Genomic DNA, 230,686 nt, shown 5'->3' on the forward strand with positions numbered 1-230,686 from the left:
TAGGCTTCACGAATACCTTCCCGAATGGAGCCAATCTGGGGGTGGTCGGGTGCTACGGTTTCGATCCGCTCCCAGTACTCGATGGCTTCCCGATAGTTCTGCTGGCTGAAGGCGTTGATCCCCAGCAAACCGAGGGCATTCACTTCATCCGGGTTCAGCTCACGGGCCTGCTCAATGGCCGCCGTAACCTCTTTCGTCATGGCGCCCTGGCTACCGAAGAACAGCGCCTGGGCAGACAGACCATAAGCAACGGCTCGCGCCCGACTATCGTCATTAACACTGTCGGCCAGTTGCCGGAACGCCCAGGCGGCATCGTCGAAGCGTTCCAGACGCATGTAGGTGCGTCCCAGCATTGCCCAGCCGTCCGGATTATCCGGGCTGGCTTCCAGCCGTTCCCGGAGCTGCCCTGAAAGCTCGGTCATCTGGGCCTGCCTCGATCCTTCGGTGGTTCCCATTTCCTGCATGGTAATGAACTGTTCAACCCGGTCCATCGCGCCCCAGCGCTCATACAGATAAACCGTGGCAGCCGGGATCAATAGAATCGAGACCAGGGCCACTGCCATGGCACTCCTGCGGCCACTGATCACGGGCCTCACCTGGTCCTGCTCTGGAACGTCATCGAGCATGCTCCCTGCAAGCTCCTCCTTGAGTTGCCGGTAATTTTCGTCGTCCAGAATACCGGCCTCGTATTCGTTGTCGAGCTCCTTCATCCTGGAGCGATAGGCCATCAGATTCTGGTTTTTCAGGTCCGTCTGTTTCCTCGTGCCGAGCCGATGGAAAAGACGGGGTACAAGACAAACAACAGGGCAAGAACAATCAGTACCGTTGCGGCAATCCAGAAAGTGTCAGTCATGGAGTTTCAGTCACAGGTTCAGAATTAAGAATGAGGTTGCGGCCAGGACATGCCGGAAAGTGCCGGCTTCAGGAGGATCTTTCCTGCTCTGCCAGCATTTTGTCGACACGGGCTTTCTCTTCAGTGCTCAACGCCGGGCCTGACGGCCCCGCTCGCCGGGAACGAATCACCACACCGGCAACCACCAGAAACCCGCCGAACACCGCAATTGCAGGTGTCGCCCAGAGCAGGAATGTCCGGCTGTCCAGCTCGGGTTTGTAGCGAACAAACTCACCAAACCTGCCAACGAGAGACTCAACGATTTCCTCGTTGCTGGCCCCGTCTTTCATCATCCGGTAAACAACATCCCGCATATCCTTCGAGATAGGCGCGTTGGAATCGGCAATGTTCTGGTTCTGGCATTTCGGGCAGCGCAGTTCCGAAATCAGGTTCTGGTAACGCTGCTCCTCGGCCCGATCCTCAAAATCGTATACGTCAGCGACATCGGCTGCAGCGATTCCGGCAAACAGAAGCGCAAAACCCAGGCAGAGGATCCGGAGCATCAGCCATTCCCCCGAACGTCATTGATGACCGGGAGCAACTTCTCCTCCCAGACCGTTTCATTGACCACACCCACGTGGCGATAGCGGACGACGCCGCCGGCGTCAATCACGAAGGTCTCCGGTGCTCCGTATACCCCCAGATCGAAACCGAGCGTGCCGCGGGGATCATAGATGGTCTGGCGGTAGGGATTGCCCAGGCGGTCAAGCCAGACCAGCGCATCCTCGCGGTTATCCTTGTAATTGAGACCGATGATATTGATGCCTTTCTCCTCGGCCAGCCAAACCAGGTCGGCGTGCTCGTCCTTACACGCGGGACACCAGGTTCCCCAGACATTCAACAGGCTGACCTGGCCGCGGAAAAGGCTCTGGTCCAGCATGGTTTCCGGGTTGTGCAGGTCCTTCAGGCTGAATGCCGGCACTGGCTTGCCGACCAGCACCGACTCCAGTTTGGTGGGATCCTTGCCAATACCCGCGAACAGCACCACACCAACTACGAGGGCGATCAGCAGCGGCAGAAAGAGCAGGACCCGCTTCATGAGGTTGCTCCGGCAGACGTGGCAGCGCCAGGCTCGGGCACCTTAGGTCCGGCCTGCACCTTCTGGTCGGCGCCTTCCCGGATCCGATACCGGCGATCCGAGATGGCCAGGAAGCCTCCAGCCGCCATAAACAGAGAGCCCAGCCAGAGCCAGCGTACAAGTGGCTTGTATTGCAGGCGAATGGCCCAGGCCTCGTCGGTGATGCGTTCACCAATGGCCACGAAGATGTCCCGGAACAGGCCGGCGTCGATATCGGCCTCGGTCATAACGCTCATACCGACTGAATACTGCCGCTTTTCAGGATGGAGCACGGAAACCCGCTCGCCATCCAGCATGACATCAAATGTGCCGTATTGAGCCGTAAAGTTAGGACCCTGACGCGCACCGATGTCCTTGAACACGAACTGATAATCACCGACTGTCGCGACATCACCGGGCACCATGCGGACATCCCGCTCGATACCGTAGTTCGAAACCACCGTTGCGCCGGCCATAGTAATAGCCAGGCCAAGATGCCCGAGCACCATGCCGAAATAGCTGCGGGACTGGCGCTTGAGCCCATGAATGCGGCCTTTCCGGGAAGAGGACTTCTCCCAGAGATCCCAGAAAGTGGCAACCGTTACCCACATGGCGGAGAAAATGCCCAGGAACGCCCAGGGCTTGAAGCCGCCGTAACCGATCAGGACGGCCGTGGTGGCGACAATGCTGACGGCCAGTGGCCAGAGCAGCTTTCGCGCCAGCCAGCCACCGTCGGTTTTCTTCCAGCGCGAGAAGATGCCGGCGCCCAACAACAGGCCCGTCGCAACCGCCAGAGGACTGAACGTCAGGTTGAAGAACGGTTCACCGATCGACAGTTTGCCCAGATCCAGGTAATCAAGGACCAACGGATACAAGGTACCGACGGCCACCAGAAGCGTCGCTGAAACCAGGAGCACGTTATTGAGCAGAAGAAACACTTCACGCGATAGCGAGCCATAGCGGGAGCGGACATGCACAACAGGCGCCCGGAATGCGTAGAGCGCGAGACTTGCGATCACTGTTACCGCGAGCAGGCCCAGCAGGAAAGTGCCCCGCTCCGGATCAGAGGCGAAGGCATGAACCGAGGTCAGCACCCCGGATCGAACAAGGAAGGTGCCAAGCAGGCTGAGAGCAAATGTGACAATCGCCAGCAGCACTGTCCAGCTCTTGAACACACCGCGTTTCTCTGTCACCGCCAGCGAATGCATCAACGCAGTACCGGACAACCACGGCAACAGCGAGGCATTCTCCACCGGATCCCAGAACCACCAGCCACCCCAGCCAAGCTCGTAGTAGGCCCACCAGCTTCCGAGCGCGATGCCTAGGGAGAGAAACGCCCAGGCAACCGTGGTCCACGGGCGTGACCAACGGGCCCAGGCAGCGTCAAGCCGGCCATTGATCAGGGCGGCGATGGCAAAAGCGAACGCCACCGCAAAACCGACATACCCCATGTAGAGCATCGGCGGATGAACAATCAGCCCGAAATCCTGCAGCAGCGGGTTAAGATCCGCGCCATCGGCAGGCACATTGGGCAGCAGCCGGTCGAATGGGTTCGAGGTGAGAACAATAAACAGCAGGAAGCCCACACAGACCATGCCCAGTACCGAGAGCACCTGGGAGATCATCACCGCAGGCAGGCGGCGGCTGAACACAGCGACCGCCAAGGTCCAGCCTGCCAGCATCAGTATCCAGAGCAGCAGTGAGCCCTCGTGACCGCCCCAGACGGCACTGAACTTGTAATACCAGGGCAGCAGGCTGTTGCTGTTATTGGCAACATAGGCCACGGAAAAGTCGTCGGTCACGAACGCATGGGTCAGAACTGCAAAGGCAAGACCGATGAAAACAAACATGCCGGACGCCAAAGGCCTGGCAAATGCCTGAAGATTATCCCTGCCGGTCAGGGAACCGGCGAGGGGGACTACGGAAAGGAGCACTGCCAACAACAGCGCGAGAATCAGTGCAAGCTGTCCGAGTTCGGGATACATCAAAGGCCTCCAGAAACCAGGCTGTTAGATAAAACGGTTAGTAGGATACGGTTTCCGCGCTGCCACTGGCTTTTTGCTGGCCCTTCGCGGCCTTCTCCAGCGCATCCGCAACTTCCGGCGGCATATAGTTTTCGTCGTGCTTGGCCAGTACCTGATCCGCAACAAAACGACCGTTGCTGTCCAGTCTGCCCATGGCAACCACACCCTGCCCTTCGGCAAACAGGTCCGGAAGGATACCGGTGTACTGGATCGGCACGGACGCGTTGAAATCGGTCACCTTGAACTCAACCATCAGGCTGTCCGGATCACGGAGGACCGATCCCTCCTCGACCATGCCACCGGCGCGGATTCTGACATCCACCGGCGCCTCGCCTGCGGAAATCTGAGTGGGGTCGTAGAACAGATTGATGTTCTGGCGCAACGCGTAGGTGGTCAGACCCACAGCAATGCCCAGTCCCACCAGGAGGAACAGGACGATTGTCAGTCGCTTTTTTCGGATTGGATGCATCAGCTATCTGCCTTTCAGTCTTGGGAAACCTTGACGCGGGTGAAGGATGCTGCCGAAGCCGGGGCAGCCTGCTGGTCCTTCCGCCCGGCCTGGAACTCGTACCCTCGGCGGCAGGCCTCAATGGCCGCTTTGCGACGGCGCAGGGACCAGACCATCAGGCCAATCATCAGCAGGAAAAACGCAGCGTAACAGGACCACACATAGGGCCCGTGGCCTTCCATCACCATAAATGCCGAAAAGGAATCAAACGCCATACTTCAGACCCTCCCGGCCAACACGTAATCTTTAACCCAGCGCGTTCTCTGTTCGCGTAACAGAATCTCTGTTTGCATACGCAGACAGGCGAGCCAGCCAAACAGCAGATAAAGCCCCAACACGGACAGGAGCAACGGCACCCACATTTCTGCCGGCATGGACGGCTTCTCCGTCAGTTTGAACGTCGACGGCTGATGTAGCGTATTCCACCATTCAACGGAGTACTGGATAATCGGTATATTCACCACCCCGACCAGCACAAGCACGGCTACCGCCCGTGCCGCAGATTTTTCATCATTGATCGCCCTGTCCAGGGCAATTACGCCACCATACAGGAACAGCAGGATCAGCATTGATGTCAGGCGAGCATCCCACACCCACCAGGTTCCCCAGGTAGGCTTACCCCATACAGCGCCGGTAAACAGGGAAAGAAAGGTAAGCACCAGGCCCACCGGCGCAACCGACTTTACAAACACGTCGGCCAGTTTCATGCGCCAGACGAGAGTGACAACACCTGCCACAGCCATCATTACGTACACCGATTGGGCGAGAAAGGCCGTGGGTACGTGAATAAAAATAATGCGGTAGCTATTACCCTGGAGGTAATCCTTGGGCGCAAAGGCCAGCCCCCATACAATGCCTGCCATCAACAGCAGGACACCGCCCACCAGGAGCCAGGGCATCAGCCGGGCCGCAATCCCGAAGAACCATTTGGGAGAACCCAGCTTGTGAAAAAGTTGCCACATCAGATGGTCACCGTTCTACCGTTACCTTGTTTTACCCGTTAGACAGGCTGATACGCAGCGCCGCTGCCGATGCGAAGGGCGCCAGAGTCAGTGCTAGTACCAGGAATGCCCCCATCAAGGCGACATACGCACCTACAGGCGCGCCCTCCGCGGCCGAAGCCACCGTGCCCGTTCCAAAGATCAGGACGGGAATGTACAGCGGAATGATCAGCAGGGACAAGAGCACGCCCGCTGACCGTAATCCAAGCGTCAGTGCCGCGCCAATTGACCCGATCAGGCTCAACACCGGTGTACCGATCAGCAGCGTTAGACACAAAACTCCGATGGAGTTCCCGTCAAGATGAACCATTACGCCCAAAACCGGCGTTAGTACCACCAGCGGCAGGCCTGTTAATACCCAGTGCGCCGCCGTTTTCGCCAATACCAGCAAAAACAGGGGCTGGGGCTGAAGCACCAGTTGCTCGAGCGTGCCGTCGTCAAAATCGTGGCGAAACAGATGGTCCAGTGACAACAACACCGACAGCAAAGCCGCCACCCAGAGGATACCGGCTCCGGCCTCCCGCAGGAATGACACTTCCGGGCTAACCCCGAGAGGAAAAAGGGTTACGACCATGACAAAGAACAGGAGCGGATTGAGCAGATCCTGCCGCTGCCGGAAGGCCACCTTCATATCCCGGGCGAACACAGCCTGCATCGCCGCCAGCGCTCCGACGGCATCCCGCTGCAAACTCAGCGTCGGCCGGCAATCAGCATTCATTGATCGCACCTCCACCCAGAACAATACGCTTCATACCGGGTAAGTTGAGGTCATGGTGGGTTGTTACGACCACGGCACCTCCCTCCCGGGCTCGCTGTTGAAGCAGTTCTTCAATCGCACTGACGCCGCCCGAATCAATGGCCGTGAAGACTTCATCCAGCAGCCAGAGCGGCTCATCGGCGATCAACAGGCGCGCCAGGGCCACCCGTCTTTGCTGACCTGCCGAGAGATTCCGGCAGGGAACATCCTGGAATCCGGCCAACCCGGTACCGTCAAGCGCCTCGCGCAGGACCGGATCCGGCAGTGGCCGACGACCTGCCGTCAGTGCCCGGAGATTTTCCAGAGGCGTCAGCAACGGTTTGATGCCCGGCCGGTGGCCAAGATACAGGGTATTACGGAGGAATTCTTCACGCTGCCCCGACCTGGGCTTGCCGCACCAGAGCAGGTTGCCGGACCACGCATCATTAAGACCGGCCAGCATCCGCAGAAGAGTGGTCTTGCCGGAGCCGTTCGGACCCTCGACACGGGTGACCGTACCGGGCAGTATGGAGAACGACAGGTCACGGAACAGGATACGTTCATCCCGTTCGCACTGCAGATCGACAGCCTGTAATAACGGCTCAGACATCAGGGCCCCGTAACCAGGACGATGCGCGTGAAGACGGCATCGGGTGCATTCGTGACAGCGGCGGCCATGAATATTGTTCGCTCGTGACCTGCCGGCGCGGCGTATTATAACGAAAGCGCCGGCGGATTACTCTTGTCCAACATCAAATCAGTGACGATGAAACTACCCAGCGGACAGCAGCCACCGACACCCCCTGCCCAGCCTGCAACGCAGACTTCCCGGCCCGCGGTCACAACCGAAGCGGCCCGCGAGCCTGTGGCCGCATCAGCCCGGCAGCTGCTCGACCAGATGCAGCTGGCCAACAGGGAAACCACCCTGGCCCGGGTCGCGGAGATCATCAACCGCCAGGGTGGCAACAACGCGGATCTGTTGCTGGACATCCGGGGCAAATCGCTTCTTGTGCAGTCAGCCGTCGGCAAGACCGAGCTGGCGACCGGTGACTGGGTAAAAGTAATGCGTGCCGGCAACGAACTGCAGCTGATGGGTAAACTGGCGCCTGCCCCCGAGGCCGGGATTGCCCGGGCCCTGGCCCAACGTCTTCCCTGGCAGCAAACTCTGGACGCTGGCCTGGCCAGACTACTGGGCACACTGACACAGGGCCTTCGACAGGAACCGCTTCCTGGGCAACTGCCATCATCACGAAGTCCTCAACCGCTTCCAGAAGCCGCCAGGCAGGCCATCGAACAATTGGTGTCGAGACTGCCCACGGGAAACAGTCTGCCCCCCGGCTCGGGCGGCCAGGACGCAACACCCCAGCAGGTCCGCCAATGGCTGTCGGAAAGCGGGTTGTTCGCCGAGTCACGCCTTGCCCAGACACCGTCGCCACAGCTACCCGATCTCAAGCTGGCGCTGGGCAGGGTGATCACCGCATTGCTTGCCCAACAGGGTAGCACTCCGGATCAGTTCAACCGGCTGACGCCGATTTCAACGCCGGAGCTGATGCAGGCGCCACTGCAATTTCCCCAACCCCTGGCAACGCCCCAGCCCTCGGGCAGTGGCGACGCGCCCACCGTTGGGCAAATGCTTCGCCTGCTGGCCGGGATGCTCAACCGGATCACCGTCAATCAGTTACACAGTCAGGTACTCTCGGCCAGGGGGGGCGGCGAAGCTCCGGGCCCGGCGCCCGCGTCGACTCTGGTACTTGATCTGCCATGGCTGACACCACAAAACGAACCGAGACTGGCACAGGTCCGGATCGAACAGTACCCCGAGAACAGCGAGTCAGAAACCAGGTCCGCGAAAGCCACCACGGCTGAATGGCGGCTGTCACTGACCATGGATCTGGATGAGGCAGGCCCCCTGCACTTTGATGTTTCCCTCCGCCAGCAGGCGGTCAGTGCAAGGGTCTGGGCCGAAAAGCAGTCAACCCTTCGCCAGGTGAATCAGGAGCTTCCCGCCTTGCGGCAGAGCCTGAGCGATCTGGGCCTGGAAGTCACTGATCTGGACTGCCGCCGCGGCACGCCCCAGAGCAGCGTAACCCGACTCGAACACAGACTGGTGGATACCCGGGCATGACCTCAGAGACAGAGCACCACAGCAGAGCCGCCGTTGCGCTCAAGTACGATGGCGAGAAAGCGCCAACCATCAGCGCCACCGGAACCCATGAGCTGGCGGAAGAGATCATCCGCATCGCCCGGGAGCACAATGTTCCCCTTTATGAAAATGCGGAGCTGGCCAGCATTCTGGCGCGCCTGTCACTGAACGAAGAAATTCCCGAGTCGCTGTACCGGGTGATTGCGGAAATCCTGGCGTTTGCCTTCCATATTCGCGGGCTAACCCCAGACGATCGCAGACCCGGCGAGTCGGATGATTCAGTGAATCAGTGATCGGAGCGCCCAGGCCTGCTGCCAGTTGTCGCCACGCCTTGGCGCCACGGTGGTTTCAAAGTAATGACGCAGCCGGCGCCGGTCCTCGGGCTGGTCCTTGAGGGCTGAACCGATGATGTGGTGCATTAGCTGCTCCACCGTGATACTGCCCCCGCCGTAATACCAGGCGTTCAGGCTGGCCGCGTGAGCCACCGAAACCGCTTCCGCCGTCGACAGCGCCGAACCGGCGAGTCGGTCGGTACTGCGTCCATCAAGTGTCTGACCATTGCGCAGCTCGTGGAACATGGTCACCAGTACCTCGATGACCGATTCTTCAAGTGCCACCTCTATCCCGGCCCGACTGTTGGCCCTGCCAACCTCCCGAAGAACCACATCCATCTCGTCGGCCAGATTGCGGATCGGGCGTATTTCCTCGAAGTCCATGCGCCGCTTCAGGGCGGCGCTCATCCGGTGCACACCCTCATCGATACTGTTGGACGTGGCGATGACGTTGAAGCCTTCCCGCGCAAGCACCACCCCGTCGTCGCCCGCCAGTTCCGGAATCACCACAACCCTGTCGGACAAGACCGAGAGCAGCGCATCCTGCAGCGCCTGCGGACAGCGGGCGATCTCTTCAAACCGCACCATTCGCCCCTCCATCATGCCCCGCAGCAACGGGCTCGGAACCAGCGCTTTCAGACACGGCCCCTCGGTGTGCAGGACCGCCTCGTTCCAGCTGTACAACAGTTGCCCTACGTCGCTCACCGCCCCGCCCTGCAAGGTCAGGGTAGAGCCACCCGAAATGGCGGCAGCCAGCAATTCCGACAACCAGGATTTGGCCGTTCCCGGCTCGCCAACCAGCAGGCACCCGCGACTGGTGCACAGGGAAATGATGATCCGGACCACCATGGCACGCTCCGCCACGAACTTCCGTTCAATGCCGAGCTTCTCATCCCCCATCACGAACTTTTCCACCGCTCGCGGGGACATCTGCCAGCCGGGTGGCACCGGGCCATGATCCATCCCTCTCAGCTTGTCCAGCTCAGCGGCATAGACCACTTCTGCCGGTTCCCGCTGGGCTGCCTTTGTAACCGATTGCTTGTTGCTCATTCCTGACTCCTGCGGCCGCCGCGAACTTCCGGTGCCATGCGCTCTCTCGGGAGAATACGGGGCAGTTCGGACAGCGGAATTATGCCTTCAATAACATGGTCCAGAGCACTGTCCCGCATGGTCACCAGTCCGGCATCGAGAGCGCGCCAGCGAAGCTCACCGATGGGCGGTTGGCTGGAAATGGCATTCCGGATGTCCGAATCAACTTCCATATACTCGACGATCGCCACTCGCCCCTGGGTGCCGCGGCCGTTGCATTTGTCACAACCGGCGCCCTGAAAACACCGGAAATCCGCGGGCGGGCCGTCGGGAAACACCTCGGACAGAATCACCGGGTCCGGCTCTGCAGGCTGGCAACAATGCTTGCAGATGCGCTTGGCCAGCCGCTGGGCGATCACAGCCAGCAGCTCACCGGCAATGGAATTCGGGTGGATACCCAGATCATACAAGCGCTGCAGTGAATCCACCGCGTCGTTGCAGTGCAGCGTGGACAGAACCACGTGGCCGGTCTGGGAGGCCCGTATCGCCTCCAGAGCGGTTTCCTGGTCACGGATCTCGCCCACCAGAATGACATCCGGATCTTCCCGGACAAACGCCCTCATGGCATCAGCGAAACCAAAGCCAATTTCTGATCTGACCCGGGTTTGTTGAATGTTGTCGATGGAGTACTCGATGGGGTCTTCCACCGTGATAACTTTCCGGCGGCCGTCATCGGCAAGGGTCTGCAGCCCCGCATACAGCGTGGTGGACTTGCCTGACCCGGTCGGACCGACCACCAGCACCAGTCCCGCCGGGTTATCCAGCAAGCGCTGATAACGGGCACCGATCATGGATGACATGCCAAGTTCGGCAATGGTCATGGCGCGGCCGGTCTGCGGCAGCAGACGTATAACGGCATGTTCGCCATGGAGCGAAGGCTGGGTCTGTATCCGCAGATCGTAGGCCATATCGCCGAGCTGCAGCCGGGACCGCCCACCCTGGGGCAGCCGGTGCTCGGCGATGTTCAGTTCTGCCCGCAGCTTGATGACGTTAATCACCCCTTTCATCTCCCGGGCCGACAGCTGGTACTGGGGCAGGTCATGGAGATCGCCATCCACCCGAAGGCGAATGCGAATCCGGTCACCGTACTGCTCTATATGGATGTCGCTGGCTTTTTCACTTACAGCGTCCATCAGAATGGCTTCGTAGACAGACACCAGATAGGGGCTGACGTGCTTGTTTTTCGGATCCTTGCCCAGAAGCTGATCCTTGCTGCCAGTCGGGTCCGCCGTCTGGTTCGGGGTTGGTTCCTGATCCGCTGCAAAGCGGCGCCCTTTGGCAGTCAGATCAAGAGCTGACCAGAGCCGACGAAAGTCCGTCGGTGTAACCAGCAGGCAGTCAACCACCTGGTTAGGACTCAACCGCTCGAGCTGATCAGTGCGCGCATCGGGATCGTCGGTCACAACCGTGATCCGACCATCTTCCTCGGCGATGGGTATCAGTCGTGAGAGATCCAGAAACGTTCGGGAAAATCGCCGGAACAGCGCCGGATGGAGATCCGGCAGAAGCTCGTCCGCGTCGGTGAAGGTCATGCCCCGCTGGCGGGCAAGAGAACGGTAGAGATCAATCTCTTCAAGATTCAGTTTCCGCCGGAGCACGTCCAGCAGCCGGCAATTCTGCTTCGCTGCCTCCGCCTTTGCCTCGGCCAGGACCGCTTCGTTCACGACACCCTGATCAATGAGGATCTGCTCGACGTTACGGTTGAAGTCGACCCAGCCCAGGGTGCGCACACGCTTGAGCTTGGCACCTTGTTTTTCGAACATGGCCAGGCTCGGGACGGGTCCCGCTCGCCCTTCAAGACACACCAGGCGCCCCCCCTCACGAACCAGGTGCGCCAGGGCAGTCTGGTCCCTGACAAACGAGGTACACAACACGAGATCACAGAGTGGATCAGGCTCGGGCGCCTCTTCCGCACGGGCAACAACGACATCCACATTGTGCATACCCAGGCGGACAAACCGCTCTCTGGCAGCCTCTGCGACAACGGCATTCCGCTCCACGTACAGGACCCGATGGGCGAGCCCGGACAGCACAGCGGCAAAATAGCCTGAGCCACCGCCCACGTGCATCACCATCTGATCCGGTTCTATTTCCGGGAGCAGGGAGAGAATGTGGCTGACAGTTTCTTCGCGGGGAATAGAGTGGCCGGTTATCGAGGCAACCAGGTCAGAACCGGAAACAAAATCATGGCGGGATACAGATCGAAGGGCCTCAAGGGCCCTCGGATAGACTCTCTTCATTCAACAACGTCCGTAACGGCTTGGTATCAGGCCGCCTGACGTTTTCTGAGTGCTGACACCAGCTCGGCCTCGGGACGGGAAATTCCGCACGTGTTCATAAGATCGTCGATATCGGCGCCGAGATCAACCAGTCGAGAGGCTTCATCGTAAGAGATTCGCAGCGGATCGTTCTGGCGCATTTCGTCGAGCGTGGTCCTCAGCTCGTGCAACTGACGCTCACAGCTAACCAACCGCTGCCCTACCCCCATGCTGCCACTGGTGGTGGCATGCAGTTCCCGGCCAAGGGTATCACAGCGCTCTTTCAGCGTTGCTCTGAGGCTACGTACCTGGCGCCCAAGAAACAGGCCCTGAACGAAAACCAGAGACAGGGCCGCAACAGTCAGCGCCCAGGGAAGGTATGAAGGAATTTCTGCAAACATGACGGATGTCTCCCGTTAATTGCCACGGAAGGCATCCATCGTGAGGCCTGTAGCGGGTTGCCCCGGATCACAGTGCCGCGATTTCAGCCCACTCGTGGTCTGACAGCATCTTGTCGAACTCAACCAGAATGATCAGTTCGCCATCCTTGTTGCACACGCCCTGGATAAATTTGGCACTTTCCTCGTTACCCACGTTCGGTGCAGTTTCAATTTCGCTGGCTTTCAGGTACACCACCTCGGCGACGGAATCCACCAGAATGCCCATAACCTGGTTGGCAGATTCCATAACCACAATCCGGGTGGCATCGGTTACTTCGGCATCGGCCAGGCCAAAGCGCCGGCGGGTGTCGATAACGGTAACCACGTTACCCCGAAGGTTGATGATGCCGAGCACATAATCCGGGGCCCCCGGAACCGGAGCAATCTCCGTGTATCTCAGCACTTCCTGAATCTGCATGACGTTCAGACCGTAGGTCTCATCATCCAGCCGGAAGGTAACGTACTGCAGTACCTGATCGTCCTGGGCCTGATTGGTTTGTCCGCTCGGGGATGCCATAGCGATGTTTCTCCTCTTGGGCTGCCCGGCGGGCAACCTGATCGTCAAAAAATATCATCAGTGCCCAATACTATAGTTAAGGGCACAAACCGTGCCAGCACGGCTCGGTTTCATTCAGTAACCATTGTTTGCGTCAGCTCAGATCCAGATGGTGCTCTCTTTCCGCCCTCACCAGCAAGTCTGCCATGGTGCGCACATCAATCAGCGCACACATGTGGTCAATCACCGTGCCAGCCAGCCACGGACGCTTGCTGCGGGCTGTGCGCCAACGCACTTCGTCCGGCCGGAGGGTAAAGGACTGGGCGACGTCATCACAGGCCAGCCCCCAGTCGCTGTTATCCAGCCGGATCACGAACCGGTAGTTGTCCCGGGCATCGGGAGGCACCCGCCCTGCCATGATCCATTCGGCGGTATCCACCACCCTCAGGTTCTGATCCCGGTCCGGGCGGATTCCCATGTACCAGCGTGGACTTCCCGGGATGGGCCGGATCTCTTCTTCAATGCGGTGAATGGCACCGAGCAGAATCAGAGGCACCGCCAGCTGCAGACCGGCCACCGTGAAAATGAGACACTCAAAGGGCTGTTCTGACCACTCCGGGCGGGACGGCGGCGCGGCCGGCTCGGGCGCAGGCTGAGTTTCAATCCTTGCCTTCGGCACCGGCGCTTCCGGCGCCTGTCGCACTACTGGCCTCTCAGGTTCCGCAGGCGTTTCCCGGACCCGTTTGGGTGGTTCAGGTCTTGCCGCCGGTTTTTCGACGGTTGGCACAGATGCCGGTTTCGTGCGGGTTGCCACCCGCGGTTCCGGAGGTGCAGGTTTCACCGGTTCCGGCGCTTCGATTTCCTCCCGAAGCGCCGTATCAGTGGCCGTGTGCAGCAGTTCGTCAAGATAACTGGCAATGGCGGTTTCCGGATCCGCCAGCCGTGTCAATTTATCGTCAGCCATGCTGACGCTCCTTCACCCTGCCCACCCGGGCCATGAGATCATCCAGCAGATGGCTGTAGGCGCGAACACCATGGGTTTCGGCATCCAGCGCGGACGGTGTTATGCCGCCCTGGCTGGCATCCCGGAACTTGGTGTCCACCGGAATCGCAAACTGCCAGAGGGACTCGCGGTAGGTCTTCCGCAACAGGTTCAGGCTTTTCACCGACGCCTGTGTCCGCCGGTCATACAAGGTGGGCACAATGGTGTAAGAAAGTTCGTTTTTCTGGGAACGCATGATCATCTTCAGGGTGTGGAGCATGCGCTCCAGGCCCTTGATGGCCAGAAATTCGGTTTGCACGGGAATGATCAGATGTTGGGCTGCCGCAAGGGCGTTAACCATCAGAACCCCCAGAGAGGGAGTATTGTCGAGTAGGACATAATCAAAGTCGTCCCAAAGCTGAGTCAGGGCCCGGGAAATGATCAGCCCCATGCCTTCCACGCCGATCATTCGTCGCTCAAGGGTAGCCAGGGCTGCACTCGCCGGCAAAAGGGACAGGCCCTTGCAGCTGGCCTCCGTAATCAGTTGGGCGGGTAGCCCTTCCGGAACCTTGCCCTGGTGCTGGAACAGGTCGAAAACACTGTGCGCGATTGTATCCGGATCGTACCCGAACCAGCTGGTGAGCGAGCCATGCGGGTCCAGATCCACAACGAGAACACGCTTGCCGCGTTCGGCAAGCAAGCCGCCCAGGGCGACCACACTCGTGGTTTTACCGACACCACCTTTTTGATTGGCTACTGCCCAGATTCGCACGCTTTGATTCTCCAGAGAATACATCGGTGTGGCCGGCAATTAACCGTTGCCACAGTCCCGTTTATCGGCCATTCCCCGGGCAACTTGAACCAGTCCTCGGAAAATCCGGCAAGCTGTTGCCGGCGCCTTATTGTTAACGGGGAGTAATACAGGAACCATGCCAATGGCTCTATACGCATCTGCCGACGATCGGCTCAGCGCATGGCACCGCGAATACTGGCGTCACGGGAGATCAGCAATACCACTCGGCGGTTTCTGCGGCGCCCTTCCTCAGTGTCATTCCGGGAAACCGGCTGATACTGGCCATAGCCGACAGCCGCCAGACGTTCCGGCTCGATGCCCTCCATCACCAGCATCCGGACCATGGCAGCCGCCCGGGCGGCTGACAATTCCCAGTTTGAAGGAAAACGGGAGGTACTGATCGGCTGATTATCGGTGAAGCCTTCCACTTTGACAGCGTTGTCCCGGTTGTTCAGAACCGTGGCGATTTTCTCGACCACCTCGAACGCATCGTAATGGGGCTCGGCATCGCCGCTGCCAAACAAAAGACTGTTGGGCAGATTCAGCTCCAGCCACTGGTCGCTGGTCTCAAGCGACACCACGCCCTGGTTGATCAGCTCATCAAACTCCATGGAAAGCTGGTCAGCCATGGCTCGCAGCGCTTCGGTCCGCGCCTGCGCGTCCATCTCCGGATTTCGGGGCGCTTCGGTCACCGCCGGCGGGATTACGTTCTCGGCAGGCGCATTCAGCGATCTCTGGGGCTGGTCGCCAATCTCGATTGGCTGGAAGGAGCGCTGGGGTGCATTGAACACGCCGGTCAGGGTTTCAGAAAGGACTTTGTATTTGCCTTCGTTAACGGACGATACCGAGTACATCACGACGAAAAAGGCGAACAGCAGGGTGATGAAATCCGCGTAGGAAATCAGCCACCGCTCCTTGTTGTGCAGATCATCCTGGGGTTGCCTACGGCGCCGCATAAGTTGGCCTGCGCATGCTTACTGCAGGAAGCCCCGCAGCCGCAATTCGATGGATTTCGGGTTTTCACCCTCGGCGATGGCAATCAGGCCATCGATCATCATGTCCTCATAGCGGGTGCGCTCCCGCACGATACCGCGCATCTTGTTGGCGACCGGGAAGAACAGGAGGTTGGCCAGCGCCACACCGTAGATGGTGGCTACAAAGGCGGTTGCGATCCCGCTACCCAGGGATTGGGGATCCTCAAGGTTGGTCATCACCTGGATCAGGCCCATGACAGCCCCGATAATGCCGATGGTTGGCGAGTAACCACCCATGGCCTCGAACACCTTGGCCGACTCCAGATCCCTCTGCTCACGGGATTCCAGATCAACTTCCATGATGCCCCTGATGGTCTCGGTTTCGGCACCGTCCACCAGCAACTGCAACCCCTTGCGGGCAAAGGGCTCCGGCTCACGCTCTGCAAGACCTTCAAGGCCCAGCAAGCCCTGCTTGCGAGCTTTTACACTCCAGTCAATGACTTTTCCGATGCCGTCTTCAAGGTTGATAAACGGCGGGAAAAAGACCCAGCGCACCTGAGTGAAAGCCCGCTTCAGCATGGGCCACGAGGTCTGGAGGATAGTCGCGGCCAGAGTGCCACCGATGACGATAATGGCCGCCGGCCCATTAAACAGTGAGCCAACCGCTCCGCCTTCCAGCAGGTTACCGCCAAGAATTGCGGCAAAGGCCAGAATGACCCCAAGCAGGCTCAGGATATCCATCAGCACACACCTTCAGCGAGGCGTGGCCCGATCTCGTCCAGGGACAATACGTCATCCGTCAGCCCTGCCTTGGCAACGGCCATCGGCATGCCGTAGATCACAGACGATTTTTCATCCTGGGACCATATATCCGACCCGCTCTGCTTCATCATCCGACAGCCTTCTTTGCCGTCCGAGCCCATCCCGGTGAGAATGACTCCCAGCGTCTTGCCCGGAAAGCTGCGGGCAAGAGAACCGAAGGTAACGTCCACGCAGGGTTTGTAATTGAGCCGCTCGTCCCCGGGCAAAATACGGATCCTGGCCTGTCCGCCCCGATTCTCGACCATCATCTGTTTGCCGCCGGGCGCCAGCAAAGCCAGGCCGGGCCGCAACACATCACCATCCTCAGCCTGCCGGACTTCAATCCGGCAGAGCTTGTTAAGGCGTTCGGCGAAGGCCGGAGTAAAACTCGCCGGCATATGCTGCACCAGAACAATCGGTGCCGGGAAGGTCGCGGGCAACACCGTCAGTACCCGCTGCAGGGCAACCGGGCCGCCGGTTGAAGTACCAATGCCAACAACGGCGTAATGCTTGGCCGGCCCACGGCGGCCATGGCGCCTGGGGGCCTCGGTTTCGCCCGGAGAACCTGCCGGCGCTGCCGGAGCCCGGGTATCAGGACGCTGACGCGGTGCTGGTTCCGGACGCGGGCGCCCTGCAGGCTCCGGCGCCCGAGAGGCGGGAGTTGAAGGTTCCGCGCGGGACGGCGCGGGAGACCGGTTGCCGGGACGACTGCGGGCCACATCCAGAATCCGCTCAATCAGGATTTTCTGAAGCTGACTGTTGTCCCGGGCAATTTCTTCGAAATTCTTGGGCAGAAAATCAACGGCGCCGGCCTCGAGCGCATCCAGTGTGACCCGGGCGCCCTCATAGGTGAGCGATGAGAACATGAGCACCGGTATCGGATGTTTGCGCATGATTTCGCGCACGGCAGAGATGCCATCCATCACCGGCATCTCATAATCCATGGTAATCACGTCGGGACGCAGTTTCTCGGCCAGCTCAACGCCTTCCCGACCATTGGTCGCAGCACCTACCACTTTGATCTGGCCGGAGCTGGTCAGGATTTCCGTCAGCCGTTTGCGAAAAACCCTGAATCGTCAACGACCAGGACAGAAACTGTCATCCACTTCTCCTACCCAATCCATCGTTCTTCGGCCTTCTCTGGCAAAAAGCGCCGGAAGGCCCGGCTCAACCGTAATGCTGCAACAGGCTTGGCACATCAATAATCAGTGCAATCCGGCCATCGCCGGTAATGGTGGCACCGGCCATGCCTGGCGTACCCTGGAGCGCTCGCCCAAGGGGCTTGATAACCACTTCTTCCTGACCAACCAGCTGGTCGACCACGAACCCGACCTGCTTGGTACCCATGGCCACAATGACAACATGGGCGTTATCGGGCACCTCCTGGCCAGCACCGCCACGAACCAGCCAGCGCTTGATATGGAATAGCGGGAAGACTTTATCCCGAACCACAATGCACTCGCGCCCATCGACGATGTTGGTCTTGGTCAGGTCCAGATGGAAAATCTCGACCACGTTGACCAGCGGCAACGCAAAGGATTGATCGCCCAGCATGATCATCAGGGTGGGCATGATGGCGAGCGTCAGCGGAACCTTGATGACAATGCGAGAGCCCTTGCCCAGCTCGGATTCGATGCTCAACTGGCCATTGAGCTGGCCAATCTTGGTTTTCACCACATCCATGCCGACGCCACGTCCGGACACATCCGAAATCTGCTCCTTGGTGGAGAATCCGGCGGCAAAAATAAGGTTGTAACACTCCGAATTGGTCAGCCGGTCCGCTGCATCCTGGTCGTAGATACCCTTTTCGACTGCTTTGCGGCGCAGGACCTCCGGATCCATGCCCGCGCCGTCATCCTCGATAAACAGCAGAATATGGTCTCCCTCCTGCTCGGCAGAGAGGGTAACCGTTCCCTGGCGTGGCTTCCCGGCCTTCTCGCGGACTTCCGGAGCCTCGATCCCGTGGTCCACCGAATTCCGCACCAGGTGAACCAGCGGATCAGACAGCGCTTCAACCAGGTTCTTGTCGAGATCGGTTTCCTCGCCATGCATCACCAGGTTCACCTCTTTCTTGAGGTTTCTGGCGAGATCGCGCACAACGCGGGGGAACCTGCCGAACACCTTTTTGATCGGCTGCATGCGGGTCTGCATGACGGCGGACTGGAGATCAGTCGTAACCACATCCAGGTTGGATACCGCCTTGTGCATGTGTTCGTCTTCACTTTCAGCACCCAGCCGCTGCAAGCGGTTACGCACCAGCACCAGCTCACCCACCATATTCATGATGTCATCGAGCCGCTTGGTGTCGACACGAACCGTCGTTTCCGCGGCCGGGGCATTCTCGCGAGCAGGCATCGCCGGTGCGGCAGCGCCTTTGGCCTCCGGCCTCTCGGCTGGCTTCGATTTTTCGGGCTTTGACGTGTTTGCTTTCGGTGAAGCCGGCTCTTTTGAAGATGCAGGCTGTTTCGGCGCTGAGGGCTGTTTTGGAGCTGCAGGCTCTTTCGAGGCTGAAGGCTCTCCGCCCGCGGTCGGGCTTCCGCCCTTGCCGTGAAGATCGTCCAGCAGTTTCTCGAATTCGTCGTCGGTGATCAGGTCGTCGCCGCCAGCAGATCCGGCCTTGGCAGCCGGCTTTTCTTCTTTACTAGAAGCCTCTTCCTCGCCAGCTGGCGCACCGGCAAACTGACCTTTTCCGTGCAGTTGGTCCAGTAGCGCTTCGAATTCGTCGTCGGTTATTTCGTCGTCTCCAGAACTTTCCTGGTCACCGCCGGCCGATCCGGCGCTCGAAGCCGAGGAAACCTCCGCTGATTTCTCGTCCTGCAATGCATCCAGAAGCTGTTCGAACTCGTCGTCGGTGATGTCGCCACCGTCTTCTGCCGGTTCGCTCTCTTCCTGCTCAGGTTGAGCGGCAGTGGCCGGTGCCCCCTCGCCTTCAGGCTGGGCCAAGGCATCCAGACGGGCAATAAGTTCGTCCGGAGCCGGTGTCAGCTCCTCATGATTGCGGACCTGCTCAAACATGGCATTGACGTAGTCGAGTGCTTCTAGAACCACGTCCATCAGTTCGGAATCCACCTTGCGCTTGTGATTACGCAAGATGTCGAAAACGTTTTCCGCGGAATGGCAGCAGTTCACCAGCGCTTCAAGCTGAAGGAAGCCGGCTCCGCCTTTCACGGTATGGAAACCACGGAAGATGGCGTTGAGCAGATCACTGTCGTCAGGATGTCGCTCAAGATCTACCAACTGCTCTGACAGCTTTTCGAGGATCTCGCCGGCTTCTACCAGGAAGTCCTGCAAAATCTCTTCATCAGCATCAAACGCCATGCGTTACCCTCATTATTCAGAAACCGAGACTGGACAACAGGTCGTCTACGTCGTCCTGCCCCGAAACTACATCTTCACGCTCATCGGCCTTGATCTGGGGCCCGACGCCCTTCTCTGCAGACTCTTCTTTTCTTCAATCTGGTGCACCGTGCCCGTGAGCTGGTCCACATGACTGGCCATCACCACCAGGCTGAGCATCTGCTCCTCAACCTCTTTCACCAGGGCGGTGACCTTCTGGATGACCTGACCTGTCAGATCCTGATAGTCCTGAGCCAGCAGGATTTCCGACAGGTTGCTGTACATGGTGTCGGCATCGGTTGCCATGCTGACAAAAAACGATCAATCCGGCCGTACAGCTCGCGAAACTCAGCCGGCTGCATTTCCCGGCGACGCAGGCGCTGCCACTCATCACGCAACGCGGCGGCCTCGTCTCTGAGGGCATTGGCCACCGGCATGGTTTCCTCAACCAGGTCCATGGTCCGGTTGGCTGCTTCACCGGTCATCTGCACAACGTATTCGAGACGATCAGAGGCATCAGTCATCTTTGACAGTGCTTCCTGCTGCTCGGCGTTACGGGGATCAATCTGGAAGTTCCGGATTGCTTCGTGCAGGCTCCGCGTCAGCCGCCCTACCTCACGGTACAGACTCTGATCCCTGACCTCGCTGAGTTCATTGATCAGGGTCATGGCTTTGGCATAATCACCCGCATCAACACTCTCGGCCAGTTCCGCTGCCTGCCGCTGGAGCTTTTCCGTCACCTCCGGTTCAAGGCCCCGATGGTTCTTTTTGCTATCGCTCATGAGAGCCATCCGACCTCTGGTTACTGGATTCTTTCAAAGATTTTCTCAATCTTTTCCTTGAGCACGGCAGCGGTGAACGGCTTGACCACATAACCGTTTACGCCTGCCTGGGCAGCGGCAACGATCTGGTCGCGCTTGGCCTCAGCAGTTACCATCAATACCGGCAGGGTTTTCAGATTCTCGTCCGCCCGAACGGCCTTGAGCAGGTCGAAGCCTGACATACCCGGCATGTTCCAGTCGGTCACCAGAAAATCGTATTTGCCGCTTTTGAGCATTGGCAGTGCCGTGTTGCCGTCGTCAGCTTCATCGGTGTTGGTGAAGCCAAGATCACGCAGCAGGTTCTTGATGATCCGTCGCATTGTGGAGAAGTCGTCCACAATGAGGATTTTCATGTTTTTGTCCAATGGGACCTCCAGTTAGTAACACCCGGAATTCGTTTGACCTTTGCGTTCAAAGTCTAGCAGGCCGCTGTTTTAACCGCTTATTGTCGGACCTTTGCTTCGGTTGTAAAGCATCGGTTACCAAAAACTACAGACTACCTCGTTGGCGACACAGACTGAACGCGGTCAGTTGTCCGATTCCTGACGCCAATCCGAGAGCCGTCCCCGAAGGCGCAGGGCTGCCTGGCTGTGAATCTGGCTTACCCTGCTCTCACTGACGCCGAGCACCGCGCCAATCTCCTTGAGGTTCAGTTCTTCCTGGTAGTAAAGGCTCAACACCAGCTTTTCCCGCTCCGGCAGGTCTTCAATCGCCTCAGCGAGGCTCCGCCGGAAGGCATCGGAGGACAACCCCTCAAGGGGATTATCCTGCGTCTCTGTCTGTTCTATCGGCAGCTCTCCGGATTCATTGAGCTCGTCGAGGCTAAAAAGTCGACCGCTGTTGGAATCGGAAAGGTAGGAGTGGTATTCGGGCAGCCCCATACCCAGCTCTTCGGCCACTTCCTGGTCGTGGGCTTCGCGGCCAAGTCGATCTTCAACGGCCTTGATGGCCTGGGAAATGCGACGGGCGTTGCGATGAACAGAACGTGGCACCCAGTCACCCTTGCGGATTTCGTCCACCATGGCGCCGCGAATACGGATACCGGCGTAAGTCTCGAAGGTAGCACCTTTGGTAGAACTGTAACGCTGGGCGGCCTCGAGCAGACCGATCATGCCGGCCTGCATCAGGTCCTCAAGCTGGACGGACGCCGGCAGGCGAGCCATCAGGTGAAGGGCAATTTTCTTGACCAGCGGCGCGTGCTGCTCAATGAGCTGAGCCGGCTTCTGCGCACTTGACTGGTTATAGATTCCGAGGTTTTTCGCCAATGTCATGTATCCGGTTTTTTGTTTGACTGGATCCGATTCAGACTTCGACGAGCCGCTCCACAAAAAATTCCAGATGCCCGCGGGGAGAGGACGGCAACGGCCAGCTATCTACCTTGTCCGCCAGCGCCTTGATGGCCAGTGAAGCTTTCGCCCTGGGATAGGCGTCCAGCACCGCACGCTGCCGCTGAACCGCTTTCTTCACGGCCTCATCGTAGGGGACTATTCCTACGTATTGTAGTGCCACATCGAGGAAGCGCTCGGTGACCCGGGTCAGTTTTTCAAACAGATGCCGGCCTTCCTGCTCATTCCGGACCTGATTGGCAAGAATACGGAAGCGGTTGGTTCCATAATCACGGTTCATCAGCTTGATCAGGGCATAGGCATCGGTGATCGAGGTCGGCTCGTCGCAGACAACCAGCAGCAGCTCCTGCGACGCTCTCAGAAAACTGACCACTGACTCGGAAATACCGGCGGCGGTATCAACGATCAGGACATCGATCTGATCACCCAGTTCGCTGAACGCATTAATCAGCCCGGCATGTTCCATGGGGCTGAGCTGGGTCATTCGTTGGGTACCGGAAGAGGCGGGGACAATCTTGATGCCACCGGGACCATTCACCAGAACGTCCTTCAGATCACAGTCGCCCGCCAGAACATCCTGGAGGTTGCGATTGGCAGTGATGCCCAGCAAGACGTCGATATTGGCGAGCCCCAGATCGGCGTCGAGCAGCACCACTCTCCGGCCTTTCTGCGCCAGGGCAATTCCGAGGTTCACCGACACGTTACTCTTGCCGACACCACCCTTTCCGCCGGAAACTGCAATCACCTGTACCGGATGTGCTCTGCTCATACTGTTTTTGGTCTCTCGCCACGTTTCGCCGGCTTTGTCTCCGACGCCTGCTGTCAATCTGTCCGGTCTCAGGCGTGCTCTTTCAGGCCCTCTGCGACCGCTTGCTGTTGCTGGAGTGTTTTCAGCCGATCCACGGCCAACCGCACCAGCGGAACGGCTTCTGCGTGGTGCAGGTCTTCAGGAATCTTCTGGCCGTCTGTGTAATAGGCTACCGGCAGACCGGTTTCCATCACAAACCCGAGAGACTCGCCCAGCGTCAGGGCCTCGTCGATTTTGGTCATCAAACAGCCCGCAAGATTTGCCATCTTATAGCAATGCCACACGGATTTCATGATGCGAGGCTGACTGGTTGCCGAGACCACCAGATGGGTTTTGATATTGTGATGGCTGCGAGCCAGTTCGGCCAGCTGTTCCTGATAGCCTTTGTCCGCACTGGTCAGTCCGGCGGTATCAATCAGCACCAGATGACGGTCTGAAAGCTCGTCCAGAATATCGTCCAGACTGTGGCTCTCATCCACGACCCGAACCGGCACATTCAGGATCCGACCGAACACGAATAACTGCTCGTGCGCCGCCACCCGATAGCGATCCGTGGTAACCAGGGCCACGGAATCGGAACCATGCTTGAGCACGTAGCGAGCGGCGAGTTTTCCGATGGTGGTGGTTTTCCCGGACCCTGTCGGCCCCACCAACGCGTAGGCGCCGCCCTCATCCAGCCACTCCATGCGGGAGGTCCGGACCCCGGTACACAGCATTTTCAGGGACTGCTTCCAACCGTCTTCCAGACGCCCCGCCTTGTGACGACGGGAAATTGACCCCGCCAGATCACTGCCGAGGCCGAACTCCTGCAAGCGCTCGGCAAGCCTCTGCTGCACGGCGGTGGTCGCAGAAACCTCCGGCTCCGGTTGCGGCCGACGGCCCTGCATCATGTCTTTGAGCGAGCTGATCTCGGCCCGCATCTGCGCCAGCTCATCGGAATAGGCTTCCCTCGGCGCCTGTGGCAGAGGTTCAATATCACCAAAACCACCGCTCACCTCTTCCTGAATGGCAGCGAACGAACCGGCGTAGCTCGCGCCCTGCGATGCCCGCTTTTCCCGTACTTCACGGATGCGGTCCCGGGACCGGCTCAGCTCGTCCTCAAGACGCCTGTGCTGGTCGGCCTGCATCTCGGCCAAGCGGGACCCGTTGGTGGCTTCTTCTGCCTGGTTGCCCAGTCGCTGGCGCGCCATATTCTCGTCATAGTCCAGCGCCGTCACAATTTCGACACCGCCGTCGACCCGACGATTGGAAAGGATCACGGCGTCCGGCCCCATCTGTTCACTGACCTGCTTGAGCGCCTCGGCCATGGTCTGAGCAAAAAACCGTTTTACTTTCATGATGCCTCTTCCTCCACCGGCAACGCCGTGCCGGCGCTGTCCGCTCTGTCATCCGCGCCGCTACTGGCCAACGGACGCCACGATCGTAATCTGTTTGTTATCCGGAATTTCCTGGTACGAGAGCACATGGAGCCGCTCTACCCCGTAGCTGGCGAACTTCGCCAGCACCGGCCTCAGGGGCCCGGACACCAGCAGAATGGCTGGCTTGCCGAGCATCTCCTGACGCTGGACGCTCTCCTGAAGCGAGCGCTGGAGTTTTTCAACCATATTCGGCTCCAGGACCAGGCCAATATCTTCCTGTCCGCCGGATTGTTGACTCTGTTGAACAGACTTTAGCAATAACTGTTCCAGATCCGGATCCAAGGTGATCACCGGTATCTCCGATTCGTTGCCGCAGATACTCTGGACAATCATCCGGCGCAGGGACTGCCGCGCAACGGTGGTCAACAGCTTCGGATCCTGACTCTTCGGATGCACGTTCACGATAGCCTCGGCAATGGACCGCATGTCCCGGATCGGCACTTCTTCCTTCAGGAGATTCTGCAGCACTTTCAGCAGCAGGCTGATGGATACGGTGGTGGGTACCAGTTCCTCGGCCAGCTTCGGAGAAATCTTTTCAAGCTGATCCAGCCATTTCTGGACTTCCTCGTGGCCCAGCAGCTCGTGGGCGTGTTTCTGCAGTACCTGGTTAAGGTGGGTCGCGACCACCGTACTGGCATCGACCACGGTATAGCCGAGGGTCTGGGCCTGGTCTTTCTTGTCTGGCTCAATCCAGCTGGCATCCAGACCGAACGCCGGATCCTTGCCTTCAATGCCCTCTATTTTTCCGAATACCTGACCGGGGTCGATGGCCAGTTCGCGGTCCGGATGGATTTCCGCCTCGGCAATGGTCACGCCCATCAGCGTGATGCGGTAGACGTTGGGCATCAGATCCAGGTTGTCTCGGATGTGGACCGAGGGCATCAGGAAGCCCAGATCCTGGGACAGCTTTTTACGAACGCCCTTGATACGACTGAGCAACTGGCCACCCTGTGACTTGTCCACCAGCGGGATCAACCGGTAACCCACTTCCAGACCGACAATATCGACAGTGGACACATCGTCCCAACCCAGCTCCTTGGTCTCTCCGGGGGCCGGTAGCTGACGCCCCTGATCGCCGCCAGCATCACCGCCTGGGGGCAGATCACGACCCGCCGGCCGTGGAGCCGCCCCGCCCGCGCCCCTAACCGGGAATGCGCCATCTTCTTCGACGGTCTGTCTCTGGTGCTTCCAGATATACCAGGCAGCGCCGGCGGCCAGTGCACCCAGACCCAGGAAGGCCACGTGGGGCATTCCGGGAATCAGACCGAGAATGATCAGGATAGCGGCGGCAATGGACAGCGCCTTGGGCGCACTGAACATTTGCTGGAGGATCTGGCCGCCCATGTCCTGGCTGGAGGTAACCCGCGTTACCATGATTGCAGCAGACGTGGACAGCAGCAGTGAGGGAATCTGTGCCACCAGGCCGTCACCAATGGTCAGCAGCGCATATCGCTCCATGGCCAGCCCGAAATCCAGACCGTGCTGCAGCATACCAATGGCAATACCGCCAATGATGTTGATCGCAAGAATCAGCAGGCCGGCAATGGCGTCGCCCTTCACAAACTTGGACGCACCGTCCATGGAGCCGTAGAAATCCGCTTCCTGGGCGATTTCGGCACGACGATGCTTGGCCTCATCCTGATTGATCAGGCCGGCGTTCAGGTCCGCATCAATCGCCATCTGCTTGCCGGGCATAGCATCCAGCGTGAAACGGGCGCTCACCTCGGAGACCCGGCCGGCACCCTTGGTCACGACCAGGAAGTTGATGATCATCAGGATCGCAAACACCACCAGACCCACGGCGTAATTGCCGCCGATCAGAACGGCGCCGAAGGATTCGATCACTTTACCGGCGGCATCGCCGCCTTCGTGGCCGTTCAGCAGAACAATCCGGGTAGACGCCACATTCAGGGCGAGACGCAGAAGTGTGGCTACCAGCAGGACTGTCGGGAAGGACGCAAACTCCATCGGCCGCAGGGCGTAGACACACACCAGCAGAATGACAATGGACAGGGTGATGTTGAAAGTAAAGAACACGTCCAGGAGGAACGCCGGCATGGGCAGAATCATCATGCCCAGCAAGCCCATCAGCATGATGGGTATGCCCAGGTTGCCCCGCGTCAGGGTTTTGACGTTATTGAGGACTAAAGCTCTGTCCATGCCGGATACTTCTCCGATTGGCCGTGCCTGCAGGCGTTTTGAAGGTCGAAAATCTGACACCGGAGCGTCGTTTGGAAGGGTTATCGCAAGATCCGTACCACCCCTTAGGGGATTTCCGTTAAGCAGCCATTTGCGGCCTGACTCGCCTTGCCAGATGCGGTATCCTTGCGCCATTTGATCGCGACGCCAAAATTCCAACCAGACACACAGGTGACCCCATGCCAATCCACGAGGTAAAACACCCTCTGATCCGCCACAAGCTCGGCATCATGCGCCGTGCGGATATCAGCACCAAGAATTTCCGGGAGCTGGCACAGGAAGTCGGTGCACTCCTGACCTACGAGGCCACCAAAGACTTCAATCTGCAGGAAAAGACCATCGAAGGCTGGGCAGGGCCGGTTAACGTGGAACAGATTCACGGCAAGAAAGTCACCATCGTGCCGATCCTGCGGGCCGGCCTTGGCATGCTTGACGGTGTCCTCAGCCTGATTCCGGTGGCCCGGGTCAGTGTTGTCGGCCAGATCCGCAATGAGGAAACCCTCGAGGCCAGCACCTACCTTGAAAAGCTGGTGGGCGAACTGGACCAGCGCATGGCCATGATTGTCGATCCAATGCTCGCCACCGGCGGCTCAATGATCTCCACCATTGACCTGCTCAAGAAGGCTGGCAGCACCGAGATCCGGGCCCTGGTTCTGGTCGCCGCGCCCGAAGGCGTTGAAAAGGTTCTGGAAAAACATCCGGACGTATCTATCTACACCGCCTCCGTTGATGAGCGCCTCAACGACAAAGGCTACATCCTTCCGGGTCTCGGCGATGCCGGCGACAAAATCTTCGGCACCAAGCAAAAGGACGTTTAAGAATGCAGGACCATAACAACGACCCGGTCTGGAAACAGGCCATTGCTGGCTCCCAGATGCTGCTGGTGGCGTTCGGCGCGCTGGTTCTGATGCCACTGATTACCGGGCTGGATCCCAACGTGGCCCTGTTCACCGCCGGCCTGGGCACCCTGATCTTTCACGTGGTGACCGGCGGTCAGATCCCGATTTTCCTCGCGTCGTCCTTCGCCTTTATTGCCCCCGTGATTGCCTCCAAAGGCAAGTTCGGCATGGAAGAGACACTCGGCGGCCTGATGGCAGCGGGTATTCTCTATATTTTCCTCAGTGGACTGGTGCGGCTGCGGGGCACCGGCTTTGTCCGCCGCCTGCTGCCGCCAGTGGTTATCGGTCCGGTGATCATGACTATCGGTCTCGGCCTGGCGCCGGTTGCCGTTCACATGGCCTCCGGCCGCACCGGTGATGGCGCCAACCAGCTGATTCCCTACGACACGGCGATCTGGATCGCCATGATCTCGCTGGCCGTAACCATCATCATGTCGGTCTGGTCGAAAGGCATTTTCCGGCTGATTCCGATCATGTTCGGCGTTATCACCGGCTACATCCTCTCCGCGTTTGCCGGTATCGTGGATACCACGCCAATCCGGGACGCCGCCTGGTTCGCCGTTCCCAACTTTGTTGCGCCGGAATTCAGCTGGGGCGCCGTGCTGTTCATGATCCCCGTCGCCATTGCCCCGGCCATTGAACACATCGGTGACGTGCTGGCCATCGGCAACGTGACCCGAAAGAACTACCTGGAAAAGCCGGGCCTGCACCGCACCCTGCTGGGTGACGGCCTGGCCACCAGCGCCGCCTCCATGCTTGGAGGACCGCCCAACACCACCTACTCGGAAGTCACCGGCGCCGTTATGCTCACCAAGAACTTCAACCCCAAGGTCATGTGGTGGGCTGCCTGCATCGCCATTGTTCTGGCTTTCGTTGGCAAGTTCGGCGCAGCACTGCAAACCATCCCGGTGCCCGTCATGGGCGGCATCCTCTGCCTGCTGTTCGGTTCCATTGCCGTCGTTGGCCTGAACACACTGATCCGCCACCAGGTAGATCTGTCGCAGTCTCGCAACCTGGTTATCGTAGGCGTTACCCTGGTGTTCGGTATTGGCGGCATGGTGCTCGGGCATCTCGAAGGCATCGCGCTCTGTGCGGTGGCTGCCATCATCCTGAACCTGATACTGCCCGGCAGCCGCGAGGCATGGGGTAAAGCCGTCTATGAGCAGAAAGCCGACTAACAGCTCCGGCATCAGCTTCACTGCCCTGTATACCGGTGCCGTCTGGCACCGGTACGGGCTTTCTGACGACACCCTCGTTACAGAAAAGGGCCGCTGGCTCTATCGCCTGATGACCCCCTTCGAAGCCGCCAGTCAGGCGGCCATCGGCGGAAACATCCGCACCTTCCTGCTGCAACGACATCTGATTATCGACCACCTAATTGACCAGGCCATCCGCAACAAGGGCATCACCCAGGTTCTCGAGATCGCCTGCGGCATGTCGCCTCGGGGGATTCGGTTACGCGAGAAACATCCCCTGCTCCATATGGTCGAAGCCGACCTGCCCGACATGGCCGCCCGCAAGGCCCTCCGCCTGATGGCCACGGGCCGCCTCGGCGACCACCACCAGGTCACGCCCATCGATATCCTCGCGGACTACGGTGAGTATCAGCTGGAAAAAGTGATCGACCGCGTATTCGAGAACGACCAGCCAGTGATCATCGTTACGGAAGGCCTGACCAGCTACTTCTCTCTGGAAACCATTTCCGAGTTCTGGCGCCGACTCGCCGCCGCCATGGCCAAACGCCCGGGCTCGGTTTACCTCTCCGAAAGCTACTACCAACCCCGCCAGCCGGTTCTGAACACCACCCTCAAGGTGCTCGGTGGCGTCCTCGGCGCCGTCACCCTCAGCGAGGTATCTTTCCACTTCCAGACCGACGAAGAGGCACGGGAGCATTTCCTGTCCTGTGGGTTTGCCTCCGCCACAGTGCACGATCCGCGATCCTGGTATGGGATTCTGCCAATCCCCGAAAGCCGCGGGGAACCGATGGTTCGGGTTATCGAGGCTGGTTGCTGACTTTCTGGAATTGCAGCCTGCTAGTTTGAGGGATGCGTGGTGGTGAAAGGCCTTTCCAGGACACGCTACGAGCACATCCATGTGCGCTTGGCTGTGGCCATCCATGGCCACAGACAGTCCTGGAAAGGCCTTCCACCACCACTTGTCATAACCTCCAGATATCGCTCTGGATTTATTTTGCTTGGTTGAAAGTCTCGCCATTAACCAAGATCAAAACGCAGGTTGGATTAGGCGCAGCCGTAATCGAGCCTACGATTCTGGCTTTCAATGCGATATCGAATGGCTCAGAAGCGGGTTGTCGGGTGGGCCTCCCAAAAATGTCGGCGGCCATGGATGGCCGACGCCAAGCGCACATGGATGTGCTCGTAGCGGTTTTTGGGAGGCCCACCCGACAACCCGCCAGCACCCAGACCCGCAGGCTACTTTCAGGAACCCAGCTCCAAACTAGACGTCCCGCCGCAAATCCGACGGAATCGGGAACTCTGGCATACCGGGCTTGGGCCCGCGCCCCTTGCGGAACTGTCGGAGCTGGAACACATAGGCGAGCACTTGGGCAATGGCCATGTACAGGCCATCGGGAATCTCCTCGCCGATGTCGGTGTTGTGGTACACCGCCCGAGTCAGCGGCGGCGTTCTCAGAATCTCGACTTTGTTCTCACGGGCAATTTCCATGATCTTGAAGGCTACCTCATCGGCGCCCTTGGCCACCACAATCGGCGCGGCCATCGCCTTCTGATCGTATTTCAGCGCCACTGCGTAATGGGTCGGGTTGGTGATCACCACATCTGCCGTAGGCACGTCCTGCATCATGCGGCGCTGAGCCATTTCACGCTGGAGTTGGCGGATCTTGCCTTTGACCTCGGGTTTGCCCTCGGTGTCCTTGTATTCGTCTTTCACCTCCTGCTTGGTCATGCGCAGTTTTTTCTGGTGATCGTAGATCTGGAAGGGTACGTCGATCGCCGCGATGATGATGGTGGCGCAGGAAAGCAGGAAAAAGCTCCAGGCGATGGTCCAGAGTACATGTTCCATGGCCGGCACCACCGGCTCCTCGGCAATGGCCAACAAGTCTTCCGTGCGCAGATCGAGGATCAGAATGGCCAAGGCCATTACCAGACCGACCTTGGCAATGGCCTTTACCAGCTCGATAAGGGAGCGCATTGAGAACATGCGCCCGAGGCCCTTGATGGGGTCCATGCGATTGAGTTTCGGGGCCACGGCTTTGCCGCTGATCAGCAGGCCGCCGATGCCGATAGAGCCGAAGATAGCGGCGATCAGCAGTAATACCAGAATGGGAGAGAGAGCCCAGGCCGCTTCCTTGGAGGATTCAATGAGCTGCACGCTCATGTGGCGCATGTCGAAGATGGCGGAGCGTTCGATAACGAAGCTATCGCGCATGATCGCCTCCAACGAGGCTCCCAGGCTGGCGCCAAACATCAGCATGCCGCCGGCGCCTGCCAGGAGGACGGCCATGGTGGCCAGCTCTTTTGAGCGCGCAGTCTGGCCCTCCTCCTTGGCTTTTTCGAGCCTTCGGGGGGTGGCCTCTTCCGTTTTTCCTGACTGTTGTCGTCTTCTTCGGCCATAACTCTCTACGGCTGCCCCTGCAATCCCCGCATGAAATCAAACGTTTCCCGGGCGTACTGATCGAAGTGCGGCAGAAAATTGGCGTGCAGCACCCATATCGCAAACAATCCAAAAATCAGGCCAATCGGGAAACCCAACGCGAAGATGTTCATCTGGGGAGCGGCGCGCGTCATGACACCAAAGGAGATGTTGACGATCAGCACGGCAGTAACCGCCGGCAACGCCAGGAGCATGGCGGAGGCGAACATCCAGCTGATCCGGTGGGCCAATTCCCAGATTCCGGTCTGGCCGAGGCCTTCCATCCCGATGGGCAGGGTCCGGAAGCTCTCGATAAAGACTTCAAAGGCAACCAGGTGGCCGTTCATGGCCAGGAACAACAGGGTAATGGTGATGGTATAAATCTGGGAAAGTACGGGCACGTTCACACCGTTGGCCGGATCGACCATCGAGGCAAAGCCCAGCCCCATCTGCATGGCGATCATCTGGCCGGCAATCACGAACAACTGCCAGAGTGCGGTCAGCGCAAAGCCCATGCCGACGCCGATGAGTATCTGCTGCAGGGTAATGACCACGGCATCGGCGCTCAGGGCTTCCACCTGAGGAACGGGCGGTATCATGGGCGCGATGAGTATGGTCATCAGCAAGGCCAGCCCGAGACGGATCCGGGCCGGCACCAGCTGGGTACCGAAAATGGGGATCACCATCAGGAAGCTGGCCAGGCGGAACAGCGGCCAGAGGTGCTGGCCGACCCATTGGCCGATCACATCCGCGCTGATCTCCGCCGGTATCATCCGTCAGCCGATCAGGTAGGGTATGTTGCCGAACAACCGGTTGGCATGATCCAGCAGCTGCGTGAGCATCCAGGGGCCCCAGACGATGATGACGATCAACGTAACCAGCAGGCGCGGCAGGAAGCTCAGGGTCTGTTCGTTAATTTGGGTGGCAGCCTGGAAGGTACTGACCACAAGACCAATCACCAGCCCCGGGCCGATGATGATCGAGGCAAGAAGCACGATCATCCACAGGGCTTCGCGCAGGATGTCGATAACGGTTTCCGGAGTCATGATGCCTCCTATATTCCGTAACTGGCGGCGAGTGTGCCCATGATCAGGGCCCAGCCATCCACCAGAACAAAGAGCATGATCTTGAACGGCAGGGAGATGATGATCGGCGACAGCATCATCATACCCATGGCCATGAGAACACTGGCCACCACCATGTCGATAATCAGAAACGGTATAAACAGGATAAACCCGATCTGGAATGCGGTCTTGAGTTCACTGGTCACGAATGCCGGCATCAGGATCCAGAAAGACACGTCCTGCGGCGTCTCGTACTGCGTGTCAGAGATCCTCATGAACAGGGCCAGATCGCTCTCACGGGTCTGTTCCAGCATGAATTTCCGGAACGGTTGGCTTGCCAGCTCGACCGCCTCCAGGGAGGTTACTTCCTCCTGCATGTAGGGTTGCAGCGCCACCCGGTTGGCCTCCTCAAGCACCGGTTTCATGATGAAGATGCTGAGAAACAGGGCCAGGCCGAGAAGAATCTGGTTCGACGGTGTGGATTGCAGGCCAATTGCCTGGCGCAGGATCGCAAACACAACGATGATGCGGGTAAAAGACGTCATCATCATAAGCATGGCCGGCAGGAACGTCAGCGCTGTCATCAGCGCCAGTATCTGCAGGGTTACCGAGTATTCCTGGGCGCCCTCGCCTTCTCCGGGCGTCACTGTGAAAGCCGGTATACCGGGGATGCCGGAAGGCTCCTGAGCCAGCGCCAGTGGCGCCCAGACAAAGCCCGCCAAGACAATCAGGGATGGAAGCAGTCGCTTGATGGTTGCCGCAAGCATGGGGCTAGTCGTTCCTTGTCGGGGAAGTCCAGGATTTGCCGATCATGCCCTGCAGACGCCGGGCAAAATCACTGGAGCCGGCGCTGCCAGCCTCGACAACCGGCTCGTCAAACACATGCAGGGTCCGGATCGCCGATGGGGTAATACCCAACAGGATCTGCTGGCCGCCCACCTCAATCAGCGCGATACGCTCGCGAGCACCAATGGCCATCACCGACACCACCTTGATGGCGTTGTTGTTCATGCCGGTCATGCCATTCATACGGCGGATAATCCAGGCGCAGCCATAGATCACGGCAATCACTGCCACCAGCCCCAACCCCAGGCTGACAATGGTGCCAACGGTATCCGGGGCACGCACGGGTGAATCAGGGGCAACCGTCTTGGCAGTTTCCTGGGCAAAGGCCGGGTTGATCAGCAGCAGCGCCAGTACCGCAATGGATTTGGACCACATTTTACTTCTGCAACCGCTTGATACGTTCGCCCGGGCTGATCACATCGGTGAGACGGATGCCGAACTTTTCATTCACCATGACCACCTCGCCATGGGCGATCAGGGTACCGTTTACCAGCACGTCCAGCGGTTCGCCCGCAAGCCTGTCCAGTTCGATAACCGAGCCCTGGTTCAGTTGCAGCAGGTTCCGTATCGGGATCTGGGTGTTGCCCACTTCCATGGAAATGGTGACCGGTATATCGAGAATGACGTCGATATCCGGAGCAGGACCACCACCCATGGAGGGTTCGCTTCCGGTCTCGAATTCCTCCATGGGCGCAGCCTGAACATCGTCTTCGGCCTCTCCGGTCTCGCCGGCCTCTGCCATCGCAGCGGCCCACTCGTCCTCGCGTTCGCCCTCATCACCGGACTCTTCCATGGCGGCTTCCCACTCGGCAGCCAGCTTTTCGTCTTCGCTGAGCTCCTGCTCGTCTTTCTTGTCGTCGTCAGCCATTGCGTCCCACCTTCAATTGTTTCTTTACCTTGGGCACGGATGCCCGTTCATGAATTCTCAGTGCCAGTTTTCCGTCCCGAGTCCCCAGCGTTGCCTTGTAGATCGGGATGCCATTGGCCGTAACTGTCAGGTGTTCGGGAATCTCCACCGGGATAATGTCGCCGGCTTTCATCTTCGCGATGTCCCGCAACGATATCCGACGGCGACAGACCGTTGTGTTGATCGGTACGCTGACCTCTTTGATGTCTTCCTGAAGCGCGTTGACCCAGCGCTCGTCGACATCGTCGATGTCGCTCTGTACCCCGGCGTCGAGCACATCGCGGATGGGTTCGATCATGGAATACGGCAAGGCAAAGTGCAGTTCACCGCCGCCACCGTCGAGTTCAATGTGGAAGGTGCTGACCACAACCACTTCACTGGGACTGACGATGTTGGCCATGGCCGGGTTCACTTCCGAGCTCAGATACTCGAAATCCACCTTGAGTACCGCATGCCAGGCTTCCTTCATATCGTGGAACACCTGATCCAGCACCATCTGGACGATGCGGGTCTCGGTGGGGGTAAATTCGCGGCCCTCGATCTTGGCATGACGGCCCTCACCGCCAAAGAAATTGTCCACCAGCTTGAACACCAGCTTGGCATCCAGCACGAACAGGGAGGTGCCTCGAAGCGGACGAACCTTACACAGGTTGAGACTGGTGGGCACGTAAAGGGTGTGAATATACTCGCCGAACTTCATGATCTGGACGCCGCCGGTGGAGACATCGGCGTTGCGACGCATCAGGTTGAACAGGCTGATCCGGGTATAACGGGCAAAGCGCTCGTTGATCATCTCCAGGGTCGGCATCCGGCCCCGGACAATACGGTCCTGACTGGCGAGGTCATAGGACTTTATACCGGTGTCATCGGTCTCTTCGTAGGTATCAATGTCACCGTCGTCCACCCCGTGGAGGAGCGCATCGATTTCGTCCTGTGACAACAAGTCCTGCATACTTAGTCCTGCCCCTGAAGTACCGTGGCCCGTGCGCTATTGCACGACAAAATTTCTGAATAACACCCGCTTGATGGCGGGCTCGCCTTCCTGCTCCAGCACCTGATTCACCGTGGTCAGCATCCGCTCGGCCAGGCCACTCCGGCCCTCGGGCGTTTGCAGCTCGTTGAAGTTACTGCTACCGAGGACAGTCACCAGCTGGCTTCGAATCAGAGGCATGTGCAGCTTGGCAGCTTCAAGCGCCTGTGGATCGGTGGACTCCAGCGCCAGATAAGCCTGGGCGTAGCGTTGGCGGCCCTCAGCCTGAACCGTGGTAACAATGGCTTTTTCGATCAGGTAGTAGCTGCTGGGAATAAAGGTTTCCTCTGGAACCTCGGTTGCGTCACCCTCTTCCTCACCCATGCCCGGAAGACCGCCGCCCAGGAACCACAGGGTACCCACCACAGACAGCACAATGGCCAGGATCACCACCACAACCAGCATGATGATCAGCTTCAGTTTTCCCTTCTTGGCAGGAGCCGCTTCAGATTCGTTATTTTCAGCCATAATGTTCGCTTTGCCAGAAATCCGTCACGGGGAGCAATTTTCCGCGACTTTTCAGGATTGGATGCAAAGGGCGGGCCAGAACACCCAACCTTCCCGTTCAGAACAGCAGTTTAGCGTTGCCGGGAAGGATGGGCAAAGGAGATTGGAAGAGAATATCGAAGGGTATCAGGCGAAGATGTCTACTTCGCCTTTCCAGCTGAGATCAAGGCTGCCGGTGCTGATGCCTTCATCGTCCTGATCGCCAGCGACCAGCGATGCCGAACCGCTACCGGAGCCATCATCGTTTCCGGTGCCCTGCTCGCCGGTCTGCTGGCGAGGCGAATCGGAAACATCGAAGCCTGCCAACGACAGTCCCTGCTCACCCAGCATATCCCTGAGCCGGTGGGAATGCAGTTCAAGCTGGTCACGGACCACGGGATTGGCCGAATGGACCGTAATACTCGCCTGTTCGTTCTGCACCCGGACCTTGACCTCCATGGGGCCCATGTCCGGTGGTGTCAGGTGGATTTCGGCAACCGACATGTTGCGGGCCGTCAGCCAGCTGAGCTTACCCACCAGTTTGTCGCCCCACTCTGCATGGCCTACCGGCACATCAATGGACGTAGCATAACCTCGCAATGGCGCAGCATTCTCGGCCGTCAGTTTTGCTGCCCCATTGGCATTATTCGCCGCTTGCTGGGACACCAGATCCATGGCGGACTGGAAGCGGCCAGAATTGATCAACGAGCCGGAATCCGCATTGCGGCCGGAGTCGGTGAGCACTGAGGCCTTCATGACATCTGTCAGTGTCGCATCGCCGGAAACACCGCCGGATCCGGACTGAGCTTTCTGACCCGAGGCCCCTGTGAGAAGGCCACTGAACAATCCGGCAACGGAATTCGTCTGGCCCGAACCACCGGTGGCAGCGTTGACGCCGACTCCCGGCATTGTGGCTGACATGGCGGACTCACCGGCACCCCCGGCTTTTGGATTCAGCCAGGACTGCAACTCAACAAAGGTAAGAGGAAGCGCCGTCGGCTCTGATTTGCCATCACCGGCAACAGCGGCCTCGCCCGCGTCCCGTGATTCAGCATCCGTGGCAGCGTCGGCTTTTTCGCCACCCTTTGGATCAGCGTTCGCGTTTGCTTCCGTTTTCGTCTCTGAAGAAGTGTCCTGGGTCGCCCGGGATTCATCGGCAGATCTGGCCTCAGCGTTCCGATCCGCCCTCTGGCGATCGAGCCGCTTTTGCTCAGCCTGGGAGACAGAGTCAAAATCGCTTTTCCTGTCAGCCGGATCCCGGCTGGTTCCGGATTTTGACGGGCCGGGATCTTGTTGCGTCCCGGGCGCGGGGGTTTGGGGAAGAACCATCTGGGCCATGGCAACCTCTTGCCGCTTTTATCGCATTGTCGCCCTCACCTTGCCGGACCTGGCCGGTGCATGGGCGGTTAATCCACTCAATGCGAAGGACAAAGCAATTGTGATGCCAGCGCACACCTGCTTCACCTGACAAAGGGCCTGAATCGACCTGATTTACCCCACCATCAAGCCATCCAGGCCTGCGATTACCTGTTCGAATTCTTGGGCGATGTCATCCACTAATCCCGAGGCATCGTCCAGCCGGGACTCCTTTCCTGCGATTTCCGCCTTCAGGCAGAGTTCGCCAAGCCGCGGGGCGCCAATATTGATACAACTGCCCTTGAAGCTATGGGCCGTCTTGGCAAAGGCGTCACTATCGTCAGCCCTCAGGGCTTCTTGCAATCCCCGAATCCTGTCGCGGGAATCTGCAACATAGGTCTGTATCAGCACTTCGAATTCGTCCTCCATGACATCTCGAAGCTCAGCCAGTGCCTCCTCGTCCAGGTGTGGTTTATCAGTCATCTCGATTCTCCGCTGTACGGGCGAACTGCCAATCGTAGACAATTTCAACATGATTGCCCTGTTCATGAAACCTGATGGTCTCCGCCAGACGTTTCAACAGCAGCAGGCCCCGCCCTGCATAGCGCCCGCTCATGGTTGGGGAATTACCGGGGGCCACGCTGGGATGATTGTGAAAATCAAACCCCTGGCCGCTGTCCTCACAGATAACACGAAGCCGACCTCCATCCGGTTTCAGGGAATGGTGCAGTGTGAACCGGATGTAGTGACCCTCCACGTTGGCCAGGCGCCGATCGCGCTCCGCGTAGTAGCGGCCAAAGCCCTCCGGTGAGTGTTTCCATTCTGACGGGAGTTCCAGAACACCGTGCTCCAGCGCGTTGTTGTAGAGTTCCGCCAGCAGGGTATAGATTTCGCCGCTCTTCCGTCGAAGACCCGGCACCTCCATGCAGATATGAAGCAACAGAGGCAGAGGACTGAACTCGCCGAGAGTCCTTTCCCGGATTTCATAGCTGCAGCGCCATTCCGCCGGCCCGGCAAGAGCAGACGGTGCGGCACGATCTGGCAGGGTAGCCAGCCCAGCCTCGTCCATCATTTCCAGACAGCAGAGCGTCAGGTCATCGCCATCCTCAAAGTTTCCGGTGAACCGGTGAACCGCGGACATCATGGCATCAAACGGATGGTCGCCACCGTCCAGCCGGTCAAGCGTGCCGGTAACGCCCTGCTCACCGAATACGTTGCCGGCGCTGTCGGCAGATTCCAGAAAGCCATCGGTCATCATCAGCACCCTGTCACCAGGGGCGGCACCAACCCTATCGAAATCGGCATTGAACTGATCCGGCGCAAGGATACCCAGGGGAAGATGCCGCGATGGCAATGCCTGGAGTTCTCCGGAGGTCCGGATCAGCCAGCCATCGGGCTGACCGCCGTTCCAGACTTGCAGCTGATTAAGTTTGAAATCCGCCTCGATCATGGCGCCACAGCAGAACATGCCCGTGGGCAGAATCCGTTTGAGTTTCTGGTTGATCTCGCGCAATACGTCCTGGCCGTTAAAACCCTTATTGGCCATGCCGTAGAAGATCTCGGCTACAGGCATGGCGCCGATGGCAGCCGGCAGACCATGGCCGGTGAAATCCCCCATGAAGATCAGCATCCCGCCCGCCGGCCGCGGCGAGGCAAACAACACATCACCATTGAAAATGGACTGGGGCGAGGCGTGATAACGAATATTGGAGGCATCCAGGCAGCCGGAATGAGCCACGTTATCGAAGACCCGCTTGGCGATTTCCTGCTCTTCGGTAAGTTGTCGGTTGCGCTCACGAATGAGATCCCGCTGATCCGAGAGGGTCCGGTGCATCAATCGCATTCGGTTGAAGGCCTTGATCTTGGCTTCAATGATGATCCGGTTATAGGGCTTTCCCAGGAAGTCATCGCCACCGGCCTCCAGGCATCGGGCCAGGGCACCGGCTTCAGAGAGGGAGGTCAGGAAAATCAGGGGGACCAGCCGTTCACCTGCCAGGAGCTTGATCTGACGGGCCGCTTCCATGCCATCCATGACCGGCATCAGGGCATCCAGCAGCACCAGATCCGGCGCCTCCCGCTGGAAAACAGAGACCGCGTCCAGCCCGTTTGCCACATCAAGGACTTCGTGTCCCAGTCGCTTCAGCAGTGTTTTGAGGATCAGGCGATCGCTGTCCGAATCGTCAGCGATCAGTATTCTCAGGGGACGGCTATGTTCTGCAACGGAATCATCCATGAGTACTCCGGCAGTCCGCGAGCATCAGCGGATATTGAAAAGTTGCTCGAAATTGGAGATTGAAAGGATACGACGGACATCGTTATTGCAGTTTTCGATGACGATTCCTGCGCTGTCACCTCCGGCATAATCACGGAGTAACAACAGCATTCCCAGCGCCGAGCTATCCAGGTAGGTGGTGTCAGACAGATCCACAATGTAATTCCGGATGTTCGGATCACCGTGCTCGTAGGCATCACGGAACGCCTGATGGGTGCTGAAGTCGAAACGCCCCTCTATCCTGATAACAAGAGTCTGACCGTCATCATCGCGGCGCGTCTGGATCGGCATTCCAAAACCTCCCGGGCTATCAAGAGCAGCATTTGACCGGCGTGTTCTACCAGCCCTACATCCGGTAAGGATAGCTGAGTGGTCTGATTTTGCATCTGTATTTGCTTGATGCGGAGCAAGATTCAGCGTCGACGTTGGTTAAAAGCCCGCCCCGCGGCCTCATCCGAAAGCTTCTGTTCCCGGAGATCCTGCTCCCTCTGCTCCTGCTGGCGGCAGGTTTCTATGTATTTTTCCATGCCACGCCGGCGCTCCCAGGCGTGCTGCCATTCCTTTTTGCGCGCCTCGAAGACCTTTTCCGCCTGCTCCAGCTGCGTCTGTTGCTGCCGGATTACCTGATCCAGTTGCGCAATAAAGGCCTGCCACGCCTGGAGCCTGGACACCTGCACAACCCCCTGCTGGCTGTTGCGAATCTGATCCCGGTACTCCTGCTGGTAGCGATTCAGGTTCTGGACCTGTTCGCGCTGCTGCTCCGCTAGCTTCCTGGCCTCTCCCATTCGCTCCAGGGCTTCCTGCTCCTTGCGCTCCTCCAGGGAAAGAACCACTTCCAGACGCCGGGAACGCAGCATCAGGCATCACCTCCGCCGCCAGCTGCCGGATTCGGCACGGCCGACTTACGCCGATCGGGGGAACGACGCTCTGGCACCACCGCCAGCAACTGGTCAACACTTTCCTTCAGTGGTGCACTCTCATTCAGGCCCTGCTGCAGGAACTGGCGCATATTGCCGATGTGAGTGATGGCAAAATCGGTCTCGGGATCGGAACCCTTCACGTAAGCGCCGACAGAGATCAGATCCCGGGCCTGCTGGTACCGTGAGTACACCTGCTTGAATCGCTGGGCCCTGGAAAAATGTTCGGTCTCGGTTACCTGCGGCATCACCCGGCTGATCGACGCTTCCACATCAATGGCGGGATAGTGTCCCTCTTCGGCAAGCCGGCGGGAGAGTACGATGTGGCCATCCAGAATCGCCCGGGCAGCGTCTGCAATCGGATCCTGCTGGTCGTCGCCTTCGGTAAGTACGGTGTAGAACGCCGTGATAGAACCACCTCCGGGGCGACCATTGCCGGTTCGCTCCACCAACTGGGGCAGTTTGGCAAATACCGAGGGCGGGTAGCCTTTGGTCGCCGGCGGCTCACCCACGGCCAGCGCAATTTCCCGCTGGGCCTGGGCGTAACGGGTCAGGGAATCCATCAACAGGAGCACGCGTTTGCCCTGATCCCGGTAATACTCGGCAATCCGGGTGGTCAGCATGGCGGCGCGCAACCGCATCAGTGGCGAATCGTCCGCGGGCGCGGCCACCACCACCGAGCGGGAAAGGCCCTCTTCGCCCAGGATGTCTTCGATAAACTCCTTTACCTCGCGGCCCCGCTCACCAATCAGGCCCACCACGGTGATGTCGGCATCGGTAAAGCGGGTCATCATGCCCAGCAACATACTCTTGCCCACGCCGCTGCCGGCAAACAGACCCAAGCGCTGCCCCTGGCCGACGGTCATCAACGCATTGATCGCCCGTATACCCACATCCATCGACTGCCGCACCGGGGCGCGGTTCAGCGGGTTGATAATATCGCCGGTGAGCGCCACGCGGGCCTCTGCCTGCAAGGGGCCTTTTCCGTCCAGGGGCTCACCACTGCCATCGACCACCCGGCCAAGCAGCTGGGGGCCAACCGGCACCCGGCTTGCGGCAGACAGAGGCACAACCCTGGCACCGGGCTTGAGCCCCTCGATTGCTGTCAGGGGCATCAGATACACTCGGTCGTCCTCAAAGCCCACCACTTCCGCCTCAACATTACCGGTGTTCTGGCCAAAGATGACACAGCGGTCACCGACCACCATGGGGCAGCCGACACATTCGAGGGTAAGGCCCACCATGCGAGTCAGTCGGCCGGAAAGTTCAGGCTCGGGCTCGTTTCCCAGAAAACCCTGAAAGCGGTTGAGGCGATCAGCGAGGCTCGAGGTCATCACCGTCACCTGTATTTTGCGCCGGCTTCGGATCGTCTGAGGAATCCCCGGTCTCCGGGGAATCCAGCACGTCCCGATGGAAACCGGTCAAGTCTTCCATCATGGAGTCCAGTTCCTCGGTTTCCCCGCCCTCACTGTCGCTCATCTGCTGGTCCAGCATGCTCTGCACGGCCCGCTGGAAACGTTTCTCAACCGTGAAATCCACCAGGCTGTGACGGGTTTCCACCTTACAGCCACCGGGCAGGATACTGGCGTCTTCAATGACGGAAGCGGACGCTTCGAGGCGGGCGGTCACCTCGCGAACCATTTCACAGTCTTCCGGGTTTATATGGATGCGGATGTTTTCCGCGGTGGAGGGTAGCGCCTCCATGGCGCGGCGAACCACGTGACGGATCTGGGAGGAGTCGATGGTCAGTTCACGATAGACCACCGCCCGGGCCAGAACCGTGGTCAGGTTGACCAGAGAGGTTTCAAGTTCGTCCTCGTGGCGCTTGATCGGCAGCAGCAACTCACCGAGTAGATGTTCGAGACGGTCAAGCTTGGTGTCGATTTCCTTGCGGGTATCGTCGTAGCCCTGACTTTTGCCTTGCTCCCTGCCCTCTGCCAGGCCGGTTTCCAGCCCATCCTGGTGGCCTTCCTCTTTGCCGGCTTTCAGGCCATCCTGGTAACCCTGTTCCCGGCCCTCGTTATAGCCGTCTTCCCGCGCCGCCTCGCGAATCTCGTCAATGTCGGCGGCGGTGAGGGGTTTGACCTCGCGCTCCTCTTCTCGCGCTACTTCATTGCCACGGGCATCCAGCAGGGGCAGCTCCCACCGTTCATAGGCGGTCAGCTGTTCCTTGGGAATGCGATTGACGTCACGGGTGGAATCTTTCATCACATCATTTCTTCGCCGGCACCGCCGAGGGAGATTTCACCGGCCTCAGCCATACGGCGTGCGATGGTGATAATGTCTTTCTGGGCGGATTCAACTTCGCTGACCTTGACCGGCCCCTTGGCCTCAAGATCATCCTGCAGCAATTCCGCAGCGCGTTTGGACATGTTCTTGAAGATCTTGTTCTGAACCTCCTCGTCGGCGCCCTTGAGGGCCACCACCAGCACTTCCGAGGACACTTCCCGCAACAGCGCCTGGATTCCGCGGTCGTCCACTTCCTTGAGGTTATCGAACACGAACATCAGGTCTTCGATGGTGCTGGCAAGGTCCGGATCCATATCCTTTATGGAATCCATCAGATTGCCTTCGATGCTCCGATCCATGAAGTTCATGATGTCCGCTGCCCGCTTGACCCCGCCAATGCGGCTGGTCTGGGAGGCGGCGCCACCCGAGAACTGCTTCTCCAGGATATCGTTGAGTTCCTGCAAGGCCTGGGGCTGGATACTCTCCAGTGACGCAACACGCATCATCACATCAAGGCGGACCTTCTCATCCAGGGTGCCAAGAATTTCAGCGGCCTGATCCGGATCCAGGTAGGAAATAACAATGGCCTGGATTTGCGGGTGTTCATAGCGAATGATGTCGCCAACGGCCCGGGGCTCCATCCACTTGAGGGTATCGAGGCCGGTGGTATTGCCGCCAATCAGGATGCGATCGATCAGGCTGGATGCCTTGTCGTCGCCGAGCGCCTGGGTGAGCATCGTCCGGATGTACTCGTCATTGCCTACGCCAAGCCCGGTCTGCCCGCCGACGGCATCAACAAACTGGTTCATCACGTAGGTCACTTCGTCCTTGCTGACATCCTTCATCTGGGCCATGGCCACGCCCACACGCTGGACCTCTTTGGGGCCCATGTGCTTGAGGATTTCTGCGGCATCCGCTTCGCCCAGTGACATGAGCAGAATCGCAGCCTGTTCCACACGCGGAATTTTCCGCTGCGGCTTTGACGGCTCACCGCCACCCTGTTGATTGGCTTGCTCAGTCATCGACGTTCACCCACTGGCGCATTACCTGTGCGACCCGCGCCGGGTCTTCGGCAATCAGCCCTTTCAATGCGTTCAGCTGCCTATCATAACCGTCTGTGGCACCCGGCAAAAGCAGATCATCCTGGGCGGACATGGCCTTGCGGAGCTCATCTCCACCCTCGATGTCATCAAGGCCCCCGTAACCACCGCCACTGCCGGAGCCGGAATCCAGGCCGCGTTCCCGCTGGCCACCGCCGGACAGGCTTTTAAGCGTTGGGCGCAGCAGCCCCAGCACGAGCACCAGAATCACCAGGCCTGCGAGCACTTGCTTCATCAGATCCCAGAACCAGGGCTGTTCCCAGAAGGCCGGAGCCTCGAATTCAACGGATTCTTCCTGCGCAAATGCGGTATTCATCACCGTAACACTGTCACCCCGGGCAGCTGAATAGCCCACGGCGTCCCTAACCAGCATGCTGAGCCGCTGCAGCTCCTGCTCCGGCCAGGGCTCGTAGCTGACTTCGCCCGTTTGTGGATCCACTACTTTCATGTCGTCCACCGCCAGAGCCACGGTCACCCGCTTGACTCTGCCCAGCTCCTGACGTCGGTAGCTGACAGTACGATCCATTTCATAATTCCGCGTGGATTCACTTCGCACGTTGACCGGTGCTGGCGCCGCCTGCTCACCATCACCACCGGCAGCCTGCTCTGGCACCGTAGCATTAGCCGGCGGCTGGTTTGCCAGCGCACCGGGAATGCCGCCCTGTGCGCCGGCAGTGCGCCGTTCGGTCAGCTCACGCTCACTGCGCACCGCCTGCTGTTCGGGGTTGAACAATTCCTCTGCCTGCTCCACCGAGGAGAAATCGAGATCCGCCGACACTTCGGCACGATAGCGGCCATCACCCACGATGGGTCCGATGAGAGAGGCAACCCGACGTGTCAGACGCTCCTCGACTTTGGCGGTGTATTCGTATTGGTCCGCCATCTGATCCGCACCGCTCTGACTTTGCTTGCCCGTCAACAGATTGCCGTTTTGATCGACAACGGTTACGTGTTCCTTGCTCATCATGGGAACACTGCCGGCAACCAGATTCACAATAGCGTTGATCTGTTCCTGTTCCGGCCGGCGACCAGCGAAAACTTCAAGAAACACCGAGGCAGAGGGATCACGGGCATCGCGAACAAAGACAGAGCGCTCCGGGATAGCCAGGTGCACACGGGCATTCCGAACGCCACGCATGCTGGCAACGGTGCGGGCAAGCTCACCCTCAAGCCCGCGCCGGTATGAGATGGTTTCCATAAACTGCGACGTGCCGAGACCACGTTCCTGGTCCAGCAGTTCGTAGCCCATGGTTTGACGATCGGTGACACCTTCGGCCGCCAGCTTCAAGCGGGCGTTGTAGACCTGATCCGAGGGAACCAGCAATGCGCCGGTACGCGGATCCATCTTGTAGTCGATACCGTTGCTTTCGAGGATGGTGGTCACATCCTGAGGATTGTAGGATGAAAGATCACCCACCACCGGCTGATAGTTCGGCTCCTGAGCCCAGAGCACGACCGCCAGCCCCAGCGCCACGCTGGCGGCAAGCCCCACCATAAGCCCGATCTGGCGCAACAGGTTGAGCCGGTTGAACCCCATGAACAGGTCGCTACGGCTCTCTGGCGCGTCTCCCTCCCGGGCTGCGGGCATGTTGGAGGCATTGGTTTCTGCAGGTACGCTGGCCATGACTCTGCTCCGTTATCAGATCGGCATGTTCATAATGTCTTCGTAGGCCCGAACCACCCGGTTACGTACCTGGGTCAGCGCTTCGAAGGAGACAGAGGATTTCTGGGCGGCAATCATCACACGGGTGATGTCTACGTTCGGATCGCCCATGTCGTAGGCGGTTCGGAGATCCCCAGCCGTTTTCTGGAGGTCGTTGACGTTGTTCACCGCGTTGCTAAGCATGTCATTGAAGCTGGGCGTCTCCTGGGTTTCCTGAACCTGGCGAGGGCCGTCTATGCGACCACGAACCGATTGATCCTGCTCGACCCGCTGGTTCTGCATCATCTGTGAACGCAGGGACCTTATATCGGACAAAACACTGTTGATGTCGGCACGCTGAACCATAACTCTCTCCTGGCTCCGCCCTCCCAGGGACGGAATTGCTCTTGGGATAATCTCAGCTCCGGTGAAGCAATTGGCAGGCCAAGTAGTTTTTAGATATAAATATCAGAAGGTTACGAATACAAGGACGGAGTCGTGAAAGTTCCATGACGGACTTTTGACGACGGGCAGGGTGCCCCCACCGGCATGGGGAATCGAAGATAAAAAAACGGCACCCCGAGGGGTGCCAATGAAGGAGTTCGTCTTGCAGGGGGTCAGACCAAGGCCATTTCGGCGTCCAGATCGATTCCGGCGTCGCGCATCTGGGCCAGCTTGTACCTGAGCGTGCGGGGGCTGATCCCCAATTGCTCTGCGGCCCTGTTGCGACGCCCACGCTCTTTCCGGAGTGTCTGAATAATAATACGGAATTCCTGCTGCCTCAGATCATCTCCCAGCGAAACCGCGCCCTCCGGCTCGTCACTGCGCAAATGAGAAGGTTCGTCTAGGGGGGAAAAGCCAGAGTCTGAAATATCCGGCTCGCCCGCTGCTGTGTTGGCAACGGTTTCGGTCATCGAAACCGGCGCCGCGCTGCGAAGGTCCGGCCGGCCGGTGATGCCCAGCTCCAGACACAGATCGCCAGAGTGAATGACATTTCCCTGGTGCAGCACCAGCGCTCGCTGGATGGCATTGTCCAGCTCCCGCACATTCCCCGGCCATTGATGATTCATAAGCGCACTTTTTGCGTCCTGGGCAAAGGTAATCCCGGTCAGCTTCATTTTGCGGCAATGCTTTTTAAGCAGCGAAGTAGCCAGTGGCATGATATCCAGCGGCCGCTCCCGGAGCGGCTGCCAGTGCATCGGGAACACTGTCAGACGGTAATAAAGGTCTTCCCGGAACTTGCCTTCGCGAACGTAATCCGCCAGATCCCGGTTGGTGGTCGCTACAACACGGACATCCAGGCTGATGGTTTTGCGACCACCAACCCGCTCCACTTCCCGCTCCTGCAATACCCGCAAGAGCTTGGACTGAAGCCCCAGATCCATCTCCGAAATCTCGTCCAGCAGAATGGTGCCGCCGTTGGCCTGCTCGAATTTGCCGGGCGAGGAGGCGACGGCACCGGTAAAGGCACCTTTCTCGTGACCGAACAGGATAGCCTCCAGCATGTTTTCCGGTATTGCAGCACAGTTGATCGCTACGAACGGCTGCTCTGACCGTGGGGACTGCTGGTGAATGAACCGGGCAAGGACTTCCTTGCCAGTTCCGCTTTCCCCCGAGATCATGACGGTGGAATCGCTGCCGGCCACTTTGGTCGCCAGCTGGAACATCCGCTTGCTGATCGGGTCTTCTGCCACCGGTTCATCACTGGCTTTCTCACGCCCGCCGCCAACAACCTTGCTGACGGCATCCACCAGGAAACGCGGTTCGAATGGCTTTACCAGATAATCGATAGCACCGGCCTGCATGGCGGATACCGCATCGCTGATCTGGCCATAGGCCGTGATCAGCATCATCGGCAGGCCCGGGTACAACCGCTGCACCTCTGCCAGAAGCTGGTGCCCTGACAGACCCGGCATGTTGACATCACTGACCACCATATCCACCGGAGCCTCGGCCAGTCGCTCAAGGGCTTCGCTGGCATTGCATGCTTCCCGAACCCGGAATTTTGCCAGTTCGAGGGTGGTTACCAGCGCTTCACGCAGGTCATGGTCGTCCTCAACAATCAGAATCTGGGCCTTGGCCATGGTTGCCTCCGATCAGTGTCTGTTACGTAATTGCGGCAAACGCAGGGTGGCTACAGCACCGCCCTGCTCCGGCGATTCAATGGAAAACCGTCCCTGATGCGCCTTGATAACGGCCTGCACCACTGCAAGGCCGAGACCCGTGCCATGGGACTTGGTTGTATAAAAAGCTTCGGTCAGCCGGGCAGCGTCCGAGGGCTCAAAACCTGGGCCGTTGTCCACAACCCGGATGACCAGTTCCCCGGTTTCCTCGGTTACCCGAACCGCCACATGGCGAGCGCCGGCCTCCAGGCTGTTATTCACCAGATTGGTACAGGCGCCAACTAGGGCATCCCGATTACACATCAGCCGGCAGTCGCTGGAGATTTTGTTCTCGAGATTCACTGTCGCGCCCGGAGCCGGCTTCAGCCCCTCGACTGCCGATGCCAGTGCAGAGACCAGTTTGTCGGCAGATAACTCCTCGGCCAGCCGGGTTTCGCCCCGGGCGAAAATGAGCATATCCCGCACCTGCTGTTCCAGGTGGGTCAGGCGCGACATCAGGCGAGAAGCACAGCGCTGACGCATTTCTTCGTCCAGATCCTCCTGGCTCAGATGGCCACCGTAAAGAATGGCCGCGGACAGCGGGGTACGGATCTGGTGAGCGAGAGACGCAACCATCTTGCCCATGGCAGACAGACGCTGGGCGTGAGCCAGCTGCGCCTGAAGGTGCCGGGTTTCGGTTAGGTCTGTCAGCAGGATTAACTGGCCGGGCTGGTTTTCCATGGTCCGGATCTCGATGCTGACCCTGCGACCATCCTTCAGAGATACTTCGTGGCCATCGTCCCGCCGGGGCGCAAAGCAGCGATGGATGACATCAACCCAGCGGGCACCGTCGAGGGGCTCCCCCAGAAGCGCAATAGCTGCCGGGTTGGTCTGCGTTACCACGCCCTGGCTATCCAGAACGACAACGCCGGCAGGCAGTGCGTTCAGCAAGGTGGACAGACGATCTGCCAGCTGCTCTTTTTCTTCAAGCTCCTGCTGACGCTGGAGCGATTCCTGGTTCAGCTCGCCGGAAAGCTGGTTGACCCGGGATTCGAGGGTCCGGTAGGAGTCAGTGATCTGCCGCGACATCCGGTTGAACAATTCCAGGGCGGTATCCACCGCCTCATCGTCCTGTTCCGGAAACAGGGCGGTAACCTTGTCATTGACGTCCGCCGCAGCGTTGGTCTTTGTGCCGCCCGCGCCGGACTGAAGAACAAATTGTGCCTGACTCATAACCTGACTCCCCGATCGGCCCGTCGGTTCGGACCTCATAGTTCGGATACTTCGTTTGCAGGTTTGTAAGCCAGCAACGTGCCAACTTGATTTTTTCTATATATTTCAAAGGCAAGGAGATTCTTGAAAGAGTAGAATGACAATTTTACGTCGGTCAGAAACGGAAACGGCGCCTCAGGTTACGAACCTTTGACGCCGTTCAGGGAGCTCTAAATTCCGGGCGATCCTGCTCAGGACTCCTCAGATTCCTCTTCCCGCAGCCCGTACTTTCGAACCTTCTCTACCAGAGTAGTGCGTCGGATCCGCAGCTTCTCGGCAGCCCTGGCCACAACGCCGCCGGCCTCGTCGAGCGCCTGCTGGATCAGCTGTTTCTCGAGGTTGGAGAGGTAATCCTTCAGGTCGATACCGTTCACCGGCAGCAATGCCGGGGCATCCAGGCCCACCAGGCCAGGAATACCGGAAGGCATACCCGTGTCCTCCACCGGGCGATTCTCATCATAGTCGTCAACGTAGCGGAACTTCTTGGGCAGCTCCTGCACGCCGATTACGCCGTAGGGATGCATGATCGACAGGCGTTCGACAAGATTCGCCAGTTCACGCACATTGCCGGGCCAGTCGTGCCGGCAAAGGCTCATGATGGCCGCTGAATTCATCCGCAGCGATCCACGCTTCTCTTTTTCCATCCGGGAAATGAGTTCGTTAATCAGGAGGGGAATGTCTTCCACCCGGTCACGCAGGGCCGGCATCTCGATGGGGAACACATTCAGGCGATAATAGAGGTCTTCCCTGAAATCCCCGGATTCAATCATATCTTCCAGGTGCTTATGGGTGGCGGCGATTACCCGCACATCTGCAGACTGGGTGCGATTGCTTCCCACCCGCTCGAAAGTGCGCTCCTGCAGAACCCGGAGAATCTTGACCTGCATGTTGAGCGGCATGTCCCCGATCTCATCGAGAAACAGAGTGCCCCCCTCGGCCATCTCGAAGCGCCCTACCCGGGCCGTGATGGCTCCGGTAAAGGCCCCTTTTTCATGGCCGAACAGCTCGCTTTCCAGCAGCTCCGCCGGAATGGCACCACAGTTCACCGGAACAAATGGTTTATCACGACGGGAAGAATGGTAATGCAGGTTGCGGGCGACCACCTCCTTGCCGGTACCGGACTCACCGGTAATGAGAACGCTGACGTCCTTATCCGCCACCTGCTCCATCAGCTGGCGTACCTGCTGGACTTTTCGGCTGGTTCCCACAAGGCTCCGGAAGAGCTGCAAACCGCGCTGCTGGCCACGCTCCCGGGAGCGGGTGAACTGATCCCGATAGATCTGGGCTCGGTAGAGCGAATCCACGAACTTGGTGTAATTGAGCGGCCATTCCATGCGAGCAATGATGCGACCGCTGATCTCATCGGACAGTCCCTTGAGTTCAGGGTGACCAACAACCAGAAACGGTACGCCCTGAACGGCATCACACACAGCGGTGATCGCCTCGGTGGCTCCTGCATCCTCGCCATTCACCACCGCGACTGCGATATCTGAAAGGCTTTCCTCATCACCACTGCTCAAAAGTGCCCTGGCTTCATCGCCGGCAAGGACCTGCTCCTCGCCAATGAACTCAAGAATGGTGACTATGTCCCGCAATCTTGAATCATCCTCGCTCAGCACCAGCACTTTGTTATTTTTAGACATTCAACCGAATCTCTTGGGGGGATTTGTGCGGTATTTAAGACTGTAAGAACCCCAGAGTCAATTTTATGACGCTATTTTGGTCGGTTCGAAGAAACGTTCTGGTAGGCCTTCGCCGCACTCCGGTTCCTGTTTACACCCTTCAGGCCATCCTCCGCCTCCTTGCGGGCCATTCGGGCCGATTCATCGGCGGCGTCAATAAACTGCTGTAGTTCCTGCAAGCGGAGCCTCACCGGCTCCGAATCAACCTCTCCCGCTTCCAGGGCAGCCATCAGCGGCTCGACTGCCGGCTTCACCTGCTCGTTCAGCCCCGCCATCGCGTCCCAGTCCTTTTCGGCCAGGGCGCGACCGAGATCTGCCATCAGTCGATCCAGGTGGTCCAGGTGGGCTTGCGGGTCTGCCATGTCAGTCTCCTTGGAAATCAGCGGCGAGCGGCACGACGGGCGGCGGAGGCAGTAAATTCGTTGCCACGGAACCCCGGGGCGAAATCGTACGCCGGGAATCCATTATCCAGCCCATCAACGTAATAACGCTCCGCCTTCAGGTCGTAAGTCATTTCCATGGTAGTCCAGAATACCGGCTCACTGTAATAGCTGATGTTGTGAGCTTCCGACACACGCCACAGATTCCCCTCTGCATCGTATTCCTCGGACGCGAGGATCTGCCAGCTGTCTTCATCCACGTAAAACACGCGGCGATCATAAATGTGGCTGATACCGGTACGGCGTTTCGCTTCGACTACCCAAACCCGATGAAGTTCGTAGCGGGTAAGCTGCTGATTGATATGGCCCGGACGAATCACGTCGTCGGCTTCGATTTCTGGCCCGTGAAGCTTGTAGGCATTGTAGGGCACGAACAACTCGCGCTTGCCTTTCAGCTCCCAGTCGTATTGGTTAGGCGCACCGTTGTACATGTCTTTCTGGTCGACGGACCGCAGCGAGGATGAATTCGGCAGGTCGGTTTCGTAGGCCAGGTTGGGCGACCGGCGAAGACGACGGGAACCGGAATCGTACCGCCACGCAAGACGCGGCGACCGCACCTGGTCAAGCGTTTCATGCACCAGCGTGATGGTGCCGGCCAGTGACGACGGTGAGACGGTGTCCGTCTTCAGGTAAAAAATCTTGTTATCGATTTCCGCCAGCTCCGCGCCCCTCTGGCTGTATGCGAAGAAGTAGTCGTAATCATTGACCACCGGGTTGTAGGAGCCATCCCTCTGGGGCGTTGCAGAGGCACTACGCAGGGAAATTTCTTCGCCCCGATAGCGAAGGATATGGTTCCAGATAACCTCCAGACCATTTTTTGGAATCGGGAAGGAACTGGTCATGATGGTGTCGCGAACGCCGTTACCGTTGTCCAGCAACTGCGCTGTCAGCGCGTTCTCACGAAATTTGTCGTAGACGTGCTCGGGAAACGCAGCAGTCCGTCGGGTCTGGTAAACCGGCATGAAGAAGTCGGGCCCATACTTCTCCAGCATGGCAATGTGGCCGTCTGAAAGCTTGTCCCTGTATAGCTCCAGATTGTTGGAGGTAATAACGAAAAGAGCGTCATCTTCGGGAAACGGGTTAATTTCCACCTGCCCCTCACGCCAGCCGTCCGGCGGCGTGGCCAAACCTCCGGTCCATTCGGGTATGCTGCCTGAGCGGTTGCCCGCCTTTTCGGCTCCGACCGGGGTCAGTTCACCACCCAGCCGCTCGGCCTCGGCGGCCGTGACCTTGGACAGGGCCTGTCCGGAAAACCCGAGAAAAACCAGTGCGACACCTGCAACGAGTTGGCTTCGCATCCCTTACACCTCCAGAAATTCATGCTGTTGGGTAGCCGCCACGAGCAGAACTCGCACAGCCGGGCGCCTTTTTGCCAAATTCAAACGGTCGTTTCAAGTGAATGTTTGTGTTTTATTGTGAAACCTCACCGCACAGAGAATGGAAGAAATTTGATAGCGAAAATGATATAGTGACGAATTAATTTTTCGGGGTTACACCCGCGTTGGGGGATTGAAGGTATTCCATGGCCTCGCAATGGCACTCACTGGTTTCTCAAAAGCTCTTTCTCGCCCGCACGCTGCTTCAGCCACTCGACCGGCCCACAGACGAGGCTCAGGAACAACGTCCCAACGAGGCGGAACAGGCGCTGCGCCGGGAAGCCGCTATTCAGGGGGCGATCGAGCTGCTTCTGCGGTCTCGAAAACTGTTGCTGGTCTTGGTTGCGAGGCTATACCAGAGAAAGTCAGAGGAACCTTCAACCCTTGATGAGCTGGTCGATCTTATCGGGCCAGAACCGAGTGAAGTTGGCCGCCTGAAGGAGCTGGAACAGCGATCCGGGAGTTGGTGGAACCATATGGAGCAACTCGAACGCGCCCAAAGCAGACCCCCGGCGACCAAAAAAACCGTGAGCGAGGAAAACATTATTGCGGTATCGGCCGATTCCGGCCCGGATCGATCGTCGGCTGCTTTGATGAAAACGCTGACCGCCGTCAAACATTTTGCCGACGATCTGGAAGAGCAGCACAGCGAGTGGTAAGCCACTCCCAGCTCCGGTTATTCAAATCGTATTAACTTGAAGGTTTATTGAATGTCACCATCGTTTTTTGAAATCGTGCAATTGACCAATGGCGATTACGCCCTGCGCCGCATTGATGATGACAGTGCGCCACTGGTAAAAATCTCTTTTTCGGAAGAAGCCCGGGAAATGATGGAAGATCGGGATATGTCGGTTGCCAAAGCAATGATTGCAGCTGGCATTGAGGCTGTAGGCAATGTTGCCCACGATATCGACTGGGAAGATGACGAACTGGACGCCTCAGACGCCCAGCCCTCCTACACCCTGCATTGATCGGTTAACGCTGCCTGAGAACGACGCCGTGGCTATTGCCCTCGGCCGAGGCTCTTTGCAGGGATTCGAAGGCAGTTCGCCCCAGTTTACGGGTCCACATGACCACCGCGTGACAGGTGCCGGCACTGAGGGCTCGCTCTGCCAGGTCCTGGGCAGGATAGTCCGGTGTTGAACGCAGCACCAGCAATTCGCCGGCGACGATCCCGTGCATTTTTTGCCACTTGCTAACAAGCGCCTGGGGCGGGTCGATCCAGGCCAGCCAGCGCTTCTCCTGATTCAGCTGGGTCAGCATTGGCAACAGCAGCTGGAAATTTTCTACCTGGCCTTCCGGCAGAATGATCTCCGTCACATTGCCACAGACTTTGGGTTCGGTGGTTTCCGGAGCGCGTCGGGCGCGAATGACGGAACGTCGCTCGCGGGCGGCGGTTGCCGACACTGAACAGGACAGAGCATTGGGGTTGTAGGCCAGATTCTGATTAAAGCTCATTTGTTCCATAATTCACCCGTTATTCAAACTATCTGAGGCTATCCGAACCGCTCAGTGCAGGTCAGAGCGGCGGATAACACCAACACCCAGACCCTCGATGAACAGCTCCTGTTCGGTCAGGTCCACTTCGATCGGTGCGAATTCTTCGTTTTCGGCAATCAGGTAGACTTTCGAGCCTTCCTTGCGGAAACGCTTTACCGTGACCTCATCGCCAACCCGGGCAACAACCACCTGGCCGTTGTGAACATCCTGGGTACTGTGAACTGCCAGCAGGTCGCCATCGAGAATACCGATGTCTTTCATGCTCATGCCCCGGACCCGCAGAAGATAATCTGCAGACGGCGAAAAGAATTCTGGCTGCAGTGTGCAGTGATCCTCGATGTGCTCCTGAGCAAGGATCGGACTACCGGCAGCGACCTGACCAATGACCGGGAGGCCCAGGTCTTCTTCCGCCTCAGGCAGACGGATGCCGCGGCTCGCTCCCGGCACCATCTCGATGGCACCTTTCCTTGCCAATGCCCGGAGATGTTCTTCCGCGGCGTTGGCCGAACGGAAGCCCAGTTCTGCCGCGATTTCAGCACGAGTTGGCGGATAGCCGGTCTCGTCGACGTATCGGCGAATAATATCCAGTACCTGGGACTGCCTTGCTGTCAGCTTCATCAAGCTACTCCGCTATATCGGGATCGGGCCGCTGCAAACATCAGCCTCTCGTAAGAGTGGCTCCGGTGGCCCTGTTTTTTTATACAGTAAACTGACTATATACAGTGTTTTATCCAGTGTAAAGTCGGCTCCCTGATTTTCTTGCATCCGCTTAATAATGAGGATCAACAGCGGTGTGATATGGTTAGGGCACTATTCCTCACGAACCAGGGAGCACCATGACCCAAGTCAGTGCCTGCAGGATGCCTGACATCCTAGAGACGAACGAAGGGAAGGAACGCCGGGTTGGCGTCGAGATCGAACTGTCTGGTCTGGGCTACGATGAGCTGGTTACATTGGCGGCGAAGATGCTGGAGGGCACACCTGAGCTCAAGTCACGCTATGTGACAACCTTGCAGACAGCTCTTGGCGACTTCACGGTTGAGCTTGATTCCGATCCGATCAAGGATCTTGATCTGGCGGATGAGCGCCTCCCCGAGTCCATTCGTGAACTCGGTGGACAGGCGATGGATGTGATCGACGCCGCGGCCGAACGCGTGGTACCCCTCGAGATCATAAGCCCACCCCTGAAGTTTTCCAGCGTCGAGGTGATTGAAACGCTCGTCGACAAACTCAGGAACGCCGGGGCACTGGGTAGCCGGGACGCCATCTATTTTGCGTTTGGCCTGCAGCTTAATCCTGAGTTGCCCGACCTCAGCCCCGAGACCCTGGTTCGTTACTTCCAGGCGTTCGCGGCCCTGTATGAATGGCTCAAGCACCGGCATCAACTGGACGTCAGCCGCAAATTCACTACGTACATCGAACCCTGGCACGGCCGCTACACCGAGCTCCTGATGGAGGATAACTATCAACCAAACCTCGGGGAGCTCATGGAGGATTACCTGGAGTTCAATCCTACCCGCAATCGCGCGCTTGACCTGCTTCCACTGTTTGCCCACCTGGACAAGGAACGGCTGGAACGCCATGTTCAGGATCCCAGGATAAAAAGCAGGCCAACCCTGCATTACCGGTTGCCGGATTGCGACATCGACAATCCCGGCTGGCATTTCTCAACCGTTTGGAACGACTGGGTCGTTCTGGAGCAACTGGCCAACAATCCCGACGACCTTGCCGACATGCGGCAACTGTTCCGGGAGCGGCGCAAACTGAATCTTCACAACCTGACCCACAGCTGGCGGGAAACCACTGACGACTGGCTGGCCAAAAACGGGTATGTCTGAAGAGTCCAAAGAACAGGAACTTGAGGTTCCGGGCCTGACGATCGGCATCAGCGGTCCCGCTCGAAAAAGCCTTGCCCATCGCCTGATCAGCCTGGGTCTGCGCCTCCACGGTGCCCGGACCCACTATATTCGCCCCGGTTCACGGGTTGCCGTACCGATGCTTGATGGCCTGGTGCTGTCAGGCGGCACCCACGTCCATCCTGAACGTTATGGGCAGGAGCCACAGGTTACCGCCAACTATGACCGCAAGCGGGATAAAACCGATCAGTCACTGCTTGAGCAGGCTGAAGCCATTGGCATTCCCGTGCTCGGGATTTGCCGCGGCGCCCAGTTCATCAACGTTTTCCACGGCGGGTCCCTGTGCCAGAACGTGACACCGCTGAGGGTCAATACCCGGCATCGCCCACTGCTCTTGCCCCTGCAAACCGTGCGACTGGTAACGCACAGCCGGCTTGAGCAAGCCATGCGCTCCCCGGTGATCGGCGCCAACCGGATTCACAGCCAGGCCATCAAGCGCCTGGGCCGCAACCTGCGCGTGACCGCCGTGGACAATGATCTGTTTGTACAGGCTATTGAAAGCACCGGACGCCAATGGCTAACCGGCATCCAATGGCACCCGGAATACCTGCTCTACCATGGCGGACACCGACGCATCTTTGGCCAGTTCGTGGATGCTGCCCGCCGATACAAACTGGCGCGCCTGGAACCGGATTCCGACGACGCCTGATCCATCAACGGTTTTCAAAGGAGGCACTACCATGAACGGACGGAACCGAAAGCTCCGTTTAAACCTGAAGTCCGGTTTTATTCTCCCTCTCGCGCTCACAGTACCTGCACTGACAATGGCAGGTGAGGTTACGCTCACTGGCGAGGGCAGTGTCCGATACGAGCCCGACAGCGCCAGACTCCAGTTCACAGCCAGTGCCGAGCACGAGCTTCCCCAGAAGGCCACCGAACGGGTAGCGGCCCTGATGGCGCAGTGGCGCGAGGGTATTACCGAGTATCAGGATCAGCTCAATGATTACTCAGACGCGTCGGTAAACCTTTACACCCGAACTCTGCCCGCATCTGAAAGGGAGGAGCAGCCCCGCAAGCAGGCCGTCGCCTCACAGACCGTCAGCTTCAGCATCAGTGATCTTACTCTGCTCAACCCCCTGCTCCAGCAGGCCCAGGCTGTGGGCCTGGATTACCACCTGGGCCCTCACCAGTTCTTCCACTCGGATGAGACCGGTATGGAACAGGAAGCACTGGCCAGAGCCATCGCAGACGCCCAGGCCCGCTGCCGATTCGTGGCCAGTCAGCTCGACCAGAGCTGTGGTGATGTGGTCACCATCAACATCAATGGCGGGCACCGCCCGGTACCAATGATGATGGCGGAGGCAAAATCCATGTCGGATACGGTCTCGAGCGTGGGTGAGCGGGAAATCCGAGCCTCAGTGAGCGCCACCTTCGAGCTGGACTGAACTCAGAAATCCCGGGTGTAGAAGATATCCAGGGAGGCCGCCAGCCCGCTGGCAGCCTCCAGATAGAAGTAGCGGCCCAGATCGTAGCGCAGAGCGACCGTCGTGATCGGCTCGAAGATGCCGACACCGTAGCGGACACTCAGCTCATCCGTCAGATACCCACTCGCCACCACCGAGGTCTGATCGCCGGAACCCTCCGCTTCCAGGGTGAGCTGGCGAATACCGAACTCTTCGCCAATTTGCCCCGTCACCTTGTTGGCCTGGGTCAGTCCCAGGGACAGCGCCGCCCGGCTCATCTGGCCCTCATCACCCCGGCTCTGGGGCGCCCGGCCAAGGATGACATAGGAAAGCGCCTCCGTCTGAGGCATGTCGGGGTTGGAGAATACTTCCGTCTGGGGCGACTGCACAGGGCCGGTCAGACGAATACCGGCCACGACGGTATCCACGGTGCGGACGGCCTCGATGTCCAGATAGGGTTGGGTAAGGTTGCCCACGAACAACAGTCTTGCCCGCCTGAGCTTGAGCTCCTGACCATAGGCTTCATACTGGCCATTGACCAGTTGGAGCGTGCCACGGGTATCCATGTCATTGCCAATGCGAAGAGATCCCTCCAGATCACCGGTCACGCCGAAGGCGGCAAAAGTCACCTGATCTTCTCCAACAACCACGGTCACATCCATATTCAGCGATCGGACAACGGGCTCTTCCCGTTCCACGCCGACAATGACCTCATCCTCCGAGACCGACACGGCCTGGTCCGGCAAACCCTGTATCTCGATGTCGCCTCTTGGCACTCCGACCTGTCCGGATACCTCCAGGGCCCCCTCACTGAAAACGATGGTCAGATCCGGCTCCACCTCAAGCTGAGCATAAGGCTCCAGGTTGAATGGCACACGGCTGCCGGAAATCGTGATTTCCCCCCGGGGAGACTGTTGCCAGTCGATTTCCCCATCCACAATGGTCTGGCTTCGCGCATTGCTCCGGATCCTGCCACTGATCTCGGCCGAGTAACCGCCAAACTGAACGCTGGCGATCACCTCCTCGATCGGTACCGGCAAGCGGGGATCGGAAACCCGTCCATTCACCAGGTGCAGTTCGCCGGTCACCGCCGGCTTCATCAGCGGGCCGGAGAGCTGGCCCTGGCCGTTCACCCGACCGGCAACTTCGTCCAGCCCGGAAAGCAGTCCTGCAAGGGCAATATCCAGACCCTCAAGACTGAAGGAACCCTCAACGTTGCGGTCGTCCGAGTTCGGATCCAGGTTCATATCCAGCGTGAAATCGCCAAGCTCCGGTCCGGAGAGACGGACCGCAAGGTCGGCTTGTTTGGGCTTCAGGGCGACCTCGGTTGTCAGGGTATTGTAGGCGAGCGACTCCCACTCGCCGTCCACCAGCAACTGGAATTGACCTTCACCGGCGTCCAGGAAAAGGCGTCCGTCCGGACCGTCGCCGGTGGTGGTGAAATCAACCTCGCCGTTGATCCAACCGTCCCAACGTAACGTCTCTGGCAGCAAGGGAGCGAAGGCCACGGTTGCGAAGCGGTCGATACGATAGGCAATGCGGGGAACCGGAAGCAGTGTCTGGTCCTCGGCACAAACCGTACTCTCCTCCCAGCGCCAGCAATGATTGCCAAATGTGAGTTCACCATCGGCTTTGTATGCCAGGGTCGCCGGGGCCTGCAGCCGCCATTGTTGGGACTGTTCCGGAAGGTCAATCACGCCCCGGGACAGCTCTCCCTGCCAGGTTCTCCAGTCAGCGCCGGCCCCTCCTGCGAAACCCAGCTCAAGGTCAGCCTCGGCATGACGAGCTCCGATGCTCACGGTGTGCTTTCCCTGGGTGCCATTGGCTTCCAGAGTTAGCGTTTCAAGCTCTTGGCCGAACCCGTTGAGGTTTTCCGCCTGCAAACGGCTGACAAGGCGCATGCCGTCCTGCAGATCGGCCTCAAGACTGAGGGTTTCAATGGCGAGCTCATCCTGCCAGCCCAGGTTTTTGCCACTTGCACTCAGCTCGCCCTTCGGGCGCTCTGGTGTTCCCTCCGCCGTCAGAGTCGCTTGCAGATTCCCCGTCAGGCCAGGCAGGACAATTTCCGGCGCGGGCAGGTTCAGAGCCAGATCACCACGCAGAACGTCGCCCCAGGTACCGCTACCCTCAATACGGTTGTCACCCACCAACAACTGAAGGTCGGATAGTTCCCAACTGCCTGATGAGGTATCTAGCCGTCCCTGCAGAGACGCGGGATTGGAACGCCAGTCGCCCTTGAGATCCCATCCGGCATTCATGGCAGGCACCGGTCCATCCCCGAGTTGTCCCTCGGTCGTCACATCACCGCTGAGACTGGCTTCCAGTACAGGTACCCAATAACCGGGATTGAAGTCTTTCAGGCGCAAGGCCGCCTGCCAGGAAAGCGGCCCGGAAAAGTTCACGGAGCCGTTGCCGGTAAGAGACCCGGCGCCTGTGCTGACGGTCAGGTTGGTCAGTGTGGTCTGCTCGGCATCGCCATCCACCGTGGTGGTCAGTTCCGCGTTGCCCTGAGGACCCTCGACACCGGCTTGAAGCTCTGCATGGTAGTTCCCCTCACGCCAGGACACGGTGCCATCCAGGGAACGAAGGGTTACCACTGGCGGCTCAAAGCCCGGGATCAGCGTATACCAGGGAAATCCGCGCAAACGGATGTCGGCACTGGCTTCGAGGCCCTCGCTCCAGGAGACATTGCCATTGGCCACCACAGTGTCTTGCCCTGCGCCATTCTCCCGGTCCGCGGCCAACTCGATCCGGATGCTCTCGGCCGCGCGAATCGTCGCCAGGCCCTCCAGCGTCAGCCGCACCGGGCCTGTCGTGCCCGGAAGCGTAGCCTGCCCCCGGGTGCGAAAACCCTGCTGAAGGCTACCCCTGGCGTCCACAGACCAATCATTGAGCACAAGGGTCTCCGGCAGCGCCTGCGCTGCGCGGAACTGATCCGAGGTTAGCCTCAACTGTGCCGGCAGGGCCGGATCGAGCGGCTCGACTTCCCCCGAGAGTTCAGCATCCAGGTAGCCACGGCTGGATGCAGCGACCATCAGGTCCCGAACGCTGCCGGAGAGCCGGGCGTCGAGAAGCCACTCGTCTCCATAAGGCGGCGGGATGTCCGCTTTGACTTCCAGATTGACAGGCCAGTCCCGGCGGGTTTCTATCCGGCCAGCGGCGGACACCGTGTACTCACCCAGCTGATACCAGGCGCGCTTTATGTTCCAGGCGGCGCCCGACCCTCCGGCGTCCAGCTCAAACCGGTCCCAGACTTTGTTGCCGTTGAAGGTAAAAGGCCCGAGCCGGACGCCACTGATATTCAGCGCCAGCGGCAGGTCCACGCCCGGCAGTGTAATGGGGCTCCCGCCTTCGGCTTTGTCCGCCGGGGGCAACTGCGAGACTTCGAGCGTCTCTGCTTCCAGATTCTCAATACAGAGCTGTTTTCGGAACAGACAGGAAGGGGACCAGTCCACGAGTGGCGACTCAACGACCACTTCGACCCCGTAACCACGCCACTGCAGGTGGTCGGCCTGCCACCGACCAAACAGAGATCCCCGGTCATTTTCCACCTGAAGCCCTGGCACCTGTTCTATAACCCAGGCGGTTCCCGTCTCAGAGCGCAGGGCCAGCAAAACAGCGGCCACCACAAGGACAGGCACAAGAATCAATACCGCCAGCCCTACCAACAGCCAAAACCGGAGGCTGCGCGAGCGTGCCGATGGCTTGTGCGGCCTGTCGTCTGATGTTTCCGGCGTCCTCGTCACAGCTCAGGCCCCATGGAAAAGTGAATGCGCCAATCCCCGCCAAATTCACGATCCAACCCTTTGGCGATGTCCAGCCTCAACGGCCCGACCGGGCTGATCCAGCGTATGCCGACACCAGCGCCGGTCGCCAGCGGGTCGCTCGGATTGTTGATCGCATTGCCGTGGTCGACGAACATGGCGGCACGCCATTTGTCCGCAAACTGATACTGGTACTCGGCACTGCCAACCATCAGGAAGCGTCCGCCCACCGGCACGCCGTTATCATTCTCTGGCGACAGGGTTTCATAGCCATACCCTCGCACACTCTGGTCACCGCCAGCGAAGAAACGCAGGGATGGAGGCACATCTTCAAACCGGTTGGTTGCCACAGCCCCCGCCTGCAGACGACCCAGAAACCGGTGCTTGTCCGCCAGCGTAAACAGCCCCTTGACCAGTGCGTTTACATGAAGGATATCCACATCGGACAGCGCCGCCCGATGCGAACCGGTGACATCGAACTGCAGGCGATAGCCCCGGGATGGGTCCAGTGGCGAGTCCGTGTGTATTTTCGAGTATCCCGCACCGGGCAGCAGGAGTGTGCTTGTGCCTTTCTCGTCATTGCCGATGTTAAAACGCTCACCTTCCCAACGCAGCGACAATATCTGCAGCCAGCCGTTATCCAGCTGATGCTGCCACTGCTGCCCCAGGCTCAGAAGTTCCGATTCCACATTCTCGATGTCCTCTCGCTGGTAACCGGCGCTCAGGCGGATCAGGTCGGTCATGGGCGGATCCAGGGGCAGCTCGTACCAGGTACTCAGGTTCTGCCTGGGTACCGAGAGTTCTGTCTCGGCGCCCCGCTTGTGCCCCATGGGATTGATCCAGTGTTCCCGCCAGTTTCCACGAAACCTGGGTCCGACATCGGTCGAAAATCCCACGCCCGCCGCCACGGAGCGGGCGTCGCGCCGGGTGAGATCAACGCGGACCGGAATCACGCCGTCCTCGGCACTACCCGGTGAGGCATCGATATCAACACTGCTGAAATAGCCGCTGTTCTGGAGATCCCGGTTAAGCCTTGCTACTTCATCAGCATGGAAGGGTATACCCGGCTCGAAAGAAACGAACTGTTCCAGTAGACCGATCTCGAACCAGTGCCCCTCTTCAAAGGTTACCTCTCCGAGCCGGTACCTCTCGCCGCTATCATAGATAAGCGTAACCGCAGCGCTTCGGGTTGCCGGATCCACTTCCAGGGTACGGGTAACAAATGTGCCGTCGAAATAGCCACGCCGCCGGGCACGGGTCTGGATGGTGTCTCGCAGGCTGGCATATTGCCCGTGGTTGAGAATGTCGCCTTCCGCCGGGTGCTCTGGCAGATCGGCGGTAAACCGTTCATCAGACGCAGCTGCGCCCCTGATCTCCACGGTCCGGGACGTAACTCGCACCGGCTCCCCCGGCGTAATGGACAGAACAAGCGTTGCCGTTGTGTCGGAATCACCCTCTTCAATCCGCCACTCAATCAGCGGGCTGTAATACCCGAGCGCCCGCAATGCCTCCTCGGCCTGACCAACGGCCGTGGGGGCATAACGCCTGAGATTACTGGCACTACGGCCTTCAACCTCCCCGATAAACGCCTGGGCATTTGATTTCAGATCCGGGTAGTCTCCCTCCATGTTCACGACGACCTGTTGCGCGCAAACCCACGACGGCAGCCAGCAGAGCAACAAGATCAAAAGCCGGACCCGGCCCGAATTCACGACTTGGTAGATTGATAGCATCCGGCTATTTCAGTGTTGGTGGTAACAAGAAGGATTTCCGTTCAAGCGTGGGAGTTTAATGGCAGACGGTCAAGTTAATCCATGGTTGGCCTTTCGGACTGCCTTGAGCGGCTCAAGGGCGAGTCGTTTGTGGCGTTGAAATAAGCTAACCTGTCAGATACTTAGCAACAGACCGGACCCTGGCGAATGCTGAAGATAAATCGAGAAAACCTGAAATCCAGCCACCAGCTTGTCTGGTTCATCATTGATTTCCTGATGCTGGGCCTGCTGATCATCAACCTGGCGTTCATCATCTGGGACTCGATCTATAACTTTGTAGCCGTTCAGAATCTGCTGAAAGAGCATGCTCCGGCCATACAGTCGGCCTACCACCCCATCCATGAACGCTTCATCTTTTACGATCTGATCTTCGTCAGCATCTTCCTGACCGAGTTCTTCGTCCGCTGGGGTTACGCCATCAAGGCGAAAGTCTACGACCGCTGGTATTTCTACCCGTTTATCCACTGGTACGACCTGGTGGGCTGTATCCCGGTGGGAAGCCTGCGTTTCCTTCGTATCCTGCGGGTGATTTCCATCATCTATCGCCTGCATCAGTACAAAATCATTGATATCACGAATACCAGGATTTACCGCTTCGTGAACTTCTACTACGAAGCCTTTATGGAGGAGCTTTCAGACCGCATTGTGCTGAAAGTACTCAGCGGCGTGCAGCAGGAGGTCAAACGGGGCTCTCCGCTGTTCGACAAGATCCAGGAGGACATCCTCTACCCCCGCAGGGACATGCTCTCCGACTGGATCTCCAAGCGGGTCGCAGAGGCAGCCCAGGAAGGCTACGTGCCCAATCGCGGAGCCCTCAGAAGCTATCTGGAAGACAGGGTGGACAATGCCCTGAAACAGAATCTGGAACTGTCACGGCTGAAGTACCTTCCTGTGGTGGGTCCAACGATCCAGGAAACCCTGGAAGAAGCCGTCGGCGACATCGTTGCCCACGTTATTCACCAGATTCTCGAAGACCTGGCATCTGCCTCCAACCACGCCTTCATCGAAGACATCGTGAACGTGTTCCTGCCGACGCCCGGTGAAGTAAGGGCCGATGAAGCGCAGAACGAAGCGCTCATTAACCTGATCATTGAGATCATTGACGCCATCAAGGGACAAGTGAGGGTAAAACACTGGCGAGCGGAACTTCCGTGACCGACTGACGAGCCCTCTAAAACCAACAACAAAGAGACCATCCATGGATGCATCGCAATTGCCACTGCACTATCAGTCGGCCCATGACCTCTTGAAACAACTTGAAGCCGGCACCCTGACCAGCGAGGCACTTACCACGGCCTTGTTGGAGAGGATCCGCGAGCATAATCCAACCATCAACGCCGTCGTGACCCTGGACGAGCAAAAGGCTCTCACCAACGCCCGGAGGGCTGATGAGGAACGTGCAGCCGGCTCGGCAAGGGGCCCATTGCATGGTCTTCCCCTTACCCTGAAAGACACCTGGGAAGTGGCGGGCATGACCTGTACCGCGGGTGCCCCAGCCCTGAGGGATCACAAACCCAACCGCCACGCCGATGTCGTGCAGCGGCTGGAAGACGCCGGAGCCATTATTCTGGGCAAGACCAATGTGCCCATCTACGCCACCGATCTCCAGAGCTACAACAAACTGTTCGGGGTAACCAACAACCCCCACAATCTGGCGCACACTCCCGGTGGCTCCTCAGGTGGTGCTGCGGCCGCCCTGGCTGCAGGCATGACACCCCTTGAAGTGGGCAGCGACCTGGCCGGCTCCATTCGCACACCCGCGCACTTTTGTGGCGTGTTCGGCCACAAACCAACCCGCTCGCTGGTGTCATTTCGGGGTCACATCCCGGGGCCACCTGGAACCCAGTCCCGACCGGATCTGGTCGAGGGCGGCCCGATGGCGCGCAGTGCCGGGGACCTGGAACTCCTGATGAGCGTCATTGCCGGCCCCCGGCCAGCTGAAGAGCGCAGCTGGTCCCTGGCAATGGCCCCCTCGGAATTAAACAGTCTCGATCAGGCCCGGGTCGGCCTATGGCTGGAAGATCCCTTGTGCCCGATAGACCAGGAGCTGACCGAGGGTTATCAGAACCTGGGCAACGCATTGTCTGAACGGGGCGCACTGGTCACTGAGGCCCGCCATCCATTGCTGAGCCTCGAACACATTCTCCCCGCTTATTTCAATCTGCTGGGCGCCCTGCTAAGCACCTCTCTGAAGCCCGCCCAACGCCGACAGATGAAATGGATTGCCCGGCTGGAACCCTGGCTCAAATTTCTGGGGCCGATGACGCCTTTCATTGGTGAATACGGACGAGGTGTGAATCAGCCGGTCTACCAGTGGATGGCCTGGAGCGAAATGCGCGAGAAGATGCGGGCCGAGATCGAATCGTTATTTCAGGAAGTGGACGTTCTGCTGACGCCGGTGACACCCACCACCGCCATCCGGCATGACCACAGCCATCCGGTCTTCAAACGCCGGATTACCGTCGCCGGTCAGCCAAGGGCGTACATGGACCAGTTCTGCTGGATCGCCTTCGCCACCTTGTTGGGCCTGCCTGCCACCTCCGTACCCATCGGACGAACAAAAGAAGGCCTGCCATTCAATGTTCAGGTGATTGGTGCGCCGGGGATGGACCTGACCACAATCGGTTTTGCGGGACTCCTGGAGGAGGCCGGGTTGGCAGGATTTCTCACGCCCGAGGGCCTCTGACAATCGTGAGAGTAGAAACGAAAAAAGCCGGCTCTAGGCCGGCTTTTTCATATTGGTAGCGGGGGCTGGATTCGAACCAACGACCTCCGGGTTATGAGCCCGACGAGCTACCAGACTGCTCTACCCCGCATCAAACTGGTTGTTTCTCAGGGAACCCCTGATCAACGTGGCGCGCATGATAAGGGGTGTGATCGACACTGTCAAAGGAAAGTTCCGGATTTCCGAAAACTCACCTCTCCAGAATCGCTGTAACCCCCTGGCCGCCCGCGGCACAGATGGAAATCAGGCCTCGTCCGCTGCCCTTCTCCTCCAGCAACTTGGCCAGAGTCGCGACAATTCGGGCACCGGTGGCCGCAAAGGGGTGACCGGTTGCCAGGCTGCTGCCTTTTACATTGAGCTTGTCGCGGTCAATGCTGCCCAGAGGTTTGTCCAGGCGCAGGCGCTCCTTGCAGAAGGTCGGATCCTCCCAGGCCTTCAAGGTACTCAAGACCTGTGAAGCGAAAGCTTCATGGATTTCGTAAAAATCGAAATCCTGAAGGCTCAGCCCCGCTTTTTCCAGCATCCGGGGCACTGCATAGGCAGGTGCCATCAGCAGCCCCTCTTTCTTGTCCACAAAATCCACCGCCGCATTTTCAGAAAACGTCAGCCAGGCTTTCACCTCGTGATTGTTGGCTTTCGCCCATTCCTCACTGGCCAGCAACACGCAAGAGGCGCCATCCGTCAACGCGGTGCTGTTGGCCGCGGTCATGGTGCCGTTTTCCCGATCAAAAACCGGCTTGAGCGTAGCCAGCTTCTCCAGCGTGGTATCCGGACGCAGAATATTGTCCTTCTCCAGCCCCGCCATCGGCGTCAGCAAATCGTTGAAGAACCCTTCATCATAGGCCCTGGCCAGCTTCTGATGGCTCTCCCAGGCCAGCTTGTCCTGATCTTCCCGGGCAATATCCCACTCCTTCGCCGTCACCTGTGCATGCTCGCCCATCGACATTCCCGTGCGAGGCTCACCATTCTGAGGCACCTCGGGCTTCAGATGTCCGGGCCGAAACCGCCCAAGAATTTTCAATCGATCCCCGGCGGTCTTGGCCCGGTTCAGATCCAGCAAAATCTCACGAAGGCCCTCACCCACACCAATCGGTGCATCCGACGTGGTGTCGGTTCCGCCGGCAATACCACATTCAATCTGCCCCAGGGCAATCTTGTTGGCCACCAGAATCGCCGCCTCCAGCCCCGTGCCACAGGCCTGCTGGATGTCATAAGCCGGCGTCTCCGGCGCCAGCCCACAACTCATCACCGCCTCCCGGGTCAAATTAAAGTCCCGCGAATGCTTGATGACGGCCCCGGCAGCCACTTCACCCAGCCGCTGGCCCTCCAGGCCATACCGATCCACCAGACCTCGCAGCGCAGACGTCAGCAACTCCTGGTTACTGATCTTGCTGTAGACCGTATTCGACCGCGCGAACGGAATCCGGTTGCCACCCAACACCGCAACGCGACGAATCGCCGAAGGGGCGGCGCTGGTCTTTTTCGAAGTAGCGGTTTTCTTACGTGAAGTTTTCGATGCTTCTGCCATGATCATTTCATCCGTTTTGAAGTAACCGTGATGTCAGGGGGAACATTGGGGGAAGGCTTCCCGGAACCGTGGAGCGCCAAGGATGGCGCGACCGAGCCCTACAGGGACGTATTCACGGGCGTGTTCTGGGAAGCCTTCCACCAATGTTCCCTGCACCCAGGTTGAGTTGTTAATGTCGACAGTTTAGCGACAACCGGAAACGCCTCATTGGCACCCCTGACAACACCCTACAGGCATTGAGTCAATCCAAAAACTATCCGATTCTTTACCCTGTAGGACGATTCGCATCCAGCAACCCGAATGCAAACACAAGGAAGCCCCCATGTCTGACCTCTATCTTAGAATAGTAAACACCCCGGTTGGCAAAACCGCCGCACAATCCCTGGGCCTGCCAGCGCCCGTGCCCCTGAAACGCCTCAAGCGTACCGATCAGCCGTTTATCGAGGGCGACGTACTTGTAGGCGCAGCCAGCGGAGGCAAAGCCATCGCGGCAATCGGAAGCACCCTCAGCGCCAGTGCAGCCACATTGCACCACGCCAGCGGGAATGAACGGCTGAAAGACTCATCCAAGGCCGGCAACAAAGCCCGACCCATGGACCTGAATTCGGAAATCGATCAAAAATTTTCCGCCCTGGTGTTTGACGCCACCGGGTTTAAAGGACCCGACGACCTCCGGGCCCTTTACGATTTTTTCCACCCCACCATCAAGAAACTCGGCGGCAACGCTCGGGTACTGGTCATTGGTCAAAACCCCGCCACTTGCAGAAAGGCGCCCCAGGCCGCTGCCCAACAGGCCCTGGAAGGCTTTGTTCGCAGCATCGGCAAGGAAATCGGAAAGAAAGGCTCTACTGCAAACCTGCTATGGATGGCACCGGGGGCCGAACAGCAACTGGAATCCAGTGTCCGGTTCTTTCTCTCCGCACGCTCTGCCTACGTGTCTGGCCAGGTGGTCAGAATCGGCAAAAGTGATTCGGCGCCTGCGACCAATCCTGTCGCTCCGCTGACAGGAAAAGTTGCCCTGGTTACCGGGGCCTCCCGCGGCATCGGCGCAGCTATTGCAAAAACCCTTGCAAGAGACGGCGCCACGGTTATCGGACTCGATATTCCGCCTGCCATGGAAGATCTGCAAAGAGTCACATCTGCCATCAACGGCAAGGCACTGGCTTGCGATATTACTGACGAAAAGGCGCCGACGCTCATCGCCGACTTCATCGATGAACATTTTGGCGGAGTGGACCTGGTCATTCACAACGCAGGGATCACTCGTGACAAAACCCTTGGCAACATGCCCGAGCACTTCTGGGATATGACAATTGCCGTAAACCTGACCGCCGAGGAATTGATCGACGAAGAGTTGGCCAAGCGAGAACTGATGAAAGAGAACGGCCGCATCGTCTGCATCTCCTCCATCAGCGGCATTGCCGGGAATTTCGGGCAGACCAATTACTCAACCGCCAAGAGCGGCGTGATCGGCTACGTGGAAGCCATGGCCCGGCAACTGAAGAAAGGCGTAACCATCAACGCCGTTGCCCCGGGTTTTATCGAAACCCAGATGACCGCAGCCATGCCGGTCACCATCCGCGAGGCCGGTCGCCGGATGAACAGCCTCTCCCAGGGCGGGCAACCCGTTGACGTGGCTGAAACCATCGCCTGGTATTGCAGTCCTGCGTCCAGCGGAGTGAACGGCAACGTGGTGAGAGTCTGCGGCCAGTCGCTGATTGGCAAATAAAAAAAGGGCCGATCCTTTCGGATCGGCCCTTTTCGGAATTTTGGTGGGTGGTACTGGGATCGAACCAGTGACCCTCGCCTTGTAAGGGCGATGCTCTCCCAGCTGAGCTAACCACCCGGGTATACTGCATAAAAATGGCGGAGCGGACGGGACTCGAACCCGCGACCCCCGGCGTGACAGGCCGGTATTCTAACCAACTGAACTACCGCTCCGCATCAATTCTGACCCTCGGGCCCGAACCTGAAACCGGATGGGGTGATCCGGTGATGCATTTGAAAGTGGTGGGTGGTACTGGGATCGAACCAGTGACCCTCGCCTTGTAAGGGCGATGCTCTCCCAGCTGAGCTAACCACCCACTTTCAAGCCTTCCAAAGGCGCTCACTTGCTTGGCAGCCGCGCTGTCTCAACCAAGTGAGAGGCGCATTTTAAGCATTTGGCTGGCGGTGTCAAATATTTTCCCGGAATTTTATAAAAAAACCTGCAAGCCATTCAAAAGCGTACAGTTTTTGAGCAAACCTACTTTCTTGCAGCGGTCTTGCGCGTCGCTTTTTCAGCCCGCGGCACCGGCCGATCCTGCCCCGCCTTCTGCGCTTTTTCCTGGAGAGAAAGTTCGCTGACACGGCTGCGCCTGTCTTCGGGAACCGCTCGATTAGCGAGAGAGCAATTCAGATCGTCCAATCGTTTCTGCAGGTCACCCCAGCTATCCAGCAACTGGGGAACGACATCATCCGCCAGTTTTTCGAATCTGAGTCGAAGAGAATCCTTGAGAGCCATTGTTTTTAAATTTTCCCGAGCCATTCACCTGCCATCAGTGTAGTCAGCAGTCAGAAAATCCACCAGCCGCCTCCGGATTCTGCTTCTTCTCTGCGCTCCCGCTCCATCTCCAACTCCGCGTATTCCTGCTCCAGCCTCTTGATCTTGCGATCGGCTTCAAGAGGCACGGTTGGGCCACCACCGAACGGCCAGAACCAGGACGTGGATTCGTACTTGCCCTCCTGCTTCAGGCGCTCGATTTCGAGCTCACGCTCCTCCTCCAGAAGCACCAGTTGCCGCTCGTAATCCAGGTCTTCGTTAACTTCCACAATGGAGGTAGCCGCATGGTTCGGCGCCAACAGATCACTGTTCAGAAAACGGGTGGAAACAATCTCCTCTGCCTGCATGGCATATTCCCGCGTTACCAGCTGGAGGTCGCCCTGAGTCAGCGGATGATCCGGATCCAGGTCCGGATGCCGTTGGCCCGGTTCCGAAAGCTCGTTATAACGCAGGTAATAGATCTGTCCTGGCTCAACGTTCAGCGTGGCATCGGCGATCAGGCTAAGACTGAAGGAGTTCATGCCCTCCAGACCCAGCAAAGGTCGGCGCATGGCGATGTGGCGCTCTCCGGGGCTTACCTCGAGCCAGGTGAAGCTGTCGTTGCGAATGTTGAAATAGTGGGTGTCATCTATGTAGACACTGGGCGCTTCAATTTCATCAGCCGCCCATTGGGAGTGTGTCCTGTAGAAGTACAGCACCGCGTTGCGCCGATCCCAGCTATCGTTGTCGATATGAACGAAGTCATGCCCGGAAACCGGATGCAGGAACGACCCGACGCTTTTGCCGATGGACTGATAAACCGTACAGCCCGGCAACACCAGCAACAGCCACATCGCTGCCAGAAGCCGGGGAACAAGAAAAACGGAAGGCACTCGGGTTTTCATTGTTGTTAACTCTTCATCCTGATTGCGAGTTGCCTGATCTTAACAACTGCACAAAAACAGAAATGAGAGCTACCGCAAGGGATGGCTACAAACCGTTACAAAACCCGAAATGCCGATTGCTGGACCACGCTACGGGCAGTTACTGCCCGCTGATCTGGCTCCGTAACTGATTCACCTCTTCAGACAGCCGAACCAGACGGGAGGTCAGTTGTGACCGCGAGGCATCGATAGACTCAACCGTGCGCTTGAGACTGGCCACCTCATTACGGAGCGCCTGAACCCGGCCATCATCGGCCAGCTCATCGGTCTCCCGCTCCAGGGCCGAGATCCGACCCTCCATGCCGCTGATTCCCAGCTTCTGCTCCTGCTCAAAACGCCGGATACGGCTCTCGATCACCTGATCCACATCCGCCAGCTGCTGGCTCAGTTTCGTCAACTGATCCGTTGCCTGCCGGTTGGCATCCTGCAGCGCTGAAATCGACGTCTCCGTCTGTTGTTTCAGGGCTGCAAGATCGGCAGAAAGCGAGGACCGGACCTTTTCAACCGACGTCTCAAGCGAACCAATGGCCTGCTTGCCCTCCGCAAGGCCGGATTCCAACGCGGCAATCCGTTCCTGCTGCTCATCCAGGCGCTTCTTGTTGCGTTCATTGGCAATGGCCCAGAGTTTCCGGATCTCACTGTCTGCCGTATCCAGACGCTTCGTATGCGCCGCGATCTGCTCCTCCAGAGTAGCGCCCCGCTCCTGAAGGTTTTCCCCCGTTTCCGAAAGCTCGCCCTCAAACCGAGCAAGCGCCAGCTTGCTCTGCCGCGCCCAGTAATCCGCTTCTTCAAGCTGCCCTTCCAACGCCTGAACCCGCTGCTCCTGGGAGTACCAGCCAGCACCCGCGGCAACGGCCAGCACAATCAACAACACCCACAGCATTGCCGAGCTACTGCGACCATTGCTGCCGCCACTTCCGTTACCGCCCTTGCCACCTTTGGGAGGCTTCGCTGGTGTCGACGGTTCGCCTTTCCCTCCGGACGCTGGCCTGGACTTTCTTTCCGCTGCCTTCTTCGGCTCGGCACTACCAATCGGTCGCTCAGCCCTCAACTCATCATCATCTGGACGGATGGGTTCCATTACAGCTCCTGACTATGGACGGTTAAAACAATAGGGATCGATAATACCTGTACTTAGGCGCAGGTAAAAATGAAGGGGCGGTCATGCCGACTCCTCCCGAGGGTTTGGGGCAGAGTTGAGGGGCTTTTTGCGGAAATGTCTGAAGCCAAGGATGGCTTCAGTCAAGCGCACATGGATGTGCTAGTAGCGGTTTCCGGAAAAAGCCCCTCAACTCTGCCTTCCACCGAGGTTTGTTGCATGGTAGGTGGCCAAAACATACAATGGCCGGCTTTCCAATTATCACAGGACTGTTGCATATGCAGCCGCTTGTAGGACTCATCATGGGCTCCAAATCCGACTGGCCCACCATGGAACACGCCGCCACCATGCTCGAAAAACTCGGCGTGCCCTATGAAACCAAAGTCGTCTCGGCCCATCGCACACCGGATCTGCTTTTCGACTACGCCAAAACGGCCGCAGACCGCGGTTTGAAAGTCATTATTGCGGGCGCCGGCGGCGCAGCGCACCTGCCGGGCATGGTTGCCTCGCAAACCGCCCTGCCGGTCCTTGGTGTTCCTGTTCAGTCCAAAACCCTGAATGGCCTGGATTCATTGCTCTCCATCGTCCAGATGCCAGGCGGCATCGCTGTCGGCACCCTCGCTATTGGCAAAGCCGGCGCAACCAACGCTGGCCTGCTGGCAGCGCAGATTATTGGCACCTCGGACGACAGCGTACGCAAAGCGGTTGAGCAGTTCCGGGCCACTCAGACCGAAACGATTCTGGACAATCCTGATCCTCGGGACCAGTAACAGGCAGGAGAACTCGAATGAGAATTGGTGTACTGGGCGCCGGCCAACTGGGAAGAATGCTGGCACTGGCCGGATACCCACTGGCCAAGACCTTTGTTTTCTATGACATGTCCGGCAGCCCCAGTGCTGGCCTTGGTGAAGTCATCATCGATCGCGAGGGCCAGTACCTGGACGATTTCCTCTCCCGGGTCGACCGTGTTACCTATGAGTTCGAACACCTGCCAGTAGACGTGGCCGAGAAAATTGCTGCTCACAAACCGGTTCACCCCTGCCCCCGGGCGTTGCAGGTGTGTCAGAACCGGGAAGCGGAAAAGACTCTGTTCGGCGAGCTGGGCATCCCCACGCCAGAATGGAAAATTGCCGATAGCGCCGCCTCGTTGAAAGCCGCGGCCGAAGAACTTGGCTGCCCGGTGGTAGCGAAGTCCAACACCGAAGGATACGACGGCAAAGGACAGGCCGTACTCAAATCCCCTGAGGACGCCGAGGCCGCCTGGACCTCCATCGGCCACCCCCGCCTTATCGTGGAAAAGTTCGTCGACTTCCACCGGGAAGTGTCGATTATCGCCGTTCGCGCTGAAGACGGTGAGCTGGCGTTCTACCCGATGGCGGAGAACACCCACCACGAGGGAATTCTGCGCTACTCCATTGCGCCTGCTCCTAAGCTCGAGAAGCACGTTCAGGAAGATGCGGAGCGGTACATCAAGGCACTACTGAACGAATTGGACTATGTCGGCGTATTAACGCTTGAGTTGTTCGAGACAACCGATGGCCTGGTCGCCAACGAGATGGCGCCCAGGGTTCACAACTCGGGGCACTGGACCATCGAAGGCGCGATGACCAGCCAGTTCGAGAACCACATTCGCGCGGTAAGCGGGCACCCTCTTGGCAATGTTGCTCCACGTGGTTTGAGCTGCATGATCAATATCATCGGAGAGCACGGCGACATCGAGCGAATCCTCGAACTGCCCTACGCCCATGTTCATCTTTATAATAAGGGTGAGCGACCGGGTCGGAAGCTGGGCCACGTAAACATACTGGCCGACAGCTACGAAGAGCTCGTCTGGCGGGTGAAGAACTGCGCCCAGTTCCTGCCGGGCAGCCCAGAGTTTAAAAGTTCTTTAACACCAAAGGGTTGATCTGACTCAAATCGACCCTATATTGGGGTAACGAACATCAACATAAACAGAGAGACAGGGAGAACGACCTCATGGCATTTGAACTTCCCGCACTGCCCTACGAAAAGAACGCACTGGAACCGCACATCTCTCAGGAAACGCTCGAGTACCATTACGGCAAGCATCACAACACCTACGTCACCAAGCTCAATGGCCTGATCGAAGGTACTGACAACGCCAACAAATCTCTTGAAGACATCATCAAGAGTGCCAGCGGCCCGCTGTTCAACAACGCCGCACAGGTCTGGAACCACACCTTCTACTGGCACTGCCTGAGCCCGAACGGCGGTGGTGAACCCACCGGTGCTGCCAAGGAAGCGATCGAGAAGGCGTTCGGTTCTTTCGAAGATTTCAAGAAAGAATTCAATGACAAAGCAGCCAACAACTTCGGTTCTGGCTGGACCTGGCTGGTGAAAAAAGCGGACGGCTCCGTTGCCATCGCGAATACCAGCAATGCTGAAACGCCGTTGACCGGTGCCGACAAGCCGGTACTGACCGTCGACGTCTGGGAGCACGCGTACTACATCGACTATCGCAACTCCCGCCCGAACTACCTGGAAGCTTTCTGGAACCTGGTGAACTGGGATTTCGTAAACGAAAACCTGGCCTGATCCCGGCCTCGCTTCCAGACTCAGTCTAAAACGACTGTGATCAAGCGCCCGCCCCTGGCGGGCGTTTTTGTGTCTGCTATACCCAAGCAATTACAATTTGATACAAGCACACTCTGAAATCTTTGGAAAAATCGCCGATACTCCATGAAGATATCGCGAACCTGAACCATACTTGGAAACAACCATCAGGGTGAGCCCCCACGCACATCACCCAAAGTGCGACACCTTTGCCCTGAACCTTGCAGATCAGCGGCTCTGCAAAAACCGGAACAAGACAGGCTTGAATGCAAAACTCCTTCGAGGTTGAACATCGCCTGGGCTATCGAATCTTACGGTGGATTCTTGCGGTGGCCCTTGCCAGTGGCGTCGTTGTCAGTGCCATACAGGTCATCCTGGACGCCCAACGTGTGTCCAGAGGGCTGGATAGCGATGCCAAGCAAACCATCGCGATGGTGAAAGACGCAGCCACCCAGGCGGTGTTCAGCATCGACGCCGAACTCGCGCAACAAGTCGTGGACGGCCTCTTCGCCAAGGAAGCGGTCCACATGGCCCGCATCGTCCACCCTGACGGCGACCCACTGGGAGATCGCAGCCGTCCACTCCAGGAAACCGCTTTCCGCCCGGTCACCGATCCGATTTTTGACGCCGATCGGCTCTATCGGGAGCCGCTTTTCCGCGAAGGTAATCCGGAAGACGTCTACGGCTTTCTTGACGTTCACTACGACACCGCAGCAGCGGCCCGTACCTGGTTGGACAGGGCGGCTGTCACTTTCGCTTCCGGCATGGCCACAGCTCTCATTCTCGGCATGGTGTTGTTCTATGTATTCCACCTGCTCCTGACGCGCCCCCTCCTCCGAATTGTCAATTCCGTGAGGCAGGTGGATCCTGCGCACCCGGATGACCGCCTGGTCACCACGCCATCCGGCCACCAGAGCGACGAACTTGGCCTCTGGGTAAACGCAACCAACAACCTCCTGGTGGCCATCGGCGACAGCCAGAAACGCCATCGCGAGGCGGAGGACCGGGTGAGCCGTCTCTCACGTTACGACCAGCTCACTGGCCTGCCCAGCCGGGATACCTTCATGGAGTTGCTGGTGCGGGATATTGAGGATGCCGCCAGGCGCAACGCCCAACTGTCGCTGATTGTCTGCGGCATCGACGATTTCAAATCGGTGAACGAGCAATGCGGTTTCCGGTCCGGGGACCTTATTCTACAGACCGTTGCCGACCGCCTGACCAACAAACTGGACAATGCCCGCTTCACCATTGCACGCCTCGGCAGCGACCAGTTCGTGGTTGTCCAGAAAGGACTTCGGGACGGGTTCCAGGCAGCAGACACAGCTGAGCGAATCCTGGCCTGTGTCAATGAGCCCATGCTGGTCGAAGACCAGAACATCTCAATCAGCGCCACCCTGGGGGTTGCTCTTTACCCCTCCGACACCAGCAAGGCAGACCGACTGCTTCAGAGTGCCGAACAGACCATGACCCTGGCCAAGCAGAACGGTCACAACCACTTCCAGTTCTATGTCGCCAGCATTGACCAGGAAATCCGGGACCGAAAGCAACTGGAAAAGGATTTGTCCCAGGCTCTTGGTAATCACCAATTTCATCTGGTTTACCAGCCCCAGATTAATCTGGAGAGCAAACGGGTAATCGGGGCAGAGGCATTGTTACGTTGGGAGCACCCGACTCGTGGCACGGTTCCCCCCGACTTCTTTATCCCGGTGGCCGAAGCAAACGGCTCTATCGTGGAAATTGGCCAGTGGGTTCTGGACCAGGCTTGTTGGCAGGCAGCTCGCTGGGCCTCGGACGGCTCGCCGCTTCGTATTGCTGTTAATCTCTCGGCCGTTCAGCTGCGCCAGGAAAGCATTGTCGATGATATTCTCGATACCCTGCGACGACACAAGATACCGGCCGGTCGGCTGGAGCTGGAGGTAACAGAAACCAGCTTCATGACCAACCTGTCAGACGCCGTAGCCAAACTCCACAGACTCAACAAAGCGGGAATAAGCATCGCGGTGGACGACTTTGGAACCGGCTACTCGTCACTGACCTACCTCAAACAGATGCCGGTACAGCATCTGAAGATCGACAAACAGTTTATCCGCGATCTGCTGGTCAATGAGGAAGATACCCGAATCGCCAATACCATCATCGACCTTGGCAAGAGTCTGAACCTGTCAGTGGTTGCTGAAGGGGTGGAAACGGCAGAGCAGGAATATTACCTGAGCCAGCGTGGCTGCAAGCTCGCCCAGGGCTATTTTTTCAGCAAGCCGTTGCCGCCGCGTGAATTTGAGACCTTCGTTAAAGGTTTTCACGAGCAGATCGTGGAAAATAACCTCTGAACCACTACCTCTAGGAGTTGCCATGGGAACCACTGTTATCGGCCTGATCGTTATCGCCGTCGTTGTTTTCTATCTGGTCTTTATCTACAACCGCCTGGTTTCCCTGCGCAACCAGTTCAAAAACGGGTTTGCCCAGATTGATGTTCAACTGCAGCGTCGGCACGACCTTATTCCGAATCTTGTGGAAGCGGCAAAAGCCTATCTGACCCACGAAAAAAGCACCCTCACCCAGGTGATGGAAGCCCGTAACAATGCGGTCAGCGCCCAAAAAGACGCCGCCAAGGATCCTGGCGATGGAACCAAGATCCAACGCCTGGGCAGCGCCGAAAACCTGCTCACCAAGGCGCTCGCAAATTTCTACGCCGTGGCCGAGAACTATCCGGAGCTGAAGGCCAACGAAACCATTCAGCAACTGATGGAAGAACTCTCCAGCACCGAGAACCGGGTCGCCTTTGCCCGCCAGGCCTATAACGATGGCGTCATGAGCTACAACATTTTCCGGGAGCAGTTCCCGAATAATGTTATCGCCGGCATGTTTGCGTTCAAGGAAACGTCGCAACTGGAACTGGAATCACCGGAAGCCCGTCAGGCACCGAAAGTGGCCTTCTGAGGCCCTGAGTCATGGCTCATCCCGGTTTCTTTCAGCGCCAGGCCCACGCCCGGCGCAACACCACTCTGCTGGTTTTTCTTTTCCTGACGGCGGTCGCGTTTATCACGCTTGCCGTCTGCCTTGTGGGTTATTTTGTAACCCGTAGTGAATCCTCCGGTCTTGCGTTCCACCACTGGCTGCTCTCCAATCATGGCCTGCTGACCGCCGTTACGGTTGTTTCCCTGATTGTTCTGGGTTCCCTGCTCCGCTGGGTTGATCTGGCGGGAGGTGGCGACCGGGTCGCCAAAATGGTTGGCGCCAGGCCCATTGACCCCGATACCCGCGACAGTGACGAGCGCAAACTGCGCAACATCGTTGAGGAAATGGCTATTGCCAGTGGTGTCTCAGTGCCGGAACTCTATGTGATGGATCAGGAAACCGGCATCAACGCTTTTGTGGCCGGCTACACTCCCGGTGAGGCCGTCATGGTCGTCACCCACGGCGCCATCACCCAGTTATCCCGGGACGAACTGCAAGGCGTGGTCGCCCATGAATTCAGCCATATTTTCAACGGGGACATGCGGCTCAACGTTCGGCTCATTGCCCTGCTTGCCGGCATCCTGATGATCGGACAGATTGGCGGCTTTCTGCTGCGCGCATCCTTCTACCGCGGCCACCGTGTGGGTCGATCACGGGACGGTCGGGCCCAGGCGGCCATGGGCATCATTGGTCTGGCGCTTTTTGTGATTGGCTATGTGGGCGTTTTCTTCGGCCGGCTGATACAGGCGGCGGTCTCCAGACAACGCGAAATGCTGGCAGACGCATCCTCCGTGCAGTTTACGCGTAACCCCGAGGGTATTGCCGGCGCCCTGTTCAAGATTGGTATGAAGGGCGGCTACCTGGACACAACCAGCCACGCCAGCGACATGAATCACATGTGTTTTGGCGAAAGTGCGCGGATGAAATTCACCTCTTTGCTGGCATCCCACCCGCCCATAGATGAGCGAATCAATGCCATTCAGCCCGGCATGCTGGCCAGATTACGCAGCCGGCTCAGGGATACCGAACCAGGTGCCGACCTATACCGGGGAGGCTCTGGAGCACCAGAAGCGGGCGCGTCCGGGTTTAGTGGCGCGGCAACCGACATACTCGGGCCGGTTACCGGCAGGAGTGGCAGAACCTCACCGCTTGCATCCAGCCCGGAAAAAACCATAAAACCGGCCCGGAAATTTTCAGATCAGGTCGGCACTATCAACCGGCAAAGCGAAGATTTCGCCCTGCGTTTTCTGGAACGCCTGCCAGCCACCTTCCGAAACCTGCTGTACACCCGGGCCGGGGCCACGCAGCTCTGCTATGCCATGCTGATCAGCGAACTGCCGCGTCCACAGCAAACGGAACGGCTGAACCTGCTGCCGGCACACCCGGTATTGGGCAGCCAGCCGGATCTACTCAAGAAACTGCTGCCGGCGCTGAAAACCATCGGCGATGGCGTCCGTTTCCCTGCCCTGGAGCTGGCCATGCCTGCCCTTCGCAAGCTGGACCCGGAAGAGCGGGAGTTGCTCATTACCAATGTCCAGAAACTGGTGGCGGCGGATAACCGGGTTACCCTGTTTGAACTCGCTCTGACAAGCTTCCTGTCACGCCACCTGGGCGACGAAGCAGCCAGAGTGGTACCGGTGCGCTATAGGAGCTACAAACCGGTCATGCCGGCCCTCCAGAGGCTCCTGAGCTTGATGGCAAGGGCTGGGTCTGAGCCCCAATCTGACGCCGAGAAGCTCTATCGGGAGGCCATGGCCGGCTTCATGAATGCGAAGGATGGAGTGGAGCCGGTTCTGGAAAAAGTCACCATGCGCCAGCTACGGGAAGCGTTGACCGCGTTGAACGGTCTTTCACCGCTGCTGAAACCGGCAATCATCGATGCCTGTGGGCACTGCATTACCCGCGACGGGAAAGTGGAAACCCGGGAGTATGAATTGATGCGGCTGGTGGCGGACCAGATGGATTGCCCGATGCCGCCACTGGCTGTCTGAGCGCTTACTGGACCCGGGTGCTGCCGTCTTCAAACAGCGCGTCCACTGTCGGACGCTGCTCTTCGGTGGGGATACCCAGCTTCTCCCGGATGTTCAGATTGACGTCCCAAAGCTGATTGAACTTGTCGGAAGTAGCCGCAACGGCCTCTTCCTTGCCCAGCATGATTTTGGGGCGCAGGAACACCAGCAGGTTGCGCTTCACCCGGCGCTCCGATTCGGAGGAGAACAGGCGACCAACGAACGGGATGTCACCCAGCAAGGGCACCTTGCTCTTGTTGACCTGGTAATCATCCCGGGTCAAACCGCCCAGCACGATGGTCTCGCCATCATCCGCCAGTACGGTGGTCTTGATTTCCCGCTTGTTGGTGACGATATCCGAGGCGTTCTCGATGCTGTCTGCCACGCTTTCTGTGGTCTGCTCCACCACCAGACGCACCAGGCCGTCGGCACTGATGGTCGGGGTAACCTTGAGGGTCAGACCGATATCGCGACGCTCGATGGTGGTGAATGGATTGGTGGTGCCATCGCCGGTGACGGTGGACTGGCCAGTACGGAAAGGCACGTTCTGGCCCACGATGATCTCGGACTCCTGGTTATCCAGGGTAATGATGCTTGGCGTGGACAACAGGTTTGCAGCGGCAGACGTGGACAGTGCCTGAAGGAGAACCCCCCAGCTCACTCCATTTTCGTTCCGTTGGCCGGCGCCGATGGTGATACCACCGGTAGCCGGCGTGATGGCGGATCCGGTCAGAATCGCGCTGAGCACCTCACCCAGGCTGCGACCCACGTTACCGAAATTGGTGCCGGCAACCGGCGTGGATTCGCCAGACTCGTCACCGACCGCAACCTGGACACCCAGATCCTGGCCCAGTTCGTCGCTGATCTCGACAATTGCCGCCTCAATCATCACCTGGGCGCGGCGCACATCCAGCGCCGCAACAATCTGTTCGGCTTCCTGCATCAGGGATGGCTCACCCCTTACCACCAGCGCATTCAGCCCCTCATCCGCAAAAACAGCAAAGCTGCTTTGCGGTTTGGCGGCGCCGCCGCTTCCCGAACCAGTACCTTCTTTCACCAGCTCGCCCATCACACCCTTAAGGATCTCAGTCAGGTTTTTGGCGTCGGCGTGTTTCAGCCTCAGGACCTTGGTGGTGCCGCCGGTGGCAGAGGGCTGGTCCAGCTGTCGAATCAGGCCGCGCATCTTTTCGCGGAAGGTCTCATCGCCCCGCAGGATAAGGCGGTTGCTGCGCTCATCTGCGGTCACGCTGTATTTTCTGGCGGCATTGTCGCCGCCGGCCCGGCCGAGTTCATCCGGGGCCAGTTCCTGCAGAAGCGTCACCATATCACCCACCCAGGCTTCCTGAAGCTGGATGACTTCCACTTCGTATTTGGACGGGCTATCCAGCTCCCGGACAATCTGCTCGATGCGCTGGATATTGGAAGAATGATCACTGATGATCAGGGCGTTGGCGGCGGCCACCCCGGCCAGATGGCCGTATTTCGCCACCAGGGGGCGCAGAATCGGCACCAGCTCCAGGGCGTTGGCGTTGTCAATCTGGATAACCCGCGTGATCAGCTGCTCGGAGGGGGTTTCGGGAAAGCGCTCCAGAATCTCCGCCGACTGTTTGGCATCAACCTGTTGCACCACCTTGATCACTTCTGCGCCCGGGATGGCGGTAAAACCGTGAACATTCAAGACCGCCAGGAACAGATCGTAAATTTCGTCCTTGTTCATGGGCGCGCTGGAGAGCACCGTTACCTTGCCCTTCACCCTCGGATCCACCACAAAACTGTACCCGGTAATGTCCGCGACCTGGGTCACGAACGCACGGATATCGGCGTCTTTCAGGTTCAGCCGCCATGTCTCGGCTTCCTGCCCATGCGCCATGGACATAAAGGGAAGGAGAAAAAGCAGGACAATGGCCCGCAAAACATTGATCTTGTGGTTATACATCTGGCGATTTCGTCCTGTTTCGATGAACCCGGTCAGCGCCACTGCTCGGGTATGGCATAACTGATGGTGAGGATGGATCCGTCACGCTCGATTTCTATCTCCAGCTGGGCCTGGCCGCGCCAGTTCTCAAGCAGGGCCTTATCCTGGCTGATATCGCCCAGCCGCTGACCGTTGATAGCCGTTATCACGTCCCCGGCCTGCAGGTTGACGGCGTTGAGCATGGCGTTAGAGCCGTCATACACGTAACCGGACATGCCGCTATTGTCCACCGGGGTCAACCCGAAAGGCGCCAGTGCGGCAATGCCCTGGCTGTCAATCTGTTCACGGGCGCTGGCCAGGAACTCATCCGGTGATGATTCTGCAGGCTCCTCGGTCACTTCTGCAACCAGTTCGGAAGACTGTTCCTCGAAAGTCAGGGATTCGTATCGCCCACCCCGACGAATCAGAACACGCCCGGGTTCCACTTCCGCCAGCTCTGCATTGCCGGGTAGCATCTCCCCTACCCGGTAATATGCGGTTTCTCCATTGCTCCCAGCAACTATAGCACCGGAGTCCTCCGGGCGCTGTGCGACAAGTACCCCTTCCAGCCGGAGCCGAAGCCGGGTTTCCGGAGCCGAGCGGCGAACCGCATCGGCCACTTCGACCGGTCGCTCAGACCGCCCGAAGAAATCGTAAACGGCTATGGACGTTGTCAAACGGCTACCGCCTGACAGACTGCCTGCACCGGCTGCGACCGGCGCGTCTGGAACCGGCCGGTCGTCCCAGGCGTATAACCAGGTCATCCGGGCGAGAGTATTGGCCAGATACACCACCAGAACCAACAGCAACAGGTTGGCGAGGATCCGGGAAATCCGGCTCTGGGCCGGAATACTCAACAGCGCCATATTATCTTGCCCCCGGTACGAGAGGCTGGCGTACCCGGAATACGACATCACCGGGGCTGGCAGAATCGGGCCAGGGCTGGCCGGCGAGATCCACCATACGCTTGTAGACACGCAGTTCCATCATTCCGTTCCAGAACACGGTGGCATCTGCTGCCGGCCCCTGGCCGCCCTGCTCGGAGACTGTCAGCGCCACACCACCCTGGGAGGTATCCATCGTCGCCTGCATGGGCGGAAACTCGGCCTGCCCACGCTGGCCACCCATTGGCCAGGTCACCAGGCCGCCATCCCAGCGCCCCAGGCCTTCCGCCCGCGTAATCCGGTTATCGGCCCAGGCCATATTCAGACGGTCAATCATGACTTCGCCTTCAATCATGGCGCCGCCGCTCTGGCGGACCAGCTCCTCAAACTCGGCCACCGTGATCCGTCCGCTGGCATCAAGCTGGGCACTGGCCGGCCAGCCCACCGTAACATCGCCGTTGAGCGAGGATTGCGACGATTCCAGGGAAATTCGGGCTGGCCATTCCAGGCTGGTGACCGACGGCATATAAAGGCGCCAGTCAACACGCACCGGGAAACCGGCCACCACAACCCCGGCTTCACCATCCCAGAGTTTGCCGGCAACCTGCTGAACCTTTACCTGGGGAGGCAGAGATACATGGGCAAAGGCTTGCTGCCAGACCCATCCCGCAGGAACCAGAAAGACCAGTGACAGCAGATAAACCAGAGCGCCCAGCAGCAGGAGCAAAAATACCTTGCCGGGGCGGAGAAAGGATTTGGGTTCAGCGTCACTCATTCGGCGTTGCACAGATAATGGACCGGAAGCCGAGTCTAGCAAAGCCATGGGGCAAGTTCATGACAAAAAAACAAAAACCCCGCGTTGGCGTGAACCAACGCGGGGTTTTTAAGGGGCCGAGATCAGGCCGGCATTACATCATGCCGCCCATGCCTCCCATGCCGCCCATTCCACCCATGTCCGGCATACCGCCGCCGGCAGACTCGTCCTGCGGCTCATCCGCAACCATCGCCTCGGTGGTGATGATCAGGGAAGCCACAGAAGCGGCCGCCTGCAGAGCGGAACGGGTGACCTTGGCAGGATCCAGGATACCCATTTCCAGCATATCGCCGTAGGCTTCGGTCGCGGCGTTGTAGCCGAAGGAACCTTCGCCTTCGCGAACCTTGGCAACCACAACAGAAGACTCACCGCCTGCGTTGTAAACGATCTGGCGCAGAGGAGCTTCCATGGCACGGCGCAGAATGTTAACACCGGCTTTCTGCTCTTCGTTGATGGCGTCTACCTTGTCCAGGGCCGCAATGGCACGGATAAGGGTTACACCACCGCCCGGTACGATGCCCTCTTCAACCGCGGCGCGGGTAGAGTGCAGCGCGTCTTCAACGCGGGCCTTCTTCTCTTTCATTTCCACTTCGGAACCGGCACCAACCTTGATAACGGCAACACCGCCAGCCAGCTTGGCAACACGCTCCTGCAGCTTTTCCTTGTCGTAGTCGGAAGAGCTGTCTTCGATCTGCTTGCGGATCTGCTCAACGCGAGCTTCGATGTCCGCCTGCGCACCAGCACCGCCGATGATGGTGGTGTTTTCCTTGGTGACGTTCACACGCTTGGCTGTGCCAAGGTCATCCAGGGTGGTGTTCTCAAGAGTCAGGCCGACTTCTTCAGAGATTACGGTACCACCGGAAAGGATCGCGATGTCCTGCAGCATCTCCTTGCGACGGTCACCAAAGCCAGGCGCCTTGACGGCGTTTACCTTGACGATGCCACGCATGTTGTTCACTACCAGAGTGGCAAGCGCTTCACCCTCAATGTCTTCAGCGATGATCTGCAGCGGCTTACCAGCCTTGGCTACAGCTTCCAGCACCGGCAGCAGCTCGCGGATGTTTGAGATCTTCTTGTCGACCAGCAGGATGTACGGGTCTTCCAGCTCGGCAGACATGTTGTCCTGGTTGTTGATGAAGTACGGAGACAGGAAGCCACGGTCGAACTGCATACCTTCAACCACGTCCAGCTCGTCTTCCAGGCCTCGGCCTTCCTCAACGGTAATAACGCCTTCCTTGCCAACTTTTTCCATTGCATCGGCGATGATCTTACCGATGGTATCGTCACCGTTGGCAGAGATAGTGCCTACCTGAGCGATCATCTTGCTGTCGTCACAGGGCTTGGCCATATCACGGATTGCCTTCACGGCTTCCGTTGTGGCCTTGTCGATGCCGCGCTTCAGATCCATCGGGTTCATGCCGGCAGTCACTGCCTTCACGCCCTCGTTAACGATGGACTGAGCCAGAACGGTTGCGGTAGTGGTACCGTCACCGGCGGTGTCGTTGGCCTGGGAAGCCACTTCTTTCACCATCTGGGCGCCCATGTTCTCGAACTTGTCAGACAGTTCGATTTCCTTGGCTACGGAAACACCATCTTTGGTGATGGTCGGCGCGCCGAAGGACTTTTCCAGAACCACGTTACGGCCTTTCGGGCCGAGGGTCACTTTAACCGCGTCTGCCAGTACATTGACGCCCGCGACCATGCGCTTACGTGCGCTATCACCGAATCTAACGTCTTTTGCTGCCATGTCTTCTATTCCTGTTCGTTAAACCGAAGTTGTTGAATCAATCGGATTAATGAGAGTTCGTGCGATTCGCCTCAGCGATCACTCAAGCACGCCGTAGATGTCGCTCTCGCTCATGATGAGGAGCTCTTCGCCATCGATCTTGACGGTGTTCCCGGCGTACTGGCCGAAGACCACGGTGTCACCCACCTTGACCGCCAGTGAGCGGGTTTCGCCGTTTTCCAGGATGCGACCGTTACCAACGGCAATTACCTCGCCCTGGGAAGGCTTCTCTTTGGCGTTACCCGGCAGCACGATGCCACCCGCAGTTTTCTCTTCTTCTTCCTTACGGCGCACGACAACACGATCGTGTAGCGGACGAATTTTCATTGCTCGGTTTCTCCAATAGTCAGATTAATGTGGCAATGACATTGTTGATGTAGGTCGGACAGGCAACGCCTGGTCCGACAAATTGCCCGGCTGGATAACCAACTGTTTTCAGTGGAAATCAGCCCGCAGCGAACTTGTGGTTTCTATTTGGGGTAGCTGGTAGGTGTTTTCAACACCCCGGAGAGAAAATTTTTTCACTTTTTTTCGATCCGGTCCCGATCGGATTCCGTCTCATCCTGGTACTCGCCTTCGATGATGTCGCCATTGCTGTCCCGATCAAAAGGCCGCTGCCGGCCGAACGGGTTCTCCTGGCCGCCAAACGGATCCTGCCCGAACGGATTGGACCCACCACCGGCGCGAAAATAGAAGCTGCTGCCACGGCTTTGACCAGCAACGACCATGCGCTTGAGCGCCTGTGCTGCAAGCCAGTGGCGCGTTCCGGGTATCAGGCACAGAAACCCGACCGTGTCGGTAATAAAGCCAGGTGTTAGTAATAGCGCACCACCAATCGCAAGGATCAGCCCCTCGGCAACCTCCTTGGCCGGCAATTCGCCACTATTCAGTCGCTGATTGGCCTTCAAAAGCGTTGCCAACCCCTGCTGGCGAAGGAGCCAGGCGCCGATCACGGCGGTCAACAACACCAACCCGACGGTATTGAGCACACCAATCATGCCACCCACCTGAATCAACACCGCCATCTCGGCGATTGGCATGATAATGAATAAGAACAGAAACACTGACATCGGGACCTCAGGGTCTGAATGTGGCTTTAAGAAGGTCTGGTATACTCCACACCCTCGAAATTAGAAAGGCGGCTCGCACAGGTCAAGATGCGACGCCAGAGCAGCCCCTCCGTGGAATGTTGGAGGCCATGGATGGCCGGAAACAAGCGCACATGGACGTGCTCGTAGCGGTTCCACGGAGGGGATGCTCTGGTGACGCTGGCACCCATGCAGAAGACGTCGTAATGAGTTGGGACGCACAGCAACCGTAAAACCACCTGATAACAGTAGTTAGGGCAAAACATGAAACTTCAAGATTCCGTGATTGCAATCACTGGCGGCGGCCAGGGCCTTGGCCGCGCCATGGGCGAATACCTTGCGGCCAAAGGTGCAAAAATTGCGCTGATCGACCTGATGCCGGAGAAGCTGGACGAGGCCGTCACCGCCTGCGTGGCCGCGGGCGCTGAGGCCAGAAGCTACGTCTGCAACGTTGCGAAAGAGGAAGAGGTAGAAAAAACCTTCGAGGCCATCGTAAAAGACTTCGGCCACCTCAACGGCCTGGTTAACAATGCCGGTATCCTCCGGGACGGGCTTATGGTCAAAGTGAAGGATGGCGAAGTTGAGCGCCGCATGGAGCTGTCCCAGTGGCAGGCGGTTATCGACGTAAACCTTACCGGCGTATTTCTCTGCGGCCGCGAGGCAGCGACCCAGATGATCAAGAACGGTGATCAGGGTGCGATCATCAACATCGCTTCCATCTCTCGCGCCGGCAACATGGGCCAGAGCAACTACTCCGCTGCCAAGGCCGGTGTCTCTGCCCTTGTTCCGGTCTGGGCCAAGGAACTCGCCCGCTACGGCATCCGCTGCGCCGGTATCGCCCCGGGCTTCATCGAGACCGAAATGACCGCCTCCATGAAACCGGAAGCCCTGGAAAAAATGACGGCCGGCATTCCGCTCAAGCGCATGGGCAAGCCCGAAGAGATTGCTTCGGCTGCGGCGTTCATTTTTGAGAACGACTATGTGTCAGGGCGGATGATTGAAGTGGATGGGGCTCTTCGGCTCTAACGGGTCGAGCTACCATTGAGTGGGGCGCCCAGAGCGCCCCACTACCATCGAAACCGAGACATCGAAACCCGCCCGTCGCTAACCTCGACACCTTCAGCCTCAAGCCGGCTAACCTGCTCCTCAAATTTCTCGGACCCCACGGGAAAGGCAATCTGGCCGTTACTGCGAATCACCCGATACCAGGGTACGACATGCCCTTCCGGCAACTTGCCCAAGGCTTTTCCGATGTACCTCGCCTGCCGGCCCAACCCTGCCATCTCTGCAACCTGGCCGTAACTGACCACCTTTCCCTCCGGCACGGCCAGTACGACTTGCCAGATTTTCTGGTCTTTGGTCGGTTCGGACATCAAGGGCTCATCGCTTCTGCATCAGGCTTCGATTCATTGCGCGGTGCCAACGCATCCAGTCGATGGCCATTTCGGATCATGAAAATCGCCAACAGAATGGCAGGCACGCCCATTATGCCGGCCACCAGGAAGAATTCGGCGTAACCAAAGCCCGCCACGACAATGCCGGAGAACCCACCGAGAAACTTGCCAGGCAGAGTCATCAGGGAACTGAACAGTGCGTACTGCGTAGCCGTGAACGAGGCACTTGTCATGCTGGAGAGCCAGGCAATCAGGGCAACATTGGCAATGCCGCCACTGAGGTTATCGGCGCTCACCACGGCGGCCAGGGTAATGATGTTGGGCGGGTACTGGGCCAGAACGACAAACAGAAGATTGGTGGCGGCGGTCATGATTGCGCCAAGCAGGAGAATCCGGCGAACCCCGTAGCGAACCACCATTACACCGCCGACCAGCGAGCCGGCAATGGTCATGAAGAAGCCAAAGATCTTGGTGACATCCGCCACCTGGGTTTTGCTGAAACCCATGAAGTCCAGGTAGAAGGGATTGGCCATAACGCCCATGGCGATGTCGGAGATCCGGTAAACGGCCACCATGAGCAGGATAACCAGAGCCAGCTCTTTGTAACGGCGAAAGAAATCCAGGAACGGGCCGGCCACGGCGGCGTAGAACCAACCAACCAGTCTCGCCAGGCGGGGATTCAGATGCGTTAGCTTGGCGGCCTCTTGTTCGATCTTGTGGGCAATGTCCTGGGCGGCGGCAAAGTGGTTTACGCTGGGCTCGCGAACAATGAGCACCGTGAGCGCGCCAACTCCCACCAGGGCCGCCATGACTTCATAGGACACCTGCCAGGACCAGAATTCCGCCAGGTAGAGAGCACCGGCGCCGGCAACCAGAAGCGCCAGACGGTAGCCAAAGATGTACGTAGCGGCGAGGGCGGCCTGGAGCCGTTCCTCGGCAATCTCGATGCGGTAGGCATCAATGGCCACGTCCTGGGTGGCAGAGGAGAACGCCACCAGCAGGCCACAAAGGGCCATCATTTCCGGCGCTGCCGTGGCATCCACGTGAGCCATCAGGTACAGCCCCGTGGCGATACCTGCCTGAGCAAAGATAATCCAGCTTCGCCGCTTACCCAGCAGCCGGTCGAGCAGCGGCAGTTTCAGACGGTCCACCACCGGCGCCCAGAACACTTTGATGGAATAGGTAATACCAAGCCAGCTGAAGAACCCGATGGTGGCGGTTTCCACCCCGACATCCGCGAGACGGGCATTCAGCGTGGAAAACACCAGCAGGAACGGCAGCCCCGCCGAAAAGCCCAGGAATAGCAGGGCAATCACCTGCCAACGGGTATAGGTATGGAGCGTGTCCCGGATCAGGGTCAGGCGGGTGCCGGTTAAGATGGTGAAGCCTCCGGATCAGTCGCGGAAATTATTGAACTGCAGCGGGATATCCAGCTCAGCTTCGCGCAGCATGGCGATCGCTTCCTGAAGATCATCCCGCTTCTTGCCGGTCACTCGCACTTTGTCGCCCTGGATACTGGCCTGGACCTTCATCTTCTGGTCCTTGATCATCTTCACGATCTTCTTGGCCATATCGGTTTCAATGCCCTGCTTCAGCAGCAGGTGCTGTTTAACCAGCTTGCCGGACTTGCTGTCGCCATCCTCGGCCAGCGCTCGCGCATCGATATTACGCTTGGCAAAGGCCATACGCAGCATGTCCAGCAGCTGCTCCAGCTGGAACTCCTGCTCGGCACTAATGGTAATGCCCTTGTCATCCAGCTCAATGTCGGCTTCCACGTTCTTGAAGTCCCAGCGATTACCCAGCTCCCGCTTGGCCTGGTCGACCGCATTGGTGACTTCGTGCATATCGATTTCTGAAACAATGTCAAAAGAAGGCATGGTCGTTATTCTCCAACAGGGTAAGAAGGTATACTTCTTCAATTTGCTGGGGATGATACCAACCCCCGGCATCTCTCGCACCTGACAACGGACTGCTAAAAGTAGATAACAATGCCAAATCTGGACCTTCCCATCCTGGTAGTAGACGACGCGAAATTCAGCAGTATGGTGGTTGGCCGCACGCTGCGAAATGCCGGATATCGCGACGTACGCATCGTGAATAACGCACCGGAAGCCCTGCAGCTGATCGAACAGCGACCGGTAAGCGTGCTGATTGCCGACTGGCTGATGCCCGAGATGGATGGCCTTGAGCTGACGGACCAGGTGCGACAACAGGACGAGCAGAACAATCACTACACCTACGTGATCCTGCTCACGGCACGGGAAAGCGTCGAGGCGCTTTCAGAAGCCTTCGACCGGGGCGTGGACGACTTCATCTACAAGTCCGACATGACCAAGCAACTGATCCCCCGCATCTTTGCCGCAGACCGAATGGCCGACCGCCAGAACACCCTGCTGCGGGCCAACTCCCTGTTGATCGAGAACAACCGGGAGCTGGAATCCACTAACATCATTGATCTGGAAACCGGTCTCTGCAACACCAAATACGGTCGCGAGCGTCTGACCAAGATGCTGCGCCACGCTGAATCCCGAGGCGGCTGCTCTGCCTATGTACTGTGCGGCATTCGCAACTGGCAGGAACTCAAGCGCAAACACCCGCCCACAGTGATGAGCGAACTGGCCATCGGCATTGCCCGCCGACTGAGCACCCTGATTCGCCCCATTGATGCCCTGTGCCGCGTTGGCGACAACCAGTTCGCGATTATTGCCTACTTCCCGAACAGTGATCACTGCACCACCACCGCCTTCCGGCGCGTGTTCGACGGCATCAACCACAAGGCCCTGAAAACAACGGCCGGCTATATTTCTGTGGAAGCCGGCATGGTGCTGTGCAAAGCCGACGCCCAGAACGGCACACCGTCGATCCAGGATATGGAACGGGCAGCGGTGCAAGGGCTGGTAGATGCCTACGATACGCGTCGGTTTACCGAGACCGCGCCGGAGATCGGAGCGACCGCCTGAAGCGGCGACACACTCGGTAACACTGATACACACTTCACAAACAGACAGGAAAGGCCGGACGACTTATTCTCCAGTTGTGGATTTAAGCAGTATCCCCCATGGTGGAGGAGCCGAGTAGTACCTCTGCCGCCATATGGGGAATCGAATCCACCGGATTAACGAATTTTTCAGGCACTTTCGTTCTTTCCTTGTTTTTTGGGCCAGCTTTTTAGCTGGCCTTTTATTTTCCGCTCCAGACGTTTCCGCACCAGTTCCGTTATACTCCGGCTATAACGACTCCAAAAACAGTGCTGTAACCATGAAAACCCTCGGAACCGCCTCTGTCGCCGCCCTGCGCCAATACGTTCGTGCTGCCGAATCCGCCGGCGTGGATATCAATCGCCTTTTCGACCAGGCCGAACTGGACCAGAACATCCTGGACACCGACGACGGCCGCATTAACGGCGAGCAGTTCCAGCACTTTATCCGTTTATTGTGCGAACAAACCGGCAACCCGATCCTGGGCCTGGAAACCGGCGACTTCGTTCAACCTGGCTCCTACAGTGTGCTTGGCTACATCACCATGAGCTGCGCCACCCTCGGCGAAGCCGTGGCACGCATTGCGCCGTTCGAAAAACTCGTTGGAGACATGGGCACCACCAGCCTCGCTATGAAAGGCGACGACATCAAACTGACCTGGAACTGCAACTACACCGATCCTGTCGTTCGGCCGCAACTGGTGGATAACGTGTTTGCCTCCTGGGTGAACTACGCCCGCTGGCTTGCGGACAATCAGGAGGCGTCACCCAGTTCGGTAAAACTCCGTCGGGCCTCTCCGGGCTCAGAATTTGAAACGGCCTACCAGGAACGCTGGCACTGCACGGTCACCTTCTCAGCAGATGAAAACAGCATCACCCTCAAGAAAAGCCTGCTGGAAACCCGCCTGCGGCAACCGGACCCTCTCCTGCGCAAAACCCTGGAAGCCCATGCTCTGAGCCAGCTGGCTTCCCTGGATACCGACAGCGACCTGACTTCGAAGGTCCGCCACAGCATTCAGCAACAACTAATGCACGGCATTACCCGGCAAGACATGGTGGCGGAAGACCTGGGGATGACCAGCCGGACTCTACAGAGAAAGCTCGGCCAGGAAGGCGTGTCGTACCAAAAACTATTAGATGAAGTGCGGCAAAAGATGGCCGAGGACTATCTTCGCAACAGCGAGTTGGCCATTCCGGATATTGCGCTCAGGCTGGGATACAGTGAAACCACGTCGTTTCACAGGAAATTCAAGGCGGTAACGGGGAAGACGCCCGGAGAGTTCCGGGCGTCCGTAGAGCAGACTTAAAGCTTGCGGCCTTTGCCGGCGGCAATCCGCAGACGCAAGGCATTCAGCTTGATAAAGCCTTCCGCATCCTTCTGATCGTACGCACCCTGATCTTCTTCGAAGGTAGCAATCTTCTCGTCGAACAGGGAATCCTCAGACTTACGGCCAACCACGTCTACGTTGCCCTTGTAGAGCTTCAGGCGAACGGTGCCGTTTACATAATTCTGGGTCTGATCGATCAGCGCCTGCAGCGCCTCACGCTCCGGTGACCACCAGTAACCGTTGTAGATCACCTCGGCATAGCGCGGCATGATGCTGTCTTTCAGGTGCGCCACTTCGCGGTCCAGCGTGATGGACTCAATGGCACGGTGGGCACGCAGCATGATGGTACCGCCCGGGGTCTCGTAACAGCCGCGGGACTTCATGCCCACGTAGCGGTTCTCGACGATATCCAGACGGCCAATGCCGTTGGCACCCGCCAGCTTGTTCAGAGTTTCCAGAACCAAGTGGGGCTTCATGTCCTGACCGTCGATGGCAACAATGTCGCCCTTCTTGTAGGTCAGCTCAACATAGGTCGGCTCATCCGGCGCGGCTTCCGGAGACACACTCCAGCGCCACATATCTTCCTCGGCTTCCGCCCAGGGATCTTCCAGGTTGATGCCTTCGTAAGAGATGTGCAGCAGGTTGGCATCCATGGAGTACGGGCTCTTGCCCTTCTTCATTTCCACCGGGATGTTGCGCTCTTCGCAGTACTTAAGCAACTTCTCGCGGGAATTCAGGTCCCACTCACGCCAGGGTGCAATCACCTTCACACCCGGCTTCAGAGCGTAAGCACCCAGCTCGAAACGAACCTGATCGTTGCCCTTGCCGGTTGCGCCGTGGGAAATGGCGTCGGCGCCGGTTTCATTGGCGATATCGATCAAACGCTTGGCAATCAGAGGACGGGCAATGGACGTACCCAACAGGTACTCACCTTCGTAGATGGTGTTCGCGCGGAACATCGGGAACACGTAATCGCGCACAAACTCCTCGCGCAGGTCCTCGATGTAGATTTCCTTAACACCCAACGCCTCGGCTTTCGCCCGCGCCGGCTCAACTTCCTCGCCCTGGCCAATGTCGGCGGTAAACGTTACCACCTCACAGTTATAGGTATCCTGCAACCACCGAACGATGACGGAAGTATCCAGGCCACCGGAATAGGCCAGCACCACCTTTTTGATATCAGACATGCCCTTGCTCCACACTGAACAGAATGGATGTGTTGAAAATAAGGGCAGTATTGTACGGGAGAGCGGGGGGAATGGCTATTGGGCCGGGGTATTAGGCAGGGGTCGAAGCATGGATCAGATGATTGGGCTCATCTGATCCATGCTTCCAGCGAGGGATTCGCGAACTCAGCCGGCGCGCTGTTGCCCAACAGCTTCTTCACGAATTCCATCCCAGCCTTCTTTGATGGAGTGAAGGAGAGATAAAACCTCGTCAAGCTTTTCTACATCATTTTTCGCGCTAGCTTGAAGCAAGGTCCGCTCCATGTAGTCATAAAGGGCTTCAAGTCTGGGCGCCAACTCCCCACCCTTTTCAAAATCGAGAAAGCTGCGGAGACCACCGATAATATCAATGGCTTTCCCGATCAACTGCCCCTTGCCCGCGGCGTCTTTAGCCTGCATACGGGCCTTTGCCATATTGATGCGTTCAATAGCACCATTGTATAGCAGCTGAATCAATCGATGAGGATCTGCATCAATTGTGCTTGTTTGGTTGTTAACACGCTGGTATGCCTGCAAGCCGTTCATAAAAGACCTCTTGAGTTCCTAACCGATCTAAACTAATCAGTTGTCCCGGTTGTTTTGAGGAGCCAGCGCAGCAAGCTGCTGACTCACATAATCCTGAGTACTGTTGAGCTGCGAAATCAGGGAATCAGCTGCGGTGAACTGGCTCACCAACCTCTCCCTATAGGCCGCTATGCGCTCTTCAAGTCGTGCTTGACTCGCCTGGATCTGTTCCAGGTCCCGATTAAGACTTTCAGTCCGTGACTCAATAGCACCATCCGCGCCAACGAAACTGGAGACCAGATCGACTGTGCGTTCAGCCACGCCCTCAACAAAAGTGATAGAGCCTCGGGCACCAGTTTCATCACCTAAAATTCTCACCTGGAGGCCAGAGGCTCCACCGTTCCCATTTCCGAGAAACAGAACCTGACCGTCTCCTTCTGCAGCGCGCCCGCCTATTGTGCCAGCGACATCAAGGCCGGCAGTTTCGGTTGCTGAATCAAGGCCGAAAACCGCTGAATTCTCTGCAGACTCCAGAGAAACGGCCGACTCGTCGCCATAGTCAGCAGACGTAAAGCGTAAATTGCCGCTGCCGTCCAGCTCGACCTGCACCGACGTGCCAGCTGCATTAAGTGCGTTATTGCTGTTTAGCTGGGATTGGATTTCATCAACCAGCTCTTGAGCAGACCCATAAGTCTGTTGCGTCAGTTGAACACTTACCGACGTCTCCCCGTTTACCTTGAACGTCAGTTCATCGTTGGAATCGTCAATAACAATTCCATCTGCCAACGCACTCCCGGCAACCAACGTGCCCTGAGTAGCGGCCCGGGTGATGTTAATATCGTACTTGCCAGGCTCTGTGTTAAGTCCGCTGCGCACAAACTCAACCTGACTGTCAGTTGTCCGCCCTTGTTCAGCAAATAAGGCGGTCACGTCATCCGGGTTGGCCTTGAGCTGTTCTTCAAACCTGGCTCTATCAAATTCCAGACCACCTGTTTCGAAGTTTGTCGTTATTCCTACATCAGCCAAACTCCGAACCGCAGAGTTTTCCAAGCCGGGAACAACACGGGTGAGAACTTGGCGCAACTGGTTCTGAATGGAACGAACCGTGCTATCGCCCGTTAGCAGACTGCCAACGCCCGCCTCCGCATTGAAGCCAGCGAGGCTGTCGATTGTTGACTGAAGTGCGTTGAATTTGTCTACGAACCCTTGGACCCGATCCGTCACGGCCCCCAAGTCCTGCTGCACCTTGATCACAGAGGATCCAGTGGCCGTGAGGTCAAATGTCAGCCCGTCGATGACGTTCTCAAAACTGTTTGTGGCGCGAGTGATCTCGACCCCGTTGATTTCCATCACCGCATCGGTTGCTGCAATGGTTTCGCGAAGCCCAGAATCAGCATCCATTCCGGAGTTAAAGGCAAACCGGGACAAACCCTGGTTATCGGTGCCAGTTCCAACACTATCGTCAGCGACAGCAATACTGACGGCATTGGCGGTGCCGGTCTCATCGGCCGAAAGCACCAACTGAAAGCCGTCACCGGTATCGATAACGCCAGCGGAAACACCGGCGTCGGAGTCGTTGATTGCGTTAGCCAACCCCTGAAGAGTGTCGTTACTACTATCAATCGTGATGCTTGTTGTCTTGTCACCGACGTTCAGGGTAAGCCTGCCCTGGCCAACGCTGGTGGCATCACGATCAGCAAATACGTCGCGGGAGGCTAGCGCCTGAGCTCCAGCCAGGCTGGTAACTTCCACACTGTAAGTGCCTCGGCTAGCTTTCGTGCTGTCGACCGACACGGAAATCTCTTCGTTCGACGAACTTGCCGAAAACGCTTTGAGGTTATCCGGGGCACTCAGCTGGCGCATTGGGAGTCGAAGTTCGGTAATCGCACTCCTGAGCTTGCCGTAAGCCGAGATCAGCGACTGCGTCTGCTCGGTTTTCTGCGTTAATCGCTCTTCAGTGGGCGCGCGCTCCGCCGCAACCAACTGATCAACCAGATCGGAGGTCAGAACACCGGAGCCAATACCTAACGATGATATGCTTGCCATTAAAGTGCCTCCTCAAGGGGGCGAATCTCTTCATTGTTCAGTTTATCGGCAAAAAGCGGCAAAACTTTGCCTTTTCTTCACGCCGATTTGTAACAGGCTGTAACAAAGACTACCGACTCTGAGCCCGAAAGCGCTCTGCCCGATCAATACTCAAACCTACGACCAAAACGCAGAACACCGCCGGACCCTCTCAGGTGCGGCGGTGCTGAAATACCGTCGTTTAACTAAGTGCAACAGCTTTGACTGTTTAAACCTTAATATTAAACAACGTCAGCGGCTCATCCTGCTGCAAGTTCTCTGCCAACCTCAATGCTAGCTCATCGGGAATCTGGCGGATAACTTCTTTTGTCGACTGATCAACAACCTTCACGATCGTCTGACCCAAGTCACTATCCACTTCAAACTGTAGATCCCTTTGCACATTCTGAACAAAATCGTTCAGCTGGCTAACCGCATCATCCAGCTCATCCCGAGTGGCTTCAGTTTTCGCCTGCAGCTTTTCAGCTTTAGACAGCTCTGAAGTCACTTGAGGGTTCTGAGTCTGAGTAACTGCGGCAGACGAACCAGCAAGGTCGGAGGCATTCCTGCCTTCGGCCTGAGATGACGAAATTGCCCGAGCCGGTGTTTGATCACTGGTGCGAACCAGCTTCAGATCCGGGCTGTTCAGGTTAACGTCATTCATAGCTTTACCTCGCTACCCTTAGACGGAGTAAAACCGGAACCCGAAGGTTCCGGTTGTTACCGCTTGCCCCTTACTGCAGGAGGGACAGGACCTGCTGCGGACGGGCGTTCGCCTGAGCCAGGACGGAGATACCGGCCTGCTGCAGCACCTGGGCCTTGGATAGCTTCGCGGTTTCTGCTGCGAAGTCCGCGTCCAGGATACGGCTATTGGAAGCACTCAAGTTCTCAACAGACGTGCTCAGGTTGGCGATGGTTGACTCGAAACGGTTCTGAACCGCACCGAGGTCTGACCGGAACTGGTTGACCTGGTCGATTGCGAAGTCAACGGCTACCAGCGCCTGGTCGGAGCCAGCACGAGTGCTGATATCCAGTCCATTAACCGAAACGTTGGAGTTCGGATCCGTTGAGGAATCGACAGTCAGGTCCACTTCGTTAGTGCCATCACCATCTACGTCGGTAGTGATAGACGCTGTGAAGTTCTCACCCTTCGCGGACGCGAATACGATGTCGTCACCGGAAGAGCTCAGGAACGCAGACACACCGGTGTCCTTGGTTGCGCCATTGATCTGAGCCACAACATCCTGCAGGTTGCTCGCGTCGGTCACTTCGATTGCTTCGCCTGCAACGTTCAGGGAGAAGGAAGTTGTTTCACCGGCTTCGAAACGAGAAGCTACCGTCTGCTCTTCAGCTGCGGTCAGAGTGGAAACAGAGCCGCCTGTAGACGCATTTGGCGTTCCGCCATCGCTGGCTGTGATGTTTGCTATATCGTAAGTGACTGCTGAGTCGCTCTCTATTTGGACCACACTGCCATCGTCAACCGCACCCAAATCAGTGCCTGCTGTGAAACCAGCAGCAGTCAAGCCGGCCTGGACAGCAGAAGTGAGATCCGCCAGTGTATTACCGGTGCCCGCTGCCAGAGAAAAGCTTACAGTGGTGGTGTTGGATGAGTCATCTGTAACGTCAAAAGAGCCGGTAACGCCAGAGTCCAAGTCCAAAGTACTCGGATCAAAAAGAGTAACCTGGGTCGCCGTGGTTGAGCCATCAGTCGTGGAGACATCAGCCCCAGTAACACTGACTTGGGTACCAGATGCGTCAGAAATATCAATCGTTGCAGCGATGTCAGTAGTGCTGGCATTACTGAACACGATGGAGTTGCCATCATCTGAGGCAGCTACAGTCACATCAGCAAGGTTACCGTTGGAATCAATCTCGCCTTGGATAGCTTGCGCAAGTGCATCAGCATCAGCATAGGTCGCAGCAGCAACATCAATAGTCTCGCCACCGATTGTTGAAGAAACAGTGATGTCGCCAGAGAAATCGAGGCCAGAAACATCCAGAGAAGTTTCCCCAGCGTCACCGGCACCAAGAGAGGTAGCTGCGAGGCCGGAAGTCTGAGAGATAGTTGCGCCCAACTGGCTTCCACGTGAATCCAGACCAGCTACGGAGATGGTCTCACCAGCGTTCGCGCCTACCTGGAACGCCTGGGTGCCGAAAGTACCATCAAGAACCTTCAGACCGTTGAACGAGGTCTGGCTCGCGATACGGTTTACTTCTGCAATACGCTGATCAACTTCCTGGTTCAGCGCCTCACGGTCCGAGTCGCTGTTGGTAGCGTTGGCAGACTGAACGGCCAGCTCACGGATACGCTGCAGGTTGTTGGTAATCTCGTCCAGTGCGCCTTCAGCGGTCTGGGCCAGAGAGATACCATCGTTGGCATTACGAGTAGCCACGTTCAGGCCAGAAATCTGGGACTGGAACCGCGTGGAAATCGCGAGGCCCGCTGCATCGTCTTTTGCAGAGTTGATGCGCAGACCGGACGAAAGACGCTCCAGAGCCTGATTGGAAAGATTCTGAGACTGGCCCAACTGATTCTGGGCTGAGAGCGATGCAACGTTAGTGTTGATACCGAGAGCCATTATGCTTCTCCTTCGACTGATGTCGTTATTTCATGGAAAAGGTCTGGCGCCCGTTTTTCAGTTTGGGAGCGCCGCCCTGTTACTCCACTTAACGGCGCCGAAACTCGTTGCTTTAGAAAAAAATCCACTGTTTTTGTTAACAAATGTAAAACCGGCAATTTAGTGCCTTCGTCAGCGGCAGCAGATTGGCGCACAGCCAGAACACCTCAGCCAACCTGAACATTTTTTATCATAATAAACAGAAGGATAGGGATCAAATTTAGATATTGGCACGCGATTCGCTTTCAACCCTGCAAAACGGCAATTAAACGAATTTCGCCGGGAACGGTTCCCCTCTTTCGTGATCGGGCACCTGGCTTTCGGCACCTCTGAGCAGGGAGAATTGATATGCCTCAGGTCATTAACACCAACATCGCTTCGCTGAACGCTCAAAGAAACCTCAATGCTTCGCAGGGCCAGGCAAATGTGGCTCTTGAGCGTTTGTCTTCCGGCCTGCGCATCAACTCTGCAAAAGATGATGCTGCCGGTTTGGCAATCTCTGAGCGCTTCCAGTCACAGATCGCAGGCCTCAACCAGGCCCAGCGAAATGCCAACGACGGCATCTCTCTGGCTCAGACTGCCGAGGGGGCTATGGATGAAATTACCAACAACCTGCAGCGTATCCGTGAGCTGGCGGTTCAGTCTGCCAACGCTACCAACAGTCCTTCGGATCGTCAGGCGCTGAACCAGGAAGTTCAGCAGCGCATCGAGGAAATCAATCGAATTGCTGCTCAAACCTCTTTTAACGGTCTGAAAGTTCTCGACGGCACCTTCGACACCCAAACTTTCCAGGTGGGTGCCAATACGGGGGAAACCATCGCAATTAGCGGTCTTGACTCTCGCGGCAGCCAGATTGGCTCGGTGCTGAAAGAGACCGCTGGATTGTCGACCGATGTCATTGGGCCGGGAGAAGCTGCAACAACTGATCTGAATGTGTCGACCCTGGATTTCACAACGGATCTCACAATCACTGGCACAATTGGTGGTGAAGATGTGAGCATCGCTGCCGCTTCCTATGCTGATGCCGATGCCCTCGCCACCGCGCTGCAAACAGAGATTCAGAACGGCGGCGGAGACCTGGCGGAAGTGACAGTCACAGTCGATGGCAACACCCTCACCATTACTAATCCAACGTCGACGGATTTCCCGGTGACATCGTTTAGCATTTCAGACGCAAGCGGTGTTGCAGGCACCACTGCTGACAACACTGGCGGTGGGACCAACATTGCCGGTGCAGGCGGAACGGATACGATCGACGTATCAGGCCTGGACTTTACGAACGGCGGTACTATTACCTTCGGCGGCGTTGATTATCCGATCACTGCAGGCTCCGACTTCGATGATGTCGCTGCGGAACTGCAAGCTCAGCTTCAAGCAAATGAAGATCCAGATCTGACCGTAGCGAACGCGGGCGGGACACTCACCATCACTAACGGAGGTGCTGCAACTCCTGCAGATGACGTCGATCCCGGTACGATTAGCATTGAGGATGGCACTGGAACGCCCAATAATTCCATCGGTGGAGCACTAACCAGCATCGACGGCGCTGAAGATCTGACGCTTGCTCAATCATTCGCGAATGGCGACACCTACAACTTCGAAGTCGATATCAACGGAGATGTGTTTACTTTCGAAGGCATGGGATCGTTGAGCGACATTGTTAGCCAGATAAATGCTCAAAGCACCCAAACAGGCATCCGCGCAAACCTGAATTCCGATAACGATGAGATTATTTTTTCATCGCAGTTCGGTGAAGCCTTCGACATCACTATTGATGCAGATATCGATGGAGATGGCATCTTCGGCGGTGTCGACGATTACAACCAGGCTGTCAACGCCACAATTGCTGACGACACCTACGCCGTTACCGGCGTCGACATTTCGAGCCGAGATGGCGCGGATTTAGCAATGATTTCAATTGATTACGCAATTGACACCATCAACGGTTATCGAGCAGAACTAGGCGCCGTACAGAACCGCTTCGAATCAACCATCGCGAACCTTGCCACTACGTCGGAGAACCTGTCGGCCTCCAACAGCCGTATTCGCGATGCTGACTTCGCCGCAGAATCCGCCGAACTTGCCCGAACCCAGGTCCTGCAGCAGGCCGGCCTCTCTGTTCTGGCCCAGGCCAACGCAAGACCGCAGCAGGTTCTACAGCTGCTGCAGGGTTAAACCTAAAGAGCAAACCCAAGAGGGCTCGGTGCAAACCGGGCCCTCTTTTTTTGGATAAAAATCGCATTCTTCATTAGATGCCTTGCTTCCTCAAACTGGCACACCTTTCGCAACACCTCTCTCAACGCACGGCAAACCGTCAAAAACTGCAGACCTTTGCCGCATCCCATTGCGGCTGTATCCAAGAGGTGTCCCATGCAAGCCAAGCATCAAGTACAGATATCCCAATCCCAACAGGCCCAGGTTGCCCGCCTGCTTCTGCAGGCCAACCTTGCCTATGGGGAGTCCAACAGCAACGGCCTCAGCCATATCCAGCGGCTGAAGGCCCGGCAGGAATGTCGGGGCTATCTGAACGAGGCGCTGGCTCTGGAGCCGGAGCATGCCGGTGGGCTGGGCCTGCTTGGCCGTGTGGAGATGGACGACGGGCAGCTTGAGAAGGCACACACCCTGTTTAACGCGAGCCTGAATCATCAGCCGGGGCAAGTGCAGCAGTATCGCAACCTGGGTTACTGGGCCCTGAAAACCGAGCGGCCGGCGCTTGCAGAGCAGTATTTCCTGCAGGCCCTGGAGTGTGACCGGCAATCTGCCGCCGCTTTCTGTGGCGTTGCCCATTCCAAGCGACTGCAGGGGCAGTTTGATGTGGCTTATTTGCATTATCGCAAGCTTCTGGAAACCGGCGCTGAATGGGATTCCGTATACAGCGGGATGCTCGCTTGCGCCCAACACCTGGAAGTGAGCAAAGCCGATTCCGCACTGGCCCGTGATGCGATCGCCTTGCTTCAGAGGGATGGTTTGCCGCACCAGGAATTGGGTCGGTTTGTCGGCGCGATTATTTATCAACAGTACGATCTGGATAACCCGGATGCACAGATTTTCCTGGATGCGGCCAGCGAAGATGAACTGCTGATCCTTGCCCTCCAGAAAACTCTGATGCCAAATCCGGCCGTGGAAGAACTGGTGACAATGCTTCGTCGGGCGATCATTGCCGAAGTAGCGCAAACCGTTGAACTTCGGGACGAGCTGCAGCGCCTGACGCTGGCCATCGCTCAGTACGCCGACAGAACCGGCTATGCCCTCGCTGCGGAAGATGACGAAGAACGACTGGTCTCAGCAATCAACGACAGCATCCAGGCCCAGTTTGCCCTTGGCGAGGAACAGGATGGACTCATCGGATCACTGATGATCAGCGCCATGTATGGTGCCCTCTTCCATCAGCCCTTCGCGGTACAACTTGGCCAATGGAACCTAGTGGATTGGCCCCTGGCATTACAGTCAGTCCTGGCCGCCAGCTATTACGATCGGGCCGAAGACGAAGCCATCAAGCAGAATTTCGATGAGAAGGCCGAGGAGCTTTGCCTGGAGAAGACCGATGTTCCCCAAGCATGGCCGTCCTGGTCCCGGTTGGCCTATCGTACCGAAAGCAGCCTGAAAACCCTGATGGCCACTGAACTGGGGCTGGACACGGACAATCTCCCGGCCACCCTTCGGATCATGGTGTGCGGTGCGCAGTCTGGCCAGCGGGCGATGGAACTGGCCGGCTATCTGGACGATGTGGAAGTGATCGCGGTGGATGAATCTCTGGCCAACATCGCCAAAGCCACACGCATGGCCAACGAGATGGGTATGGACAACATCGTGTTCTGGCCCTGGTCCATCGCCCAGCGTTTTGTGGCGGATGGCCACCAGGTGCACTGGATTGAAGTTGGTCGCCTGCCCTCACCGGCCATGAACACCCTTTCGCTTGCCGCCCTGATTAACCAAGCCACTGGTTCTGGTGCAGTGGTGCACATGCACACTGCCATTGCGGAACAAACGGCTGGTGACAAACAGATTCGTAAACTGGTCAGTGAGCACAAGCTACAACCCACGCGACAGACATTGCGCCAACTCCGACGGATGGTTCTTGCCAATCGCAACGATGCCGCCTGGCAGGAACTGACCGCCGACGCTGATTTTTACAGCCTCGGGGGCTGCAGGGACCGATGGTTCCGGCCGCAGGACACAGCCCAACTGAAAGAGCTGATGGCCATGGCGAGTAACGAGGTGGAGTGGAAGCTTGTGAAAGCGCGGGATGTGGATGGCCACAGCCTCGCTACCGCACCGGTTCAGAAGCAGATCCAGGCAGAAGCCCTCGGCAGTGAAGTGCAGAGTCTGATGGGGCAGAATCTGAGCGTCTATTTCCTGAAGCGGCGGTGAACAGAAACCCGAGGTCAGATGCAGAGTATCATCTGACCTCGCTTCCGCACTCCGATCCTCAGATGTAGGGGATTAAAGACTCCCCATACAAATGAAGATCCTCAAGGATATGCCGCTTTTGCGGCGTGAGTTCCGGGTCTGCAGCCAGACGCTGTAGTTCCTGGGCAAAAGCCTCCAGAGACCGCCAACCCTTCTTCGGGTGCATTAATCTCTGGCTGCGAAACTCCTCCCACCTTTCCATCTCTTCGCCCACCAGGCTACCTGGGTAATTCCGCGCCCGATAACGAAAGAGCAGCTCCTGCAGGCGATCGTCTTCAAAGGTCACCTCCAGCTCGCCAAGCGTCTCAACCGGCTGTTCCAGCACCCAGTTCAGCTTCTCTCGATCGGCTTTGCTGATAAAGCCACCTGCATAGAGCTGTTCATCCGGGTCTGTCAGGTCGCTTTCGTGGGGCTGGTCGAAGGCCTCGGCAATTCTGGAGGGCAAATCCGGCGCCTTGCGCAGCATGGCCAGGTTGGCTCGCAGCGTATCCCCGTCCAGGGCCAATTCTTCGAGGCGCTCCGGAGAGAGGGTGGATAGCATATTCGCCGGCGCCAGCACCGGGCACTTGTTCAATTGCACGCCTTTGAGCGGAAAGCGACTGACGCCCTCTCCCAGTTCCGCCTGGGAAGTAAACACACGCTCACGAATCTGCTCAGCGCTGGCGTTGATCAGCTCGGTGGGGTCTTCGCGCAGGTCGTAAACAATCACCAGGTTCTTGTTGGATGGATGCTCGGCCACCGGAGCAACCAGTGCACAGCACCCACGGCTGGCCGGGTACTTGGCGGATATATGGAACACCGGCTTCATGGCAGCCGTGTCCAACATCGCCCGAGCCGAGTGTTTGTCTTTGTTCTGCAGAACAAAATCGAAGAGCTTCGGCTGTTTCTCCTTGATCAGCTTGGCCATTGCAATGGTCGCTTCAACATCCGACATGGCATCGTGGGCCGCTTCGTGGGCGATGCCGTTGGCAACGGTCAGCTCCTCCAGTTTGAAACTGGGGCTGCCATCTTCCTTGCGGGGCCAGTTGATACCTTCGGGTCGCAGGGCATAGGTCAGGCGTACCATATCGATGATATCCCAGCGGGAATTGCCGTTCTGCCATTCTCGTGCGTAGGGATCGCGCAGGTTGCGGTACAGGGTGTGCCGGGTCACTTCGTCGTCAAAGCGCAGGCTGTTGTAGCCCACCACGCACGTGCCTGGCTGGCTGAAGGCTTCATTAATCTGGGCGATGAACTCTGCCTCGGGAAAGCCATCTTCCAGGGCCTTTTGCGGGGTGATCCCGGTAATCAGACAGGCTTCGGGCGATGGCAGGTAATCGTCCGCTGGCTTGCAGTAAATCACCAGCGGATCTTCGATGATGTTGAGATCCGCATCCGTCCGCACGCCGGCAAACTGGGAAGGCCTGTCGTGAACCGGGTCTACGCCGAAGGTTTCGTAATCGTGCCAGTAAAACGAGCGGATCAAGGGACTGAGCTCCTGCCGAATGGGTTAAACACTGGCAGGAGTTTAGCATTTAAAACAATTGGGTACCCATATCGTCCCGATGGGTCTGCAACCGGTCCACGCCCTGGCTGATCAATTGGCTCATGTCCACTTTCATGCTTGTAGGCAGATTGATAAAAACACCTTTGCCAGCATTGATGACATTGGTACCGTCCGGGCTCTGCCATTCCAAACCCTCGCGCTGGAAGCCAATGAAGAAGTCGTTCGTGAAATCGGTCACGCCATCAGCGCCCTCTTCGCCGACGTACAGCGACTGCAGGTGGGTCAAGGGTGCGCAATGGGTGCCCGAGGCACAGTCCGCCGTTCCATCATCAATACCGATATGACTGGCCCGGTAATTGGTAGCCTGGGTGTTCTCATCAAAAAGCGTCGCGTCGAATTCCTGCCCGGATCCATCAACCAACTTCAGGCCGATATCGCCACTGAAACTGCTAGTCAGCGAAGAAACCGACCCTCTCGCCTGTCCAAACCCCATACGAAAGCCGGAAAGCTTACCCTCGGCAGGGTCTTCCGCCAGCTCGATGTAGGGTTTGAACGCCTCGAAATGAACGGTATCTCCGGCACTGTAGGTGCGGCCATTGAACTGCTGACCGTCATTACGGGCAATATGGCCAAGCGCCACATGCTGCGCGGCAAAGTCCACGCCGCCATCAAGTTCGCCGGCTTGCACGTCATCCACGTTCATCCGGGTTTCCACATCCATGGTCAGCGTCATGCGCGTGAACTCATGCGGATTACCCGGTATATCCTGGATGTTTTCAATCTGCATAAAAGCCTGCCCGGTCACCTCACCCATTGTTTCCTCTGAAATGGGCTTCAGCTCGGCCTGGGCAACGGGCGCAATACCCAGGCAGAACAGGGTGACGGCAGCGTATCCATACGCCTGCTGTCTCATATTTTGCGTCTCTGAATTAGTTATTTAGAGTCAGTTTCCGACGCCCGACTCCACTGCAGCCCGGTTTGTTTTTGGTTTTCCGGTGCTCACAGGCGGCAGGGTTTTACATTATTTTTTATTTGCCGCACACACACTATAACCAAGGCAGATCGGCCAATAGAGTGAGCAGAGTCACAATCACCGTTTACAATTCAGTAATACTCAACCAACTTTGAATACAGTCACAAAACCTTTGGCTTAAAATACTTACAACGCCTTACCCATTGTTACGAATGCTGTAGCAAACGTGTACATAACAAATACTACTGGTATACTTTCGCACCTTATGACCAACCCTCTACGGCCCCATCAATGACCACCCGGATACTGATCTGCGACGATTCAGCCCTTGCCAGAAAGCAAATGGCCCGGGCGCTGCCGGAGGGATTGCGCGGAGACGTCAGTTTCGCAAAGGACGGTGTGGAAGCGCTGGAAAAGTTGCGCGGGGGAGAGGCAGAGCTGCTGTTCCTGGATCTGAACATGCCAGAGATGGATGGCTATCAGGTGCTGGAACAGGTTCGCAAGGAAGATTTGCCGGTCATGACCATCGTCGTTTCCGGCGATATCCAGCCCGAAGCCAGGGACCGGGTCAAGAAGCTTGGCGCCCTCGACTTCATCAAAAAGCCGACAGAAACCTGCACCGTACTTGACCTACTGGTGGAATACGGAGTGTACCGCCCCGGAGAACTCGAAGATTCGGCGCTACAAGACAGCAGCCTGAAGAGCACAGGCAGTGCCGCTCCGGAAATCTCCGTTTCCCTGAACGACTACCTGCAGGAAATTTCCAACGTCGCCATGGGCCGGTCCTCCGACCTGCTGGCCCGGTTGTTACGTGTCTTCGTCAAACAGCCGATTCCCAAGGTCGCCTTCCTGGCCAACTCCGAACTGCACATGGCCATTTCCTCGGTCAGCGACAGCGACACCTATTCCGCCGTGTGCCAGGGCTTCACCGGGGCCGGCATCGCCGGAGAAGCTCTTCTGCTGTTCGCAGACGCCAGTTTTCGGGAAATGGCGGAAATGCTCCACTACGACACCCTTGAGGGTGAAGCGGTGAACGTAGAAGTGCTGATGGATATGTCCAGCATACTCTTCGGAGCCTTCCTCAAAGGCATTGGTGACCAGCTCGACCTGAAACTCGGCCTTGGCCACCCCACGGTGCTGGGGCAGCACCGCCAAATTACCGAGTTGCTGGAACATCACAGCGCCCGTGAAGAACAGCTGCTGTGTATCGAAATCTGCTACGCCCTGGAAGACCGGGACATCGAATGCGACATGCTGATCCTTCTTACCGAAGATTCAGTGCCTTTTCTCGAAGATCGCCTGCAATATCTGGTGGACTGACTCATGGCCATAGAAGAATCTGAAGCCAACTCCTTTCACTGGCTGATGGACATGCTGGAATCCGTGGAAGTCGGTCTGGTAGTCCTGGACCTGGATTTCAAAGTCGAAGTCTGGAATGGATTCATGGAAAACCACAGCGGCATCACCGCGAGCAGGATCCAGGGTCAGGTATTGTTCGATGTATTCCCGGATATCCCTCAAGCCTGGCTGACCCGAAAAGTAGACGCCGTGGCCTTGCTTAACACCAAAGCCTTTACCTCCTGGGAGCAACGCCCTTACCTGTTCCAGTTCCGCAATACCCGGCCCATCACCGGCACCGAAGAGTACATGTTCCAGAATCTCACCATCAGCCCACTCTCCGGCACCACGGGGGAAGTGAACAAAGTGTGCCTGATGGTTTACGACGTGACCGACATTGCCAGCAGCAAAATGGCCTTGGAACGAGCCAACGAACAACTGGCCAAGCTGAGCATGACAGACCGCCTGACCGGCCTGCTCAACCGGGGCACCTGGGAAAACCTGGTGGACGCCGAATTCGAACGCTTCCGCCGCTACGGCCACACCACCAGCCTGGTGATGTTTGATATTGACCACTTCAAGCCGGTTAATGACACCCATGGCCATCTGGCAGGGGACGAAGTGATCAAACACACCGCAAGTCTCACCCGCAACGCTATCCGCCAATCCGACAGCGCTGGGCGCTACGGCGGTGAGGAATTCGGCATCATACTGCCGGAAACGGACGCCGAGGGCGCACGCATCATCTGCGAACGGATACGAGAAAGCATAGAGCAGAGCGTAGTCGAAACCAGCGTGGCACCGATCCGGTATACCGTCAGCATTGGCATCGCCCAGTTAACGGAAGAGCCTGAGAACTATATGCAGTGGATGCAGAAGGCAGATGAGGCGCTATATGCGGCGAAAGAAGGTGGTCGAAACCGAGTGGTGGTGAGTTAACAGCCCTCCGCCGGAAAGAAGAAGGGCCGACTGGTATCAGTCCTGCTGCCAGCTCTGTACAGCTTCCTTACCATGCTTCTGACGCCATTCGTTCAGCGTCTTGTGATTGCCACCGCGGGTCTTGACCACTTCACCGGTGTGCGGGTTCTTGTAAGTCTTCATCGGGCGCTTCGGGCGGCTACCAGCCGTTGAATCAGCTTTGCCGCCAGACACGGAAGGATCAATAGCAGAAAGAATCTGAAGCACATCCTTCGGTGACTTGTCATACTCCTTCATCAAGGCGCGAACCTTGTTTTCAAACTCCAGTTCACCTTTTAGAGCCTGGTCTTTTTCAAGCTGTTCCAGCTCTGCAGCAAGCTTTTCCATAAGCTGTTTTTTCTGGTAATAGTCGTTAATCTTTGCCATGGAATTAAAACCTTATTCAAATAGGGGTTTTAAAAACTTAATTGGAGTTGACTAAAAGTCCAAAAAATAATAAATCAATAAATCGGGTACCGCAAAGCTTATTTATTTAAGAGTTATTAATTCCGAGAAGCCTGGAATTGGTTTAACTACCAACGGGAATCAAAGCATTGTGGAATCCACGTCTATCCAACTCTTTTTTGAATGCCTGTTTAGCGTCTTCGTCCCCGTGAACAATACGAATTTCTTGCGGGGCTTGGGAAATACCCTGAACAAATCGAAGTAAATCCGATTGCCCCGCATGGGCGGAATACCCACTTACCTGATGAATCCGGGCCCGAATATCATATCGGTTTCCATCAAACTGAACCCAGCCCCCTTTGGGGCCATAGTTCAAGATATCACGCCCGGGAGTGCCCGCGGCCTGATATCCCACAAACAATACATCATTTCGCTTATCACCCAGCATTGCTTTGAGATAATTGACGATGCGGCCGCCGGCACACATCCCGGAACCGGCCAAAACCACACAGGGGCGATGAGACCGCGCCAAATAATCCACAGCATTCAGATGTTCTTCATGGGAACTAATAACCGTCAGTTGTTCAAACGACAACGGGTGCCGCCCTTGCTTAACCAACTCAGTGGCCTCGGCATCCCAATAGGGTTTCAAATCCCGATATATCCGCGTGAACTCTGCTGCCAATGGTGAATCCACGACTATTTCCGGATTATTCCAAAGCTCTCCGCCAAACTCATGAATCAGACTTTCAATCTCATAAAGCAGCTCCTGCGTCCGGCCAATACTGAACGCAGGCACCAATACCGTTCCACCATCTTCAAGAGCGTGCTCCAATACCGCCTTCAACCTGTAACGCCGCGTTTCCCGGTCCTCATGGTCCTTATCCCCATAAGTACTCTCAATCACCAGCCGGTCCGCCCGTTCAGGCGATTGGGGGGCCGGCAACAATGGAGCATGAGGCGCCCCGAGATCGCCACTGAACACGATCCGTTCTTCAGTCTCCCCTTCACGGGCATCGCATTCCACATAGGCAGAGCCCAGAATATGCCCAGCTCTTTGAAGCCGAACCGACAGCGAGCAATCACCCTCAGCAAACACCGAGTGCCACTGGCCATAAGGTACCGGCACCAAGCGAGAACGAATCAGCCCCAGAACCCGCTCAATCAACTGCCGGTCACGGGTGAAGCCGATCTTCAGGGCATCTTCCAGGATCTCCGGCAGCATAATGGCCGAGGGTTCGGAACAAATGATGGGGCCGTCGAACCCCGCCGCCAGCAAATAAGGAATGCGGCCGACGTGGTCGATATGCACATGGGTGACCACTAAAGCCCGGATGTGTTCGATGGGAAAATCAATGGAGAGATCAGACGCAGAAGCGCCGCGGCCTTCATCCTGGCCTTGGAACAGGCCGCAGTCGATGAGAATGCCACTCTTTTGGGATCCCCGAGACAGGGACAATTCATGGCACGAGCCGGTTACGCCGGAGGTGGCGCCGTGGTGGGAAATATTGATCATTCTGACATCCTTGTCGAGTTTGGCTTCCAAGCCGGTAACGGATTTACCAGGTACCTCTGGTATCCACAATTATGCCCTGTTGCGGCCTCACCCGTTTGAACTCCGCGTGATCAACCAAAAGGACGTGTATATCCGCCTCTTTCAGGGCGTGATCGACGGTGACCAGCTTTTCCCTGGCCAGCCAATCAGGAAGCCTCCGTATATTTGGCTCCACCAATTGAACAGGGCCTCCATGCTCAGCGAGCAAAGCCCGGGCAATGTTCAAGGCCGGGCTTTCACGCAGATCATCAATATCGGCTTTAAAAGCCAGGCCGTAACAAGCCACGGTTACATCACGGATGCTCTTGTCCGGATTGTCACGCAGATAATCAGCAACCGAAGCTTTGACCTGGTCAATCACCCATCGCGGCTTGTCGTCATTAACATGACGGGCTGTCGTAATCAGGCGGCTCTCTTCAGGCGCGCTACTGACAATAAACCAGGGATCCACTGCGATGCAGTGCCCGCCAACACCCGGACCGGGCTGAAGAATGTTGACCCGGGGATGGCGATTGGCCAGCCGAATCAGCTCCCACACGTTGATGTCCAACGCACCACAAATAACAGATAGCTCATTTGCGAAAGCAATATTGACGTCGCGGAAGCTGTTTTCAGTGAGCTTACACAACTCAGCGGTGCGCGCAGTGGTGAGCACGCACTCGCCTTTAAGAAACACTTTATAAAGATCGGCAGCTGCTGCGGCACACCGGGTTGTCATGCCACCAATCACCCGGTCATTCTGCACCAGCTCACGCAAAATCTGCCCAGGCAAGACACGCTCAGGGCAATGGGCCACGCGAATGTCGGAACTCTCACCGACTTGCTGGGGGAACGTAAGGTCCGGCCTTTCCTCTGCAAGCCAGGCGGCAACCTGTTCAGTGGTTCCAACAGGAGACGTCGATTCCAGAATTACCAAGTCCCCTTTCTTGAGAGCTGGCGCAATCTTTCTGCTTGCGGCTTCGACGTAGGTGAGATCCGGGTCGTGACGATCGCCCTTGAAGGGCGTTGGCACAGCAATCAAAAACGCATCCGCCGGCTCCGCCTCAGAAGTGGCGCGCAGGTATCCCTGCATTACTGCCGCATTGACGACCATGTCGAGGTCGGGCTCAACAATGTGAACCTCGCCCCGATTAATTGAGTCCACTACCTCCTTGTTCACATCCAGACCAAAAACCTTGAACTTTCGGGACGCAAACACGGCCGCCGTAGGCAGGCCTATATACCCAAGCCCTACGACGCAAATCGTACCAACAGCCATATCCTTAACCTCTCTACCATTCCCTGTGTGACAGGACTTCAACAATGCGTTCACAGGCCTTGCCATCCCCGTATGGGTTATGTGCAAAAGCCATTTCCTTGTACGCCGCCTCGTCGGTTAGCAGGCGCTCAACCTCACTTACGATCAAGTCGACATCAGTACCCACCAGGCGAACCGTGCCGGCATCCACCGCTTCAGGGCGCTCTGTGGTTTCGCGCATCACCAGAACCGGCTTGCCAAGAGAGGGTGCCTCTTCCTGTATACCGCCTGAATCGGTCAGAATTATGTGAGACCTATTCATTAAATAAACAAACGGTAAATAGTCCAGAGGCTCTATCAGCCGAATGTTATCAACGCCCCCAAGCAACCGCCGCACAGGCTCCTGAACATTGGGATTCAAATGAACCGGATACAGGATCTGGCAGTCCGGGTACCGTTTCGCCACTTTCGCAAGTGCCTGGCAAATTCGCTCGAACCCTCCGCCGAAGCTTTCTCGTCGATGGCCAGTAACCAGAATCAGCTTCTTATTGCTGTCCAGAAAATCGAAGCGCTCTTCAAACCCCGAACGCAACTGGTGATCAGCATCCACGCGCGCAACCACTGTCAGGAGCGCATCGATGACCGTGTTTCCGGTAACCTCTATATGGGATGGTGGAACACCTTCCCGTACGAGGTTTTCAGCCGATTTAGGCGTGGGCGCGAAATGGAGGCGTGTGAGAACGCCTGTCAGCTTACGGTTCGCCTCCTCCGGCCATGGCGAATAGAGGTTGCCCGTGCGCAATCCCGCCTCCACATGTGCTACCGGAATCTGTTGATAATAGGCAGCAAGGGAAGCCGCGAAAGTAGTGGCTGTGTCACCGTGAACCAGCACAATGTCCGGACGCGCTCTGGAAAGAACGTCTCGCATACCTACCAGAATACCCGTCAGCACATCGGTAAGGTCCTGCCCGGGCTTCATGATATTCAAATCAAAATCCGGACGAATGCCAAAGAGGTCCAGCACCTGGTCCAGCATCTCCCGGTGTTGGCCAGTTACACAAACGCCCGCATCAAAGCGGGCGTCAGAAGCTAATCTAAGTACAAGTGGAGCCATTTTGATGGCTTCAGGGCGGGTGCCAAAAACACAAAGCGTTTTGATCTTGTCCATAATCAAGAAATACGTTCCAAAAGCAAACATCTGCCAGCGACGACTGCCAGTCCCTGTTCAATTACCTAACGAATTCACTGATGAAGCTGTCTCACCTTTTCTACTTGAAAGGGTATGACATCTTTGGCGCCATTGCACCACACAAGATCCGCAACGCTTCCATTTGGCGAAAAACCAGTCGGCGCATTTTTCAGGATGTCGACAATGCCTTGGCAATCGAACTCATGACTGGCTCGAATCAATCCGTTGAGCGTCTGTTCCACTTCTTCCCACGGCATAGAAGCTTCTCGGGCCATCATGATGCGGGGATGGGCAGTGCCTTGAGGATTATCGCCAATCAACAACTCCTCATACAACTTCTCTCCAGGCCGCAGTCCGGAGAACACAATCTCAATATCTCCATCCGGTCGGTCATCCGTCTTTTCCAGGAGCCCCATAAGATGAATCATTTTGCGAGCCAGATCCGCAATCTTCACGGGCTCGCCCATATCGAGTACAAACACCTCTCCACCCTGGCCCATACTGCCAGCCTGCAAAACCAACTGGCTCGCCTCAGGGATGGTCATGAAATAACGAATGATGTCCGGATGGGTTACTGTTACCGGTCCGCCGTCACGAATCTGGTCTCGAAATAACGGAACCACAGAACCGGATGAGCCGAGGACATTCCCAAAACGAACCATAGAGAAAATGGTCCCGGACTGCCTTTGAGCCAACCCCTGAAGCACCAGCTCAGCCATCCGCTTGCTGGCGCCCATAACGTTGGTTGGGCGTACTGCTTTGTCCGTAGAGATCAGAACGAATCGCTGCACTCCAGCCGCGATTGCTGCCTCCGCCACGTGGAAAGTACCGAAAACATTATTCTGAACACCTTCGATCACATTATGCTCAACCAGTGGCACATGCTTGTAGGCAGCGGCGTGGTAAACCGTTTCAATGCCAAAGCTCCGCATGACCGTTTCACAACGCCTGCGATGGGTAACACTTCCAAGCAAGGGGTTTATCTCCACCCCTAACCCCTCAATGGAGTTCAGTGCCTGCAGCTCACGCTCGATGGCATAAAGTGAGAACTCCGATTGTTCAAAAAGTACTAAACGAGCCGGCCGGTGGCGAATAATCTGCCGACACAGTTCGGAACCGATGGAACCACCTGCACCCGTAACCAGTACAGACCGGTTATACAGGCTTGCAGCCACCTGAGCGTTGTCTGGCTGAACGGGATCCCTGCCCAGTAGGTCTTCAATCTCCAGATCCCGGATATCGTTGATTCGTGCCTGCCCTGCCACCAACTCTGACATGGTGGGAACGGTCTGTACCGGAATGGCCAGAGGCTCAAGCCTCTTGAGTAACCGCTTACGATCAATGCCTGAATCAGCATCCAGGGCCAACAGTAACCTTTTAATCCGGTGATCTTTTACAACGCGCTCAATATGGCTGATATCGTAAACCGGGATACCATTCACAAGTGCTCTGTGATTCGCCTTCAAAAGAGAGATAAACGCGCACGGATGGTACTCCGTGCCCTGGTCAAGCGCGTTTGCGAGCTGGAGCCCGGTTTCTCCGGCACCCACAATGCCTACATACTGCTTATTATTGTGCTTCGGTCGGTTCACCAACATGCGCACTGTCATGCGAGTACCGCTCACGAAGATAAAGGCCAGTGCACCGTAAATTATGGGAACGGAGCGGGGCACCAGCACCTCAAGCCAGTACCCAAGCAAAATCAGGGTAATCGCAGATACAAAGACACCAGTGATGACCGTGATAAAAGCCCGGTCGCTCAGATAACGGATCACCGCCCGATAAAGACCCAGCTTAACGAATACCGCAATGGTAATAGCGACGGTGAGACCCGAGACGATAAGCTGGCCCCGGTCGGGCACCCAGAACTGCTGGTCCAGACGAAGCGAAAACGCTGCCCAAAGAGCAAAAACAGCACGGCGACATCTGCGAAGACCGATATCAGTCTCTTGTGAACCCGGGAAAGATTCAGAAATCTCTGGAACATGGTTTTCCTTTACCAGCTAAAAAATACAAGGCACTCGATATTATAAGACACAAGGAGCGCAAACGATGCTTTGAACCAGCCAATCAGTGTTTTCCGGGCACCCTGTCTCCGGCACCCTTCCCTGAAACAGTCATCAAAATATATTTGAAGTAGGCCGACAAAGTCAGATTCTGAAGCATTTTCTGATCCGTCTCTGCCAGGAGTGTTGGCGTAGACATATCAATGTCGTTCACCTGGGCAAGTCCAGTAATACCCGGCCTGGCAGCCAAAACACCGCGTTTTTCACGTTCCATTATGAGCTCTTCCTGATTGAAGAGACACGGCCTCGGGCCCACAAGGCTCATTTCGCCTTTCAGCACATTCCATAGTTGCGGCAGTTCATCCAACTTGGTTCGTCTCAGAAAGCGACCGAATGGTGTAATCGCAGCAGGGCTAGCAAGGTGACTGGCGACAGACAGTGTTTCTTTACTCATCGTGCGAAATTTAACCAGGGTAAACGGCTTTTTGTGTCGGCCCACCCGCTCCTGCATGAAAACAGGTGAGCCCGTGTCAAAGAGCCCGACAACAACTAGTAGTAGCAGCAAAGGAAGGCCAAAAACCAACCCTAGTAGCGCAAAAAAAACATCGAAAGCACGAATCACATAAACTCCTTGGTGACGGAAGGGACAAGCTCCAATCGGTTCTGTTCCCGATTAATCACTGCCGAACAAATCGCGAGTGTAAACTCTATCTTGAATATCTGATAATTCCGGCACCATGCGATTGGAAATGACTACATCACATCTTTGCTTGAATTGATCCAAATCGTTTACGATTTCCGACCCATAAAACTGATCCTCTTCAATTACCGGCTCATAAACGACTACCTCAATCCCTTTGGCCTTGATTCTCTTCATAACACCCTGGATCGCTGAAGCTCGGTAATTGTCTGAACCTGACTTCATAATCAAACGATAGATACCAACACAGTTCGGCCGTTTCTTTATTACAGCCTCCGCAATAAAGTCTTTTCTTGTAGTGTTGGCATCCACTATCGCTTTGATCAAATTCTGTGGCACATCCGAATAGTTAGCCAGCAACTGCTTTGTGTCTTTTGGCAGACAGTAGCCTCCATACCCAAATGACGGATTGTTATAAAAGTCGCCAATTCGTGGGTCGAGGCATGCGCCATTGATAATCTGCCGACTATCCAACCCATGCGTCTCCGCATAGGTATCAAGCTCATTAAAAAAAGCGACCCGCATAGCGAGGTAGGTGTTGGCAAAGAGCTTGATGGCTTCAGCTTCTGTCGATTCTGTAAATAGTGTTGGAATGTCTTCCTTAAGCGCACCATCGCAAAGCAACTTGGCAAAGGTTTCAGCCCTCGCAGAGCGCTCGCCAACAACGATCCTTGAGGGGTATAAATTATCGTAGAGTGCCCTACCTTCACGCAGAAATTCGGGAGAAAAAACGATATTCTCCGTACCGTACTTGGCTCTAGCCATCGCGGTAAAACCTACCGGAATGGTGGACTTTATAACCATCAGCGCCCCCGGATTTATTTCGAGGACATCTGAAATCACCGACTCCACGGTTTTCGTGTTGAAATAATTTGTTTCAGGGTCATAATCTGTCGGCGTCGCAATTATCACAAAGTCGGCATCTTCATAAGCGATGGTCTTATCGGTGGTGGCCTTGAGGCTGAGTTTTTTGCTTACCAAAAAAGACTCAATTTCTGGATCCTCTATCGGCGACAGCCTCTCATTCACCATGCCAACGCGCCTGTCATCTATATCCAGAGCAATGACATCGTTATGCTGAGACAGCAAGACAGCATTTGATAAACCAACGTACCCGGTACCAACCACTGCAATTTTCATTTTCATTTGGGTCCTAATTCAAAATTCGTTTCGATCACTGAGACTCATAAAAAAGTTTTCCGACTGTCTCCAGTTCTGACCTGGTATTATCGCAAGGCGCCCATCCATCAAGCCTTCTCGCCTTCTCATTGTCGATCTCCAAATCGCAGAAAAGCTGTGTGTACATTTCTCGCTTCCCTATTAACCTCAAAGCAGCAGCCACAAGAGCCGACGGAACGGGAATGAGCCTTTCAGATCTATTCATTCCACGCCTTAGCGACGACACGATATCTGCGGTTGAGACGGCTGAGGAATCCGCTACAACAAAGGCCTGGTTTCCAGCTTCGGTGCTCTGAATGCACGCAATAAGGAAATCTGCCAAAGTTCCCACAGATATCAGACTGCGACGGTTTGAACACATACCAAAAGGGAGCGGAGCAGGAGAATTCGCGAGCCGAAGAAGACTTCCAAAATTCCCCGGCGCTTTAGCGCCATAAACAAGCGGAGGGCGAACAATGGCAAGTTCAGAAGAACCAACCCCTTCGAAAAGGCGGGTTAGCTCCACCTCTGCCTCCATCTTTGATTGCGTATAAGGAGAGCCGGGGCTGAATGGCGTGTTCTCAGATATTGACCTCCCCTTGGTCGCCGTCCCGTGCACGCCAATCGAACTAACAAACACGAACCGCCGAACACCGGCTTGAATCGCCGCCTCAGCAAGCCTGAGCGTCACATTCACATTCGCCCGCCTGAAGCCATCCAGTTCCTGGCGTTCGCTACCGCCCTTCCCATGTGCCTGGCCCGCCAAATGAACAACCGCGTCGATACCGCCTGAAAACAGCTGTTGCAGATCGTCCGTTTCCAAATCCAGCTGTCGATATGTCAGACCTGAAGGCCCTGTTAAATTGCCGCCACGGCCAACCGCTACGACGTCCTTTCCAGCAGACACAAGCCGGGCGCATAGCTCCCGCCCGACGAATCCCGTGGCACCGGTAACGAGAACCCTATTTTCCATGGAACAACTCAATCCAGATCTTTAATAGACAGCAAATCATCGAAATAGGTGATTGTTTTTCTCAGGCCGTCATCAAGCTTAATCGTGGGTTCCCAACCCAATTCAGCACGCGCAAGCTCAATGTTCGGCTGACGCTGCTTTGGGTCGTCCTGTGGGAGGGGCTTGAAAATCAATTCGGAAGACGAACCAGTCAATTCAATCACGCGCTCCGCGAGCTCTCTGATGGTAAATTCACCTGGGTTACCCAAGTTAACCGGGCCGGTGAAGTCTTCCCGTGAATTCATCAAACGGACGAAACCATCGACCAGATCATCCACATAGCAGAAGCTCCGGGTTTGCTGCCCTTCACCATAGATCGTGATGTCTTCTCCTTTCAACGCCTGAACAACGAAGTTACTGACGACACGTCCATCGTTGGGATGCATCCGAGGACCATAGGTGTTGAAAATTCGGGCCACCTTAATTGGGAGGTTATGCTGCCTGTAGTAATCAAAGAACAGCGTTTCCGCGCATCGCTTCCCTTCGTCGTAACAGGACCGTATTCCGATTGGGTTAACTTTACCCCAATAACTTTCGGGCTGGGGGTGTACCTCCGGGTCGCCGTACACTTCACTGGTGGACGCTTGGAAAATTCTCGCTCCCAATCGTTTTGCAAGACCCAGCATGTTGATCGCGCCGTGAACACTCGTCTTGGTAGTCTGTACCGGGTCGTGCTGATAGTGTACGGGAGAGGCGGGGCACGCAAGGTTATAGATTTGGTCGACTTCCACGTAAAGGGGGAATGTGACGTCGTGCCTCATTACCTCGAAGTAAGGGTTATTCATAAGGTGGGCAATATTCCGCTTTCGCCCCGTAAAGAAGTTGTCCACACAAAGGACGTCATGGCCTTCATTCAAGAGGCGTTCACACAGATGAGACCCTAGAAAACCAGCCCCACCAGTTACAAGTACTCTCATATCACATTCCTTTCTTTATAAATCTGAAATACAAACCACCCAATACATGGGTCAGGGTTAAAAACACCGCCTGAGAAAGACTCCTTCCAGGGTAGTCCCAATGCACCATGAAAACTTTTTTCATCATAGCCATCTTGGAGCCGGATATTTGACCCTCGATCTTTCGATAGAAAAGCAGCGGAGCGCGAACCTTTATACATTTCGGGGTTCTTTCAAGAATTCTCAGCCAGCAGTGATAGTCTTCGACAGCCTTATAGTTAATGCCTTCTACGAATGGAGCTGCCTTTAAAAGATCTCTTTCAGCAATCACGCTGGAAGTAGGGATCCGCGCGCGCAAGCTTTGTTGCTTAAACGAAACTTCTTCAAGGTCATATCGCTCGATACTATCAAACGATATTTCCTGCTCACTCGTGAAATCCTTCATCTGCGAGCAAACGAAACTCGCATTAGACTTGGATAGCACCTGCAATTGGATTTCCAGCTTCCTTGGATGCCAAATGTCGTCAGAATCCAAAAAGGCAACATATTTCCCAGACGCTTCTCTCACGCCAATATTCCGTGGGCCTGCTGGCCCCCCAAAATTAGCGCTGAGTGCAATCAATTTAATTCTCGGGTCCTCTTCCGCCCACTTTTGAACGATTTCTCGTGTTCCATCAGTCGAGCAGTCATCAACAACAAGCATCTCCCAATCGTCAAAGGTTTGGTTGAGGACCGATTGAATTGTAGAGTCGATTAATCTTTCAGCATTGTAGGCGGGCGTAACTATCGTTACTGATTGCTCTGAAGTCTTACTCACCCCCGATCCCCTCTAGAAAACATAGATCTAAAACCGTCGACCCATCTAAAGGCAAAACGACGATTAACTTGATAAGGCTGGCCAACAGTTTTTGGGACTTCGTAATCGGCCAACTCTCCCCAGGCATTCTGCCGAAGCAGCGAAAGCACCTCGTTTTCTGAACTCTCGAATTCTGAAAAGACCGGATCGTCTGCCTCTATGTTGCCAGTCTCAAATTGCCTGATGATGCGATCAGGGTCTGCACCTTCAAGATATTGATACTTGGTGGTTTCCAGCGCCTTAACATAATCCACGAACTGGGGATAACGATGAGACCGAACGTATAAAAACCTAAGGGTTTTACGCCGCACCAGGTCCTCATCCAAATCAAGTAGATCACTCTCTTCCATATCCTGGCGTGACAGGAAAATCTGAGCGAACCCCGCCCTCTCGTAAGGAGCTGGCCCGAGACACACAACCTGCTTACCACACGCCCCGGCCTCTACAGCTGAACTTCCCCCATTCAAAACAACAATATCTGACTGTTGTATGAGGTCGTATGTGCTTGCCTTCTCTTCACTACTGATGAAATGGATTCCTCGATCTTCCGCCCATTGCCGGTAAAGCCTGAGCGAACGCTCTCCCGTTACCCGCCCAATGTTTTCAGACCAATTAGGGTGGCACCGTAAAACTACTTGCTCTGGGTGGATGTCGTAGACCTCGAAAAAGTCGTCAAGGGCCTGGGTGTTATCCTGCCACCCAGTTTCCCAGTCTTCATGACCGGCGAACTCGTTCTTGCTACTCGGTACAATTAGAACCCTCTTTCCGGATGTCCTGGTTGGCCAAGGAGCAGGCTCGGGATTTTGGTTATATAGGCGCCACTCCAATGAGTTTCGCTGCAGGAACCTATCTCCTACTAGTTTTCCTGCATATTTGGCTTGGGATACTGTCAATGGTTTTTCGCTGTACTCTGAAACAAGCTCACCCAACGCTTTCAGACCGAGACAGTTGCCATTCGGCACCAGCTGGATACCGTCCCCAAACCATGTCCGTTCATGGCTTATAAAGGGAATACCCACTGATTCACAGGCGTAGGTGACACCACGAGTCAAATCCATGCGCCCATTGAAACAGATGACACCTTCTAGGCTATTGTCTGCTATCCATTGTTTGGTGCTTTCGTACACGGAACCTATAGGTGAATATAGAGACCGTCGGATTTCGACTACTTCCCTATCATTCCATTCAACATCGGACTCAGTCCGTGACAAAGTACAGGAGCTTGACAAAGCCATTCGATCCAACTGACGCTCGGTTAGATCAGTCTTTTGATCAACCACGGAGGTAATGTTTTCGTTAGTGTATGAGCGGACGCCTCCTAGTATACATTTACTGCACTCGCTTATTCGCCCAGAGCCCTTGATTTCACGGGCGTAGCAGTTGGATACAGAAGAATCACACGTAAGAAAGTAAACATTATGCCCCTTCGCTTTTAATAATTCTGAAAGATATATCAAATGCTCAACGTGAGGCCGAAAAGCAAAAAACATTAACAAAACCAATATTCAAGAAAAATCTCCGAAATTAGAATTTAAGTGAACGTGCTATAAATTTACTCGCGCTTGAAATAACCGCAACAAGGAAAAAAGAAAACATCACAAATGGAAAACTCATAAAATCAATAGCAAGAAGCAAAGGCGAAATAATAAGAATAGAATACATCATTAGATAAAAGCTCATAGCAACGATGCTAGAAGGAAAGGCTATATAAAAATAGCGCGCTGCGGCACTCAAGAATCCTACAAAAATTGAAACAACAAAAAAACCAAAAAGACCGAACTGATAAAACAATGCAGCGGGCAATGACGGAAACCTACCAGACAAAAACCACGAACTATCCGGCCGGGCAACAATTCCTAGCTTGCTTAAGATGTTCAAAGGGTGTAGAAAAACAATCACCTTGTCCCCAGGCCCATTCTCGATAATCCCGGCTGCGGTTGCCAAACTATGTGTGATATAACTAAGCGCGAGCACCAATAGATTAATAATATCAAACAATACTCCATTACCACCTACCTCAGAAAACCATGGGGCTAACCTTAGACCGAGGTAAGGAAGAAAGTGTTTTACATAGGCGGAAACGTCGATCCCTGTCGCTTCGGCTCGTTCAGAAAAGACATACAAAACATAGAAAAAAGAAAATAAAACCAAAACAAATACAGATGAGCGCAGCCCTTTACTTGGGAAAAGTGACCGATATGACCACCCAGATACTGCAGTTATCGCACCCGCAACGAAGACTGTGACCAATAGAACATTTGAACGCCCACCAGCCAGAACGGAGTTAGCCATAAGTAAAATAAAAACTAGAAAAATTCCTTTATATAGGAATGACCTTTTTAAACTTTCGCCAAACGCAACAAGAAGCACGGCAGCCACGTAATAGCCACTACTTAAAAGGTACCCCAGCATACTGAAGACCGAAGAAATACCACCCTCTCTTTCAATACCCTCTTTTCTCCAAGCTTCTCTGGCTACTGCCACACCTTGACTGTAATCTATGCCCTGAATTGCGATTTTGTCATAAATTATACAGAGAGTGCCAACGCTCGAAAATATTAACGACAACTGGATCGCTTTGTGTAAACTCTTCGGTGTCCGCGTTCCGCACATTGGCGCTCGATAATGGATACCTGCCAACCAACTCCAACTAAAACCAAATAAAACTAAGACTAAAAATGTGAGTTGAAGTAAAAAAGCTTCGCCTACAGATGTATAAAGCGAACTAACGGGTAGAAAGGCAAAAGCGACCCAGTAAAAAACCCAAACCCAGATAAAATGCTTAATCATTTAGCATCCCGAAGCTGTATATATTTAGTCTCCTACCAAAATCTGAAACACTATGGATTATCATAAAGAAGCTTATTTCAAACTAAAGTCATCGAGATCCGACGATATTAGCTGGGACACCAGCACAAACGGTATTTTCTGGAATATCTTTTAATACAACGGAGTTCGCGCCAACAACCGATCCCCGGCCAATGTTGACCCCTGGGCATATGACTACATTCACCCCCAACCAGCAGTCGTCGCCGATACTAATTGGCCTATCGAGTGAAGAAAGGTCTCCCCGCTCCTCAACGATTAATCGCTCCTGCTCCCGGATGGTTTTCTCCGGATATACTCTAAAGGGATGAGTTCCTGATGAAATGAAAACGTTTGGCGCAATGATGCACCCGCTCCCAATGCTTACCGATCCGTTAATGGTTGCTCTTCGCTGCACCGTGGTCCCGGCGCCAATTGTTATTTTTTTCGAAGACTCTATCTCAACATCGTGAGAAAGCCAGACATCATTTGATAAAAATAGTTCTCCGTACGCTGACAATCGTATATTGACTCGTGCGCCTATCTTCGCTCCCCTATTAAGGGTTATTTGTTCAGAACGCCCATCTATAACCGTTGTGGGGTGAATTCGCACCCCTCTGGCAATGAAACGGAGAAAATTCCACCACCGCCACAGAAACGTTCTTCTTAAATGGGAAGCTCTAAACAACGTCATCTCCTAAATTTCAGAGAAAAGATCAATACAAGAAGGTAATTTACAGCTGTCAAAGTTAGGGCGAGATGGGCAAGCTCAGTGATGCCTAGCTTATCTACGGACTGAAAGTAGCCGAGCAGCGAAAATAAGATGAAAACAAACGCCCCGGAAAAGCAATTTACCGCAAGTAGTAAACGCTCTTTTCCGGAAACAAGTAGATGACTAGACCAGAAATCAGATATTCGAATCGAAGCAACAGCCAGGAAAATTGGAAGTATTTCGAGGGAACGTTGATAGTCCTCAAACCAATTAACAATTATCTCTTCCAAAAGGAAGTAACTCGGCAACACGCCGATACCACCCAAAATCAAGAAGACTAAGCTCGCTTTCCAAGCGAGTGAAAAACTGGCCCTTCCCCCCCCTATCGCGAAACGTTTTGCCAATGCGGGATAAAGGGATGAATTGGTAATCGTTTGAATTGATTGCGCCGCTGTAAGTAATATCCAGGCAAATCCATACCACGCGAACTGAACAGGCGGAAGAACGGTAACTGCTACCCATCGGTCTGCGTTTGCCAAACTGAACCCTACCAACATCACAAGCATTAGCGACAGCGGTTCAGACCACCGAATTACGGCTAGTCTGCGAATTGCCAAAAGAAATAAGGCACGGAGCCCAGTGCTGTGGCGAGTAGAGCTTTTGACCAGTATAAGCGAAGCCAATAGGATGGAAATGATGGCTTCGGTTAGAAGTGTCTCTTCGGGCGAGCGCACGTACCACGCGACCATGCCGGCCGCTGTGATTATTGAAATCGCCCGCCCCATATTCTGCCAACTAAACCTTAACGCCTGCCCTCTACTCCTGCTCTCCACCGTTGAGAGCACGAAAATCTGCTGAGAAAAACCATGGACGACGCTTATTGCAAAGGTCCCCGGGCTCAAGCCGGCGATAGACAAATCTGCCACCCCGATCAAACAACCTACCAAGGCCAGAAGAAGTGCAACCAGAATGGACTGAAATAAAAGGATTTGGCTTGCCAATTCTTTTCGAGCGACGAAGCCCATCGGCATACTGCGCTGTAATTTTGGCTGTAGCCCCAAACAGCCAAGGACACAGAAGCTGCTCGAAACCAACAATCCAGCTATGTACGTGCCAAAATCAGGGGCGTCAAAAAGCCGAGCCATAAGCAAGGGGCGCAGCATCATTAGCGCCATGGCTCCGCCCAATATCGGAACGTACCAAACTTCTCTTTTCCACCTCTGATTGATACGTAACCAAGATGCCGAGTTTAATCGGTTGTTCACGCTAGCCTTTGAAGCAATTCTTGGCTTCTTTGATCATGCATTGCGTTGTAATCGAAAAGCGCAAATTGGAGTTGAAGCAAAAGGCGAGGCTTTCTCACTGGCGTCTGCCCCTTGTGAATACACCAAGTATCTTCTGCAAATCCATCGCCTGCGCGACCGTCAATTTCTTTTACTTGAGACGGACTGTAGTTCTCAGCAATCTCTTGATCGGTGTAGCGGCGGATGTTCCACCGATCAAAGAAACCGTTTATGGGCGGTTTCCCTTGAGAGCCCGCAACAACGACGTGGGCTCCATCCCCTTTCTCAACATCTGTGAGATAGAAAAAGAATTTGAAGAATTTGAAGTCGTCTACATCCCTATGGAATTTGTGCGCATGCCGGTGACGATCCTCTTCAGTCGCTTCCACCGGAAACGTCCACCACAAGTTGGCACCAACGAAGGTCGGAGGTGAATTCAAAAAACGACGGGCTATCTCCTTGAGAGTGGGATCTTGAGCCAGACGGGCAATTTCAGGATTTTCCGAAAGCGTATTAAAATACTGAGCAACAAGTATTTTTTTATTAAGCATTTCCTCCGCACGCTCTCTATGTTCTATCTTAAAACCATATGCAGGTGCCCTATCAGCGAAACATAACGCTTCTTCTGCGTATGAGCGGATAGACTGCACTACTTCATCCGGCAGCCTGAAACCAAATGCAACTCCATCCTTTCGAAGCGCTGACACCACTGAATCGATATCAACATCAGGAAAGCATGTCTCTTTGCCTTCTAGCTCAAGAGAATCGCGATGGGAACGTCCTTTAATTTTGAGAACTGCTGCACGCAGAAAGGGTATGGATAACCTCAAAGTGGAAAAACGCGCAAAGCCCCTCATTAAGGTATAGCCTGGTTTACTGGACAAACTCTCGAAAACGCGTTTTAACCGCCCTACTGCAGCAGCATTCAAATCAAAACCTCCTCTGAAAGATTATTGGTCATGCTCAAGCCAGCAAGTCCCAAGTAACAGCCGTACCCTTTTTAACATCGCTTTTAAGCCTTCGATCCAAAAGCTCATCGTAATATTTTGGGGGCAATCCATATCCCGGCCTAACACTACGAATTGAGCTGGAAGCGATCCGATCCCCACATTTCAAGTCTTCAACGAAATAGAGTGACCTTCGAAATTGTGCATTACCTACCTCGCTGGACTTTTGACCATAATCAACTTTGCCAAGCGATTTCCAAGCCGTTTTTGCGCCGGAACAAAGCTCTGCCAGATCTTTCGGCTCAAGAGAAAAGCTATCATCTGGCCCACCACCACGACGGTCTAGCGTGAAATGCTTTTCTATCAGAGAGGCCCCTAAAACTACGCTGGCAATTGCAGTTGTATTGTCCAAGGTATGATCAGACAGGCCGGTAACTAAGCCAAACCTTTCAACCATGTCTGTAATCGTGCGAAGGTTGTAATCCTCGGCTGGTGCCGGATAGCCGCTTACGCAATGCAGAATTGCTAGTTCCTTACAACCTCCCTCATGGGCAGCATTGATGGCTTCTTCAATCTCTTCGGCATTGGCCATACCCGTAGAGATAATCATAGGCTTCCCAGTGGCAGCCACATAACGGATAAGTGGGAGATCAATCGCTTCAAAAGACGCAATTTTGTATGCTGGCGCGTTTAGATCCTCAAGAAGGTCCACTGCAGTTCGGTCAAAGGGCGAACTAAATATCGGAATTCCAACATTCCGTGCGTGATCAAAAAGTGGCTTATGCCACTCCCACGGCATATGCGCTTCCTCATAAAGCTCATAGAGCGTTCTTCCGTCCCAAAGCCCCCCTTTGATCTTGAACTCGTCCGACTGGCAATCCAGCGTTATAGTATCAGGTCGGTATGTCTGTAACTTAACAGCGTCGGCACCTGCTTTGACGGCCTCGCTAATAATCCTCATCGCAGTCTCAAGATTACCGTTATGGTTAGCTGAAAGCTCTGCAATAATGTAGGGAGACTGGTTGCGAGAGATCTCTCTTCCGGCTATTACTATTTTCGGTTCAGTCATTATTCGATTCCTGATCTTTTGTTTTCCACTCTTGTTTTAGCAGACCAAAGCAAAAAACGTCGTGGAACTCGTGGCCATCAAAATGCTGATCTCGGAGGCGCCCTTCTTCGGAGAACCCTAGCGCCCTATGGAACGATATAGAGCGCTCATTAAAGCCGAGAGCCTGGCCGCAAAGCTTGTGAAGGCCAAGCTCTAGAAACACATACGTTAAAGCCTGGTTACCCAAAGACCTCCCTGTACCTTTCGGCGCGTCAGGCGCCAGGTAGAACCCCCAGTCTGCAACCTCCGGGCATCGCGTGCGCGTAATATTCACAAAACCTCTGGCCAGCCCGTGGTTTTCATAAATCATAGGATCTACCGCAGGATCATGCTTGATGCCGGAAAACCATTTTCTATGCTCTTCTATCCCGATTTCGTGAGTGGTGTACATGTAGCGACGTACCTCAGGGTGATTACGCCAACTCAACACCTGCTCAAGGTCGGTTTCCGTCATAGGCCGGAGATTGTGCGCTTTCACGATGCATTCCTGCTAACGGTCAGAATCGATTCAAGAACCCTGGAGGTACCTTTCCCATCAGTTATCGCAGCTGCGGCACGGCTCATGCGTTGAAGACAATCAAACCGACCAATTTCGGCCATGACTGAAGGCAAATAGGCCTGAACTGTATCGGGATCAGTGATCGTTGAAGTAGCTCCGGCGGCCTCCAAGGCTCTCGCTCCAGACACTTGATTATCCGCCAGAATCACCAACACTGCAGGGAGGCCCAAACAGCAACGCTCCCAGGAGGTGCCGCCCGCAGCTCCAATAGAGAGATCCGCCAGGCACATCCGCTCGGCCATGTCGGGCACATTCACATTCACCGTTGCCTTGAAAGGCAACCGGTTAGCCTGCTGCTGAACTTCGTCCAGATGAGGCGCAGAGCCTCCCATAACGATATCTAGTTGAGTGTCGCGAGGCAGCTCCGATTCCACCAATGAGTCTAAAACCTGGCCCGTCACATTGGTTCGATCCACACCACCCAGGGAGATCAGAACTCGCTTCAGCTCCGGCTGCTCACGCCGCTTTAGGCTGAATTCGCGACGTAGTGCGAACTCCGGCCGCAGCAGCGAGAAGTCGGGGCCTATCAATCGCAAGCAATCCTTCGGCACAAGCCAATCATAATCTGAGGCAACCCGCCCCAGATTCTGATCCAACAACAGGGCACATTCGTGCTGCCTGTTAGCCAGGTCATCAATAACCATAATTTGATCTACCACCATTGCAACCTGCTGTTCCCAGCGGGCATCAAGGGCGTAGTGATCCACCACCAACCAGTCTGCATCTATTAGCGCCAGAGCTTCACGTGTCTCTTTTGCATCTTGTTGCCAAGGCACACCCAACCAATCGCCATAAGAATCGTTTAAATAGGCTGATGAGTTGAATTCCATAGTTTCAGGAGCCGGCAGAATGAACAGCTGGTATCCTTTACCTGCGATTAAATCAGTCAGGTGCCCTTGATGTTTACGACAGATAAACACGCATTGGTGACCCTGACAGGTCAGTTCATCAGCTAGCGTGAGACAACGAATAACGTGGCCCGTTCCTATATGCTCCGAAGCATCAACGCGAAACGCTACCAGCACGTCCATCCCCCATCAACAACCAGGTTGGAGCCGTTCACAAAGGTGGACGCATCCGAAATCAGGAACGACAGCGGCCCCTGAATTTCCTCTGTCTGGCCAATTCGTCCCAAAGGTACTTTGCCAGCCAAAGTCTTTACGAAATCCGGATTGGTCGCCTGCACAGCAGTTGAAGGGAATGGCCCGGGGGAGACCGCATTGACTCGTATTCCTTCTATGCCAAACTCACAGGCCGCATACCGAGTCCACTGGATGAGTGCGGCTTTTGCGGCACCATAAAACGGCGGATTGGCCGCGTTCTTGCCCGGGTATAATCTTTGATCAGGGCTCACCATTCCATACATCGAACCAATATTTACTACAGAAGCTCCGCCACCGCTCTTAACAGCCAATCGCAAATTAGGAAGTGCTTCGCGTAGCAACCTGTTCGCTGATACCAACGAGACTTCATAGCTATTGCGGTAATCATTATCCGTCGCAGTCTCTATTGAACCTGCCCCACCAGCATAAGCATTGTTCACCAAGCCGTGTAATGGCGTGTTACCAAATTGGGCAAACCAGTGACGTACAGCTTGTTCATCATTTACGTCGAAGACAGCAGGCTGGGCGGCTAGTTTTGCCTCGCACAACTCTTCCACAAACTGTTCGACACGAGGGCGATTTCTGCCGTTCACCAGTACTTTAGCCCCCAACTCCGCCAGACCAAAAACCATCGCCCTACCAAGATATCCAGTGGCCCCTGTTACTAGAACGCTTTTGCCGTAAAGTGAAAATCTTTGCTTTAGGTCAGGCATCGGGCTTCGTCCAGGTTGCGGGGTCAAGCGTTTCTCTCGGGACCTGAGGGCGATCTTCAACGATCTTCAGTAGCTGATCTCGTGACCACGGCTCGACGCTCATTACCTTGAGGTTGTAAAGGAGCTGTTCCTTAGTATCCAAGCCCAGCACAACGCCATCAATCCAGTCTTGAGAGAGCGCAAAGCGCAAACAGAGTTCAACCACATCACCTCCGCAGTTGTTATTTGCCTGTTCACGAAGCCATTCCAATACCTGGCCGGCATTGGGACATTTAGCTCTCTTCCAAAGGTTTAAATGATTGGTAGTCAACAACCCCTGCAGTAAAGCACTTCGGACGTGAATAGTGAGGCAACGATGCTTTCGCTCATCCAAAATTTTTTCAATGACCGAATCCCAGCGGTAATCAAGTATGTTGAAAGGTATCTGGAGGATCGAAACGGAATCAAAAGACAAAGCGGTCAATGCTTCCTTCGGGGACTGTACCGACACGCCGAGCTCACCAATAACGCCCTTTTTTTTGAGTTGGGCAAGTGCGTGCCAGACCCCCCCGTTCCAAGCAGTTAAGTGGTCCGCCCTGTGAAGCATTAAAGCGTTGAGCTTGGAGACACCGAGCAATCGACAGGATTGATATACACTTCGTTCTACAAAGGCTTCCACCACTTCGGGCTGTGCCTCAGGAGGGCAGTCATCTAAAGGTGACAGCTTTGTAATAACGGTTGTCCTGGAAGACCAGCCCTCAGCCAACGCTTTGCCCAGCACCTTTTCACTGTCGCCATAGGCTCTCGCGGTATCCAGGTGCTGAACACCATTTTTAATAGCGGTTCGTACCAGGTCGTTCACAAGTTTCTGTTGAGGGCGCCCAGCCCTGTTCGCAATACCGTAGTCCAATCCAAACTGAGCCGTTCCCAAAACCATTCTGTTTGCTGGAGCTGTAACTGCCACGTCTGTGCATTCAGCTTTCAATGCTTCCAGCAAAACTCCCATCGGCATATTTTCAGGTTTATCGGAGCCTTCAAACAACTTTGCAACGGTTAAGTAATCATCCAATGTATCTACGGTACAGCGATAGTGTTCCATACGCAGGGATTGGTAGTGTTCGAATCTGCTTCCGCCATATTTGCCTATTATCCAAGGGGTAACATGCTCGCGATCAAACGGCGATTCTGTTTCGTTCTGAGCTTCCCTGAGATGTCCGGCGCGCGTTATTTCAGCACTGACGCCGTAGGGCAGCCCCGATGAACCTCCAACGCAGCCAAGATATGCGACTTCTCTTTTTTCGAATTCCTTGAGCATTTCATCAATGAATGCCCCATCCGGAAAGACATTATCGCCGGTCAGCCGAACAACGGCATATTCGTCTGAGACCCCCTCAAGCGCATCCACGAAGCGCTTGAGGGTATCCTCCAACTCCCCTCTGAAAAAGCTGATGCGCCACTTGGCAAGGACTTCACATAACAGATCATCCGAAGGTTCCCGAGAGGTTACAACCGTAACTGGATGGCCGGTATTGCCAGCCCGACGGGCTGCAAGCACGACCAAGGGCACACCGCCCACTGGCAGTAAAACCTTGGCCGGCAGGCGAGACGAATTTGTCCTTGCCTGCAACAAGAGCCGAACCTTCATACCAGCGAAAACTCCAACGCGCTCGAAACCTGGTCCTGTTGCTCGTACGTCATCCCATGAAACATGGGCAGGCTGATTGCTTCGCGGTAATAAGCCATCGCCTCAGGAAAATCACTTGCATTGAAACCCATGGACTCATAATAGGGCTGCGTATGAACCGGGATATAATGCAAGTTCACTCCAATTCCTTGCTCCCGGAGGGATTCGAATACCTCCCGATGGGATTTATCAACTTCATTGAGACTCAAACGGATGACGTACAGGTGCAAACCTGAGTAGCTATCTGGGTGCTGCCATGGCGTAGTCACCGGCAACCTCGCCAAGATTTCATTATAACGACCGGCTAGCTCATGACGGCGAGCTACGAAAGCATCCAAGCGATTCATCTGGCTTACACCCAAAGCTGCCTGAAGCTCCGTCATTCGATAATTAAAACCCAGGTCGATTTGCTGGTAATACCATGGCCCGTCAGCTTCGCGAGTCATTAGGCGAGGATCCCGGGTAATTCCATGGCTACGCAGTAAATTCATACGGCTGGCCAGATTTTCATCATTGGTAAGGGCCATACCACCTTCCGCGGTAGTAATGATCTTTACTGGGTGAAAACTGAAAACCGTAATGTCGCTGTAGCGACTGTTGCCGATGAACTCCCCCCTATACTTTCCGCCAATGGCGTGTGAGGCATCCTCGATAACCCGAAACCCATATTTTTTGCTTAATCGGTGCACTTCTGCCATGTCACACGGCTGACCACAAAGGTGAACTGCAACCACAATTTTGGGCAGGCATGCGGACTTCTCCGCCTGCTCCAGCTTAGCAGCCAGTGCTTTCGGGCACATGTTGTATGTTTTGGGGTCAATATCAACAAAATCGACCTTAGCACCGCAGTAGAGTCCGCAGTTTGCCGAAGCTACAAACGTAATAGGCGACGTCCACAGCCAATCACCCGGCCCCAACCCCAGACTCATACAAGCAATGTGTAAGGCCGAGGTTGCACTGTTCACGGCCAACGCATGCTTGGCACCAACATGTTCAGCTACCTTTGATTCAAACTCCGGCACCTTGGGGCCTTGAGTCAGAAAGTCCGACTGGAGCACTTCAAGCACAGAGTCAATGTCGGCCTGAGAGATTTCTTGCTTGCCGTAGGGAATCATTCTCAGATCTTTCCAATTTCGTTGTTGTGACGATCAATCCACGCCTGAAGTTCTTTGTCAGTCATCCATTCCGAATTATTGTCACTTGAATAGACAAAGCCCTCCGGCACCTTCTTACCGTCCTTGATTCGGCTTTCGCATGTTCCCCAATCGTTAATATTGGGCAAAATTTTGAAGTGCTCTGGATATTCGTAGGTGAAATAGGAGTCTTCTGCGCCAATCATCTGTTCATGCAGTTTTTCACCCGGCCGAATCCCAACCACTTCCTGCTTTGCATCCGGGGCAACCACTTGCGCGAGGTCCGTTACTTTCATTGACGGGATCTTCTTGACATAAATCTCGCCACCCACCATGTCTTCGAATGCATGCCAGACCAACTCTACGCCTTGCTCCAGACTGATCATAAAACGTGTCATGCGCGGGTCGGTTATGGGCAACACGCCTTTTTCTTTGATCGACATGAAAAAGGGTATGACCGAGCCGCGAGACCCCATTACGTTACCGTACCGGACCACAGAAAATTTGGTCTCATGGCCACCCGAATATGAGTTGCCGGCCACAAAAAGCTTGTCAGAGGCCAACTTGGTGGCACCGTAGAGATTGATAGGACTGCTGGCTTTATCGGTTGAGAGCGCGACGACGCCCTTAACGCCTTTATCAATCGCAGCATCTATCAGATTCATGGCTCCGTGAATGTTTGTTTTTACACATTCAAAAGGATTGTACTCAGCGGTAGGTACGATCTTCGTGGCAGCTGCGTGCACAACATAGTCAACGCCATCAAGTGCCCGATATAGTCGATCCCTGTCTCGTACATCGCCTATAAAGAAACGAAGGCGGTCGTCGCCTTGAAACAGCTTGGCCATTTCCCACTGCTTCATTTCGTCCCGAGAAAACACAATGATTTTCTTGGGATTGTATTTTTCCAGTGTCATGGGAATGAATTTATGGCCGAACGACCCAGTGCCACCGGTTACGAGGATAGTAGAGTTTTCTAACATTAGATTTTCGCCAAGTGTCTTCTATGGATTGCTGGATTTGTTACTCGTGAAGAGTACGAGCCTAATGAACACAATTATAATCGAAAGCATGAGGCCCAGAATGGTTGCCAAGACAACCGTTAATGCTCTTTTAGGTTCACTTTTTTCTTGAGGCACAACCGCCGGGTCTACAGTCTCGAACACGTATTCTTGCTGGGCATTGGCCAGCATCACAGTGCGGGTTTCATTTTCAATGAGTTGGTAAAACACTTGCTGCATGCCAGCGACGTTGGTGTCGTTCAGTTTTTCTTCAAGATAGTTGATTCGGGCAGTGGCTTTGGTGACATCCTGCTTGCGCATATGCTCGTTGATATCTTTGACCAGCCATTGGGCCCACTGCTGCGCAGCGGAAGGTGACAGGCTTTTCACGCTTATAGTGATCATACCGTTGTCTTTGTTTTCGCTGACGTTAAGGCTCTTTTCCTTAAATGTTTTCACCAAGTCCCAATCCGTCGGCTTGTAGCTCTTGCCGCCTTCATCCAATAGCCATTCACCTGTCTCGGGGTTGTAGATTTCCAAGTTGTATACCCACGTTTGGCTCTTATCATTCCAGGCTTCGGTACCCATAAGTGGCACTTCAAGGTTGTGGCGACGGATAAAGTCAGCCAGAAAAGCGCGGGACTGAAGGACTTCCTTTGCTATGACGGTCTGATTGGATCTTTCACCACCAATGCTAATGCCGGCCAAGCTGGCCAAGCCACCGAGTTGCCCACTGAGGCCCTGTAAGCCACCCTCTTCGTTTGCTGGGGCCAGGAGTACATTGGCTTGATAGACGTTTGGCTTATAAAGCGCGTATGCAACGCCGCCTGCAGCGAAGACAACAGTGATGGCCATGATCAACCACTTGCCGCGCCAGAAGGTCTCAAATAGCTCTCGAAGGTCTATTTCATCATCCTGACGGTAAGGCTTTTCTATTGCAGGCTGAACTCGCAGCTCATGCTTACTCATTACAAATTCCCCACAGCGGCAGCACCGAGAGCCATTTGGTAGACGATCTGGCTCACGTTAGACCACAACTCGAGCTGGTTCAGCCGGTCAACATCGATTGGCATGATGATCGTGTCTCCCGGCTCCATTTGTTGGCTGCGACTGCCAAACCAGCGGCTTCGTTCGGGCAGCATTACGGAGCCATCCGCTTTTACAATGTAAACCCTGCTTTCATCAGCCTGACGTGTTGACCCACCGGAACGTTCGAGGTAGTCATCGACCGTTAAGCCCGCCTGATGCAAGTGGCTCGTTGGGAATTGAACTTCGCCAAACACGGTAACGGACTGAGGAATGGTTGGAACAGTCAGCGTATCGCCGTCCTGAAGGCGGATCGCCTGGTAGTCTTCGTTATTCACGACTGCTTCGAGATTAACCACCATTCGACCGACCGGACGACTGCTTTGGACATCCTCAAGCAGATCCTCAACCTGTTGCGCTCGATCCGCACTCTCTCCCGCCAGTCCATCGCCCTCAAGCTGGACTCCGAGCAGGTCCCCCTGCAGGCGCTCTTCCGCTTCGCGAAGGCGCTGAGCTTCAAGGCGGCGTAACTTTTCTCGGGTAAAGACCGCGCCTCTCGGAAACGCGTTATCAGTCAGTCCACCTGCTCGCTCAATAACTTCCTTAAGGGTTTCTCCGTCCCGGAAAGTGTACACGCCCGGATAACGTACTTCGCCCTGTAGCTTGATGGTGCTTGTCTTCGCAAATTCCGGGATGGATTTAATCAGTATCCTGTCTCTACTTTGTAGCGCCAGGTTGCCATTGCCTGCCATGGCGTCAGCCAGGTTGACATTGAGAATTTTCGTCTTCCCAATGCCGTTATCATCAGTCGTGTATCGGGCAATTTCCGCATTGAAAAGTGACGCTGAATCTTTCAACCCACCAGCTACAAAAATGGCATCCGCGAGTTGCCTGGAGGCGGGCATGGGGTATTCACCGGGGTATCTAACTGGCCCGCTAATCTGAATGGTTCTCTGTGGAGCAGACGGTGTTGCCTGGCTTTTCAGTCGACGAAGTACCGGTTCGAAGAGCTTTTCTCGTGTGAAGTCCCGTTTTTGCTCACCTTCAATTTCGCCATTCTGCTCAGTTGGCTCATTTTTGCGCTCCACCTTTCCTGCGTCAGAGAAGATCAACAGCTTGTCCTTTTCCTTAAGCAGGAAATCGAACTCGCCGCCGGGATTCTGAATGGCCTTTCTCAGCCTGAGGTTCAGCACTGAAATAGAGTCAGTCTGTTTGTCTGTGCGAACGATAGCCGCATAGCGCTTGTCTGCGAAGGGCGTAAGGTCTGCATCCAGGTTTCGAATCAACGAACTCACCCGCATGCCCGGCATCCAGGCAAATCGACCGGGCCGCGTGGCCGCGCCGGCGATCTCTACATACTGACCTGTGATATCCGAGATTGACGGAATAGTTACTCTATCACCCGCCTGAATTCGCGCACTCTTTCCTTTTGCCGCAGTGTAATCCGCCTCGGCAATGATTCTAAGGTAGTCCTCGTTGGTGCGTTCAATATTGATGCGCTGAGGGTACGCCTGAGGGGTGAGGCCACCGGCCATACTAACCAGGTCCTCGAGGGTGTTCTCATTTTCCAGTTCATAGAGCGCAGGGCGGTAGACCTCGCCCTCAATGCCCGCACGCCTGCCTACAGATGGAATAAAAATCACGTCGCCCGGCTGGAGACGGTTATCGTTTGAGCTGTCTCCCTTGAGCAGGAGATCGTATAGATCCAGGGTGCCTACCAGCTTCCCGTCTCGCTTGTGCTGGAGGTTTCGCAACGAGCCCGTTTGTTTTATGCCACCGGAGACATACAAAGCGTTGGTAATCGTAGAGAGCGAACTGACTGAATATGAACCGGGGTTGCGTGCTTCACCGAGAACGAACACGCGCATGCTTCGCAATTCACCCAGGGAAACGCTGGCCTGAACGCCAATATATTGCTCTGATACCTGTTTGCGGATCTGCTGCCTGGCTTCATCAAAGCTCAATCCCGCGACGCTCATTGGGCCGGATTGAGGAAAACTGATGGTGCCATCGCGGCCGATGGGCAGTTCCAGATTCTGGTTTTCCTTGCCCCAGAGCTGGATGCGTAATACGTCCCCGGGCCCAAGGGTGTACTCGGAGGGAATGGGGATTTCGGTTACCGGAGCGAAGGTGGTTGGGCTGCCCCGAAAGAGCTCATAGCCGAAGGGCTTCAGACCACCGTTTTTATCGGCGGCTTGCTGCTCTTTCTCTTCTTCCTCCTTTTCACCGCGGGCCTGCCCTCTCTCTTCGTCCGAAATACTTTCAGCCGGCTCAACTACCTGAACGTCTCGTGGTCGCTGATTGCGTTGCCCAGAGGATTGGAAGTCTTCCAGATCAACACCGTACTGGCTAGCCAGGGCTTCCTGCTGGGCTCTGGGCAGGCTCTGGAATTGCTCGATCTGGGATTGACTGATGGACTGGGCGGTGGCTGCCACGGGGAGCAGAATGGCCAGGGGTAGCAAGAGATTCTTAAGCTTCACAATTAGAGATCCGACGTTTTGGTTCGATCAGTTTAAAAACGGTATGTCCAGGCGGCACCGAAAGACCACTGGTCTTTTTCGCCACCCAAGTACTTAATTTTCTTATCGGTGGCTTGGAGATTCAGGTCCAGCCATCCTCCAAACAATCTGGCTCCATACCCTACATCAAGGATGGTTACGTTCTGATCAACATCGGGCACGGTATAAAATATTTGGTCGTTCGGCACCACTGTTCCAATTGCACCCTCTTTATTAAGACGTGCAAAACTCACTTTGGCGCTGAGGTTAGTACCATTGTCAAAGAAATTGAAAGCCCCGAGGGTGACGGCCTCTGAGTCGCCATCAAAACTGGTAGCCATACTGCGACCGTAGTAGCGGTAGCCGGAACGGTAACGGGAGTGCTCATACGTAATATTGGGAATGGCGTCACCCAGGAAGTCGTCAGCCAGGGTATTCGTGTACTCAACAAACCATTGCTGGTCGGCTTCGAATAGCTGGGTGGTCCAATCTGCCCCGAAAAGCCAGGACTTCCTGGCCGGAAAGGCACCGGCTTCGTCTTCCCCCATCATTTGGCCGTAAATGCCCATTGTTTGCTGGCCAAAAGAGAAACCGTATCGCGCATCAATGCTGGCAAGTTGGTTGCCCGGATCGTTTTCCTCAAGCTGTCCATTATCCCGGCCGATCAGGGCATTCCAGATAGTGGACGCCCCTTCCGGCCGCCCTTCCCCACCGAACATAATCGCACGGGAAAGGCCAATATCCAGGCCATCGACGGGGCGGAAGGTAAAGCGCATACCAATGAGTTTGGCATCCGGTACCGCGCGATCGCTCTCGTACTGTCCGGCTAGCGCTGTAAACTGCCAGGGACCGATCCAGCTCAACCAAGGGGTTTCGAAGGCGTGGGTATTGTTGCGGTTGATCCAGAGCGCCGGCATCGGGCGGGCGTTATTCGAGAGAATCAGGCTAGACTGCCAACCGGGCCCCCACCAACGGTCAATAGCACCCACACCGAACACCCAGTTGCCGGCTGCTGCTGCAAGATAGGAGCCATCCAGGCGCAGTTCTTCATCATCATCTGGATCATGGGCATAGCCGGGGTGGAGCCCTAGGGCCCAGACTTCGCCCTGCCACTGAAGATCGATTGCCGTTCCAACCTTCGCAAGAGTTTTCTGATCAAACCCACGAATACCCGGAATCTCGCTGCTGCCATACAGACTGTACTCACCGCGAAACCCCGGCTGCGCCTGCTGTTCCTGCTCGAAAAGCAGGTAGGCCGCGGCAGCGCCTACGGACGAATGATCCGCACTCACACTGGGCTGCAAACCACTGTGAACTGCACTCCACATCAGCGGCCAGGTGCTCACAGTACGGTCCATATGGCCACGGTCTGCCAACTTTTGAGCCGCGAACCTGGCCCGTGAATCCCCCGGCTCAAGCCAGGGCGCCGCCCAAAGGAGGGGGCTGCTTAAGCACGCTACCGCCCCACCGACCAGGGCCCAGTGTTTTAAGGTCATAAATATGAATAATCTGAAAATCGACAGGAAACAGGCAAAAGGAAGGGAACAACTGAATCCCAACTATTTCCTTGTCGGTAGATGAATGTTCTGTTTCAGAAGCGTGACGATTTTACGGCATCGCCTGTGACAAGCAAGTGACAAAAAGTCTGACAGGTGCGGTTTCAGAGGCTTACCGCAGTAAAGAATTGTTAAAGGATCACAAATGCAGGGAAATCGACTAGCTTTCGCTCACCCTGGCCCTCACAACGCGGGCAAACTCCATAAAGAACGCCGAAAAAACGCCTCCCATCAATCCGAGCATGCCTGCCAAAACAACGATCAGGGTTCGCGCCGGACCGATAGGCTCCGAGCTTTGTCGGCTTTCAGCAAGAACTTCCATTGGCTGAATTGACTCCAGGGTCGCTTCCAGTGACAAGCGCTTTTCTACGGTTCCTGCTATAGCCTCGCCGGCGTCGTTGTAACTCTCCAACATGCCGACCGTCTGAGACAGAGACTCTATCTGGCTCTCAAGAGCCCCCTTCACAACCGACACTTCGGCTGACTGACTCTGCTCTAACTCATTGACCAAATGAGCGTGCGCCCGCCTCACCTCTTCACTCTGCTCAACTGAGGCTTCTGAAGACATTCGAATCAAAGCGGTACTCTCGGGGTTGACGAAGTGGATATCGAACGGCAAGGATTGATTATGGCTTGCTTGATATAATGCCTGATATTCAGGAAGCCAACGATTCTCCAGAGTTGCAATAACAGTACCCGGCTTTTCGATAAAGGTACCGGGCTCCTTCTCTGCAAGCCCAACGAGAGTGACGTATTCGTACTTGTGAGGCACGAAAAAAGCGTAAATGACACCAAAAACCAGCGCAGAGAAAAATACTAGATAGAAGGTTCTCCGATGCTTCAGAAACATAAAGGTCAGATCCACAAGACTAACTTCGTCATCTGCCTCTGATCGACGCTCTCGCGGCATCTCTTCCATCTGCGCTCCTCTATTGATGCTTTAAGCCAAGGATGTCTCTACTCGGCGCCGGAACCGAATACCCAATATTTTCCCCTGGGCAAAGGCCACGACAGTTACTTCTTTATAGCAGATACCGGGACTCTGATACTCTGTTGCTTCTGCATAAAGCTGACAAGCACAATTGCCCGCTCTTCGCCGTCATAGGCCTGAAAAATGGCATTGATGCCCTCGAAAGGCCCCTCGCTCAGCTGTACGGCCTGGCCCGGCTTGATGCCGCCCTGCTCTGCCACCGAGTCGAGGCTATCTTTGATATGCTGGATCACAGCATCGCTTATGGGTGCGGGTTTGTTGGCGAAGCCGACGATTCTCAACACACCACGGGTGGAACGAAGCTTCGACCACATTGGATCCGTCTGCTCAAGGTTTACGAACAGATAGCCAGGGAATAACGGTTCCAGTTTCTTCGAGCGCTTTCCGCCCTTGATTTTCTCCACACTGATTTTTGGGTAAAAGCAGGCGATGTCTTGGTTCTGAAGGTGCTGAAGAGCGCGGTCGCCCTGAGCGGGCTTGTGTTGAAGAGCGTACCAGGTCATGGCCGGGGACTGTACCAGCTTCCCGATGCAACGAAATACGGATTTAACACATTTTGTTTACCATATTTGAGGGGTTCCCCATCCAGCGTCTGCACTTTGCCGCCGGCAGCCATCAATACGGCCTGGGCAGCACCGGTATCCCACTCAGAGGTAGGACCCAGCCGTGGGTAGATATCCGCATGCCCCTCGGCGATACGGCATAATTTGAGGGAGCTACCCGCCTGCACCAGCTCATGGTCACCCAATGCCTCGATGAATGCCCGGGTTTCTTCATTCAAGTGGTTTTTGCTGGCAACAACCCGCTTCAGGGGTTTTGGCTCGGCCACTCGAATGTGATGAACCCTGCCGGTACGGTCCCGCATGTGGGCCCCTTCTCCCACAATTCCCCAAAAAGCTTCTTTCAGGGCAGGCGCGATGACAACCCCCATCACTGGCTGGCCATCTTCGATCATGGCGATATTTACCGTGAACTCGCCGGTGCGCTGGGTGAAATCCTTTGTGCCGTCGACGGGATCCACCAGCCAAAAGCGGCGCCAGTGTTTGCGCTCTTCCCAGGGGATATCGCTGCCCTCTTCCGAAAGGATCGGGATATCCCGGCTGATGCTTCGAAGCCCATGGGTAATGATATCGTGGGCAGCGGTGTCTGCAGCGGTAATTGGAGAAGCGTCGGCCTTGTAGCTCACCTTGAAGTCAGACTGGTAAATGTGCAGCACTTTCTCACTGGCCGCATCGGCCACTTTTATCACGTCCGGAAGGATGGAGCTGTAATGCATGTGATTCGCTTCCTGCTTCAGATCAAAACGTTATGAACTATCATAGGCAATAGTAACACTCCCTCCATAAAGATCGAGAAGGATGGCTCTATGAAACTTCGCTTCCTTGGCGGCACAGGAACAGTCACGGGCTCCCGCTACCTGCTTTCAGATGAGAAGCATCGGGTGCTGGTGGATTGTGGCATGTACCAGGGCGTAAAGACCCTGCGCCGGCGCAACTGGGCGAAGTTTCCCGTGGATCCCTCCACTATTGATGCGGTGGTGCTCACCCATGCCCATATTGACCACTCCGGCTACCTGCCAGCCCTGGTAAAAAACGGCTTCAAGGGCAAGGTTTATTGCACCAAAGCCACCCACGAACTTTGCAAGGTTCTGTTGCCGGATGCCGGTTTTTTACAGGAGGAGGATGCGAAATACGCGTTTCGCAAGAAATTCTCCAAGCACGAAAAACCGGAACCGCTGTTCACCGAGAAAGACGCCTGGGAAGCCCTCAAGCATTTCGAGTCCCTCCACTACCATGAGGCGTTCGAGCCGGTAAAGGGGTTCCAGGTAACCTTTACCCCGGCGGGGCATATTCTGGGTTCGTCCTGCGTTCACGTTCATCATCAAGGGGCAGACAGAACGGTTGTATTCAGTGGTGACGTTGGGCGTCAGAACGACATCATAATGCGCCCGCCGGAGCCGCTGCAGAAGGCCGATGTGCTGATCTGTGAATCAACCTATGGGGATCGGGCCCACGGCGAGACAGATCCGGAAGCAGAGCTGGCTGAAATCATTACCCGCACGGCGGGGCGCGGCGGTATCGTGCTTTTACCGGCCTTTGCAGTGGGCCGTGCGCAAATGCTGCTGTATGTGATTCACAAGATTATGGGGGACGGGAAGATACCCAAACTGCCGGTTTTCCTGAACAGCCCGATGGCCATCAAGGCCACAGAGATCTTCTGCAAGCACCACAAAGAGCACAAATTGAATGCCGCTCAGTGCGAACTGATGGATGAGAAAACCGAGTTTGTACGCACGGTGGAAGAGTCCATAGAGCTGGACGCGGTGCGCTACCCATGTGTGATTATTTCCGCCAGCGGAATGGCCAGTGGTGGACGGGTCCTACACCACCTGAAAACGCTACTCCCAAATCCCCGCAACAGCGTAGTGTTCGCTGGTTTCCAGGCGCCTGGCACCCGCGGTGATGCACTGGTGAACGGTGCGGAATCAGTGAAGATCCACGGTGAGTACTGGCCTGTGAAGGCGGAGATTCATAACCTGGATTCTCTCTCCGCACATGGTGACTACAACGAGATTCTGGCGTGGCTGGGGCAAAGCTCGTTGAAACCCGAAAAGGTTTATGTCACTCACGGGGAGCTCGTCGCGAGTGACGTTATGCGCAAACGGATTCGGGACAAGTTTGGCTGGGATGTTGAGGTGCCGGAATTGTTTGAGGAGGTGGAGGTTTGAAGCCAGCTTCACTTTTCTGAAGCTACGACCCCAAACCAGCACCAACCTCACATTGTTCATCTGACAAAGGCGGGATCCCCGTGATCGCATAGGAGACGGTTCCTGCATCGGATACAGTTGCCTCAAGGGTGCATCCTTGGTTTGCGACCGAAAGAACAGAAGTAGCACCCCGAGCCGCATTTGGAGCGATACTTAGATCTGAATCAGCTGAAATAGCATCATTGAGTTGTTGGCAACCGTTTCCAGTTTGGGCACAAACCTGCAGCTTGATTACAAAAGGCGTCGCTGACTTCATTACGGCGCTTCCTTGAGCGCTCGCGACGTAGGATTGATAAGCAGGTATTGCCACGGCTGCCAATATCCCGATTATCGCTACAACGATCATTAACTCAATGAGCGTGAAACCATATTGCTTGTGCATTTGCAGATACCACCTTGCTTAATCATTGTTAAAGAATTTAAAGCAAGGTTCGTGCCCAAAATAAAAAAACCTGAATTACAATCAGTTATAGGCCAGAGCTCTTTTTAAACTGCCGCGGATAGTCACCATGTGACCAAAAGCGCGGCGTGTACAGCATCATGCCCTGCCCCTTATAAACACTCCTATCCACAAGGTTGCCTTGGTAGTATCTATAGATCTCACCAAACCAGAGAACACCAAGCAGAATTGAAAGCATGGCAACAGTCCTTAGAAACCGTTGTTCCCATCTGTATTGCTGCGGAATTCTGGAGTTTCGAGCATCAGGAATCTGGAGCCACGCAAATAGCGTTGTTAAAACCAAGAAACCGATAAGCAGGGAAGCTGGCGCCATAAAAACTGCCGAAACACTTGCATGCACACACGCTGCAACGGTTGACACCACGATCCCATTTATCAGAGTGGCGTCACGCTTTGCGACCAAATATTCAAGCCGCCGTGCCCTTAGCTTCCTGGCCGCTCCAAGCGCAGCTAAAACCATTGTACAAATTAGAATCCAGCCGTACTCTGCCGCCCACAACAAATACATGTTATGCGGATGCCCAAACTGCTTGCCGTTAGCATATGCATCGGTAATGGGCGGATGGGTCAGCCACGACTGGGGGCCAAGACCGACGGGGAAACGAAGCAAACTCATTTGCCAGGCTTCGTCCCATAAAGGAATACGCCCAGAGGTGCCGGATTTTAGTCCGAGAGAGCTTGAGCTCCCGTACAACAAATCGGGAATAAACAGGGTCAGTAAAACCCATGAAGCAAGCCCCGTGAGCAATTGCAAAGCAAAGCATCGCCCCCACTCCAAAGAACTCTTACGAAATATAAACACTCCGACCAGTGCGCCCACAATCAATCCAATCGCGGCTCCACGGGCGGATGTTGAAAACAGTATCCACCACCATGCGCCCCCTGAAATGAAAATCAGCACCTTTATCGAAGTAAATGAAGCCAAGCTGCTCTTTTTCTGGGCAGCAGCAAGCAAAGGAATAACCCAAGTTGCCAAGTGACTCCAATATCTTTTATTTGGCACTCCCCAAGCCAACGCAAAATCAAAGTTTTCGAGACCCTCTAACAACGCGAATGAATAATTCATCAGCGCAACCAGCGCGTAAACGAAACTGGACAGCGCTGCAACACTCAAGAACCTTGCAACTGTCAATTCAAAGCAATCAGATTGTGCGAGGCGGCTCCCAAAAACAATAGTTGCGAAAAAGAAGAAAAAGAACATCAATGGCTCGACACGATAGGTCGCCCCATAGAGCTCTCCGCTCAAAAATGAAACGAGCAGAGGAGCAAACCAGAGCAGCATACTATATTTCCTGTCGCTTTCACCCCGCCGCCGCTTTTCGATCAAAGGGATCCAGGCTGCGAGCCAAATTACTGCGCAAAAAACAAAACGCTGAAGGGAGTAGTAGTCCACGTTGACGGGAAACAACGCAGCGAAAAGTGCAACACTGAAACAGACTACGGAGAGGGTAACAAAGAGCACGTGTGAAACCTCAAAAAAAAGCCCTCACCGGGGTGAGGGCCTCTGCTCGCAAGAGATGCTAGATAACTGTATTAGCTACCAACGCCACCAGCGCCTTCAATACACTGAGCCAAGTCGGCAGCGTCACCTGACACCGCAGACATATCGTAAGCCACAGCACCATCAGGAGTAACTTCGGCTTCCAAAGAACAGAAGTCATTAGCCCAAGTCAGAGTGATTGTGTCTCCGATAGCTGCAGCAGCGGGACCAGTCAAAGCTGCAGTATTGCCAATCTCAGTAACGAGACCATCGCAGTCGATTCCAGTCTGCGTACAAACCTGGGCTTTACCCACGAAAGGGTTAATACCTTTTACAACCGCGCCGCCCTGAGAGGTGCCCACGTATTCTTGATACGCCGGAATGGCGACCGCTGCCAGGATACCGATGATCGCAACCACGATCATCAATTCAATAAGAGTAAAACCTTTTTGTGTTGCCTTCATAGTTCATCTCCGAAAGATAGTCAGTCACACTCCAGTGCGGGAGCGGCCTGCCAATCACTAAGCAGATGCTGTGCCAACTCAGCTTTTTTTGTTTTATTCTTTCCAAACAGCGAGTTGAATACTCTGCCCCAAACGGCTACAGGTCAAAATCGTCACGTGCGGGCGCCGCCCGTGGTCAGGGAGTGACATTTTTTGTCACCAGACAACAGCCAAACACTCTGTGCTTTCAAAAGCCATCATGTACATCTAAACTCTGCTTTAATTAATCTGAAAGCCGTTTCAGCAACTTATAACAGACTCCTGACCGTATTTATGGCAACTGACAGCAGCAAAGTAACTCTCACCGGCCTGGCACGACGTTTCGTTGAGGACGGGCTTCTAGATGAAGCGACTGCCAAAGACGCATTCATTCAAGCCTCACAAAACCGAATACCGTTGATCACCTATCTGGTTCAGAACAACCTGGCGGATAGCAGCGGGCTGGCATTCTCGGCTGCCATGGAATTCGGTGTTTCTGTATTGGATCTCTCGGCGTTTGCGACGGAAATGATTCCGGAGAAGGTGGTCGACGAAAAGCTGATCCGCAAGCACAACGCTCTGCCTATTTACAAGCGCGGAAACCGGCTGTTTATTGCTGTTTCTGACCCGACCAATATCCAGGCGCTTGATGAGTTCAAATTCAACACCGGCCTGAGTACCGATGCGGTATTGGTAGACGACGCAAAACTCCGTGACTCCATTGAAAAATACCTGGAATCTCAGGATACCTCCATGGGGGATCTGGAGGATGCAGACCTTGAGGGTGTAGAGACAGAGGGCGGCGAACAGGAAGACGACAACGCTGTTTCTGCCAGTGATGTCGACGATGCACCTATCGTGAAGTATGTGAACAAAATGTTGCTGGATGCGATTCGCGGCGGCGCATCGGATGTGCATTTCGAACCTTATGAAAAGGTTTATCGGGTTCGCTACCGCACGGACGGTATTTTGAAAGAAGTGTCGCGGCCTTCCATCAAATTGGCGCCCAAAATTTCTGCCCGGGTAAAAATCATGGCGCAGCTGGACATTTCCGAACGGCGTGTACCTCAGGATGGACGGATTAAAATGAAACTGTCCAAAACCAAGGCCATCGACTTCCGGGTAAACACACTACCCACTCTATGGGGCGAAAAGATCGTATTGCGGATACTGGATCCGAGCCAGGCCAAGCTGGGCATTGATGTTCTTGGTTACGAGGAAGACCAGAAGCAGATTTATCTTGAGGCCCTCGAACAACCCCAAGGTATGATTCTGGTAACCGGGCCAACTGGCTCAGGTAAAACGGTTTCGCTCTACACCGGCCTGAACATCCTAAACACTGCCGAAAGGAATATCTCAACTGCCGAGGACCCGGCCGAGATTAACCTTGAAGGGATCAATCAGGTAAACGTGAACACCCGAGTCGGGCTCGGCTTCGCCGAAGCATTGCGAGCCTTCCTCCGCCAGGACCCCGACGTAATCATGGTGGGTGAGATTCGGGACCTGGAGACCGCCAACATCGCGATCAAGGCCGCACAAACCGGCCACCTTGTTCTTTCCACACTGCACACCAACAGTGCCGCCGAAACGCTCACGCGGATGATGAACATGGGTGTTCCCTCATTCAACATCGCCACTTCGGTAAGTGTGATTATCGCGCAGCGATTGGGCAGGCGGTTGTGTAACAGCTGCAAGCAAGCCGCAGACATCCCCAAAGACGTGCTTTTGGCGGAGGGGTTCACACAGGAACAAATTGATACAGGCTTCACGTTGTACCGCCCAAAGGGCTGTGATAAATGCAATGGGGGATACAAAGGCCGCGTTGGTATTTACGAGGTGGTCAAGATTACCGACGAGCTGGCAAACATGATTATGGAAGAGGCCAGTTCCATCAAAATTGCAAAACAGGCTCAGGCAGAGGGCTTCCGTAACTTGCGGCAGGCAGCGCTTCTGAAGGTGATTCAGGGTGTGACCAGTCTTGAGGAAGCCAATCGCGTGACGAAGGATTAGACATGGCAGAGAAAGCACAAAAGCTCCAGGCGTTCGTTTGGGAAGGCAAAGACCGAAAAGGTAATAAGGCGACCGGTGAGGTTTCCGGAACCAACCTTGCACTTGTGAAAGCGCAGCTTCGTAAGCAAGGGATCGTGCCAAGCAAGGTGAAGAAAAAGTCGAAACCACTCTTTGGCGGCAGCAAGAAGATCACACCCTTTGACATAGCGATGCTTACCCGCCAGCTAGCCACCATGATGAAGGCAGGCGTTCCTCTGGTTCAGAGCTTTGACATTGTCGCGGACGGGCTGGAAAACAAAGGGCTTCAGGAACTCATTCTTGCGATCAGGAATGATATTGCCTCAGGTACCAGCTTCGCCGGTGCCCTGCGAAAGCACCCGAGGCATTTCAACGACCTGTACTGCAGCCTCGTCGATTCTGGCGAAAAAGCCGGTGCACTTGAACAGATGCTGGACCGGATTGCCACCTACCTCGAGAAGAGTGAGCTGCTAAAGAAGAAGGTCAAGAAAGCGATGACCTATCCAGCGGCCGTTGTCGTTGTCGCCATTATCGTAACAGCGATTTTGCTTGTTAAAGTTGTTCCTCAGTTTGAAGCATTGTTTACCGGCTTTGGGGCCGACCTGCCTGTGTTCACTCAGATGGTGGTAAACCTTTCGGAGTGGATGCAGAAATGGTGGTTTATTGGCTTGTTAGGCATTGTTGGCTTTGTTTTTCTCTTTAAGGAGGCAAAGTACAGGTCTAAGAAGTTCTCAGATGCCATCGATAAGTACACCCTCAAAATTCCGGTTATAGGCGAGGTTCTTGACAAATCAGCGGTTGCCAGGTTTGGGCGGGTCTTGTCGACTACATTTGCTGCCGGTGTACCGTTGGTAGACGCACTTGAATCTGTAGCAAATGCAACCGGTAACGCGGTATACAGAGACGGAATCAACAAGATCAAGGACGAGGTCGCGAGCGGCACGCAATTGCAAGCAGCAATGCGCAATGCTGACATCTTCCCGGTTATGGCTGTTCAGTTGACTGCTATCGGTGAAGAGTCCGGTAACCTGGATGAAATGCTCTCCAAAGTCGCCGATCATTACGAGGCCGTAGTTGACGATCTGGTTGATAACCTGTCGTCCCTCATGGAACCCTTGATCATGTCGGTTCTGGGCGTGCTGGTGGGTGGCTTGATCATCGCCATGTACCTTCCGATCTTCCAGATGGGTAAGGTGGTTGGCTAAGTGCTTGATCTAGAAACATTGCTTGGCACCCCCTGGCTACTTTACCTTTCGGTTATTCTTGTATCTCTCTGCGTAGGTAGCTTCCTGAATGTTGTCATTCTGAGGCTGCCGAAAATGATGCATCAGGACTGGCGCTGCCAGTGCGAGGAATTCCTGGAGCTGCCTGAGAAGCAGCGTAAGGAGGAAGAGCGGATTACCCTCGCCAAGCCGGCGTCCACGTGCCCCTCCTGCGGCCATGGCATTCGGGCGTGGGAAAATATTCCAGTCCTCAGCTGGCTGGTTCTTCGGGGCAAATGCGCTTCTTGTAAAGCTCCCATTTCGCCGCGCTATCCAATCATTGAGGCGGTTACCGCGATTTTTTCCGTGGTGACCATTGCTGTCATCGGGCCGAACGAGTCGGCGCTTTGGGCCCTTTTGTTGGTTTGGGCTCTGGTGGCTTTGACAGTTATTGATTTCGACACTCAACTACTGCCAGACAGTATTACCCTTCCACTGATGTGGCTTGGCCTGGTGCTGAACTACTTTGGCGTGCTGACCGATTTTAACAGCGCGTTCTGGGGGGCGGTGGTCGGTTATCTGGCTCTGTGGTCCGTCTACTGGCTGTTCAAGCTGGTTACCGGCAAGGAAGGAATGGGGCACGGGGACTTCAAGCTGCTTGCCGCACTCGGCGCCTGGCTGGGGTGGCAATTGTTGCCAGCGGTTATCCTGCTTTCCTCGGTGGTTGGTGCCGTTGTCGGTATCGGCTTGATGGTGTTCAAGCAGCATGGGCGCGAAGTGCCGATTCCGTTTGGGCCGTATTTGGCGACTGCCGGGCTGCTCTGTTTGTGGTTTGGAACTGAGATTCAAGCGTTCTGGTACGGATTCCTGGGAGTCTGATTTATGAAGATTGCTGGCCTGACCGGCGGCATTGGTTCCGGGAAATCCACTGTGGCTCGCCTGTTCGGTGAGCTTGGCGTGCACTGGGTGGATGCCGATGATGTTGCCCGGGAGGTGGTTGAGCCGGGAACGCCTGCACTGGAACGGATTTCAGAGCATTTTGGGAAGAAGATCCTCACTTCTGAGGGTGCGTTGGATCGGGCGCAGCTTCGTGGGATTGTCTTTGAGAAGCCGGAAGAGCGTTTTTGGCTTGAGTCGCTGCTGCATCCAATCATCCGCGAGGAATTGATTCGGCAGTTGAACCCGGAAAACTACCAGCTTCCTTACGTGCTCCTGGTCTCCCCTCTCCTTCTCGAGACCGACCAGCACGAACTGGTTGACCGCATTATCGTGATCGACGTGCCTGAAGAATCCCAGATTGAGCGCACCATGGCCCGGGACACCAATTCCCGGGAGCAGGTTGAGCGGATCATTGCGGCTCAGATGTCGCGCGAAGATCGGCTGGCGCGGGCGTATGAGGTGATTGATAATGACCGCCCTCTGGATGAAGTAACGCGTCAGGTGCGGGAGCTGCATGAACGGTTGTTGGTGGACTTTGGCTGACTGGTTTTCCCGCTATCGCATGGCAGCCCTTGCGGCTGCGCTTTCTCTGACGATCTCTTCTCCAAGTTACAGCATCGAGCCGGTGTTTGAGGTTCGAGAACGTTCCATGGCTGAGATTCTCTCTCCGGGTCAGCTTCCGATCGGATTCTATACGTTTGAGCCGGACGAATACTGGGCCGATCCCCGGGATTCCTACTGGCTGAAGTTCAGTAACTGGGTGCTGCGGCAGGAGCGTCTTCACGGGCAAAAGATCCAGTCGGTTGGCCAGTGGGCAGACCGTACCTTATCGGGCAGCTCCCAGAGTCTCCCCAACAACGAGAGTTACCTGCGCATTGGCTTTGCGACTGAATCCGAGTACGGCGACCCGGCACAATTTGAGCCTGAGGCTCGGTTCCGGCTGGATATTCCCACCACCCGCCGGAAACTGCGCCTGGTGATCGAGAGCGAGAGCGAAGACCTGATTCCTCTCGGGGAGCGCCAACGGGACCGCCAGCTTACGGAGCCCGAGCGTTCCGATACGGAAGCCACAGGTGCACTGCGTTACCTGACCCAGATTGGTGACGCCATCAACTTTTCCAACGACGTGGGTGTGCGCCTACGGCTTCCTCCAGACGCCTTCTGGCGGGCAACGGCTGAGAAACGTTGGCAGCTGGACGACAAGTGGATTCTGAACGCTCAGCAACGGTTCTATTATTTTCATCAGGATGGCTGGGGCGAGCGAACCTGGATTGGCGTTGGGCGCCCGGTGGGCAATGACTGGTATTTTCGCTCGTCTTCAGAACTGGAGTGGGTGCACAACGACAAGGAATTTGTTGCGGCTCAGATATTCAGCATGCGCAAGCGCATGAATAACCGCTTGATTGTAACGCCCCGGCTGGGCGTACTTGGGGAAAGCAAACCTTCCTGGCGCACCACATCAGCGTTCGGCGATCTCACGTTCCGCTACCGTCTACACAGCAACTGGCTCTATGCGGAGCTGATTCCAGCACTGGAATTCCCCCGGGAGGATAGCTTTAAAGACCGTGCTTCTGTGGTGTTTCGGGTGGAAATGTTTTTCTCCGGTATCATTGAGGATGATCGTTTGTAATGCCAAGACACCCCTCGAAACCCGCGACCGAGGCCCTTACTCTCACGCCTATCGCCATTACCCGCTCATGCTTTCAGGACAAGTTCGGGGTGCCTCGCCAGCCGGGGTTGACCCGTCATGCCCGGGCCGAGCTGATCATCCGGCCACCGTTTGACCGGGAAGATGCCTTCCGTGGGCTGGAGACCGCCAGCCACCTTTGGCTGACCTTTCAGTTTCACGAAGCGGTGCGGGCAGACTGGCGGCCCGTGGTCCGCCCTCCCCGCTTGGGCGGCAATCGCAAGATGGGTGTGTTTGCCAGCCGGTCTCCGTTTCGCCCAAACAGCCTCGGCCTCTCGGTCGTTCGCAATGAGGGATTGGTGCGCAAAGATGGACAACTCATTCTCCGCATTAGTGATCATGACCTCATCGAGGGCACACCGATACTGGATATCAAACCCTACCTGCCATTTGCCGATTCAGTTCCTGAAGCGACATTGGGCTGGGCAGACTCGCCACCCACGGAAAAACTCGACGTGGTTTTTCTGCCGGAAGCGGAGGCCCAGATTGGCAAGCTGTCACCCGAAGAGTATCCGGAACTGCGAGCGCTGATCGAGGATGTGGTGGCTTACGATCCACGCCCCTCCTTTCGCAGAGGACGGGAAGAAGAGCGCATTTACGGAGCGCATCTGTACGATTTGAACGTGCGATTCCGATTCGTGAATGATCATTCACGGAAACGTGTCGAAGTGCTGACGGTCTGTTAAACTTCTTTTGGTGATTTTGTAGTCGACACAGGGAATATGTGCCTTGCCTTCAAAGCGGTTCTTCAAACGATTGGGAATACGACCACTGGCGGCAAGGTTGCTCGCCTACGTATTGCTGTTCAGCCTTTTTCTGTCTCTGGTGGCAACGGGCGTTCAGCTGATCGGAGAATTCGAGCGGCGCAAGAACGATCTGCTGAATGACCAGACACGGGCCGCGGAGTTGGTTTCCGGGAGCATGAGCAACAACATCTGGCTGATGAATTTCAGCGAGGTGGCCAACAGCCTGGATGATATGAAAGCAGTGCCCGCTGTCCAGTACGGGCGGGTGGTGACCAGCACCGGCGAAACCTTCAGCACCGGCACTTACCCTGAGGGCCGGGTCATATCGCAGACCTTTCCACTGGTTTTTGACCGCTCCAACAACCGCAGTCCTGAGAACGTTGGCACGCTCACCGTCACCTCCTCCATAGACCAGATCTACAAAGACCTGCGTAACCGCGCGCTCCTGAACCTTCTGTTTCAATCCATTGTTGTCATGCTGGGCACCCTGGGCCTGCTGGTGATCGTTCGTTTAACGCTGTCCCGGCATCTGGAATCCATGGCCGATTACGCCGCGCGGCTGAATCTCGACGCGCTGGTCGACCCGCTGAAGCTCAAGCGCAAACCCCGAAAAACGCCAGATGAACTCTCTGAGCTGGAGCAGGCCCTGAACAAGATGCGCCTGCAAATCCTTGAGGACACCCGCTCCCTGCGACAGACCACGATCCAGTCCCAGGGTGAACGGGACGAGGCGGTGCGGGCCAATCACGCCAAGAACCAGTTCCTCGCAAATGTCAGCCACGAACTGCGTATTCCTCTGCAATCAGTGCTGGGCTACGCCAACCTGCTCACCGATACGCCGCTGGATCAGGAGCAGCGGGAATACGTGCTGACCTTGTTGAGCGCCTCGGAAAGCCTCTCGGCCATCATCAACGACCTGCTGGATATCTCCAGCATGGAAGCGGGCAAGCTGGTACTCGAAGACATTCCCTTTGACCTCAGAGAAACTCTCAATGACCTGGTGCACATGCTTGGCTCTCGCGCCCGGGAGAAAGGCCTCGCACTGGAACTTCGGATCGACGAAAACCTGCCCTGGGCGCTGAAGGGCGACCCGGTTCGCATTCGCCAGATATTGTTGAACCTGACCTCCAACGCCATCAAGTTTACCGATTCCGGCCATGTGCTGATCAGTATCGAGGTGTTGGGCCGCCGGGATGACAAGGCTCGCCTTCGCATTGCGGTGGAAGACACCGGCGTGGGCATCAACCCGGAAGATGTTCCCCTGGTTTACGAGCCCTACGTGCAGCTTGGCCAACAGTTCCAGCGTCAACTGCCCGGTGCAGGCCTTGGCCTCACCATCTGCCGCCAACTGGTGGGCCTGATGGACGGGTCCATGGATCTTGAAAGCCGCCCAGGTGAAGGATCGACCTTCTGGATGGAACTGACTCTGCCCGTGGCCCCGGAGAACGCCGCCCGGGTTCGGCCGGATACCCGGATGGTGAAGAATCGCCGGATTCTGGTAGTGGATTCCTATGAGCTATCCCGCAAGATCACTCTGGAAATGCTGTCCCGGCACGAAGTGCACATCGAAGCGGTAAAATCCGCCGGCGAGGCGCTGACGTCCCTGCGAACGGCGTTCGATGGCCATCAGCCGTTCGACGCGATCATTCTGGATGGCTTTGTGCCGGATATGGACAGCGACCTGCTGTGCCGGCAGATCCGTAGCAACCCGCTCTGGTCAGATATGCGCCTGCTGATCCTGTCGTCCAACCCGCAACGGGGCGACGCCGAACATTTCCGCCAGGCCGGTGCAGATGCTTTCCTGAGCAAATCTCTGCGAGAGTCCTGCCTGACGCCGATCCTCAACCAGTTGTTTGCCGATGCAGCCAAAGAAGAACGGCGCTTCCTGACCCGATTTTCGCTTCAGGCTACCACCGATACCGCCCGACGCCGGGAGCTTCCCTGCGGCCGCATGAAGGTGTTGCTGGTGGAAGACAATCCTGTGAACCGCACCCTGACCCGTCGACTGTTGGAAAAACTCGGTTGCGACGTGATGACCGCCAACGATGGCGAGGCTGCGGCCAGCCTCTGGCAGTGGCACCCGTTCGATCTGGTGTTCATGGATTGTGTGATGCCCCGTGTGGACGGCTTTGAAGCCACCCGCCGCCTGCGGGAATGGGAGAAAACCCACAACCGCGCGCGCATCCCGGTGGTCGCGCTGACCGCCAGTGCCATGGAAGAAGACGAGGAACGCTGCCGCCGATGCGGTATGGATTCGTTTGTTGCCAAGCCTGTCAATATTGAAATGCTGCGGGCAGTACTGGAACAATATTGTCAGGCGTCTGCTGCCTCCTGAGACCGGCTTACCGAACTACGGGCACAGACATCCAGACACGTTTCCGATACCCGAAGGCAACCATGAACGTTGAATGCCCAACCTGTAAAAAGTCCGTGGAATGGACCGAGACCAATCCCTGGCGCCCTTTCTGCTCCGAGCGTTGCAAACTGATCGATCTGGGGGCCTGGGCCAACGAGGAATACCGGGTACCCGCAGAGAACGCATCACCGGAGGATCTGGACCAGGGCGGCGAGACCACCCGTCACTGATCTGCGAAAAATGAAAGTTAACGGGGACTTACTGGCATTTAAGTTGAGTGGTCCGGTGCGTCCCGTTAACATACCGCCAATTCTGCTAAAAACGTAACGAAGGTGCACAACTATGAAAGCGTCCCGGATTTCCCTGATGGTTCTCTCACTGGCTGCCGCGCCTGCCTTCGCAGGTGACGTGGATCTTAGCCTTACAAACGACTCGGTGAAGGGCCAGGTAAACTTCTTCGGCACCAACAACGATATCCAGCTTGGCACCGGTTACACCTACCACGAAGGTGGCCGCGATATTTTTAACGCCGATTTCCATGCCCAGGGCCGCACTGCGATCGGTAACCTGCCGACTACCGCCGGCATCGGCATGCGCGGCATCTTCTGGGATCAGGGCCGTGCAGATGGTGGAGCGCTCGGTCTCGGCGGTTTCGCAACCGTCAACATCCCGAACGTGCCGGGCCTGTCGTTCACCGGCGGCCTGCATTACGCACCCAGCATTCTCTCGTTCGGCGATTCCGATGACATGACCAGTCTGGAGCTTCGTGGCAGCTATCGTGTGATCCGCAACGCGGAGGTTTTTGCTGGCTACCGTTACCTGAATACCGATATCGAGAATTCCTCGCGAGACGTCAATCTCGATGAGGGCGTTATGGCCGGGATGAAGATTTTCTTCTGATTCATGCCTCATCTGAAACAGGCCCGTTCTCCCGGGCCTATTTCACTTTCCCTCCCTGACTCTTTCGTGCTTTTCCTCACGCTTTCCCGAGAATCCGACTGTTAGACTGTCTGCCTGTATTTTCTGCACGGATAGCCAGGCATGCGATTCACACTCGGTTTACTCCTCTCCTCGACTCTGGTGCTCACCGCGGGATGCGGAAGCGGCGAAGATGCCATTGCCGGCGCGGCCGGCCAGCCCAATGACTTCGCGGGAAGCAAGAACCCGGTCGATGATTTCAGTTCCGGCAGCACCGGCGATTCCTCGAACACAGGCGGCCTGGCCAGCAATGAGGTCCGGGTAACCATGGAAGTACCGGGTGGTGTCACCAGCGACGGCGAGCCTACCCGCCGCAACCTGAGAATCGTGCAACCGGACAGGGTGAGTGTTTACTACACCAACCCGGCCCTGCAGAACCTGGGCGAGCCTCCCATTTCCAGCCGCACCGACAGCGAAGGTTTCACCATTATCGAATTCACAGAAGGCCTGCCCCTTGGACCGGATGTGATTATCGATGCCAGTTATGGCAACACCCGAATGCGAGCCTTGGCCGCCGATGCGGACCGGGATGTGAAAGTGAATCCTTTTTCCGAATATCTGGTGCGTAACACGCTCAGCAGCTATACGGCCGGTGAGTTCCAGACCATTCTGGATTGCGTTGCCGATGAAGGCGGCGAGCTATGCCTGAACAAGTATGTGTGGTCGACCCTCGCCGATCAGGTCCACGACTTTGAAATTGAGATTCCATCCAATGTTGGCCTCGGCGGTGCCCTGGATATTCTCGAAGATCGGGGAGACTTTGCCCGTTACGTGAGCGCAATGGCCGACTACGCGGTGCTCGATGAGACGTCCTCGGGAAAGATCAGCGCCAGTTCCGCAGACTACAATTCGGTATTTCTGGGTATCGAGCTGGGGCAGACCTTTCTCGAGTCTACCCTGAGCGGGTCCGGACAATGGGGTGTTCGAACGGCCCAGGAAGAGGTGCTGACCGATGATAATGGCACCGGCTATGTCTATCCGGCTCTCACCCTGACCAGCTTTGATGCCTTCAACATCCGAGTGACCTCTCTGGCCAACGATATCCCATACGATCGCGAGGCTCTGATTCACCAGGCGGGAAACGACTTCTTCGTTCGGGGCTCTGAATACTGGGAACGGAACACTCACTCTTCATCCCCCGGAGCAGCCACGCTGTTGGAAGACACTCGCCTGCTGGCAGGCCGGGCCCTGTATCAGAGCATTACCGGCCGGGGCAGCTCGAAAATTATTGGCTGGACTCGCAATCCCTACTATCTGGACGCCTTCACAAGTGCGCCTGAGGATGAAACCACGGGGCCCGACCGGGTGATCAGCGGCTATTTCAGCGCTGGCAAAGCGATCGAGCTGGAAGCAGACGGCGACCAGTTGCGGCGGCTGGGCACTCTGGAGGATCAGTATCTGTCGGTTCTTGAGATCAACCTCCTCAGGAAGGAGGGATTCGACGCAGACAGTCTGAATGGCCGCGACTACAACATGCTGTATCTTGGAACCCGATTCAGCGATGAGACAACGCCTCTCACCATTGAAGCAGGCGTTGGCCAATGGCAGATTTCTGGCGGCACAGTTGACCAATCCCAGAGCTTTACGTCATTACAACGAGACAGTTCAGGCACTGTCACGACGGACTCCACCGGTACCCGAGCAGAATCCTGGACCCTGAGCAACCGAACCTCGCGGCTCAGCAACGGGGATGTGGATATCGGACGACTGAACCTGGACATCACCACCGCTTCCGGTGATTTCCAGCGGCCAGATATTGGTGTCGGTGCCAGCACCCCGGATGGCACCCTGATGGCATTCAACCTGGACGATGGTCCGCTTGGAGACGGTATCCTGATTGCCGCGGAACAAACCGCGAACACCGTACCGGCTTCGGGACAGTTCAGGCTTCAGGGCGTGGCCCTGGCCCTGACATCGCAGACGAACCGCCTCCGACATTTTGACAATGCCCTGCTGACCATCGAATCCTCAAGCTCGGCAACACTCTCGCCGACTTCGCTGACCAGCACCCATTCCGTTGATGACGAGACCGTGACAAAACCTGCGCTGGAGAGCCTGGCGGACATCGACCTGGCGCTCAGCCAACTGGGCGACGGGAGGGTAGAGTTCACCGCAGGCAACCTTGTACTTGAGGGTTTCCATACCGCCAGTCAGGACCAGTTCTATTTGCGCTTCCGAACCACAGGGGGTGGTGAGGAACAGATCGGTTTGCTGGTTGCAACACGACTGCCCTGACGGCAGTGGCATCCGACAAAACCCAACTGGCAAACGCTCTCGTATAACCTGTTATAATCATTGCTATATCGATTGAAACGAGAGGTTTTATGTCTGCGGGTAAACGGGCCGTCATTCTGATGCTCCCCCTGATTGCATTTGCGATCGGCGGTGGCTTTTATACGCCACAGGCCAGTATTGACCGGATCAACTCCGATAACACAGGCTCCGAACCCGCACTGTCGTCCCTGCCCCCGCTCCCAAGTTGGGCCAACGACGACTTGCCAGATTTTTCTCAGTATCAGGACACCACGGAGAAGAAGGCCGCGTTCTTCTCGTTTCTCTACCCACGGATTGTTCTGGCCAACTCAAGGATTCTGATTGAGCGCGACTACCTGGATAGCCTCGCTGCGAAGGAGACATTGACCAGCAAGGAGTATGATTGGCTGGCCCAACAGTCCGAGCGATTACGAGTGGATGCAGAGCCCGGCAGCGACGAGCAGTTTGCCCTGCTACGCAAGCGTCTCGATGTAATTCCTCCGTCTCTGATCCTGGCACAGGCCGCCAACGAATCCGCCTGGGGCACGTCCCGGTTTGCCACGAAAGGTAATAACCTTTTTGGCCAGTGGTGCTTTTCAAAAGGCTGCGGACTTGTTCCCCGCGGCCGGGCTGAGGGCGCGAGCCATGAGGTGGCCAAGTTCTCCTCACCCTACCGGTCGGTTCGTGCGTATATTCAGAACCTGAATCGCCACCCGACCTATCAGTTGTTGCGAGACGTCCGGCTGGAAGACCGCCGTGATAATGCCCCTCTCTCAGGCCTGGAGCTTGCAGAGGGTCTGCTTGGCTACTCCGAGCGCGGAGAAGAATACATTGAAGAGATTCGGGCAATGATTCACTACAACAACCTCGAATTTTACGACGACGATTTCCGCAGCGTGGTCAGAAACCTCGAACCTGGCAGCCTTGAACAGCTGGCTTCTACTGAAGCGGAAACCGGTTTGCTACCCCGCCAATCATCACTGAAAACCAACCCGGCTGAAGGTTAGAGACCCTACCCCATGCTCGATTTTCTCCCCGCGCCGCTGAAGGGGACTTTGGCGGCCCTTCTCATCCTGTGTAATACGTTGGTGCTGATTCCGTTTCTTCTCGCAGTCGCCCTGCTTAAACTCGTTCTGCCCATTACCGCCGTACGCAAGGGCTGCACGGTGATCCTCAACACCATCGCGTGGCTCTGGATTGGCTTCAACAATCTTCTGATGGATCTTCTGCACAAGGTCGACTGGGATGTGCGGGGCGTGGAAAATCTCAGCCGGAAGCACTGGTATTTTGTCACCTGCAACCATCAAAGCTGGGCCGACATTCCCGCCATTCAGTATGTGCTGAACAGCCGGATCCCCCTGCTGAAGTTCTTCCTGAAGCGACAACTGATCTGGGTGCCATTACTCGGAGTTGCCTGGTGGGCGCTGGATTTTCCCTTTATGCACCGCCATACCAAAGAGCAGATCGCCAAACGCCCGGAGCTGAAGGGGAAGGATGTGGAGGCCACCCAGGCTGCCTGCGAGAAGTTTCGCTACACCCCGGTAACGATCTTCAACTTCATGGAAGGCACCCGTTTTACACCCGAGAAGCATGATCGCCAGAACTCACCCTACAAGCACCTGTTGAAACCGAGGGCAGGCGGAACGGCTTTTGTACTGGGCACGATGGGCGACATGATTCACACCATGCTGGATGTCACGATCGTGTATCCCGAAGGCCGGGCCGGCTTTTGGGATTACCTTTGCGGGCGAATCCGAAGGATTATTATTGACGTGCGGACGCGGGAAATTCCAGGCGAGTTTCTGGGAATGGATTACGAAAACAACCGGGAGACCCGGATTGCGTTCCAGCGCTGGGTGAGCCAGGTTTGGGCCGAAAAAGATGCGCGAATCGATGAGCTTAAAGCAGCCCAAGCTCCCGCGCCCGGACAATAGCCTGGGTTCGGGATTTCACTTCCAGCTTGGCATTGATTCGACGCGCGTGGGTTTTCACCGTATGCAGGGAAATATGCAGCTTGTCAGCTATTTCCTGGTTTGAAAGCCCTTTTGCAATCAGCTCAAGCACGCCCTGCTCCCGCTCACTGATGGGTTCCGCCAGGGTGTCTAGAGTACCCGCGACCTCACGAAGCTCAAACACCTCGCCCAGCGCTTCTTTAAACGCACCTTCAGGAAGCTGACCAAAGCCCTTCGTCATTAGCTCCTGCAACTCGTTCCTGAGCTCCCGGAAAGGACTGATGAAGTGCTCTGCAGCAGCCTCATTGACGACGGTAGACAGAATCTTCAGGGCAACCACCGGTCCCTTTTCATCAAGAACGATCACGGCCTCAAGCAAGCGCATGTGGAGCTCCACGCCCCATGGAATGGCTCCCTCATACCGTTCACGGATACCCTGGAGGGTTTCCCGGGCCTTTATCAGGTCACCGCGGGCAAGGTCGACCCGAACCTGAAGGCAGTCCAGCAAGCCTGGCATCATGGGGAAAAGCTCCGGTACGCAGCCCGCTTCCCGGTAAGGAGCAAGCTTTCGAACCGCCTGATCGGCACTGTCGATCTGATTCTGCGACAACCAACAGTTGGCTTTCAGGGCCTCGAGAACAGGTACGAACAGTGATTCGTCGACTTGCCAGGAATGCATGGTACGCTCGGCCCGACCAATCCAGACAAATGCATCCTCAAGTCGACCCTGGGCCCGACACATCAAGACACGAATGGTCATCGCCAGCAGCAGTCCAAGATCCCTGGTCTGTTCAGCATGTCGCCCACAGGTGACCAACAGGCGATCTGCTTCCGCTTCACGGCCCTGATGCCAAAGCACAAGCACCAGATTCAGTTGCAGGCGGGTTTCACCAATCCGGGCAGGACGCGAGAGCTCCTGCATGGCGGTATCGAGACCAGTGCGCAACAATTGCTCTGCATGTTTCAGGGCGCCTTTGCCCAGTTCGATCCGGGCATGGGCATAAACCGCCAGTGCTTCCGAACCGGAATCGCCCGCTTCTCTTGCGAGCCTCGACGCAGCCCGGTTTGCTTCCCGGGCCTCCGGGAATCGACCCGCCGCGCACAATGCACTTGAACGGACCATCTGCGTGACAAGCTGGCCCTGAGTACTGAGTTCCCCGTCAGCCAGGGCCTCATCAGCCATGTCCAAAGCCGGCCCAACACTGCCCTCGCCCCTCAGGATAAACGCTTTCAAGGCACAAATCCGTGCAGCCTGCTCCTGTCGGTCAGCCTCGGCCAGACCATCAATCAGCGCTCGCGCCTGCCGGAACTGGCCGCCAATTGCATGAACCCAGCTGTAGACAATTCTGAGACGCACGCTTCGTTCCAGGAGCTGGGCCGGCAAACTCTTGCGAAGGCGCAGGAGCGATGCGGTATCCTGACCCAACAGCAAAGCCTCTGATCCCTCAGAGGCGATGCGGATGACTTCCTCGGCATCTCCAGAGAGTAGCGCGTATTTCAATGCTTCCGGGAACTGGTCGCGCACACCAAACCATCGGCTCGCCTGAAGCATCCGCTCCGAATAACCGGCCATTACGGGCGACTTCAGCCATTCCTGCAACAACGGGTTTATACGAAACCAGCGACCACGGCCCGGCATCGGCTTTAAGGGCAGCCCCCGCTCGGCCGCCTGAGAGGGAACAAAGCCAGCTTCAGGCAGGAGTGGCTCAAGCGCCAGGAACAGCTCATCGGAGCACAGTTCAAGCTCTGCAATACCCCGCATGGACCGCATCTGCCCCGGGGTCAGATTGCCAAGCACCGACTCCTTCAAAAACCTTTCAACGCTCGGTGTTTCCTGAATGGGTTTGCGCTCGATATTCTGAGCAACCTCCCGACGATACAGCGCCAAAGGCGTCGCCCAGCCCTCGGTCATATAGTAGAGGTTATCGACAGCAACGCTGGTGAGTTCGCTCTTCGTCGTGGCGGACCGGAAAAACTCGAAGGTTTCTGAACGGGAAAACTCAAGCGTTTCAGACCCGATGCGGGTGAAACGGTTTTCCAGCTCGAGGCTGTGTGTTTCGAAAGGTAGCGCCTTACGGGAGATAAGAACGATGGACGAACCACTCGGAAATTCCATCACCAGCTGTTGAAGCAGGTCCACTACGGCGGGATTGCTGAGATTCTGGAGGTTGTCCAGCACCAGGACCCGTGGCTGGCCGGAACCCTCACGCGCCAAAGCGACCTGCATCATCGAAAGGGTATCCGAGAAGGTGGCGCCGCTCTGGAGCCCCTGCTCCGGGGTTTCAGGCAGATCCAGGGCAATGGCAAGCAAGGTCAGGAAGCGGGATGGTGCATTATCCTGGGAGTTCAGCGTAATCCAGCGGACTTGATCGGCAGCCATTTGAGCGCTGACGAGGCCGCTGACCACAGCGTGGGATTTGCCGTAACCACAGGGCGCCTCCAGAAAAAGAACACCTCTGGAAGTCAGTGCTTCGGAAATCCTGGTATCAAGCTTTGGCCGAACCATTGAATCGGACGGAACCGGGGGAATATGAACCCGTTGTCTGAGCAGGTCCCTGATTAACTCGCCCCGTTGAAGACCACTGTTCGCTGACTGGAATTCGTCGTTGGCTGCACAGCCATCATTGAATGGTTTCACGCACTGCCCCATTTAGCTCCGGCTCGCACTGCCTTGCACCGCCGGAAAAGTGGATCTTGCACTGACTTTTCAATGGCGACCGACATCGGGTACGCCTTTAGTATGATAAGAAGGTTAAACCAATTGAGGGGTGGGCTGCAAAATTTTGACGTGAAAGGGTTTTCCAGGGTGTAAAAAAACGGCGGGCCGTGAGGCCCGCCGTTTTTTGGTCTTCTGCAGAACCCTTACCGGGTACCGGCGCGGCGCAATGCGGCCGGCGTGTAATCCCTGGAGCGGCGCTCAACGCCAAACTCATACGGATTCTCTTCCTCGTTGGTCAGACCAAGCGCGAGGTAGCGGCCAGAGAGCAGGTCGTACAGCGTCTCTATGGCGTACCAGGGCACGTTCTGATCGTAGAACTGCATATTGTGGGCTTCTGCAACACGCCAGAGTTCGCCACGGCCGTCGTAGTGATCAATGACAGATGCCTGCCAGGAGTCTTCATCAATGTAGAAGTCACGCTGGGCATAGATGTGGCGGGCCCCTTCTTTCAGGGTTGCGCGAACATGCCATACACGGTGCAGCTCGTAGCGAGTGTAATCCTGATTGATATGACCAGCCTGAATGATCTGGTCATAGCTAAGACTGCGATCGGTCAGCTTGTAGGAGTTGTACGGAATGTACATTTCCTTCTTGCCAACCAGCTCCCAGTTGTAGCGATCCGGAGCACCGTTGAACATGTCGAAATTATCCGAGGTACGCATACCGTCAGACGCGGTACCCGGTCCGTCATACGCTACCTGAGGTGCCCGACGAACCCGACGCTGACCGGCGTTGTAAACCCACGCACGGCGAGGCTCGGCAACCTGGTCGATGGTCTCGTGTACCAGCAGTACGTTACCGGCGAGACGTGCCGGAGCGGTAATGGCCTGCTTGAAGTAAAACAGAACGTTCGCATCCTCGTCCGGATTGTAATCCGAGAGGTAGGTACGCCAGGTAAGCTCGTCCTGGAATTTCACAACAGAGAAATCACCACCTTCAGTCGGCGTCACCTGACCAACGGTACGCTGTACAGAACCACCTCTGTAACGGGTAATGTGGTTCCAGATTGCCTCCAGACCATTCTGGGGAATCGGGAACGGGGTGGCAGACTGATAGTTGCCCAGACCGTTACCGTCCTTGATCAGCTCAACCGTGGTCGCGTTTTCAACGGTCTGCTCCATGACCTCTTCAGGATAGGCAGCCGTACGATGGGTTTCATACACCGGCATGAAGTAGTCATCGTAGCGCTCGATCATCGCAACCTGGCCCGGGGACAGATTGTCTTTGTACTGCTCGACGTTACTCTGATCGATGGTGAACTTGGGCTGCTCATCCGCGAACGGATTCACATAGATGCCGTCATTGTTGTAGCCGGGAGGCGGAGTTGTCAGACCACCGGTCCAGGCAGGAATGGCGCCACCGTTACCGGCTTTTTCTGCACCCATCGGTGTCAGCGAGTTACCCAGCTTGGCCGCTTCTTCAGCAGAAACCGCACCCCAGGCCTGGCCAGCAAACATGCTCGCTGCCAGGACGCCTGTGGCCAGTAGTTTCTTGTTTAGTTTCATTTAAATTCCCTCGTTCAACGAATTCTTTCCGGGTTCAGAATGAGTATGAAACGCTAGCACTCACGAAATCGCGGTCAGTCAACTCGTTATACGGCTTGCCGCCGAAAAAGTTTGTGTAACCGATGTTGCCGGTAATCTTGTTCTGGTACACCGCCTGCAGAGACAGACCGATGGCCTTGCTGCCTTCGTTGAAAGCACCGCCCGGCTGCGGGCTGTAACCCTCAACATCGTGGCTCCAGGCCAGCTGCGGTGAAAGGTTAACACCGGCCAGCGCGTTCGGGTAATCCCAAACCAGACGTGCACGGTAACCCCATGAGAAGTCGGTTGTGAAGCCTTCGTTTTCGCAGTAGTTCGTGTTGATATTCAGGAGCGGACAAGCATCAACGCCGCCGGCACTGGGAACAGGTCCTACACCAAAGGTACCAGAGCGGCCGTAGCGCGCTTCGTCGTAACCAGGCAGATCGTGAATGTAAGTCGCGCCGAATTCAGAGATCAGGGAGAGGCGACTTGCACCCATAACCTGGTCGAAGAACTTGATCAACGTAAACTGCGCCTGGGATACATTGAAGCGATCATTGCCGGCAACGCTGACGCCCGGATCAAGGGTACCGCCAGCTTCTTCCAGCCTTTGCTTCTCGAGCAAACTTACCGGCGTGCCGTCAATCGGATTGCGGAGCTGAGTGCCGCCATACAGCAGTTCAAACGCGTTCCACTGAAGGGGAACCTTGTCCCGGAAGGAGTATTCCGCGCCAAGAGACCAACCGCCCGGGGTCGTGGTGTTAATGCTGATCCCGTAGAGGTCGATACCTTCCGGATACTCTACGAAGTATTTCGGGAACTGTTCACCGGTATCTTTGATTGTGCCGCTGACATAAGGAAGGCGGCTGTTGTACTTGATGTAGTAAAACCCGAGTTCCGAATCATTCAGTTCCGGCACATACCAGCGCACTGCCACCCCGAACTGATCTTTAGAGTCCGCTTCCTGGTCACCGATTCTAGGTGCGACGAATCCCTGCGCAAGCGCTTGTGAATCTGAAAGCTGCCCTGCCAGAAGCACGGGACCACAGCCATCAGCAGCGAAATCGTTGGTGGAGAAGAACGTGCCGCAGTCATCCGGACGAACCGGTTCCCAGTCCGCCTGCACGAATGTCTCAACGGTGACATTTTCGGTGATGCCAGCAGACATGTAGAACATTTCAACCGGAAGCAACGCGTCTTTCAGTTCGGAACCCGGAGCACGGAAAGCCGGAACATCAACAGGGTTAATGACGTTGATACCACCCGGGATAAATGTGCTCTCACCCCAACTGACTACCTGCTTTCCATAGCGAAGACTGACGGGGACGTTTCCGAAGTACCAATCTGAGAAGATGTAGGCGTCCAGAATTTCACCACCAGAGGCATTGTCTTTTGCCTCGGGGTTCAGCTCACGCCGCTGTCCAACGTAATCTACTGCCCTGCTCTCGTCTTTCAACTCGAAGTCGTACCAATAACGACCACGAAGCAGACCGCCTACGCGTGTCAGGTAAGGGTTGTCCACATAGTAATTGAGGTAGAGTTCGCTGTTGCCCTTGACGATTTTGGAGTAGGTGTCCCCGCTTTCAAAATTGAGGTTACCGTCGTCATAGTTGTTCGTGGAGGAACCAATATTCGCGAGAGAACCGCCTGGGGCATATTCGGGGCCAAGGTTACCCTGCGCGATCAGACGCTTGTCTCGATCCTCAACCCGCCAACCTGCACCCGCAGACAGCGTGGTGTTGAACTGGGCTTCCACATCACCCACATAAAACGAATAGGCGGCTGCCTGACCGGACATCCCGGCTGCAACTGCCACGGCCAGCGGTAATTTGGTCCAACGCTGCCATTGATGTGTTTTTCTTGTCATTGGAAGGCTACTCCATTGTTGTTCTGAGTCGCTGCTCTGATTATTGGTGTTCACGATGTATTGGAGGCTTCATGCACAGTGCTCGTGATGTTGGCACTATAGCTAACGCCTTCGGGCGCTTTGATCAGTCAAAAGTATGATTTTGCTATCATCCCCCTGTAAACGCCGTTTGCCGCCGGGTTCCGTCGCACAGAATCACTATAGACAACAAAATTAGATGCAACCACTTTGGTTTTGGTGGTTTTTTTGCAGTTTTAATTGTCGCTTCAGGTAAGGAGAAGCGCCGAGGGGGTGAATGTTTCTTCGGGAACCGCCACGAGCACATCCATGTGCGCTTGGCGTCGGCCATCCATGGCCGCCGACATTCCCGGAGAAACATTCACCCCCTCAGCACCAGGCCATGGAGTTCGCCTTCAACTAACACCGCAAAAACGATTGTTGAGGAACGCGTACCCAGGGACTCCCGCACCTGCCAAGCTCCCAGGCTTAGAGCATCTCAATAGCCATGGCCGTAGCCTCGCCGCCACCGATGCAAAGAGCTGCAATGCCCTTCTTTTTGCCGTAACGCTGAAGAGCGTACATGAGGGTGACCAGCAGGCGGGAGCCGGTGGAACCGACGGGGTGACCCTGGGCGCAGGCGCCGCCGTGGATGTTGACTTTTTCGGGGTCGAGCCCGAGTTCACGGATCGGCATCATGGCGACCATGGCGAAGGCTTCGTTGATCTCGAAGAGATCGACGTCGTCTTTGCTCCAACCGGTTTTGCCGAACAGGGTTTCGATGGCGCCAACCGGGGCGCAGGTGAACTCGGACGGATGCTGGGACTGGGTGCTGTGGCCGACGATGCGGGCCAGGGGTTTGAGGCCGCGTTTTTCAGCCTCGGACTCGCGCATCAGCAGCAACGCAGAAGCCCCGTCTGAGATCGAAGAGGCGTTTGCCGCTGTGACGGTGCCATCTTTGGCGAAGGCCGGGCGGAGGCTCGGGATCTTGTCGATGTTGGCGTTATGGGGCTGCTCGTCATCCTCAACGACCACCTCGCCTTTTCGGCTTTTCACGGTTACCGGAATGATCTCGTCTTTCAGCAGGCCTTCCTCAATGGCTTTCTTGGCTCGCGTGAGGGAGGTGATGGCGTATTCATCCATTTCTTCCCGGGTGTAGCCTTTCTTGTCCGCCATTTCCTGGGCAAAGGCACCCATCAGGCGACCGGTTTCGGCGTCTTCGAGGCCGTCCAGGAACATATGATCCTGGGGGGCCTGGCCCGGGCCCATGCGGTAGCCGCTGCGAACACCCTGCAGGATGTAGGGAGCGTTGGACATGCTTTCCATACCACCGGCAACCATGATGTCGTTGCTGCCGGCTTTGATCAGATCGTGGGCGAACATGGCGGCTTTCATGCCGGAGCCGCAGAGTTTATTGATGGTGGTAGCCCCAGTGTGATCCGGAAGACCGGCCTTGCGCATGGCCTGGCGCGCCGGGCCCTGTTTTAGGCCGGCAGGCAGGACGTTGCCCATAATGACTTCCTGCACGTCCGCAGGCTGCAGACCAGCGCGTCTTACGGCCTCGGCGATGGTGATCGCTCCAAGATCGGTTGCGCTGACACTGGCCAGGCTACCCTGGAATCCACCCATGGGGGTACGAACCCCGCTCACGATAACGACGTTGTCTGTGCTCATTTCTGAATCTCTCTGTTGGTTGTCTGGCAGGTTCTTGTCGGATTGCGCTGTGCTGATCCGACCTACGCAGGGCTGTTTTCTTTTTTATGGTTTGTGCGGTGCTTCGAGGTATTCCCGGGACTGCATTTCCAGCAGTCGGGATTCGGTGCGCTCGAATTCGAAGCCGAGGCGGCCGCCGGTGTAAAGCTCGGTGATAGGTGCCGCCGCCGAGATGATGACTTTAACGTTGCGGTCGTAAAATTCGTCAATCATGTTAATGAACCGGCGCGCCTGATCGTCTTTTTCTTTGCCCAGAACGGGCACGTTGCTGACGATGATGGCGTGGAACTGCCTGGCCATCTCGATGTAATCGTTCTGGCTTCGTGGGCCGTCGCAGACGTCTTTGAAATCGAACCAGACCACATCGTCTGCGTGCGCCTGGGCCGGAATTTTACGGCCATTGATTTCCATCGTTTTGCTGTGTTTTCCGGCCTCAACCGCCAAAGCATCGAAACTTTTTCGCAGGCTGACATCCGCATCTTCATCGAGAGGCGAATGGAACAGCTCCGCCTGCTCGAGAGTCCGCAACCGGTAGTCCACGCCGCCATCAACGTTGACCACATCGGTGTGCTTTTTGACGAGTTCAATAGCGGGCAGGAACCGGGCGCGCTGGAGACCATCCTTGTAGAGACCATCCGGGACGATGTTGGAGGTACACACCAGGGTGACGCCGCGACTGAATAAACCATCCATGAGAGTGGCGAGGATCATGGCGTCGCCAATGTCGGACACAAAAAACTCGTCGAAACAGATAACGCGAGTTTCATCGGCAAACTTCTTGGACACCAGCTCCAAAGGGTTTTTCTCGCCCTTGAGCGATTTGAGTTCGCTGTGGACACGCTGCATGAAGCGGTGGAAGTGAACCCGCATCTTGCGATCAAAAGGCAGCGACTCGTAAAAAGTGTCCATGAGGTAGGTTTTGCCGCGGCCTACCCCACCCCAGAAATACAGGCCCTTGACCGGCTCTTCCTTGCCTTTTTTGAGCTTGCGGAAAAGTTTGGCCTTGGGCTTGCTGCGATCCCTTTCGGCTTCAACCAGTTTGTCGTACAGTGACTGAAGGCGCTTGACCGCATCTTCCTGGGCCGAGTCCTTCTGGAAATCCGGGCGTTCAAGATCCTTCTGGTAACGTTGCCAAGGGGTCATGGTCGCACTGGTTTCGGAGGACATCGCAGCTGTCATCAAGGTATTCCCGGAAGTTGATCGTAAATTTGGGCGCCATATTGTCTCGCATTTGGCGATTTTTCGCCACGTTGGCCACCTGGGCAGCAATACGACGATTGGCGCAGGCCACAATCATGGGATGATGGAGCCTGGGGCGTTATACTCGTCGAACAGGGGCTTTGCTCACTTTTAGGTAAAAGGACGACACAGCATATGACAAACCTGATTCTGGCAGCGATTGCCGCATTGGTTGTTGGCATTGTCATCGGGGTATTTGTTGGCCGTTCCGGGCAGGGAACGTCGCTTCGGCAGCGCCGGGCGGAACAGCAGATTGAGGAACTGAGAAGCGAATATACCCGCTACCAGGCCCAGGTGAACGAGCATTTCATGGAGTCGGCCCATTTGCTGCGCCGCTTCAACGATGCCTACCGCGATGTGAACCAGCATATGGCACGAGGCGCCAACCGTCTTTGCAATGACGAGGACTGGATGGAGGAGTTGGCGCAGGAGACTTCCAAGAAGCGCCTGGAAGAGGTTCGCGAGGACGCTTCCGAGCCGCCGCGGGATTACGCGCCCAAGACAGATCCCAAGGATTCCGGCACGCTTGCCGAGGACTTTGGGCTCAAGAAGGGTGATAAGGCTCAGCAGGCCTGAGTTCTTTTTTGCTCTCGCGGAAGCTTGGGAGTTTAGTCTCGATAAGACTGCCAAGCTTGGGCAGGGACCGGGGTAGCCCCCCCTTTCCGAGGACCGCTACGAGCACATCCATGTGCGCTTGACGTCGGCCATCCTTGGCCGCCGACATTCTCGGAAAGGGGGGACTACCCCGCTCCATCAACTCTGTGCAATTCGCTTCAAGCCTTCGTCTGACCACCTATTCGCGATCAGACCGGGTTGTCACAATCAATGAATTTGTGGGTTACCCCAAACTCCTCCACTAGCGCTTTTCCGAGAGCCTGAACGCCGTAGCGTTCGGTCGCGTGGTGTCCGGCAGCGTAATAATGAATGCCGCACTCCCTTGCCGTGTGCGTCGTCGGCTCGGAGATTTCACCGCTGATGTAGGCATCGAGGCCAGCGTCCATAGCAGTGTTAATAAACCCCTGAGCAGCGCCGGTGCACCAACCTACCCGCTTGATCGCAGCCGGACCGTCGCCAACCCAGAGCGGCTCGCGATGTAGCTGTCTGGCGATGTGAAGACCGAATTTCTCTGGAGACATCGCTTCTTCCAGCTCACCCTCCCAGACCAGACCGCCGAGCGGGCGTGGATTCTTGATATTGAGAACGTCCGCCAGCTGACGGTTGTTGCCGTATTCGGGATGGTCATCCAGCGGGAGGTGGTAGGCGACAAGATTGATATCGTTGTCGAGAAGCTGTTTCAAGCGTTCTCGTTTCATGCCCTGGATTCGCTGGTCCTCACCTTTCCAGAAGTAGCCGTGGTGAACCAGGATCATATCGGCGTTTGCTTCAATGGCGGCTTCGATCAAAGCCTTTGAGGCCGTCACACCGGAGATGACGGTTTTAATGTCCGACGTGCCCTCAACCTGCAGGCCATTGGGACAGTAATCCTGGAAATTCTCTGGCTGCAGCCATTCGCCGATTTTCTTAAGGATGTCGTTTCGTTCAGCCATCAGTAATCGCTCCGGACTATTTCTGAGAAGTTCGACGAGCGAGGCGGGCACCCCTTTCCGGGAATGTCGGCGGCCAAGGATGGCCGACGTCAAGCGCACATGGATGTGCTCGTAGCGGTTCCCGGAAAGGGGTGTCTGCCTTGCGCTGCCCGCTAGCCCAAAGGCTAGAGTGATTCGAGCCGAGCAATCAAAGCATCGTTCTGCTCAACAGTGCCGATGGTGATGCGCAGGAACTCGCTGATTCGGGGCTTGTTGAAGTGCCGAACGATGATGCCCTGCTCACGAAGACCTTTCGCCAAAACCTCACCCGGCTGCTCTTTATGACGGGCAAAGATAAAGTTTGCCTTTGAGGGTAACACTTCAAAACCCAGCCCCTCGAGAACGGCCGTTACGCGCTCCCGCTCGGAGATCACGCCATCGCAGCACTTCCGGAACCAGGCCTCATCCTCGTAGGCTGCTTTCGCACCGGCCAGGGCCAAGCGGTCCAGCGGGTAGCTGTTGAAGCTGTTCTTCACCCGGTTCAGAGCCTCGATCAGGTCCGGATGGCCAACGGCGAAGCCTACGCGCAATCCAGCCAGTGAACGCGCCTTGGAGAGCGTCTGGGAGACCAGCAGGTTCGGGTATTTGTCGACCAGGGTGATTGCCGACTCGCCGCCGAAATCAATGTAGGCCTCATCCACCACCACGACGCGGTTCGGGTTGGCCGCCAGGATCTCTTCAACATACTGCAACTCGAGATACCGACCGGTTGGCGCGTTCGGATTCGGGAAAATCACGCCGCCGTTGGGTTGTTTGAAGTCCTCCGGGTTGATTTCAAAGCTTTCTGTCAGCGGTACCTTTTTGCTCTCGATGTTATAGAGGCCACAGTAAACCGGATAGAAGCTGTAGGTGATGTCCGGAAACAGGATCGGTTCGCCGTGCTGGAACAAACCGAAGAAGATGTGTGCGAGGACTTCATCGGAGCCGTTGCCGAGGAAGATCTGTTCCGGCGTTATCTTGTGGTAAGCCGCAATGGTCTCGCGCAGGCTTTCGCCTTCCGGATCGGGATAGAGGCGCAAGCCGTCGTTCAGTTCGGCCTGGATGGCTTCGATGACTTTTGGTGAGGGGCCGAAGGGGTTTTCGTTAGTGTTCAGCTTCACCAGGTTGGCCATTTTTGGCTGTTCGCCTGGGACGTATGGAACCAGGTCGTTTACCAGGGGGCTCCAGAATTTGCTCATCGATTATGCACTCCATTTGGTGCAGACGGGCGACAGGCAGGTCACTCTCCGAGAACCGCTACGAGCACATCCATGTGCGCTTGGCGTCGGCCATCCATGGCCGCCGACATTCTCGGAGAGTGACCTGCCCGCCGCCCTGCATACATAGGGGGTGAAGTCTTTTAATCTTTAATACGATATTCCGCCGACCGGGCGTGTGCCGTTAAGCCCTCGCCACGGGCCAGAACCGACGCCACCCGACCCATGCGGTCTGCACCGGCAGCGCTGAAGCCGATGATGGAGGACCGCTTCTGGAAGTCATAGACGCCCAGGGGTGAGGAGAAACGTGCGGTGCCGCTGGTGGGCAGCACGTGGTTCGGACCAGCGCAGTAGTCACCCAGGGCTTCGGCGGTGTAGCGGCCCATAAAGATGGCGCCGGCGTGGCGAATGTCATCGAGCATGGCCTCTGGGTCTTCAACCGACAGCTCCAGGTGTTCCGGGGCGATGCGGTTGGAGACTTCGGCGGCTTGTTTCAGGTCGGTGACATGGATCAACGCGGCGCGGTCAGTCATGGAGGTGCGGATGATGTCGGCACGCTCCATGGTGGGAAGCAATTTGTTGATACTGGCTTCGACAGCGTCGAGGAATTCAGCATCCGGGCTGATCAGGATGGACTGGGCCTGTTCGTCGTGTTCTGCCTGGGAGAAGAGATCCATGGCGATCCAGTCGGGATCGGTCTTTCCGTCACTGATCACGAGAATTTCCGACGGGCCGGCAATCATGTCGATGCCGACGACGCCAAACACTTCACGCTTGGCGGTGGCAACGAAAATATTGCCGGGGCCGACGATTTTATCCACCGCCGGGATGGTTTCTGTACCAAAGGCCAGCGCGCCTACGGCCTGGGCGCCGCCAACGGTGAATACGCGGTCGACTCCGGCAATCGCTGCCGAGGCCAACACCATGTCATTTACAACCCCATCCGGGGTCGGAACGACCATCACCACTTCACTGACGCCCGCAACCTTTGCCGGAATCGCGTTCATGAGCACGGAGGACGGATAAGCAGCCTTGCCGCCAGGCACGTACAAGCCCGCGCGGTCCAGAGGCGTTACCTTCTGGCCGAGCACGGTTCCGTCTTCGTCCTCATACTGCCAGGACTTCTGGTTCTGGCGTTCGTGGTAGTCGCGAATTCGCTCAGCCGCTTTTTCAAGGGCAACCCGCTGGTCCTGGGGAATCGCGTCCAGGGCCTGCTGCAAACGGCTTTGATCCATTTCCAACTCGGCGACGGACCCAACCTTCAGGCGATCGAATTTCTCGGTAAATTCCAGAACCGCCTGGTCACCCCGGGTCTTCACCTCATGCAGGATATGGCGCACCGACTCGTTCACCTGATGATCAACGCTGTCGTCCCAGGCCAAAAGTTTGGCCAACGCATCATTAAAGTCACTTTGGGAAGCGTTTAATCGGGTGATCTTGGCGGTCATAACTCAAATCCTGTATGGGATTAACGACTAACTGACTCTGGCCGGCACTGACATCAGGTCCGGCGTTTATCCACAGCTGCGGACATCTTTTCGATTATGGGGTTAATACGCTCGTGTTTCATCTTCATGGAGGCACGATTGACCACCAGCCGGCTGCTGATGTGCTCAATCAGTTCCCGGGCCTCGAGACCGTTCGCCTTCAGCGTGTTGCCGGTGTCGACAATGTCGACGATCTCGTCGGCCAGCCCGAGAATCGGAGCCAGCTCCATGGCGCCGTATAATTTGATGATGTCTGCCTGACGGCCTTGGGCCGAGTAATATCGGCGGGCCAGGTTTACAAATTTTGTTGCCACCTTGATACGACCGGATGGAGGAGTCTGATCTTTTGGTCCAGCGGTCATAAGGCGACACCGGGAAATGTTCAGATCCAGTGGCTCATACAGCCCTTCCCCACCATGCTCCATCAGCACGTCCTTGCCGGTCACACCAAGGTCCGCCCCGCCGTACTGAACATAAGTCGGCACGTCTGTGGCCCGGATAATCAGAACCCGAACATTGGGGTCCGTGGTCGGGAACACCAGTTTGCGCGACTTTTTGACGTCGTCGATCAGTTCGATTCCTGCTTCCGCCAACAGCGGCAGGGTTTCTTCCAGGATTCGTCCCTTCGACAAGGCGATGGTTATGGAATCTGTCATGGATTCTTCCGGTTTCCCGTAGTGTCTGGATAGATGTCTTTCACGCTGGCAGGCGGCGGATGGTGGCACCCAGCAACTGCAGTTTCTCTTCGATACATTCGTACCCGCGGTCTATGTGATAGATGCGATCTACGATGGTATCGCCGTCGGCCATGAGGCCGGCGATGACAAGGCTTGCCGAGGCCCTGAGGTCCGTGGCCATAACCGGCGCGCCGGTGAGGTGGTCCACACCCTTGATGATCGCGGCATTGCCCTCAAGCGTGATATCCGCACCCATGCGGATCAGTTCCTGAAGGTGCATGAACCGGTTCTCGAACACGGTTTCCACAATGGTACCGGTGCCTTCGGCCACGGCGTTCATTGCAGCAAACTGCGCCTGCATGTCGGTCGGGAAGGCCGGATATGGCGCTGTACGCAGGCTAACCGCCTTCGGGCGATTACCCTTCATGTCCAGTTCAATCCAGTCCGGGCCGGTGTTGATGTGGGCGCCGGCCTCTTCAAGCTTGAGCACAACGGCTTCGAGCAGGTCTTCGCGGGTATCCTTGAGCTTGACCCGCCCCCCGGTAGCCGCCGCAGCCACCAGGTACGTCCCGGTCTCAACCCGGTCTGGCAGAACGTTGTAATGGCAACCGTGCAGGCGCTCAACACCGTTGATTTCGATGGTGGCGGTGCCGTGACCCTTGATGTCTGCGCCCATGGCGATCAGACACTCGGCGAGGTCAACAACCTCCGGCTCCCGGGCGGCGTTCTCCAGGATGGTTTTCCCGTCGGCCAGGGCAGCCGCCATCATAAGATTCTCGGTACCGGTTACGGTGACGGTATCCAGGAAGATGTGCGCGCCTTTCAGCCGACCGTTGGTCTTGGCCTTGATATAACCATTCTCGACCTTGATGTCCGCGCCCATCATTTCCAGGCCATGGATGTGCAGGTTCACCGGGCGGCTACCGATCGCACAACCGCCGGGCAGGGATACTTCTGCTTCGCCGAAGTGAGCGACCAGAGGACCCAGCACCAGAATGGAGGCCCGCATGGTTTTCACCAGCTCGTAAGGGGCATGGAAGTGTTTGATGGTGTTGGCATGGATTTCCACGCTCATTTTCTCATCAATGATCACTTCAACACCCATGCGACCCAGAAGCTCGATCATGGTGGTTACGTCGTGCAGGTGCGGTAGATTGCCTACGGTTACCGGCTCATCCGCCAGCAGAGTTGCTGCGAGGATCGGCAGTGCGGCGTTCTTGGCACCGGAAATCCGGATTTCACCATCCAGAGGCTTGCGGCCTCTGATCAGAAGTTTATCCACAATAAATATCCTGTTTTGTCCGGGCCGTTCAGCCCTGGCGCTCAGCCCATTCGGCCGGAGTAAATGCTTTTGGATGAAGGGCGTGAATCGAGCCATCCATGATCTGCTGGAACAGCGCCTTGTTGATCAACTGCTGGCGCTTGATAGTCGGCAGGCCTTCGAATACGTCACCCACCACGACGACCAGGTAATGGGTACCATCAACCTGTACCTGAACTTCACAGCCGGGCAACGCTTCTTTGACCAGCTCGGTGACTTGGGCGGCATCCATAGAAAATCCTCGGGTGTTTTGAAATCAGGGGCGAGATTGTAACCAATTCCGGCGCTCGGGTCAGCTTTAGCGTCCGGTCAACAAAGGGAGCGAGGTCGGAAAAATCAGTGGGCGGGATGGACGGCTTCCGGACCAAACCCCTCAAGCTGATCATCAAGATTGCTCAGGGCTGCCAGCGAGGCCAGACGGCCGCTGACGCCACGAAACGAAAGGGCAACGCCTGCCTGATGCGCCAGGCGCTGCCAGCAGAGCAGCATGGAGAGAACAGCACTGTGGGCCGTCACCAGTCCATCGAGGTCGACGACCAGATCGGCAGAAGCCAAACGGATCAGCTTCTCACCCTGCTTTCTCAAGCCGACCACAGTGTCTGTGTTCACTTCACCGGTAACGACAAGCACGCCGTCCAGGAGTTGAACCACAGGCGAGCCGGTGGTCATGATTTGTTGACTTCCTGATTGAGGTTCAGACTTTCAACAGCGTCGCTCCACCCATCAATCACCGCCTGGATCTGACCGCGGTTTTCTTCCATTTCCTGGCCGAATCGATCCCGGAAAGCCAGGCCTATGTTGACGCCTTCAACAATGACGTTTTCCATCAGCCACTTGCCTTCCGCTGTCTTGTACATTGAATAGGTCACCGGGTAGCGATTACCGGAGGCACTGATCACTTCCATCTGCACAGAGGCTCGGTCGTCACTCTGGGGGTTGATGGTCGCCTCCTTGACCTGGATTTCGAAATTCTCGGCATTAACCAGAGCCTGGGCGTAGCTGTCAAACAGACTGCGCTTGAACTTGGCCACGAACTCGTCTCGTTGCTCAGACGTCGTCTGGCGTGCGTAACGACCCATCACCCTGGCAGCGATGCGGCGGAAGTCGACAAAATCGGTCAGAGCCTCATCCATGCTTTTATAAAAAGCCTCTGGATCCCGCTCGTAGAGTCCACGCTCCTCGTTCAGCTTGTCCACCAACCGCTGGGTATTGGCGTCCACATACTTGCGAAGCTCCTCAGCTTCACTCGCCTGGGTCGGCGCGACCAGAGCCAGGGCCATGAAGAGGCCGATCAGAATGTGGTGTCTCAGTGCAAACATCAGGATCTCCTGTTTGATCTTTCCGGCCCGAATCAACGGCCCGATGCAAAGTTGCTGATCAGCCGCTCCAGGTTCATGGCCGACTGTGTCGAATAGAAGGTATCGCCCTCTTTCAGCGAATCCATCTCGGCGCCAATCGATATATCAATGTACTGCTCGCCGAGCAGGCCGGATGTACGTATAACTGCGGAACTGTCCGACGGGATATTGTCCACATCCGAATGAATCGACATCTCGACCCGAGCCTGGAAGGTTTCCGTGTTCAGGCTGATGGATTCGATGGTGCCAACCGTTACCCCGGCCATTGAGACCCGACCGCGGGGCGTAAGCCCGCCCGTATCGTTAAAATTGGCGTAAATGGTATAGGTGCTCTCGGCCGACTTCGGCGACAGCCCGCTAACCTGCAGCGCCAGGAAAAGCAGGGCTGCGCAGCCTGCGATCATGAACAGGCCAACTACGATTTCAGTGGTTCTCTGTGCCATTTCAGGCTCCGGTAATATCTCGTTGATCGATGTTTCAGAAATCGCCAAACATGACAGCGGTCAGTACAAAATCCAGCCCCAGCACCGCCAGCGATGAGTACACCACCGTCTTGGTGGTCGCCGAACTGATACCTGCCGATGTCGGCACGCAGTCATAGCCCTGGTACACCGCGATCCAGGCGCAAACAAAACCAAAAACAACGCTTTTGATGACGCCGTTCAAGACATCATCCACAAAATCCACAGACGACTGCATGTTGCCCCAGAAGGAGCCTTCAAACACACCCAGCCAGTCCACACCCACAAGCATACCGCCCCAGATGCCGACCACCGAGAAAATCACCGCCAGTACCGGCATGGCAATAAACCCGGCCCAGAGGCGAGGCGCAATGACACGCCGCAGCGGGTCCACGCCCATCATTTCCATGCTGGACAGCTGTTCGGTCGCTTTCATCAAGCCAATCTCTGCCGTCAGAGCCGAACCCGCGCGGCCGGCAAACAGCAATGCGGTCACCACCGGGCCAAGCTCACGTACCAGGGTCAGCGCAATCATCTGGCCGATGGCCGCTTCCGAGCCGTAGTCGCTCAGAATAGTGTACCCCTGAAGCCCCAGCACCATGCCGATAAACAGGCCCGACACCACAACAATGGCCAGAGAGAGCACGCCAACGGCATAAATCTGTTTCATCAGAAGCGGGAAGCCCGTTGCCGGGCGGGGAACACCGCCCAGAACGCCCGCCAAGAAACGACCGGAACGACCGAATGAAGAAACGATATCCAGCCCCAGGCGTCCGAATGCCGCTATTCTGTCAATCAAGAGGCACCTCCCGACAGGCCGAAGTCACTGGCGGCGCCTTCGGCCGGATAATGGAACGGCACCGGGCCATCCGGCTGCCCCTGCAAAAATTGCTGGACCTTCCCGGAAGGATGCTCCCGGAGCTCCTCCGGTGTGCCCTCACCGATTACCTTGCCATCCGAAATAATGCAGGCGTAATGGCATATGCTCAGGGATTCGGGTACGTCGTGGGAGACCAGCACACTGGTCAGTCCCATGGAGCTGTTCAGATCCCGTATCAGCTTGACCAGCACGCCCATGGCAATCGGATCCTGGCCGGCGAAGGGTTCGTCGTACATGATCAGTTCAGGATCCAGGGCAATACTGCGGGCCAGGGCAACCCGGCGGGTCATCCCCCCGGACAACTCCGAAGGCATCAGCTGGCGAGCGCCGCGCAGGCCAACAGCTTCCAGCTTCATCAGAACAATGTCGCGGATCATGTCTTCCGGCAACTTGGTATGCACGCGGAGCGGAAAGGCAACGTTCTCAAAGACAGTCAGGTCGGTAAACAGAGCCCCGCTCTGAAAGAGCATGCCCATCCGTTCGCGAAGACTGTAGAGAGCCTTGCGTTTGAGCTTTGGCACCTCGTGGCCGTCCACCATGACACTGCCGGAATCTGGCTTGAGCTGACCACCGATAAGACGCAGCAGCGTGGTTTTACCGGTTCCGCTGGGCCCCATAATGGCAGTAATTTTGCCGCGGGGAATATCCAGACTGACACCGTCGAAGATACGGCGCCCTGAACGGGAGAACACGACATCCTTGAGCGATATGTAAGCCGGTGAATCCATAGTCCCTACCTTTCAAAGAGGCGCTACATTATGCCATGGAGCGCCGGAGCTCAATCCAAAGAGCGCAAAATGTACTGATAGCAATGATCAGTTTGACTGAACTTCCTGTAACCGGGCATCGTTGCCGGGGGAAAATGGTATACTCTGCCCCACATTTTCAATGTCCCGATAGCCAGGCCCTTAGCCCGATGACCGAACAGACTGCCCACGATTTCCGATCTTCTGCCATCCGCGCCATTCGCATCGAGCGTGACGCCATTGATGCACTTGAAAGCCGGATCGACGACCAGTTCACCCGTGCCTGCGAAGTCATCATGAACTGCACGGGCCGTGTTGTCGTGACCGGCATGGGAAAATCCGGCCACATCGGCAACAAGATAGCGGCCACCCTTGCCAGCACCGGTACACCGTCGTTTTCGTGCATCCCGGAGAAGCAAGCCACGGCGACATGGGGATGATCACACCGCAGGACGTTGTCATCGCCATTTCCAACAGCGGCAACACCAGCGAGGTGGTCACGATTCTGCCCCTGATCAAACGTATGGGCGCCCCGCTGATCAGCATGACCGGCAATGCCACGTCCACCCTGGCCCGGGAAGCCGTCGCCAACCTGGACGTCAGCGTCATGGTGGAAGCCTGCCCCCTGGGCCTGGCGCCCACCTCCTCAACAACGGCCACCCTGGTCATGGGGGATGCACTGGCCGTTGCACTGCTTGAGGCCCGCGGATTCAGTGCCGAGGATTTTGCGTTCTCCCATCCCGGAGGCAGCCTCGGCCGCCGGCTGCTGCTTCGGGTTTCCGACATCATGCATACAGGCGATCAGATTCCCGTTGTTAACGAGGGCACACCCCTGAGCGGCGCTCTCCTTGAAATCTCCCGCAAAGGTCTGGGTATGACCACCGTCGTAAACGGGGAAGGCACGCTTACCGGCATATTTACGGACGGTGACCTGCGCCGGACTCTGGACCGGTCGGTTGATATTCATCATACGCCCATCAATGAGGTGATGACGCGGAATGGTAAAACCATCCAGGCTGATCATCTGGCGGCGGAAGCGCTGAATATCATGGAGGAAATGAAGATCAATGCCCTGCCCGTGACGAACGATAGCGGTGCTCTAATCGGCGCCATCAACATGCACGACCTGCTGCGGGCCGGCGTCATCTGATGGGCCATGAGGAGTTTTTCAACATGAAGCATCAATGGCCTGAGCCACTGCTGGAAAAAGCCGCCAAAATTCGACTGATCGCACTGGATGTGGACGGCATCATGAGCGATGGCAAGCTTTACTTCAGCGCTAACGGTGATGAACTCAAGGCGTTCAACATCCTGGACGGCCTGGGACTCAAGCAACTCATGGCAGCCGGCATTACTGTCGCCGTTATTACCGGTCGGAAGTCACCCCTGACCGAAAAGCGCATGCGGGATCTGGGCATCCCCCACCTGATGCAGGGGCGTGAGGACAAGAAAGTGGCCCTGCAGGAACTGGTCAGCACCATGGATCTCAGCCCTGAGGCCATCGCCTACATGGGTGATGATCTGCCAGACCTGCCGGCGCTCCGGTTTGCCGGGCTGGGGATCACCGTACCCAATGGTTACTGGCTGGTGCAGCAACATGCCGATTACTGCACCCGAACCCGGGGTGGCGAGGGCGCGGTGCGAGAAGCCTGCGACCTGCTGCTGACTGCCCATGGCAAGCTGGATGCTGCGCTTGCACCCTACCTGGAGCTTAAGGCGTGAACTGGCTCCCGGACCGGCCCTGGCTGCGAACACTGGCGCTGGCTGGCACCGTGGTGGCCGCGGTCTTTTTGCTCTGGCAAAGCGATGAACCGCCGGTCATTGATGATGAGGCAGCCGCGCTGCGGGGCGATGCCGAACCGGACGGCTTTGTGGTCAATGGCAATTACACGTCATTCGACGAATCGGGCAAGCTGAAAATCCGGTTCTCCAGCCCCCGCATTGAGCAGTTTGAAGAAGGTAACCTGGCCACCATGGAGTCTCCCCGTGCCGAACTGTATGGCGGCGACAATGTTCTGCCCTGGATTGTTGAAGCCGAGAATGGCAGCCTGCTGCAGAACCAGAACCTGGTCTATCTCACTGACAATGTCCGGATTCAGCGCAGTATTGGTGAACGGGACGCCACTCTGACAACATCAACACTGACGCTGGATAATGACCGGGGCATGGTATATACAGACGCACCCGTAGAAATACGCGACGTTACCGGCATAACCCGGGCCACGGGCATGAAAGCGTGGATTGACGAGCGGATTCTGGAACTGAACTCCCAGGTGGAAGGACGCTATGAAACCGGAAACTAACCGATACCGGAGCCTGCTGGCCGCCCTGCTGACAGTCGCAATGGCTGGCCCGGTGGCGGCTTTCGACCTTGATTCCGACATCCCCATCAAGGTTACCGCCGACAACGCCCGCCTGGACGACGGCCAGGGCATTGCCACTTACACCGGCGATGTGGAACTTGAACAAGGCAATACCCGCCTGAACGCGGAGCGTGTGGTCCTGTACCGTACTGAGGACGGCCTGAGCCGCATCGAGGCCTCCGGAACCCCTGCAAGATACAGGCAGCCGGCGCGCGAAGGTGAAGGTGAAACCGACGCCCGCGCCCTGAATATTACCTGGTCCGCCACCGACAGCCAGCTGACCTTTGAACGGGAAGCGGTGATTGAGCAGAATGGCAACCTGTTCCGCGGCGACGTGATTCACTATGATACCGCTGGCCGCGTTGTAACCGCAGAAGGCGGCGCCGAGACCGGCGATGGCACTGGCCGGGTAGAAATGGTGATCCAGCCGCGCAGCGCCGACAGACGCACTGACAAACAGGAAACCGATGGCAGTTCTGAGAGCCAGTAACCTGGCAAAAAGTTACAAACAGAAAAAAGTGGTTATTGATGTTTCCCTGGAAATCCGAAGCGGGGAAATTGTCGGACTGCTAGGACCCAACGGCGCCGGGAAAACCACCTGTTTCTACATGATCGTGGGGCTGGTACCTGCCGATCACGGGCGGATAACGATCGACAGCCGGGATATTACGCCGCTGCCGATGCACGGTCGGGCCCGTCAGGGCATCGGCTACCTGCCACAGGAAGCCTCGGTTTTCCGCAAACTGTCTGTGCGCGACAACATCATGGCGATCCTTGAGACGCGGCAGGGCCTGAGCAAGGCAGACCGGCAGAAAAAGCTCGAGGAGCTGCTGGAGGAATTCCACATCACCCATATACGGGACAGCGTTGGTATGGCCCTGTCCGGTGGTGAGCGGCGAAGGGTGGAAATTGCCCGGGCTCTGGCCATGGAGCCGGCTTTCATCCTGCTGGATGAGCCCTTCGCCGGTGTTGACCCTATATCCGTCAGCGACATCAAACACATTATCCGGCATCTGCGGGACAAAGGGATTGGCGTGCTGATCACCGACCATAACGTGCGCGAGACTCTCGATATCTGCGAGAACGCGTACATTGTTTCCGGCGGGCACATCATCGCCTCCGGCAATGCCGATGCGATCCTGGCCAATCAACAGGTCAAGGAAGTCTACCTCGGGGACGAATTCAGGCTGTGACAGTGAATGGCTCATTGTTTTGATGATCTGTAGCAAGTAAACTCGGCAAAGAACTTGCTAGGGTAAAGAAAACCGCGGCAAGTAACCGGCATATAAAGATTTTTTCAAGACCTATGACACAAAGCGCTGATGAGTGACGGATCCTGAACCATGGTTATGAAAGCCTCCTTACAGTTAAAGCTGGGTCAGAGCCTGACCATGACACCCCAGCTGCAACAGGCGATCCGGCTTCTCCAGCTATCTACCCTCGACCTCCAACAGGAAATCCAGCAGGCACTGGAATCCAACCCCATGCTGGAGACATCCGAGGACGACGATCAGACCGACACGTCCACCGAGAGTGACGAGCGCGAGGCCAATGCGGCCGAGTCTGCTGCCGAGACCACGCCGGAACCGTCCAGCGACTGGGACGAATCCGAGAACGGCCCGGACTGGTCGTCGGAAAACGAGATTCCGGATAACATTCCGGACGATCTGCCGGTCGACACGGCCTGGGATGACATCTACCAGTCCGCCCCTGCCCCGGCAGCCCGCAACGACGATGAAAACGATCACGATTTCGAGACCCGCAACTCGCCCACCGAGACCCTTCAGGATCACCTGGAATGGCAGCTCAACCTGACTCCCCTGAGTGAGCGGGACCAGGCCATTGCCCACGCCCTGATGGACGCCGTGGACGAGCGGGGCTATCTCACCAGCCCCCTGGAAGAAATCCACGCCGGGCTGCTGGACGAGAACGAAGAAGACCCCCTTGAACTGGATGAAGTGGAAGCCGTCCTGCATCGCCTCCAGCACTTCGATCCCCCTGGCGTGTTTGCCCGGGATTTGCAGGAATGCCTGCTGATACAGCTTAACCAGCTGCCGCCGGACACACCCTGGCTCGCCCAGGCACGCCTGGTGATCACCCACTACATCAACCTGCTGGGCAACCGGGACTACGCCCAGCTATTGCGTCGCAGCCGCCTGAAGGAAGATCAACTCAGGGAAGTCCTGGCGTTGATTACCGGCCTCAATCCGCGCCCGGGCGACGTGATTGATCGCGCCGAGCCCGACTACGTGATTCCGGATGTCATCGTTCGCAAGCACAATGGCCGCTGGCGTGTTGAGCTGAATCCGGAAATTGCACCGCGCATCCGGGTAAATGCCAGCTATGCTTCACTTATAAGGCGTGCAGACAGCAGTGCAGACAACACCTACCTCCGCGATCAGTTGCAGGAGGCCAAGTGGTTTATCAAGAGCCTGCAGAGCCGCAATGAGACCCTGCTGAAAGTAGCGACCCGTATTGTCGAGCACCAGCAGGGTTTCCTGGATTACGGCGAGGAAGCAATGAAGCCGTTGATTCTCTCGGACATTGCCCAGGCGGTGGAAATGCATGAATCAACGATTTCACGGGTAACCACTCAGAAATACATGCATACCCCCAGGGGTATTTTCGAACTGAAATATTTCTTCTCCAGCCATGTCAGCACTGATGAGGGCGGAGAATGCTCTTCCACGGCCATACGCGCGATGATCAAGAAGCTGATTGCCGCCGAAACACCCAAAAAGCCGTTGAGCGACAGTAAAATTGCAGCCATGCTAGGGGAACAGGGTATCAAGGTTGCGCGACGCACCGTTGCCAAGTACCGGGAGGCCATGCACATTCCGCCGTCCAACGAACGCAAGCGGCTGGTCTGAATACCCCGGGACGGGACTCAACACTGTATTCGCCGGCGCACAATGCGCCAGCACCCAGACCGGCTCCCGGGAGCCGGCATGATGACAACAGGAGACGCCTATGCAACTCAACATTTCAGGCCATCACGTAGAACTGACTCCCGCACTGAAGGATTACGTTTCAGAGAAGTTCGAGAAGCTCGAGCGTCACTTTGACCACATCAGTAACTGCCAGGTGACTCTGGAAGTGGAAAAGGTGCGCCAGATTGCGGAAGCCACATTGCACGTGGTAGGTGGTGAGATTCACGCAAAGGCAGAAAACGAGGATATGTACGCGGCCATTGATGCCCTTATCGACAAGCTCGACCGTCAGATCCTCAAGCACAAGGAAAAGAATGTAGAACGGATGCACGGAAACGGCTCTCGCTAACGCGCTGTTTTCATGCACTTCATCTAATCGAGCTGCGACATGAGTAACGTGTCGCAGCCTTTTTTTTAACGGAAATGCAGTCGATCCATGAGCGACACATCCCTGACCATAGACAACATTCTTGCGCCGGAGCTCACCCTCTGCAGGGTAGCTGCGTCCAGCAAGAAACGGGCCCTGGAGTTTATTGCCGAGCAAATAAACCATCAGGACAACACGCTCAGCGAGACCCAGCTCTTCAACAACCTGATTTCCCGTGAGCGCCTGGGCAGCACCGGCATTGGCCAGGGAATTGCCATTCCCCACTGCCGCCTGGAAGGACTGGACCACGTGGTGGGTGTGCTGATGACGCTTGAAGAAAGCGTGGAGTTCGATGCTATCGACAATCAGCCAGTCGATCTGATCTTTGCCCTGATTGTGCCAAAAGAGGCGACGAGCGAGCACCTTGAGCTGCTGAGCCAACTGGCGGAGAAGTTCAACGAGCGGTCATTCTGTGATCGCCTCCGGCAATGCGAGGACGCCAGCACGCTGTACCAGCGCATGACCGCCTCAGGCGGCTGATATTCACTGCAGTGGAGGTAAGGTGGTCATGAAGCTGATTATCGTCAGTGGCAGGTCCGGTTCGGGCAAGAGTACCGCACTTCATGTGCTGGAGGACCTCGGGTTTTATTGCATCGACAATCTTCCTATTGGCCTGCTCTTCCCCCTCACACGGGAAGCCGCCAGCCAGACCAGGCCTGGTCGACTGGGCAAGATGGCCGTCAGTATCGATGCGCGGAACCTTTCCGGCGAGCTGGCCAATTTCGAGGAGATCTACCGGCGCCTCCAGGAAACCGGGGTTACCGTTGAAATCATCTTCCTGGACGCCGACGAGCAGTCGCTTCTGCAGCGTTTTCACGCCACCCGCAGAAAGCATCCGTTGAGTGACGACAGGACCTCTCTCCGGGAAGCCATTACCAGCGAGAAGAAACTGCTGGAGCCCCTTTCCAAGCTTTCCGATCTTTACGTAAATACCACCGGCATGTCCATGTACGAGCTGCGGGACATGGTCAAGCAGCGCGTGGTCGGTCGAAAAGATCAGGAACTGGCTCTCCTGTTTCAGTCATTCGGCTTCAAACACGGCGTGCCGCTGGATTCCGACTACGTTTTCGATGTCCGCTGCCTGCCCAACCCCTACTGGGATACCAGCCTCCGCAAGTATGTCGGGACGGATCAGCCGGTTATCGAGTTTCTGGAAAAAGAACCGGCAAGCCGGAAGATGATCGAGGACCTGAAATCATTTCTGGATACCTGGCTGCCCTCTTTTGCAGACAGCAACCGCAGCTACATGACCATTTCCATTGGTTGTACCGGCGGCCAGCACCGGTCGGTGTATGTGTGCGAGCAGTTGGGTGAGTACTTCCGGCAACGGTACAGCAATGTGCAAGTGCGGCACACCGAGCTGCCACACCTGCAGACCCGGGAAGAGATCTGATCGAGCCATGATTCGCCGCCCCATTACCATTATCAACAAACTGGGCCTGCATGCGCGCGCCACTGCGAAGCTCGTCAACACGGCATCCGAATACGACAGCAGCGTGCGTATCAGCGGCAAAGGCCGGGATGTGGACGCGAAGAACATCATGCAGGTGATGATGCTGGCCGCCAGCAAAGGAACCGATGTGGAGCTCATTGCCGACGGGCCGGATGAGGAACAGGCCATCGAAGCATTGGTGGAACTGATTAACGACTATTTCGGTGAGGGCGAGTAATTCCGCCTTCCGTACGGCATTCACCTACAACTCTTTCTCACCGATAGCGCCTAACTCCGCTATAATACAGGCGTTTTCTGACGCCGGGTGATTCATGACCGATATTCTGGAAAAAAGCCAGGCCCGCCAGCGTCTTCGCTCCCTGAGCGAAGCGCTGGACAGTGGCGCACTGAAGCAGGTTGCCCGCATCCTGAACGGTGGCCTGAGCCCCAGTGATATTGCCCATTTGCTGGAATCCTCACCGCCCCGGCAGCGGGCCCTGCTGTGGAACCTGGTGGACAAAGACCTCGAAGGCGAGGTTCTCCAGTATCTCAGTGATGATATCCGAGGCTACTTCCTGAGCCAGCTTAATGCTCAGGAACTGGCGGATATCATCGAGGATTTCGAGTCAGACGACCTGGCCGACCTGCTGCAGCAGCTGCCGGATACGGTCATCCAGGAAGTCCTGGAGACCATGGACGAGCAGGACCGGCAACGGGTGGAGGAAGTTCTCTCCTATCCGGAGGACACCGCCGGCGGTCTGATGAACACCGACACCATCACGGTGCGCCCGGACATCAGCATAGACGTCGTACTGCGTTACCTTCGGCGGCACCGCAACCTGCCACCCATGACGGACAGCCTGATCGTGGTGAGCCGGCGGGATGATTTCATTGGCATGCTGCCGATTACCAAAATGCTGGTATCCAACCCCGCCTCCACCGTGCGTGAAGTCATGGATACCGATATCGAGCCTATTCCCGTAAGCCTCTCCGACACCAAGGTAGCAACACTGTTTGAACGCTACGACCTGATCTCGGCGCCGGTAGTGAATGAGGAAGGCCGACTACTAGGGCGCATAACCATCGATGACGTGGTTGACGTTATTCGGGAGGATGCGGATCACTCCCTGATGAGTATGGCGGGCCTGGATGAGGACGAGGACACCTTCGCACCGGTCTGGAAGACATCGCGCCGCCGTGCCGTCTGGCTGGGGATCAACCTGATCACCGCCCTGATCGCATCGGCTGTGATCGGGTTATTCGAAGAGACCATCGCCAAGGTCGTGGCTCTGGCGGTTCTGATGCCCATCGTCGCAAGCATGGGCGGCATTGCTGGTAGTCAGACGCTTACACTGGTGATTCGCGGTATGGCCGTGGGGCAGATCAGCGGCGCCAACGTCCGCTGGCTGCTGAACCGGGAATTTCTGTCAGGGATACTGAACGGCCTGCTCTGGGCCGCCGTGGTGGCGGGTGCCGCCATGCTCTGGTTCCAGGATGTGATGATCGGCGCGATCATTGCTGCCGCGCTGGTGATCAATCTTGTCGCCGCAGCGCTGGTTGGCACGGTTCTGCCACTGTTTCTCAAATCTCGCAATATTGACCCGGCCCTGGCAGGCAGCGTGATTCTCACGACTGTGACCGATGTAGTCGGGTTCATGGCCTTTCTTGGCCTCGCGACGATTTTCTACGCTTAAGCGGATCTCGGATTTATGAAAGACCATCAAGACAACGACGCGCCGGAATACGACGGCCCTAGCAAATCTCAGCTGAAACGGGAAATGCACGCCCTGCAGGATCTGGGCAAGCGGATGCTGGACCTTAGCAACGATCAGTTGGAGACCCTGCCAATCAGCGACACCCTCCGCGCCGCGATCGAGGAATCCCGCCGTATCCGCCAGAACGAGGCCAAACGACGGCACCTGCAATACATCGGCAAGGTCATCCGACAGGAAGATGACCCCGAAGCCCTCGCGAAAGCCATCGACGCCTTCGATGCCGGTAGCGAGGAACACACCCGCAGACACCACCTGGCGGAACGCTGGCGGGACCGGATGATTGCCGAAGGCGATTCCGTTGTTGGCGAGTTCTTCAGCTACTGCCCCACTGCCGATATGCAGCACCTGCGAAACCTTGCTCGAAACGCCCGAAAAGACGTCGAAAAACAGAAGAACACCGGCCAGGCCCGGAAACTGTTCCGTTATCTCAGGGAGTGCATCGACGACGCCGAGGCCATGTGAGCCGTTGGTTCAACCTTTGAGCCGTCGGTGCTCCCACACCGGCATCCGGGCGCGCAGATTGGCTACCTGATCGGCGTCCAGTTCGGCGGTGACCAGGCCCGGGCCTTCCCCCATTTCCGTCACGATCCGCCCCCAGGGATCACAGATCAGGCTGTGGCCATAGGTGCGACGGCGCTCGCTGTTCTGGCCACCCTGGCCAGGTGCCACTAACCATACCTGGTTCTCGATCGCGCGCGCCCGGATCAGGGGGTACCAGTGGGCATCACCGGTCTGCCAGGTGAAAGCGCTCGGAAGGCAAATCCAGTCCACATCCTGCTCACGCAGCAGCCTGAACAGCTCCGGAAAGCGAAGATCGTAGCAGATCGCCAACCCCAGCTTGCCCGCGGGCGTATCCACGGTCACTATCTGTTCGCCGGGCTCGAAGGTGTCCGATTCGCGGTATTGACCATGGGCATCTTCCACCATGGCATCAAACAGGTGAATCTTGTCGTAACGGGCAACTTCCTTACCCTGGTCATCAAAGACAATGCAGGTTGCCCTGACCCGATCCTCCAGATCTGAGCCGTCCGGTCGTTTGGCCACGGGCATCGACCCGCCAACGATCCAGAGCCCCAGTTTCCGGGCCTGTTCGGCCAGGAAAGTCCTTATGACAGGCTCGGACCCCGCCTCCTGGCGACCACGATCAATCATCTGACTGGTGGCCAGAACCGCAAAATTCTCGGGCAGTACGGCGACCGAGGCGCCCTGCTCGGCAGCCCGGGCCAGCAGCTGTTCCGCTTCGCGCAGATTGGCGTCGATGTCATGACCGCTGACCATCTGGATGGCTGCGACCCGGTTGGAAACACGCTTGTTCATGACTGCCTCCGATATTGCCAAACAGAAAAGTTATTCGCCGGTGTCAAAAACCCGTTGCAGATTCACTTCCGGCTCGTCCCATGTGCCCGTCACGCTGTAGGTTGCGCTTGTCAGCCTGCTCAAAGGATCGCCCAGAATCTTGTCCAGCACAAACAAGGCGCCGCCGATCGGCGCACCGGCACCCATGAGCAGCGCCGCCAATGGCAGATTCTGAGTCAGGGGCAACACAACCACAAGCCGCATATCCAGCTCCTCGCTGGCCATATTGGTCGTACCACTGAGTTTGAAGGCACCGGATGGGCCCACTATCTGCAGTTCCGGATCCATGGTCAGCAAGCCATTGATGATCTGCGCCTTGCCCGAGATCGCGTCGAATGCCACCCCACGCTCATACAGATCGGAAAAGTCGAGCTTCAACCGGCGCCATAGGGTGTCAGAGTTCAGCAGATTGAACACCCGGAACAGTTGCGCCGTGTTGTTTCGCTCCAGGATCACACCCTCATCCAGCCTGAGACTGACCGAGCCACTGAGCTCCGGTATGGAAAGCTCATCCGGACGGCCGGGCCAGTCCAGATCCAGCTCTATGTTGGTCCCCTCGTTAGTGACCGGCATTTCAGTGTCGAGGAGCTCGTTCAGATCCGCGAGCGCACCCCCGCTGATGGAACCTGTAAACCGGCTGGTTTCCCGGTCTCCGACGATGCTCCAGCTCATGTCGCCCAGCAGTGTCAGGGAATTCAGGCGCCCCTCGATGTCATTTACCTGCAACCGGAAAGGTTCGGGGCGGAGCCGGAAGGCCCACTGTCCCAACGATTCGTCGTTCAGTTGCAGTTCCGCAATCGAGACATCGATATCCGGCCAGTTTCCCATATCCAGCGCGCGGAACGCCTCAAGCTGCTCTTCGAGGGTGAGTAATTCCGGCGAATCCTCAGGGGGTGTTTCACTGCGCACGAGCCGTAACACCTGAAAATCGGCCTTCACCGTGTCGCCATTTTGCGGAATTGTCAGTCGGCCTTCGGCGCGTTGCGAGCTGGTGGTCACCACCCACCGGTCACCAAGATCGAGGGCATTGATATCAATATCGTTCAACACCTGCGGGCCAAGGTGCAGGCGGCCAAGACGCAAATCAAACCCGGTCTCTTTCCATAACAGATCGAATGTTGCGCGGTTTTCCCAGTCGCCCGTAATGCCAAGCCCGCCGGCGGCCGAGGGATTGATGGTTGCCCGCAGCGGTGCTGCCTCATCCGCCGTTTTTGACAGTGGCTCCGGCCAGTCAACTGCCAGCCCCTCAAGAGTGGACCGCACGCGGATCCCCGACGTTGAATCCGATCCCACGTCCAGGTCCGCGGTATAGGTAACATTGCCCTGCAAACCAAAACCCGAACTGGTCCCAAGTCCCGCCTGCTCAAACACCCCCGGCACCGGTAGCGTTCCCGACTGCCGGATGGTAAGGGCATTGCCCGCCCGGGACTTGCTGAAGGCAATGGTTACCGGTTCATCGAAGAATTCCGCAGTCAGAGGACCACCGGAGAAGCCGTTTTCGCTGTGGTAGGTCATTTCACCCTGAACCGACCGCCAGGCCAACCCTGCCGAGGGGTAGGAGACGGTGCCTTCCTGTGCGGCAATCTTTGCCTCAACCACGGGGGGCTGCTCCGCCCCCAATGGCAAGTCGATACCAAGATCCAGCTGATACTCACCACCATATTCAAGCTTCTGGGCCTCTGTGCCTGCCATATCACCCAGGGGGCTATTTTCCATCCAGAACCCGACCGATTCGCCGGGCACCCGTGCCGAGGTATCCACCCTTATCCGTGTGCCTTGATCGGAGGGCACCACGCGAACCGTCCCGGGATCGAGATCCAGGCCACCGGTCTGACCTGCTTCGAGTCGAACCAGCGTGTCGCCATTGTGAACCCTGACACTGCCCCGGGCACCCGTGACCTCCGGCCAGGCGTCATCGTAGCGGACAGATGCCTGATCGAATTCATAGATCATTGAGGTGACGAAGGAGCCCCGGGGTGCACCAGAACCTATCTGACCATGGCCGAAAAACGTCCCTGAGGTAATATCGGCCTCGAGAATGGCGGTCGTGAGCCAATCGTACAAACCGGGGTTTACCGCCTTAACCGGAACGAAATCCGCCAGCATGTCGGCGTTGCCGTTTTTCACCGACACTTTGAGCCCCAGATTGTCTTCACCCTCTCGATCCATCCTGAGGTCAAAAGCACCGTCCAGTTCGGTGGCCTCGCCGTAACGCATCCGTACGCCATCCGAAAACACACGGGTAATAGCGCCATCCAGCAGCCAGGCCACCTCGCCCTCGAGTACGGGGAATGACCAGGCGCCCCCGAAAAGCTGGGGGAAATCCAGTGAAACGGGCGACTCGCCGGCGGCAATCCGGACATAGCCTCTTTGCCGGTCCAGAGCGATGTCTCCGTTGACAGAGGTAACGCCGGGCGCGCCGCCGTGGGCCCGAACACTAACGTCACGCAACCGGCCGGAAAGCTGAAAGTCTTCCGGGGCGCCCTCGGGGAAGAAGATTCTCAACTGGTCCAGAAAGCCACCGGGCCGATAGTCCCGGAGGGCCCGGAGTGCACGCTCCGGCAATAACGGAAGCCGCGCAGCGAGGCGACGTGTGGGCGCTAGCGGAAGGGCGTCGGCAATGACGGACATGCCTCCCTCCGACGGCGCCAACCTCAGACTGAAAGGTGAAACCACATCGCCGTCCCAGGTCCACTGGAGCTGCTTCAGATGCCACTCGCCAAGGGCGAAGGCCCCGGATTCGACCACAGTCTCGTCGGTCATCACCGTATCGTGGCGACGCCAGCCAAATCTCGCGCGGATGTCTTCCAGTGGCGCCAGGGATTGAGAGCCAACACCCAACTGCAGATAGGGGGTCCGCACCGTACCGGTCACCTGTTGCAGCAAACCGTTGCGGAACGTAAGCCAGGCTTCCCCGCCAAGATCGAAGCCTTCCACCCGGAGGGATCGCCACTGGTACTCGTCAACCAGCCCGTCGAACAGCCGGCCGGAATCGACGCCAAGGTACAACTGGCCGGTAAAGTCGCCCCGGAAAAAATGCTGGCCCACAAGGGCAAAACTGGCCAGCTGCTGGGTGGTACCAGACTGCATGGCACGGCCGGATGCGTGGAACAATCCACGGCGGTAGTCGAGATCCAGCTGGGGAATATCCAGATGGCGCAGGTTGCCCTGGTTGTCCCGGATACCAAGGTTGACGCGTGTAATCTTGACGTAAGGATCAGAGAGCCAGTCACCGGCAAGCTCCAGCCACTCCTGCAACTGATTGCTGACCGGTTCCGGTATTTCTGCGCCTCTCACCGCAACATCACCGCCGCGTTCCTGATTCACGGTCAGTTCCAGACCGTCTGCCTGGAAGTCCTCAAAGACAATCCTCAGACGCATCAACGAGGCCAATGCAGCAAAGCGGATATTCAGATGCTGGAGGTTGGCAACGACAATTCCGGTGTCAGGGTGAGTGACCTGAATGTCGCTGGCCGTAAAGGCGGGGTCGAGCCAGTACCACTGGGATGAAAGGCCACCGATGCTGACATCATGGCCCAGTCGGTCTGACAGCTCACGAGCCAGATCATCGCGAAAGCTGTCCACATTCTGGGTCAGTTGGCGGCCAAGACCGGCGTATAGGGCCAGCAGCACCAGAAGTGTCAGCAGCATCCACCAGATCAGGCTGGCGAGCCGCGCCAAAAGCCGAACCGGAGGGCTCTCGGGCAGGTTCTCCGGAAGCGGCGGTTCGTGGTCAGCGGAGGACATTCAGACCCCTTAACCCGGTAACCGGCGCAGTTTCCCGGCATCAGAGCAGAACAACATCGTACTGCTCCTGGCTGTAGAAGGGCTCCACCTGGAAGCGAATGGTCTTGCTGATGAAGGTTTCAAGATCGGCCACGTTATCGGATTCCTCATCCAGCAGGCGATCCACCACGCTCTGGGAGGCCATCACCAGATAGCTCTCGGCATCATAGGCGCGATTAACCCGGAGAATTTCCCGGAAAACCTCATAGCAAACGGTCTCGGTGGTTTTCAGAAAACCCCGTCCATCGCAGATGGGGCAAGGTTCGCAGAGCACCTGACCAAGGCTCTCGGTGGTTCGTTTGCGGGTCATTTCCACCAGGCCCAACTCGGAGACGCCGGTGATCTTGGTCTTGGCGTGATCCCGCTCCAGCATCTTCTCCAGCATCCGGTGGACCTGGCGCTGGTGCTCGGGATCTTCCATGTCGATAAAATCGATGATGATAATGCCGCCCAGGTTTCGCAGGCGCAGCTGACGACTGATGGCCCGAGCCGCTTCCAGGTTGGTCTTGAAGATGGTTTCTTCCAGATTCCGGTGCCCGACGAACGCCCCGGTATTGATATCAATCGTGGTCATGGCTTCGGTCTGGTCGATAATCACATAACCACCGGACTTGAGCTGGACCTTTCGGCTCAGGGCCTTCTGGATTTCGTCCTCGACCGAGTAGAGGTCAAATATAGGGCGCTCGCCCGGGTAGTACTCGACCTTGTCAGCAAATTCCGTAACGAACTCCTCGACAAACTCCATCACCCGTTGATGACTCTCGCGGCTGTCGATACGCACCTTTTCGGTCTGGGGCCGGATCAGGTCACGGATGGTGCGAATGAACAACGGCAGATCCTGATACACAACCGCCGGCGCCTGAACCCGGGCAATTCGCTCGTGTATGGACTGACTTAACCGGTGCAGATAAGCCATGTCGCCAATCAGATCCTCAGGTGACGCCGCTTCCGCGGCCGTCCGGATGATATAGCCGCCCTGAACATCCTGATCCTCGGCGGCGGCCTCCTCAACGAGCGTTTTCAGCCGGGCCCGCTCGGTGTCGTCCTCAATTCGCTGCGAAATACCAACGTGGCTAACGCCTGGCATAAACACCAGATACCGCGACGGAATTGAAAGCTGGGTGGTCAGGCGGGCCCCCTTTGTACCGATCGGATCCTTGGTAACCTGGACGACCAGTGACTGCCCTTCCCGAAGCAGGCTTCGAATATCGGGAACGGTTTTGGGAGTATCGGCGGGCTCATCGCCATTGGACTGACTCGGAACCACATCGGACGCATGGATGAATGCGGCCCGTTCCAGACCAATATCGACGAACGCCGCTTCCATGCCCGGTAGAACGCGCACCACCTTGCCTTTGTAGATGTTGCCGACAATGCCTTTCCTGCTGGTGCGCTCTATATAGGCTTCCTGCAGCATGCCGTTTTCAACCAGGGCCACCCTCGTTTCCACCGGGGTGACGTTGATCAGAATCTCTTCGCTCATAATGTTTGGCTCTCCAGACTGCGCGGCCAGTTTTTCCAGACCGGGTAACCGGCACCAGCCAGCAATGCGGCGGTTTCCTGCAGCGGCAGACCAACCACGGCACTGTAGCTACCCCGGAGCTCATTAACAAAAATACCACCAAGGCCCTGAATTCCATAACTCCCGGCCTTGTCCATGGGTTCGCCGCTGGCCACATAGGCGTCGATCTCTGCGCTGGAAAGCTGCCTGAAACAAACTTCGGTGATGACCAGAACAGACTGGCATTGCCCTTCTGAGGCCAACGCCACGGCAGTCATGACTTGATGAGTGGCGCCGGAGAGGCGGGCCAGTGTTTCCCGGGCTTCGGTGAAGTCTGACGGCTTACCGAGTATCTCGCCATCGAGCACCACCGATGTATCCGACCCAAGTACCAGGCATTCCAGTGAGGACCCAGCCACAACCAGCGCCTTCTCCCGGGCTAAACGTTCCACATAGTGTTCCGGGGTTTCATCGGGCTCCGGTGTTTCGTCGATGTCCGCCGGACGAACCGAAAAATTCAGGCCGATTTGCTGCAACAGCTCCGCCCGGCGCGGCGAAGCCGAGGCGAGAATGATTGATGGCATGGCTAACCCAGTTTGCGGTTAATGTTGTCCAGCAGGATACAGAATACCGGCCATACCAGGGCGCTGGTCAGGGCCGGCCAGAGGTAGCTGAAGCCAGCATCATCAGCCCCCAGCAATTGCTTTACAAAATGCACCAGCATCTGATTGATGCCCAACAACAGGAACACCATCAGGCACTGCTGGGGCATTGGATACATGCGCAAACGCTGGTGGATAGTAAGCACCAGGAAAGCGATCAAGGCCATCGCCATGGCATTCACGCCAAGAGGCGTGGCTTCCAGCACATCCAGAAGCAGGCCCAGACACCAGGCCAGCAGGATGCCGAACTGGGCCGGAGCCCGGAATGTCCAGTAGAAAACGACCAGCCCTAACCACTCCGGGCGGAACTCGAACCAGCCCACAGGAAACAGGGAAATACTGAACACCATGGCAACGATCACGGAAAGCACAAAGACCGGATAGCTGATTACGGACAACATCAGTCCTGCCCTCCCTGGCTGGCATCTTCGGCGACGTTGGCAGCGGATGCGCCCTCACCCTCGTCGGTTTCGATCGGCGCGGCATTTTCCGGAGGGAATACTACCAGCACCAGACGGCTCTGATTCAGTTGCGCCTTGGGTGTGGCTTCAATGGAGACAAAAGGTTCGCCCGGCTCCTTGGATATTCGACTGACTTCCGCGACCGGGTAGCCCCTCGGAAAACGGCCACCAAGACCGGAACTGACAAGCAGGTCGCCCTCGCGAATATCTGCCGTATCCGGCACATGAACGAGATCCAGGGTATCCGTATCGCCGGTACCCAACAGGATGGCGCGCAAACCGTTACGCACAACCTCCACCGGAACGGCGTGGCTGCTGTCGGAGACGAGTAAGACGCGGGAGGTAATCTGGCTGCTCTGCACCACCTGGCCCATCAGACCATGGGCGTCCAGAATGGCCTGGCCCGGCGACAAGCCGTCACTGCGCCCTTTGTTGATAATAATCTCGTGGGAAAAGGGATCCGGGGAGACACCGACCACCTCGCCAACGATGACGCGGTCATCCAATACTTCTGATGAGTTCATCAGGCGGCGCAGCTCGTTGTTCTCGGAAGCAAGCGCGGCGTATTTCAGGGCGCGACGCTCGAGGATCAGCAAACGGGCCCGGAGATCTTCATTCTCTTCCTGAAGATCCTGTTTATTTTCAAACAGCCCGGCGAACCAGTCGGAAAATTCGTAGGGCGCATTCCCCAGCCAGTACACGGGTGCCAGACCGGTTGCAATGGTACTTCGCACCGTTGAGAGCTTGTCGAAACGCGCATCGGCAACCACCAGGGCTGCCGATACGAGAAGAACGATGAGGAGTCTGAAGCCGGGAACAGGCCCCTGGACAAAGATGGTTTTAATGGCGAGCCCTCCCCACAGGATTATCCCTCCTGGGAGAACATTCCGATGCCACCCCGGTCAATCACTTCCAGCGCCTTGCCACCACCACGGGCCACACAGGTCAGCGGGTCTTCAGCGATAATCACCGGCAGGCCGGTTTCCTCGCTGATCAGTTTGTCCAGCCCGCGCAGTAGTGCGCCGCCGCCGGTCAGAACAATACCGCGCTCGGCAATGTCGGACGCCAGCTCGGGCGGAGACTGTTCCAGAGCACTCTTGACGGTCTGAACGATCTGCGCCAGGGATTCCTGCAGCGCGTCGAGAATCTCTTCGCTGTTGAGGGTAAATGCCCGGGGCACACCTTCGGCGAGGTTGCGACCGCGCACATCGATCTCACGGATTTCGAGGCCTTCGTATGCGCAACCGATTTCGTGCTTGATACGCTCGGCGGTAGAATCACCGATCAGGCTGCCGTAGTTGCGACGCACGTAGGTAACGATGGCTTCGTCGAATTTGTCACCGCCAACCCGCACAGACTCTGCGTAAACGATGCCATTCAAGGAAATAATGGCGATCTCGGTGGTACCGCCACCGATGTCCACGATCATGGATCCGCTGGCTTCTTCAACCGGCAGACCGGCACCAATGGCGGCGGCCATGGGCTCTTCGATCAGGAAGACTTCCCGGGCGCCAGCACCGAGGGCCGACTCGCGAATGGCCTTGCGCTCTACCTGGGTAGATTTGCTGGGCACGCACACCAGTACTCTCGGGCTCGGGGTAATGAAGCTGTTCTCATGCACCTTATGAATAAAGTGCTGGAGCATTTTTTCGGTTACCACAAAATCTGCAATCACGCCGTCTTTCATGGGGCGGATGGCGGTAATGTTGCCCGGGGTACGGCCGAGCATGCGCTTGGCTTCAGCGCCAACAGCGGCAACCATTTTCTGGGAATTGTTGGTGCGAATGGCCACTACCGAGGGCTCGTTCAGCACGATTCCGCGCTCACGCACGTAGATCAGGGTGTTGGCGGTGCCCAGGTCGATGGACAGATCGCTGGAGAAGATGCCTCGGAGTCTTTTTATCAACATTCGTGTAGTTTCAACCTGAGAGTTGCAGTCGCAAAGAAAAGATGCGGCAACTTTAGCAGTGAGCACCCCTGCAGGCAAGGCGCTAACGGGCCTCAAGCCTTACGGTTCACACATTTACCTTATGGGCTGGGGCCTCCCGCCATTGTTCGAATCTGTTACCATACCGCTTTAATTTTTTGGCTTGGGTGGAGGGCCGCCCGGAGATTCCCTTTCAAAACACGCTACGAGCACATCCATGTGCGCTTGTTTCGGGCCGTCCCTGGCCCTCAACAGTTTTGAAAGGGAATCTCCGACCGGCCCCGAACTTTAGATTCGCCCTCAATCTCTAAAGATTTATTAACGACATTTCATTTACCTGGGAGGCAATGCGTGACCATTTCCCGTGAGGACATTGAGAAAGTCGCTGTGCTCGCCCGCATTCGTGTGGATGACGAGCAGGTTTCGGCTCTGGAGAAGGATCTGGGCAATATTCTGGATCTGGTGGATCAGCTGGCGGCCGCCGACACCGACTCGGTTGAGCCCATGGCCCACCCGTTGAATGCAGTCCAGCGCCTGCGCGCTGACGAGGTAACCGAGACCAATCAGCGGGAAGCGTTCCAGGCGATTGCGCCGGCAACCGAGAACGGGCTTTATCTGGTTCCCCGAGTGATCGAGTGAAAGGACACGTCATGCATAACAAATCCGTAGCAGAGCTTTCCCGGGAACTGGAAAGCGGCAAGATTTCCAGTGTGGAGCTGACCCAGGAGTTCCTCGACCGCATCAAGCGGGAAGATTCGAAGTACAACAGTTTTATTACCGTGACCGAGGAGCAGGCGCTGGCTGATGCCCGCGTCGCGGACGAGCAGCGTGCGGCGGGGAATGCGACGCCCTGGACGGGGGTCCCGTTCGCGCACAAGGACATTTTCTGCACCAACGGCGTTCGGACCACTTGCGGTTCGAAGATGCTGGAGAACTTTGTTCCGCCCTACGACGCGACCGTTACGGCGAATTTCCGTGAGGCAGGGGCCGTATGTCTGGGCAAGACCAACATGGATGAGTTCGCCATGGGGTCGTCCAACGAGAACAGTTATTTTGGCGCAGTGACCAACCCTTGGGGCCTGAGTGAAGGTAATAAGCGGGTGCCGGGCGGTTCATCGGGCGGGTCGGCTGCGGCGGTTGCCGCTCGACTGATTCCGGCAGCTACCGCCACGGATACTGGCGGCTCGATCCGTCAGCCGGCGGCACTGTGTGGTGTTACTGGCCTGAAGCCCACTTATGGCCGGGTGTCCCGGTACGGGATGATTGCCTTTGCCTCCAGTCTCGACCAGGGCGGCACCATGGCTCGCACAGCGGAAGACAATGCGCTGATGCTGAATGTGATGGCAGGTTTTGATCCGAAGGACTCGACGTCTATTGACCGCGAGGTGCCGGATTACACCGCCACGCTGAACGAGCCCCTTAAAGGTTTAAGAATCGGCCTGCCCCGGGAGTATTTCAGCGATCAGCTAAGCCCGGCGATGGAGCAGCAGGTTCGCAATGCGGTAAAGGAATACGAGAAGCTGGGTGCTACCGTTAAAGAGGTGTCGCTGCCGAATGCGAAGCTGGCAATTGCCGCCTACTACGTGATTGCACCGGCCGAAGCCTCCGCCAACCTGTCGCGATTTGACGGTGTGCGCTATGGCTATCGCTGCGAGAATCCGAAGGATCTCATGGATCTGTACACCCGCTCCCGCGCGGAGGGTTTTGGCGAAGAGGTGAAACGTCGGATTCTCGTGGGCACCTACGCTCTCTCGGCCGGCTATTTCGATGCCTATTATCTCAAGGCCCAGAAGGTTCGGCGGCTGATCCAGCAGGATTTCATCAATGCCTTCAAGGAAGTGGATGTGCTGATGAGCCCCACCACGCCCTCGCCGGCATTTATTCAGGGTGAAAAAACCAGCGATCCTGTGACCATGTACCTGGAAGACGTATTCACCATCGCCATCAACCTGGCGGGTGTACCGGCCATGTCGGTACCGGCCGGTTTCGTGGACGGTCTCCCGGTGGGTCTTCAGATAATCGGGGATTATTTCTCCGAGGCCCGTTTGCTGAACGCCGCCCATCAATTCCAGCAGGTGACCGACTGGCACCAGCGCAAACCGCAATAAGCCCGGGACAGGCCCCCTTACAGGAGAGAGCAACTATGCAGTGGGACATTGTGATCGGGCTGGAAATTCACGTTCAGCTCGCCACCAAGACCAAGATTTTTTCAGGCTCCAGCACCGCTTACGGCGCCGAGCCTAACACGCAGGCCAACGCCGTTGACCTGGCCATGCCCGGCACGCTGCCGGTCCCCAACGAGCAGGCTTTCCGCTACGCGGTCATGTTTGGCCTGGCAGTGAATGCGGAGATCGAGCGCCGTTCGGTATTCGAGCGGAAGAACTACTTCTACCCGGACCTGCCCAAAGGCTATCAGACCACTCAGCTGGAGCGTCCGATTGTCGGCCCCGGTTTCGTGGATATTGATCTGCCAAACGGTGAGACCAAGCGCGTTCGAATCCATCACGCCCACCTGGAAGAAGATGCCGGCAAATCCCTGCACGAGGATTTCCACGGCATGACCGGCGTCGATCTTAACCGCGCAGGCACCCCGCTGATCGAAGTGGTCACCGAACCGGATATGAACAATGCGGAAGAAGCCGTTGCCTTTGCCAAGAAGCTGCACAGCATCGTGACGTCACTGGGTATCTGCGACGGCGATATGTCCCAGGGTTCCATGCGTTTCGACGTCAACATTTCGTTGAAGCCGAAGGGCTCCGACACGCTGGGCACGCGGACCGAAACCAAGAACCTGAACTCCTTCCGGTTCATGGAGCAGGCCATCGCCCACGAAGTCGAGCGCCAGATGGACATACTGGAAGACGGCGGCAACATCGTGCAGGAAACCCGCCTGTACAACGGCGACCGTGACGAATCCCGCTCAATGCGCACCAAGGAAGAAGCCAACGACTACCGCTACTTCCCCTGCCCGGACCTGCTGCCGGTGGAAATCGATGATTCCTTTATCGAGGAAGCTCGTAACAGCCTTCCGGAACTGCCGGACGCTCGCAAAGCCCGCTTTATGGAGCAGTACGGTCTGAATGACTACGACGCCGGCCTGCTCAGCGGTGACTCGAAACTGGCCACTTTCTTTGAAGAAGCGGCCAGCCAGGGCAAAGACGCAAAACTGGTCGCCAACTGGATCCAGGGCGAATTCTCTGCGCGCCTGAATGCAGAGGAAAAATCGGTTGCCGATTCGCCCATCAGCGGCGCTCAGCTGGGCGATCTGGTGGTACGGATTGCCGACAATACGATTTCATCCGCCGGCGCGAAGAAGGTGTTCGAGGCGCTGTGGTCTGGTGAGAACGACAGCGTTGACGCGATCATCGACGCCAAAGGTCTCAAACAGGTGTCTGACACCGGCGCCCTGGAAGCCATGGTAGATGAGGTTCTGGCGGGCATGCCGGATCAGGTGGCGCAGTATCAGAACGAGGAAGACCCGAAGAAGCGCAAGAAGATGCTTGGCGGCTTTATGGGGCCGCTGATGAAAGCCTCTAAGGGTCAGGGGAACCCCAAGCTCTTTAATGAGATTCTTGTTCGCAAGCTTGGGGGATAGCCTGCTGGCTTTGGGCCGTGACTGTTGGTTGCGGCCCTAGCCTTCTCATTTGGGGGAAGTCCTAGGCGGGCAGCTTCTCCCAAAAACCGCTACGAGCACATCCATGTGCGCTTGGCGTCGGCCATCCTTGGCCGCCGACATTTTTGGGAGAAGCTGCCCGCCTAGGCCATGGATCCCTTCGATAACTCTCGGTAGTTCAGACCAAACGAGCCCAGAGGTCATGCTCGTCGGCATGCTCAACCACGGCCTGAACAATCTCACCCGGAACAAGATCGGTCTCATCGTTGAGATAGACCATACCGTCTATCTCCGGCGCATCGGCCTTTGATCGGCCAATCGCTCCTTCCTCGTCGACCTCATCGATCAGCACATCGATCGTCTGCCCGATCTTGGCTTGCAAACGAGCCGCTGAAATCTTTGCCTGTTTTTCCATAAAACGGGCCAGACGTTCTTCTTTGACTTCCTCCGAAACAGCACCTTCTAGCTCGTTGGCCTTGGCACCTTCGACCGGGCTGTATTTGAACGCGCCTACGCGATCCAGCTGGGCTTCATCCAGCCAGTCCAGCAGGTACTGGAAGTCTTCCTCGGTTTCGCCGGGGAAACCGACGATGAAGGTGGAGCGGATGGTGAGCTCGGGGCAGATCTCACGCCATTTGCGGATGCGCTCCAGAGTTTTGCTGTCGTGGGCCGGGCGCTTCATGGCCTTGAGTACTTTCGGGCTGGCGTGCTGGAACGGGATGTCCAGGTACGGCAGGATTTTTCCCTCGGCCATCAGCGGAATGATGTCGTCGACATGGGGATAGGGATAAACGTAGTGCAGGCGTACCCACACGCCCATTTCGCCGAGCGCTTCGCACAGTGACTGCATCTTGGTCTTGAGCGGCCGCCCCTGCCAGAAACCGGTGCGGTATTTGGTGTCGACGCCGTAGGCGGAGGTATCCTGGGAGATGACCAAGAGCTCTTTTACACCGGCATCCACCAGGCGCTGGGCTTCGTCCATTACATCGCCAATGGGCCGGCTGACCAGATCACCGCGCATGGAGGGGATGATGCAGAAGGTGCAGCGATGGTTACAACCCTCGGAGATCTTGAGGTAGGCGTAGTGCCGCGGAGTCAGTTTGATTCCCTGCGGCGGAACCAGGTCGGTGAACGGATCGTGCTGCTTTTTCTGCGGAACGAACTGGTGAACCGCGCCGACCACTTCTTCATAGGCGTGGGGGCCGGAAACCGCCAGAACACCCGGGTGAGTATCGCGAATCTTGTCGGCCTCTACACCCATACAACCGGTGACAATCACCTTGCCGTTTTCGCTGATGGCCTCACCGATCGCATCAAGCGACTCCTGTTTGGCGGCATCGATAAATCCGCAGGTGTTGACCACAACAATGTCGGCGTCGTCATAGGACGGGACAACGTCGTAGCCGTCCAGCCTGAGCTGCGTGAGAATGCGCTCGGAGTCGACGAGAGCCTTGGGACAACCGAGGCTGATGAAACCGACTTTGCCGTTGCCGGACGAGGCTGGGGTCTGGGTGTTATCTGTCATAGAAGGCTTGAAATTCCCGGAGCTCAGCGCGAGCCCACAAATGAATGGAGGGCTATATTTTACACCAGCTCAGGGACCGCCTGCAGCAAAAGTCCGACGAGTATTGGAACCGATGGAAACTGACGGACGTCAAAATTTGTGACGTCTTGTTCAGAAAGATTTAACAAATCTGCCACTATAGGCGGCAGGCTTCTTGCTGATCACAAAGTAAACAACTACACTTTCATTCGCTTATCATGCGTTTAAGTGTTTTTCTGGAAGGGATTTATGGGAAAGGCAGCATCATTCGCAACCAGACACGCCAGAAGAGTCAACATGAAACCTGTCGCCGCCAAATTGAATTTGCGCAACCAACAGCGAGTGGACGTAGCCACCGACATTACTATTGAGAAATCGGACGGCTGCTGCCTGACCTGTTCGGTATCCAATCTCTCCCGCACGGGCGTCATGATTTCCTGTAATCAGGAAACGGTGAAACAACTCATTCCCGAGCAAAAGGCCCCGGCTCCAGGACACTGGATTGCCGTGAAGACCCGATTCTCCGTGCCCGTGGTTGCAACGCAACCGGTTTCCATTATTGCCGACGGCAACATCGTTCACATGCGACGCATCGCAAGGGACGAGTTTCAGCTGGGCATCCAGTTCGCTGAGTTTGAAGGTAACGGCTTCGATTACGTCGATCGATACGTTGCCAAACTGTTGGCTGACTCCCGCAATCCGGCCTGACCTCGACCTGCCGGCTGACGAACGACCAGGTCCCACCACTGCTATATTGTTATAACGCCAATGTCTAGTTGGCCGTCTTCTTATGCCCTTATCCCCTCTGGTATAGTTGCCGTATTCATTCGCACAGCCAACACGGCCCGCACGGCGGCAACGGATTATCATGACCACATACAACCTCACGCACCTGAAACAGCTGGAAGCGGAAAGCATCCACATCATCCGGGAAGTGGCAGCCGAGTTCGACAATCCGGTAATGCTGTATTCCATCGGCAAGGACTCCGCGGTAATGCTTCACCTGGCCCTTAAGGCCTTTTACCCGGGTAAGCCGCCCTTTCCGTTGATGCACATTGATACCACCTGGAAATTCCGGGACATGATCAAGTTCAGGGACAACGTCGCTGAGAAGTTCGGCCTCGACCTGATTGTGCACACCAACCAGGAAGGCGTGGACCAGGGAATCGGGCCGTTTACTCACGGCAGCGCGAAACATACCGATGTCATGAAGACCCAGGCCCTGAAACAGGCGCTCGACAAGTACAAGTTTGATGCAGCCTTCGGCGGTGCCCGCCGAGACGAGGAAAAATCCCGGGCCAAGGAACGCGTGTATTCGTTTCGGGATGAGTACCATCGCTGGGATCCCAAGAACCAGCGTCCCGAGTTGTGGAATATCTACAACGGCAAGATCAACAAGGGCGAGAGTATCCGGGTGTTTCCGCTGTCCAACTGGACGGAACTGGATATCTGGCAATACATCTACCTTGAGAACATCGACATCGTTCCGCTCTACTATGCCGCCGAACGCCCGGTCGTTGAGCGCGATGGCACCCTGATCATGGTGGACGACGACCGCATGCCATTGAAGGAAGGCGAGAAACCAATGATGAAATCGGTTCGCTTCCGGACCCTGGGCTGCTACCCGCTGACGGGCGCCATCGAATCCGAAGCCAACACGCTTCCTGACATTATCCAGGAAATGTTGCTGGCCAAGAGCTCCGAGCGCCAGGGTCGGGTAATCGACCACGATTCAGCCGGCTCCATGGAACAGAAAAAGCGGGAAGGGTATTTCTAAGATGTCACACCAGTCTGATCTGATTGCAGAAGATATTCAGGCCTACCTGAAGCAGCACGAAAACAAGGAACTCCTGCGCCTGCTCACCTGCGGTAGCGTGGATGACGGCAAGAGCACCCTGATCGGCCGCCTGCTCCATGACACCAAGATGATCTACGAAGATCACATGGCCAGCCTGAAAACCGACAGCGCCAAGATGGGAACGACGGGCGAGAAACTCGACCTTGCCCTCTTGGTCGACGGCCTGCAGGCTGAGCGCGAACAGGGCATCACAATCGATGTGGCCTACCGGTACTTCTCTACCGACAAGCGCAAGTTCATCATCGCTGACACCCCGGGCCATGAACAGTACACCCGTAACATGGCCACCGGCGCGTCTACCGCCCAGGTCGCGATCCTGATGATCGACGCCCGCCACGGTGTTCTCACCCAAACCCGGCGCCATTCCTACATCGCGTCTCTGCTGGGTATTCGGCACATCGTAGTGGCCGTGAACAAGATGGATCTGGTGGATTTCAGCGAAGAGCGCTTCAACGAAATCAAAGACGATTACCTGGCGTTTGCCGCCAAGCTGGGCCTGAAAGATATCCGTTTTGTACCGCTGTCCGCCCTTGAAGGCGACAACGTGGTAAACAAAAGCGAGAACACACCCTGGTTCACCGGCCAGCCCCTGATGGAGATTCTCGAAACCGTGGAAGTGGGCCGGGACAAGAACCTGGAGCATTTCCGCTTCCCGGTTCAGTACGTTACCCGACCGAACCTCAATTTCCGGGGCTTCTGCGGCACCATCGCCTCCGGCGTGATCCGCCCCGGCGAACAAGTGATGGCCCTGCCCTCGCGGCGGACCAGCACGGTCAAGGAAGTTGTCACCTTCGATGGCAATCTTGAAGAGGCCTATATTGACCAGGCGGTTACCCTCACCCTGACCGATGAAATCGACATCAGTCGCGGCGATATGCTGGTAAAGGTCGAAGATGAGCCGGAAGTGGGCAACCGCTTCAACGCCAATATCGTCTGGATGACCGACGCCCCCCTGGAAACCGGCCGGCTGTACGACATCAAGCTGGGACCGACCTTTACCTCCGGCACGGTGAAAAAGATCCACCACCAGACCGACGTAAACACCCTGGAACAGCAGGCCAACCCAAGCCAGCTCCAGCTGAACGAAATCGGCCTGTGCGAGCTGACCCTGAACCAGCCGATCGCCTTCGACGCCTACCAGCGCAACCACGCCACAGGCAGCTTCATCGTGATCGACCGGCTCTCCAACGTCACCATCGGTGCAGGCATGGTGGCCGGCCTGGCAGATTCCGGCGAATCGCTCGATCCGGTTTCTGTGGAAGAACGCGAGCGCCGACTGGCCCAGAAACCGGCCATCATTGCCTGTAATGGTCGCCAGGCGCCGGCACTGGCCCTCGCCGTTGAGCGTGCGCTGTTCGACCAGGGCAAAACCGCCGTGGTGGTCACCGAAGAAAACGCCGGCGATGCCGACGAACGCCGCCGCGTGGCCCAGCTTCTGACTTCCCACGGCCTGGTTGCCATTGCCGTTAACCTGGGCACTGACATCGCCAACGCCGCAATAACCGCCGACAACGAGCAGGAGATCCCTGAGGCTGTTGGCAAACTTGTTCAGGAGTTGATTCGCAGCAAGCGGGTTTGATTCCTGACTTCTGAGTACATGAGAGATATCCCTGCTTCGGTGGCTGGCGCCGGGGTGGGGGTATCTTTTTCTTTGTGAAAAGCAACTCGCTTTGCTCAGACATCTTTTCCCGGCAGAAAAAGATACCCCCACCCCACCGCCGGCGTTCTCTGGCGTTACTTCCCTAAGCAAAAGTACGGCAAACATTAATTTTTTTGGCGGACCATTGAGAGGCCCGTGGACGTGGGGTAGGTGATTCTTTTTCTGTAGAAAAAAATGTCTGAGCGAAGCGAGTTGTTTTTTCGGAAGAAAAAGAATCACCTGCCCTGCGGCCCGCCACCAAAACCAGAAAGCTACCAATGAATCGAAAGCCAACTCATGGCACAATCCCGCACCTCTGAGCCAACCGCACTAATCAACAGGAGCTGCAAAAATGGCCATCAAACACCTCCGCACTGCCTTCGCCAGCCAGTACCAGCCGGGCCAGCCTGCCCGCCTTGTGACCGGTGAGGCCCTGCAGGAGCCCGGTGGCGATTACGAGGGCCTGCACAAGCAGATGAAGCGCCTGTTCAACAGCAAGCCCGGTAAGAAATACGGCCGGTTTTCCGAAGATCTGGGCGAGTGCCCGTTCAGCGCCTGGCTGAAAGACTACCTGGAAGACAAGCAAACCTTCGGCGCCATGACCGACCGCCTGTTCGGACAGTGGCAGGAGCTCCTGACCGGCAGTCAGGAAGAGTTCGATGGCCACCTGATGATTGTCCATGATGCCCTGGCGGACGCCGAGGTGGTTTACCTGTTTATCCTGGAAACCGACAGCGCCATGCGCTTCGATGGCAACCAGTCACTGGATGCCACCGACGTTCTCAGTCTGTCCCGTTTGAATCTGGCGGTTCGCATCGAGCTGGATGACTGGCGGGGTAACAACCCGGCGGAAAACTATCTGACACTGGTCCACGGCCGCGGCACCGGCGAGCCGGGCGAGCTGTTTATCCGTTTGTGCGGGTTTACCAATCAGGTGGATGTGGAAAAGGAAACCATGACCTTCCTGGACGCGGTCGAGGCCTTCGCGAAGTCCTCGGAGCCCGAAAAAGCCGGCGAGGTTCGCAACAAGGCCTATGAGTTCTGTAAGGAGCAGCATGCCCTGGGCGAGCCGGTCGAAATCGAGGCATTGTCCGGCTACCTGGACGAGAGTGAGCCGCAACGCTTCAAGGAGTTTGCCTCAAAAACTGCTGAACTGCCGGAAAGCGGCGTGCTGCACCCGGACCACCGGAAAGTGAAAAAGTTGGTACGGATTGCAGGCTCGGGAGGCGGAATGAGCGTGTCCTTCTCTTCCGACCTGGTAAATCAGGCGATTTACTATGACCGTGACAAAGATGCCCTGACGATTACCCGGCTTCCCAAGGCTTTGCGGGAGCAGCTTCAGCGGTATCTTGAGGCTCGCGAGGAGTAATGGGCTCTAGCTTTTGCTAAGTAGCCTGCTCGATTTGGGGGCTGGTCCAGAGGTGGGAGACCTTTTCTCCTGGGAAAAGCAACTCGCTTCGCTCAGACATCTTTTCTCGACAGAAAAGACCTCCCACCCCCGGACCGATCTCACAGAAGAGTAATTTTCTTTTTATTGCTCATCTGCGGTGACTTTGGGTTCGTCATCCCACCGTGGGCGATTCGCCCTTAACTTTCTTACTTCCTGCATCCAGCCCACACCATCGACCAACTCACCCGTTTCCAGATCTATCGGCGGATACGGCAAATTGCGGTCGTCGCAGTAGCGTTTGACGGTGGGCTGACACCAACAGAATAAAAGGCGGTTGTACTCGTCATCCGGCATCCGGCGCTGATCGAACATGCCGGCCAGCTTCCGCTGCCTCTGGGCTTCGGACAGGACAATCGCGCAGGCAGACGATACGTTCAGCGACTCCACCATCCCCATCATTGGGATAACGATGTGCTCGTCAGCCTGAGCCGCGGCATCGACGCTGACGCCATCCACTTCGTTACCCAGGATTATCGTGCACGGCAGGGTGTAATCCACATCCCGGAAATCGATAGCCCGGTCGGAGAGCTGCGCCGCATAGAGCTTGTGGCCCTGCACTTTCAGACTCTGGATCGCTTCGTCCATGCTCCGGTGGGTGTGGGTTGTTACCCAGTTGTAGCTGCCACCGGCGGTTTTGCGAAATGCCCGGAAGCCTTCTTTTGGCCAGACCACGTGCATGTTCGCCAAGCCAAACGCATCGCAGGAGCGGATGATGGCGGACAGATTCCGGGGCTTGTGGACCTGGTCGGTTAGGACGCTCAGGTCCGGCTGCCGGGTGTTCAGGGTTTGTTTGATTCGGGCGAGGCGTTCGGGGGTCATGATCGTGTTCGGGCTTGATTGTCGATTTAAATAACCAAAAATAATACCACAAGCGGACTAGCAACTAGCCGAGACAAAGGTGGTTGAAGTTTAAGCACCCCGTTATAATACGCAGTTCCTTTTTGCTGGCGCCCCGTTTCAAACACCAGTTCCCGGCGCAACATCCATTAGATTACGTGAGACCCATGGCCAAGAAGCTGTACATCAAAACCCACGGCTGTCAGATGAACGAGTATGACTCTGCCCGCATGGCAGACCTGCTCAAAACCGGTGAAACCGTCGAAATGACCGATTCACCCGATGACGCCGACATTCTGCTGCTGAACACCTGCTCCATTCGGGAAAAAGCCCAGGAGAAGGTGTTCCACCAGCTTGGCCGCTGGAAAAAGCTGAAAAGCAAAAAGCCGGAAATGATCATCGGCGTGGGTGGCTGTGTGGCTTCCCAGGAAGGCCAGGCGATCATTGACCGCGCACCTTACGTGGACATGGTCTTCGGCCCCCAGACCCTGCATCGCCTGCCGGACATGATTACCGAAGTGCGCGCCAAGGGTAACGGTGTTGGCGTGGTGGACGTCAGCTTCCCGGAAATCGAAAAATTCGACAACCTGCCCGAGCCCGGCGCCGATGGCCCCTCCGCGTTTGTTTCAATCATGGAAGGCTGCAGCAAGTACTGCACGTTCTGCGTGGTGCCCTATACCCGCGGTGAAGAAGTCAGCCGCCCGGCAGACGATGTGATCGCCGAAGTGGCCCACCTCGCCAGCCAGGGTGTTCGCGAGGTTAACCTGTTGGGCCAGAACGTGAATGCCTACCGTGGCGAAACCCACGACGGCGACACGATGGACCTGGCGGAACTGATTGAGCTGATCGCCACCATCGACGGCATTGATCGCATCCGGTACACCACATCCCATCCGGTGGAGTTCTCCGATGCTCTCATTGATGTCTATGAGCGCGTTCCGGAGCTGGTCAGCCATCTGCACCTGCCAGTTCAGAGCGGTTCCGACCGCATTCTGGCGGCCATGAAGCGTGGCCATACAGCGCTGGAGTACAAATCCAAACTCCGCCGCCTTCGCAAGATCCGCCCGGACATCAGCTTTTCGTCCGACTTCATCATCGGCTTCCCGGGCGAAACCGAGAAGGACTTTGAAGACACCATGAAGCTGATCAACGACATCGGCTTCGACATGTCCTTCAGCTTCGTCTACAGCGCACGGCCCGGCACGCCGGCATCAGATCTGCCGGACGATACGCCGATGGACATCAAGAAACAGCGGCTTAGCATCCTGCAGGATCGCCTTAACCAGAATGTAATGGACATCAGCCGCAAGATGGTTGGCAGCACCCAGCGGATTCTGGTGACTGGCCTGTCCAAGAAAGACCCTGGCGAATACGCAGGGCGTACCGAGAACAACCGGATTGTGAATTTCCGGCATGAGAATCCGGAGGTTGTCGGGCACTTTATTGATGTCAATATTGTGGAGGCCTATCCCAACTCACTTCGCGGTGTGCCCGTGAGCTCAGAGCTTTATTGAATCCTGTTCCCTATTCGTCTTGGGCTTGGAGTTTGGCGAGTGGTGCGTATCCCTTCCCAAAAAACGCTACGAGCACATCCATGGGCGCTTGGCGTCGGCCATCCTTGGCCGCCGACATTTTTGGGAAGGGATACGCACCACTCTCCGTCGGCCGCACAGCCGTCTGCTTGGTAGAAACTGCGCATTCATAGGTTGGATTAGACGAAGTCGTAATCCGACCTACTTGTTTTTCAACAATCGGGCCTGCACATAGAATAATCAGGGCAAGGGCCGGGCGGACTTTCCAAAAACGTGGAGCGCCAGGGATGGCGCGACCGAGCCCTACATGGACGTATTCATGGGCGTTTTTTGGAAAGTCCGCCCGGCCCTTGCCCGTTAACCGAAAAATAGAAACACCTACTCCCAAACGAGAAACCAGGGGGAGTAAATCAAAACGGAGCACTTTTGAACGCCAACGATCACAGACAATTTGACCTGCACCCGGTGGACCAGCGTCGGCTGGCGACGCTTTGTGGCCAGTTTGATGAAAACCTGAAGATGATTGAAAAACGCCTGCACGTGAAAGTCGGCAGGCGCGGCCATCATATCCGAGTTGAGGGTGAGACCGAGCATGTGGCGGCGGCCGTTGAGGTTATCCGGCATCTTTATCGGGAAACCGAGGCTACCGATGACCTTCCTCCGGATACCGTGCATCTGTATATCCGGGAAACCGGTTTTGAACGCCTGCCCGAAGACGTGCCCTACGATGGCGCTGTGACGGTCATCAAGACCCCCAAGCTTCAGGCCAAGCCGCGGGGTGCGAATCAGCAGAAGTATGTGCACAATATCCGCACCCACGATATCAACTTCGGGATTGGGCCGGCGGGTACCGGCAAGACCTGGTTGGCGGTGGCCTGTGCCGTTGAGGCTCTGAAAGACGAGCAGGTGAAGCGGATTTTGCTGGTTCGGCCCGCGGTCGAGGCCGGCGAGAAGCTTGGTTTTCTTCCTGGCGATCTCGCGCAAAAGGTCGACCCATACCTGCGCCCGCTTTACGACGCGCTTTATGAAATGCTTGGGTTTGACCAGGTTACCCGGCTGATTGAGAAAAGCGTGATTGAGATTGCGCCGCTGGCGTTCATGCGCGGCCGCACGCTGAACAACTCGTTCATCATTCTGGACGAAAGCCAGAACACCACCCGGGAGCAGATGAAGATGTTTCTGACCCGGATCGGCTTTGGCTCCACGGCTGTGATTACCGGCGACACCACTCAGGTAGACCTGCCACGGGGTCAGAATTCAGGGCTTATTCACGCTGCCGGGGTTCTGAGCAAGGTATCGGGTATTGGGTTCACACGGTTCGAAGCAAAGGACGTTGTTCGGCACCCGCTGGTACAGCGGATTGTTGAAGCCTACGATTCCTTTGACGACGGGAGTGCGACGGGCCAGTGAATAAGCTGACTGTGGATTTTCAGCAGGTTTTCGAGGCGCCGGGGATACCTTCGGAGACGCAGGTTCAAAAATGGGCGCAACTTGCCTGGCAGGGCGAGGATCCGTCCGAGGTGACGGTCCGTATTGTCGGAACCGAAGAAAGCCAGGCCCTGAATCATCAGTACCGTGGGCGGGACTACCCGACCAACGTGTTGTCCTTCCCATTTGAGGCGCCAGCCGGTATAACGGTGCCATTGGCCGGAGATCTGGTGATTTGTGCACCGGTTGTCGAGAAAGAGGCCATGGAACAGGAAAAAAAACCTGGTCGCCCACTGGGCGCACATGGTGGTGCACGGCATGTTGCATCTCCAGGGTTTTGATCATATTGAAGACGAAGATGCCGAGGTCATGGAAGCCCTCGAAGTCCGACTGCTTGCGCAGCTCGGATTCGGCAATCCCTACGAAGCAGAGGAAACGGAACAAGACTCATGAGCGACGATCAGTCGAGTCGCAGTCAGGGCGGCAAGTCCTGGCTGGAACGTATATCCCAGGCCTTCTCCAGCGGGCCTGAGTCCGTTGAGGACGTGCTGGAAATCCTGCGGGACGCCGAGTCCCAGAACATCATCGATGTTGATGCCATGAGCATCATCGAAGGTGCCATGCAGGTGATCGACATGCGGGTGGATGAGATTATGATTCCCCGCTCCCAGATGGTCACCGTCAAGGCATCCCAGGAGCCCAAGGAGTTCCTGGGCGAAATCATGGATTCTGCACACAGCCGGTTCCCGGTCATCGGGGACAGCCAGGACGACGTGATTGGCGTTCTTCTTGCCAAGGATCTGCTTCCACTGGCTCTGAACAACGACCTCAACTGGAATCGTATCCGGGAAATTCTGCGCCCGCCCACTTTCGTACCCGAGAGCAAGCGTCTGAACCAGTTGCTCAAGGAATTCAAGGAAAACCGTAACCACATGGCGATTGTGGTCGATGAATACGGTGGTACGGCCGGCCTGATCACTATTGAAGACGTGCTGGAACAGATTGTGGGCGAAATCGAAGATGAGCATGATTTCGATGAAGAGACCCATATCAAGGCCCGGGGCGATGGCAGCTATGCCGTAAAAGCGGTAACACCCATTGATGATTTTAATGAGTTCTTCGAGACCGAACTGGACGAAGAGGAATTCGACACCATCGGTGGCGTGGTTCTCAAGGAATTCGGACACCTGCCCAGACGGGGCGAATCGGTTGAATTCGGCGGTTTGCGCTTTACCATTGCCAACGCCGATAACCGTGTAATCCGTCTGCTGCAGGTAACCCGAAGTGAACAGTGACGCGAAAAATACTAGAGCGCTGAAGACCCCGCTTTCCTCAAACGCATTACTTGGCGCAGCAACCCTTCTGGTTGCCGGCGCCATGCAAACCCTGACCTTTTCACCGTTCAACCTCTGGTGGCTGGGACCGGTTTCAGTCCTTCTTATTCTCCTCGTGACGGTTCCGCTGGCTCCAGAGAAGCTCTTCCGGGCCGGTTGGCTTACTGGCCTGGGGCTGTTCGGCAGCGGCGCCAGCTGGGTCTACGTCAGTATCAGCGAACACGGTAATACCGCCATTCCGATTGCCGTTTTGTTGACGGTTCTCTTTGTTGCAGGGCTGGCGCTGTTCCACGGTCTGGCGTTCTGGTTCTGGGGCAAGCTTGCCAAGGAGAGTCCCGCCCGGCGTCTGATACTGTTTCCCGCTATCTGGATACTTGGCGACTGGCTTCGGGGCTGGCTGCTTACCGGTTTTCCCTGGCTGTATCTGGGCACAGCACACACGGACGGACCGCTCGCCGGGCTGGCACCTCTGACCGGCGTGCATGGCATCACTTTCTGGATAACGGCCACAGGGGCCGCACTCTACGGGAGTTGGTGGCTCCTGAAACACGCCAAGCCGGTTGCTGCAGGCATCACTCTTGCGGTGGCGCTGATTCCCTGGCTGATTGCCCCGGCCATGAACCGTGTCGAGTGGACGGAGCTAAACGAGGAGCCTACCTCGTTTGCCGCCATGCAGGGCAATATTCCCCAGCAGATCAAATGGGATCCCGAGTTCCTGAAGGATCAGATCGTTACCTACCTCGGCATGACCGAGGATCACTGGGACACGGATCTGATCCTGTGGCCCGAGACCGCCATTCCGATCCCTCAGGACCAGGCTGGCAAGATCATTGATCACATCAGTGAACAGCTGGGCGACAACAGTACGCTGATTACCGGGATACCCTGGTACGGCTTCAGTGACCGTATTGAAGATTTCACGTTTCACAACAGCATCATGGCCATCGGCAATGGCGAAGGGATCTACCACAAGCAGAAGCTCGTGCCTTTCGGCGAGTACGTGCCACTGCAAAGCGTGCTGCGGGGCCTGATCGGTTTCTTCGATTTGCCAATGAGCGATTTCAGCCGGGGACCGGCGTGGCAGGATCCACTCAAGGCCAATGGCGTCAATGTGATGCCATTCATTTGCTACGAGGTCGCCTACCCGGATTTCGTCGCCTTCAATGCCCGGGGCGCGGGCCTGCTACTGACCATCAGCAACGATGGCTGGTTCGGCGACTCCATTGGCCCGTTGCAACACCTGCAGATTGCCAGAATGCGGGCTCTGGAGACGGGTCGTTACATGCTCCGCGGCACCAACAATGGCGTCACCGCGATCATTAACAACCGCGGTCAGCTGACCGAAACCATCCCCCATTTCGAGCGCGCCACCCTGACTGGCGAGGTATTCACCGCCACCGGCAGCACGCCTTACATGCAGACCGGCTCCTGGCCCGTCCTGACCCTGGCGGTCATTCTGATTGTCTTTGTCCGGGAGCGGGTCATTCCTCCTGTTTCGGCCAGCGGCTCGTAACCCGCTCGTAGTAGTGGGAGCCGCAGGCTTCACAGGGTTCAAGGTGGCTGGTGGCTGTCAGGCAGCGCATATGCCCGCAGTTCAGGCACTGGAACATGCCAGCAGTAGCCACCTCGCCTGAAATGTACTGGCCCACTTCCTTGTTTTCCAGTTTCTGTCTGAGTTCCAGAAAGTCGACGACGGTTTTATCAGCAACCGAGAACAAACTGTCCGCCAACTGGTGTTCCAGCAGCGCGATATCAAGCTGCAACCATTCGCTCAGGCCTTCACCAGTCTCCTCGACAAAATGCAGCAGGTGTTCAAGATCCCGCTGCAGATAAGCACCCAGGAGGTTTGCCTCATCCCGGGTCATTTCCTCGAGTTCGTACTCAAACTCCACCGCTTTCTGGACCTCTTCTTCGAGGTTCTGGAGCGATGTTTCTTCCAGGTCATGGAGACGCGTTTTTACCCGCTCCAGCATACGGTCGTAAACTTCCAGTGCCTTGCCTGAGAGATGACTTCTTTCTGGTTGTGTCATATCGACTCCTTGAATACCGCAGTCAGGTGCAAGAGCCGCGCTGGGGGCCTTCGTGCCGGGACACGCTGTAAATACATCCCTGTAAGCTTGACTGCAGCATCCATGCTGCAGACAGTCCCGGCACGAAGGCCCCCATCACGGTTCCCAAACCTCTGGAACACGCCTGTTGACTCCACTGACTTTGTCTGGGGTTCTGGCGGGGATGGCTTCCCGGGACTGTGAGCAGCATGGATGCTGCGATCAAGCCTACACGGACGTATTCACGGCGTGTCGCGGGAAGCCATCCCCCGCCAGAACCTCCCCCATGACTATAAGTCTGGCACAAGAACAGAAAATTGGCAGACTACCTGTAAAGGCTAGTGTGCGTTAGAATGTTCGGCCCGCTCCGGACGTGATTTTTGATACAGGCTTTTATTTTTCCACACAAGGTAATTTCGGTAATGGCAGGAATGGACGAGCAATACAATCCCCGTGACGTAGAACAGAATGCCCGTGATTTCTGGGAAGAGAACAAGACCTTTATGGTCAAGGAAGAGCCGGGCAAGCCCAAGTACTACTGCCTGTCCATGTTCCCCTACCCCAGTGGCAAGCTGCACATGGGGCATGTCCGTAACTACACCATCGGCGATGTGATTTCCCGCTATCAGCGCATGCAGGGCAAGAACGTGATGCAGCCCATGGGCTGGGATGCATTTGGTCTGCCCGCCGAGAACGCCGCCATTGCCAACAAGACCGCACCGGCCAAGTGGACCTACGCCAACATCGAATATATGAAGAATCAGCTCAAGCAGCTGGGCTTTGGTTACGACTGGGACCGGGAGCTGGCTACCTGCAAGCCGGATTACTACCGTTGGGAGCAGTGGTTCTTCGCACGCCTTTACGAAAAGGGGCTGGTGTACAAGAAGATGTCCACGGTGAACTGGGACCCGGTGGATCAGACGGTTCTGGCCAACGAGCAGGTTGTGGATGGCCGGGGCTGGCGTTCCGGGGCCCTGGTGGAACAGAAGAAGATTCCCCAGTGGTTTATCCGCATTACCGATTACGCCGAAGAGCTGCTGAACGATCTGGACCAGCTGGAAGACTGGCCTGAGCAGGTCAAGACCATGCAGCGCAACTGGATCGGCAAGTCTGAAGGTACCGAGCTGACCTTCCCGCTGAAAGACCGGGACAGTGGCCTGACCGTTTACACTACGCGCCCCGACACCCTGATGGGTGTGAGCTACATGGCCGTGGCCGCAGAGCATCCGCTGGCGAAAGAGGCGGCGGAGCGCCATCGGGACGTGGCTGAGTTTGTCGAGGAGTGCCGAAACAGCAAGACTGCGGAGGCCGAGCTGGCCACCATGGAAAAGCGCGGCATCGACACCGGTTTCAAGGCAATTCACCCGCTGACCCAGGAAGAGATCCCGATCTGGGTCGCCAACTTCGTGCTGACTGACTACGGCACCGGTGCCCTGATGGCGGTTCCTGGCCACGACGAGCGAGACCATGAGTTTGCCCGCAAATACAAGCTGCCCATCAAGCAGGTTATTGCCGCCCGCGATGGCCGCGAGATTGATGTGCAGGAAGAAGCGTTTTCCGAAAAAGGCACACTGGTGTCTTCTGGCAAATACAGCGGCCTGACCAGCGAGGAAGCCTTCGACGAGATTGCCAGCTACCTGGAAGAACAGAATATCGGCAAGCGCACCGTCAACTACCGCCTGCGCGACTGGGGCGTATCCCGCCAGCGTTACTGGGGTGCACCGATCCCGATGATGACCCTGGAAGATGGCACAGAGATGCCGGTGCCCGATGACAAGCTGCCGGTACGTCTGCCGGAAGATGTGGAAATGGACGGTGTCCAGTCTCCCATCAAGGCCGACCCTGAGTGGTGCAAGACGGAGTTCAACGGCCAGCCGGCGACGCTGGAAACCGACACCTTTGATACGTTCATGGAGTCCTCCTGGTACTACGCGCGGTTCTGCAGCCCCAATTACGACCAGGGCATGCTGGACCCGTCCGCGGCCAACTATTGGTTGCCAGTGGATCAGTACATCGGTGGCATTGAACACGCGATCCTGCACCTGCTCTACGCCCGCTTCTTCCACAAGCTCTTGCGGGATGTCGGGCTGGTAACCAGTTCAGAGCCATTCAACCGGCTGCTTTGCCAGGGCATGGTTCTGGCGGAGACCTATTACCGCGACGATGGCAAAGGCGGCAAGGTATGGATTTCGCCCGCCGACGTGACCGTCGAGCGTGACGAAAAGGGTCAGCCCGTTCGAGCAGTACACCGGGAAGATGGTGAGCCGGTAGTTTCCGGCGGCGTCACCAAGATGTCCAAGTCCAAGAACAACGGTATCGATCCCCAGGCTATTATTGATGAGCACGGCGCCGATACGGTTCGCCTGTTCATGATGTTTGCGGCCCCGCCAGAACAGTCCCTGGAGTGGTCCGACAGCGGTGTTGAAGGCGCACACAGGTTCCTCAAGCGGGTCTGGCGACTGGTGAACGAACACGCCGTCGCTGGCCCAGCACCCGCTCTGGACGCGGCAAGCCTGAACGATGACCAGAAAAACCTGCGGCGCAAGACTCACGAAACCATTGCCAAAGTCAGTGACGACATCAGCCGTCGGCTGACCTTCAACACGGCCATTGCCGCGGTGATGGAGCTGCTTAACGAGGTCGGCAAACTGCAGGGTGACGAACCCCAGACCCGTGCGGTACGCCAGGAAGCGCTGGACACCGCAGTGCTTGTGCTGTCGCCGATCGTCCCGCACATCTGCCACACCCTCTGGCAGGCGCTCGGCCACCAGGAGCCCGTGGTTGATGCACCCTGGCCAAAAGCCGATGAAGCCGCCATGGTTCGCAGCCAGATCCAGGTGGTACTGCAGGTGAATGGCAAGGTGCGGGCCAAAGAAGACGTGCCTGCCGACATCAGTAAGGCGGACCTCGAAAAGCTGGCCCTGGAAAACGAGAATGTCATGCGCTTTACCGAGGGAGCGACGGTGCGCAAGGTTATCGTGGTCCCCGGCAAACTGGTGAACGTGGTGGCCAACTGATATGTCCCGGCACTCCGCTCTGAAATCGTCAGCACGCCTGATGCTGACCGCTGTGATGGCGGCGCTGCTTGGTGGTTGCGGATTCCAGTTGCGGGGTGCGCCACCGGTTTCTTCGGCCCTCGAGCCTCTTGCCGTGGATTGCTCCTCACAGGTGCCCGACACGCTGTGCCGTTCCTTGCGTGAACAGCTGAACCTGGGCAATGTCCGTATGGCGCCATTGGCGGAGGCCGACTACATTCTGCGGCTGAAGAACTTCGAGCGTGACCGTCGCGCAAGTGCCATCACCGCCCAGGCCGCAGCCGCGGAATACACGCTGCGTCACTCTGTTGATCTTGAAGTAATCAGCGCGGATCGGATTCCCATGGTGGGCACGACACGCCTGACCACTAGCGAGAGTTACCGCTACGACGAAACCAACGTGCTGGCAAGACAGCGGGAAGAAGAGACCCTCCGCCAGCAAATGGACGATCGTCTTGCGCAGCAGGTGATATTCCGGCTGGCACCATTGACCCCGCAGCGCATCGACGCCATCCGGGCGAATTACCAGCGTGAACAGGAAGCCGACGCCCCAGCCACAGGCCAGCCATGAAGACCAATCCAGGCCAGTTATCCCAGCTGCTGAAAAAGGGCCTTTCGCCCGTCTATCTTATATCCGGGGACGAACCCCTGCTGGTTCAGGAGTGTTGTGACCAGGTTCGCAAGGCCGCAAAAGACGCCGGTTTTCATGACCGCCTGACCTTTCACGCTGACCACCAACTGGACTGGAACGCCGTTGGTGAGGAATTCAGTGCCATGTCCCTGTTCGCGGAAAAACGGCGCATCGAGATTCACTTGCCAACCGGCAAGCTGGGCGACGGCCGCGCGGTACTGGAACGAGTCCTGGCCGACCCTCCCGACGATATCATCCTCGTGCTCATCAGTGCCCGTCTGGACGCGGCGGAAACCCGCCGCAAATGGTACAAGGAGCTTCAGGGAAAGGGCGTGCACGTACCGGTGTGGCCCGTCGACGCCGACAAGTTCCAGGGTTGGCTGCAGCAGAGGGCCAGCAACCGCGGCCTTAGCCTGACCCGGGGTGCCCTGGCCATCATGAGCGAACGCCTCGAGGGCAATCTGCTCGCCGCGAGCCAGGAGCTCGATAGACTGTCACTGCTCGCAAACGGCAATACCATTGATGAGGAAACCGTTGAACAGGCGGTCCAGGACAGTTCCCGATTCAATGGCTTTGAACTCGTGACCGAGCTGATCAGTGGCCGCGCGCCCCACGCCGGCAAGATGATCACTGTGCTTCAGCAAGAGGGAGAAAACCCGCTCGGTTTGCTGTCGGTTCTCAGCCGGGATCTGAACCTGCTGCTTGAGTTGAAATCTGCGGCCGGCCAGTCGGAAAATCCCGCCGCATTCCTGAAAAAACGGGGCGTATTCCAGCCGCAACGTGCCCGCGCAATGGAACAGGCCGCTCGCCGGCTGAACCGGAACCAACTGAATAAGGCCATCACCCTGTGCAGCCAGATCGACCGCGCGGCGAAAGGCTTCGATTCCCTCTCCCCCTGGCACTATTTGCGGGATATGTCTGCCCTGCTGGCCGGCCGTTCCTGATTTGAATCAAACTCAGCCTTCGTTGTGCCCTGTTGGCCCTGCCGGCCCCTTGACAGTTTTTTACGATCGGGCGCATTGTAAGCACACCAACAATCCAAGGAGGTGCTTGATATGAGTCTTCAAGAAGAACTCAAGAAGCTGTCGGAAAAAGTGAAACAATACCGGGATGAGGCGCGCGTCCAGATGCATCTGGCCCGTGAAGACGTTAAGGACGAATGGGAGGATCTCGAACAGGATTGGGATCGTTTCAGAAGCAAGATCGATGAAGTTCTGCACGATGCCGAGAACGCGTCTCAGGAAGCTCGTCAGACCGCATCAAAACTTGGCGAAGACCTGAAAACCGGTTACCAGAACATCCGCAACAAACTGAAGTAATACTGTTAACCCGTTAACATTACGCCACAAATTTCTAGCCTGGAGGCTCCGTGGTTTGGAGCCTCTGTGCCATACTTCACAGTATCCGTGAACAAAGCGTCATTGTTTTGACCCGCTTGATCAGATCCTGACCAGTGAGGCCCGAATTGACAGGGTGCTTGAACACACTGCGAGGTATAAAAGGCGTATGAAACGATTCTTACTGATACCCACAGCACTTGGCCTATTGCTCACCACTACCCTCGTGATTGGCCAGAATACCCGGTTCAGTGATCCAAAAACCGTTGTTACCGATCACTTCTGGGGCGACCTTTACGCCAGTGGCGGCAATTCCTTCTTCTGCAACACCGCCTTTACAAGCAAAGGATTCGTTCTGACGGACGGTTATGTCTATCCACTGGCCGATGTCCGCAGCGCACTCGACTGTGGCACCTCGCGTCAATGTGAACAGGATAACCGCTACCGTCAGATCGCGTCCGACATGCACAACATGGTACCGGTGCGCAGCCGGACCGAGATGGGCCGGCGAAACGCTCGTTACGAGGACCTGGGCTCGTCAGTAAGCGAAGACGAATGCGGCATTCGCCAGAGCGCCCAGTTCTTTGAGCCCCCGGGGCGGGTAAAGGGAGATGTGGCGCGCACGGTGGCCTACATGGTGGACACCTATGATTTGCCCTGGCTTGGCTCCTCAGCGGTGTTCAAGGGCTGGAACAGGCTGGACCCGCCGGATGATAGCGAGCTGACCCGTCATGGCCGCATTGTCGAAATCCAGGGTAATGACAATCCCTTTATTACCAATCCGGAGAGAATGGAACGACTCTGAGAGTCCGGGAAACTCGTCCTGCTGACCAGTTAACCATAAAAAAACAGGCCCGAGGGCCTGTTTTTTTGTGCCTGAGTCTCGCTGGCTAATCAGAACTCTTCAGCCGTCAGCGCCATCATGGAGTCGCTGCCGCTGCGAATACCTTCAGCCAGTGAAACGGTCTTGGGCAGCAGGCGGTCAAAGTAGAAGCGCGCGGTCTTCAGTTTACCGCTGTAGAATCCGGAGGTATCTGAATCCGCCTGGGGCGCAGCCGCTTTGACGATCTTCGCCCACATATAACCCAGAGCGGTCAGGCCAAACAGATCCAGATAGTCCACAGACGCTGCCCCAATGGCATTCGGGTTATCGCCAGCCTGTTTGATCACGTGCTCGGTAACGTCATCAAGACGCTCAACCGCAGCAGCAAGCGGCTCAAGGAACGGGCGCAGATGATCGTTACCACTGTTCTCCTCCAGGAAGTTTGCGACGTCCTGGGCAAACAGCTCGTAAAGCTTGCCCTGGGTGCCGACCACTTTCCGGCCCATCAGATCCAGTGCCTGGATACCATTGGTTCCTTCGTAGATCTGGGTAATCCGGCAGTCACGAACCAGTTGCTCCTGGCCCCACTCGCGGATGAAACCATGACCACCAAAGACCTGCTGACCCATGATGCAGGTATCAAGGCCGCGATCGGTGAGAAATGCCTTGGCCACCGGTGTCAGCAACGCCACCATACCTTCGGCGTGTTTGCGACGCTCATCATCCTCGGCAAACTTGGCGATATCCAGCCACTGGGCCACGTACGTTGAGAAAGTACGACCGCCCTCCACATAGCTTTTCATCGTGAGCAGCATGCGCCGGACATCCGGGTGCACGAGGATTGGGTCTGCCGCCTTCTCAGGCTGTTGGGCACCGGTCGGTGCACGGCTCTGGATACGATCAAGGGCGTATTCCCGAGCGCTTTGCAGAGAGGCTTCGGCCGCGCCGATCCCCTGGATACCAACGCCCAGGCGCTCGTAGTTCATCATGGTGAACATCGCCGCCAGACCCTTGTTTTCTTCGCCGACCAGCCAGCCTTTCGCGCCATCGAAGTTCATTACGCAGGTCGCAGAACCCTTGATGCCCATTTTCTTCTCGAGGGAACCACAACTGAAGCTGTTGCGCTCACCCAGGGAACCATCGTCATTCACCAGGAACTTGGGTACCAGGAACATGGAAATGCCCTTTGGACCTTTCGGCGCATCCGGCAGTTTGGCCAGCACCAGGTGGATGATGTTCTCCGCCATGTCGTGCTCGCCCCAGGTGATAAAGATCTTGGTACCTGTAACGTTGAAGGAGCCGTCATCGTTCGGTTCCGCCTTGGTGCGGATGATCCCGAGGTCTGTGCCGGCGTGGGGCTCGGTCAGATCCATGGCGCCGGACCAGACACCGGAATACATGTTAGGCAGGTACTTTTCTTTCAGCTCATCACTGCCGTGGGCGTCCAGCGCGAGGCAGGCGCCGGCCGTAAGCATCGGGGCCAGCCCGAATGCCATGTTGGCACCCTGCATCATTTCCTCGAACTGCGCGACGAGGGTCTTAGGCATGCCCATACCGCCAAAGTCCGGGTTGCCGCCAAGACCGTTCCAGCCGCCTTCAACGATGGTCTGGTACGCTTCCTTGAAGCCCTCCGGAGACGTTACCTCACCGTCGTTCCATTTGCAGCCCTGCTCGTCACCCTCGCGGTTCAGGGGCGCAAGTACACCACTGCTGATCTTGCCGGCTTCTTCAAGAATGGCGTCCGCCGTTTCCGGGTCAACATGCTCGGCAACCTTGGGCAGTGAGGCCCACAGTGCGGGGGCATCGAAAACCTCATTCAGAACAAAGCGCATGTCACGTAGGGGTGCCTGATAATCAGCCATCTAAAACTCTCCAAAAATTCTGTCAGTCTGTTCAGGTGGCAAAAGGGCCTCAGTCTGGGCCAGTCACACCTGCTCGGGCTATGTGTCCGCTGAAGATTATTTTTATGGGCGCCTATTCTACCCTAAAAGCGGACCGCAACTCATGAAAAAAGCCCGCCTCCGGGGAGCGCGGGCTTTCTGTCCTCTGGAACCGTCCTTCGGTGCCCGCGCCTTAGATGGCGAAGGCTTCCTCCGGCATGTCCATCAGGCTGTCAGCGCCAGCCAGCATGCTTTCTGCGTGGCCCTTGGCCCGGGGCAACATACGCTTGAAGTAGAAGCGCGCAGTCTGGATCTTGGCGTTGTAGAACATCTCTTCAGTGGTACCCTCAACCATCTTGTCCAGGGCAACCTTGGCCATACGGGCCCACAGGTAGGCAAACACTGCGTAACCGGAGTACATCAGGTAGTCCACAGAGGCCGCGCCCACTTCCTCACGGTTCTTCATGGCAGACATACCAATTTTGGTGGTCAGCTCGCCCCATTCCTTATTCATCGCCGCCAACGGCTCGATGAATTCCTTCAGCTGCTCGTCTTCCGCGTTTTCCTTGCAGAACAGATGCACCTGCTTGGTGAAGCCTTTCAGGGATTCGCCCTGGGTCATCAGAACCTTGCGGCCCAACAGATCCAGCGCCTGAATACCGGTGGTGCCTTCATAGATCATGCCGATACGGGCGTCACGAACGTTCTGCTCCATGCCCCACTCGGAGATAAAGCCGTGACCACCAAAGACCTGCATACCCAGGTTCGCTGCCTCGTAACCGATTTCGGTCAGGAACGCCTTGGCGATCGGTGTCAGGAAGCCCAGCGCCTCATCGGCTGCCTTGCGCTCTTCTTCGGTTTTGCCGCTGTGAACAACGTCTGCCTGCTGTGCCGTCAGGTAAATCAGGGCACGGGCGCCTTCGGCAACCGCTTTCTGTGTCAGCAGCATGCGACGAACGTCCGGGTGAACAATGATCGGATCAGCAATGCCTTCCGGGTTCTTCGGACCGCTCAGTGAACGCATGGCCAGACGCTCTTTGGCGTAGGCGAGTGAACCCTGGAAGCCCAGCTCGGCGGCACCCAGCCCCTGGATCGCGGTACCGATACGTGCAGTGTTCATGAAGGTGAACATGCAGTTCAGGCCCTTGTTTTCCGGCCCGATCAACCAGCCCTTGGCGCCGTCGAAGTTCATCACGCAAGTGGCGTTGCCGTGGATACCCATCTTGTGCTCGATGGAACCGCAGGAAACGGCGTTGCGCTCACCAGCAGAGCCATCTTCGTTCGGCAGACACTTGGGCACGATAAACAGGGAGATGCCCTTGGTGCCTTCCGGTGCGCCCGGCAGACGCGCAAGAACGATATGGACGATGTTCTCGGCCATGTCGTGCTCACCGGCAGATATAAAGATCTTGGTACCGGTGATGGCGTAGGTGCCATCGGCATTCGGCTCGGCCTTGGTGCGCAGGGTGCCGAGATCGGAACCGCAGTGCGGCTCGGTCAGACACATGGTGCCGGTCCACTCGCCGCTGATCAGCTTGGTGAGGTAAGTCTGTTTCTGCTCTTCGGTACCATGCTCTTCAATGGTGTTGGTTGCACCGTGGCTCAGGCCCGGGTACATGCCAAAGGACCAGTTGGCGGTGCCCACCATTTCACTCATGACCAGACCGAGAGAGTGCGGCAGTCCCTGGCCACCGTAGTTGGGATCGGCGGTCATGGACGGCCAGCCGCCTTCCACATACTGCTGGTAAGCTTCTTTGAAGCCAGTCGGTGTCTTCACACCGTCTTCGCTCCAGGTACAGCCTTCCTTGTCACCCACCTGGTTCAGCGGAGACAGAACCTGCTCACAGAACTTGGCACCTTCCCCGATAATGGCATCCACCATATCCGGAGTAGCGTCTTCGGCACCTTCCAGGTTGGCGTAGTGCTGCTCGCTGTTCAGCAGCTCGGTCATTACGAATTTGATGTCACGCAGGGGCGCTTTGTACTCAGGCATGGAATCCACCTCGGTTCTCGGGCTCAGCTGAATCAGGTTTGACAGCTTCTGGCCTTGGGTTTGCTCAGACACCGCAACGCGATGCGCTGCAGCCTTAATTAAACACTTGTTTGAAACATACGTTTACAGGCACAGAATTGTCAATAGCCGGATGCAAAATTTGTGTTGCGAACTGTCACCGGATCACGCGCCACAGCAGCGCATGAAGCCGGATCGCACCTTAAGTGCCGGATATCTATGAAAGGACCTGGATGTTGGAAATTAACCGGTCAGGCAGACACCGGTTGGAAAGAAGAAACGCGGTTTTCGTCACCACTCTGATCAGACTCTCCCATGGCGGAGACCTCACGATAAGCATCGCTCGCGGTTCTTGACGAAGCGCCCGTTTCGGCGGCCAGCTCCGACTGGGCCTGGAGCATGATCTGCATCGCCTGGGCAGCCACCGCTCGATCCTGGCCGGACGGCTCCGCCGGCGCCATGGCCGCCGCCCGGACAATTCGCATTTTCTCGATAGTGGCCTGGGGATCACCCTGCACCGGGGACAGATCAATGGAGACTTCACCTCCCACCGCATACTGGGCGCCGTCAGGCCCCCGCTGGTAGGTGAACGACATGGCGCCGGCGTACTGGCCGCCAACCGCCTGGTGCGCGGCTTCGTGGGCACGAACTTCACGATCCCGCGCTTTCAGCTCGGTCAGTTGTTTCAGCTCTTGCTCTGTGAGTCCCTGAGGATTGTCGGATTCCCCGCTCCGGGGCCCGGAGTCGGGATTTTCCCGCGCAGATTCGGCTTTGCCTGCAGCCTCAGTAGATCTGGCTCCGGCGGTCGGCGCCTCCGGCTTTGCCGATACTGGGCCCGTGGCCTGGACTCGCGGAGAAACCTGGCCCTGAAACGAGGCCGCTGGGATAGGTGGGGGAGCAGGGGGGAGAGATGAAAGCACGAGCCAGGCGCCCTTTCAGTAATCAGGCCATGATATCAAGCAGCGTTCCGAGTGTTTCGTCAGCGGTTTTCACCACTTGTGCGGACGCTTCGACACTTCGCTCGTAAATCTTGAGATCAACAATGGGTTCAACGAGGCTGCCCGCGCCTTCCGCGGTCCCCTGGGGACCATCAGTACCACCACGAGCAATCTTGCGGGCGGCATTTTCCATACCCACCATGCCATCCTGGATGCCCTGAATCCCAACTGCAAGAGTGTTACTGATCATAACTGCGCTGCCCGATGACCATAAATTGACTTCATTAAGCCACAAACCTGGTCAATTTTCAAACAGCCCATCGATATTCAGATAACCAGCCAGTATTTCAGGCCGCGCCTGCTCCAGCCACGGAAGAATACCCAGACAGGGCGCTCCCATGTGGTTAACCAGATAGTTCAGGGTGTCCTGTTCGCAACTCATGGGTTCAGGCTCGGTGCGATTGGCAACCCACCCTGCCACTCTGAGACCGTCACTTCTGATGGCCTCTGCCGTAAGAAGCGCATGATTAATACAGCCAAGGCGCAGTGAAACCACGAGAATGACCGGCATGGACAGCTGGCGCGGAAACTCTGAATAGGTTTCCCGATCGTTAAGCGGGACCCGCCAGCCGCCGGCACCCTCAACCAGCAGAAGGTCCGCCGGACGAATCTGCAATCCGCGGCAGAATCCAACCAGACGATCAGATGTAATGTGTCGCCCAGCCTGCTCAGCCGCAACATGCGGTGCAATGGCAGGCTCTAGCGCCACCGGGTTGATCAACTCGTAGGCCAGTGGCTCAGTAATGGCGTTCTGCAGGATAAGGGCATCTTCGTTGCGAAGGCCTTCCGGCGTCCGATCGCAACCCGAGGCGATGGGCTTCATCGCCAGGGTGTGCTTACCCATGGCCTTTGCCGCCTGAAGAATGGCTGCGGATACCAGGGTTTTCCCAACCCCGGTGTCGGTGCCCGTTACGAAAAAGGATTGCTTGGCCATGTGTATTTCCAGTTAACGACTCTTACGGTTTCTGCCAGTACACCCAGGCAGCCTCATAGCTTGCCATGATAGTGCCGTCCGGCTCTTTGGGGTACTGCCTGCACATTTCCCGCATCCGCCCCGGTGCCGTGGCCGCTCGTCGCCGGCCAGCGCCGCGGAAGCCCGCGCCAAGATGGCGAAGCTCACCCGCCAGGGCCATCGGCGATTCGTAGGGTAAGCTGATAGTGCGTTCTTCAACAACGGCATCCGGTAACTCGGCACGCACCTTGGCCTGCAAGGCAAGGTCAGTCTCGAAGCGATTTACGTGCTGATGGCCAGGATCCGCCGCCTGCCAGGCCGATTTCAACTCACGGAGCGTACCGTCAAGGAGTGTGGAGACCATCAGATCCCCACCTGGCCGCAGGATCCGCCGGCATTCCCGAAGCACGGCGCCGGGGTCATCACACCACTGAATCATGAGATTGCTGAAAATCACATCGACACTGCTATCCGGCAAAGGCAGGTGTTCGGCATCGCCCACGATCCAGCTGATTCCCGCGTGCCCATTCTTGCGAGCCTGTTCCAACATTCCAGGCGACAGATCAACCCCACTCAACGATTCAATCTGCCCGAAATCCGCAAACTTACGGGTAAACCAACCCGTGCCACACCCCAGGTCCAGCAATGTTAGATCATGATCCTGACTTTCCCGGAACTCGAACTTCTGCAGCATGGTATTGCCCATGAAGCGCTGCAGTCTTGAGGCACTTTCATAGGTGCCACTGGCAATGCCAAAGCCCCGGGCAATATCAGACTTGCGAGTGTCGGAAATGCCCCGGGCTATCTGGTTGGTCGAGATGCTCATAACGCCCATGACAACGCCTTTTGAGTGGCAAAAAACGCCTGTATCGCCTCCCAGCAATCCGAAGCCGAGCAGCCGCCCGGCCAGTGCGCCATACCCGGTACAACCGCATGACCGCTTGACGTCGGAATAGCGAGATCACCCGCCCACGACCTGACCACAATATCGTTCTCACCCATCACATGAAGGGCCGGTGTGGCGAGTGAACGCCATAACGCCCTCTGATCCCCGCTTTCCAGCCAGGCAAGACTCGTGACGAGGTGTTCATGCGAGACCAGAGTGCCTTTCTCAAGCCACGGCTTGAGCCTCTGCCGCTCCAGTTTTTCGTCCGCAGAACCGTTGATCATCAACAACAGAAAATGCAGCCAGTAGCGCTGTGGGTCCCGGCGGATACCACGGGCAAACGCCCGAAAGTCGCTTTCCGCCATACCATTGAGCCAGCGTTCGTCGGCCACAAACTTCGGAAAACCACCGAGGGTAATAACACAGGACACTGCACCGGTCTCACGCCCGGCGGCCTCCATCACAACCTGACTGCCCAGGGACCAGCCCATCCAAACTGACGGCTCCGGATAAAGTGACAACAGCTCGTCCGTCACCTCCGAGAGAGACTGGCAGCGGCTCAGCAGCTCATCGTCCAGAGACACGGCAACCACCTCCCCCGGCCAATAGCCATAGAGCCCAGATAACATCTCTGCACGAACGCCCCAGCCAGCAACCACCACCAGACGCGGACAGACCCTGCAGGAACTCATACCGCCATGTCCGTTTTTTGAACCAGATGCCGGCAGTCTGACAGCGCGGTCAACAGACAATCCAGGTTCGCCTGGGAATGAGCGGCACTGAACGTAACCCGCAAACGCGCCTCCCCCGCGGGAACCGTCGGCGGGCGAATGGCCGAGACCAGCAAACCGCGCTCCTCCAATGCCTGACTGAGCGCCAGCGCGTCGTGATTGTCGCCAACCATAATCGGCTGGATCGGAGTACGTGAAGGCATCAATTCATACCCCATGGCCGAGGCTTCCCGACGAAACCGCGAAACCAGACCCAATACATGCTCGCGGCGCCCCTGATCCCGCTCAATAAGATCCAGACTCGAAATGGTTGCCATGGCAAGAGCCGGCGGCATCGCCGTCGTATAGATATAGGTTCTGGCTTTCTGAACCAGATAATCCATCAGCAGCGATGGCCCGGCCACGAATGCGCCACTGGTTCCGACCCCCTTGCCCAGGGTGCCGATCAACACGGGGACATCCTCTTCGGACAACCCCGCTTCAGCGACGCTGCCCCGCCCTTCAGGTCCGAGTACGCCAATTCCGTGAGCATCATCAACCACCAGTAACGTATCGTGGAACCGGCAGACCCGGGCCAGCTCCGCCAGGGGCGCAATATCGCCGTCCATGCTGAAAACCCCGTCGGTCACCACCAACTTGTGCCCGGACGTCTCCGCCAGCATCGCCTCCAGCGCCGCGACATCGCCATGGGCATAACGTCGAACCCTGGCCCGGCTCAGGATACAGCCGTCGATGATGGATGCATGATTCAGCCGATCCGAAAAAATCGTATCGCCCCGCCCGGCCAGTGCCGAAATAACGCCCATATTCGCCATGTAGCCAGTGGAGAAAAACAGCGCCGAACTGCGTCCGGTAAACTCCGCCAGACGAAGCTCCAACTGGTGATGGGCATCATGGTGACCACAAATCAGATGGGAAGCCGCGCCCCCAAGGCCTGTTTCGGAAAGCGCATCACGGAGGGCCTCGATATTGGCAGGGTTATTGGCAAGACCAAGGTAATCATTACTGCAGAACGACAACAAAGGTTTGCCGTCAGCAATGAGAGAGGGCCTCTGAGGACCGGCTACATGCCGACGCGTCCGATACAGACCGGCCTGTTTCCGCTCTTCGAGTTCAAGGGCAAAATCCCGCACGATAGCACCTGGAGGTTAACTCAACGATCCGGGCAACGAGCGGGTGAGCTCGCTGCCTCCCAAGATCAAATACTCAGGCAGATTCCCGCGTAGCGTCGTAGAACATGTGACGGGTCGCCTCATACTCCACGGCCTCGGCAATCGCCTCCTCTTCCTGCTCCTCCGACGCACACTGCTCCCGCTGCTCTGGGCGAATACCGAGGCGTTTGAACAACAGCATATCGGCATCGGCCTCCGGATTGGCGGTGGTCAGGAGCTTCTCGCCGTAGAAGATCGAGTTGGCACCAGCCATGAAACACAGAGCCTGCATCTGCTCATTCATGTTTTCACGCCCAGCTGACAGGCGAACGTGGGAAGCCGGCATCAAGATCCGCGCCACCGCAATAATCCGGATAAACTCGAACGGATCCAGGTCCTCGACGTCCTCCAGAGGCGTGCCTTTCACCTTCACCAGCATATTCACAGGCACACTTTCCGGATGATGGGGCAGGTTCGCGAGCTGAACCAGCAGTCCGACCCGGTCATCCTCGTCTTCGCCCATACCCATAATGCCACCGCAACAAACCTTCATTCCGGCCTTGCGAACATTGTCGAGAGTGTCCAGTCGATCCTGGTAGGTTCGAGTGGTGATGATGTGGCTGTAGTACTTCTCAGAGGTATCCAGGTTATGGTTGTAGTAATCCAACCCGGCATCGGCCAGTTCTGCCGCCTGCTCCTCTTTGAGCATGCCAAGGGTCATGCAGGTCTCAAGCCCCAGGGACTTGACCTGTTTGACCATGTCCAGAACATAAGGCATATCCTTCTTCGAAGGGCTGCGCCAGGCGGCGCCCATGCAAAACCGGGAAGCCCCCTTTTCTTTCGCAGCCCTGGCCTCAGCCACCACCTTTTCAATTTCCAGCAGCTTCTCTTTCTCGAGGCCGGTGTTGTAATGACCGCTCTGGGGACAGTATTTGCAATCCTCCGGGCAGGCGCCGGTCTTGATCGACAGCAAGGTGCTTACCTGCACCTCGTTAGGATCAAAATACTGGCGATGCACACTCTGGGCACGGAACAGTAGATCGTTAAAAGGGAGTTCAAAAAGCTCGCGAGCTTCCTGCAGTGTCCAGTCGTGGCGGAGTTCTGTAGCGGTCATGTAAAAGTCCTGTTAACCTTTCCCGGTCTCTGGGTTTACGGATGAATCAGATGATAAAGGGACTGAACTGGCTGTCAACCTTCATGGACAAAAAGGTTAACAGCATCAGGCACGGCGGACTGTGTGTCGCCTGCCTTTCCTCACAGGCATTCAACGGTTTATGCCAGCCTTGCCGGGGCGACCTACCAGTGAACCGCTGGCACTGTCGCTGCTGCGCCCTGCCCCTGGCTTTTCCCTCCTCGGAGCTGCTCTGCGGTGACTGCATGAAACACCCGCCGGCTTTCGATAGCTCTTTTATTCCCTGGCGCTACCAGTACCCACTCGACGGCATGATTGGCCGATACAAGTATCGGGGCCAGCGCAAGTTCGGAAGACCATTGATGGCGGATTTTGCTGACTTGGTGCAGAAGGCTCGGCTCGATGGTGCTATCGCAATGCCAGAAGTACTGGTACCCGCGCCAATGGATGCGCGGCGACGCCGGCAACGCGGCTTCAATCAGGCCCAGGACATTGCCGAGACGATTGCCAGCACCCTGGACGTCCCGGTCGCCAACGGACTTGTCAGAAGGGTTCGCCGTGTCCGGTCTCAACGGGAGTTGAACCGGGAGGCCCGACTGGCGAATCTTCGCGGGGTATTTGAGGTCATCCCGCCAGTGCCAGAGCGAATAGCGATTGTCGATGATGTGGTGACCACCGGCGCGACCGTCAGGGTTTTATCATCAGCACTTCGGGAGGCCGGGGCCCGGAACATTCAGGTTTGGGCACTAGCCCGGACGCCAGGTTAAGACAGCAAAGCTTTTACACGTTCAGCAATTGCCAGGCAGGATGTTAAACCCGGCGATTCGATACCGAACAGATTAACCAGTCCCGGCAAACCGTGCGTCTCTGGACCATCAATCCGGAAATCCGCGAAGCCACCATCGGGGCCTATCAGCTTCGGTCGGATGCCGGCATAGGCGGGCTGAAGTCGGGTCGGGTCGAGTCCTGGCCACCATTGGCGGATGCCTCTGGCGAAGCCTTCCTGGCGGCTGGGTTCCACGGTGTAGTCTTCCTTTTCGATCCACTCTACATCCGGACCGAAACGGGCCTGGCCAGCGAGATCGAGAGTCAGGTGGATACCCAGGCCCCCAGGTTCAGGAACCGGATAGATCAGGGTCCTGAAAGGTGTTCGTCCGCTGTAGCTGAAGTAGACGCCCCTCGCGAACCATTGCCGGGGAATGCAGTCGTCGGGCAGACCTGCCCAGTTTTTTGCCAGCGGGACGGCGCCGAGCCCGGCGGCGTTAATGACATTTTTCGCTTCCAGAATTAGCGGGGTTTCGCCTGCCACGTTTAGACGGTGCCGCTGGCTATCCGATTCAGCAGCCGCTACCGGCGAGCGTAGAGCGAGCTGGCCGCCGGCATCATGGAGCTCGCCAAGCAAGGACAGCATCAGCCCGTGGCTGTCGACAATACCGGTTTCGGGAGACCAGAGCCCCGAGCTGGCGCAAATACCCGGAACACCTTGGGCGACTCTTTCGCCATCATAAAACTCAAGTTCAACACCATTGCTGGCTGCCGCAGCCTTAATATCACAGAGCTTGTCATTCTGTGCCTCGTCGACGGCAACAATCCACTTACCGCATTTACGGTGTCCAACCTTGTGCGTCAGGCAGTAATCATAAAGCTGCTGTCGGCCCTCAACACACAATTCCGCCTTCAGTGACCCTTGGGGGTAATAAATGCCGGCATGAACGACTTCGCTGTTTCGTGAGGAGATGCCCTCACCAAACCGGTCTGAGCTTTCCAGAACGATGACCTCATGCCCGGCTCTCGCCAGAGCGCGGGCAATAGCCAGCCCAATGACACCGGCGCCGATGACAACGGTTTGTGTTTCAAAGTTTTCTTGGTGCACTCTCGTTCGCCTTCACCCCACTGCCGAGGTATAGAGAATACCCCATTCTAATACCTGCAAGAACGTCGTTCTGTCTTTGCGACTCATTACTAGTGGAAAGATAACGGTTATACTTGGCTGCGACGAAAAATACTCGCCTTTTCCGCACTGGCATTGCCCGGTCGGAGCTGGACGAAAACTGGTACCATCTGCAAACCATGAAATCCAAATACGACACAAGGCTCTGAAACGCCCTTTATGACCCATGACCCCTCACTTGCGGCATCCACCCACCCCTACGATTCCCTGACGCCGGATATCATTCTGGATGCTATGGAAGAGGCAGGGTTTGCGGTAAGTGGCCGGCTGTTCGCGTTGAACAGCTATGAAAACCGGGTCTATCAGGTAGGCCTGGATGAAGGCGCCCCGGTAATTACCAAGTTCTATCGGCCGGGCCGATGGAGCGAAGCGGAAATCCGCGAGGAACATACATTCACCCTGGAGCTCCTGGAAGCCGACATTCCGGTTGTAGCACCCATGAAGCTGGCGACCGGGGACACGCTAGGACGCCATGGTGAGTTCCTGTTTGCGGTATTTCCGCAGCGTGGCGGGCAAGCACCAGACACAAGTGTTACCGATACCCTTTACCGGCTGGGGCAATGGCTGGGGCAGATCCACAATATTGGCGCCAAAAAACCGTTTGCCCATCGCTCGGGCATGGATTTGCTGGATGGCATCGAAGCCAGCAATCGGCTTTTGTTACGGGGAGACTGGATTCCGACGGATCTCAGGCCAGCCTGGGACAGCCTGATTCCTGACCTGCAAAGACTCTGTGCCGCTCGGGTTGACGAAGCCGGCCCGGTGGAAAGCCTGCGACTTCATGGCGACTGCCATGCCGGCAATATTCTCTGCCGGGACGAACAGATGCTGTTCGTGGATCTCGACGATTGCCGCACCGGACCCGCCATTCAGGATATGTGGTTGCTGCTGAACGGAGACGACTTCGAGCGCGGCGCCCAGTTGGGAGAGTTGCTGGAAGGCTATGAAATGTTCCGTGATTTCAATCGCCGCGAGCGCCACCTGATTGAGCCGCTACGCTGCTTCCGGCAGATTGCCCATTGCGCGTGGCTGGCAAAGCGCTGGGATGACCCTGCATTTCCGCGCTTCTTTCCCTGGTTTGCCCAGCCACGGTTCTGGTCAGACCAGATTCTGTCGCTCCGGGAGCAGTTATCAGCCTTGCAGTCACCGGCCATCACGGTGCCGGGACAATACTGACCAACACTTTTAATTCGTTTGATTTGAGGTATGCATGAGCCAGAATGAGGCCCGTTACACCGTCCGTAGCCTGATCGTAACCGCTGTGGTTGCGGCTATTGGCACCGTTCTTGTATTGGAGATGAGCGGCAGGATCAACCACAGCGAGAACAAGGATCACGTGCCTGTTGGCGATTTCCAGGCCATCCATGTAACCGAGGAGGATCCGTTTCGCATGTCGCCCAAAGCCTCGGAACTGCACGCCGTGTGCGAAAATGGTTACCTGGCAATTGCCGCCGATGTGGATCCCTCGTTCCGGGGAATCCTGGTGGACTATAAAAATCGCGGCGTACGCTGCTCAAGGCCCTCCCCGACCGGGCCTGCCGTTCTGCCCGCCCCCGAGACTCCGGACACCAATGAATAAATCCCGCAAGCCGTCGGAGGCACCCGAGCAGATCACGGACCGGCTGTTTGCCACAGAGCGCCGGCCGGAGGACTTCCGATTCGACGCATCGGTGGCAAGGGTGTTTCCGGATATGATCCGGCGCTCGGTGCCGGGCTACACCACCATCATTCCGATGATCGAGGTTATCTCGGAGCAATATGCCCAGCCCGCCACCAACTGCTATGACCTGGGCTGCTCACTCGGCGCTTCCACGCTGGCAATGCGCCATGGTATCGCCCATGCGGACTGCAGCCTGATCGGAGTGGATAACTCGAGCGCCATGATCGAACGCTGCGAGCATTACATTGCACTGGACGACAGTGCGCTCCCCGTTACCCTCAGGTGCGAGGATATTCTGGACACCGAGCTGAGTAATGCTTCGGTGACCACTCTGAATTTCACCTTGCAGTTTGTCGATCCGGAGAAGCGGGCCGGCCTGCTCGCGCGCATTGCTGATGCCACGCGTCCTGGCGGTGTCCTGATCCTGTCGGAGAAAGTTCGCTTTGAATCTGAAGACGAGCAAGCCATTCAGACCCGACTGCATCACGAATTCAAGCGCGCCAACGGCTATTCGGATCTTGAAATAAGCCAGAAACGCACGGCGATCGAACAGGTGCTGATTCCTGAAACACTGGCTGCGCACAAGGCGCGCCTGTTGTCGGCAGGTTTCGATGACGTGGTGGTGTGGTATCAGTGCTTCAACTTTGTTTCCATGCTCGCCATAAAGGCCAACCAAACCACCGAATGACCATGGCAGACTTTGACTGGAAAGCCCGGTTCGGGCCTATCATCGATGAACTTGAGAAAGACGGCCTGGAGCACTGGGCGACGCAACTCCAACAGCAACTGACCCACCGCTTTGAGGACCGCCCCCACGGCGATCTCGATCGCTGGCAAGCTGCCCTTGACCAGCTACCCGGTCTGACTCAGGTAGACGCGCAACTGGACCAATCCGCGGTAACCCTGACCTCCAGACAGCCCCTGACCGTGGCACAACGGGAGCAACTGGAACTCGGATTACGCGGCCTGATGCCCTGGCGCAAAGGCCCCTTCAACTTCTTCGGTACCTACATCGATACCGAATGGCGCTCTGACTGGAAATGGGACCGCGTGTCGCCCTATCTTTCAGACCTTTCTGGTCGTCGCATACTGGATGTGGGTTGTGGCTCCGGGTATCACTGCTGGCGCATGCTGGGCGAAGGCGCGGGTCGGGTGATCGGCATCGACCCGGGGCTGCTGTTCCTGTTCCAGTTCTTC

General features: G+C 56.7%; 206 protein-coding genes, 4 tRNA genes and 7 pseudogenes (2 of these 217 running past the window's edge). 74 read left to right on the forward strand and 143 right to left on the reverse strand.

What is annotated here, in order from left to right; all coding sequences use genetic code 11:
- The 9 genes and pseudogenes from ccmI to ccmA form a co-directional block, all read right to left on the reverse strand.
- Window positions 1-853, reverse strand: a pseudogene (gene ccmI / locus HP15_RS11350) (c-type cytochrome biogenesis protein CcmI); it reaches 415 nt to the left of the window's first position.
- A 68-nt stretch (window positions 854-921) separates the two neighbouring features.
- Window positions 922-1,395 carry a cytochrome c-type biogenesis protein gene (locus tag HP15_RS11355; RefSeq protein ID WP_014577595.1) on the reverse strand — a complete coding sequence of 158 codons (474 nt, stop codon included), beginning with the start codon at window positions 1,393-1,395 and terminating at the stop codon, window positions 922-924.
- Window positions 1,395-1,931, reverse strand: coding sequence for a DsbE family thiol:disulfide interchange protein (locus HP15_RS11360; protein WP_014577596.1), 537 nt, complete (start codon window positions 1,929-1,931; stop codon window positions 1,395-1,397). Before HP15_RS11360 ends, HP15_RS11355 begins: the two co-directional genes overlap by 1 nt.
- Window positions 1,928-3,934 (reverse strand): heme lyase CcmF/NrfE family subunit, encoded by a 2,007-nt coding sequence (locus HP15_RS11365; protein WP_014577597.1) that lies wholly within the window; start codon window positions 3,932-3,934, stop codon window positions 1,928-1,930. The genes HP15_RS11360 and HP15_RS11365 overlap by 4 nt, the downstream gene beginning before the upstream one ends.
- 37 nt (window positions 3,935-3,971) lie before the next feature.
- A complete protein-coding gene (gene ccmE / locus HP15_RS11370; protein WP_014577598.1) occupies window positions 3,972-4,442 on the reverse strand; it encodes a cytochrome c maturation protein CcmE in 471 nt (156 codons plus the stop codon).
- A 14-nt stretch (window positions 4,443-4,456) separates the two neighbouring features.
- Window positions 4,457-4,696: a heme exporter protein CcmD gene (gene ccmD / locus HP15_RS11375; protein ID WP_014577599.1), complete on the reverse strand. Its 240-nt coding sequence runs from the start codon at window positions 4,694-4,696 to the stop codon at window positions 4,457-4,459.
- A 3-nt stretch (window positions 4,697-4,699) separates the two neighbouring features.
- On the reverse strand, window positions 4,700-5,443 hold the full coding sequence (gene ccmC / locus HP15_RS11380; protein WP_014577600.1) for a heme ABC transporter permease CcmC: 744 nt from the start codon (window positions 5,441-5,443) through the stop codon (window positions 4,700-4,702).
- Window positions 5,444-5,474: 31 nt separating this feature from the next.
- Complete coding sequence (ccmB, locus tag HP15_RS11385) at window positions 5,475-6,200, reverse strand: heme exporter protein CcmB (protein ID WP_049784483.1); 726 nt, start codon at window positions 6,198-6,200, stop codon at window positions 5,475-5,477.
- Window positions 6,190-6,828, reverse strand: coding sequence for a cytochrome c biogenesis heme-transporting ATPase CcmA (gene ccmA / locus HP15_RS11390; RefSeq protein WP_014577602.1), 639 nt, complete (start codon window positions 6,826-6,828; stop codon window positions 6,190-6,192). The genes ccmB and ccmA overlap by 11 nt, the downstream gene beginning before the upstream one ends.
- 132 nt (window positions 6,829-6,960) lie before the next feature.
- Between ccmA and fliK the strand changes: the two genes are divergently transcribed.
- The gene (gene fliK, locus HP15_RS11395; protein ID WP_014577603.1) at window positions 6,961-8,343 is read left to right on the forward strand and encodes a flagellar hook-length control protein FliK; all 1,383 of its coding nucleotides are present in this window, start codon (window positions 6,961-6,963) and stop codon (window positions 8,341-8,343) included.
- On the forward strand, window positions 8,340-8,654 hold the full coding sequence (locus HP15_RS11400) for an EscU/YscU/HrcU family type III secretion system export apparatus switch protein (protein WP_014577604.1): 315 nt from the start codon (window positions 8,340-8,342) through the stop codon (window positions 8,652-8,654). Before fliK ends, HP15_RS11400 begins: the two co-directional genes overlap by 4 nt.
- On the opposite strand, the gene HP15_RS11405 is transcribed toward HP15_RS11400, so the two are convergent.
- The 16 genes and pseudogenes from HP15_RS11405 to flhA all read right to left on the reverse strand — a co-directional run bounded on the left by HP15_RS11405 (window position 8,640) and on the right by flhA (window position 26,415).
- Window positions 8,640-9,743, reverse strand: coding sequence for an ATP-binding protein (locus HP15_RS11405; protein ID WP_014577605.1), 1,104 nt, complete (start codon window positions 9,741-9,743; stop codon window positions 8,640-8,642). The two genes, HP15_RS11400 and HP15_RS11405, sit on opposite strands and share 15 nt — an antisense overlap.
- Complete coding sequence (locus HP15_RS11410; protein ID WP_014577606.1) at window positions 9,740-12,022, reverse strand: ATPase, T2SS/T4P/T4SS family; 2,283 nt, start codon at window positions 12,020-12,022, stop codon at window positions 9,740-9,742. Before HP15_RS11410 ends, HP15_RS11405 begins: the two co-directional genes overlap by 4 nt.
- Before the next feature lie 26 nt (window positions 12,023-12,048).
- Window positions 12,049-12,441: a DUF2802 domain-containing protein gene (locus HP15_RS11415; RefSeq protein ID WP_014577607.1), complete on the reverse strand. Its 393-nt coding sequence runs from the start codon at window positions 12,439-12,441 to the stop codon at window positions 12,049-12,051.
- Window positions 12,442-12,508: 67 nt separating this feature from the next.
- Complete coding sequence (locus HP15_RS11420; protein WP_008173094.1) at window positions 12,509-12,997, reverse strand: chemotaxis protein CheW; 489 nt, start codon at window positions 12,995-12,997, stop codon at window positions 12,509-12,511.
- 133 nt (window positions 12,998-13,130) lie between these two features.
- Window positions 13,131-13,940 (reverse strand): chemotaxis protein CheW, encoded by an 810-nt coding sequence (locus HP15_RS11425; RefSeq protein ID WP_014577608.1) that lies wholly within the window; start codon window positions 13,938-13,940, stop codon window positions 13,131-13,133.
- Complete coding sequence (locus HP15_RS11430; RefSeq protein ID WP_041646271.1) at window positions 13,933-14,730, reverse strand: ParA family protein; 798 nt, start codon at window positions 14,728-14,730, stop codon at window positions 13,933-13,935. Before HP15_RS11430 ends, HP15_RS11425 begins: the two co-directional genes overlap by 8 nt.
- A gap of 194 nt (window positions 14,731-14,924) precedes the next feature.
- Window positions 14,925-15,707 (reverse strand): flagellar motor protein MotD, encoded by a 783-nt coding sequence (gene motD / locus HP15_RS11435; protein ID WP_014577610.1) that lies wholly within the window; start codon window positions 15,705-15,707, stop codon window positions 14,925-14,927.
- An 18-nt stretch (window positions 15,708-15,725) separates the two neighbouring features.
- The gene (locus HP15_RS11440; RefSeq protein ID WP_008173090.1) at window positions 15,726-16,466 is read right to left on the reverse strand and encodes a flagellar motor protein; all 741 of its coding nucleotides are present in this window, start codon (window positions 16,464-16,466) and stop codon (window positions 15,726-15,728) included.
- Window positions 16,466-17,628 (reverse strand): annotated as a pseudogene (cheB, locus tag HP15_RS11445) (chemotaxis-specific protein-glutamate methyltransferase CheB). Before cheB ends, HP15_RS11440 begins: the two are co-directional and overlap by 1 nt.
- A gap of 65 nt (window positions 17,629-17,693) precedes the next feature.
- Entirely contained in the window at window positions 17,694-19,844 is a 2,151-nt protein-coding gene (locus HP15_RS11450) for a chemotaxis protein CheA (protein ID WP_014577613.1), read from the reverse strand.
- Between the two features lie 16 nt (window positions 19,845-19,860).
- Window positions 19,861-20,653 (reverse strand): annotated as a pseudogene (locus tag HP15_RS11455) (protein phosphatase CheZ).
- 11 nt (window positions 20,654-20,664) lie between these two features.
- Entirely contained in the window at window positions 20,665-21,048 is a 384-nt protein-coding gene (cheY, locus tag HP15_RS11460; protein ID WP_008173086.1) for a chemotaxis response regulator CheY, read from the reverse strand.
- Between the two features lie 162 nt (window positions 21,049-21,210).
- Window positions 21,211-21,954: an RNA polymerase sigma factor FliA gene (locus HP15_RS11465; protein WP_014577616.1), complete on the reverse strand. Its 744-nt coding sequence runs from the start codon at window positions 21,952-21,954 to the stop codon at window positions 21,211-21,213.
- Window positions 21,955-21,985: 31 nt separating this feature from the next.
- A complete protein-coding gene (locus tag HP15_RS11470) occupies window positions 21,986-22,798 on the reverse strand; it encodes a MinD/ParA family protein (RefSeq protein ID WP_041646273.1) in 813 nt (270 codons plus the stop codon).
- 68 nt (window positions 22,799-22,866) lie between these two features.
- Complete coding sequence (gene flhF / locus HP15_RS11475; RefSeq protein WP_014577618.1) at window positions 22,867-24,174, reverse strand: flagellar biosynthesis protein FlhF; 1,308 nt, start codon at window positions 24,172-24,174, stop codon at window positions 22,867-22,869.
- Window positions 24,175-24,234: 60 nt separating this feature from the next.
- The gene (flhA, locus tag HP15_RS11480; RefSeq protein WP_041645324.1) at window positions 24,235-26,415 is read right to left on the reverse strand and encodes a flagellar biosynthesis protein FlhA; all 2,181 of its coding nucleotides are present in this window, start codon (window positions 26,413-26,415) and stop codon (window positions 24,235-24,237) included.
- A 218-nt stretch (window positions 26,416-26,633) separates the two neighbouring features.
- Between flhA and upp the strand changes: the two genes are divergently transcribed.
- From upp to HP15_RS11495, 3 genes are read left to right on the forward strand one after another with little or no spacing between them, the layout of a single operon-like run.
- Window positions 26,634-27,272 carry a uracil phosphoribosyltransferase gene (upp, locus tag HP15_RS11485; RefSeq protein WP_008173081.1) on the forward strand — a complete coding sequence of 213 codons (639 nt, stop codon included), beginning with the start codon at window positions 26,634-26,636 and terminating at the stop codon, window positions 27,270-27,272.
- A gap of 2 nt (window positions 27,273-27,274) precedes the next feature.
- Window positions 27,275-28,531 (forward strand): uracil-xanthine permease family protein, encoded by a 1,257-nt coding sequence (locus HP15_RS11490; protein WP_014577620.1) that lies wholly within the window; start codon window positions 27,275-27,277, stop codon window positions 28,529-28,531.
- Entirely contained in the window at window positions 28,512-29,366 is an 855-nt protein-coding gene (locus tag HP15_RS11495; RefSeq protein WP_014577621.1) for a class I SAM-dependent methyltransferase, read from the forward strand. Before HP15_RS11490 ends, HP15_RS11495 begins: the two co-directional genes overlap by 20 nt.
- Window positions 29,367-29,810: 444 nt before the next feature.
- On the opposite strand, the pseudogene flhB reads toward HP15_RS11495, so the two are convergent.
- From flhB to HP15_RS11610, 23 genes and pseudogenes are all read right to left on the reverse strand, one after another.
- A pseudogene (gene flhB, locus HP15_RS11500) lies at window positions 29,811-30,946 on the reverse strand (flagellar biosynthesis protein FlhB).
- 6 nt (window positions 30,947-30,952) lie between these two features.
- A complete protein-coding gene (fliR, locus tag HP15_RS11505; RefSeq protein WP_014577623.1) occupies window positions 30,953-31,738 on the reverse strand; it encodes a flagellar biosynthetic protein FliR in 786 nt (261 codons plus the stop codon).
- A 3-nt stretch (window positions 31,739-31,741) separates the two neighbouring features.
- On the reverse strand, window positions 31,742-32,011 hold the full coding sequence (gene fliQ / locus HP15_RS11510; RefSeq protein ID WP_008173075.1) for a flagellar biosynthesis protein FliQ: 270 nt from the start codon (window positions 32,009-32,011) through the stop codon (window positions 31,742-31,744).
- Window positions 32,012-32,019: 8 nt separating this feature from the next.
- The gene (gene fliP / locus HP15_RS11515) at window positions 32,020-32,796 is read right to left on the reverse strand and encodes a flagellar type III secretion system pore protein FliP (protein ID WP_014577624.1); all 777 of its coding nucleotides are present in this window, start codon (window positions 32,794-32,796) and stop codon (window positions 32,020-32,022) included.
- Window positions 32,797-32,800: 4 nt separating this feature from the next.
- Window positions 32,801-33,250: a flagellar biosynthetic protein FliO gene (gene fliO / locus HP15_RS11520; RefSeq protein WP_014577625.1), complete on the reverse strand. Its 450-nt coding sequence runs from the start codon at window positions 33,248-33,250 to the stop codon at window positions 32,801-32,803.
- A 1-nt stretch (window position 33,251) separates the two neighbouring features.
- Complete coding sequence (gene fliN / locus HP15_RS11525) at window positions 33,252-33,743, reverse strand: flagellar motor switch protein FliN (protein WP_008173072.1); 492 nt, start codon at window positions 33,741-33,743, stop codon at window positions 33,252-33,254.
- Window positions 33,736-34,734 (reverse strand): flagellar motor switch protein FliM, encoded by a 999-nt coding sequence (gene fliM, locus HP15_RS11530; protein ID WP_014577626.1) that lies wholly within the window; start codon window positions 34,732-34,734, stop codon window positions 33,736-33,738. The genes fliN and fliM overlap by 8 nt, the downstream gene beginning before the upstream one ends.
- 36 nt (window positions 34,735-34,770) lie before the next feature.
- The gene (locus HP15_RS11535) at window positions 34,771-35,280 is read right to left on the reverse strand and encodes a flagellar basal body-associated FliL family protein (protein WP_014577627.1); all 510 of its coding nucleotides are present in this window, start codon (window positions 35,278-35,280) and stop codon (window positions 34,771-34,773) included.
- Between the two features lie 165 nt (window positions 35,281-35,445).
- A complete protein-coding gene (locus HP15_RS11540) occupies window positions 35,446-36,636 on the reverse strand; it encodes a flagellar hook-length control protein FliK (protein WP_014577628.1) in 1,191 nt (396 codons plus the stop codon).
- Window positions 36,637-36,789: 153 nt separating this feature from the next.
- Window positions 36,790-37,137, reverse strand: a complete 348-nt coding sequence (locus HP15_RS11545) for an Hpt domain-containing protein (protein WP_014577630.1) — start codon at window positions 37,135-37,137, stop codon at window positions 36,790-36,792.
- Window positions 37,130-38,887: a PP2C family protein-serine/threonine phosphatase gene (locus HP15_RS11550; RefSeq protein WP_014577631.1), complete on the reverse strand. Its 1,758-nt coding sequence runs from the start codon at window positions 38,885-38,887 to the stop codon at window positions 37,130-37,132. The genes HP15_RS11545 and HP15_RS11550 overlap by 8 nt, the downstream gene beginning before the upstream one ends.
- 24 nt (window positions 38,888-38,911) lie before the next feature.
- Window positions 38,912-39,217, reverse strand: a complete 306-nt coding sequence (locus HP15_RS11555) for an STAS domain-containing protein (RefSeq protein WP_014577632.1) — start codon at window positions 39,215-39,217, stop codon at window positions 38,912-38,914.
- A 122-nt stretch (window positions 39,218-39,339) separates the two neighbouring features.
- Window positions 39,340-39,783 carry a flagellar export protein FliJ gene (gene fliJ, locus HP15_RS11560; protein ID WP_014577633.1) on the reverse strand — a complete coding sequence of 148 codons (444 nt, stop codon included), beginning with the start codon at window positions 39,781-39,783 and terminating at the stop codon, window positions 39,340-39,342.
- Window positions 39,783-41,177, reverse strand: a complete 1,395-nt coding sequence (gene fliI, locus HP15_RS11565) for a flagellar protein export ATPase FliI (RefSeq protein WP_014577634.1) — start codon at window positions 41,175-41,177, stop codon at window positions 39,783-39,785. The genes fliJ and fliI overlap by 1 nt, the downstream gene beginning before the upstream one ends.
- A complete protein-coding gene (locus HP15_RS11570; RefSeq protein WP_041645327.1) occupies window positions 41,158-42,051 on the reverse strand; it encodes a flagellar assembly protein FliH in 894 nt (297 codons plus the stop codon). Before HP15_RS11570 ends, fliI begins: the two co-directional genes overlap by 20 nt.
- Window positions 42,051-43,094 (reverse strand): flagellar motor switch protein FliG, encoded by a 1,044-nt coding sequence (gene fliG / locus HP15_RS11575; RefSeq protein ID WP_008173060.1) that lies wholly within the window; start codon window positions 43,092-43,094, stop codon window positions 42,051-42,053. The genes HP15_RS11570 and fliG overlap by 1 nt, the downstream gene beginning before the upstream one ends.
- Entirely contained in the window at window positions 43,087-44,796 is a 1,710-nt protein-coding gene (fliF, locus tag HP15_RS11580; protein WP_014577636.1) for a flagellar basal-body MS-ring/collar protein FliF, read from the reverse strand. Before fliF ends, fliG begins: the two co-directional genes overlap by 8 nt.
- Window positions 44,797-44,811: 15 nt before the next feature.
- Window positions 44,812-45,180 (reverse strand): flagellar hook-basal body complex protein FliE, encoded by a 369-nt coding sequence (gene fliE, locus HP15_RS11585; protein ID WP_008173058.1) that lies wholly within the window; start codon window positions 45,178-45,180, stop codon window positions 44,812-44,814.
- Window positions 45,181-45,431: 251 nt separating this feature from the next.
- Entirely contained in the window at window positions 45,432-46,898 is a 1,467-nt protein-coding gene (locus HP15_RS11590) for a sigma-54-dependent transcriptional regulator (RefSeq protein ID WP_014577637.1), read from the reverse strand.
- A 12-nt stretch (window positions 46,899-46,910) separates the two neighbouring features.
- A complete protein-coding gene (locus tag HP15_RS11595) occupies window positions 46,911-48,149 on the reverse strand; it encodes a sensor histidine kinase (RefSeq protein ID WP_014577638.1) in 1,239 nt (412 codons plus the stop codon).
- Between the two features lie 230 nt (window positions 48,150-48,379).
- Window positions 48,380-49,831, reverse strand: a complete 1,452-nt coding sequence (locus HP15_RS11600; protein WP_041645329.1) for a sigma-54 dependent transcriptional regulator — start codon at window positions 49,829-49,831, stop codon at window positions 48,380-48,382.
- A gap of 71 nt (window positions 49,832-49,902) precedes the next feature.
- Window positions 49,903-50,232 (reverse strand): hypothetical protein, encoded by a 330-nt coding sequence (locus tag HP15_RS11605; protein WP_014577640.1) that lies wholly within the window; start codon window positions 50,230-50,232, stop codon window positions 49,903-49,905.
- A gap of 17 nt (window positions 50,233-50,249) precedes the next feature.
- Complete coding sequence (locus HP15_RS11610; protein ID WP_014577641.1) at window positions 50,250-51,608, reverse strand: DUF1329 domain-containing protein; 1,359 nt, start codon at window positions 51,606-51,608, stop codon at window positions 50,250-50,252.
- Window positions 51,609-51,832: 224 nt separating this feature from the next.
- Between HP15_RS11610 and HP15_RS11615 the strand changes: the two genes are divergently transcribed.
- Window positions 51,833-52,345, forward strand: a complete 513-nt coding sequence (locus HP15_RS11615; RefSeq protein ID WP_014577642.1) for a DUF6586 family protein — start codon at window positions 51,833-51,835, stop codon at window positions 52,343-52,345.
- Between the two features lie 51 nt (window positions 52,346-52,396).
- The gene (locus tag HP15_RS11620) at window positions 52,397-52,657 is read left to right on the forward strand and encodes a hypothetical protein (protein WP_008177453.1); all 261 of its coding nucleotides are present in this window, start codon (window positions 52,397-52,399) and stop codon (window positions 52,655-52,657) included.
- A 4-nt stretch (window positions 52,658-52,661) separates the two neighbouring features.
- Here HP15_RS11620 and HP15_RS11625 read toward each other — a convergent pair whose 3' ends face one another.
- Both HP15_RS11625 and lexA read right to left on the reverse strand, forming a co-directional pair.
- Complete coding sequence (locus tag HP15_RS11625; RefSeq protein ID WP_008177450.1) at window positions 52,662-53,153, reverse strand: cell division inhibitor SulA; 492 nt, start codon at window positions 53,151-53,153, stop codon at window positions 52,662-52,664.
- Between the two features lie 42 nt (window positions 53,154-53,195).
- Window positions 53,196-53,807 carry a transcriptional repressor LexA gene (gene lexA, locus HP15_RS11630; RefSeq protein WP_008177448.1) on the reverse strand — a complete coding sequence of 204 codons (612 nt, stop codon included), beginning with the start codon at window positions 53,805-53,807 and terminating at the stop codon, window positions 53,196-53,198.
- 215 nt (window positions 53,808-54,022) lie between these two features.
- Here lexA and HP15_RS11635 point away from each other — a divergent pair, with 215 nt between their 5' ends.
- Genes HP15_RS11635 through HP15_RS11645 form a run of 3 tightly spaced genes read left to right on the forward strand, consistent with a single transcriptional unit; the run spans window position 54,023 to window position 56,487 of the window.
- The gene (locus HP15_RS11635; protein WP_041645333.1) at window positions 54,023-55,024 is read left to right on the forward strand and encodes an amidoligase family protein; all 1,002 of its coding nucleotides are present in this window, start codon (window positions 54,023-54,025) and stop codon (window positions 55,022-55,024) included.
- Complete coding sequence (locus tag HP15_RS11640; protein ID WP_008177443.1) at window positions 55,017-55,751, forward strand: gamma-glutamyl-gamma-aminobutyrate hydrolase family protein; 735 nt, start codon at window positions 55,017-55,019, stop codon at window positions 55,749-55,751. The genes HP15_RS11635 and HP15_RS11640 overlap by 8 nt, the downstream gene beginning before the upstream one ends.
- Window positions 55,752-55,782: 31 nt before the next feature.
- A complete protein-coding gene (locus HP15_RS11645; RefSeq protein ID WP_014577645.1) occupies window positions 55,783-56,487 on the forward strand; it encodes an SIMPL domain-containing protein in 705 nt (234 codons plus the stop codon).
- Between the two features lie 2 nt (window positions 56,488-56,489).
- Here HP15_RS11645 and HP15_RS11650 read toward each other — a convergent pair whose 3' ends face one another.
- Both HP15_RS11650 and HP15_RS11655 read right to left on the reverse strand, forming a co-directional pair.
- Window positions 56,490-60,251: a translocation/assembly module TamB domain-containing protein gene (locus HP15_RS11650; RefSeq protein WP_227499624.1), complete on the reverse strand. Its 3,762-nt coding sequence runs from the start codon at window positions 60,249-60,251 to the stop codon at window positions 56,490-56,492.
- Entirely contained in the window at window positions 60,248-61,897 is a 1,650-nt protein-coding gene (locus HP15_RS11655) for an autotransporter assembly complex protein TamA (protein WP_014577647.1), read from the reverse strand. Before HP15_RS11655 ends, HP15_RS11650 begins: the two co-directional genes overlap by 4 nt.
- A gap of 291 nt (window positions 61,898-62,188) precedes the next feature.
- Between HP15_RS11655 and HP15_RS11660 the strand changes: the two genes are divergently transcribed.
- Together HP15_RS11660 and HP15_RS11665 are read left to right on the forward strand one after the other, a co-directional pair.
- Window positions 62,189-63,196, forward strand: coding sequence for a hypothetical protein (locus HP15_RS11660; RefSeq protein ID WP_014577648.1), 1,008 nt, complete (start codon window positions 62,189-62,191; stop codon window positions 63,194-63,196).
- A gap of 43 nt (window positions 63,197-63,239) precedes the next feature.
- Window positions 63,240-64,727, forward strand: coding sequence for an amidase (locus tag HP15_RS11665; RefSeq protein WP_014577649.1), 1,488 nt, complete (start codon window positions 63,240-63,242; stop codon window positions 64,725-64,727).
- A gap of 53 nt (window positions 64,728-64,780) precedes the next feature.
- On the opposite strand, the gene HP15_RS11670 is transcribed toward HP15_RS11665, so the two are convergent.
- Both HP15_RS11670 and HP15_RS11675 read right to left on the reverse strand, forming a co-directional pair.
- A tRNA-Met gene (locus HP15_RS11670) sits at window positions 64,781-64,857 on the reverse strand.
- A 99-nt stretch (window positions 64,858-64,956) separates the two neighbouring features.
- The gene (locus HP15_RS11675) at window positions 64,957-66,294 is read right to left on the reverse strand and encodes an acetyl-CoA C-acetyltransferase (RefSeq protein WP_081449873.1); all 1,338 of its coding nucleotides are present in this window, start codon (window positions 66,292-66,294) and stop codon (window positions 64,957-64,959) included.
- 322 nt (window positions 66,295-66,616) lie between these two features.
- Here HP15_RS11675 and HP15_RS11680 point away from each other — a divergent pair, with 322 nt between their 5' ends.
- Window positions 66,617-68,023: a 3-oxoacyl-ACP reductase gene (locus HP15_RS11680; protein ID WP_014577651.1), complete on the forward strand. Its 1,407-nt coding sequence runs from the start codon at window positions 66,617-66,619 to the stop codon at window positions 68,021-68,023.
- Between the two features lie 41 nt (window positions 68,024-68,064).
- Here the strand turns inward: HP15_RS11680 and HP15_RS11685 are convergent.
- The 6 genes from HP15_RS11685 to HP15_RS11710 form a co-directional block, all read right to left on the reverse strand.
- Window positions 68,065-68,140: transfer RNA gene (locus HP15_RS11685), tRNA-Val, on the reverse strand.
- A gap of 18 nt (window positions 68,141-68,158) precedes the next feature.
- A tRNA-Asp gene (locus HP15_RS11690) sits at window positions 68,159-68,235 on the reverse strand.
- Between the two features lie 67 nt (window positions 68,236-68,302).
- Window positions 68,303-68,378 (reverse strand) — tRNA-Val (locus HP15_RS11695).
- Window positions 68,379-68,539: 161 nt separating this feature from the next.
- Window positions 68,540-68,797: a hypothetical protein gene (locus HP15_RS11700; RefSeq protein ID WP_041645336.1), complete on the reverse strand. Its 258-nt coding sequence runs from the start codon at window positions 68,795-68,797 to the stop codon at window positions 68,540-68,542.
- A 50-nt stretch (window positions 68,798-68,847) separates the two neighbouring features.
- Complete coding sequence (locus HP15_RS11705; RefSeq protein WP_014577653.1) at window positions 68,848-69,720, reverse strand: DUF2846 domain-containing protein; 873 nt, start codon at window positions 69,718-69,720, stop codon at window positions 68,848-68,850.
- 139 nt (window positions 69,721-69,859) lie between these two features.
- Entirely contained in the window at window positions 69,860-70,840 is a 981-nt protein-coding gene (locus HP15_RS11710) for a hypothetical protein (protein ID WP_014577654.1), read from the reverse strand.
- Window positions 70,841-71,136: 296 nt separating this feature from the next.
- Between HP15_RS11710 and purE the strand changes: the two genes are divergently transcribed.
- The 6 genes from purE (at window position 71,137) to HP15_RS11740 (ending at window position 78,378) form a co-directional block, all read left to right on the forward strand.
- Entirely contained in the window at window positions 71,137-71,628 is a 492-nt protein-coding gene (gene purE, locus HP15_RS11715; protein WP_008171382.1) for a 5-(carboxyamino)imidazole ribonucleotide mutase, read from the forward strand.
- Between the two features lie 17 nt (window positions 71,629-71,645).
- The gene (locus HP15_RS11720) at window positions 71,646-72,764 is read left to right on the forward strand and encodes a 5-(carboxyamino)imidazole ribonucleotide synthase (RefSeq protein WP_014577656.1); all 1,119 of its coding nucleotides are present in this window, start codon (window positions 71,646-71,648) and stop codon (window positions 72,762-72,764) included.
- 71 nt (window positions 72,765-72,835) lie between these two features.
- On the forward strand, window positions 72,836-73,414 hold the full coding sequence (sodB, locus tag HP15_RS11725; RefSeq protein ID WP_014577657.1) for a superoxide dismutase [Fe]: 579 nt from the start codon (window positions 72,836-72,838) through the stop codon (window positions 73,412-73,414).
- Between the two features lie 284 nt (window positions 73,415-73,698).
- Window positions 73,699-75,759, forward strand: a complete 2,061-nt coding sequence (locus HP15_RS11730) for a putative bifunctional diguanylate cyclase/phosphodiesterase (RefSeq protein ID WP_008171375.1) — start codon at window positions 73,699-73,701, stop codon at window positions 75,757-75,759.
- 22 nt (window positions 75,760-75,781) lie between these two features.
- The gene (locus tag HP15_RS11735) at window positions 75,782-76,369 is read left to right on the forward strand and encodes a LemA family protein (RefSeq protein WP_014577658.1); all 588 of its coding nucleotides are present in this window, start codon (window positions 75,782-75,784) and stop codon (window positions 76,367-76,369) included.
- An 11-nt stretch (window positions 76,370-76,380) separates the two neighbouring features.
- Complete coding sequence (locus HP15_RS11740; RefSeq protein ID WP_014577659.1) at window positions 76,381-78,378, forward strand: M48 family metallopeptidase; 1,998 nt, start codon at window positions 76,381-76,383, stop codon at window positions 78,376-78,378.
- 4 nt (window positions 78,379-78,382) lie between these two features.
- Here HP15_RS11740 and gspD read toward each other — a convergent pair whose 3' ends face one another.
- From gspD to HP15_RS11770, 6 genes are all read right to left on the reverse strand, one after another.
- Entirely contained in the window at window positions 78,383-80,332 is a 1,950-nt protein-coding gene (gene gspD, locus HP15_RS11745; protein ID WP_041646276.1) for a type II secretion system secretin GspD, read from the reverse strand.
- Between the two features lie 32 nt (window positions 80,333-80,364).
- On the reverse strand, window positions 80,365-81,216 hold the full coding sequence (locus HP15_RS11750) for a type II secretion system protein N (RefSeq protein WP_014577661.1): 852 nt from the start codon (window positions 81,214-81,216) through the stop codon (window positions 80,365-80,367).
- Window position 81,217: 1 nt separating this feature from the next.
- The gene (gene gspN / locus HP15_RS11755; RefSeq protein ID WP_014577662.1) at window positions 81,218-82,009 is read right to left on the reverse strand and encodes a type II secretion system protein N; all 792 of its coding nucleotides are present in this window, start codon (window positions 82,007-82,009) and stop codon (window positions 81,218-81,220) included.
- 133 nt (window positions 82,010-82,142) lie between these two features.
- Window positions 82,143-83,795: a chaperonin GroEL gene (groL, locus tag HP15_RS11760; protein ID WP_008171364.1), complete on the reverse strand. Its 1,653-nt coding sequence runs from the start codon at window positions 83,793-83,795 to the stop codon at window positions 82,143-82,145.
- A 78-nt stretch (window positions 83,796-83,873) separates the two neighbouring features.
- Complete coding sequence (gene groES, locus HP15_RS11765; protein ID WP_008171363.1) at window positions 83,874-84,161, reverse strand: co-chaperone GroES; 288 nt, start codon at window positions 84,159-84,161, stop codon at window positions 83,874-83,876.
- 194 nt (window positions 84,162-84,355) lie between these two features.
- The gene (locus HP15_RS11770; RefSeq protein ID WP_008171362.1) at window positions 84,356-84,904 is read right to left on the reverse strand and encodes an FxsA family protein; all 549 of its coding nucleotides are present in this window, start codon (window positions 84,902-84,904) and stop codon (window positions 84,356-84,358) included.
- A gap of 282 nt (window positions 84,905-85,186) precedes the next feature.
- Between HP15_RS11770 and HP15_RS11775 the strand changes: the two genes are divergently transcribed.
- Window positions 85,187-85,948 (forward strand): SDR family oxidoreductase, encoded by a 762-nt coding sequence (locus HP15_RS11775; protein ID WP_014577665.1) that lies wholly within the window; start codon window positions 85,187-85,189, stop codon window positions 85,946-85,948.
- Between the two features lie 41 nt (window positions 85,949-85,989).
- Here the strand turns inward: HP15_RS11775 and HP15_RS11780 are convergent, their stop codons facing one another.
- The 3 genes from HP15_RS11780 to HP15_RS11790 form a co-directional block, all read right to left on the reverse strand.
- On the reverse strand, window positions 85,990-86,295 hold the full coding sequence (locus HP15_RS11780) for an MGMT family protein (RefSeq protein WP_014577666.1): 306 nt from the start codon (window positions 86,293-86,295) through the stop codon (window positions 85,990-85,992).
- On the reverse strand, window positions 86,295-87,632 hold the full coding sequence (locus HP15_RS11785) for an AmpG family muropeptide MFS transporter (RefSeq protein WP_014577667.1): 1,338 nt from the start codon (window positions 87,630-87,632) through the stop codon (window positions 86,295-86,297). The genes HP15_RS11780 and HP15_RS11785 overlap by 1 nt, the downstream gene beginning before the upstream one ends.
- Window positions 87,633-87,710: 78 nt before the next feature.
- Window positions 87,711-88,193, reverse strand: a complete 483-nt coding sequence (locus HP15_RS11790) for a YajQ family cyclic di-GMP-binding protein (RefSeq protein WP_008171349.1) — start codon at window positions 88,191-88,193, stop codon at window positions 87,711-87,713.
- 111 nt (window positions 88,194-88,304) lie between these two features.
- Here HP15_RS11790 and HP15_RS11795 point away from each other — a divergent pair, with 111 nt between their 5' ends.
- Window positions 88,305-89,276 (forward strand): response regulator, encoded by a 972-nt coding sequence (locus HP15_RS11795; RefSeq protein WP_041645339.1) that lies wholly within the window; start codon window positions 88,305-88,307, stop codon window positions 89,274-89,276.
- 298 nt (window positions 89,277-89,574) lie between these two features.
- On the forward strand, window positions 89,575-90,600 hold the full coding sequence (locus HP15_RS11800) for an AraC family transcriptional regulator (RefSeq protein WP_014577669.1): 1,026 nt from the start codon (window positions 89,575-89,577) through the stop codon (window positions 90,598-90,600).
- Here HP15_RS11800 and HP15_RS11805 read toward each other — a convergent pair.
- The 5 genes from HP15_RS11805 to HP15_RS23005 form a co-directional block, all read right to left on the reverse strand.
- Complete coding sequence (locus tag HP15_RS11805; protein WP_041645340.1) at window positions 90,597-91,808, reverse strand: argininosuccinate synthase; 1,212 nt, start codon at window positions 91,806-91,808, stop codon at window positions 90,597-90,599. The two genes, HP15_RS11800 and HP15_RS11805, sit on opposite strands and share 4 nt — an antisense overlap.
- A 165-nt stretch (window positions 91,809-91,973) precedes the next feature.
- A complete protein-coding gene (gene fliS, locus HP15_RS11810; RefSeq protein ID WP_014577671.1) occupies window positions 91,974-92,372 on the reverse strand; it encodes a flagellar export chaperone FliS in 399 nt (132 codons plus the stop codon).
- Between the two features lie 36 nt (window positions 92,373-92,408).
- Window positions 92,409-94,397: a flagellar filament capping protein FliD gene (gene fliD, locus HP15_RS11815; protein ID WP_014577672.1), complete on the reverse strand. Its 1,989-nt coding sequence runs from the start codon at window positions 94,395-94,397 to the stop codon at window positions 92,409-92,411.
- 247 nt (window positions 94,398-94,644) lie between these two features.
- Entirely contained in the window at window positions 94,645-95,079 is a 435-nt protein-coding gene (locus HP15_RS11820; protein ID WP_014577673.1) for a flagellar protein FlaG, read from the reverse strand.
- Window positions 95,080-95,149: 70 nt separating this feature from the next.
- Entirely contained in the window at window positions 95,150-96,994 is a 1,845-nt protein-coding gene (locus HP15_RS23005; RefSeq protein WP_014577674.1) for a flagellin N-terminal helical domain-containing protein, read from the reverse strand.
- 387 nt (window positions 96,995-97,381) lie between these two features.
- Here HP15_RS23005 and HP15_RS23010 point away from each other — a divergent pair, with 387 nt between their 5' ends.
- Window positions 97,382-99,208 carry a flagellin N-terminal helical domain-containing protein gene (locus HP15_RS23010; RefSeq protein WP_014577675.1) on the forward strand — a complete coding sequence of 609 codons (1,827 nt, stop codon included), beginning with the start codon at window positions 97,382-97,384 and terminating at the stop codon, window positions 99,206-99,208.
- A 195-nt stretch (window positions 99,209-99,403) separates the two neighbouring features.
- Entirely contained in the window at window positions 99,404-101,404 is a 2,001-nt protein-coding gene (locus HP15_RS11840) for a tetratricopeptide repeat protein (protein ID WP_014577677.1), read from the forward strand.
- A 58-nt stretch (window positions 101,405-101,462) separates the two neighbouring features.
- Here HP15_RS11840 and sbcB read toward each other — a convergent pair whose 3' ends face one another.
- Both sbcB and HP15_RS11850 read right to left on the reverse strand, forming a co-directional pair.
- Window positions 101,463-102,908 (reverse strand): exodeoxyribonuclease I, encoded by a 1,446-nt coding sequence (sbcB, locus tag HP15_RS11845; RefSeq protein ID WP_014577678.1) that lies wholly within the window; start codon window positions 102,906-102,908, stop codon window positions 101,463-101,465.
- Window positions 102,909-102,957: 49 nt separating this feature from the next.
- A complete protein-coding gene (locus tag HP15_RS11850) occupies window positions 102,958-103,842 on the reverse strand; it encodes a hypothetical protein (RefSeq protein WP_014577679.1) in 885 nt (294 codons plus the stop codon).
- Window positions 103,843-104,193: 351 nt separating this feature from the next.
- Here HP15_RS11850 and HP15_RS11855 point away from each other — a divergent pair, with 351 nt between their 5' ends.
- Both HP15_RS11855 and HP15_RS11860 read left to right on the forward strand, forming a co-directional pair.
- Window positions 104,194-105,222, forward strand: coding sequence for a response regulator (locus tag HP15_RS11855; RefSeq protein ID WP_014577680.1), 1,029 nt, complete (start codon window positions 104,194-104,196; stop codon window positions 105,220-105,222).
- A 3-nt stretch (window positions 105,223-105,225) separates the two neighbouring features.
- Window positions 105,226-106,179, forward strand: coding sequence for a GGDEF domain-containing protein (locus HP15_RS11860; RefSeq protein ID WP_014577681.1), 954 nt, complete (start codon window positions 105,226-105,228; stop codon window positions 106,177-106,179).
- A gap of 36 nt (window positions 106,180-106,215) precedes the next feature.
- On the opposite strand, the gene HP15_RS11865 is transcribed toward HP15_RS11860, so the two are convergent.
- The 28 genes and pseudogenes from HP15_RS11865 to cysQ all read right to left on the reverse strand — a co-directional run bounded on the left by HP15_RS11865 (window position 106,216) and on the right by cysQ (window position 137,585).
- Window positions 106,216-106,584: a histone-like nucleoid-structuring protein, MvaT/MvaU family gene (locus HP15_RS11865; RefSeq protein WP_014577682.1), complete on the reverse strand. Its 369-nt coding sequence runs from the start codon at window positions 106,582-106,584 to the stop codon at window positions 106,216-106,218.
- A gap of 142 nt (window positions 106,585-106,726) precedes the next feature.
- On the reverse strand, window positions 106,727-108,118 hold the full coding sequence (locus HP15_RS11870; RefSeq protein WP_014577683.1) for an MBL fold metallo-hydrolase RNA specificity domain-containing protein: 1,392 nt from the start codon (window positions 108,116-108,118) through the stop codon (window positions 106,727-106,729).
- Between the two features lie 43 nt (window positions 108,119-108,161).
- Window positions 108,162-109,415 (reverse strand): UDP-N-acetyl-D-mannosamine dehydrogenase, encoded by a 1,254-nt coding sequence (gene wecC / locus HP15_RS11875; RefSeq protein ID WP_041645342.1) that lies wholly within the window; start codon window positions 109,413-109,415, stop codon window positions 108,162-108,164.
- 13 nt (window positions 109,416-109,428) lie between these two features.
- Complete coding sequence (gene wecB, locus HP15_RS11880) at window positions 109,429-110,562, reverse strand: non-hydrolyzing UDP-N-acetylglucosamine 2-epimerase (RefSeq protein ID WP_014577685.1); 1,134 nt, start codon at window positions 110,560-110,562, stop codon at window positions 109,429-109,431.
- Between the two features lie 74 nt (window positions 110,563-110,636).
- A pseudogene (locus HP15_RS11885) lies at window positions 110,637-112,570 on the reverse strand (polysaccharide biosynthesis protein).
- An 83-nt stretch (window positions 112,571-112,653) separates the two neighbouring features.
- Window positions 112,654-113,211 (reverse strand): sugar transferase, encoded by a 558-nt coding sequence (locus tag HP15_RS11890; protein ID WP_014577687.1) that lies wholly within the window; start codon window positions 113,209-113,211, stop codon window positions 112,654-112,656.
- Window positions 113,212-113,262: 51 nt separating this feature from the next.
- The gene (locus HP15_RS11895) at window positions 113,263-114,429 is read right to left on the reverse strand and encodes a nucleotide sugar dehydrogenase (RefSeq protein ID WP_041646280.1); all 1,167 of its coding nucleotides are present in this window, start codon (window positions 114,427-114,429) and stop codon (window positions 113,263-113,265) included.
- A 34-nt stretch (window positions 114,430-114,463) separates the two neighbouring features.
- The gene (locus HP15_RS11900; RefSeq protein ID WP_014577689.1) at window positions 114,464-115,420 is read right to left on the reverse strand and encodes an NAD-dependent epimerase/dehydratase family protein; all 957 of its coding nucleotides are present in this window, start codon (window positions 115,418-115,420) and stop codon (window positions 114,464-114,466) included.
- A gap of 8 nt (window positions 115,421-115,428) precedes the next feature.
- Window positions 115,429-116,376 (reverse strand): UDP-glucuronic acid decarboxylase family protein, encoded by a 948-nt coding sequence (locus HP15_RS11905; RefSeq protein ID WP_014577690.1) that lies wholly within the window; start codon window positions 116,374-116,376, stop codon window positions 115,429-115,431.
- A 1-nt stretch (window position 116,377) separates the two neighbouring features.
- Entirely contained in the window at window positions 116,378-117,172 is a 795-nt protein-coding gene (locus HP15_RS11910; protein WP_041645344.1) for a glycosyltransferase family 2 protein, read from the reverse strand.
- On the reverse strand, window positions 117,169-118,263 hold the full coding sequence (locus tag HP15_RS11915) for a capsule biosynthesis protein (RefSeq protein ID WP_227499625.1): 1,095 nt from the start codon (window positions 118,261-118,263) through the stop codon (window positions 117,169-117,171). Before HP15_RS11915 ends, HP15_RS11910 begins: the two co-directional genes overlap by 4 nt.
- Before the next feature lie 472 nt (window positions 118,264-118,735).
- Entirely contained in the window at window positions 118,736-120,001 is a 1,266-nt protein-coding gene (locus HP15_RS11920) for an oligosaccharide repeat unit polymerase (protein WP_014577693.1), read from the reverse strand.
- Window positions 120,002-120,089: 88 nt separating this feature from the next.
- Window positions 120,090-120,710, reverse strand: a complete 621-nt coding sequence (locus tag HP15_RS23065) for a DapH/DapD/GlmU-related protein (protein WP_081449837.1) — start codon at window positions 120,708-120,710, stop codon at window positions 120,090-120,092.
- A complete protein-coding gene (locus tag HP15_RS11925) occupies window positions 120,707-121,894 on the reverse strand; it encodes a lipopolysaccharide biosynthesis protein (protein ID WP_169702158.1) in 1,188 nt (395 codons plus the stop codon). Before HP15_RS11925 ends, HP15_RS23065 begins: the two co-directional genes overlap by 4 nt.
- A gap of 95 nt (window positions 121,895-121,989) precedes the next feature.
- Window positions 121,990-122,940 (reverse strand): phytanoyl-CoA dioxygenase family protein, encoded by a 951-nt coding sequence (locus HP15_RS11930; protein ID WP_014577695.1) that lies wholly within the window; start codon window positions 122,938-122,940, stop codon window positions 121,990-121,992.
- A 34-nt stretch (window positions 122,941-122,974) separates the two neighbouring features.
- The gene (pseI, locus tag HP15_RS11935) at window positions 122,975-124,027 is read right to left on the reverse strand and encodes a pseudaminic acid synthase (RefSeq protein ID WP_014577696.1); all 1,053 of its coding nucleotides are present in this window, start codon (window positions 124,025-124,027) and stop codon (window positions 122,975-122,977) included.
- The gene (gene pseH, locus HP15_RS11940) at window positions 124,020-124,544 is read right to left on the reverse strand and encodes a UDP-4-amino-4,6-dideoxy-N-acetyl-beta-L-altrosamine N-acetyltransferase (protein ID WP_227499626.1); all 525 of its coding nucleotides are present in this window, start codon (window positions 124,542-124,544) and stop codon (window positions 124,020-124,022) included. The genes pseI and pseH overlap by 8 nt, the downstream gene beginning before the upstream one ends.
- Window positions 124,541-125,656, reverse strand: a complete 1,116-nt coding sequence (gene pseG, locus HP15_RS11945; RefSeq protein WP_041645347.1) for a UDP-2,4-diacetamido-2,4,6-trideoxy-beta-L-altropyranose hydrolase — start codon at window positions 125,654-125,656, stop codon at window positions 124,541-124,543. Before pseG ends, pseH begins: the two co-directional genes overlap by 4 nt.
- Window positions 125,641-126,441 (reverse strand): SDR family NAD(P)-dependent oxidoreductase, encoded by an 801-nt coding sequence (locus HP15_RS11950; protein ID WP_041645349.1) that lies wholly within the window; start codon window positions 126,439-126,441, stop codon window positions 125,641-125,643. The genes pseG and HP15_RS11950 overlap by 16 nt, the downstream gene beginning before the upstream one ends.
- On the reverse strand, window positions 126,434-128,065 hold the full coding sequence (locus tag HP15_RS11955) for an aldo/keto reductase (RefSeq protein ID WP_014577700.1): 1,632 nt from the start codon (window positions 128,063-128,065) through the stop codon (window positions 126,434-126,436). The genes HP15_RS11950 and HP15_RS11955 overlap by 8 nt, the downstream gene beginning before the upstream one ends.
- Complete coding sequence (gene pseC, locus HP15_RS11960) at window positions 128,062-129,219, reverse strand: UDP-4-amino-4,6-dideoxy-N-acetyl-beta-L-altrosamine transaminase (RefSeq protein WP_014577701.1); 1,158 nt, start codon at window positions 129,217-129,219, stop codon at window positions 128,062-128,064. The genes HP15_RS11955 and pseC overlap by 4 nt, the downstream gene beginning before the upstream one ends.
- Before the next feature lie 2 nt (window positions 129,220-129,221).
- Window positions 129,222-130,220 (reverse strand): UDP-N-acetylglucosamine 4,6-dehydratase (inverting), encoded by a 999-nt coding sequence (pseB, locus tag HP15_RS11965; protein WP_041645350.1) that lies wholly within the window; start codon window positions 130,218-130,220, stop codon window positions 129,222-129,224.
- A gap of 21 nt (window positions 130,221-130,241) precedes the next feature.
- Complete coding sequence (locus HP15_RS11970; protein WP_014577703.1) at window positions 130,242-131,207, reverse strand: Wzz/FepE/Etk N-terminal domain-containing protein; 966 nt, start codon at window positions 131,205-131,207, stop codon at window positions 130,242-130,244.
- A complete protein-coding gene (locus tag HP15_RS11975; RefSeq protein ID WP_014577704.1) occupies window positions 131,207-133,744 on the reverse strand; it encodes an SLBB domain-containing protein in 2,538 nt (845 codons plus the stop codon). Before HP15_RS11975 ends, HP15_RS11970 begins: the two co-directional genes overlap by 1 nt.
- Before the next feature lie 32 nt (window positions 133,745-133,776).
- Entirely contained in the window at window positions 133,777-135,108 is a 1,332-nt protein-coding gene (locus HP15_RS11980) for a capsule assembly Wzi family protein (RefSeq protein ID WP_227499627.1), read from the reverse strand.
- Between the two features lie 370 nt (window positions 135,109-135,478).
- Window positions 135,479-136,237, reverse strand: a complete 759-nt coding sequence (locus tag HP15_RS11985) for a Wzz/FepE/Etk N-terminal domain-containing protein (RefSeq protein WP_041645352.1) — start codon at window positions 136,235-136,237, stop codon at window positions 135,479-135,481.
- Between the two features lie 95 nt (window positions 136,238-136,332).
- Entirely contained in the window at window positions 136,333-136,812 is a 480-nt protein-coding gene (gene rfaH, locus HP15_RS11990) for a transcription/translation regulatory transformer protein RfaH (protein ID WP_049784485.1), read from the reverse strand.
- A complete protein-coding gene (gene cysQ, locus HP15_RS11995; protein ID WP_014577708.1) occupies window positions 136,809-137,585 on the reverse strand; it encodes a 3'(2'),5'-bisphosphate nucleotidase CysQ in 777 nt (258 codons plus the stop codon). Before cysQ ends, rfaH begins: the two co-directional genes overlap by 4 nt.
- Window positions 137,586-137,675: 90 nt before the next feature.
- On the opposite strand from cysQ, the gene HP15_RS12000 reads away from it, so the two are divergent.
- Window positions 137,676-139,037, forward strand: coding sequence for an MBL fold metallo-hydrolase RNA specificity domain-containing protein (locus HP15_RS12000; RefSeq protein WP_014577709.1), 1,362 nt, complete (start codon window positions 137,676-137,678; stop codon window positions 139,035-139,037).
- A gap of 22 nt (window positions 139,038-139,059) precedes the next feature.
- Here the strand turns inward: HP15_RS12000 and HP15_RS22910 are convergent, their stop codons facing one another.
- The 3 genes from HP15_RS22910 to HP15_RS23015 form a co-directional block, all read right to left on the reverse strand.
- A complete protein-coding gene (locus tag HP15_RS22910; protein WP_041645354.1) occupies window positions 139,060-139,458 on the reverse strand; it encodes a pilin in 399 nt (132 codons plus the stop codon).
- An 85-nt stretch (window positions 139,459-139,543) separates the two neighbouring features.
- Entirely contained in the window at window positions 139,544-140,818 is a 1,275-nt protein-coding gene (locus HP15_RS12010; protein ID WP_041645356.1) for an O-antigen ligase family protein, read from the reverse strand.
- A gap of 251 nt (window positions 140,819-141,069) precedes the next feature.
- Window positions 141,070-141,480 carry a pilin gene (locus tag HP15_RS23015; protein WP_014577711.1) on the reverse strand — a complete coding sequence of 137 codons (411 nt, stop codon included), beginning with the start codon at window positions 141,478-141,480 and terminating at the stop codon, window positions 141,070-141,072.
- 312 nt (window positions 141,481-141,792) lie between these two features.
- Between HP15_RS23015 and pilB the strand changes: the two genes are divergently transcribed.
- The 12 genes from pilB to HP15_RS12075 all read left to right on the forward strand — a co-directional run bounded on the left by pilB (window position 141,793) and on the right by HP15_RS12075 (window position 155,621).
- Window positions 141,793-143,508 carry a type IV-A pilus assembly ATPase PilB gene (pilB, locus tag HP15_RS12020; RefSeq protein ID WP_014577712.1) on the forward strand — a complete coding sequence of 572 codons (1,716 nt, stop codon included), beginning with the start codon at window positions 141,793-141,795 and terminating at the stop codon, window positions 143,506-143,508.
- 2 nt (window positions 143,509-143,510) lie between these two features.
- Window positions 143,511-144,731 carry a type II secretion system F family protein gene (locus HP15_RS12025; protein ID WP_014577713.1) on the forward strand — a complete coding sequence of 407 codons (1,221 nt, stop codon included), beginning with the start codon at window positions 143,511-143,513 and terminating at the stop codon, window positions 144,729-144,731.
- On the forward strand, window positions 144,732-145,607 hold the full coding sequence (locus HP15_RS12030; RefSeq protein WP_014577714.1) for a prepilin peptidase: 876 nt from the start codon (window positions 144,732-144,734) through the stop codon (window positions 145,605-145,607).
- Between the two features lie 3 nt (window positions 145,608-145,610).
- The gene (gene coaE / locus HP15_RS12035) at window positions 145,611-146,210 is read left to right on the forward strand and encodes a dephospho-CoA kinase (RefSeq protein WP_014577715.1); all 600 of its coding nucleotides are present in this window, start codon (window positions 145,611-145,613) and stop codon (window positions 146,208-146,210) included.
- Window positions 146,203-147,297, forward strand: coding sequence for a hypothetical protein (locus tag HP15_RS12040; RefSeq protein WP_014577716.1), 1,095 nt, complete (start codon window positions 146,203-146,205; stop codon window positions 147,295-147,297). The genes coaE and HP15_RS12040 overlap by 8 nt, the downstream gene beginning before the upstream one ends.
- Window positions 147,297-148,040 carry a tRNA (N6-threonylcarbamoyladenosine(37)-N6)-methyltransferase TrmO gene (gene tsaA / locus HP15_RS12045; RefSeq protein ID WP_014577717.1) on the forward strand — a complete coding sequence of 248 codons (744 nt, stop codon included), beginning with the start codon at window positions 147,297-147,299 and terminating at the stop codon, window positions 148,038-148,040. The genes HP15_RS12040 and tsaA overlap by 1 nt, the downstream gene beginning before the upstream one ends.
- A 43-nt stretch (window positions 148,041-148,083) precedes the next feature.
- Window positions 148,084-150,435, forward strand: a complete 2,352-nt coding sequence (locus tag HP15_RS12050) for a response regulator (RefSeq protein ID WP_014577718.1) — start codon at window positions 148,084-148,086, stop codon at window positions 150,433-150,435.
- A 62-nt stretch (window positions 150,436-150,497) separates the two neighbouring features.
- A complete protein-coding gene (gene yacG, locus HP15_RS12055) occupies window positions 150,498-150,686 on the forward strand; it encodes a DNA gyrase inhibitor YacG (protein WP_008170214.1) in 189 nt (62 codons plus the stop codon).
- Window positions 150,687-150,798: 112 nt separating this feature from the next.
- Window positions 150,799-151,356: a YfaZ family outer membrane protein gene (locus HP15_RS12060; RefSeq protein WP_014577720.1), complete on the forward strand. Its 558-nt coding sequence runs from the start codon at window positions 150,799-150,801 to the stop codon at window positions 151,354-151,356.
- 141 nt (window positions 151,357-151,497) lie between these two features.
- Window positions 151,498-153,669, forward strand: coding sequence for a hypothetical protein (locus HP15_RS12065; RefSeq protein WP_041645358.1), 2,172 nt, complete (start codon window positions 151,498-151,500; stop codon window positions 153,667-153,669).
- A gap of 89 nt (window positions 153,670-153,758) precedes the next feature.
- The gene (locus HP15_RS12070; RefSeq protein ID WP_008170208.1) at window positions 153,759-154,694 is read left to right on the forward strand and encodes a glucosaminidase domain-containing protein; all 936 of its coding nucleotides are present in this window, start codon (window positions 153,759-153,761) and stop codon (window positions 154,692-154,694) included.
- Window positions 154,695-154,706: 12 nt separating this feature from the next.
- Complete coding sequence (locus tag HP15_RS12075) at window positions 154,707-155,621, forward strand: acyltransferase (RefSeq protein ID WP_041645361.1); 915 nt, start codon at window positions 154,707-154,709, stop codon at window positions 155,619-155,621.
- On the opposite strand, the gene HP15_RS12080 is transcribed toward HP15_RS12075, so the two are convergent.
- The 5 genes from HP15_RS12080 to zapE all read right to left on the reverse strand — a co-directional run bounded on the left by HP15_RS12080 (window position 155,587) and on the right by zapE (window position 164,601).
- Window positions 155,587-158,289: a LuxR C-terminal-related transcriptional regulator gene (locus tag HP15_RS12080; RefSeq protein ID WP_014577722.1), complete on the reverse strand. Its 2,703-nt coding sequence runs from the start codon at window positions 158,287-158,289 to the stop codon at window positions 155,587-155,589. The two genes, HP15_RS12075 and HP15_RS12080, sit on opposite strands and share 35 nt — an antisense overlap.
- A 212-nt stretch (window positions 158,290-158,501) precedes the next feature.
- Window positions 158,502-159,863, reverse strand: a complete 1,362-nt coding sequence (locus HP15_RS12085) for a DUF1329 domain-containing protein (protein ID WP_014577723.1) — start codon at window positions 159,861-159,863, stop codon at window positions 158,502-158,504.
- A gap of 34 nt (window positions 159,864-159,897) precedes the next feature.
- Window positions 159,898-161,748, reverse strand: a complete 1,851-nt coding sequence (locus HP15_RS12090) for a DUF1302 domain-containing protein (RefSeq protein ID WP_014577724.1) — start codon at window positions 161,746-161,748, stop codon at window positions 159,898-159,900.
- Window positions 161,749-162,234: 486 nt separating this feature from the next.
- Window positions 162,235-163,419, reverse strand: a complete 1,185-nt coding sequence (locus tag HP15_RS12095; protein ID WP_041645363.1) for a thiolase family protein — start codon at window positions 163,417-163,419, stop codon at window positions 162,235-162,237.
- 84 nt (window positions 163,420-163,503) lie between these two features.
- Window positions 163,504-164,601 (reverse strand): cell division protein ZapE, encoded by a 1,098-nt coding sequence (zapE, locus tag HP15_RS12100; protein WP_169702221.1) that lies wholly within the window; start codon window positions 164,599-164,601, stop codon window positions 163,504-163,506.
- 231 nt (window positions 164,602-164,832) lie between these two features.
- Between zapE and HP15_RS12105 the strand changes: the two genes are divergently transcribed.
- Window positions 164,833-165,273 carry a YhcB family protein gene (locus tag HP15_RS12105; protein ID WP_008170195.1) on the forward strand — a complete coding sequence of 147 codons (441 nt, stop codon included), beginning with the start codon at window positions 164,833-164,835 and terminating at the stop codon, window positions 165,271-165,273.
- Between the two features lie 227 nt (window positions 165,274-165,500).
- Here HP15_RS12105 and HP15_RS12110 read toward each other — a convergent pair whose 3' ends face one another.
- The 11 genes from HP15_RS12110 to HP15_RS12160 all read right to left on the reverse strand — a co-directional run bounded on the left by HP15_RS12110 (window position 165,501) and on the right by HP15_RS12160 (window position 174,391).
- Window positions 165,501-166,244 (reverse strand): Nif3-like dinuclear metal center hexameric protein, encoded by a 744-nt coding sequence (locus HP15_RS12110; RefSeq protein ID WP_014577727.1) that lies wholly within the window; start codon window positions 166,242-166,244, stop codon window positions 165,501-165,503.
- 164 nt (window positions 166,245-166,408) lie between these two features.
- Window positions 166,409-167,461, reverse strand: coding sequence for a histidinol-phosphate transaminase (gene hisC / locus HP15_RS12115; protein ID WP_014577728.1), 1,053 nt, complete (start codon window positions 167,459-167,461; stop codon window positions 166,409-166,411).
- A 161-nt stretch (window positions 167,462-167,622) separates the two neighbouring features.
- On the reverse strand, window positions 167,623-168,927 hold the full coding sequence (hisD, locus tag HP15_RS12120) for a histidinol dehydrogenase (protein ID WP_014577729.1): 1,305 nt from the start codon (window positions 168,925-168,927) through the stop codon (window positions 167,623-167,625).
- 53 nt (window positions 168,928-168,980) lie between these two features.
- Window positions 168,981-169,622 carry an ATP phosphoribosyltransferase gene (hisG, locus tag HP15_RS12125; RefSeq protein ID WP_014577730.1) on the reverse strand — a complete coding sequence of 214 codons (642 nt, stop codon included), beginning with the start codon at window positions 169,620-169,622 and terminating at the stop codon, window positions 168,981-168,983.
- Between the two features lie 40 nt (window positions 169,623-169,662).
- The gene (gene murA, locus HP15_RS12130; RefSeq protein WP_014577731.1) at window positions 169,663-170,925 is read right to left on the reverse strand and encodes a UDP-N-acetylglucosamine 1-carboxyvinyltransferase; all 1,263 of its coding nucleotides are present in this window, start codon (window positions 170,923-170,925) and stop codon (window positions 169,663-169,665) included.
- Between the two features lie 28 nt (window positions 170,926-170,953).
- A complete protein-coding gene (locus HP15_RS12135) occupies window positions 170,954-171,196 on the reverse strand; it encodes a BolA family protein (RefSeq protein WP_008170179.1) in 243 nt (80 codons plus the stop codon).
- Between the two features lie 104 nt (window positions 171,197-171,300).
- On the reverse strand, window positions 171,301-171,633 hold the full coding sequence (locus HP15_RS12140) for an STAS domain-containing protein (protein WP_014577732.1): 333 nt from the start codon (window positions 171,631-171,633) through the stop codon (window positions 171,301-171,303).
- Entirely contained in the window at window positions 171,630-172,283 is a 654-nt protein-coding gene (locus HP15_RS12145) for an MlaC/ttg2D family ABC transporter substrate-binding protein (RefSeq protein ID WP_041646285.1), read from the reverse strand. Before HP15_RS12145 ends, HP15_RS12140 begins: the two co-directional genes overlap by 4 nt.
- 32 nt (window positions 172,284-172,315) lie before the next feature.
- Window positions 172,316-172,765, reverse strand: coding sequence for an outer membrane lipid asymmetry maintenance protein MlaD (mlaD, locus tag HP15_RS12150; RefSeq protein WP_008170174.1), 450 nt, complete (start codon window positions 172,763-172,765; stop codon window positions 172,316-172,318).
- Window positions 172,766-172,799: 34 nt separating this feature from the next.
- A complete protein-coding gene (mlaE, locus tag HP15_RS12155) occupies window positions 172,800-173,582 on the reverse strand; it encodes a lipid asymmetry maintenance ABC transporter permease subunit MlaE (protein ID WP_008170172.1) in 783 nt (260 codons plus the stop codon).
- Complete coding sequence (locus HP15_RS12160) at window positions 173,579-174,391, reverse strand: ABC transporter ATP-binding protein (RefSeq protein ID WP_014577734.1); 813 nt, start codon at window positions 174,389-174,391, stop codon at window positions 173,579-173,581. Before HP15_RS12160 ends, mlaE begins: the two co-directional genes overlap by 4 nt.
- A gap of 188 nt (window positions 174,392-174,579) precedes the next feature.
- Between HP15_RS12160 and HP15_RS12165 the strand changes: the two are divergent.
- The 12 genes and pseudogenes from HP15_RS12165 to yjgA all read left to right on the forward strand — a co-directional run bounded on the left by HP15_RS12165 (window position 174,580) and on the right by yjgA (window position 183,798).
- Window positions 174,580-175,559, forward strand: a pseudogene (locus HP15_RS12165) (KpsF/GutQ family sugar-phosphate isomerase).
- A gap of 23 nt (window positions 175,560-175,582) precedes the next feature.
- Entirely contained in the window at window positions 175,583-176,131 is a 549-nt protein-coding gene (kdsC, locus tag HP15_RS12170) for a 3-deoxy-manno-octulosonate-8-phosphatase KdsC (RefSeq protein ID WP_169702159.1), read from the forward strand.
- On the forward strand, window positions 176,128-176,712 hold the full coding sequence (gene lptC, locus HP15_RS12175; RefSeq protein ID WP_014577737.1) for an LPS export ABC transporter periplasmic protein LptC: 585 nt from the start codon (window positions 176,128-176,130) through the stop codon (window positions 176,710-176,712). The genes kdsC and lptC overlap by 4 nt, the downstream gene beginning before the upstream one ends.
- Complete coding sequence (lptA, locus tag HP15_RS12180; RefSeq protein ID WP_014577738.1) at window positions 176,696-177,262, forward strand: lipopolysaccharide transport periplasmic protein LptA; 567 nt, start codon at window positions 176,696-176,698, stop codon at window positions 177,260-177,262. Before lptC ends, lptA begins: the two co-directional genes overlap by 17 nt.
- On the forward strand, window positions 177,240-177,965 hold the full coding sequence (lptB, locus tag HP15_RS12185) for an LPS export ABC transporter ATP-binding protein (RefSeq protein ID WP_014577739.1): 726 nt from the start codon (window positions 177,240-177,242) through the stop codon (window positions 177,963-177,965). The genes lptA and lptB overlap by 23 nt, the downstream gene beginning before the upstream one ends.
- 156 nt (window positions 177,966-178,121) lie before the next feature.
- Window positions 178,122-179,642, forward strand: coding sequence for an RNA polymerase factor sigma-54 (locus HP15_RS12190; RefSeq protein ID WP_041646286.1), 1,521 nt, complete (start codon window positions 178,122-178,124; stop codon window positions 179,640-179,642).
- Window positions 179,643-179,742: 100 nt separating this feature from the next.
- Window positions 179,743-180,051 (forward strand): ribosome hibernation promoting factor, encoded by a 309-nt coding sequence (gene hpf / locus HP15_RS12195; protein WP_014577741.1) that lies wholly within the window; start codon window positions 179,743-179,745, stop codon window positions 180,049-180,051.
- An 87-nt stretch (window positions 180,052-180,138) separates the two neighbouring features.
- Entirely contained in the window at window positions 180,139-180,609 is a 471-nt protein-coding gene (ptsN, locus tag HP15_RS12200) for a PTS IIA-like nitrogen regulatory protein PtsN (RefSeq protein ID WP_014577742.1), read from the forward strand.
- 28 nt (window positions 180,610-180,637) lie between these two features.
- Window positions 180,638-181,522, forward strand: coding sequence for an RNase adapter RapZ (gene rapZ, locus HP15_RS12205; protein ID WP_008170152.1), 885 nt, complete (start codon window positions 180,638-180,640; stop codon window positions 181,520-181,522).
- A gap of 7 nt (window positions 181,523-181,529) precedes the next feature.
- On the forward strand, window positions 181,530-181,799 hold the full coding sequence (locus HP15_RS12210; protein WP_008170151.1) for an HPr family phosphocarrier protein: 270 nt from the start codon (window positions 181,530-181,532) through the stop codon (window positions 181,797-181,799).
- Window positions 181,800-181,893: 94 nt separating this feature from the next.
- A complete protein-coding gene (gene mgtE, locus HP15_RS12215) occupies window positions 181,894-183,255 on the forward strand; it encodes a magnesium transporter (RefSeq protein ID WP_014577744.1) in 1,362 nt (453 codons plus the stop codon).
- A 15-nt stretch (window positions 183,256-183,270) separates the two neighbouring features.
- Window positions 183,271-183,798 carry a ribosome biogenesis factor YjgA gene (yjgA, locus tag HP15_RS12220; RefSeq protein ID WP_014577745.1) on the forward strand — a complete coding sequence of 176 codons (528 nt, stop codon included), beginning with the start codon at window positions 183,271-183,273 and terminating at the stop codon, window positions 183,796-183,798.
- Window positions 183,799-183,807: 9 nt separating this feature from the next.
- Here yjgA and HP15_RS12225 read toward each other — a convergent pair whose 3' ends face one another.
- Genes HP15_RS12225 through HP15_RS12255 form a run of 7 tightly spaced genes read right to left on the reverse strand, consistent with a single transcriptional unit; the run spans window position 183,808 to window position 193,008 of the window.
- Entirely contained in the window at window positions 183,808-184,653 is an 846-nt protein-coding gene (locus tag HP15_RS12225) for a carbon-nitrogen hydrolase family protein (protein WP_014577746.1), read from the reverse strand.
- Window positions 184,654-184,683: 30 nt separating this feature from the next.
- Entirely contained in the window at window positions 184,684-188,439 is a 3,756-nt protein-coding gene (locus HP15_RS12230) for a YhdP family phospholipid transporter (RefSeq protein WP_014577747.1), read from the reverse strand.
- 40 nt (window positions 188,440-188,479) lie between these two features.
- Window positions 188,480-189,961, reverse strand: a complete 1,482-nt coding sequence (gene rng / locus HP15_RS12235) for a ribonuclease G (protein WP_014577748.1) — start codon at window positions 189,959-189,961, stop codon at window positions 188,480-188,482.
- On the reverse strand, window positions 189,958-190,563 hold the full coding sequence (locus tag HP15_RS12240; RefSeq protein WP_014577749.1) for a Maf family protein: 606 nt from the start codon (window positions 190,561-190,563) through the stop codon (window positions 189,958-189,960). The genes rng and HP15_RS12240 overlap by 4 nt, the downstream gene beginning before the upstream one ends.
- Window positions 190,564-190,565: 2 nt before the next feature.
- Window positions 190,566-191,042 carry a rod shape-determining protein MreD gene (gene mreD, locus HP15_RS12245; protein ID WP_014577750.1) on the reverse strand — a complete coding sequence of 159 codons (477 nt, stop codon included), beginning with the start codon at window positions 191,040-191,042 and terminating at the stop codon, window positions 190,566-190,568.
- Entirely contained in the window at window positions 191,042-191,938 is an 897-nt protein-coding gene (gene mreC, locus HP15_RS12250) for a rod shape-determining protein MreC (RefSeq protein ID WP_081449838.1), read from the reverse strand. Before mreC ends, mreD begins: the two co-directional genes overlap by 1 nt.
- A 29-nt stretch (window positions 191,939-191,967) precedes the next feature.
- Window positions 191,968-193,008 (reverse strand): rod shape-determining protein, encoded by a 1,041-nt coding sequence (locus HP15_RS12255; protein WP_008170134.1) that lies wholly within the window; start codon window positions 193,006-193,008, stop codon window positions 191,968-191,970.
- A 372-nt stretch (window positions 193,009-193,380) separates the two neighbouring features.
- Between HP15_RS12255 and gatC the strand changes: the two genes are divergently transcribed.
- The 3 genes from gatC to gatB are packed head-to-tail and all read left to right on the forward strand — an operon-like array spanning window position 193,381 to window position 196,624.
- Complete coding sequence (gatC, locus tag HP15_RS12260) at window positions 193,381-193,668, forward strand: Asp-tRNA(Asn)/Glu-tRNA(Gln) amidotransferase subunit GatC (protein ID WP_014577753.1); 288 nt, start codon at window positions 193,381-193,383, stop codon at window positions 193,666-193,668.
- Between the two features lie 11 nt (window positions 193,669-193,679).
- Window positions 193,680-195,137, forward strand: a complete 1,458-nt coding sequence (gene gatA / locus HP15_RS12265) for an Asp-tRNA(Asn)/Glu-tRNA(Gln) amidotransferase subunit GatA (protein ID WP_014577754.1) — start codon at window positions 193,680-193,682, stop codon at window positions 195,135-195,137.
- Window positions 195,138-195,172: 35 nt separating this feature from the next.
- The gene (gene gatB, locus HP15_RS12270) at window positions 195,173-196,624 is read left to right on the forward strand and encodes an Asp-tRNA(Asn)/Glu-tRNA(Gln) amidotransferase subunit GatB (RefSeq protein WP_014577755.1); all 1,452 of its coding nucleotides are present in this window, start codon (window positions 195,173-195,175) and stop codon (window positions 196,622-196,624) included.
- Between the two features lie 196 nt (window positions 196,625-196,820).
- Here the strand turns inward: gatB and rimO are convergent, their stop codons facing one another.
- On the reverse strand, window positions 196,821-198,167 hold the full coding sequence (rimO, locus tag HP15_RS12275) for a 30S ribosomal protein S12 methylthiotransferase RimO (RefSeq protein ID WP_014577756.1): 1,347 nt from the start codon (window positions 198,165-198,167) through the stop codon (window positions 196,821-196,823).
- A 315-nt stretch (window positions 198,168-198,482) separates the two neighbouring features.
- On the opposite strand from rimO, the gene HP15_RS12280 reads away from it, so the two are divergent.
- The 4 genes from HP15_RS12280 (at window position 198,483) to HP15_RS12295 (ending at window position 203,051) form a co-directional block, all read left to right on the forward strand.
- Window positions 198,483-198,893, forward strand: coding sequence for a PilZ domain-containing protein (locus HP15_RS12280; protein ID WP_008170127.1), 411 nt, complete (start codon window positions 198,483-198,485; stop codon window positions 198,891-198,893).
- Window positions 198,894-199,053: 160 nt separating this feature from the next.
- On the forward strand, window positions 199,054-199,962 hold the full coding sequence (cysD, locus tag HP15_RS12285; protein WP_014577758.1) for a sulfate adenylyltransferase subunit CysD: 909 nt from the start codon (window positions 199,054-199,056) through the stop codon (window positions 199,960-199,962).
- Window position 199,963: 1 nt separating this feature from the next.
- Window positions 199,964-201,622, forward strand: coding sequence for a sulfate adenylyltransferase subunit CysN (gene cysN / locus HP15_RS12290; protein WP_014577759.1), 1,659 nt, complete (start codon window positions 199,964-199,966; stop codon window positions 201,620-201,622).
- Window positions 201,623-202,034: 412 nt separating this feature from the next.
- The gene (locus HP15_RS12295; protein WP_014577760.1) at window positions 202,035-203,051 is read left to right on the forward strand and encodes a nucleoid-associated protein; all 1,017 of its coding nucleotides are present in this window, start codon (window positions 202,035-202,037) and stop codon (window positions 203,049-203,051) included.
- 162 nt (window positions 203,052-203,213) lie between these two features.
- On the opposite strand, the gene trmH is transcribed toward HP15_RS12295, so the two are convergent.
- Entirely contained in the window at window positions 203,214-203,951 is a 738-nt protein-coding gene (gene trmH, locus HP15_RS12300; protein WP_014577761.1) for a tRNA (guanosine(18)-2'-O)-methyltransferase TrmH, read from the reverse strand.
- A 185-nt stretch (window positions 203,952-204,136) separates the two neighbouring features.
- On the opposite strand from trmH, the gene miaB reads away from it, so the two are divergent.
- From miaB to lnt, 5 genes and pseudogenes are all read left to right on the forward strand, one after another.
- Entirely contained in the window at window positions 204,137-205,483 is a 1,347-nt protein-coding gene (gene miaB / locus HP15_RS12305; protein ID WP_014577762.1) for a tRNA (N6-isopentenyl adenosine(37)-C2)-methylthiotransferase MiaB, read from the forward strand.
- A 444-nt stretch (window positions 205,484-205,927) separates the two neighbouring features.
- Window positions 205,928-206,911 carry a PhoH family protein gene (locus tag HP15_RS12310; protein WP_014577763.1) on the forward strand — a complete coding sequence of 328 codons (984 nt, stop codon included), beginning with the start codon at window positions 205,928-205,930 and terminating at the stop codon, window positions 206,909-206,911.
- Window positions 206,908-207,382, forward strand: a pseudogene (ybeY, locus tag HP15_RS12315) (rRNA maturation RNase YbeY). The gene HP15_RS12310 and the pseudogene ybeY overlap by 4 nt, the downstream one beginning before the upstream one ends.
- Window positions 207,379-208,224: an HlyC/CorC family transporter gene (locus tag HP15_RS12320; protein ID WP_008170107.1), complete on the forward strand. Its 846-nt coding sequence runs from the start codon at window positions 207,379-207,381 to the stop codon at window positions 208,222-208,224. The pseudogene ybeY and the gene HP15_RS12320 overlap by 4 nt, the downstream one beginning before the upstream one ends.
- A complete protein-coding gene (gene lnt / locus HP15_RS12325) occupies window positions 208,214-209,776 on the forward strand; it encodes an apolipoprotein N-acyltransferase (RefSeq protein ID WP_014577766.1) in 1,563 nt (520 codons plus the stop codon). The genes HP15_RS12320 and lnt overlap by 11 nt, the downstream gene beginning before the upstream one ends.
- Here the strand turns inward: lnt and HP15_RS12330 are convergent.
- A complete protein-coding gene (locus tag HP15_RS12330) occupies window positions 209,745-210,293 on the reverse strand; it encodes a zinc ribbon-containing protein (protein ID WP_041645366.1) in 549 nt (182 codons plus the stop codon). The two genes, lnt and HP15_RS12330, sit on opposite strands and share 32 nt — an antisense overlap.
- Window positions 210,294-210,742: 449 nt before the next feature.
- Between HP15_RS12330 and leuS the strand changes: the two genes are divergently transcribed.
- The 5 genes from leuS to HP15_RS12355 all read left to right on the forward strand — a co-directional run bounded on the left by leuS (window position 210,743) and on the right by HP15_RS12355 (window position 216,119).
- Window positions 210,743-213,328 carry a leucine--tRNA ligase gene (gene leuS / locus HP15_RS12335; protein WP_014577768.1) on the forward strand — a complete coding sequence of 862 codons (2,586 nt, stop codon included), beginning with the start codon at window positions 210,743-210,745 and terminating at the stop codon, window positions 213,326-213,328.
- A 1-nt stretch (window position 213,329) separates the two neighbouring features.
- Window positions 213,330-213,917, forward strand: a complete 588-nt coding sequence (locus tag HP15_RS12340; RefSeq protein WP_041645369.1) for an LPS-assembly lipoprotein LptE — start codon at window positions 213,330-213,332, stop codon at window positions 213,915-213,917.
- Window positions 213,914-214,921 (forward strand): DNA polymerase III subunit delta, encoded by a 1,008-nt coding sequence (holA, locus tag HP15_RS12345; RefSeq protein ID WP_014577770.1) that lies wholly within the window; start codon window positions 213,914-213,916, stop codon window positions 214,919-214,921. The genes HP15_RS12340 and holA overlap by 4 nt, the downstream gene beginning before the upstream one ends.
- A 111-nt stretch (window positions 214,922-215,032) precedes the next feature.
- Complete coding sequence (locus HP15_RS12350; RefSeq protein WP_008170101.1) at window positions 215,033-215,296, forward strand: hypothetical protein; 264 nt, start codon at window positions 215,033-215,035, stop codon at window positions 215,294-215,296.
- Window positions 215,297-215,483: 187 nt separating this feature from the next.
- Window positions 215,484-216,119, forward strand: coding sequence for an endonuclease (locus HP15_RS12355; RefSeq protein ID WP_041645371.1), 636 nt, complete (start codon window positions 215,484-215,486; stop codon window positions 216,117-216,119).
- An 89-nt stretch (window positions 216,120-216,208) separates the two neighbouring features.
- Here the strand turns inward: HP15_RS12355 and HP15_RS12360 are convergent, their stop codons facing one another.
- The 9 genes from HP15_RS12360 to bioB all read right to left on the reverse strand — a co-directional run bounded on the left by HP15_RS12360 (window position 216,209) and on the right by bioB (window position 225,860).
- A complete protein-coding gene (locus tag HP15_RS12360) occupies window positions 216,209-217,999 on the reverse strand; it encodes an acyl-CoA dehydrogenase C-terminal domain-containing protein (protein WP_041645374.1) in 1,791 nt (596 codons plus the stop codon).
- 211 nt (window positions 218,000-218,210) lie between these two features.
- Window positions 218,211-220,010 carry an acyl-CoA dehydrogenase C-terminal domain-containing protein gene (locus tag HP15_RS12365; protein ID WP_041646288.1) on the reverse strand — a complete coding sequence of 600 codons (1,800 nt, stop codon included), beginning with the start codon at window positions 220,008-220,010 and terminating at the stop codon, window positions 218,211-218,213.
- Between the two features lie 269 nt (window positions 220,011-220,279).
- Window positions 220,280-220,948, reverse strand: coding sequence for a putative metalloprotease CJM1_0395 family protein (locus tag HP15_RS12370; protein WP_014577775.1), 669 nt, complete (start codon window positions 220,946-220,948; stop codon window positions 220,280-220,282).
- 22 nt (window positions 220,949-220,970) lie between these two features.
- Window positions 220,971-221,216, reverse strand: a complete 246-nt coding sequence (locus HP15_RS12375) for a flagellar basal body rod C-terminal domain-containing protein (protein ID WP_014577776.1) — start codon at window positions 221,214-221,216, stop codon at window positions 220,971-220,973.
- 51 nt (window positions 221,217-221,267) lie between these two features.
- Window positions 221,268-221,960, reverse strand: a complete 693-nt coding sequence (bioD, locus tag HP15_RS12380; RefSeq protein ID WP_014577777.1) for a dethiobiotin synthase — start codon at window positions 221,958-221,960, stop codon at window positions 221,268-221,270.
- A 22-nt stretch (window positions 221,961-221,982) separates the two neighbouring features.
- Window positions 221,983-222,813, reverse strand: coding sequence for a malonyl-ACP O-methyltransferase BioC (bioC, locus tag HP15_RS12385; RefSeq protein ID WP_169702160.1), 831 nt, complete (start codon window positions 222,811-222,813; stop codon window positions 221,983-221,985).
- On the reverse strand, window positions 222,801-223,556 hold the full coding sequence (locus HP15_RS12390; RefSeq protein WP_041645377.1) for an alpha/beta fold hydrolase: 756 nt from the start codon (window positions 223,554-223,556) through the stop codon (window positions 222,801-222,803). Before HP15_RS12390 ends, bioC begins: the two co-directional genes overlap by 13 nt.
- The gene (gene bioF / locus HP15_RS12395; RefSeq protein ID WP_014577780.1) at window positions 223,553-224,728 is read right to left on the reverse strand and encodes an 8-amino-7-oxononanoate synthase; all 1,176 of its coding nucleotides are present in this window, start codon (window positions 224,726-224,728) and stop codon (window positions 223,553-223,555) included. Before bioF ends, HP15_RS12390 begins: the two co-directional genes overlap by 4 nt.
- A 73-nt stretch (window positions 224,729-224,801) precedes the next feature.
- The gene (gene bioB, locus HP15_RS12400; protein WP_008170083.1) at window positions 224,802-225,860 is read right to left on the reverse strand and encodes a biotin synthase BioB; all 1,059 of its coding nucleotides are present in this window, start codon (window positions 225,858-225,860) and stop codon (window positions 224,802-224,804) included.
- Window positions 225,861-225,901: 41 nt separating this feature from the next.
- Between bioB and HP15_RS12405 the strand changes: the two genes are divergently transcribed.
- Window positions 225,902-226,645 (forward strand): ComF family protein, encoded by a 744-nt coding sequence (locus tag HP15_RS12405; RefSeq protein ID WP_014577781.1) that lies wholly within the window; start codon window positions 225,902-225,904, stop codon window positions 226,643-226,645.
- Here HP15_RS12405 and HP15_RS12410 read toward each other — a convergent pair.
- Window positions 226,642-227,751 carry an NAD(P)/FAD-dependent oxidoreductase gene (locus HP15_RS12410; protein ID WP_014577782.1) on the reverse strand — a complete coding sequence of 370 codons (1,110 nt, stop codon included), beginning with the start codon at window positions 227,749-227,751 and terminating at the stop codon, window positions 226,642-226,644. The genes HP15_RS12405 and HP15_RS12410 overlap by 4 nt on opposite strands.
- Window positions 227,752-227,988: 237 nt before the next feature.
- Between HP15_RS12410 and HP15_RS12415 the strand changes: the two genes are divergently transcribed.
- The 4 genes in view from HP15_RS12415 to cmoB are tightly spaced (at most 34 nt apart) and all read left to right on the forward strand, a layout consistent with a single transcriptional unit that may run on beyond the window.
- Window positions 227,989-229,005: a serine/threonine protein kinase gene (locus HP15_RS12415; protein ID WP_014577784.1), complete on the forward strand. Its 1,017-nt coding sequence runs from the start codon at window positions 227,989-227,991 to the stop codon at window positions 229,003-229,005.
- A gap of 34 nt (window positions 229,006-229,039) precedes the next feature.
- Complete coding sequence (locus HP15_RS12420) at window positions 229,040-229,408, forward strand: hypothetical protein (RefSeq protein WP_014577785.1); 369 nt, start codon at window positions 229,040-229,042, stop codon at window positions 229,406-229,408.
- A complete protein-coding gene (gene cmoA, locus HP15_RS12425) occupies window positions 229,401-230,177 on the forward strand; it encodes a carboxy-S-adenosyl-L-methionine synthase CmoA (RefSeq protein ID WP_014577786.1) in 777 nt (258 codons plus the stop codon). The genes HP15_RS12420 and cmoA overlap by 8 nt, the downstream gene beginning before the upstream one ends.
- A 2-nt stretch (window positions 230,178-230,179) precedes the next feature.
- Window positions 230,180-230,686, forward strand: the 5' portion of a protein-coding gene (gene cmoB, locus HP15_RS12430; protein ID WP_169702161.1) for a tRNA 5-methoxyuridine(34)/uridine 5-oxyacetic acid(34) synthase CmoB. The gene runs 486 nt beyond the window's last position; only the first 507 of its 993 coding nucleotides appear in the window; its start codon is at window positions 230,180-230,182; its stop codon lies beyond the right edge, outside the window.

The organism is Marinobacter adhaerens HP15 (genome assembly GCF_000166295.1).
In the GTDB taxonomy this organism is placed as follows: domain Bacteria; phylum Pseudomonadota; class Gammaproteobacteria; order Pseudomonadales; family Oleiphilaceae; genus Marinobacter; species Marinobacter adhaerens.

What these genes read in the sequence shown, in the direction of transcription:
- HP15_RS12135 (WP_008170179.1), bottom strand. Translation starts at nt 171,196, where the DNA reads ATGGATGCCGCCCAAGTCACCGAGCTGGTCAAAGAAGCGTTGCCCGGC.
- lptB (WP_014577739.1), top strand. Translation starts at nt 177,240, where the DNA reads ATGGCAGTTCTGAGAGCCAGTAACCTGGCAAAAAGTTACAAACAGAAA.
- hisG (WP_014577730.1), bottom strand. Translation starts at nt 169,622, where the DNA reads ATGACAGATTCCATAACCATCGCCTTGTCGAAGGGACGAATCCTGGAA.
- fliQ (WP_008173075.1), bottom strand. Translation starts at nt 32,011, where the DNA reads ATGACTCCGGAAACCGTTATCGACATCCTGCGCGAAGCCCTGTGGATG.
- rapZ (WP_008170152.1), top strand. Translation starts at nt 180,638, where the DNA reads ATGAAGCTGATTATCGTCAGTGGCAGGTCCGGTTCGGGCAAGAGTACC.
- zapE (WP_169702221.1), bottom strand. Translation starts at nt 164,601, where the DNA reads ATGACCCCTTGGCAACGTTACCAGAAGGATCTTGAACGCCCGGATTTC.
- pseG (WP_041645347.1), bottom strand. Translation starts at nt 125,656, where the DNA reads ATGGACGTGCTGGTAGCGTTTCGCGTTGATGCTTCGGAGCATATAGGA.
- HP15_RS11405 (WP_014577605.1), bottom strand. Translation starts at nt 9,743, where the DNA reads ATGAGCAACAAGCAATCGGTTACAAAGGCAGCCCAGCGGGAACCGGCA.
- mlaD (WP_008170174.1), bottom strand. Translation starts at nt 172,765, where the DNA reads ATGGCACAGAGAACCACTGAAATCGTAGTTGGCCTGTTCATGATCGCA.
- hisC (WP_014577728.1), bottom strand. Translation starts at nt 167,461, where the DNA reads ATGAGCAAATTCTGGAGCCCCCTGGTAAACGACCTGGTTCCATACGTC.
- fliE (WP_008173058.1), bottom strand. Translation starts at nt 45,180, where the DNA reads ATGGTTCAGCGTGCCGACATCAACAGTGTTTTGTCCGATATAAGGTCC.
- HP15_RS12350 (WP_008170101.1), top strand. Translation starts at nt 215,033, where the DNA reads ATGAGTCTTCAAGAAGAACTCAAGAAGCTGTCGGAAAAAGTGAAACAA.
- tsaA (WP_014577717.1), top strand. Translation starts at nt 147,297, where the DNA reads ATGCCAAGACACCCCTCGAAACCCGCGACCGAGGCCCTTACTCTCACG.
- cysD (WP_014577758.1), top strand. Translation starts at nt 199,054, where the DNA reads ATGACCACATACAACCTCACGCACCTGAAACAGCTGGAAGCGGAAAGC.
- bioB (WP_008170083.1), bottom strand. Translation starts at nt 225,860, where the DNA reads ATGACCGCTACAGAACTCCGCCACGACTGGACACTGCAGGAAGCTCGC.
- HP15_RS11905 (WP_014577690.1), bottom strand. Translation starts at nt 116,376, where the DNA reads ATGAGAGTACTTGTAACTGGTGGGGCTGGTTTTCTAGGGTCTCATCTG.
- HP15_RS11900 (WP_014577689.1), bottom strand. Translation starts at nt 115,420, where the DNA reads ATGGAAAATAGGGTTCTCGTTACCGGTGCCACGGGATTCGTCGGGCGG.
- HP15_RS11710 (WP_014577654.1), bottom strand. Translation starts at nt 70,840, where the DNA reads ATGGAACCCATCCGTCCAGATGATGATGAGTTGAGGGCTGAGCGACCG.
- cysN (WP_014577759.1), top strand. Translation starts at nt 199,964, where the DNA reads ATGTCACACCAGTCTGATCTGATTGCAGAAGATATTCAGGCCTACCTG.
- HP15_RS12090 (WP_014577724.1), bottom strand. Translation starts at nt 161,748, where the DNA reads ATGACAAGAAAAACACATCAATGGCAGCGTTGGACCAAATTACCGCTG.
- cysQ (WP_014577708.1), bottom strand. Translation starts at nt 137,585, where the DNA reads ATGCATTACAGCTCCATCCTTCCGGACGTGATAAAAGTGGCCGATGCG.
- HP15_RS11545 (WP_014577630.1), bottom strand. Translation starts at nt 37,137, where the DNA reads ATGACTGATAAACCACACCTGGACGAGGAGGCACTGGCTGAGCTTCGA.
- fliD (WP_014577672.1), bottom strand. Translation starts at nt 94,397, where the DNA reads ATGGCAAGCATATCATCGTTAGGTATTGGCTCCGGTGTTCTGACCTCC.
- HP15_RS11740 (WP_014577659.1), top strand. Translation starts at nt 76,381, where the DNA reads ATGGCTCATCCCGGTTTCTTTCAGCGCCAGGCCCACGCCCGGCGCAAC.
- fliP (WP_014577624.1), bottom strand. Translation starts at nt 32,796, where the DNA reads ATGCTTGCGGCAACCATCAAGCGACTGCTTCCATCCCTGATTGTCTTG.
- HP15_RS11705 (WP_014577653.1), bottom strand. Translation starts at nt 69,720, where the DNA reads ATGAAAACCCGAGTGCCTTCCGTTTTTCTTGTTCCCCGGCTTCTGGCA.
- HP15_RS23010 (WP_014577675.1), top strand. Translation starts at nt 97,382, where the DNA reads ATGCCTCAGGTCATTAACACCAACATCGCTTCGCTGAACGCTCAAAGA.
- HP15_RS11400 (WP_014577604.1), top strand. Translation starts at nt 8,340, where the DNA reads ATGACCTCAGAGACAGAGCACCACAGCAGAGCCGCCGTTGCGCTCAAG.
- HP15_RS11620 (WP_008177453.1), top strand. Translation starts at nt 52,397, where the DNA reads ATGTCACCATCGTTTTTTGAAATCGTGCAATTGACCAATGGCGATTAC.
- HP15_RS11360 (WP_014577596.1), bottom strand. Translation starts at nt 1,931, where the DNA reads ATGAAGCGGGTCCTGCTCTTTCTGCCGCTGCTGATCGCCCTCGTAGTT.
- HP15_RS22910 (WP_041645354.1), bottom strand. Translation starts at nt 139,458, where the DNA reads ATGCACAAGCAATATGGTTTCACGCTCATTGAGTTAATGATCGTTGTA.
- HP15_RS12025 (WP_014577713.1), top strand. Translation starts at nt 143,511, where the DNA reads ATGGCAGAGAAAGCACAAAAGCTCCAGGCGTTCGTTTGGGAAGGCAAA.
- HP15_RS12060 (WP_014577720.1), top strand. Translation starts at nt 150,799, where the DNA reads ATGAAAGCGTCCCGGATTTCCCTGATGGTTCTCTCACTGGCTGCCGCG.
- HP15_RS12075 (WP_041645361.1), top strand. Translation starts at nt 154,707, where the DNA reads ATGCTCGATTTTCTCCCCGCGCCGCTGAAGGGGACTTTGGCGGCCCTT.
- HP15_RS12085 (WP_014577723.1), bottom strand. Translation starts at nt 159,863, where the DNA reads ATGAAACTAAACAAGAAACTACTGGCCACAGGCGTCCTGGCAGCGAGC.
- fliO (WP_014577625.1), bottom strand. Translation starts at nt 33,250, where the DNA reads ATGTGGTCCAAATCCATTGCGGTACTGGCGCTGCTGCTGATCAACCCG.
- HP15_RS11550 (WP_014577631.1), bottom strand. Translation starts at nt 38,887, where the DNA reads ATGGATGATTCCGTTGCAGAACATAGCCGTCCCCTGAGAATACTGATC.
- HP15_RS11535 (WP_014577627.1), bottom strand. Translation starts at nt 35,280, where the DNA reads ATGGCTGAAAATAACGAATCTGAAGCGGCTCCTGCCAAGAAGGGAAAA.
- HP15_RS11805 (WP_041645340.1), bottom strand. Translation starts at nt 91,808, where the DNA reads ATGTCTGATATCAAAAAGGTGGTGCTGGCCTATTCCGGTGGCCTGGAT.
- HP15_RS12080 (WP_014577722.1), bottom strand. Translation starts at nt 158,289, where the DNA reads ATGGGGCAGTGCGTGAAACCATTCAATGATGGCTGTGCAGCCAACGAC.
- HP15_RS11610 (WP_014577641.1), bottom strand. Translation starts at nt 51,608, where the DNA reads ATGCGAAGCCAACTCGTTGCAGGTGTCGCACTGGTTTTTCTCGGGTTT.
- HP15_RS11730 (WP_008171375.1), top strand. Translation starts at nt 73,699, where the DNA reads ATGCAAAACTCCTTCGAGGTTGAACATCGCCTGGGCTATCGAATCTTA.
- fliM (WP_014577626.1), bottom strand. Translation starts at nt 34,734, where the DNA reads ATGCAGGACTTGTTGTCACAGGACGAAATCGATGCGCTCCTCCACGGG.
- HP15_RS11865 (WP_014577682.1), bottom strand. Translation starts at nt 106,584, where the DNA reads ATGGCAAAGATTAACGACTATTACCAGAAAAAACAGCTTATGGAAAAG.
- HP15_RS11895 (WP_041646280.1), bottom strand. Translation starts at nt 114,429, where the DNA reads ATGAAAATTGCAGTGGTTGGTACCGGGTACGTTGGTTTATCAAATGCT.
- HP15_RS11920 (WP_014577693.1), bottom strand. Translation starts at nt 120,001, where the DNA reads ATGATTAAGCATTTTATCTGGGTTTGGGTTTTTTACTGGGTCGCTTTT.
- upp (WP_008173081.1), top strand. Translation starts at nt 26,634, where the DNA reads ATGCCAATCCACGAGGTAAAACACCCTCTGATCCGCCACAAGCTCGGC.
- groES (WP_008171363.1), bottom strand. Translation starts at nt 84,161, where the DNA reads ATGAAAATTCGTCCGCTACACGATCGTGTTGTCGTGCGCCGTAAGGAA.
- HP15_RS11700 (WP_041645336.1), bottom strand. Translation starts at nt 68,797, where the DNA reads ATGGCTCTCAAGGATTCTCTTCGACTCAGATTCGAAAAACTGGCGGAT.
- ccmA (WP_014577602.1), bottom strand. Translation starts at nt 6,828, where the DNA reads ATGTCTGAGCCGTTATTACAGGCTGTCGATCTGCAGTGCGAACGGGAT.
- HP15_RS11570 (WP_041645327.1), bottom strand. Translation starts at nt 42,051, where the DNA reads ATGAAAGATTCCACCCGTGACGTCAATCGCATTCCCAAGGAACAGCTG.
- flhA (WP_041645324.1), bottom strand. Translation starts at nt 26,415, where the DNA reads ATGGACAGAGCTTTAGTCCTCAATAACGTCAAAACCCTGACGCGGGGC.
- HP15_RS11985 (WP_041645352.1), bottom strand. Translation starts at nt 136,237, where the DNA reads ATGGAAGAGATGCCGCGAGAGCGTCGATCAGAGGCAGATGACGAAGTT.
- HP15_RS12065 (WP_041645358.1), top strand. Translation starts at nt 151,498, where the DNA reads ATGCGATTCACACTCGGTTTACTCCTCTCCTCGACTCTGGTGCTCACC.
- gspD (WP_041646276.1), bottom strand. Translation starts at nt 80,332, where the DNA reads ATGTATAACCACAAGATCAATGTTTTGCGGGCCATTGTCCTGCTTTTT.
- trmH (WP_014577761.1), bottom strand. Translation starts at nt 203,951, where the DNA reads ATGACCCCCGAACGCCTCGCCCGAATCAAACAAACCCTGAACACCCGG.
- HP15_RS11660 (WP_014577648.1), top strand. Translation starts at nt 62,189, where the DNA reads ATGCTGAAGATAAATCGAGAAAACCTGAAATCCAGCCACCAGCTTGTC.
- leuS (WP_014577768.1), top strand. Translation starts at nt 210,743, where the DNA reads ATGGACGAGCAATACAATCCCCGTGACGTAGAACAGAATGCCCGTGAT.
- pseI (WP_014577696.1), bottom strand. Translation starts at nt 124,027, where the DNA reads ATGACTGAACCGAAAATAGTAATAGCCGGAAGAGAGATCTCTCGCAAC.
- HP15_RS12095 (WP_041645363.1), bottom strand. Translation starts at nt 163,419, where the DNA reads ATGAGCACAGACAACGTCGTTATCGTGAGCGGGGTTCGTACCCCCATG.
- fliI (WP_014577634.1), bottom strand. Translation starts at nt 41,177, where the DNA reads ATGACCTCGAGCCTCGCTGATCGCCTCAACCGCTTTCAGGGTTTTCTG.
- HP15_RS11410 (WP_014577606.1), bottom strand. Translation starts at nt 12,022, where the DNA reads ATGAAGAGAGTCTATCCGAGGGCCCTTGAGGCCCTTCGATCTGTATCC.
- HP15_RS11540 (WP_014577628.1), bottom strand. Translation starts at nt 36,636, where the DNA reads ATGGCCCAGATGGTTCTTCCCCAAACCCCCGCGCCCGGGACGCAACAA.
- gatA (WP_014577754.1), top strand. Translation starts at nt 193,680, where the DNA reads ATGCATAACAAATCCGTAGCAGAGCTTTCCCGGGAACTGGAAAGCGGC.
- HP15_RS11600 (WP_041645329.1), bottom strand. Translation starts at nt 49,831, where the DNA reads ATGTCTAAAAATAACAAAGTGCTGGTGCTGAGCGAGGATGATTCAAGA.
- HP15_RS12000 (WP_014577709.1), top strand. Translation starts at nt 137,676, where the DNA reads ATGAAACTTCGCTTCCTTGGCGGCACAGGAACAGTCACGGGCTCCCGC.
- HP15_RS12405 (WP_014577781.1), top strand. Translation starts at nt 225,902, where the DNA reads ATGAATCAGATGATAAAGGGACTGAACTGGCTGTCAACCTTCATGGAC.
- fliR (WP_014577623.1), bottom strand. Translation starts at nt 31,738, where the DNA reads ATGATACCGGCGGAGATCAGCGCGGATGTGATCGGCCAATGGGTCGGC.
- HP15_RS11955 (WP_014577700.1), bottom strand. Translation starts at nt 128,065, where the DNA reads ATGAAGGTTCGGCTCTTGTTGCAGGCAAGGACAAATTCGTCTCGCCTG.
- holA (WP_014577770.1), top strand. Translation starts at nt 213,914, where the DNA reads ATGAAGACCAATCCAGGCCAGTTATCCCAGCTGCTGAAAAAGGGCCTT.
- rng (WP_014577748.1), bottom strand. Translation starts at nt 189,961, where the DNA reads ATGAGCGAAGAGATTCTGATCAACGTCACCCCGGTGGAAACGAGGGTG.
- HP15_RS11470 (WP_041646273.1), bottom strand. Translation starts at nt 22,798, where the DNA reads ATGAGCAGAGCACATCCGGTACAGGTGATTGCAGTTTCCGGCGGAAAG.
- HP15_RS12280 (WP_008170127.1), top strand. Translation starts at nt 198,483, where the DNA reads ATGAAACCTGTCGCCGCCAAATTGAATTTGCGCAACCAACAGCGAGTG.
- HP15_RS12105 (WP_008170195.1), top strand. Translation starts at nt 164,833, where the DNA reads ATGACAAACCTGATTCTGGCAGCGATTGCCGCATTGGTTGTTGGCATT.
- HP15_RS11675 (WP_081449873.1), bottom strand. Translation starts at nt 66,294, where the DNA reads ATGGCAGAAGCATCGAAAACTTCACGTAAGAAAACCGCTACTTCGAAA.
- HP15_RS12230 (WP_014577747.1), bottom strand. Translation starts at nt 188,439, where the DNA reads ATGTCCTCCGCTGACCACGAACCGCCGCTTCCGGAGAACCTGCCCGAG.
- HP15_RS11800 (WP_014577669.1), top strand. Translation starts at nt 89,575, where the DNA reads ATGAAAACCCTCGGAACCGCCTCTGTCGCCGCCCTGCGCCAATACGTT.
- bioD (WP_014577777.1), bottom strand. Translation starts at nt 221,960, where the DNA reads ATGGCCAAGCAATCCTTTTTCGTAACGGGCACCGACACCGGGGTTGGG.
- HP15_RS11790 (WP_008171349.1), bottom strand. Translation starts at nt 88,193, where the DNA reads ATGCCTTCTTTTGACATTGTTTCAGAAATCGATATGCACGAAGTCACC.
- HP15_RS11590 (WP_014577637.1), bottom strand. Translation starts at nt 46,898, where the DNA reads ATGGCCAAGGCCCAGATTCTGATTGTTGAGGACGACCATGACCTGCGT.
- HP15_RS11680 (WP_014577651.1), top strand. Translation starts at nt 66,617, where the DNA reads ATGTCTGACCTCTATCTTAGAATAGTAAACACCCCGGTTGGCAAAACC.
- ccmD (WP_014577599.1), bottom strand. Translation starts at nt 4,696, where the DNA reads ATGGCGTTTGATTCCTTTTCGGCATTTATGGTGATGGAAGGCCACGGG.
- HP15_RS11495 (WP_014577621.1), top strand. Translation starts at nt 28,512, where the DNA reads ATGAGCAGAAAGCCGACTAACAGCTCCGGCATCAGCTTCACTGCCCTG.
- HP15_RS12225 (WP_014577746.1), bottom strand. Translation starts at nt 184,653, where the DNA reads ATGAACAAGCGTGTTTCCAACCGGGTCGCAGCCATCCAGATGGTCAGC.
- HP15_RS11355 (WP_014577595.1), bottom strand. Translation starts at nt 1,395, where the DNA reads ATGCTCCGGATCCTCTGCCTGGGTTTTGCGCTTCTGTTTGCCGGAATC.
- mgtE (WP_014577744.1), top strand. Translation starts at nt 181,894, where the DNA reads ATGACCGATATTCTGGAAAAAAGCCAGGCCCGCCAGCGTCTTCGCTCC.
- HP15_RS11870 (WP_014577683.1), bottom strand. Translation starts at nt 108,118, where the DNA reads ATGATCAATATTTCCCACCACGGCGCCACCTCCGGCGTAACCGGCTCG.
- rimO (WP_014577756.1), bottom strand. Translation starts at nt 198,167, where the DNA reads ATGACAGATAACACCCAGACCCCAGCCTCGTCCGGCAACGGCAAAGTC.
- miaB (WP_014577762.1), top strand. Translation starts at nt 204,137, where the DNA reads ATGGCCAAGAAGCTGTACATCAAAACCCACGGCTGTCAGATGAACGAG.
- HP15_RS11840 (WP_014577677.1), top strand. Translation starts at nt 99,404, where the DNA reads ATGCAAGCCAAGCATCAAGTACAGATATCCCAATCCCAACAGGCCCAG.
- HP15_RS12240 (WP_014577749.1), bottom strand. Translation starts at nt 190,563, where the DNA reads ATGCCATCAATCATTCTCGCCTCGGCTTCGCCGCGCCGGGCGGAGCTG.
- HP15_RS11640 (WP_008177443.1), top strand. Translation starts at nt 55,017, where the DNA reads ATGTCTGAAGAGTCCAAAGAACAGGAACTTGAGGTTCCGGGCCTGACG.
- HP15_RS11795 (WP_041645339.1), top strand. Translation starts at nt 88,305, where the DNA reads ATGCCAAATCTGGACCTTCCCATCCTGGTAGTAGACGACGCGAAATTC.
- HP15_RS23005 (WP_014577674.1), bottom strand. Translation starts at nt 96,994, where the DNA reads ATGGCTCTCGGTATCAACACTAACGTTGCATCGCTCTCAGCCCAGAAT.
- HP15_RS12420 (WP_014577785.1), top strand. Translation starts at nt 229,040, where the DNA reads ATGAGCCAGAATGAGGCCCGTTACACCGTCCGTAGCCTGATCGTAACC.
- hisD (WP_014577729.1), bottom strand. Translation starts at nt 168,927, where the DNA reads ATGACCGCCAAGATCACCCGATTAAACGCTTCCCAAAGTGACTTTAAT.
- yjgA (WP_014577745.1), top strand. Translation starts at nt 183,271, where the DNA reads ATGAAAGACCATCAAGACAACGACGCGCCGGAATACGACGGCCCTAGC.
- HP15_RS12320 (WP_008170107.1), top strand. Translation starts at nt 207,379, where the DNA reads ATGAGCGACGATCAGTCGAGTCGCAGTCAGGGCGGCAAGTCCTGGCTG.
- HP15_RS11615 (WP_014577642.1), top strand. Translation starts at nt 51,833, where the DNA reads ATGGCCTCGCAATGGCACTCACTGGTTTCTCAAAAGCTCTTTCTCGCC.
- wecB (WP_014577685.1), bottom strand. Translation starts at nt 110,562, where the DNA reads ATGGACAAGATCAAAACGCTTTGTGTTTTTGGCACCCGCCCTGAAGCC.
- coaE (WP_014577715.1), top strand. Translation starts at nt 145,611, where the DNA reads ATGAAGATTGCTGGCCTGACCGGCGGCATTGGTTCCGGGAAATCCACT.
- pseC (WP_014577701.1), bottom strand. Translation starts at nt 129,219, where the DNA reads ATGATTCCCTACGGCAAGCAAGAAATCTCTCAGGCCGACATTGACTCT.
- HP15_RS11555 (WP_014577632.1), bottom strand. Translation starts at nt 39,217, where the DNA reads ATGCCGATCCAGACGCGCCGCGATGATGACGGTCAGACTCTTGTTATC.
- wecC (WP_041645342.1), bottom strand. Translation starts at nt 109,415, where the DNA reads ATGGCTGTTGGTACGATTTGCGTCGTAGGGCTTGGGTATATAGGCCTG.
- motD (WP_014577610.1), bottom strand. Translation starts at nt 15,707, where the DNA reads ATGCGGCGCCGTAGGCAACCCCAGGATGATCTGCACAACAAGGAGCGG.
- HP15_RS11635 (WP_041645333.1), top strand. Translation starts at nt 54,023, where the DNA reads ATGACCCAAGTCAGTGCCTGCAGGATGCCTGACATCCTAGAGACGAAC.
- HP15_RS23015 (WP_014577711.1), bottom strand. Translation starts at nt 141,480, where the DNA reads ATGAAGGCAACACAAAAAGGTTTTACTCTTATTGAATTGATGATCGTG.
- HP15_RS11780 (WP_014577666.1), bottom strand. Translation starts at nt 86,295, where the DNA reads ATGTCCGAACCGACCAAAGACCAGAAAATCTGGCAAGTCGTACTGGCC.
- ccmB (WP_049784483.1), bottom strand. Translation starts at nt 6,200, where the DNA reads ATGAATGCTGATTGCCGGCCGACGCTGAGTTTGCAGCGGGATGCCGTC.
- purE (WP_008171382.1), top strand. Translation starts at nt 71,137, where the DNA reads ATGCAGCCGCTTGTAGGACTCATCATGGGCTCCAAATCCGACTGGCCC.
- HP15_RS11420 (WP_008173094.1), bottom strand. Translation starts at nt 12,997, where the DNA reads ATGGCATCCCCGAGCGGACAAACCAATCAGGCCCAGGACGATCAGGTA.
- HP15_RS12145 (WP_041646285.1), bottom strand. Translation starts at nt 172,283, where the DNA reads ATGTTTGCACTGAGACACCACATTCTGATCGGCCTCTTCATGGCCCTG.
- groL (WP_008171364.1), bottom strand. Translation starts at nt 83,795, where the DNA reads ATGGCAGCAAAAGACGTTAGATTCGGTGATAGCGCACGTAAGCGCATG.
- flhF (WP_014577618.1), bottom strand. Translation starts at nt 24,174, where the DNA reads ATGAAAGTAAAACGGTTTTTTGCTCAGACCATGGCCGAGGCGCTCAAG.
- HP15_RS11750 (WP_014577661.1), bottom strand. Translation starts at nt 81,216, where the DNA reads ATGGCGCTGTTGAGTATTCCGGCCCAGAGCCGGATTTCCCGGATCCTC.
- HP15_RS11820 (WP_014577673.1), bottom strand. Translation starts at nt 95,079, where the DNA reads ATGAATGACGTTAACCTGAACAGCCCGGATCTGAAGCTGGTTCGCACC.
- HP15_RS12415 (WP_014577784.1), top strand. Translation starts at nt 227,989, where the DNA reads ATGACCCATGACCCCTCACTTGCGGCATCCACCCACCCCTACGATTCC.
- HP15_RS11850 (WP_014577679.1), bottom strand. Translation starts at nt 103,842, where the DNA reads ATGAGACAGCAGGCGTATGGATACGCTGCCGTCACCCTGTTCTGCCTG.
- fliS (WP_014577671.1), bottom strand. Translation starts at nt 92,372, where the DNA reads ATGAACGGCTTGCAGGCATACCAGCGTGTTAACAACCAAACAAGCACA.
- HP15_RS11970 (WP_014577703.1), bottom strand. Translation starts at nt 131,207, where the DNA reads ATGAGTAAGCATGAGCTGCGAGTTCAGCCTGCAATAGAAAAGCCTTAC.
- fliF (WP_014577636.1), bottom strand. Translation starts at nt 44,796, where the DNA reads ATGGCCAGCGTACCTGCAGAAACCAATGCCTCCAACATGCCCGCAGCC.
- HP15_RS12010 (WP_041645356.1), bottom strand. Translation starts at nt 140,818, where the DNA reads ATGCTGCTCTGGTTTGCTCCTCTGCTCGTTTCATTTTTGAGCGGAGAG.
- fliJ (WP_014577633.1), bottom strand. Translation starts at nt 39,783, where the DNA reads ATGCTGCGTTCCCGGCGTCTGGAAGTGGTTCTTTCCCTGGAGGAGCGC.
- HP15_RS11645 (WP_014577645.1), top strand. Translation starts at nt 55,783, where the DNA reads ATGAACGGACGGAACCGAAAGCTCCGTTTAAACCTGAAGTCCGGTTTT.
- HP15_RS11925 (WP_169702158.1), bottom strand. Translation starts at nt 121,894, where the DNA reads ATGATGCTGCGCCCCTTGCTTATGGCTCGGCTTTTTGACGCCCCTGAT.
- fliN (WP_008173072.1), bottom strand. Translation starts at nt 33,743, where the DNA reads ATGGCTGACGACGACAAGAAAGACGAGCAGGAGCTCAGCGAAGACGAA.
- ccmE (WP_014577598.1), bottom strand. Translation starts at nt 4,442, where the DNA reads ATGCATCCAATCCGAAAAAAGCGACTGACAATCGTCCTGTTCCTCCTG.
- HP15_RS11860 (WP_014577681.1), top strand. Translation starts at nt 105,226, where the DNA reads ATGGCCATAGAAGAATCTGAAGCCAACTCCTTTCACTGGCTGATGGAC.
- HP15_RS11595 (WP_014577638.1), bottom strand. Translation starts at nt 48,149, where the DNA reads ATGAGTCAGGCACAATTTGTTCTTCAGTCCGGCGCGGGCGGCACAAAG.
- HP15_RS11440 (WP_008173090.1), bottom strand. Translation starts at nt 16,466, where the DNA reads ATGGATATCCTGAGCCTGCTTGGGGTCATTCTGGCCTTTGCCGCAATT.
- HP15_RS11605 (WP_014577640.1), bottom strand. Translation starts at nt 50,232, where the DNA reads ATGGCAGACCCGCAAGCCCACCTGGACCACCTGGATCGACTGATGGCA.
- gspN (WP_014577662.1), bottom strand. Translation starts at nt 82,009, where the DNA reads ATGAGTGACGCTGAACCCAAATCCTTTCTCCGCCCCGGCAAGGTATTT.
- HP15_RS11415 (WP_014577607.1), bottom strand. Translation starts at nt 12,441, where the DNA reads ATGTTTGCAGAAATTCCTTCATACCTTCCCTGGGCGCTGACTGTTGCG.
- HP15_RS12375 (WP_014577776.1), bottom strand. Translation starts at nt 221,216, where the DNA reads ATGATCAGTAACACTCTTGCAGTTGGGATTCAGGGCATCCAGGATGGC.
- HP15_RS12110 (WP_014577727.1), bottom strand. Translation starts at nt 166,244, where the DNA reads ATGGCTGAACGAAACGACATCCTTAAGAAAATCGGCGAATGGCTGCAG.
- kdsC (WP_169702159.1), top strand. Translation starts at nt 175,583, where the DNA reads ATGAAGCATCAATGGCCTGAGCCACTGCTGGAAAAAGCCGCCAAAATT.
- cmoA (WP_014577786.1), top strand. Translation starts at nt 229,401, where the DNA reads ATGAATAAATCCCGCAAGCCGTCGGAGGCACCCGAGCAGATCACGGAC.
- HP15_RS12390 (WP_041645377.1), bottom strand. Translation starts at nt 223,556, where the DNA reads ATGAGTTCCTGCAGGGTCTGTCCGCGTCTGGTGGTGGTTGCTGGCTGG.
- HP15_RS23065 (WP_081449837.1), bottom strand. Translation starts at nt 120,710, where the DNA reads ATGACGTTGTTTAGAGCTTCCCATTTAAGAAGAACGTTTCTGTGGCGG.
- HP15_RS11490 (WP_014577620.1), top strand. Translation starts at nt 27,275, where the DNA reads ATGCAGGACCATAACAACGACCCGGTCTGGAAACAGGCCATTGCTGGC.
- bioC (WP_169702160.1), bottom strand. Translation starts at nt 222,813, where the DNA reads ATGGGCGTTATGAGCATCTCGACCAACCAGATAGCCCGGGGCATTTCC.
- HP15_RS11735 (WP_014577658.1), top strand. Translation starts at nt 75,782, where the DNA reads ATGGGAACCACTGTTATCGGCCTGATCGTTATCGCCGTCGTTGTTTTC.
- pseB (WP_041645350.1), bottom strand. Translation starts at nt 130,220, where the DNA reads ATGTTAGAAAACTCTACTATCCTCGTAACCGGTGGCACTGGGTCGTTC.
- hpf (WP_014577741.1), top strand. Translation starts at nt 179,743, where the DNA reads ATGCAACTCAACATTTCAGGCCATCACGTAGAACTGACTCCCGCACTG.
- HP15_RS11665 (WP_014577649.1), top strand. Translation starts at nt 63,240, where the DNA reads ATGGATGCATCGCAATTGCCACTGCACTATCAGTCGGCCCATGACCTC.
- fliG (WP_008173060.1), bottom strand. Translation starts at nt 43,094, where the DNA reads ATGACTGAGCAAGCCAATCAACAGGGTGGCGGTGAGCCGTCAAAGCCG.
- ptsN (WP_014577742.1), top strand. Translation starts at nt 180,139, where the DNA reads ATGAGCGACACATCCCTGACCATAGACAACATTCTTGCGCCGGAGCTC.
- HP15_RS12360 (WP_041645374.1), bottom strand. Translation starts at nt 217,999, where the DNA reads ATGGCTGATTATCAGGCACCCCTACGTGACATGCGCTTTGTTCTGAAT.
- HP15_RS11655 (WP_014577647.1), bottom strand. Translation starts at nt 61,897, where the DNA reads ATGGAGGGAGACTACCCGGATCTGAAATCAAATGCCCAGGCGTTTATC.
- HP15_RS12340 (WP_041645369.1), top strand. Translation starts at nt 213,330, where the DNA reads ATGTCCCGGCACTCCGCTCTGAAATCGTCAGCACGCCTGATGCTGACC.
- HP15_RS12330 (WP_041645366.1), bottom strand. Translation starts at nt 210,293, where the DNA reads ATGACACAACCAGAAAGAAGTCATCTCTCAGGCAAGGCACTGGAAGTT.
- HP15_RS12295 (WP_014577760.1), top strand. Translation starts at nt 202,035, where the DNA reads ATGGCCATCAAACACCTCCGCACTGCCTTCGCCAGCCAGTACCAGCCG.
- HP15_RS12355 (WP_041645371.1), top strand. Translation starts at nt 215,484, where the DNA reads ATGAAACGATTCTTACTGATACCCACAGCACTTGGCCTATTGCTCACC.
- HP15_RS12365 (WP_041646288.1), bottom strand. Translation starts at nt 220,010, where the DNA reads ATGCCTGAGTACAAAGCGCCCCTGCGTGACATCAAATTCGTAATGACC.
- HP15_RS12140 (WP_014577732.1), bottom strand. Translation starts at nt 171,633, where the DNA reads ATGACCACCGGCTCGCCTGTGGTTCAACTCCTGGACGGCGTGCTTGTC.
- HP15_RS11425 (WP_014577608.1), bottom strand. Translation starts at nt 13,940, where the DNA reads ATGGCTGACGATAAATTGACACGGCTGGCGGATCCGGAAACCGCCATT.
- gatB (WP_014577755.1), top strand. Translation starts at nt 195,173, where the DNA reads ATGCAGTGGGACATTGTGATCGGGCTGGAAATTCACGTTCAGCTCGCC.
- ccmC (WP_014577600.1), bottom strand. Translation starts at nt 5,443, where the DNA reads ATGTGGCAACTTTTTCACAAGCTGGGTTCTCCCAAATGGTTCTTCGGG.
- mreD (WP_014577750.1), bottom strand. Translation starts at nt 191,042, where the DNA reads ATGTTGTCCGTAATCAGCTATCCGGTCTTTGTGCTTTCCGTGATCGTT.
- HP15_RS11950 (WP_041645349.1), bottom strand. Translation starts at nt 126,441, where the DNA reads ATGCCTGACCTAAAGCAAAGATTTTCACTTTACGGCAAAAGCGTTCTA.
- HP15_RS11855 (WP_014577680.1), top strand. Translation starts at nt 104,194, where the DNA reads ATGACCACCCGGATACTGATCTGCGACGATTCAGCCCTTGCCAGAAAG.
- HP15_RS11365 (WP_014577597.1), bottom strand. Translation starts at nt 3,934, where the DNA reads ATGTATCCCGAACTCGGACAGCTTGCACTGATTCTCGCGCTGTTGTTG.
- HP15_RS12160 (WP_014577734.1), bottom strand. Translation starts at nt 174,391, where the DNA reads ATGGATTCACCGGCTTACATATCGCTCAAGGATGTCGTGTTCTCCCGT.
- HP15_RS11770 (WP_008171362.1), bottom strand. Translation starts at nt 84,904, where the DNA reads ATGTCAGTGTTTCTGTTCTTATTCATTATCATGCCAATCGCCGAGATG.
- pilB (WP_014577712.1), top strand. Translation starts at nt 141,793, where the DNA reads ATGGCAACTGACAGCAGCAAAGTAACTCTCACCGGCCTGGCACGACGT.
- lptA (WP_014577738.1), top strand. Translation starts at nt 176,696, where the DNA reads ATGAAACCGGAAACTAACCGATACCGGAGCCTGCTGGCCGCCCTGCTG.
- HP15_RS11625 (WP_008177450.1), bottom strand. Translation starts at nt 53,153, where the DNA reads ATGGAACAAATGAGCTTTAATCAGAATCTGGCCTACAACCCCAATGCT.
- HP15_RS11720 (WP_014577656.1), top strand. Translation starts at nt 71,646, where the DNA reads ATGAGAATTGGTGTACTGGGCGCCGGCCAACTGGGAAGAATGCTGGCA.
- HP15_RS11775 (WP_014577665.1), top strand. Translation starts at nt 85,187, where the DNA reads ATGAAACTTCAAGATTCCGTGATTGCAATCACTGGCGGCGGCCAGGGC.
- HP15_RS11465 (WP_014577616.1), bottom strand. Translation starts at nt 21,954, where the DNA reads ATGACATTGGCGAAAAACCTCGGAATCTATAACCAGTCAAGTGCGCAG.
- HP15_RS12190 (WP_041646286.1), top strand. Translation starts at nt 178,122, where the DNA reads ATGAAAGCCTCCTTACAGTTAAAGCTGGGTCAGAGCCTGACCATGACA.
- HP15_RS12070 (WP_008170208.1), top strand. Translation starts at nt 153,759, where the DNA reads ATGTCTGCGGGTAAACGGGCCGTCATTCTGATGCTCCCCCTGATTGCA.
- sodB (WP_014577657.1), top strand. Translation starts at nt 72,836, where the DNA reads ATGGCATTTGAACTTCCCGCACTGCCCTACGAAAAGAACGCACTGGAA.
- HP15_RS12210 (WP_008170151.1), top strand. Translation starts at nt 181,530, where the DNA reads ATGATTCGCCGCCCCATTACCATTATCAACAAACTGGGCCTGCATGCG.
- yacG (WP_008170214.1), top strand. Translation starts at nt 150,498, where the DNA reads ATGAACGTTGAATGCCCAACCTGTAAAAAGTCCGTGGAATGGACCGAG.
- HP15_RS11450 (WP_014577613.1), bottom strand. Translation starts at nt 19,844, where the DNA reads ATGGCGTTTGATGCTGATGAAGAGATTTTGCAGGACTTCCTGGTAGAA.
- rfaH (WP_049784485.1), bottom strand. Translation starts at nt 136,812, where the DNA reads ATGACCTGGTACGCTCTTCAACACAAGCCCGCTCAGGGCGACCGCGCT.